Genomic DNA, 230,686 nt, shown 5'->3' on the forward strand with positions numbered 1-230,686 from the left:
AAGGACAATTTTAGTTTTTTTCAGCAGAAGTAAAAATCAAACCAAATAGACTGAAATGAAAAAACCGCCTCAAATTATGTTTTGAGACGGCTTCTTTTTGTTAATAACTTCCCTTTTCATTCGCCTCAAAAAAAACTAAATTTGAAATTCAATTTTTGTGATTTTTATAAATTGCAAACACTTCAAAAACAGCTATGTATTTAATATTCGATACCGAAACTACCGGATTACCGAAACGTTGGGACGCTCCTATAACTGATACGGCCAACTGGCCACGATGTATTCAGATTGCCTGGCAGTTGCATGACGACATGGGACAATTAGTCGAACATCAGGATTATTTGGTGAAACCGGAAGGTTTTAATATTCCCTATGATGCCGAGCGAATTCACGGAATTTCAACCGAATTAGCAGAAGCTGAAGGAATCACTTTGGCTGAGGTTTTGGAGAAATTCAATATTGCTTTGGGCAAGGCCAAATTTATTGTGGGGCAAAACCTGGGGTTTGATGTCAACATTATGGGCTGTGAATTTCACCGAATGGGTGTGGATTCACCGATGGCTTCCATGCCTGTTTTGGATACCTGTACCGAGGTGACGGCTAATTTATTGAAATTACCCGGAGGTCGTGGTGGGAAATTCAAATTGCCTACATTGACCGAGTTGCACGAATATTTATTCAACGTTCCTTTTGCGGAAGCGCACAACGCCACTGCCGACGTGGAAGCAACTACCCGTTGTTTTTTAGAATTAATCAAAAGGGAGGTTTTTACCAAGGAAGAATTAGATGTTCCGGTTTCTTATTTTCAGGAATTCCAGGCCAGAAATCCGCAGGAAATTCAGCTTATAGGATTAAAACATATTAACCTGAAAGCGGCTTCGGATAAAATCAGAGAGCAACTTCAAAAGTCGGAAGTAAAAGCACCTGAAAGTACTATTTCTGAAGAAAGCAGAAAGGATTTTAAAGAAGCAAAATTTGCCCATTTACACAACCATACCCAGTTTTCGGTTTTGCAATCAACTATTGGAATTGGTCCTTTAGTTGCGGCTACTGTAAAAAATAAATTTCCGGCCGTGGCTATGACTGATACCGGAAATATGATGGGGGCTTTCCATTTTGTGAGTGCCGTGATGAATCACAATAAAGGAGCTTCTGCTAAAAATAAAGCTTTGGTTGAAAGTGGAGAAGAACCTACAGAAACAGAGGTAAAACCTATCGTAGGTTGTGAATTTAATATTTGTGAAAATCACAAAGATAAAACCAAAAAAGACAACGGATATCAGGTGGTGTTGATGGCTAAAAATAAAAATGGTTATCATAATCTGGCTAAAATGGCTTCGATTGCTTATGTTGACGGATTTTATTATGTGCCGCGTATCGACCGTTCGGTTGTCGAAAGATACAAAGAAGATATCATGGTTTTGTCCGGAAATCTCTATGGGGAAATTCCGAGTAAAATTTTAAATATTGGTGAAAACCAGGCAGAAGAAGCTTTGCTTTGGTGGAAATCACAGTTTAATGATGATTTTTATCTCGAAATCATGCGTCACAATCAGGAAGATGAAAACAGGGTCAATAAAACCCTGATAGAGTTTTCTAAAAAACATAATGTAAAGTTAATTGCGACCAATAATACCTATTATGTAAACAAGGAAGATGCGAATGCGCACGATATTTTGTTGTGTGTGAAAGATGGTGAAAAGCAAGCAACTCCAATTGGTCGTGGTCGTGGCTACCGTTATGGATTACCTAATCAGGAATATTATTATAAGTCGGAGGAAGAGATGAAAAAACTCTTTGCTGATTTGCCTGAAGCTATTATCAATATTCAGGAAATTATTGATAAGGTCGAAATTTACTCTTTGTACCGAGATGTATTGCTTCCAAAATTTGAAATTCCAGACGAATTTAAAGTTGCAGAAGATTTGGCTGATGGCGGAGTGAGAGGAGAAAATGCCTATTTGCGTCATTTGACTTATACAGGAGCAGAACGTCGTTACGAAGCAATTACGGATGAAGTTCGGGAACGTTTAGATTTCGAGTTGATGACTATTTCGAATTCAGGATATCCGGGTTACTTTTTGATTGTACAGGATTTCATTGCCGAAGCTCGTAAAATGGGGGTTTCGGTAGGGCCTGGTCGTGGATCGGCTGCGGGTTCAGCGGTGGCTTATTGTTTAGGGATTACCAATATCGACCCAATTAAGTACGATTTGCTTTTTGAGCGTTTCCTGAATCCGGATCGTGTATCTATGCCCGATATTGATATCGACTTTGATGATGAGGGACGTTCCCGTGTTATGGATTATGTAATTAATAAATACGGAGCCAATCAGGTGGCGCAGATTATTACTTATGGTAAAATGGCAACCAAGTCGGCTATTCGTGATACTGCCCGTGTATTGGATTTACCGCTTTTTGAAGCAGACCGAATTGCAAAGCTGATTCCGGCAATGATGCCCGGGAAATGGAATTTGGCTCGTTTTATTTCGGAAAGTGAGGATGATGTTAAAAAGGCGTTGAAGTCTTCCGAAGAATTTGATCGAGTTAAAGAATTAATTGCCATTGCTAATGAAGGAGATCTAGCTGGAGAAACCATTCAGCAGGCTAAAATTCTGGAGGGTTCGATGCGTAATACCGGAATTCACGCCTGTGGGGTGATTATTACGCCGGATGATATTACCAATTTCGTTCCGGTTACTACCGCCAAAGATTCTGATTTATATGTGACTCAGTTTGATAACTCGGTTGCAGAAAGTGCTGGATTGCTGAAGATGGATTTCTTGGGTCTGAAGACTCTGACTTTGATTAAAGACACGGTAAAATTGGTGAAATACCGAACCGGAATTGAACTCAATCCGGATAATTTCCCAATTGATGATGTCAAAACCTATGAGTTGTTCCAAAGAGGAGAAACAGTAGGGGTTTTCCAATACGAGTCGCCCGGAATGCAGAAATACATGAAGGATTTAAAACCAACGGTTTTTGCCGATTTGATTGCGATGAATGCCTTGTATCGTCCGGGACCTTTGGAGTATATTCCTTCCTTCGTTCGTCGAAAAAATGGAGAAGAAGAAATTACCTATGACTTAGATGCCTGTGAAGAATATTTAGGAGAAACCTACGGAATTACAGTATATCAGGAGCAGGTAATGCTTTTGTCCCAAAAATTAGCCGGATTCTCTAAAGGTGATGCCGACGTACTTCGTAAGGCAATGGGTAAAAAGCAGAAGGACGTACTGGATAAAATGAAAGGGAAGTTTATTGATCAGGCAGTGGCTAATGGTCATGACGAGAAAAAATTAGATAAAATTTGGACGGACTGGGAAGCTTTTGCGAGTTATGCCTTCAATAAATCACACTCTACTTGTTATGCTTGGGTAGCATATCAAACGGCTTATTTAAAAGCGCATTATCCGGCAGAGTATATGGCTGCGGTACTTTCGAATAATATGAATGATATCAAGCAGGTTTCCTTTTTTATGGAAGAATGTAAGCGAATGGGCTTGCAGGTTTTAGGACCTTCGGTAAATGAATCCTTTTATAAATTTACAGTAAATGATGATTATGCAGTTCGTTTTGGGATGGGAGCGATTAAAGGTGTAGGAGCCGGAGCGGTTGAAACTATTGTAGAAAACAGAAAAAACGGATTATACAAATCGATATTTGATTTGGCTAAACGTATTGATTTGCGTGCGGCTAATAAAAAAGCCTTTGAAAATTTGGCTTTAGCGGGTGGATTTGACTGTTTTACTGATACGCACAGAGCTCAGTATTTTCATGATGAAGGAGATGGAATAACCTTTTACGAAAAAGCCATGCGTTATGGTTCGAAATTTCAGGAAAATGAAAATTCGTCTCAGGTAAGTTTGTTTGGAGAAAGCAGCGAAGTACAAATTGCCGAACCTGTTGTTCCGCCTTGTGAGGATTGGAGTACGATGGAAAAACTGGCTAAGGAAAAAGAAGTCGTGGGAATTTATATTTCCGGTCATCCGCTGGATGATTTTAGATTTGAAATGAAATATTTCTGTAATGCCAAATTAGAAGCTTTAAAAAATATGGAAGCTTATGTAGGTAAGACGCTTACTTTGGGCGGAATTATCAATAATGTGCAACATCGTGTGGCTAAGAACGGTAAAGGTTGGGCTTCTTTTGCTTTGGAGGGTTATGATGAGAGTTATGAGTTCCGAATTTTTGGAGAAGAGTATCTGAAGTTTCGTCATTTCTTTATTCAAAACAATTTTATGTTTATCAAGGTGACCATAAAAGAAGGTTGGATGAATCAGGAAACCGGAAAAAAAGGAGAGCCAAGATTGCAGTTTGTGGAAATGAAGCAGTTGCAGGATGTATTGGAATCTTTTGCAAAAAAACTGATTGTGTTGTTAAATATTAAAGATTTGTATCCGGAATTTATTCATAAACTAAATCATCTTTTTAATGAAAACAAAGGAGAGCATCAGGTGACTTTTGAAGTGATGGAATTAGAAAGAATTAAAAAACTGATAGAGGTTGCGCCTGCTGTGGGAGAAAACGATGAGGTGGTTTTTGAAGAAGATAATGAAGATGCAGAAACTGCCGATATGCCGGAAAATAAAGCGGTTCAGGTTACCGAAGTCGAAGAAGTTAAGGTGGTGACTAAGTTGAGCATGGTAAGCAGAAGGTTGAAAATTAAAATTTCGACCGAATTGTTGCAGGAATTAGAAAAAATGCAGGTGAATTTTAAATTGAATTAGAATTTGACAGCAAATTAATGGGATAGCTGTTGAAAGTTTGGGTCTTTTTTGAGTTCATAGTGACTTATAATAATTAACAATACATTAATAGCCAAAACTAATTTTAGAATAGTGTTTAGTAAGTTTTTAATTTCTAAATTTGCAAGGTGTTTAAGGAATTAAAGACTTTAGATTTATAAACTTTTAAATAAAGAAATATGGCATTAGCAATTACAGATGCTACTTTTGAGGAAGTAGTTTTGAAATCAGATAAACCTGTAATGGTAGATTTTTGGGCAGCTTGGTGTGGGCCTTGTAGAATGGTTGGGCCAATCATCGATGAACTAAGCAACGAATACGAAGGTAAAGTTGTGGTAGGTAAAGTTGATGTAGATGCAAACCAGGAATTTGCTGCAAAATACGGTGTGAGAAACATTCCAACAGTGTTGGTTTTTCATAACGGAGAAGTTGTAGGTAAGCAAGTAGGAGTTGCTCCTAAACAAACCTACGCAGATAGCTTAGACGCTTTGTTGTAATCGTAAGATTATGATTTATATGAAAAAAAGGTTTGGCACAAGTCAAACCTTTTTTTGTTTATAACAGTTTAGAGGGTCTATCCTCTTTTCTCTTGCTTCTTTTCTCTATTATCTATTATCTTTTTAATACATTTGAGATATGAAGATAGAAACCCAAATAGAAAAAATATCCAGTTTTCAGCATCTGGAATTGTTGGCTAATCAGGTTGTGGAAGGTTTTATTTCTGGAATGCATAAAAGCCCTTTTCATGGATTTTCGGCTGAATTTGCGGAGCATAAAGTCTATAATACAGGTGAAAGTACAAAACATATTGATTGGAAGCTTTTTGCAAAGACCGATAGACTGTATACGAAACAATTTGAGGAAGAAACTAATTTGCGTTGTCATATTATTATCGATAATTCTTCGTCGATGCATTATCCCAAATTAAGTGGGAAGCAGCATTTTTATCAGAACAAAATTGGTTTTTCAGTTTTGGCTTCGGCTGTTTTGATGAATTTATTAAAGAAACAAAGAGATGCGGTGGGTTTGAGTGTTTTTTCGGATTCTTACGGATATTATGCGCCGGAAAAAGGCAGTGACCGCCATCATCGGATGATTTTGAATACGCTGGAAAATCTTTTAAAAGAATCTGCGGTTAAAAAAAGTACAGATACGATTACTTTTTTGCATCAAATTGCCGAGAAAATGTATCGTCGTTCGATGATTATTTTGTTTACAGATATGTTTCAAACTGCAGATGAAGATAAGTTATTGAGTGCTTTGCAGCATTTAAAATACAATAAACACAAAGTGGTTTTGTTTCATGTGATTGATGACAAAACCGAGTTTTATTTTGATTTTGACAATGCACCACGGAAATTCATTGATGTTGAAACCGGGGAAGAAATTTCGGTTTTTGCCGAAAATGTAAAAGAAGTATATGAAAAACAGTTGGATTTGTACTTTAAAAAATTGGCTTTGAGTTGTGCGCAAAACAAAATCAAGTATGTTCCGGTGAGTGTAAGAGATGATTTTGAAAAAATAATGCTGACTTATTTGACTGAGAAACAAAGTTTTGGTTAATAGTCGGAAAAATATTTTTTTATTTTTTATAAAAACACTTGTGTAAATAGAAATCTGTTGTATCTTTGCCACCGCAATAAAGCAGAGGTTTGGTAGTTCAGTTGGTTAGAATACATGCCTGTCACGCATGGGGTCGCGGGTTCGAGTCCCGTCCAGACCGCTAATATTGGAGAAGCCTTTCGTAACAGAAAGGCTTTTTTTTCCACTATACGGTATCGAAAGCTAGTTGTGTTGTTTGGTTAGCCTTTGTAAGCTAGCCATGGTTTATGTAGTTAGACCAATGAAAAGCTTTTCACTTAATTGTGAATGGCTTTTTTGATTTTAAAACAGCTCTGAGATTTAAGAGAAAAAGATTTTAAAATATTTTCATTTTGCTCTTGTTTTTAAAGAAAATTAAATTGTATATTTGCACTCGCAATAAAGCAGAGGTTTGGTAGTTCAGTTGGTTAGAATACATGCCTGTCACGCATGGGGTCGCGGGTTCGAGTCCCGTCCAGACCGCAAAATTTGCAAAAGCTCTTCATGAAAATGAAGAGCTTTTTTTATTTTAGAAAAATCAAAAAATGATTGTATTTTTATAAAATATTAGTCGAATTCAAAAATAAGGCCTTGAAGCAGTATTACTTTTTTTTAATTTTAGGTTTTTTTACTTCTTGTCAATATTTTGAGAAGCAAGTGCCTTCTGAAAAAGAATTATTGCAAAAAGAACTTAAAGCTATTAATTGGAAAGAGGTAGATGAGTATCCTTCGTTTACAGGCTGTGACAAGCTGACTGAAAAAATACAACGCCAACAATGTTTTTTTGAATATTTGACTCAGTTAATTCAAGATAAATTAGAGGTAGATACGCTTTCGGTTTTGTATCCTGAATTGGATACCATTGAAGTAAAAGTGACTGTTTTTCCGGATTCCCGAATGCAGTTTGAACCTCAGTTTTCTAAAGATTCCACAGCTTACAATATCATAAAAATTGACAGTATTCTGCACGCAAGATTGGTTAATTTTCCAAAAGTGAATCCGGCAATCAAACAAGGAATTCCGGTAAAAACCCAATTTATTCTTCCGGTGATTATCAAAGTGGAGTAGTTTTTAAGTCTGAAATTTTCTTCCTTTCCATTCGTATTTTCCAACTAAAGCATACAAAGCCACGCTAATGCTGAAAAACGGATACAATATACTTGCTGTTAAATAGGATTGTGTTTTGCTTTTTAAAAATACATTCGTTTTGTAAATCAATAAAAAATCGACACTTAGTTTTGTCAGGAGTAAAAACGATAAAAGATACTGATTCCCGTTTCCAAAACAGAAATTCCAAAGCACAAACCATAAACTGATATTTCCGCCAAAAACAATTAATCCCAAAGCTTTTCCAAAATTACTTTGATACGAAGTGGTTTTAGAAGCCCAGCGCACTCTTTGATAAAATAAATCTTTCCAGTTGTCTAGTGGTTTTGTGGTTACAATATGGTTTTCGGATTTTAAATAATGTACTTTTTCAGTGCCAAAATTTGGGGAGTTTATTGCTTTTTGCAAAAGGAAAACATCGTCGCCACTGGCAATTTTATTGTTGCCTTCAAAACCGTTTAATTTTTCGAAAAGTGACTTGGTGTAGGTCAAATTAGCACCGTTGCACATAAAACCTTTGCTTAAACCGAAACTGCCTATCGTGGCTCCCTGTAAACTGGCTAAATCCAATTGTTGGAAATAATGTAAAAAAGAATGATCTCCGGAATATTTTACGGCTCCGGCAATCATTTCTGGTTTTTGATTTTGAATATAATTATCCAAACTTAAAAGCCAGTTTTCAGGTACGACGCAATCCGCGTCGGTGGTGGTGATCCAGTCGTTTTTGATGTGTTTAATGGCGGTGGTTATCGCGTCTTTTTTTGGGGAATTTGATTTTCTGATGTTGTTTATAACCGAAATTTGAAATCTAATCCCGATAGCTACCGGGACTGGAATTTGGAATTCATCTGTTGATTGATCGTCGACCAAAATTACTTCGAATAAATTCGTTGGATAATTTAATTGCGAAAGACTTTCTAATAGTATAGGCAAATTTTCGGCTTCATTTCGAAAAGGAACAATAATACTGAAAGCGTTTTTTGGTTTTAAGTCTAAGTTGTCAAAGGTTTTTATTTTTGAAAAACCATGAATTAAAAGCAGTATGGTTGCAAAATAAGTGAATAATATGACGGTAACCGCAAGCATCAGGCTATAACGGTTTTAGTTTTGAAATTCAACACATAATAACTTCCGATGACAACGGGAAGTACTACGTTAAGAAACCACATTAGCGTAGAAATAAACACGACAATCCATTCGTTCACGCCAAGAATTCCAAAGAAATAAATAGCCACGCCGCCTTTTACCGCAAAATCTAAAAACTGAAAAGTAGGTAAGGAAGAAGCTAAAAAATAAACGCTGGCAATAGTTGCAATTAATGTTAAATAAGGTAAATCGACATCAAAAGCTAAGAATAAAAAATAATATTGATGCGAAAAAACCAAATATCGGCAAATGCCTAAAAGGATATTTTTTTGATGAATCGATTTTGGGATTTCGTTAATCTTATGAATCAGTTTTTCTATCGAATAGCCTTTGATAGCGAATTTTTTGATGGAAAAAAGAAAAAGAATAACAGCGATTAAAATTCCAAAAAGTATTAAAACCGTTTTGGGAGTAATTACATTGAAAAGAGAATTGAAATACAGCAACCCAAAAATCCCGAAAATAACCGTTAAAACCATTTGGATTCCGTTGCAAATCAGGTTTAGGAAAACTACTTTTTTAGCTTCCGATTTTTTGAAAAACAATGCTTTTCCGGCATATTCGCCCACGCCGTTTGGGGTGAATAATCCGGCTGTTAAGGCTGCTAAAACCTGTTTGGTCGATTCGCTCACACTGATTTTATGAATGTGTTGGGCTAAATTTTGCCATTTCAAAATTTCAAAATAACGATTTAAAACACTTAATAATAAGACAAAAGTGATTCCTCCAACGGATTGATTTTTCTGGAATAAAGTGATGAATTTTTGCCAGTCGAGTTTATCGTTATTTGCCAGTTGGTTATAAATAAACCAGAATGCGCCGCCAACAATCAAAATTTTGATTAGAAGTACTAGGAATTGCTTAGTTTTGTGTGGTATTGAAATCATTGGTGCAAAGAAACGAAAACTTTGAGCTTTGCACTTTAAACTTTAAATAAATCTTTTGGCTAACGAACGCATCATATTAGGAATTGATCCCGGAACCACGATTATGGGCTTTGGATTGATTCGTGTTATCAATAAAAAAATGGAGTTTGTGCAACTGAACGAGCTGCAATTGTCTAAATATGATAATCATTATCAAAAGCTGAAAATCATTTTTGAACGCACCATCGAGTTGATTGAGACCCATTGTCCGGACGAAATTGCAATTGAAGCACCTTTCTTTGGGAAAAATGTGCAATCGATGTTGAAATTAGGTCGTGCTCAGGGAGTTGCTATGGCGGCTGGACTTTCGAGAGGAATTCCAATTACGGAATACGAACCTAAGAAAATCAAAATGGCGATTACCGGAAACGGAAATGCCAGTAAAGAACAGGTGGCTAAAATGCTGCAACAGCTTTTAGGTTTGGCAGCATTGCCTAAAAATCTTGATTCGACGGATGGATTGGCGGCTGCTGTTTGTCATTTTTTCAATTCAGGAAAAGTCGTGGCTGGTAAAAGTTATTCGGGTTGGGATGCTTTTGTGAAACAAAATGAAGAAAGAGTTAAGAAGTGATCAGTGTTCAGTCTCAGTGCTGTAAACGGTGACTGCGATTGTAAACTAAAATAAATGTCAGGGATTTACATACACATACCGTTTTGCAAGCAGGCTTGTCATTATTGCGATTTTCATTTTTCGACTTCGATGAAAAAGGCAGCCGAAATGGTTTTGGCTTTGGCCAAAGAAATTGTCATGCGTAAAAATGAGCTTCTCGACTGCGCTCGAAGTGACAAAGATGAGCTTGTTGAAACCATTTATTTTGGTGGAGGGACACCAAGTAGATTGTCTATTGCTGATTTGAAATTGCTGATTGATGCCGTTTTTGATAATTATTCCATTTCTGAAAATCCCGAAATTACTCTGGAAGCCAATCCGGATGATTTGTCGGAAGAATATTTAATTGCGTTAAAACAAATTGGGATTAATCGTTTGTCTATTGGGATTCAGTCTTTTTTTGAAGAGGATTTACAAATGATGAATCGGGCGCATAATTCGGCTGAAGCCAAAAAATGTTTGGAACTAGCCAGTCAATATTTCGATAATATTTCTCTGGATTTGATTTATGGTATTCCGGGAATGAGTAATGAAAAATGGAAGCAAAATATCGAAACGGCTTTGCGTTTTAATATTCCGCATATTTCCAGTTATGCTTTGACGGTAGAACCAAAAACGGCTTTGAATAAACTGATTCAAACTGGTAAAATTGCAGAACCGAAAGACGAAGTTGCTTCGGAACACTTTATGATTTTGGTTGAAATACTCGAAAAGAATGGCTTTGTGCATTATGAGTTGTCCAATTTTGGAAAACCGGATTTTTTTTCAAAAAATAATTCGGCTTATTGGTTGGGAAAAAAATACATCGGAATTGGGCCTTCGGCGCATAGTTATGATGGAATTTCAAGAAGTTGGAATGTGGCGAATAATGTACTTTATATTAAATCCATTGAGGAAAATAAGTTACCCAATGAAACCGAAAAATTGTCGGTTGAAGACCGTTACAACGAATATATTATGACGGGATTGCGAACGATTTGGGGTGTTTCATTAGACAGAATTCAGAATGAATTTGGACAAGATTATTTGGATTATTTACTAAAGCAATCCCAGAAATTCCTGAATGATGATTTGCTTTTTATTGAAAATAACATTTTGAAACCTACTTTAAAAGGAAAGTTCTTGACGGATGGGATTGCATCAGACTTATTTTATTTAAATTTGGAATGATTGTTTAACCGCAAAGAAAACAAAGAAGGCGCAATGAGCGCAAAGCTTTGTGAGCTTCGCGTAAACCTTTGTGCCCTTTGCGGTTAAAAATATATGATAATAAAAATCAACAACTTCGAAGTCGATTTATCAAAACCCATTGATATTTCCATTCCGTTAACGAATACGGATGCGAATCCGATTGCCTGGTATTTGAGTAAACCGGAAATCAAACCGGTGGTTTTTGGTAATTGGACGGGAAGTGTTCAGTCAGGTGCTTCGACTAATTTTAATACCATTGTTTTTAATCCGCATGCTCATGGAACGCACACCGAGTGTTTGGGGCATATTACCAAAGATTTTTATAGTATCAATCAATGTTTGAAGCAATTTTTCTTTTTGGCCGAATTAATTTCAGTTCAGCCGGAACAGCAGAGAGAAGATTTGGTGATTACTTTAGAAAATATAACGACTGCGCTCGATGTGACATTAGAATCAGGTTTGGTAAAAGAAGCTTTAATCATTCGCACTTTACCTAATTTGGAAATGAAAAAGCATCAGAATTATTCGAATACGAATCCTCCTTTTTTGTCTGAAGAAGCAGCGATTTTTATTCGCGAAAGCGGAATTCAGCATCTTTTAATTGATTTGCCTAGTGTAGATAAAGAACAGGATGAGGGTAATTTATTAGCACATAAGGCATTTTGGAATGTGAAAAATGTGAGTAATTTGAATACGGATGCCCGACGGAATGCTACGATTACCGAAATGATTTATGTGCCGGATGAAGTTCCGGACGGCAATTATTTATTGAATTTGCAAATAGTTTCTTTTGAAAATGATGCGAGTCCGAGTAAACCTGTTTTGTATAAAATATGATTAGTGTTTCAATTGATAAAAGTAAGTTGGATATTGCTTTTATCCATAATTTTACCAAAGATATTTACTGGGCTGCGCCCAGAACTATGGAGGAGGTTCAGCTTTGTGTAGATTCTTCTTTTTGTTTCGGGATTTATCTGAATGAGGAGCAAATTGGTTTTGCGCGAGTGATAACTGATTATGTGGTTTTTGCTTATGTGATGGATGTTTTTATTGATGAAAAGCACCGAGGGAAAGGTTATGCTTCGATTTTAATTGGTGCTATGATGAAGGAACCTGCTTTACAGCAAATTAAAATTTGGCGATTAGCCACGACAGATGCGCATTTTTTATATGAAAAATTTGGATTCAAATTGTTAGCTCATCCGGAAAAATTAATGGAAAAAGTGTTGTGATGAATTTAGAAGAATATTACGAATATTGTCTTTCCAAAAAGGGAGTGACGGAACATTTTCCTTTTGATCAGGATACTTTGGTTTTTAAAGTAGGCGGAAAGATGTTTGCGCTTTCGTCTTTAAAACAATGGGAGTTGGGGCAGCCGTCAGTAAATTTAAAATGCGATCCTGATCAGGCTAAAGAGTGGCGGTTACAGTTTGAAGCGGTGCAGCCGGGTTTTCACATGAATAAAAAACATTGGAATACGGTTGCGATTAACAAGGATGTTTCGGATGTTTTATTGAAAGAAATGATTGATTGTTCTTACGAATTAGTCTTTGCTAGTTTGTCTAAAAAACTCCAGTCAGAATTGAAAGATTGAGAGTGTGTTCAAAATTTATTTATCTTAATAAAAACAAAAGTGAGTAAAATTTGTTTTTCTAAAATTTTTTTTCCACATTTGTCATGTAAACGTTTACATTTATCAAATTGTCAAATCTAAAAGCAGTAGCGGAACATTCTAAGGTTTCTATAGCCACGGTATCTAGGGTTATCAATAATGATCCTAAGGTAAGTCGTGAAACTGTGCTTAAAGTTCAGGCTTCGATTGCTGCTTTAGAATACAAACCTAACCGTGTTGCACAGCGTTTGAGAAGTTCTAACAGTAAAACAAAATTGTTAGGACTAATTATTCCCGATATTCAAAATCCCTTTTTTGTTGATGTGGTAAGAGGTGTTGAAGATTATGCTTATCAGAACAATTTTGCCGTTATGATTGGGAATTTTGGTCAGGATGAGAAAAAGGAAAAATTGTACTTGGATATTTTCCAATCGGAGAATATTGATGGATTAATCGTGGCGCCAATTCATGGGAAAGATAAAGGAATTGAGAATTTGGTTAAAAAGAATATTCCGGTGGTTTGTATTGACAGAGGTTTGACAGAGATTGATGTAGATGTGGTAAAAGTAGATAATGAGTTAGGGGCTTTCAATGCTATTGACCATTTATTGAATATGGGTCATAAAAGAATTGCTTTTATTTCGGGGAATTTTAAGATTCCAACCTATATCGAACGTATGTCGGGTTATAAAAAAGCTTTGGAAAAACATGGGGTTCCATTTGATGAAAGTTTGGTTTTTGCCCGAAATACCGATTATAAAAGTGGATTTGAAATAGCTCAGAAAATTTTAGAATTGGAACAAAGACCAACCGCTATTTTTTCTGGGAATAACTTGTTGACTTTAGGTGCGCTGGAAGCGATACATGCTGAAAATATTAAAATTCCTGAAGAAATTTCTATCATTGGTTTTGATGATATGCCTTGGTCTATTTCGTTGAATCCGCCATTGACAGCAGTGCGTCAGCCCGGATTTGATATGGGGAGAAAAGCAGCAGAGATGCTTTATGAAAGGATTGCAAATCCAGGGAAAAAGAAAGAAAATGTTATTTTGAAAACGGAGTTAATGCTGAGGAAATCGACTACTCGAATTGAGTAGTTTTTTTTGGTTTAAAAATGTAAACGTTTACATTTTTGAATTTAAAAGGTTTTTTAGTGTTAAAAAGTTGTTGTATAGAGCTTTATGTTAAAAGAGAAAGAATGAAAGAAATTGTAATTTTAAATCCTAATCGTGTTGTTTTCGGGGAGGGAAGTATGCAGCGATTTGTGGATGATTTTGTAGAAAAAGGTTTTAAACGTTTGTTTTTGTTGAGTATTACTGAACTTAGTCATACGTTGGCTTCTTTTTTAAATACATTAACATCACAAGGAGTTGAAATTGTTATTGATGAATCAATTGTAGGAGAGCCAACATTTGATGATTTTAATAAAACATTAGAAAAAGCCATTGCCTTTAACGCCGACAGTGTTGTGGGAATTGGGGGTGGAAGTGTTTTGGATGTGGCTAAATTAGTGGCTGCTCAGTTAAAAAACACGCAAACTTTAGACGAAATAAAAGGAATCGGAAATCTTAAGGAAAGACAAATTTATGTGGCTTGTATCCCAACGACTTCCGGAACGGGAAGTGAGGTTTCGCCAAATGCTATTTTTGTGAATGAATTAGGAGAAAAAGTAGGGATTATTAGTCCGTTTTTAGTGCCCGATGCGGCTTATATTGATCCGGTTTTGACGGTTTCTTTACCAAAAAGTATCACTGCTGCTACCGGAATTGATGCCTTAACGCATTGTTTAGAAGCGTATACTAATAAATTTGCACATCCTTTTGTGGATTTGTATGCTTTAGAAGGGGTACGACTGATTGCTAAATATTTAAAAAGAGCCTGTGATAATGGTTCGGATTTAGAAGCCAGAGCGCAGGTTGCCTTAGGGAGTATGTATGGAGGAATGTGTTTAGGACCTGTAAACACGGCTGCTGTTCATGCTTTGTCTTATCCGTTGGGAGTAGAATATCATATTCCACACGGATTATCAAATGCTTTGTTGTTACCTTATGTGATGGAATATAACATTGAAGCCGATGTGAGTAAATACGAACGTATCGCTGAGGTTTTAGGCGCAGAAAAGAAAGCGACTTCTAAAGAAACGGCTTTGGAAGGTGTGAAAATCATGAAGCAATTAATTGCTGATTGTGGTTTACCACTTACGTTGAGTGAGGCAGGGGTAAAAGAAGAATCGATTCCTCAATTGGCTGAAGGAGCCATAAAAGTACAACGTTTGTTGAAAAATAATATTAGAGAAATTGCCGTAGAAGATGCTGTAGCGATTTATCAATCGGCTTTTTAGATACATAAAATGAAGAAAATTAAAAAATATAATGGAGTTGTGGTACCAATGGTTACGCCATTGCGTGCCGATTTGAGTATCGATTTGGATGCGGCTGGTGTTTTGGTTAATCATTTAATCGAAGGCGGATGCCATCCTTTTGTGTTAGGAACTACGGGCGAATCCAGCTCGATTTCTTTGGAAAGCAAAATTGCTTTGGTCAAAAAAACTGTTGAGGTTGCCAAAGGGAAAGCGGTGGTTTATGCCGGAATTTCAGGAAACTGTTTCCAGGAATCGGTGGATCAGGCTAAAATGTACACCGATTTAGGAGTGGATGTTTTAGTGGCTCATGTACCGTTTTATTATCCGTTGAGTCAAAATCATATTTTAAATTATTTTAATCAATTGGCTTCGGCAGTCGCATTGCCATTGATTATTTATAATATGCCAATGACTACTAACATGTCAATTGATTTAGAAACGGCTGATGCATTGAGTAAACACCCAAACATTGTTGGCTATAAAGAATCCGAAAGAGGCGAAGAACGTATGGCAAAAGCCATCGGACTGTGGAAAGACCGTGAGGATTTCGCTTATTTGTTAGGTTGGGCGGCAAAATCCTATGAAGGAATGTTGCTGGGTGCAGACGGATTAGTACCGAGTACCGGAAATTTAACACCGCAATTGTACAGTACAATTTATGAAAGCGTTTTAGCAGGAAATAATGCAGCGGCTCAAAAAGCTCAGGAAAAAAGCGATGCGATTTCTAAAATTTATCAGGAAAACCAAATATTATGCAACGCTATTCCTATTCTGAAATCTTTATTGGCAAATTATAAGCTTTGTACTAAAGCCGTTTTATTGCCAATGATTGCTGTGAATGAAGCGGATGAAAAAACAGCATTGGAAAAAATTAAAAATTACGGAAACGATTTAAAAAGCATAAACAGTATTGAATAATGGAGAATAGAAAGCCAATATTAGGGATAACTATGGGAGATCCCGCCAGTATAGGACCTGAAGTAGCTGTAAAAGCTTTGTTAGATCCAAAAGTGTATGAAGCCTGTAATCCTGTTTTGGTGGGAGAAGCAGATGTTTTTGAGCAGGCAATTGCTTTTTGTGGTTTGGATTTAAAAGTAAATCGTATTTCAAAAATTGCGGATGCCAAATTTGAAAAAGGAACCGCCGATGTTTTTGATTTGAATTATATGAATATTGCCGATTTAAAAATGGGCGAAATCACTGCCGAAGCTGGAGATGTGGCTTTTAGAACAGTGGTTAAAAATATCGAATTGGCCTTAGCCGGAGAAATTGACGGAACGGTAACAGGTCCAATCAACAAAGAGTCTATTCAAAAAGCGGGACATATTTTTGCCGGGCACACCGAAATTTATGCGCATTATACCAATACCAAAAAATACGGAATGTTATTGGTGGAGGAAAATTTAAGAGTAATTCACGTTTCTACGCACGTTTCCTTAAGACAGGCGTGTGATTTGGTTAAAAAAGACCGAATATTAGATACTATTTACCTTATCGATGATGCCTGTAAAAAACTGGGTGTTCAAAATCCTAAAATCGGCGTAGCCGGATTGAATCCGCATGCCAGTGACGGAGGACTTTTTGGTTGGGAAGAAGAGCAGGAAATTATTCCGGCAGTCAATGAAGCTTTAGCAAAAGGCTATAATGTGGAAGGTCCAATTCCTGCCGATACTTTGTTTCCAAAAGCTATTGGAGGTGTTTATGATGGTTGTGTGGCTATGTACCACGATCAGGGACATATTCCGTTTAAAGCGGTTGGGTTTAATTGGGATCAGTCCAAAGGACAAATGAAAAGCGTTAGAGGTGTAAATATTACTTTAGGGCTTCCTATTATTCGAACTTCGGTAGATCATGGTACGGCTATGGAAATTGCAGGAAGAGGTATTGCCAGTCCGGATGCTATGGTGCTTGCTGTTGAATACGCGGCAAGATTACACAAAAATAAACAAGACAAGCAGTAGGAAGATGATAGCGGTTATTTCAGATGATTTTACAGGGGCTGCCGAAGTAGGCGGAATTGCCTTGCGCAATGGTTACAGCGTTACCATAGATACTAGTGTAAACGCAAATTACGACTGTGATATTTTGGTAATTGCAACAAATACGAGGTCTTTGTGTACAGTTGAGGCTCAAAAACAAATCAGGGAAGTAACGGAAGAATTGCTTAAATTGAAGCCCGATTTTATTTATAAAAAAACCGATTCTTTGTTGAGAGGCAAAATCGGGGAGGAACTTGAGGTGCAGTTAACGGTTTCCGGAAAGAAAAAAGTGCTGTTAGTTCCGGCTAATCCGGCAATGAACCGCACGATTGTGGACGGAATTTATTATTTGAATAAAATTCCTCTGATGGAATCTGATTTTTCCGGAGATGAGTTTGAAAGAAGAGCCACTTCCAGTGTTTTGGATATGATTGGAGACGAATACAGAGACCAGGCTTTTTCTGTTTCTTTGGGACAAAAAATACCGAAAGAAGGATTCATTATTGGAAATACGCCAACAAATGAAGATTTGATGGGCTGGGCCAAAATTATTGATGATACGATGCTGCCTGCCGGTGGAGCGAGTTTTTTTAATGCTATTTTAAGAACTATTAAAAAAGAAGAATCTGCCTTGAAAAAGGAATTCTCTTTTGGTAAAAAAGCATTGTACGTTTGCGGAAGTAATCATTTGCCAAGCAGAGAAGTGGTTCGTGAAGTAAAAGAAACCGGAGGAAGTGTATTGTATATGCCGAAATCTATTTTGTGTGCGGATAATTTTGAAGAAAATATTACGCAGTGGATTGATGCTATCACAGCTGCAATTGAACAAAAAGACAAGGTAATTATTGCTGTTGATACTTTGGAATGCAAGAAAACGGAAGAACTTTCCTGCAGCATAAAGGAAATATTTGCCACAGTGGTGAAAAAAGTGCTTGAAAAAGTAAATTTGGATGAATTATTGATAGAAGGTGGTGCAACAGCTTATGCTATTATTGAACATTTGGAATACAAAAAGTTTTACCCGGAGCAGGAATTTGCTCAGGGGGTAATCAGAATGAAAATAGAAGAAAAAAAAGAAATGCATTTAACCCTAAAACCAGGAAGTTATCAGTGGAATGAATCTGTCTGGAAATTTTAATTTTATCTAAATTATGAGTGGAGCCTCGTTACATTTTATCGATTATTTAATTATTGTTTTGTCTTTGGTACTGACCTTTTGGGTGGGAGTCAAGTTCTCTAAAAAGAATACCAATACGGAGCAATACTTTGCAGCCGGAGGCAGTATTCCGGCCTGGGCAGTAGGAATGTCTATTTTTGCCACTTTAATCAGTAGTGTGACTTTTTTGGCTTATCCGGGTGAAGGTTATAAATCCAACTGGATTTTACTGGTTCAGGGATTTATGGTTCCTGTTGTCTTGCTTTTTTCCATCCGTTTTATTGTGCCCTTGTATCGCAATGTCATTGGTTTGAGTGCCTATGAATATTTCGAAAAACGATTTGGCTATCTGGCGCGGGTTTATGGTTCTTTAGGCTTTATTTTTGCTCATTTTTCTAAAATGGGTTCGGTGTTATTTCTTTTGGCTTTGGCTTTGTCATCTATGACCGGAGTTGATGCTTTAACCGTTATTTGGATTATTGGTATTGCCATTATTTTTATCACTCTTTTTGGTGGAATGGAAGCCGTAATCTGGCTGGATGTGATTCAGGGATTTTTACTAATTTTAGGAGGAATCGTAGCTATCGCAGTTATTCTCTTTAAAACCGATGGAGGTCTTGGAGCAATAGTAAATTATGCTGTTGATAACGACAAAATAGGTTTCGGACCTTATGATTTTGACTTTGTCAACCTTACTTTTTGGGTGATGGTAATCAATGGTATTTTTTATGCCATTCAAAAATATGGAGCCGATCAAACGATTGTACAACGTTATCTAACCGCTAAAACCGATAAAGATGCGATTAAAGCTTCGGTTTTAGGAATTGCCATTACGGTTCCGGTTTGGACCGTTTTTATGTTTATTGGTACGGCTTTGTTCTCTTTTTATGCGTTGAATCCACAATTGCATTTACCGGAAGGGATCGCTTCTGATGCCGTTTTCCCTTATTTCATTACCACTCAATTGCCTCCGGGACTGATTGGTTTAATTTTGTCGGCATTGATTGCAGCGGCAATTTCGAGTCTGGATGCCGATTTGAATTGTTTGGCCGCAGTAGGTGTTGATGATTATTACAAAAGATTAAAACCGGGAGCTTCCGGTTTACAACATCTTAGAATGGGTAAAATCTTAGTAGTTGCAGCCGGTTTAGCCGCAATTTTAGTCGCCAGCGTTTATGTGTATTATGGAGAAGATGAAGGAATTTTGTCAACCGTGTTTATGTTGTACGCTATTTTTTCAGGTGGAATTGCCGGAATGCTATTGTTAGGACTTTTTGTCAACAGAGCCAACAGAAAAGGGTTGAATGTGGGGATTGTTGCCTGTATTTTGTTTACCGGTTTTGCGTTGCTGACTTCTACTAAAATAGGAACCGGAGAGGCCAAACACCTTATTCTGGATATGGGAGATTTCAATTATACCCATCATAAATACATGTTAGGTGTTTACAGTCATATTGTATTGTTTTGTGTGGGTTGGATTGCTAGTTACTTTTTTCCGAAAGAAGAAGTGCCAAATCATCTGACGTATTATGGTTATTTGGAGAAAAAAAGAAAAGGACTTATTTAATTTATTTCATAATTCATTTTGTAAAAAGCCTTGGTTGTATCGCAGGAACAACTAAGGCTTTTTTGTGTACTTTTGTTCCAAAGCAAAAGTTATAAAAGTAGCAATAATTAACTTCTATTTAGGAAATTAGCGCTTACTTTTGTAACAGAAAAAAAGACTATTTAATCCGTGTCCAAATAAATGAGGAACTCATGAAAGATCAAATTAAAAAATTTTTAAACGAGGAACAAGATCCGAAAGCCATTGAAAAAATCACTTCCAAACTGGATGATTTATTGATGAAGAATGAAGAAATAGGTTATATAGGGGTGCAAAAAAAACCAGCAATTACTGTTTTTCCCGACAGTATTGTTTTGACTAATAAACGAATTATTATTTGTCAGCCTAAAAATTTAGGACTTTCGATGGATTTTACCGATTATACCTGGGATCAAATTGAAGGAACTTTTGTTAAAGAAAATATTTTGGGTTCGGAGTTTTCTTTTTCAACCAAAACTGATTTGACCGTTTCCATTGATTATATTCCAAAAATTCAGGCCAGAAAGATTTATACGTTTGCCAAAGAACAATTGGATATTTTAAAGAATAACAGTAGTTCCAATGTGGCTGCACCGGAAGTGCTTCCCGAAGAAATAGAAGATATGGAAGCGGAAGAAGTAAGCCATTTTGCCGAAATCATTCCAACTTCTATTCCTGAGATTATAACTGAAAAAGAATCGTTTGCCGAATCGGTTTCTAATGCAAAAGAAAGCAGTTTTGCCGGATTGTCTCAGGACGAATTATTTGAAAAATTACAGAATTACAAAAAGCTGTTAGATAACGGATTGATTCTTCAGGGTGAATATGATGCCTTGAAGAAAGAAATTTTGAGTTTGATGTAGTTTAAATGTTTTTTAGATATAAATTTTAAAACCCCAACAAGTTTTGAATTTGTTGGGGTTTAGTGTTATGGTAAATGAATAGGGAGAAATTAGAAATAGATTGTATCTAAAAAATAATTTCGATTTGTTTACTAATTAAGCACCTGTTTCCCCAATCCGGCTACTGTTTTTTTTAAAATAGGCGTATCGTTTTAGTAAGCACCAAGATAGAAACTCCCGGAAGCAGCCTTTAATTTAGCTCCTTTTTTGATTCCCTTAGTTTTTGTGTTTACAATATAAATGTTACCATCTTTTCCGGCAGGAGTTAATGGAACGTAGATATTGTCATCTACAAGACCTATGTTTTGGAATTGACCTAAAGTGGTTGATAATGCGGCATCAGTTTCAATGTCTGTTGCTAATTTAACAGCAGTTTTATCATTTAGATTAATCAAAGCAATATATCCACCTGCTGCGCTTGTAGTTGTGTATAGCACTACAGCTACACCATCTTTAACATATCTCCAGGCTTTAATACTTGCGCCGGTAATTCCTAAGGCTGTGTTAAGATTAAAGTGGTAGCTTTGATCATAATCATTAGTTGTTTTACTGATACGTAAGATATCCGGACCAGAAGTTGCTGTTGCTTGGTATATATGGCCATCAGTGCCTACATATTGTGTCATAGTACGGTAGCCAAGATTATCTGTCATGGTGTTTTCAGAAGTGATAATTTTAGGATTTCTTAAAGAAGGATAATCTACCACATAAGTTACTGTTCCTAAATTTCTTTCGTCAGTCCTTGCCCAGCCATTAATAGCACCGGATGTTGCATTTGTAGTAACTGTACCATTGATGTCATGTCTTCTGATTCCTAAACCAATGTAAAGTTTGTCTTTAGCTTGATTTAAAACCGGAACGTCAGCTCTCCACACATGGTATCCTTCTGATTCTAATTCTGTTCCTAAATCCACATTAATTGATCCTGTATTTGTGATAGCGGTGTTATTTAGGTCAATATTGGCAATTTTTATGATTCCTTTTGGATGACGGTAAACATAATTAGGCGCAGTTCCAGTATAAGGATCTAAGGCATCTCCAAAAGATACACCTACACCAATACCTTCAGCTGCTTTAACCCAGCGTGGGGAAGTACCTAAAATTACGGCAGTATTCAATTCATAACCTACTTCTTTAAATTTTCCGGCACCCGAAACACTATATTTATTGAACACGCCGCCTTCTGTTCCGGTGTATTGAATGTTGTATAAAAATTTACCATCAGCAGAGGCTTGTACACGCGCAGTACGACTTGATTTTAAGGCAAAACCTTCTACATATTCGGCTCCGTTCATTTTAAATAAATCAACTTCATAGTTTGGATTGGCGGCATTTTCCGGAGTAATGGCATAGGCACGAGTACCGCCATTACCAGCAGTACCGTTGGCATCAGGGAAAGAGCCTGTTAATGTAATCCAGCGTGTGCCGTCATTTCCGGAATTATCTCCGGAATCTTTATTGTCATCATTACTACAGCTTCCTAATGTAAATGCTGTAATGGTACTAAATAATACTATTCTAAATAGATTTTTTTTCATGTTACTTATGATTTGATTATAAAAAATTATTAAAAGTGTAATTCAATTTGAAGTAGATGCCTCTGCCGGGTTTTTGTATTCTGAAATTGTCGTAAACTTCTGCGTTTGTCAGGTTTTTTACATCTATACTTGCGACTAGTTTTTTGGAAGGGAAACGGTAACTAAATCCCAAATCATGGGTAAATTGGCTTGGAGTCTTTGACCATTCAGGTTGTCCCCAAACGGTATAATATTCTTTGACATATCCGGTATTGTAATAGGCGTTTAGGATAGATTTTTTTTGGAAAATGTTATTAAATCGGTACTGAAAATTAGCATTAAAGGTAAAATAAGGTTCGTTCACTACCTGTTGTCCGTAAAAGGTGTGAGGATTGCCATTATTGTCAAATTTTTGTTTGAAAACATTATTGAATTGGGAAAAATTTAAAGCTGCATTAAATCGGCTGTTGTAGATGTAAATAATTTCGGCTTCCATGCCTCGGGCTTGAGTTCTTCCTAAATTGACGTATCGGGTTGTTTGAATATCCGCATCCGATTCTTCCTCAATTTCAGTTACATCTACCGCTTGTTGCGTGATTTTTTTATAACCATTTCTCCAAAAAGCGTTGGCATAAAAAGAGACTCTGTGCTTGCCAAAGTCTAATGCACCGTAGCGGAAACCCAGATTGTAGTTAATGTTTTTCTCAGGTTCTAATCCAAGATTGGGCAGAATATTATTTTCAGGAGCTCCATACAATTGCATTTCTGTAGGCATAATATAAGAGTTCTCTGTGGAGGCAATAATGAATAGAGCTGGAATTATATTGTAAGAAGCAGTAGCACCATATCCAAAATTATGGTTAGAAGTTATCGTGTCTTTTTTTACAATCGAGTTGACACCATCCACGGTTACAATTTCTGATTTTGTTTGATTGTTACGATTGGTTGTGTACTTCCCTAAAATATTTGTTCGTAGTTTTCGGTTAAAACTTTCAGCCTCATAATTCATCGATAAGATATGTTTAGTGACTAAACTTTTAGTGGCTAAATCTTGCGATGCCGGATTGAGTAAATCTTCATCCTTTCTATTTGTTGCTTCGTATTTATGATTTAGCGATAAACGATGCCCAGGAGTAATAATATATCCCAAATTAGAACGGGAATTGGTAATTTTTCTATCTGTATTGGTCATGGTTTTTGGACCTTGTTGTCCTCCTCCTGTTCGTAGTGGAACTTTTTCTCCAAATTCAATGATTTCTCTGATAGTACCATCCCAGTTGTAGGCATAACTAACGGTGTCCTGTAAGTAGGTACTGCGTTCGCTTCGCACAGCATTAATATTTAATGCTAAATTTTTTATCAGGAAATTTTTCTTGCTATAATTTAATAATAATGCATGGGCTTCTGTTTCATTAAATCGGCCTACATATGGAACTGCCATAGTAATTCCATGAGGTATTTCAGTATAGTTACTTGATCCATTGTAACCAATGAAAAACTGATCTGCCCATTTGGTATCGGTAAAGCCAACTTCAACACGACCTCCCACAGATTTATAAGTGTTATTAAATCGTTTGGCCTTATACGGTTTGGTTATTTGTCCCAATTCATTAACATAAGTAGTTGAATTTCCCCAAGTTGTATAACTATTGTCGGTATAGGTATAAAAGCTTGATCCTCTGAAGGAAAGTCCTGTTTTTTTATCGCGGTAGCTTGCCCCTAAATCGGCTTGAAAAGTGTTGAAAGAACCGTAAGAGACAGCTGCCGTAGCAGTATTTTTGGATACATTTTTTTTCAATACTACATTAATTGCACCACCAACATAATCACCAGTTAAATGTGAAGGTAAAATTCCTTTATAAACTTCGATTCGCTCAATCATAGACGGAGGGATGTTGTTGAGGTTGAAAGACTGACCGAAAGTAGAAGCTTCAATTCCATCTATAAAAATTCCAATAGTGCTTCCAGACATACCGTTAAGATTGTACTCTACATTAGAACCGATTCCTCCATTTTGTCTTACACGTACACCAACAGATCTGTCCAGTAATTCATTGGTGGTTAAGTTTCTTAAAGATGCTTCTTTCGTTTCTATAATAGCCACTGCAAAACCCGAAGTTTCTGCTTTTTGTTTTTTTGATTTCCCTTTGATGCTTACGGTTTTTAAGTCTTCAATTTTCTTTTTTGGTTTCCCTTTATTTTCTGCAGGCTGAATTTTAGCGGGGTCGCTTACTTTTTCAGCTGTTTCATCCTGTTGTGAAAAGGCTGAAAGCGATAGTAAAAGAAACAACAGAGTATAAAGTGGGTGAGGAGTCATTTTAAAAATTTTGTGTTTTTTCTTAAATAATTATTCTTAATTAGATTTATTATAAATAAATTTGTCGCAAAAATACTATTGGAACACAAGAATAGAATAGGCTAAAACGGATTATTACTTTGTAAAAGCGGATTATATTTTGAAACTAACATCTACAATTTTAGGGCAGCAGCAAGCATTTATTTCTATAGAAACGGAGGATTATTATAATTCGAATAGTTCTCTTGCGGAAGAAAAAATTGTTGTAAATAGTGAGGAACATGATGAAATTAGGATCAGCAATCAGCGTGCGGATGGAATTTTAATTTTGGATAGTCAAATGTATTTTTCAAAGCCGAAAATTATTTTAACTCAAATTACCGGGGAATCCATAGTGATGAATTTTGTTTGTTCGAGTAATTTAGAAACTCATGTTGAACCATTGGAAAGGGAGCCTCTTTCTATAGAAAACACTCATAATATTCTGTATGCTGAAAATTTTAACGGCACATTTAAAATTCCTGCTTTGGAAGAAATTAATTGTTTTGCTGTTGTTTTGTCGCCACATTTTTATTTTAAATTAATTAATGAAGACAGGATGCTTCATAAAAAATTTTCTGAAAATATTACTCAAAAGAAAACAGGGTATTTAACACCTGAATATCTTCCTTTTAATTCGGGGATTCAGTGGGTTATTCACGAAATAAGAAATTGCAAATTTGAAGGTTCAATTAAAAAAATGTATTTGGAAACCAAAATTAAAGAGCTTCTTCTTTTTCAATTGGATTCATTACTGCAAAAGCCACAAAGAAATAAGGAAATAGATGAGGAAGATGTAAACAAACTTTTGAAAGCCAAATTAATTTTAGAAGAAAATTTTACTAATGCGCCTTCACTTCCGGAGCTTTCCAGACTGATATCTCTCAATGAGTTTAAATTAAAAAAAGGTTTCAAAGCTTGTTTTAAAACAACTGTAAAAAGTTATGTAACCCAACTCCGGATGGAATATGCCAAAGTTTTATTTAAAAATGAAAGGGCTAATGTTGGTGAAATAGCGTACAAATGTGGCTATAAGGATGTGTCGCATTTTTCGGCAGCTTTTAAATCGTTCTATGGTTTTACTCCAGCCAGTTTCAGAAAAATTAATCTTGGAACAAAAATTTACCTTTTGTGTTTTGATTTTTTTGATCTCCTTTATTTAGATCTTCTTTCATTAGACTGTTGCATGATTTAATTTTTACTTCAAAATCAATTTTTGGTTGGTGACGAAATGTTATTTTATTGTAAACAATAAAAATCTTACAGTTGAGAATCGTAACAATAGCTTAATTTTTTTCAGAATTTAAGTTAACGATTGATATATAGTTTTGCCTCATTAAAAAATTAAACGATGAGAAAAAATTATTTAGTTGTATTTCTTTTTTTGCTGACTTTAACAACGTTTGCACAAAAAGGGGTTGTTTCAGGAAAAATTTTAGATGCTGCGGATAAATTTCCTTTACCCGGAGCGATGGTTCAGATTGCAGGACAAAATAAATATACCATTTCGGACGGAAACGGACGGTACGAATTTTTAAACGTAGCTGCGGGTTCTTACGAAATTGAAATCCGATACATTGGGTATTCGCCGGCAAAAAATAATGTGACGGTGGTAGCCGGAAAAAACACTGTGGTGAATTTTAATCTACATACTTCGGGAACCGAATTAAACGAAGTAGTGGTTGGGGATGTTTTAAAAGGTCAGGCTAAAGCTTTAAGTCAGCAAAAATATAATAAAAATATCAGTAACGTAATTTCATCTGATCAGGTAGGACGTTTTCCGGATGCGAATATCGGAGATGCTTTAAAACGCGTTCCGGGTGTTACGATGCAAAATGACCAGGGTGAAGCTCGAAATATTATTATCCGAGGTTTGGCACCTTCTCTAAACTCAGTGACTCTAAACGGAGACCGAATTCCATCGGCTGAAGGGGATAATCGTAATGTACAAATGGACTTGATTCCGTCGGATATGATTTCGACAATTGAAGTTAATAAAACGCTAACTTCTGATATGGATGCCGATGCGATTGGAGGTTCAGTAAATTTAATTACCAGAGCTACTCCAAACGGAGAGAGAATCTCGGCTACAGTGGCGGGAGGGTATTTACCTATTCGTGAAAAAGCTTCTTATACTGCCGGATTTGTGTATGGAAATCGTTTTTTCAATGATAAATTCGGAGCTGTGGTAAGTGGTTCTTACAATAATGTAGATTATGGTTCGGACAACGTAGAAAATGAATGGACAAAAGATGAATTTGGAAACGAGTTTTTACAGGCTGCCGAAATCAGAAAGTATGATGTACAACGTATTCGTCGTAGTGCTTCAGTTGCTTTGGACTATAAATTTGATGCAAATAATACCATTTTTGCCAATGCGATTTACAACTGGAGAGATGATAGAGAAAATCGTTTCAGAACTACTTATGATGATATCGAAGCTATTTATGATGGGGAAGATATTATTGGCTTTGAAGGTCGTGTAAAACGTCAGACTAAAGGTGGAGTAGATAATAACCGAAACAAAGGAAGAAGATTAGAAGATCAAAGAGTTCAAAATTATTCCCTTCGTGGAGAACATTTAATTAATTCCAAATTAGATTTAGATTGGTCAGCTAATTATTCAAAAGCCAGAGAATACCGTCCGGGAGAGCGTTATATCGAGTACCGTCAAAAAGGATTAGATATTTTTCAGGATTTTTCAGAAAATAAATTTCCTTTGGTAACTTCAGATGGTGAGTCATTAGATAAATTAAAATTTGATTCGGTTACTGAAAATACCGATGATACTTCAGAAAGTGAATTTGGTGCTAAAGTAAATATTCGTATTCCTTTTACTATTATTCCAACGGAAAAAGGAAGGTTAAGAACAGGTCTTAGATTGCGTATGAAAGAGAAAATGAGAAACAATAATTTCTTTACTTACGAATCAATCAATGATGATATGGCTTTATTATCGGATGTTCCAACGAGTTTTTTTGATGGAAAAGGATTTAATCCGGGAGACAAATATGTGCCGGGAACTTTTGCTTCGGCTAACTTCTTAGGGAATTTGGATTTGAACAATCCAACCTTATTTGACAAAGAAGCTGATCCAGCCGAATATTTAGCGGTAAATTATAAAGCCAAAGAAAAAATTTATGCCGCTTATGTAAGATGGGATCAGGAATTTAATGATAAATTATCTATGGTTTTGGGTTTCCGTTCAGAAACTACACGCATCGATTACACCGGAAATCGCGTATTAGACGAAGAAGAATTAGAAGGAGAAATCAATACAAAAAATACCTATACGAATGTTTTGCCAAGTATCTCATTGCAGTACAATGCTACTGACAATTTGGTTTTAAGAGCGGCAGCAACAACCGCTTTGGCAAGACCTAATTATTATGCCTTAGCACCTTATGTAAACAATATTGCTTCGGATAAAGAAATTACTGCCGGAAATCCGGATTTGGATGTTACTTATTCGTATAATTATGATTTTATGGCTGAGAATTATTTCAAATCTGTTGGTTTGATTTCAGGAGGTGTTTTCTATAAAAGATTAAATGATTTTATTTATAATTATAGTGATAACCAATATACAACCGCTAAGTTTGCTGCTGATTTTCCAAATCAGGTTAACCCAATTCCAACAGGTGAAAACTGGTCATTTGTACAATCCAGAAACGGAAAAAGTGTAGATGTTTACGGATTTGAAGTAGCTTTACAACGTCGATTGGATTTTTTACCTGGTAAATTCTTAAAAGGTTTCGGAATCTATTTAAATTATACTTATACCAAATCGAAAGCGAAGGGAATAGCTGATGAAGATGGAAACGAAAGAGATAATGTAAGTCTTCCGGGAACAGCACCTCACATGTTTAACGGTTCCTTGTCTTGGGAAAATAAACGTTTTTCTGCCAGAGTTTCTACGAATTTTGCTGCTGATTACTTAGATGAATTAGGAGCAGACAGCTACCAGGATAGTTATTATGACAAGCAATTTTTCTTAGATGCAAATGCAGCTTACAAAATCACGCCAAACATTCGTCTTTTTGCGGAAGCAAATAACTTAACCAATCAGCCGTTGCGTTATTATCAGGGAGTTGCTTCAAATACGAAACAAGTAGAATACTATCAGGCTCGTTTTAACTTTGGTTTAAAATTTGACTTTTAATAATAAATAATAATTAATGATAAAGTTGGCAGGGTAATTTTATCCTGTCACTTTTTCGTTTAAAAGAAATAAAATGAAAACTATACATACTATTGTAGCTGTAACAGCAGCATTGACATTAAATTCCTGTGGAAGTTCTTTAGCACCTGTTAGAAAAGATGCTCTAAAACCCACAATTGTTACCCAAAAATTACCTCATGATACTGATGATCCTTCCATTTGGATTCATCCTGCAGATGTTTCCAAAAGCATTATTGTGGGTACCGATAAAGATTCTGATGGCGGATTGTATGCCTTTGATTTGCAGGGAAAAATTTTAAAAAAATCCATTCCTTTACAAAGACCCAACAATGTAGATATTGCTTACGGATTAGTAATAAACGGCAAAAAAGTGGATGTGGCCGTAACTACCGAAAGAGAAAACAACAAAATCAGAGTGTTTCGTCTGCCGGATTTAGAGTCGATTGATAATGGCGGAATTGCTGTTTTTGAAGGAGAAACAATGCGCGACCCAATGGGAATTGCTTTATATACGCGTCCGTCCGACCATAAAATTTTTGCTATAGTGGGAAGAAAAGAAGGTCCTTCCGGAAGTTACTTATGGCAGTACGAATTGAGCGATTCCGGAAACGGAACGGTAATAGGAAATGTAGTGCGTAAATTTGGAAATTACAGCGGTAAAAAAGAAATTGAAGCCATTGCCGTAGATAATGAATCAGGAACGGTTTATTATTGTGATGAGCAATTTGGAATCCGAAAATATAAGGCTAATCCGGATGAAAATGATAATAATGAGATGGCTCTTTTTGGTCAAAATGATTTTAAATCGGATCATGAAGGGATTGCCATTTATAAAAAATCAGCGACTGAAGGTTATATTTTGGTGTCCAATCAGCAAGCCAATACTTTTATGGTGTATCCAAGAGAAGGAGCTAATGGAAATCCGAATGAATATCCATTATTGGCCGAAATTCCAACTTCGACCATTGAATGTGATGGAGCTGATGTAACGAATGTAAATTTAGGCGGCAGTTTCCAAAACGGACTTTTTGTAGCGATGAGCAATGGCAGAACTTTTCATTATTACAGTTGGGATAGTATTCAGCAATTGATTGATGCAGCTAAAAAGTAAATTAGTTTTTTAACCGCAGATTACACAGATTAGCACAGATTGATTTCTGTGAGCTTAATTTTTTAATTCGTTAAATCTGTGGCTTCTATAAAAATCAATAGAAATGGCTTTTAAGCCATTTTAAAATTACAATTGACAAAAGGCTTTAGCCAAAATCTTAATAAGGATTTCGACTAGAGCCTTTTTGTTTTGTATAATTTAATCATCTGGCTAAAGCCAGACGCAATTGATACAAGAGTAAAGATTCTAAAATTAAAAAGCAAGCTTTGAATTTTGCAGGATCTGTTTATGTATGAAATTTTGTAATGATGCTTTTAAATTTGAAATACAATCAAAAAATATTATAATTAACTTAGGGTAGATATATTAGTTTATATCGTTTTAATATTTAATATCACTAATTGATTTTTAAACATTAGTAAATTGTATTGTTGTTTTTCAAGCATATTTTGAAAAATTTTTAAATTGCTTTTGGTATATGTTTTATTGTTCTTTAGGTCTTGAAAAACCTTGTCTGAGAGTTCTTTTTCAAAGGATTTTTTATATAAAGTTAGTAATTGCCCAAATGATACATTGGTATATATTTGATGGTTTTCACCATCATACAAGTCTATATAATCTTGGAGTATTTCTTGAACTTCTAGGTGTAATTTTTGTGTGGCTAGAAAAACACCTAATAAATTATTTTTTTCTTCAGTTAAGTCTGAATTAAACGTTTTATGGTATGTCAACCAAGCAATAACTAATCCTGCTATCCCTATAAATATATCCATACTTTTTTTTCAAATATAAGAAAATAAAAATGGTATCTGTTTTTACAAATGTCTTAATTTTTTATAAGTTAGTATTTCACCGGCTAGCGCAAGCGTTCCGCTTGTGCCCGTAAAGCAAAACGATTAAAAACAAGTATTCAGCCCAAAAACACAAAACCCGATAACTGAAAAGTTTCGGGTTTTGTGTTTTTATAATAAAATAGTTAGTCGGCTTATACTGTTGGTCCTCCGGCTAAAATTTCATCATTAGCGTAGGATTCAAATTTTATAAAATTAGATTTGAATTTTTGAGCCAGTTCGCGCGCTTTTATATCGTATAAGTTTTTGTCTTCCCAGGTGTTTCTCGGATTCAAAATTTCGCTTGGTACTTCCGGGCAGGTTTCCGGAATAGCCATTTTAAAAACCGTATGATTGTGATAGTTTACGTTGTCCAGTTCGCCGTTTAAAGCAGCCGTAATCATAGCGCGGGTGTATTTTAATTTCATTCGGCTGCCCGTCCCGTAAGCTCCTCCGGTCCAGCCGGTATTAATTAGCCAGACTTTTACATCGGTGTCTTTCATTTTTTGGCTCAGCATTTCGGCATATTTTGTGGGATGCAGCGGCATAAAAGGCGCTCCAAAACAAGCCGAAAAATTAGGTTGTGGTTCGTTAATTCCGGCTTCGGTTCCTGCAATTTTAGCCGTATAACCGGAAATAAAATGATAGGCAGCCTGACCCGGAGTTAGTCGGGCAATAGGAGGCAGGATTCCAAAAGAATCTGCCGTCAGGAAAAAGATATTTTTAGGATTACTGCCAATAGAACCCGGCTGAATGTTATGAATGTGTTCAATCGGATAACTTACCCGTGTATTGGGAGTAACCGAAATATCGGTATAATCGACTTCGTTAGTGCCTTTTTTGAAAACGATATTTTCTAACAATGCGCCTCTTTTTATCGCATTAAAAATATCAGGTTCATTTTCTTCGCTTAAGTTAACTACTTTAGCATAACAGCCGCCTTCAAAATTAAAAACGGTATTTTCACTAGTCCATCCGTGTTCGTCATCACCAATTAATTTTCGGTTGGGGTCAGCCGAAAGAGTCGTTTTTCCGGTCCCGGAAAGTCCAAAGAAAATAGCGGTTTCTCCATTTTTACCCACATTGGCACTGCAATGCATCGATAAGGTATTTTTAAAAACAGGCAGTATAAAATTCAAAGCCGAGAAAACGCCTTTTTTCATTTCGCCCGTATAGGCCGTTCCTCCGATGATGATGGTTTTTCGGCTAAAGTTTAAGATGGCGAAATTTCCCTGACGGGTTCCGTCTGTTTCCGGATCAGCCTGGAAACTGGGTGCGCAAATTAAAGTCCAGTCGGGTGAAAAATTAGCGAATTCTTCTGTCGTTGGTCTCAGAAACATATTGTAAGCAAAGAGATTTTCCCAGGGCGTTTCGGTAATTACACGAACATTTAACCGGTAATTCGGGTCGGCACACACATAAGCATCTCTGGCAAAGAGTTCTTTATTGGATAGATAGTCGGTTAGTTTGGTATATAGTGCATCAAATTTTGCAGCTTCAAAAGGAATATTGATATCACTCCACCACACTTCATTTTCAGTAATGCTGTCTTTGACAATAAAGCGATCCTGAGGCGAACGACCTGAAAATTTTCCCGTATTGATGGCTAAAGCTCCGGTGGAAGTTGCAATTCCTTCCCGGCGTTGCAGCGTCAAATCGTGCAGTTGTCCGGGAGTTAACTGGTAATGTATGTTGGCGTTTTTAATTCCGATATTTTCTAAAGAAAAAAGGCGTGTATCATTCATAAGAAAGCTTGTTAAGTGTTTGTTCCGGTTTCTATATAAAGATAAAACATAAATTTGAGTTCCTCTTTTGAAATGCTAATTTTTAGCGGACTTTTTTGTGATATTATAGAACAAAACCGCCCAGGCACTAATTAATAGCAGTCCGCCAATAGGTGTTACAAATCCAATGATCCTGAAGTCAAAAAACGGTGTAAGTTCATTGGTTGCCAATAAATAAATGGAGCCTGAAAACAACAGCACGCCCAAAAGCACCAGATTATAAATGATTGTTTTTGCTTTTGAAGTTAAGACTGGTACAAGTCCGATGAATAATAAAAAAAGAGCATGATACATCTGGTAGCGCACTCCCGTTTCAAAGGTTACTAATTGTTCTGCGTTCAATACTTTTTTTAGGGCATGAGCGCCAAAAGCGCCTAAGATGATAGCTATCATTCCGAGTATAGCGGCTGTAGAAATTGTTTTTTTATCCATTTTTGTTCTGTTTAGGTTCTCTACAAAAGTATTTGAAAACAAAGGAATCCGAAAGTTTTCCATAGGATAGTTTAGCTGGTATTATGCTAAAGTTTTGTGAATTTTTATTTGAGATGCTGTTCTGAGAATAAATTAAGACTCAGGTTGTTTTTAACTTCTATTTATTTAGTGATTATCACTTGTGACAGCACAAACATTTACCTATTTTTGAGTTCTATTTCCCCGCTATGAGACAGATTTTAATTATTGGTGCCGGTCGGTCGGCTTCTTCGTTGATACAATATCTTTTGGATAAATCGCAGGAAGAACAATTGCATTTGGTAATTGCCGATTTGTCTTTGGAATTGGCTCAGAAGAAAACCAATCATCATCCTAATGCGACTCCTATTGCTTTAGATATTTTTGACGAAAGTCAAAGAAAAGCCGCTATTCAAAAGTCGGATATTGTGATTTCGATGTTGCCGGCGCATTTGCATATCGAAATTGCCAAAGACTGCGTGCATTTTCGAAAAAATTTGGTAACGGCTTCTTATATCAGTGATGCGATGCAGGAATTGGATGCTGAGGTGAAAAAAAACGGACTCATTTTTATGAACGAAATGGGGCTTGATCCCGGAATTGACCACATGAGTGCCATGAAAGTCATTGATGAAATCAGGGAAAATGGCGGGAAAATGTTATTGTTTGAATCCTTTTGTGGCGGACTCGTAGCGCCAGAATCCGATACGAATCTTTGGAATTACAAATTTACCTGGGCGCCGCGTAATGTGGTTTTAGCAGGGCAGGGCGGTGTGGCCAAATTTATTCAGGAGGGAACCTATAAATACATTCCGTACACCAGTTTGTTTCGTCGAACGGAGTTTTTAGAAGTTGATGGTTATGGGAAATTTGAAGCTTATTCGAACCGCGATTCTTTAAAATATCGCAGCATTTACGGTTTGGACGATATTCTTACTTTGTATCGGGGTACGATTCGAAAGGTGGGTTTTTCCAAAGCTTGGAACATGTTTGTGCAGCTTGGAATGACGGATGATTCCTATGTGATGGAAGATTCCGAGAATATGAGTTACCGTCAGTTTATGAATTCTTTTTTACCTTATCATCCCACGGATTCGGTGGAAATAAAAACCCGTTTGTTGCTCAAGATTGATCAGGATGATATTATGTGGGATAAGTTGCTGGAATTGGATTTGTTCAATGATAATAAAATCGTCGGACTCAAAAATGCGACTCCGGCTCATATTCTCGAAAAAATTCTCAGTGACAGTTGGACGCTTCAACCCGAGGACAAAGACATGATTGTGATGTATCATAAATTTGGCTACGAAATTAACGGCAAAAAGGTACAAATGGATTCCCAAATGGTTTGCATTGGTCAGGATCAAACTTATACTGCTATGGCCAAAACGGTGGGATTGCCAGTAGCTATGGCAACCTTATTAATCCTAAACGGAAAAATAAAAACTCCGGGAGTTCAAATCCCCATTCGTAAAGAAGTCTATGTACCCGTATTGAAGGAATTGGAACAATACGGTATTCACTTCAAAGAAAAGCCAATGCCTTATTTGGGGTATAAGTATAGTTGATATTCGGGTAGTTTTTTTGTTGTACAGCATACATTGCTGTTGTAAAGGATGAAAAAATCCGCTTACTCTAAAATGAATGAACGGATTTTATTTTTTACTTAAGAGAACTTAGCGAAAATCTTAGCGTACTCTGCGGTTAAACTATTTCGATAATTCCACAAAATACTTATAAAACAACGGAATGGTTTCTATTCCTTTAAGGTAATTAAAAATTCCAAAATGTTCGTTGGGCGAATGAATGGCATCGCTATCGAGTCCAAATCCCATCAGGATAGTTTTGCTTTTGAGTTCTTTTTCGAATAAAGCAACAATAGGGATACTTCCACCTGAACGTACCGGAATGGCAGGAATGCCAAAGGTTTCGTTATAAGCCATATTGGCGGCTTTGTACCCTATGCTGTCAATAGGGGTTACATAGCCTTGTCCGCCGTGGTGGGGAGTCACTTTTACTTTTACTGCTTTTGGTGCAATGGCTGTAAAATGCTTGGTAAATAATTCAGTGATTTCCTCCCAATCTTGGTTGGGAACCAAACGCATCGATATTTTGGCGAAAGCCTTGGAAGGAATAACGGTTTTAGCTCCTTCGCCGGTGTAACCGCCCCAAATTCCGTTGACGTCTAAAGTCGGGCGAATGGCATTTCTTTCATTGGTTACATAACCTTCTTCGCCATATACATCATTTAAGTCTAATGCTTTTTTGTAGTCTTCGATATCAAAAGGAGCTTTGGCCATTTCGGTTCTTTCTTCGAGTGACAATTCTTCTACTTTGTCATAAAATCCCGGAATGGTAATACGATTGTTTTCATCGTGTAGGGAAGCGATCATTTTACTCAGGATATTAATCGGATTGGCTACAGCACCACCATATAAGCCGGAATGTAAATCTCGATTTGGTCCTGTGACTTCTACTTCTACATAACTTAAACCGCGCAAACCGGTGGTGATAGAAGGTTGTTGATTAGAAATCATTCCGGTATCGGAAATCAGGATGACGTCATTTTTAAGTTTTGCTGTGTTGTTTTCTACAAAAGTCTTAAGGTTCACGCTGCCAACTTCTTCCTCGCCTTCAATCATAAATTTTACATTACAAGGCAGACAATTATTAGAAATCATATATTCCACAGCTTTTACGTGCATATACATTTGGCCTTTATCGTCACAAGCACCACGGGCAAAAATAGCACCTTCGGGATGGATTTCGGTTTTTTTAATGAGCGGTTCAAATGGGGGAGAGGTCCAAAGTTCCATAGGATCAGGTGGTTGCACATCGTAATGGCCATAAACTAAGACTGTTGGTAAATTAGGGTCGATGATTTTTTCACCATAAACAATAGGGTAGCCGTCTGTTTCGCAAATTTCAACTTTATCACAACCCGCTTGTTCTAAACTTGACTTGACAGCTTCAGAAGTATCTATGACATCTTGCGAATAAGCAGAGTCAGCGCTTACCGAGGGGATTTTTAATAATTCAATTAATTCGTTTATAAATCGATTCTTGTTTTCTTGAATATAGGTTTTAATGTTTTCCATTTATTATGGGTTGTTTTTGATACTTTCAAAAATACAAAAAACAGAGTGAAAATTTTTTTAATTTTTTACTTTGAATATTGGAACTTATCCTTATATTTGCACCCACAATAGCGCGCGGATATGGCGAAATTGGTAGACGTGCCAGACTTAGGATCTGGTGCCGCAAGGCGTGTAGGTTCGAGTCCTATTATCCGCACAGAAAGCTTCTCAATTGAGAAGCTTTTTTTGTTTTATATGCTTTTTTAGAGGGATAAAAAAAGCACCATGAATTTAATCATGGCGCTTTCGATATTAGATAGATGTTTTTTATTTAGTTGTCGTATCCCGGATTTTGTGTGTATAACCCTGGAGCTGCTAAAAATTCTGAAAGTGGTAATGGATATAGTAATGAATTTTTATCAATTGTTCCAAGTTTGTCAGAGGTGTCTTCTGAGGTTTTCCAATTGTTCATAATAGTCACTGCATTCCCTGATCTGATTAAATCAAACCATCTGGTTCCTTCTCCAAAAAATTCCATTCTTCTTTCGTTAAATAATCGGTCTAAGTTTACATTTACTGCATCTCTGGCTAGTCCGCCTCTTTCTCTAATGTCGTTAACAATATCATCAACATCAGCTTGTGTTCCGCCACCGCCATGAAGCGTGCATTCGGCCATTAACAGTAAAACATCGGTGTATCTGATTACGATAAAGTCAACACCCCAATCGGTTCTTCCGTTACCATATCTTGAGGCATCGATATATTTTTTTACTAAAGGATTAGAGGTGTAAGTCCCTTTGTAAGTTCCTGATGCTACGGTATAGCTTTCAGCAAGTGTAACTGCTCTTCGGCTGTCATTTGTGTCAAACATTGCTAAGAATGATGTGGAGATAGGTTTGTATTCTAAAGAACCTTGATCGGATAAATTCAACGAAGCAAAGTATGGTTGGTATCCTAATTCTATTTGGAAATTGCCCCCAACTCCGTTTCCGGTATTTTGAGTATAAGGAATTACTAATACATTTTCTTTGTTTGCATTTCCTTCGGTTTTAAAGATGTTAGCGTAATTAGTATCAAAAACAAAAAGATTGCTTGTTTTGATGTCATTCAGTTGTTGATAAGCTTTGTCCCATTCGTTCAGTCCTAACATAGCGCCATCAATGCCATAATCAGGAGAAGATCGAGTCATATATACCTGAGCTAATAATCCTTTTGCTCCGTATTTTGTAACTCTTCCAAAATTAGCATTGTCATAAGAAGGAGGAAGGTTGTTCACTGCAAATAGTAAATCAGATAAGATTAAGTCGTAAATTTCAGTAATTGGAGTTCGTCCTATTTTAGCCACTTCTCCGGCAGTTAAAGTATTTTTAATTAAAGGAACTTTACCAAACCAACGAATTAAATCAAAGTAGCAAAATGCTCTTAAAAAACTAGCTTCGGCTTTCATGGTTGTGCGGTCTGTTTCAGAAGTGATTACGCTACCATTACTTTCCAGTTTTTCTAATAATTGATTGGCTTTGTAAATAGCGTTGTAATTACTTAAGTAAGCTTCTTTTATTAATGGATTAGTACTTAAAGCAGTGGTGAAGTTATTGATTCCTTCCCAGTTTCTGGATGCTTGGGTGGTGGCATAGAAGTTATCGGATCTAACTTCGCTTAAATTCAATATTCTGTTTGCATAACCGTACTCGTTTGCACCATGAAAAGCATATGAGTAAGTAGCGTTTCTGGCCTGAATAAAGTCGTTTGCAGTTGAATAAAAATTTTCTGTAGTCCCTTGCGACAATGGAATTTGATTGAGTTCACTTTCGCATGATGTCAAAGCAAAAATGGCAAGGAAATTTGCTATTATATAAATGTGTTTTTTCATTTTTGGTTTAGTTAAAATTAATATTAAGTCCTAAAACAAGTGATTTGGCCATTGGAGCTCCACCGTAATCTGCCGGAACAGGGAAGCTGCTGTTGCTGCTACCTGAGGTATTTGTGGCTTCAGGGTTGAATCCTCCTTTGTATTTGTCTTTGTAGAACCAGTTTTCGGCACTTAGATAAATTCGGGCATTGTCAATTCTGCTTAGAGATTTTAAAGCATTTGAAAGATTATATCCTAAAGTGATGTTTCTAATGCTGATGTAATCTGATTTGTATAGCCAATCGGTATTTGGAACAAAACCAAAAGTAGTTTTCCAGTTTCCTCTGGTTGCCGGATTAACATCAAGTGTATTCTCGACAGCTCCTTGGCCTGTACGGTTGATTCCGCGGCTTAATAAGCTGTAAATATAACCGCCATTTTGACCTTGTACTAAGATGTTTAAATCAAAATCTTTGTATTTAAAGGTATTGGTGATACCCCAAATGTATTTTGGATTTGGATTTCCAACATCAACCCTGTCTTCTGTGGTGATTTTTTTATCTCCGTTTTGATCTACATATTTTGGGTCTCCCAATACAAGAGGATTCCCTCCCCAGGTAGTGCCACCTGCGTCAATATCTGCTTGGGTAATTACTCCGTCTTGTTTAATAGCAAAGATGGTGTACATTGGTTTTCCAACTTCTAATTTGTAAAAAGGAACACCAGCACCGTACTCTGAATCGATTTCAATTTTGTCCTGATCTGGTCCTAATGCTAATACTTTGTTAGTGTTGTAGCTAATATTAGCTGATGTTCTCCATTGGAAATCTTTGGTGGTAATATTTGTTGTGTTTAGTTCGAATTCCCATCCATTGTTTCGTACTTTTCCAACATTGGTTAAGAAGCTGGTAAAACCTGATGCGGCTAAAATAGGTACGTTTAATAATAAATCACTATTTGTTTTAGTGTAATAATCAAAGGTTCCTGATATTTTGCCTTTTAATAAGCCGAAGTCAAAACCAAAATCATTGGATCTTGATTTTTCCCAGTGCAAATAAGGGTTTGGGATACTTGAAACTCCTTGTCCTAAGCCTGTTCCTCCGCCTAAGGCATAATTGTAAGAGCCTAATGTGGAAAATGCGGCATAGTTACCAATATTGTTATTTCCGTTTAATCCGGAACTGGCTCTTAATTTTAAGGAGCTAAGCCAGTCTATGTTTTTCATAAAATTCTCTTCTGTAACAATCCAACCTAAAGAGATGGAAGGAAAGGTTCCCCATCTTTGAGCAAAACCAAATTTTGATGAACCGTCTCTTCTGATACTGGCAGAAAGAATGTATTTCTCTTTGAAGTCATATTGTAGTCTTCCGAAATATGAGATTTGAACATTTTTTTCTGAATTAGTACTTCCAGTTGAGCCTGAAGGTAATGTTTCAATGGTGAAACTATTGTATAGATTTCCTGAAGAAAGATTAGATCTTGTGATTTGATATGAATTGTATGACTGTCCGGCAAGTAAAGTGAAATTATGATTGTCTTTAATTGTACCGCTATAAGTTAAGGTGTTTTCGTTTACAATATTTTGTCTTCTGTAGGTGTTATAACTTCCTCTGATACTTGCTAAAACATCATTTGGAGTGTATCCTTCAAAAGTATTGTCGGCATTGTCAAAGTTAATAGTACTTTTAGCATGTAAGTTGCTTATGATTTCATAGTCAATGTAACCTGATAACATGTTTCTGAACATCGAATTTCTTCCTGTTCTTTGTAAAAGGGGTAACATACTTGTGGTACTACTTCCCCAGGCATAACGTGTAGTGTATTTTTCACCTTCAGCATTTGGAGCGCTTTCAAAAACCGGAGTTGCGCCTAATGCTTTGTGTATTGTGCTGTCTTTTCCTTCAACTCCCGGATCGTTTTTTATAGAGTAGGAAGGAGCTATGTTTATTCCCATTTTTAAATGGTCTGAAAATTTTACATCTACATTTGCTCTTGCAGAATATAAGCTGTAGTCAGTTCCTATTATGTATCCTTTGTTTTTTTGGTAATTACCTGACACATAGTAATTAACCATTTCTGTTGCGCCAGAAGCAGAAAGTTGGTAATTGCTAAACATTCCGGTACGGAAAATAACATCCTGCCAATTGATGTAGTCTAATCCCGGATGTCCTGGTTCGTCCCATCTTGGATCGTACATGTAACTCGTATTGAATTCAGTAGGTCCAAGATCCGTAGCACTGGCTGCATTGCCGGCATTATAGGTTGCTCTTCTTTCGTCAACTGTTTGATCAGCTGATGCACCAGCGATTCCAGAGTTAACCCATTGGTAGTCAATCATCGTTTTAGCTCTGGCTATCCATTGTTCGGCATTTAGCATATCAACTCTTTTAGCTTCTTTGTTTACACCGGTATAAGTGTTAAAAGTAAATTTAGGTTTGCCTGCTTTTCCTTTTTTAGTGGTAATTAAAACAACTCCATTGGATGCTCTGGAACCATAAATAGCAGCCGCAGCTGCATCTTTCAATACTTCAATCGAAGCAATATCGTTAGGGTTCATGTTGTCTAATGGACTTCCGTTTGAAAAGCCTCCACTGCTGCTGGTGCCTTCAGTATGTATTGGGAAACCGTCAATAACATATAAGGGTTCGTTACCGGCAGAAATAGAACCTGTACCGCGGATGTTAATACTAAATGGTTGTCCTGGTAGTCCGGATGTTTGTTTAACTCTTACACCTGCAATTTGACCTACGAGTCCTTGGTCTACTCTTGAGATAGGTCTTTCTGTAAAGTTGTCTGTTTTAATTGAAGACATAGAGCCAGTGGCAAGTTTTTTCTTTTGCGTTCCGTATCCTACTACGACAACTTCTTCAAGTTCTGATTTGCTTGGTTGCAAAGAAATGTTGTAAGTACTGGCAGAGCCTACTTTTTGTTCGATTGAAGTGTAGCCTAAATAGGAAAAAATGATAATGTCTCCCGATTTGGCGGAAATCGAATAATTTCCTTCCATGTCGGTGGTGTTCCCTTTGGTGGTGCCTTTAATAAGTAAAGAAGCTCCGGGGATTGGTAGTCCTGATTCGTCACTTACTTTTCCTTTAATAACTTTTTCTTGAGCATAAGATAAGACGCTTATAGATAAGGTCAGAACTAAGCACAAAAAGTGGTTAACTTTTTTTTTCATAATTAGTTGTGATTAAGGTTAAAAAATTTACTCCAATTTAATGATTATGACAGGCTAACTGTCCTTTACTGTGCTGTAGTTAATTTTTTGTTTTTTATAAGTTGTTGTTTTTCAGATATTTGAGTTGTTTTTGTTTTGGGTTTGATTTGAGTAATTATAATGTTAAATAGACTGTTTGTGTATTTGATTTTAATGAATTATTGTTTTTTTGTTGTTTTTGTTAAAAAAAATGAATTATTTTTATTCTTATTAAAAAAAATAAATAAAAATATTATGAATAAATCAATTTATTTGCTTTTTGGGTTTCTTGTGGTGTTTTTTTCTTCTAAAGCCCAGTCAAATTTGAGTGTTGAAATTCCAAAAAAGACGATTCCTGTGATGAAAACCTCTAAAGAAAGTTCGCTTTTAGGACTTTGGGTTGATGACGAAACCGGACATAAGGTGGAAAAATTAGTCCAAAGAGAAGGAACTAATTCCAGTTTTTATTTTCATAATAATCCTTTTGTGAAATCGGCGGATGGCAAAAGCTGGCTGATGTTATTTTACGGAAGTACTAAAAATGGGATTCAGCTTTTTTCGATTGATTTAGCTTCAAAGAAAATCATTCAAATAACCGATAAATCTGGAAGTAAAGGAGGGGAAATTCTTGGGCGAAAAACCCGAAAAGTGTTTTACAGAATGAAGGATAGTATTTTTTCGACTCATATTGATACGCATAAAACCGAGTTTGTGTTTAAATTCCCTGAAGGAGTTCCAGGTTCGGTAGCGACATTAAATGCGGATGAAACACTTTTGGGAGGTGTTTTGTCTTCTAATGAGGAGCGGGAGATTTTTAGAAATAATCCGCAAAAAAGTGATTATTTCAATAAAATTTATGAAGCAAAGTTGAAACGAACATTAATCACAGTTGATGTTGCAACGGGAAAATTGACGCAATTATACTCTGAAAACGCCTGGTTGAATCACGAACAATTTTCGCCTGTTGATTCAAATTTATTTATGTATTGTCATGAAGGGCCCTGGCATAAAGTAGATCGCATTTGGAATATTGATATTCGAAATCCAAAACCAACTTTGATTCATAAAAGAACCGTAGAAAGAGAAATTGCTGGTCATGAATTTTTTAGTCCCGATGGAAAAACGATTTGGTTTGATTTGCAAATTCCTCGTAGTGAAACGTTTTATTTAGCGGGGAAAAATCTGGAAACGGGCATCGAAACCAGATATGCCTTAAAAAGAAACGAATGGTCGATACATTATAATATTGCACCAGATATGAAATCCTTTGCAGGTGATGGAGGTGATGCTGGTCAGGTAGCTCATGCCAAGGATGGGATGTGGTTGTATCATTTTGTGCCTAAAGGAGATAGTTTGGTTTCAGAAAAATTGGTAAATATGAAAAATCACGATTACCATTTAGAACCAAATGTTCATTTTTCGCCGGACGGGAAGTACATCATTTTTAGAGCCAATTTTGAAGGAACTACTCAAATTTATGCTGTTGAAATTCATAAAAATTAATGTAAGCAGCTAAATACTGAATTTGGTATTGTTGTTGTGGGCAGGACGGAGCAGGATGCAATAAAAATTAGAGTTCACTAATTTTAGGGGCTTTATTTAAAAAAGAAGAATTTCAACTTAGCTAATTTTAATCAACAATACATGAAAATAAAATACCATTGCTTTCCGGTTTTTCTTGGAATGCTATTCTCTTTAAATGTTTCAGGGCAAAGTTCCTGGCCAGAAATTAAAAATGTCAATAAGCCCTGGGCGCGCTGGTGGTGGATGGGAAATGCCGTTGACAAACCTAATTTAAAATCCAGTTTAATCGATTTTCAAAAAGTAGGAATTGGCGGGGTAGAAATTACTCCGATTTATGGGGTAAAAGGTGAGGAGAAAAACTTTATCGATTATTTGTCTCCAAAATACATGGAGATGTTGGCTTATACCGTAAAAACTGCCGACAGCTTAGGAATGCAGGTCGATATGGTACTGGGAACGGGCTGGCCTTACGGAGGATCGCAGGTCTCAGTAGAAAATGCGGCAACAAAGTTGATTGTTGAAAAATATGAAGTTCAAAAAAACGAACAATTCAACAAAGAGATCAAAACCGATGCGGCAAAAGAAAAAATTCCGGGGAAATTATTGGCCGTTGTGGCTTATGGCGCCGATGGTTCTTATCAGGATTTGACCAGCCAGTTAAAAGGCAATCGCTTAGATTGGAAAGCTAAGAAAACTAATTTTACGCTGTATGCCGTTTTTGAAGGGAAAACAGGGCAACAGGTAAAACGAGCAGCACCGGGAGGAAAAGGTTATACTTTGGATCATTATTCTCAGGAAGCGCTAAATGCCTATGTGGTTCCTTTTGATAAGGCTTTGACAGGTTTAGAAGGGAAATTAAGAGCAATTTTTAATGATAGTTACGAAGTTTACGGAACCGATTTTACGCCTAAATTTTTACAGGAATTTGAAAAACGTCGCGGTTATGATTTGAAAAAATACCTGCCGCAATTGTTGAGTAAGGAAGATACTGAAATTGGCAATCGTGTAAAAAGCGATTATCGCGAAACCATTTCGGATTTATTATTAAACAAATTTGATATTCCGTGGACGCAGTGGGCCAACGCTAAACAGTTTAAAACCAAGTTGCAGGCGCATGGTTCGCCGGGAAATCTGATTGATTTATATGCTTCGGCAGATATTCCGGAATGTGAAACCTTTGGTTCGATGCCTTATGATATTCCGGGTTTCCGACGTGAAAAAGAAGATATCCGCGAAGGAGATGCCGATCCGGTAATGTTGAAATTTTCTTCTTCGGCTGCACATATTGCCGGAAAACCGTTGACTTCATCAGAAACATTTACCTGGTTAAGAGATCATTTCAAAACGGCGTTGTCGCAATGCAAACCGGAAGTAGAAGATTTAATGCTTAACGGAATCAATCATGTGTTTTTACATGGTTCGACTTATTCGCCTAAAAGAGCCGAATGGCCGGGTTGGAAATTTTATGCTTCGGTAAATTTTAATGCTAATAATTCGATTTGGGAAGATGCACCGGGATTATTCGATTATATTGCTAATTGTCAATCGCTGTTGCAGGCAGGAAAACCGGACAATGAAACGCTGTTGTATTACCCAATTTACGACACTTGGGGAAAAACTTTAGAAGGAAATTTGTTTTTTCAGTTTAAAATTCACTCTTTGAAAGAATGGTTACACGGAACTCCTTTTTATGAAACGACTAAAAAACTGATGGAAAACGGTTACGGAGTCGATTTTGTGTCGGATCATTTTATTGCTCAGGCAAAGGTTGAAAACGGATTAGTGGTTTTGCCGGGCGGTAGTTATAAATCATTGGTGGTACCAAATTGTGATAAAATGCCATTGGCTACTTTAGAAAAATTGATTGAGCTGAAAAAAGAAGGAGCTGCTATAATTTTTGAAGGTTTGCCAAAATCTGTTCCGGGATTGAAAGATTATGAAAGTCAAAATCAAAAAATGGAAGCTTTGATTGCTTCCAATAAAACTTTGGTAAATCCGGTAAATGATTTATTTGTGGCTTTATCAGAGGCTAAGGAACAGCCGGAAAATTTAGTAAAAACAGGTCTGAAATTTATTCGTAGAGACATCAACGGAGATAAGATTTATTATTTGGTTAATCATACTTCTAAAGCAATTGAAGGTTATATTCCTTTGGCTGTTGCCAATAAAGAAGTACTGATTTTAGATCCGTTGAATCGAAATGTGGGTAATGCGATGGTTCAAAAAAATGGACAAACTACTTTGGTAAAACTTCGTATTGAATCCGGAAAATCAATATTGTTGAAAACTGAAAATACGGCTTCAGAAAAACCTTGGCAATATTATGATAGTTCGGCAGAACCAATCGCTTTAAAAGGAGACTGGCAAATTACTTTTGAAAAAGGCGGGCCAAAATTACCTGCACCGGCTAAAGTAAATTCTTTAGAATCCTGGACTAAAATTGGTCCGGATGCAGAAGCTTTTTCCGGAACGGCAGCTTATACCTTGCAATTTGATGCTCCAAAAATCGCTGCCGATAACTGGCAATTGAATTTGGGCGATGTGAGAGAAAGTGCTAAAGTTTGGTTGAATGGGAAATATATCGGGGCAACTTGGTCAGTTCCTTTTCAAATCAATTTGGGACAACTAAAGAAAGGGAAAAACGAATTGAAAATTGAAGTGACGAATCTTTCAGCTAACCGTGTTCGCGATTTAGAAATGAAAGGAAAAGAATGGAAAATTTTCTATGAAATTAATATGGTGGATAAGGATTATAATAAATTTGATGCGACTAAATGGGCACCAATGCCTTCTGGTTTGTTAGGACCGGTTACTATCACTCCTTTGAAAAACCAAATGAAATAATGGTCGTTTAATTTGATAAAAAAATCCCGGGAATTTTGAACTCCCGGGATTTTTTTATTGTTTTTGGGCAAACCATTTGGCGTTTTTGATGTTCTTTCCGGAACGAACAATAATCGAATCGGAGAGCGAACCTTTGATGTCTAATTGTACCGGATTTTTGGTTTGGAAATCAATTTGGTCAAACAATATATTTTTTGAATCCAATAAAAACAAGGTTGAATCTTTGGCAGTAATTGTACTATTTCTGAAAACAGCGTTGCGAAGATCATGTGCATTAAATAATTCGCCACAATTGACGGTTGCATTTTCAATAGTTAAATGATTAACCGGCGATTCCGGAATTCCGAAAACCTTGATGAAATTGCTGCAATTTTCGATGATAATATCTTTGATGGTAATTTTTTCAAATTTAGGAGTCAAAGGAGTGATGGCTCGGGCAGGTAAACGGTCGGCTAAATCGCCAACACTTCCCGAGGAACCGAGCATGTCCCATTTGATAGCTGTTTGGTCTAAATTCATTCGGATGCGTTCGTAAGTCAGGTTTTCGCCTCCACCACCACGATTTCTGCGGGTTTTAAAGCGGATTCCCACCCCCGAATCAATAAATACACAGTCGTGAACATAAAGGTTGCGAATCATTCCGGCGGTTTCACTTCCGCAGGTAATTCCGCCGTGACCTTTGAGTGCGAGACAATAGCGAACCACAATATTTTCGGTTGCTTTGTTAACTCTGATTCCATCTTCTGCACGACCCGCTTTCATCGTAAAACAATCGTCGCCGGTACTTAAGTTGCAATATTCAATCAATACATTTTTGCTGGAATCAATATCAATTCCATCGCCACGAGGCGTTCCAACCGAGTTTACTGTTACTCCACGAATAATCACATTGTCACAATAAATGGGAACGATGTTCCAAAAAGCAGTATTGGATAAAGAAACACCTTCGATGTAGACTTTTTTACAGTTGATAGGCGAAATAAACATCGGAGGAAAAATCCAGTCTTGTTTACTTCCGTCCACAATGCGTTCGGCTACGGGTGTTTTGGCATCAATCACATTCTCAATCACATCTTTGGTTAAAATGTTATTTCGGATAGAACCTTTTTGCGGACCTACAAGTTTTCCGTTTCCGGTTATGGCAATATTAGTTGCGTCATTGGCATAAATGCAAGCACCCAACGACATTACTTCGACGCCTTCAATTCGGGTGAAAACCACCGGAAGAAAATCTTTGATTTCACCGCTAAAAACTAATTGAGCATTATCTTCTAAATGCAGATTAATGTTGTCTTTAAGTTGAATTCTGCCGGTTTTCCAAATTCCGTTGGGTACAATGATTGTTCCGCCGCCTTTAGCGCTGAGTTCATCGATGGCTTTTTGAATACGATTTGTGTTTAATGCTGTTGTGGTTAAATCTAAAATGATTTTGGCATCTGGGAAAACCGGTTTTGCAAAACGGATGGTAGCAAAAGGTGCTTTTACCGGTGCAATTTCATCAGTTAAGTTTTTAACACCCACTTGTTCCTGAGTAGGGATTTGGCTTTTTTTAGTTGCGTTGCTGAGTTTTTTGTTGGAATTACAGGCTAATAAAAGGATGCTTATACTAGCCAGTAAGGTTGTTGTTTTTAATTTCATATAAAAGTATTGACTGAAAGAATGCTTTAAATTCTTCGTTAGGGAGTATTTTTCTAAACAAAATTAAATATTAATTTTAATTTAGCAGGATGCTACAGGATAGAAAGTATTGTAATTCATCCTAATTTTACCCGACTGCTTTTGAAATTCAAAACCAATTTAAAAGAAATAGTAATCCCAAAAGTTTATATAATGAAGAAACTGTGTTTGATTTTTATCTCATTTTTAGCTGTTCATTCGGTTTCGAGAGCTCAAAATCCTTTCAATAAAAAAGAAGTTTTGGCTCAAATGGAATTGGCTAATAAATATTTTATGGATAAATGGCCGGATACCGGAAAAACAATTGTGACCAACAGAGAACGTCCGAGTAATATTTGGACACGCGGCGTGTATTATGAAGGATTAATGGCTTTGCATGAAATATATCCAAAACAGGCGTATTATGATTATGCGTATTCCTGGTCAGAGTTTCACGGTTGGGGATTTAGAAACGGAAATGCCAACAGAAATGCCGATGATTATTGTGCAGCGCAAACGTATATTGATTTGTACAATATTGAGCCGGATGCTAAAAAGTTAAAAAATACCAGACAATGTATTAATATGTTGTTGAATACACCTCAATTAGATGATTGGTCGTGGATTGATGCGATTCAAATGGGAATGCCGGTATTTGCCAAATTGGGAGTTTTGGACAAGGATAATCGCTATTTCGAAAAAATGTATGAGATGTATATGTATTCCAGAAATCAGCATGGGGATCACGGATTGTTTAATCCTAAAGATGGTTTGTGGTGGCGTGATGCCGATTTTGATCCGCCGTATAAAGAACCAAACGGAGAAGATTGTTACTGGAGTCGCGGAAACGGTTGGGTAATTGCTGCTTTGGCAAAAGTATTAACTATTATCCCTGAAAATGCGCCTCACAGAGCACAATATGTAAGCGATTTGAAAGCGATGGCTAAGGCTTTGGTGCCTATCCAGCGTCCCGATGGTTTTTGGAATGTGAGTTTGCATGATCCAACGAATTTTGGAGGAAAAGAAGCTTCAGGAACGGCTTTGTTCGTTTATGGAATTACTTACGGAATTAACAGCGGAATTTTAGATAAGAAAACCTATTTACCAGTAGTGGAAAAAGCCTGGAAAGCGTTGACTACTGAAAGTTTGCAAAAAAATGGTTTCTTAGGATTTTTACAATCAACAGGAAAAGAACCTAAGGATGGACAACCTTTGTCAGTTGATAAAATCCCTGATTTTGAAGATTATGGATTGGGTTGTTTTTTGTTAGCCGGATCTGAAATTTACAAGATGAAATAAAAACTATTTTTTGAATTGAAAATAAAAAAAAGGGGAAGTTTGAGAAGCTTCCCTTTTTAGTGAATGAAAATTTCTAAGAGAAACCAAAAAAATAAAACATTTATGAGACACAGCATTTTAGTTGTTCTGATTTTTTTGAACAGTGTTTTTTCTTTTGCAAAAGAATTTTATGTGGCTCCTTCGGGAAAAGACAGTAATGATGGAAGTTTTGAAAAACCGGTAGAAACTATTAAACGAGCTCAGGAATTAGCTAATTCGGGTGATACCGTTTTTATTAGAGGTGGTAAATATGTGATGCGTGAAGACCAAATTTCCCAACAAAAACGCATTTGGGCTTATGTGACTTTGTTAGATAAAGATGGAATTTCGTATTTGGCGTATAAAAATGAGAAACCACTTTTTGATTATACTAATGTGAAACCCGAAGGGAAAAGAGTAATTGCTTTTTTGGTGAGTGGCAATCATATTCATGTCAAAGGATTGGAAATTATCGGAGTTCAGGTAACATTAAAAAACCACACCCAATCAGAATGTTTTGAAGTACGTGGTAGTAATAACACATTGGAACAAATTGACATGCATGATAATATGGCTATTGGAGTTTATATGTTAAGCGGCTCCAATAATTTGATTTTAAATTGTGATGCTCATGACAATTGGGATTCAGTTTCTGAAGGAGGAAAAGGAGGGAATACCGATGGTTTTGGCTGTCATTTGCAAAAAGGAAGTGTCAATAATGTTTTTAGAGGTTGTCGTGCCTGGTTGAATAGTGACGACGGTTTTGATTTGATTAGTAATGCCGAGCCGGTTTTGATAGAAAATTGCTGGGCGTTTTATAATGGTTATTCCAAAGGATTTGTAGGTCGAGCTGATGGTAATGGTTTTAAAGCCGGTGGTTATGGAAAAGGAAAAAGACCTTATCAGGATATTGTTGAAAATTATACTCCAATACCAAGAAATACAATCCGTTTTTGTTTGGCAGTAAGAAACAAGCAAAGTGGTTTTTATGCCAATCATCATTTAGAAGGGAATTTTTGGTATAACAATACAGCCTACAAAAATAGACGCAACTATAATATGGTGAATTGTCTGGCTTTGAACCCAACAGATTTTGGCACCGATGGGCCGGGTTGGAATCATGAATTGATAAATAATATTGGGTTCAATGCTCTTTCAGAGGAGTTGACTGATATTGATACTTCACGTTGCGTATTGAAAAATAATTCTTTTAATTTGAATTTTAAGGTTAATGCTTCCGACTTTGAGAGTATTGATGAAGATTTTTTAATTTCTCCGCGTCAGGCTGATGGTAGTTTGCCAGAAACCAAATTTTTAAAATTAAAACCAACAAGTAAACTAATCGATGCCGGAATTGATATAGGATTTCCGTTTCTGGGAAAAGCGCCTGATTTAGGATGTTTTGAAAGAAAATAAAAAGATAATAATGAATAAATTAAGATAAAAATGATTAGAAAGAACAAAAGACTATTTTTTGGAATTGCTTTTTTGATGACTTTGTCCTTTAATTGCTTTTCACAGGAAAATGCAGCATTTGCCTTATGGGATAAAATTCCCGGAGCGGTAAAAAATGAAACTTACAAAGAAGAACCCCGTTTGGATTCAAATGGAAATCGGACTGGAATTAGAAAAGTTACAGAACCTACTTTGATGCCTTTTTTAGTTCAAAATAATGGAGTCAATAATCCGGCTGTTATTGTTTGTCCTGGCGGAGGTTATTCGGTTTTGTCCATTGACAAAGAAGGAATCAAAGTAGCAGAATGGTTCAATTCTATTGGGGTTTCAGCTTTTGTATTGAAATACCGATTACCTTCGGATGAAATTATGAAGGATAAAACCGTAGGTCCGTTGCAGGATGCACAGGAAGCTATCAGAACCTTGCGTAGAAATGCCGATAAATGGCATATTGACCCTTCGAAAATTGGAATCATGGGGTTCTCTGCCGGGGGACATTTGGCATCAACTGCCTCTACTCATTATTTAGACAAAGTGTATGACCACAAAGGAGATATCAGCGCACGACCTGATTTTTCGATGTTGATTTATCCGGTAATTTCTATGGAAAAAGGAATTACACATAATGGTTCTAAAGAAAGTCTTTTGGGCAAAACAGCTTCTGATGAATTGATTGCCAAATATTCGAATGAAAAACAAATTAACGAAAATACACCGCCGGCATTTTTAGTGCATGCTACCGATGATAGAGCGGTTCCTGTAGAAAATAGTATCAATTATTATTTGGCTTTGGAAAAAAATAAAGTGGCTGCTGAGATGCATTTGTATCAGAATGGCGGACATGGTTTTGGATTAGGTACAAAAGGAACGCATACCGATTGGCCTACTGCATTAGAACATTGGTTGGTAGCCAATAAAATTATTACTGAAAAATCGGTTTATTTATTTTCTTATTTTAAAGGAAATGGTGAAGACGGTTTGCATTTGGCGTATAGCGAAGATGGTTATAAATGGCAGTCATTAAAAAACGACCATTCATTTTTAACTCCTGAAGTAGGTAAAGATAAATTGATGCGCGATCCTTGTATCATCAAAGGTGGTGATGGTTTGTATCACATGGTTTGGACGGTAAGTTGGACAGACAAAGGAATTGGTTATGCTTCTTCCAAAGATTTAATTCATTGGTCTAAACAGGAGTTTATTCCTGTGATGGCGCACGAAAATGAGACACGAAATACCTGGGCGCCTGAAATTACTTATGATGAGGTGAGCAAAGAATACATGATTTATTGGGCAAGCACCATTCCGGGAAAATTCCCTGAAACTCAAACTACTGAAGATAGTGGGTATAATCACCGAATCTATTACACGACAACCAAAGATTTTAAAAGCTTTTCGTCTACCAAATTATTGTATGAACCCGGTTTTAATGTGATTGATGCTACTATTTTGAAAGATGCCAAAGGCTATATTATGTTTTTGAAAGACGAAACGAAATTGCCGGTTCAAAAGAATTTAAAAGTAGCTTATAGCGAAAATTTAACCGGACCTTATACAAAAGCGAGTGCGCCAATAACCGGAAATTATTGGGCTGAAGGTCCAACGGCTATCAAAATTGATGGCAAATGGACGGTGTATTTTGATAAATACCGCGATCATAAATATGGAGCCATTCAACAAAGTGGAAATGGATGGGAAGATATTTCTAATAAGATGACTTTTCCTTCCGGAATTCGTCACGGAAGTGTTTTTGAAGTACCAAAATCGGTGCTTTTACAGCTTATGAAAGAATAGGTTGTAGCTATATTTGCTAAATTGATATAGCTTGTATCTTGCTCGGCCTCAGTAAAATCAATGGTTTTGCTGAGGTCGTTTTTTTATTTTGAAGTTTTGCAGGTTACTGCAGGATAGAGGAGTTGGTTTTTTGTTATTAATTGCGATAAGATTTACAAGTGTTGTTTGTACATTAAACATATTGACTTAAAATAGAATATGTTAAAAGCGATAAATGGCATAAGTAAAATCGAAATAATTAACCAAAAACCATAAACAATGAAGAACAACTTTACTTTTGTAAAAATGAGACTTGCTTTTTTTGCTGTCTCATTTTTTTTAGTTACCCATTTCTCGAATGCCCAAACTTACAATTGGGTGGGGGGAGTAAGTACCAATTTTTACGACGTGAATAACTGGGACAATCCTGCTATTGATTTTACTAATTTAGCTTATGCTAATTTAACTATTGGAGTAGGAAATCCATACAATCCGATAAATGTTGGACATTCGGGAAATGATGTTATAGCAAAACGTCCGGGAATTTTTACCACAAATGTTGGTGCGAATATTATTGTAACAGGTACACTTTACCCGAATAATGAAACGAATTTGAATGGAATAGTTACCTTAAATGGATCAGCAAATTTAAATAGTAGAAAATTCACTTATTTGGGTAAAGCAGCTACAGGAATTTTAAATATGAATTCCGGGATTTTTAATAGCAATTATAACTTTTATATAGGTAATGGTACTGGGGGTAATGGTACTGCAAATGTTTCGGGGGGAACTCTTTATGCAAATGCTAATTTGGAAGTAGGAAACGGAACAGGAAATCCAATTGGAAATTTGAATATTACCGGAGGAACAGTAGATGTTAAGACTGCCATAAATATTGGAACGAATGGTCATGTTTTTATCAGTGGAATTGGCCAACTGATCGTAACAGGTGACAAAAAAACAGTACTTGAAAATTATGTCCTTAATGGAAAGATTAGTTGTCCTAATGGGCAATCATTAGCAGTGGTTTATAACGGAACCCGAACGACTGTAAATATATCACAGGATCCAAATAGAATGATTCAGGAATTTACCAACTATATTATTTTGAAAAATGGCAAAATTGAGGCTAAAATTCAAAAAGGAACCAGTAATATTCAATCTTTAAAAATTAACGGAGTAGAAACGCTGTTGCAAACTAATACGGCTAATCCAACACGTGTAGGGACTTACTACGATTTAACCACTTCAGCCGGATTTGAAACGGTGGGTGGTGCTGCTTTTTCAATCAAAGAAGAAACGACGGATTATATTGATGTTGCTTTTAGTCGTCCATATGCTTCGGGAGTCAATGCTACTCCGGTGGATGTTGAGATTCATTATGTGCTAAAAAAAGACGATGTAGGTTTATATACCTATTCGATTTTAAGACATAAAGCTGAATATCCTAGTTTTGATTTGGGATCCTGGAGACAGGTGATGTGGATTAATAATGCGGTTACCGACAAAATTTGTGTGACGGACTTAAAAACCTGGAATATGCCTCAGCCGGGAGATAGCTGGGAAGCGACTGCTATTGCTGAGATTATTAAAATCACTTCAGGCGCTCGTGCCGGAAAGTATGATGGAAAATATGAGTTTTCGGAGAATTTAATTGATTTAAAAGCCTATGGGCATTCTTCTGATAAAAATAATTTAGGAATTTGGGCGGTGACGGCGAATCATGAATATTTTAACGGAGGGCCAATGCACCATGATTTGAATGCGGCTGCGGGAATTATCCATGTTTGTATGAATGGGGTACATTATAATGATAAAGGTTTTGTGATTCCTCAAGGTGAAGAATGGTCAAAAATTTACGGCCCTTATTTAATGTATGCCAATCAAAAATCCACAGCAGTGGCTAACTGGGATGAAGCTAAAGCCAGAGCTGATCAGGATGCAAACGAATGGCCTTTTGCCTGGTTAACTAATACGCCGGAATATCCATTGGCTGCGGGACGAGGTAATATTACCGGAAATTTTTCGATTTCTGATCCGTTAAAATCGGAAGTAAACGGAGGTAATGCATGGATTGGAGTTACCCAATTGAGTACGGATTCAGGAGGGAACTGGCAATTTGAAGAAAAAAATTATCAATATTGGGTAAAAACCGATGCTTCAGGAAATTTTAATATCAAGAATGTACGTCCGGGAACCTATACGTTATTTGCTTATAAAGATGGAACAACGGGAGAATACCGTCAGGAAACGGTGGTTGTAACTGCAACGACTACTACCAATTTAGGTAATGTAAACTGGGAAATTCCTCGTGTAAACGGCAAAATCGTTTTTGAAGTGGGTGTGCCAAACAGAACTGCTGCCGAATATAAGTTTGGTGATTTTGATTATTGCGAAGGTTTTGTACAGGATAAATTTGCCAGTACATTTACTAATCCAATCGAATATAATGTAGAAGACAGAAACTGGAGTACGGTACTTCCTTATGTTCAATCGGGGTATTTTAAAACCGATGGAACAACTGAAAGATGGGATTGGAACATTAATTTTACTTTAACAGGGACTATTCCAGCAACCGGAAATGCAAAATTAACTATTGCTTACGCAAGTTCAGATCATGCGCAAAACTGGATTTATGTTAATGGAAGCCGTATAACTCCAAGTCTTAATTATCCGCCCAATGGAGGTGGAAATGCTTTCTTGAGACAATCCAATCATGCCAAATATGGATTAGCCACTTTTGATGTTCCTTACAGTAAATTAAAAGCAGGGAAAAATACCATTACGTTAATTATGCCTTCTACTTCTTATTGGGGGAATCATGTGATGTATGATTATATTAGCTTAGAAGGGGATTTGTCTTCTACTTTTAATGTAATAGATACCGATAAAGATGGAGTGTCTGATGATTTGGATTTATGTCCGAATACGCCAACAGGAGAAACTGTTAATGCTTCTGGTTGTTCAGATAGTCAGATAGACGATGATAATGATGGTTATTCCAAAATCAATGATTGTAATGATAATGATGATGCTGTTCACGAGCCAATTTTGTATTATGTTGATGCTGATCATGATGGATTTGGGTCAACCGAAATAGTAATGTTGTGTTCATCAGTAGCACCGGAAGGATATGCGACAAATAATACGGATTGTGACGACAATAAATTATTATATGCAGATAATGATGGTGATGGTCTTGGTGCGGGTTCGGCTGTAGCCTGTGGTGTAGAAAACAATGATGATTGTGATGATACTAATGCTATTCAGTTGACAGCTTCAATTCCTGATGTGTATGCTGTTAACAATACACAGCAGAAAAACACCATTTATGTAGGTTATGGAGTTGGGTTTTTAAATATAAAAGTGGTACCGGCAGGCGGAACAGCACCTTATTCATATGTATGGAGTACTAATCAAAGGGATCAAACCATAACAGTATCCCATGCAGGAAGTTATACCGTAATAATAACTGATGCTAAGGGCTGTCAAACTTCAGCTTCTATTGATGTTAGTGCAATAAATGTACAATGCGGAAACTCAGGAGATAAAGTTATGGTTTGTCATAATGGTCAGGAAACTTGTATCAGTTCAAGTGCAGTTCAGGCTCATTTGAATCATGGTGACAAATTAGGAAGCTGCAATAATCCAGCTAATGGTATCACTGAAAATGTTGCGGTTTTCCCTAATCCGGTTGCTACGCTTCTAACTGTTAAAGTAGATAAGGTTTATGATGGAGCAGAACTTGCACTCTATGATGTTTTATCAAGAAAAGTGAAATCAGAACCTTTGATGGATACAATGCAATTGATATCGGTGAGTAATTTATACCGAGGGATCTATTTTTTACATGTTAAAAATGGACAATATTACACAATCAAAGCTATCATTAAAGAATAACGAATTCTTTTAAAATCAAAGTACATTACCCTCAAAAAGTTAAACACTATTGGGGGTGTTTTTATGGAAAGAAAAGTTAAGTACAATTATGAAATTAAAAGAAAATATTTTTTGAAATAATCCATTAATTATTTTAAAAACCAGATTGATGAGTTTGTATTAAATCAGTCTGGTTTTTGCATTTATAGTATATTTTCGGGTAAAAATTAACGGGTTTTGTTTTATTTTTTCTTTTTTGGTTTTTTATTATAAAAATATTTATACTTTTGGTAATCGATTACATTGTTTTTGTTAGAGAATATTGTTTACTTTTATAGAGTAGCAGAAGGGTTTAAAGGAAGAGTAGCAACTAAATTTACACTGAGATGGAAAAGTTTTTGACTAAAGAAATGGTTGATGAAGGGGTTTCATTTACAATGAGTTTGAGTGAAAATTCCAGGATTCCAAAATACAAACAAATAGTAGATTCTATAATTGAGAGTATCGCTACAGGCAAATTACAAATAGATCAAAAACTACCGTCGATTAACATGCTCAGCGAAGAGTTTTATCTTTCGAGAGATACTGTTGAAAAAGCCTATAACATTTTAAAGAAGCGAAAAATAATTACGCCTATCAGAGGAAAGGGTTATTATGTTACGCGAACCAAATTGATTTCTAAAGTCAATGTACTTTTTTTAGTCAATAAGTTGAGTTCTTATAAAATGAGGATTTATAATTCCTTTATCAATACTATTGGAGGAAATTCTCAAACAGATTTACATATTTATCATTGCGACCAAACACTTTTTTTAAATCTGATTGATAAGTATTTAGGGGCTTATGATTATTATGTAATTATGCCTCATTTTAAGACGGATAATTTAACTCATTTTAGTTCAGGCGAAGGCGTTTTACAGGCTATCAAGAAGATTCCAAAAGATAAATTGGTAATCTTGGATAATAATAAAGGGATTGAAGATTCTGAAATTGAAGTTTGTCAGGATTATGAAAATGATATTTACGGTGCTTTAAAGCAGGGAATTGAAAAAATTTCAAGATATAATAAACTGATATTAATTTATCCTGAAAGTTCCGTTTATCCTTATCCAAGAAGGATTTTGAACGGTTTCAAGCGTTTTTGCGTGGATTCAGGGATGGAGTACGAGGTGTTAAGAGAGGTTTATGACGATATCGTTTTGAAAAAAGGCGATTTGTTTATCACCATTGAAGAATCGGATTTGGTGAGTTTGGTGAAACAAATTCGTGATAAGGATTTTGAATTAGGAAGGGAAATTGGTGTGATTTCGTATAATGATACCCCGTTGAAAGAATTACTTGGAATTACCGTAATCTCTACCGATTTTAAAATGATGGGAGTAACTGCCGCCAATATGATTTTGAATAAAGAATCCGGAAAGATTAAAAATCCATTCAATTTTATTGATCGAAATTCAATTTAGATTTTTTTTCAGAAGAATAAAAAAAGAAAAACCTTGTAAATCAAATCACTTACAAGGTTTTTTGTTAAAATTTAAGTGTATAAAGAGGAGGCTTTCACACAAGCCTCCTCTTTTTTAGATATTAAAAATAACCAGGATTTTGCATTTCTTCTTTTTCTGAGGCAGTTAGAGGTCTTCCGTTTTTGGTAATACCATCTAAGAATGTTTGAGGAATCGGACGAAGATTGTGGTATTCTTGGATATTAGGTTTGGCTTCTGGGTTGAATTCTCTTGCTCTTGCTATTAAAGTTTTTGTTCTGCTTAGGTCTTCCCATCTGTGGAATTCTCCGCAGAGTTCACGAGTACGTTCGTTTAGTACTAAACAAAGCATACGATCATAATCGGTTGTGTAGCCTAATTTAGTAATAACAGCTTCATCAGTAGGAGGTAAGCTGCTGATACTGGAGATATTTAGATTGGTTGCATCGGTAGTAACTGTAATGTTATTGGATTCATAGTATGAGTTTTCAGGCATAAACGAAACTCCTCTACCTCCTTGTCGAGCTGTTGCCCATGCGGCACTACCATCAGTATAGGCTGCGCGATCTTCTCCGGATTTATACGTAGCGCGATTTCTAACAATATTGATATAGCTTAAGGCATCGCTGTAAGAACCTGTGCCTAATTTTGCCAGACGGATTTTAGCTTCTGCAGCCATTAAGTAAGTTTCGGCTGAACGGGCTAATATAATGTCTCTACTACCTTTTGTAGCATTAAAATCAAGTCTGGAGCCATCCATGTATTTGCTTAAAGAAGGGAATCGTACATCTTTCATTAAGCCAAAATTATCAGCGGCATAGGCTACAAATACGCTCGGAATTGTTTTTCCGGTTTTAGGATCAATAATAGTTCCGTTGTTTCTGGTTAAAGCAAATCGAGTGTCAGTAGGACTATTCATAATATACATAATTCCTAAATCGCCATTAACATAGCCACTTCCTGCTGCGGCATTATTAACCAGACTTTTAGTTTGAAAACTTTTCCAGAAACGGGAATCATTTACTTTATCATAAATATCATAAGTAAAATAAGTTGGTGCTAAACGGCTAAACGGTCTTCCCCCTGAAGTATTACGAATCATTTGTGGTAATTGATCATAAGTAGAAATGAAATACAAATGTTGTTGGTTACCACCAGTAGTTAATGCATTGGAGTTAAAATCTGCAGACAATATCAATTCGGCTAATTTTTCGTTTGGTCCATCAGCTGCTTTGAAATCCCATAAATTAACATAGTTAGGCGCTAAAGTATGACGCGTGATTACATCGTCACATAAGGTAACTACTTGTTGTAAGTCAGCTGCTTTTGTAGTTGAATTCCATGCATCATTGATTTCGCTCGCACGTGTTAAATAGGCTTTTGCTAAATAATGAGCAGCAGCATCTTTGGTTATTTTATTTGGTCCACCTGTGTTGACTAAAAGATTGTAAGCTTGTGTGAAATCTTCGATAACTTGGTTTAGAACTTCTTCTGGTGTAGCTCTGGTGAATTCTGATTCCACGGTGTTGCCTATGGATAATTTTAAAGGTACTCCTCCATATTGTCTAACTAATTTTAAATAATTATAAGCTCTCATAAAGTAGCCTTCTCCTAAAGCAATTTTTTTGATAGCGTCATTGGTTGAATTAATAGCTGTGGCAGCTTGAATTAATTGATTGGCATTCCCAATTCCAATGTATAAATTATCCCAGTTGGTATGTGCTGCAACTGTATTGGAGTTGGAAACTGTTACAAAGGAACCAAATCCGGAAGCATACGAATTCCACAGTCCATTTGAAGGGTCTCCTCCTACGTGAAATTCATCTGTTCCTGATTGGTTGGCTGTCAGAGGGACTTCACGATTCATATCTAAAGCAAAAACCTGATAATAAGTTCCTACTGAAAAAGCTAAAATTCCTTCTTCACTATTTAAATAATCTTTACTGTAAGCGGTAGTTAGTTTTTCATCTAAAAAATCCTGACTACATGAAGTACTTAATCCTAGAGTTGCAACTAGTATTAAATTGATGTATAATGTTTTGTAATTTTTCATAATTTATTTTTTTAAATCTTTAGAATTGAACATTTAATCCTAATGTAAATCCTCTGTTAGAAAAAGTAGTTCTAGTGTCTAAGTCAACCCATTTTACTTTTGAGAAAATCATACCTGGATTGGCTGCCTGCATATACACTCTTAATCTGGATAGTCCTAGTGTTTTTACAAAATCTTCTTCGAAGTTATAACCAAGAGAAATGTTTCTAATTTTTAAGAAAGAACCGTTTTTGTAACCAAAAATAGAATTGTATATGTCACCTGTACCGGCTGAAAAGAAAGGTTTTTGGTATTCTCCATCCGTATTGTCGTCTGTGTAATAATCTAATTTTCTCTGGCTGGTTTTTCCGCTTAAGTTTTCTCCTCCCACATTGTATAAATAGCCAAAACGTCCAATAATGAAAATTGATAACTCAATATTTTTGTAATTGAAGGTGTTAGTTAAACCAGCTATGTATTTAGGTTCAGTACTTCCTAAGACTTTACGGTCATCATTTGGTGATATTTTGTAATCACCATTTTGGTCTACTGGTCTGGCATTTCCAAAAGTGAAAATAGGATTTCCTGCCGGATCTTTAAATTTTGCCATTTCTTCAGCATCCTCTGGTCTCCAAACCCCATTATATTCAAATCCATAGATTACTCCTTGAGTTTGTCCTATGAATAAGGTGTTGTTGATGTCGTCAAATTTACCGTTTTGTAACTCAACTATTGTGCTTTTCTGGTAAGAGGCACTTAAGTTAGAACTCCATTCAAAGTCGGCTGTTTTTACATTTGTTGTGTTTAATGTTAATTCAATACCGTTTCCTTTTGTTTTACCCACATTTTGGAGTGTTGTGAGGTAACCTGTAACAGATGGGATGCTTCTTTCAAATAATAAATCATTTGTTTTTGAAGTATAATATTCTAAACTTCCTGATACTCTATTATTGAATAATCCAAAATCAACACCATAGTTGTATTGAGTTGTTTTTTCCCACCCTAAGCCAAAGTTTCCTAATTTTTGATTGTTTAAAACTCCAGATGATGTTGAATAAAGTACTTGTGTTAATGGAGGTTGAGTGTCGTATGGGTCAACCGCTGCATTACCAGTAACACCATAACCGGCTCTTAATTTTAAGGCATTGAGCCATGAAATATCCTGAAGGAAATTTTCTTTGTCAATACGCCATGCCAGAGAGGCACTTGGAAAATAATCGCCTCTGTTAATTTTTGCTAATTGTGAAGCGGCATCATAACGTAGAGATGCAGTTACTAAATATTTATCATCAAATCCATAGGTAAGCCTACCCATATAGGAGAATAATCCTTTTTCAGCGAAATCTGATGAATAATTATTTAGTGTAACATTTTGTGGAGTAAGTGCATTCCATTTATTTTCCGGATTTTTGATGTTTTCTGCTGACATAGTACTTACCTCATAAGTATATTGAGTTTGACTTTGTAATAAAGTGGCTCCAAAATCGTGTTTGCCAATTGTTTTGTTGTATAAAATCAAGTTATCCAATGTGTAAGAAATAACCTGGTTTTTTTCTAATGAAGCAAAACTGGTTCCTGATCGAGCAGAGGATTGACCATTTAGGAATACTCCGTTTCGGTAAGAAGTGATGTCAGGACCAAAATTTACTCTGTATTTTAATCCGTCTAATTTTTTTGAAAATCCTCCAAAATCGAGTTGAGCATAGAAACTACCAAATATTTTAAGTGTTAATCTTTGATCCTGAGAGTATTTATATTCTTGATAGACATTTCTAATAGTAGAATCTCCTCCCGGGTTTTGAATTCTGTTTCCGTCGGCATCAAGAGGTACTGCGTAAGGTAAATTTTGTCTGGCTGTGATGTAAATTCCATCAGAACTCGCTACTGCTGATCTTCCGACATTAGATAATCCATATTCATTTAAGCCATAACTAGTGTTAATATTAGCTCCCATTGAGAACCACTCGGTAGGAGTGATATCAACATTAGCAATACCGTTGTAACGTCGGTAGCTTTGACCTTTTAAGGTTCCGGTATTGTCCAGATATCCAAAAGAACCATAAGCTTTCATTTTTTCAGTACCACCGCTAACACTTAAAGTGTGTTGTTGTGTAACTCCGGTTTGAGTAACATATTTAGTCCAATCGGTAGTGCTTACTTTAGAACCATCCCAAGTTCCTCCTGCCCATCCTTTTTCTATGTTAGCCCAGGCTGAAGGATCAGCTGTTGCTAAAAAGATATCTTTGTCATTAGCTATAGTTGGTGCATTTCCAGGAGCAAATGCTGATGGGTTTGAGTAATATCTGGCCCAACGACGTAATTCTATATATTCACCGGCATTCATTAATGGGGCGAATTCATGAATTTTTTCAGTGCTTACAGCTGTGTCGTAGTTTAAGGTGAATTTTCCATTTTTCCCTTTTTTGGTAGAAACGATAATAACCCCATTAGCTCCGCGAGAACCATAAATAGCTGTAGCTGAGGCGTCTTTTAATACATCGATAGATTCGATATCATTTGGGTTTATGAAATCAATTCCTCCTGAGTTCAATGGTATTCCGTCTACTACGTATAGAGGTGAGTTAGAAGCAGTAATAGAACGTGATCCACGTATATTGATGTTTCCAACAGTTCCGGGACGTTCGTTAGAGCTAATGTCAACCCCGGCGGCTTTTCCCTGCATGGCCTGAACCGCATTTTGTACCGGTCTCGAGGCTATTTCTTCTGCTCCAACACTTACGACAGATCCTGTTAAGTCCTTTTTCTTTCTGGTTCCGTAACCTACTACTACAACTTCTTCCAGTTTTGCACCTTCTTCTTCTAATTTAATATTAATGGTTTTTTGGTTTCCTACTTTTATTTCGATTGATTTCATCCCGATAAATGAAGCTACGAGGATGTCTTCAGGTTTTGCTTTGATGGCAAATTTTCCATCAAAATCAGTTTGGACACCGTTAGTGCTGTTTTTGATTAATACATTGGCTCCGGGAATTGGCATGCCAGTATTGTCTTTGATGGTTCCTGTAATGGTATTGGTTTGTGCAAAAGTGTACATCCCGCTGAGTAGGATGCTGCATAAAACCAGATACTTTAAAAATAAATGTTTCATAAAAAATGGTTTTGGTTAATTAATTGGTTTAGTTGTGAAATGTGTTTGTGTTAATTTTTTTGGTTGTTTTTTTTGAAGTGCATAAAAATTGATTCTTTTTTTTGTTGATACTAAAATATAGTTAACTTTTTTTTAACGTATCCTGTATTCTGTAATTTTTCTTTTTTTTCTCGATATAAATTGTTTTTTCAATTATTTTTATTTAATTATTTGATTATTAGATTTTTGTGTTTTTGTTTGAAACTTTTTTACTTTTTATTTATATATGTTAGTAGGAAAAAACTAGTAGGTTTTCTGATGGATATTTAGGCTGGTTTGTTAAAAATATGTTATAGTTAATGTTGTGTGGTTCTTATTTTGAGACTTAATATAAGAACCAGTTTTATCTGGATTTTTGTTAAAAAAGCCTAATTAATGATGGTAGTGCATAACAGTACAGGATACTAAATTTCAATAAAAATCATAGTTTAGTCCGCATTTTTAATTTTAGAGCTCATTTATGACTACAAAAAACAAGTATCTGCTGTTTTTGAACTTTTTAATAGTTTTTTCTTTTACTGCGAGACTATCTGCTTCGGGGCATGAATCGGTGATTTATGAAGGAAATACAACTGATTCTAAAACAGTAATTTCCGAAAAAAAGAAAACTTTTTTCTTTGGTACTAAAACCAAAAAGAAGAAAAAAGGGATTCGCGTTACACAGGCTTTGGTATTTAATTCTAAAACAACTTATGGTTTCGATTTTGATACAGAAAGTAATGTGAAATTGGATTCGAATTCTTTTGTAGTTAATAAACCTACTTATTTTTCGGTGCAACTTCCTGAGGGAAATTATCAGGTTTCGGTAACTTTTGGAAGTAAAGAAAAAAATACAAATACCACTATTAAAGCCGAATCCCGAAGACTGTTTGTCAATCAGCTTTTGCTAAAAAAAGGGGAAACACTTACCAAAACCTTTACTGTTAATGTCCGCACTCCTAAGATAGACGCTGATTCGGAAATCAAATTAAAAGAGCGTGATTTAGGTCAGCTCAATTGGGATGATAAATTGACTTTGGAATTTTTAGGTTCTACAGCTATTCAGAGTATTGAAATCACTCCAATTGATTTTAAAACAATTTATTTGGCGGGAGATTCAACAGTTACCGATCAGGATTTAGAGCCTTGGGCTTCCTGGGGGCAGTTTATAACTAATTATTTGGATGAAAATGTAGCCGTAGCCAATTATGCGGTTTCGGGAGGGACATTGCGTTCGTTCAAAGCGGCTTTACGATTGAAAAAAGTCTTATCTGTAATTAAACCAGGAGATTATTTAATTGTAGAATATGCCCATAATGATGAGAAAGAAAAAGGAGAAGGAGTTGGTCCTTGGGAATCGTATTCGGCTTCATTGCACGAATTTGTGCAGGCTGCCAGAGAAAAAGGGGCATTCCCAATTTTAATCACACCGGTGCAAAGGCGGGCTTTTAATGAAGACGGAACGTTGAAACCTACCCATGGTGATTATCCTGATGCCATGCGAAAAGTAGCTCAGGAACTCAATGTCCCATTGGTAGACCTTACAAAACTAACCACTACTTTGTATGAAAGTTGGGGAGGTGAACCTTCGCGAAAAGCTTTTGTACAATATCCGGCGAATACTTTTCCGGGACAAAAAGAAAAATTAGAAGACAATACGCATTTTAATTCTTTTGGAGCAAATGAAATTGCACTTTGCGTACTCAAAGGACTTCATGATTTGAATAGTCCATTGGTACAATTTATTAAAAAAGATACGCCTCTGTATAATCCGAATCATCCAAATGCTTTTGCCAACTGGACCTTGCCAATGAGCAATCGTTTTGAAATTGTAAAACCGGACGGAAATTAATTCTTAAATAATCAAAAAAATATGTTTTTTAAAAAATCAATACCTGCGGCTTTTGCTTTGTGTTTCCCTTTTTTGTGCGGAATAAATGGAATGGCGCAAGAAACTAAAAAAGTTCTTCTCTCCGGAAAAGATTTTGAACATCCCGTTCAATGGGATTTTATGGTTACTGGAGGGAACAACAGTAAACAATGGTCCAAAATCAATGTGCCTTCTAACTGGGAATTACAAGGTTTTGGCGAATATACCTATGGACGCTGGTACAAAGAATTGAACCAAAAAGAGCCAAGCAAAGAAGAAGGTTTTTACAAACACGAATTTAAGATAGATGCTGCCGATAAAGGCAAAACGATTTATATTGTTTTTGGGGCTGCCATGACCGATACGGAAGTTAAAATCAACGGAAAATCGGCAGGGCCAATCCATCAGGGAGGTTTTTACGAATTCAAATATGATATTTCATCTTTGTTGAATTATGGTGGTACAAATGTTTTGGAGGCACATGTTTCGAAACATTCAGCTAATAATTCGGTAAATGCTGCCGAAAGAAAAGCCGATTGGTGGCTTTTTGGCGGAATTTATCGTCCGGTATGGTTGGAAATTTTACCATCAGAAAATATCGCTCATATCGCGGTTGATGCCAAAATGGATGGTACCTTGAATGCGGTTCTGGATTTACAGAATATTTCACAAAGAGGTACTATCGTTGCTTCGATTACTGCTGATGGAAGCGATAAAGTTCTTGGGAGACAGTCTTTTGATGTTAATGCCAAAGAACAGAAAAAGAATATAAGTACTCAGTTTTCAAATGTTAAACCTTGGAGTCCGGAGTCGCCTAATTTGTATCATTTAAAAGTAGAATTGGTACAAAATGGAAAAACTATTCATAGTGTAACAGAACGCATAGGTTTCAGAACTTTGGAGTTTATCAAAAAAGACGGAATTTATGTCAATGGTAAAAAGATTATCATGAAAGGAATCAACCGTCATGAAATCTGGCCGGAATCTGGAAGAAGTACCAGCAAGCGTTTGAGTATCATGGATGTGAATTTGCTAAAAGATATGAATATGAATGCGGTTCGTGGTCATTATCCGGCTGATAGTCATTTTCTGCAAGTTTGCGATTCCTTAGGGATTTTTGTGTTGGATGAATTAGCCGGTTGGCAAAATTCCTATGATACAGAGACAGGAACTAAATTGGTAAAAGAAATGGTGACACGCGATGTGAATCATCCGTCGGTTATTATTTGGGATAACGGTAACGAAGGTGGTTGGAATTATAAAGTGGATGGGGTTTTTAGAGACTTAGATCCGCAAAAACGTATTGTGATTCATCCATGGTCTGATTTTGACGGTTGGGATGCACATCACTACCCGGCTTATCAAACCGGAATTCACCGATTTGTAAAGGGAGAAAATGTTTTCTTTCCAACAGAATTCATGCATGCTACTTATGATAACGGAGGAGGTGCCGGATTGGAAGATTTTTGGAATCATTTTAAAGAAAGTCCTTTGTTTGCGGGAGGTTTTATCTGGGTTTTTTGTGATGAAGCCGTAAAAAGAGTCGATTGGACGGGAAAAGAACAATTTGATTCCAAAGGTTCTTTGGCTGCCGATGGCGTTCTAGGACCTCACCGTGAAAAAGAAGGAAGCTTTTTTGCCATAAAAGAAATTTGGGCGCCTATTCAATTTGCTCCTGTAAGTATTACTTCAAAATTTGACGGCACATTTTTTATTTCAAATGATTATATCTATACCAATTTAAATAGTTGTGCTCTGGATTACAAAGTGATTAAAGGAGACAAAAATGCTTTTTATGGAAATAATACAATTTCAGTTTTGGATAAAGGAAAAATTGAAATCCCAAGTATTGAACCGGGAGAAACTTCAAAAATTAAAATTCCTGTTGCAGCTAACTTTTTTGAAGGAGACTGGATTGAAATTACGGCTCATGACCAATATGGAAGAGAAATTTATACCTGGTCCTGGCCGATTCATAAAGGAGAATATTTTGCAGAGAAATTTTTGTTGAAAAAAGAATCAAAAGCAAAAGTTTCCATAAAAGACGAAGCAGCTTCAGTTTCTTTAATCAGTAAAGAAGTACAGCTTTCATTAGATAAAAAGACAGGAAAAATCATCTCTGTTAAAAACAAAAACGGAGTTGTGCCATTAACCAATGGGCCTACTCCAATTGGTATGAAAGCCGAGGTTAAGGATGTGCAATCAGCTATAGAAAATGGGGCTGCTGTTTGTACGGTGAATTATGTGGGTGGTATCAAAAAAATCAAGTGGACACTTACAGCCGATGGTCGTCTAAAAATGGAAATGTTGGCACTTAAGGACGCCGGAGCTAATAATGGTTTTGATGGAGCATTTGTACAGGATAAAGTAGATGCTTTTGGTATTACTTTTGATTTTCCTGAAGAAGGAGTGGAAAGTATCAAATGGCTGGGGAATGGCCCTTATCACGTTTGGAAAAACAGAATTAAAGGAACTACAACCGGAATTTGGGAAAAAGAATACAATCAGACGATTCCGGGAGAAAGTTTTGAGAATATGATTTTACCGGAATTTAAAGGCTATCACGCTAATTTGTATGCGGCTTCTTTAAAAGCCAAAGGGAATAACAGTTTCAAAATGTTTTCGGCTTCCGAAAAAGTGTTTTTAAGATTGTTTACACCTGATTTGCCTAAAAATGCATTTGAAGGATCTTATCCACAACCGGCTTTTCCGGAAGGAAATATTTCGTTTATGTATGAAATTCCGGCCATGCGTTCGTTTAAGCCTATCGAGCATCATGGGCCACACAGTCAGCCGGCAAGTATCCGAATTAAGAGTGGCGATGAGGGAATTCAAATGAATATTTGGTTTGATTTCAGAGCTGAAAAATAGTGGGGCAATCAAAAATAACAATAGCAACAATAAATATTAGAAAAATGAGAATGACCAAATTAATGCTTTTGGCTTTTTTAGCACTTTTTTTAGTGCAATTTCAGACAAATGCACAACAAAAAATTACAATTTATACCGTAGGTGATTCCACAGTTAAAAATGGGCGTGGTGATGGTACAGGAGGCCTTTGGGGCTGGGGCGATTATATTGGGCAGTTTTTAGATTCTACTAAGGTGAGAATTGAAAACCATGCTTTGGGAGGAACAAGTACCAGAACCTATCAAAATTTGGGATTATGGGATGCCGTATACAAAAAATTAAAAAAAGGAGATTATGTACTCATTCAATGGGGGCATAATGATGATGGACCTTTAAATGATACGATCAGAGCCAGAGGTACTATCAAAGGAATTTCAGGTAAGTCGGAGAAAATTGTAAATATGATTACCAAAAAAGAAGAGGTGGTGCATACTTATGGTTGGTACTTGCGAAAAGTGGTGAAAGAAGCCAAAGAAAAAGGCGCCATTCCAATCGTGATGTCTCCAATTCCAAGAAATAAATGGAAAGATGGAAAACTGCCAAGAAACAATACTTCTTATGGATTGTGGGCAAAACAAATTGCCGATCAGGAAAAAGTGACCTTCATTGATTTGAACGACAGAATGGCTTCTAAATTGGAGAAATTTGGAGAGGCTAATGTTACTGGAACTTATTTTTATAAAAAAGATCATACCCATCCGTCGGCCAAAGGAGCAGTTTTGGCAGCCTCTTCCATCATTGACGGATTAAAGGTTTCTAACAATTCTTTGAAAAATTATATCCTGGAAAATCCTGTAATTAAATTGCCTAGAAAAATTAATGTGTTCTTAATTGGTGATTCAACAATGGCTAATAATAACAATGAAAATGCAGTAGGTTGGGGAACTATGGTGCCTCGCTATTTTGATACAACCCGTGTGGAAATTATCAATAAAGCCAGAGGAGGAAGAAGCAGCCGTACTTTTGATTACGAAGGGCTTTGGGATAAAACTAAAAGCGAAATTGTTCCCGGAGATTTTGTAATTATTCAATTTGGGCATAACGATGCCGGTAAAATTGACAGCGAAAAATTCAGAGGTTCTATTAACGGAATTGGTGACGAAACCCGAGTTGTAAATCGTGCCGACAGTATTATGGAAACGGTGCATACTTTTGGATGGTATATGAAAAAATACATTCGTGAAGCCAGAGAAAAAGGAGCGACTCCAATTGTGATGAGCCTAACACCAAGAAACGAATGGCCAAATGGAAAAGTAGAACAAAGAAAAACAACTTACGTAAAATGGGCTCAGGAAGTGGCTGCCGAAGAAAAAGCAGATTATATCGATTTGAGTGATAAAGTGGCTCAAAAATATGAGGCCTTAGGGCAGGAAAAAGTAGCAGCATTTTTCCCGAAAGATCATACGCATACCGGAAGGGCTGGAGCAAATGCAGTTGCCGAAACTGCTGCCGAAGAGTTAAGAAATCTTAAAGGAAGTAAAATTCGGGATTTGGTTTTAGGTAAAAAGGAAATTGATAGTTTGCCTCCGCTTGAGTTGAAATAAACATCATTTTGTATAAAAAAAGTCGAGATGTTACAATGTAATGTTTCGACTTTTTTATATAATTAAGTCTTTATGTGTATTGTAATCGATTACTAAAAACCGGTTTTTTTCTGTATTTTTGAGGGTTATTAGTGTTTAATTTACAATTTTAAATCGGGTTATGAAGAAAATTTTAGTGGGATTGTGTTTGGTGTTTTTGAATTCAATTTGTGCTCAAAACCAATTAAAAATAACGGTCGCTCAGGATGGAAACGGAGATTTTAAAACCATTGGTGAGGCCATTGAAGCGGCAAATACGGATACTCAAGCTGTTTTAATTTTTATTGAAAACGGAATTTATAAAGAGAAATTAGTGATTCCGTCTTCAAAAAAAGGATTGCAATTGAAAGGAGAAAGTAAAGAAAAAACCATTATTACGAATGATGATTATTCCGGAAAACCCAATCCGAATTCTAAACGAAATTTTGGAACTTCCGATTCCTATACTCTTTTAGTTCGAGCCGATGATGTTAAAATTTCGAATATAACTATCCAAAATTCCTCCTGCGATCAAGGGCAGGCTGTTTCTTTATGTGCCAAAGGAAATCGTTTTATAATTAAAAATTCCAAAATTTTAGGTTGTCAGGATACTTTGTTGACCGATGGAGACGGTTATTATCAATATTATGAAAATTGTTATATCGAAGGAACGACTGATTTTATTTTTGGTTCGGCAGTAGCTGTTTTTGAAAACTGTGTGATTAATTCTACGAAAGATTCGTATATCACAGCGGCTTCTACTCCTGAAAATTTGGAGTTTGGTTATGTATTTATGAATTGCAAATTGACTGCGGATGCTGCTGTGACGAAAGTTTTCTTAGGTCGTCCGTGGCGACCTTATGCGAAAACGGTTTTTATGAATTGTAATTTAGGAAAGCATATTTTACCGGAAGGCTGGAATCCCTGGAAAGACGAGCGTTTTCCGGATAAAACGAAAACTGCTTTTTATGCCGAATATAACAATAAAGGAAAAGGGGCGAAAGTCAATAAAAGAGTCTCTTGGTCGCACCAGTTAACTAAAGCAGCAGCAGCAAAATATACTTTGAAAAATATTTTTTCGAAGGATGATTTTTGGAAAGAAATTCAGTAAACCAGAATGTTTTTAAAACCATTTTGTAAGTTGATTTTTCCGTAAATAACACTCTTGTTTTCAATACCGAAGGTTCCGTATTAAAAAGCTTGGTGAACTTGTAAAAATTTTATAAGTTTGCCGTCCAATTTTATTACGTAAATTAAAGAAGAAGATGGATATTAAAAGAGTAGCGATAGATGCTGTAAATGAAACAATTGTAATGACAGTTGTTCACATGGATTACAAAGGTCAGGTAGCCAAAAGACTTAACGAAAAAATGCCATTGGCGCAAGTAAAAGGTTTTAGAAAAGGACAAGTGCCAAAAGACCTTGTTGAAAAACAATACGGAAAAGGGATTAAGAAAGAAGAAGTTAAGAAAGTAGTTGACTTAGCTTTAGAGCGTTATATCCAATCAGAAAGACTGAACCTTTTAGGTACTCCACTTCTTAAAGAAAATGAAAATTTAGACTGGGACGCTGAAGAATTAGTATTCGAATATGAAATTGGTTTAGTGCCAAACTTCGAATTAGACTTAGATGCTAAAAATGATATCGTAAAATATGTAGTTACTGCTGATGATAAATTAATCGACGGACAAGTAGAACGTATCCAAAAACAATTTGGTAATGCAATTCCACAGGAAGCTGTTGTTGAAGGTGCTGATTTAAAAGGAATTTTTACTAATGAAGCAGAAGGAATTGGAAATACAACAACTATTTCATTATCAGTTTTCAAAGATAAAGCTACTGCTGATAAATTCATTGGTAAAAAAGTAGGTGATGTTGTGACCGTAAACACAAAAGATTTATTTGAAGATGATCACCAATTAATGGATTACTTAAAAGTAAGTCATGATGTGGTTCATACTTTAGCAGTTGATGTAGATTTTACTATCGAAGCAATCACAGTGTCTGAACCAGCTGAATTAAACCAAGAGTTATTTGATAAATTATTTGGAGAAGGAAAAGTAGCTTCTTTAGACGAATTGAAAGCTAAAATCAAAGAAGATGCTGAGTCTCAATTTGCGCAACAAGCGGATCAAAAACTATTAGGAGATGTGACTGAGTTCTTAATCGAAAACACAAAATTCGATTTGCCGGCTGAATTCTTGAAAAAATGGTTGCAAACTGTAGGTGAGAAAAAATTAACTGCTGAAGAAGCTGAGGTAGAATACGCTCGTTCTGAAAAAGGATTGCGTTTTCAATTAATCGAAGGAAAAGCTTTAGCTCAAAATGATATCAAAATCACTTTTGAAGATTTAAAAGCGTTCACAGCTAAAAATATCAGAATTCAAATGGCTCAATTTGGTCAAACAAATCCAACTGACGAAGAAGTAGATGGAATTGTTGCCAGAGTTTTATCTAACCAAGATGAAGTGAAAAGACTTTCTGATCAGGTAGTTGCTGAAAAATTATTGGAATTATTCAAAGAAAAAGCAAATCCAACTACTAAAGAAGTAACATACGAAGAATTTATTGCTGCTTCTTACGGAGAATAAATAATTTCTGGAATAGCTATAGGTATTAGCCAATAGTTAAAAAAATAGTTATATTTGAGCGTCAGAAGTTTCTTTTGACGCTCTTTGTTTTTTAATGTTTGGGTCTGAAATAAGACAGAATGGCATTGTTTACAAAGAGGTACAACCTTTGATAAAAATAATAAATCAGGTATAACTCATAACTTAAAGAAAATATGAACTACGGTAAGGAATTTAAAAAATTTGCTACTAAGCACCAGGGAGTAAACGCGATGTATTACGATAAAATCGTAAATGCTATGACGCCAACAAATATGACTCCTTATATCATTGAAGAACGTCAGTTAAATATTTCGCAATTGGATGTTTTTTCCAGATTGATGATGGACAGAATTATCTTCTTAGGAACAGGAATTGATGATCAGATTGCAAATATTGTTCAGGCGCAATTATTATTCTTAGAAAGTGCTGATGCTTCTAAGGATATTCAAATTTATTTGAATTCACCGGGAGGAAGTGTATATGCCGGATTAGGAATTTATGATACGATGCAATACATTAAACCGGATGTAGCTACTATCTGTACAGGTATGGCAGCTTCAATGGGAGCGGTTTTATTATGTGCAGGTGCGGCAGGAAAACGTTCGGCTTTACCACATTCAAGAGTAATGATTCATCAGCCTTCAGGAGGCGCTCAGGGGGTTGCTTCGGATATGGAAATCAACCTACGTGAAATGTTGAAACTGAAAGATGAGTTGTATAGAATTATTTCACATCATTCAGGACAAGAATTTGATAAAGTATATGCTGATAGTGAGCGTGATTACTGGATGATAGCTGAAGAAGCTAAACAGTACGGAATGATTGATGAAGTTTTAATAAGATAATTTAGCTGGAAGCTGGAAGATGGGAGTACTCCTAACTTCTGACTCCTAGCTTCCATCTTCTAACTATAAAAAATGGCAAAAGAAGTATTAGAGTGTTCGTTTTGTGGAAGGAAAAAGCCGGAAACCAATTTGTTGATTGCCGGAATTAATGCGCACATTTGCGACAGATGTATCGAACAGGCTCACGGAATTGTTCTGGAAGAATTGAAATCGAGCGGGAGTTCAAAATTAATTGGTGATTTGATTTTGCAAAAGCCAAAAGAAATCAGAGCTTTTTTGGATGAATATGTAATCGGGCAAGACCAGACTAAAAAAGTAATGTCGGTGGCGGTGTACAATCACTACAAACGTTTGATGCAACAGCAATTAGACGATGAAGTGGAGATTGAAAAAAGTAACATCATCATGGTGGGACAAACCGGAACCGGAAAAACATTGGTAGCTAAAACCATTGCTAAAATGTTAGATGTCCCTTTGGCTATCGTAGATGCTACCGTTTTAACTGAAGCAGGTTATGTTGGGGAAGATGTAGAGACTATTTTAACACGTTTGTTGCAGGCCGCTGATTATGATGTGGCTAAAGCGGAACGTGGAATTGTATTCATTGACGAAATAGATAAAATTGCACGTAAAAGCGATAATCCATCTATAACTCGTGATGTTTCCGGGGAAGGAGTGCAACAGGCTTTGTTGAAATTATTAGAAGGAACGGTTGTAAATGTGCCGCCTAAAGGAGGTCGTAAACACCCGGATCAAAAATTTGTAGAAGTAAATACACAAAACATTCTGTTCATAGCAGGAGGAGCTTTTGATGGAATCGAAAGAATTATATCCAAACGATTGAATCGTCAGGCAGTAGGTTATTCGACTTCTAAAAATGAAGATAATATCGATAAGGAAAATTTGTTGCAATATATTATCCCGAAAGACATCAAAGATTTTGGATTGATTCCGGAAATCATTGGTCGTTTGCCGGTGTTAACGCACATGGATCCTTTGGACAGAGAAACTTTAAAATCGATTTTGACAGAGCCTAAAAACGCTTTGATCAAACAATATGCGAAATTGTTTTTGATGGATGAAGTTGAATTTAGTATTTCAAATGATGCTTTGGACTTTATTGTTGATAAAGCATTGGAATATAAATTAGGAGCCCGTGGATTGCGTTCACTTTGTGAGGCTATTTTAACCGATGCGATGTATGAATTACCAAGTACGGATGAAACAACTTTGGAAATTGACTTAGATTATGCTAAGGAAGCTTTGAATAAAAACTTATTAAAAAGATTGGAGATTGCTTCTTAAATTTTAAGACAATTAAAATAATTAAGCCCGACAGTTTTTTTAAAACTGTCGGGCTTTTTAATAGGTGTCATTTTATTAACGTAAAAATCAATAAATCTGCTTTTTTTTAAACAATATATTGTCGATTTTTGTCGCTTCTAAAATCAATATAGATTAAAAATGGCAATTGAGGATAAAGAGATTATTTTATTAAAAGTTTCTGGTCAGGATAAACCAGGGGTAACAGCTGGTTTAACATCAGTTTTGGCGATGTATAATGCCGTTATTTTAGATATAGGTCAGGCAGATATTCATGATACACTTTCGTTGGGAATTTTGTTCGAAATTGAAGCTGGTTCTTCATCAGCTCCGGTTTTGAAAGATTTGTTGTTTAAAGCGTACGAATTAGGAATTAAGGTAAAATTTATTCCTATTACGATAGATGATTACGAAAAATGGGTAAAAGCGCAGTCTAAACAACGTTATATTATCAATATTTTAGGAGAGACATTGGCTGCGGGACAATTGGCTGCGGTGACTAAAATCATGTCGGATCAAAACCTGAATATTGATTCCATCAAAAGATTAACGGGAAGAACTTCGATTGTAGAAACAGAAATTTATCCACGTTCCTGTGTCCAATTGTCAGTTTCGGGAGATATTGTGGATAAAACGGCTATGACAGCCAGTTTTATGGAAATTTCCAGAACTTTAGATGTGGATATTTCATTCCAGGAAGATAATATTTACCGAAGAAACCGCCGTTTGGTGTGTTTCGATATGGATTCTACTTTGATTCAAACGGAAGTAATTGACGAATTGGCCGAATTAGCGGGAGTAGGAGAACAGGTAAGAGCTATTACCGAATCGGCAATGAATGGTGAGATTGATTTTAGCGAAAGCTTTAAAAAACGTATGGCTTTATTGGAAGGTTTGAGCGAAGAAGTTTTGCATAACGTAGCAATCAATTTGCCAATTACCAAAGGAGCTCATCGTTTGATGAAAGCCTTGAAATACTACGGTTACAAAACAGCTATTTTGTCTGGAGGATTTACGTATTTTGGACATTATTTGCAAAAAGAATTAGGGATCGATTATGTTCATGCCAATGAATTGGAAATCAAAGACGGCAAACTAACCGGTAATTATGTGGGGGAAATTGTAGATGGTAAAAAGAAAGCTGAATATTTGAAAGCTATTGCCGAAAAAGAAGGAATTCACATTAACCAAACGATTGCGGTGGGTGATGGTGCAAACGATTTGCCAATGATTAATTTAGCCGGATTAGGAATCGCTTTTCACGCTAAACCTACGGTAAAAGAAAGTGCTGCGACTTCTATTTCGAGTTTAGGATTAGACGGAGTGTTGTATTTATTAGGTTATCACGATCGTCATATTGACATGATGGACGAAATATAAAAAGCAAAAAAATAATTTTTAAAATGACCTTAGTTCTGATTTTGAACTAAGGTTTTTTTATGGAATAAAGAAAAAATTAATGCGGACTTAAAATTGGGTTTTAAATAAGTTGTACTTTTATAGGTGTGAACAAAAAAGATTATCAATTAAAAAGCATCAAATTATGGCAACAATTAATCCGTATTTAATTTTTAATGGCAATTGCGAAGCAGCATTTTTATTTTATCAGTCTGTTTTTGGCGGAGAGATTCCTTATATGGGGAAATTTAATGAAATGTCGGCGGGAGATGGTTCGGGAAATTTGTCAGAAGAAGATGCTAATCGAATTATGCACGTTTGTTTACCTATTGGCGATGTGATGTTAATGGGTAGTGACAGTAATTCGACTAGTGGTGATGTTGTTTTTGGGAACAATTTTTCGGTTTCTGTCAATGTCGAAAGTAAAGAGGAAGCCGATCGAATTTTTAACGGTCTATCGGCCGGAGGCAATGCTTATATGCCGATGAATGATACTTTTTGGGGTGCTTATTTTGGGATGTTTACCGATAAATTCGGAATCAACTGGATGGTGAATTTTGATAAAAACGCAAAGTAATAAGGATGAAAATAGTAAAGAAAATTATAGCTGTTTTTTTAGCTCTGATAGTGTTACTTCTGGTAGTGGCTTTGTTTATTCCAAAAGATTATACCGTTTCTGTTTCAACAACAATCAATGCTCCAAAAGGAAAAGTTTTTGATTATGTGAAATTGATTAAAAATCAGGAAAAATACAGTGTTTGGGTGATGCAGGATCCAAATGTTGGAATGAATTATGAGGGGACTGACGGAACGGTGGGCTTTAAAGCTTCCTGGAATAGCAAAGACGATAATGTAGGCGAAGGTTCACAGCAAATTGCAAAAATTACTGATGACAGGATTGATGTTGATTTGCATTTTGTCAGACCTATGGAGGGAGAAGCTAAAGCAGCTACTTTTGTCGAGGCTGTTTCAGGAAACCAAACGAAAGTGACCAATGAATTCTATGGGCATTCCGATTATCCAATGAATTTAATGTCGTTGATAGGGAAGAAATTTATCACCGATGCACAAACTCAAAATCTCGCTAATTTGAAGAAGATTTTGGAAAAATAATAAGTTTTTTAAGCCACGAATTCGCGAATAAAAGGTAAAAAAAACTATCCTTTTGCAATGTCACTAATATTTTAAAATTATTTTTCTTAGTGGAATTTTGATATATTAGTGAATTCGTGGCTAAAATAATTAAACTATTACTTTCTCCTGCATACTTTTCAATTGCTCCAGATAGTCTCTTTGATTAGACAATCTCGGGATTTTGTGTTGTCCACCTAATTTGTTATTGTCTTTCAACCAATCATAAAATAAATTTTCTCTGGCAACATTAATTACCAAAGGATTTAGTGTCATGTTGTTGTAGCGTTTGGCTTCATAATCAGAATTCAGCGTTTGTAAAGTCTCGTCCAGCGCTTTTTGAAAAACAGCTATATCAGCAGGTTTTTTCTTGAATTCAATCATCCATTCATGTGCTCCTTTTTCTTTTCCTTGCATAAATACAGGAGCAACGGTGTAATCTTTGATTTCAGATTGGGTTAAACTACAAGCTTTTGCTAAAGCCATATCCGTATTTTCGACCATTAATTCTTCTCCGAAAACATTGATATGATGTTTGGTTCTTCCGCTAACTCTTATTCTAAATGGTTTTAGTGATGTAAATCGAACCGTATCACCCACTAAATAACGGAACAAACCAGAATTTGTAGTAATCACTACGGCATAATTTTTATTCAATTCTACATCGGCTAAACGAATAACTTTTTGATTGGGTGTTCCAAAAGTATCCATTGAAATGAATTCATAAAAAATTCCGTAGTCGAGCATTAATAATAAATCGCTGGAATTATTTAAGTCCTGAATGGCAAAAAAACCTTCCGAAGCATTGTAAATTTCGTAATACTTGAATTCTTTTTTAGGAAGCAGGTTTTGGTATTGCTCTCGATACGGATTGAAACTTACACCACCATGAAAATAAACTTCCAGATTAGGCCAAATTTCGAATAAATTGCCTTTGCCGGTTTCTTCGAGCATTTTGTTCATTAGCACCAGCATCCAGGAAGGAACTCCTGCAAAGCTGGTTACATTTTCCCTTTTAGTTTCATTGATGATGGCAGCCATTTTAGATTCCCATTCACTCATTAACGAAATTTTATTGCTGGGCGTACTACTGAACTCCGCCCAAATAGGCATGTTTTCGATTAATATCGCCGATAAATCTCCAAAGAAACTATTGTTGTCTTCGTAAATTTGAGAACTACCACCTAATCGTAAACTTTTGCCTGTAAATAGCTCGGAGTTTTCATTGTTATTCAAATACATACACAACAAATCCTTGCTGCCTTTATAATGGCAATCTTCCAGCGCTTCATAGCTTACGGGGATAAATTTACTTTTAGCATTAGTAGTTCCACTTGATTTTGCAAACCATTTGATAGGGGATTCCCAAAAAATGTTTTGTTCTCCCTGACGGGTTCTTTCGATATAAGGTTGTAATTCTTCGTAAGTAGCAATCGGAATTCTTTCAGCAAATGTAGCATAGGATTTAATAGATGCATAATCGTATTTTTTGCCTAATTCTGTATTTTTTGCTGCAGCAATTAAATTCATAAGTAACTCTTCCTGAACCTCGTTTGGGTATTTTAGGAAAAGTTCAATTTGGTGGATTCGTTGTTTTAAAACCCAGGAAGCAAATGAATTGATGAGCTGTGTTGGCATTTTTAAAAAATAGGGTTATGAAATTTACCTAAGGAATAATAACTTTACCAAAAATAGCAAAATTTACGAAATAGCAAACCTTAAAAATTTAATCTTAATGCAATACGAAGGCGTACTTACTAAAATGGAAACCGAATATGGTCAACCTATTCAATACTACTTAGTTTTTGAAACTAGTTTTTTGAATGTTAATCAGCTTATTGGTAAAGATATTGCTATTGATTTTGTAGGTTTTCAATGTTTGAATTGTGGTAAAAAGAAAAAAATATACCGTCAGGGATTTTGTTACGAATGTTTTTATTCCAGTGCTACTGTGGGTGACTGGATTATGAAACCGGAGTTGAGTACGGCGCATTTGGGAATTGAAGACCGTGATTTGGCTTATGAACAAAAAGTACAATTACAACCTCATATTGTGTATTTGGCTTTGTCGAGCGAAATAAAAGTAGGCGTAACGCGCAAAACACAGGTGCCTACACGATGGATTGATCAGGGAGCGACTCAGGCGATTGCAATTGTGGAAGTTCCTAATCGTTATTTAGCGGGAATTACCGAGGTAGCTTTGAAAGATCATTATGCCGATAAAACCAATTGGCGTAAAATGTTAACCAATGATATTGAGGCCGTTGATTTGGTTGCAGAGCGAATAAAATTGGAAAATTTAATTCCCGCAGAAGTTCAGGAATATTTTTATTCGGAGAAAAATGATTTGTATCAGCTGGACTATCCGGTTTTGCAATATCCTGTGAAAGTAAAAAGCTTAAATTTAGATAAAACGCCAAAATTTCAGGGAAAATTAACCGGGATAAAAGGACAATATTTGTTGTTTGAAGACGGAACTGTTTTTAATGTTCGCGGCTCTGAGGGTTATGTGGTGAGTATATCGGTGTAACAGTATTATTATCTGGGCGTTGCCTTATTGAAAAACAAGAAAAATGTTTTTTCAATAAGGTCGGGCTGTAAGCTATATTTTTTAGGAATCTTTTCCACCTAAAAAGACGAAGGATTCTTCTACTCGATGCACTAAATTATTTTGTTGTGATTGCTTGGTTAATATATTTCAAATTCTGCATCATTTCATTGTAGTTGGAGAAATTTTCAATTCCAAATAAATCTTTAGCGTTTAACCAATTTGTCGGAATCTCCAAGTTTCTAGATTTGTAAAAGTTTAATAAGTAGGATCCGCCATCATACCACATATCTCCAAGTTTGTCAGAGAAATTTTTTTCATAATAGATATATTTTTCGTATTCTCTAAATTTTAACTCTTCCTTTAGAGCTAGATATGTTTTATTATATTCATTTCTGTTGGTTAAAGATTTTTGACTGTTTTTATAATTTAAACTTCGATGTTTTTTTATTTCGGGAGAATATTTTTCTTCAAAGGCAATATATTCGCGTACTGCTTCCTGCCATATTTTTTTTAGTTTTTCATAGTTAGGAGATTGATGCATAACCCATAAAAGATTTTTATCTTCTTGTGTAGCCAAAGAATATCTGCTTTTTCCTTTTTTCATGTTTTGAAGATAATATTCTAACTTTAAATAACTTAATTGTTTGTCAATACTATCTTTCTTTTTTTTCAATTCCGAAAGATTCGCTATTTCGTATTTCGTAGTAATTTTTTGGGCTAAAGAACGATTTGTAGTTAAACAAATAATTGAAGCCATAATTAAATATTTTAATTTCATAGTTTTAATTTTAGGTAACTTACATAAGGCAACGTTATTGAATACATTTTCTACACTAAACTTGCTTTTTGTAATTAAGCTAGTTTTATTTTGTTTCTCAAATATATAAAAATATCTTACAAAAAATCAGTTTTAAAATTTTCCTAAAATTGTGAGTTGGCAAATTCTGTTTAATTATAAAATAAAAAGAGGATGGGTTCTCAATTGAAAACTCATCCTTTTTTTAAATGATAAATTATTATTTCGTTTTTGTAGTATCAGCTACTTTTTTCTTTTTGTTAAAGAGATTATTAAGCAAATCAGTTGCTTTGGTTTTTACTTCTTCCTTGGCTTTTTGCTGTACTTCTTCTTTCGTTGTCGGAATAACCGTTTTAGTGGTGTCTCCGGCTTTTTTATTTTTGTTAATAATATCCGTCAGGGCAGCATTTCCTTTGCTGACTAATTTTTGTTTTTGCTGTTGAATCAACTGATTCGTTAAGTTGGTCGCTGCTGCTTTTAAATCAGTAGTGATTTTAGGTTTTGAAAAACTTCCTGTTAGCATTGCATTTACCGGAATGTTTTCGAGTTTTGCTGCATCGGCAGCCGATAATTTCGAAATCAAAGCATTGGCTTCGGTACCCAAATATTTCGCAGGAACATTCAATTTGATATTGTAATTCATGCTTTGGTCAAAACCATGTGTTCCGCCAATGGTAGCCTGAATATCCTGATATTTGATGTTAAAAGGTTTCACACTTACTTTTCCGTCTTTGAAAGTAATGGCAGCTTTTAAATCATTTAAATTGATTTTGCTCATGTCTAAAAACTTGATGTTCGAAGTTAGAGCCGTCAATAAAGTCGAATTACTGGAATTGATTGTGGTAGAAAGAAACTGTCCTAATAAATCTCCGGTAATGGTTTTTAAGTCAGGCGTAAATTCTACGGCATCCAGATTTCCATTTAATTTAATGCTCGAATTGATTTTTCCATTGACAATTCCGGCAATTGGAGCCAGTTTTTTCAGCATGTCCAGCTGAGTGAACGATTGTGCAATATCAACCTGATTTAAACCTAAATCCATGTCGAAAGTTGGTGTTTTTTCTTTGGTAGAAACCGCTCCAGAAAGTCCAATTGAACCACCAAAAATGGAAGTTTTTACGTTTTCCATAGTTAGTTTTTCATCTTTAACGATTAATTTTCCTGAAACATTTTTTAAAGTTAAATTGTCATACAAAACCGTATTGGCTTTGGCTGTTAGCGAACAATCTAAGAAAGCGGGGATTTTCATCGCTTCTGTTTTTTTCGTTTCTGTTTTAGGTGCTTCTTCTGTGGTCATGAAATCATCAACGGCCAATTGGTTGGAAGTTAAACTGAAATTTCCCTGTAAATTTTGATTTTTGAAAATATAACCATAGAAATTTTCTAAAACTCCGGTAACGCTTAAATCACTTTTTCCGGTAGAAGCATCAAATTGTTTCAGGGTGACACGTGACGGATTGAAAGCAATTACCGCATTTTTAATATTTAATGATTTTCCATTCTCATCCGTGTATTTAAAACCGGACAAACTCATAGTTCCGGAATTATTGATATTTTGATACTGACTTTTTTCTACCGATTCCATGTCAAATTTAGTTGTCACATCGGCTTTCAGGATTCCGCTTAAAGGTTTGTCTAATTTAACAGGATAGGCTTTAGAGAAATTTCCAAGATTGATTGTTCCTTTTAGCATCGCATCTACCAAAGCATTTTGAGTAATGTTTTTGATGTTGGCTTTGGCATTAAAAACATCCTGATCAATACGGAAAGATAATTTGTCCAAATTGACATAAGTATCGTTTAAAACTCCGGTTTGATTGATGATTTTAGTGTCAATCACAATATTTTGGACTGATTTTGGTAAATCAGGATATTGGAACGAAGCATTGTCAGAGGCGATTTCGATGTTGAATTTTGGAACGGTGGTGTCCGAATACAATCCTTTGGCAAACCCCGCAACGGTAAAATCTCCGGTGGTTTTTACATTGTCTAAATTAGCCGCATAAGCCGCAGGAATGACTCCAAGGAAGTTTTTGAAAGAAGAGCTAGGGGTTTTGAATTTTAAATCGTATTCCTGTCCGGCATCGACCAGTTGAATGAAACCGTCAAATTCTAACGGCAACTGATTGATTAAAGCTTTGTTTTCTTTGAAAGTATATTTGCTTTTTTCTAAATCGATTCCTAAAACAGCATCTAAGGTTAAGGCTACTTTATTCATGTAATTCACCTTGTCCATGTCCAGACTGATTTTAGCAGTTGAATGAGTGTCCAAATCCAGTTTGGATGCGGCAAAATCTCCAGTTCCTTCGTGATTCAGGCTGTCGATAACCATTTTTATTTTGGAAGCCTCATCAAAATAACGGAATTGGAAATTCTCAATTTTGTATTGCTGAATGTTTAAAGTCAGCGGTTTGCTTTTGGAATCATCCGTTTCTTTGTCGTCTTTTAGAGCAATATCATAATTTCCAACGCCGTCTTTGTTAAAAATAATATTGATTAAACCGTCTTTAGAGTTAATTCCGTCGATATTCATGGCTTCATTATCACCTTTGAATAATTCTTTGACTGACATTTTTAAATTCAATTCGCCCAAAGCCACAAGCGTATCGCCTTCAAAAGGAGCTTTGTTGATGATGGTTAATTTTTCAACAGAAACAGTAGCATTTGGAAAGTTTTTGAATAAGCTCAAATCGGCATCGGCAAAACTAACTTTAGCATCTACTTTTTGATTAATGGCATCCAGAATTTTAGCTTTTATTTGATCTTTGAAGAAATAAGGAATGGCAAATAAGGAACCGGCAAATAGTAAAAGGATAATTCCGATAATTTTTAATGCTTTTTTTAACATGACGAAGGAATTTAAATTTTATGTGAGATGTTCTATTACAAAAATAATGCAATAGTGCTTAAGAAGTTTATAATATTTTCATAATATCTTACAGCTTCTTCAGTAGTTTTTGGGGATAAAAAAATCCGTTTAAAAGTTGTTTTAAACGGATTTTTGATGTCTATTTGAATCAATTAATAAATGCTGATTTGAAAAGGCATTAAAGCCTGAACGCCTTTTCGGGACTGGAACTTTTTAATTTGTTGTAAAAGTTGGTAGTTTTCGTTTCCAATTTCTTCTTTGATAATGCTAGCTTTCGAATTAGCAAAAGGCATTTTAGAGAATACATCTTCAAGATCTTTTTCGTATTCCGGATAATTTTGAGTGCTGTAATTTTCAGTTTTTGACAAACGGGCAGCTTCGGCAATCGCAGCATTTAGTCCGCCAATTTTATCCACTAAACCAATTTTTAGCGCTTCAGTTCCTGACCAAACTCTTCCCTGAGCAATCGAATCAACCGCGGCAAAATTCATTTTTCTTCCCTGAGCAACATGGTTCACAAAAGTTTTGTATACCTGCTCAATGCTTTCTAAAGTTACCGCTTTGAAATTTTCGTCCATTGGAACAAACGGGCTGTATTGGGCTGCATTTTCATGTGTTTTTACCTGTTCGATATTGATTCCGATTTTTTTTGTCAGCTGGCTGAAGTTGGGTAAAATCCCAAAAACACCGATGGAACCCGTGATGGTATTTCTTTGTGCGAAAATCGCGTTGGCATTACAGGCAATATAATAACCGCCTGAAGCGGCATAATTTCCCATAGAAACTACAACCGGTTTTACTTTTTTGGTCAATTCGACTTCTCTCCAGATTAAATCGGAAGTCAGGGCGTTTCCTCCCGGACTGTCAATTCGAAGTACAATAGCTTTGATATTTTTGTCTTTTCTGGCTTCCTGAAGCGAACGACGCATAGAACCTTCGCCAATGGTGTTGACATCACCTTCACCACTTTGGATTTCGCCCTGGGCATAAATAACTGCAATTTTATCTTCGCTTTCCGTCATTATAGCGGTCGAAATCATTTTGTGGGTATAATCGTTAATGGAGATTTTGTTGTATTCCTTTTTAGAATTTACTTGTAATATTTTTTTAATAGCGTCATGGTATTGGTCTTCATAAGCAATATAGTCAACCAGTTTTTCTCTTTTAGCCATTTCAGGAGTTCGGGCCAATAAACCACTAGCAATTTGGTTTAATCGGGCAACCGGAATATTTCTGCTTTTAGAAATGTCGGTAGCAACGGCATTCCAAACGGATTGTAACAAAGCGGTGGTTTGTTCCCGGTTAGCCTCACTCATTTTGTTTTCTAAGAATGGTTCAACGGCACTTTTGTATTTTCCGTGACGGATAACTTCCATTTTTACACCGGTTTTTTCCTGTAAATCTTTGTAGAACATGATTTCGGAAGAAAGTCCTTTAAAGTCCATTTCGCCCACAGGATTCAGGTAAATACTGTTGGCTACAGAATTTAAATAGTATTCTTTTTGCGAAAAACTATTGGCGTAGGCCATGACAAATTTGCCCGATTTTTTGAAATTTTCTAATGCATTTCTCAAATCTTTGCTTTGTGCCATTCCTAATTCAGACTCATTATTTAAAATTGAAATTCCTTTGATGTTGTCGTCAATCGAAGCCACGTCGATAGCATTTATTACATCCGAAAGTCCAATGTTTTTTTCTTCTGAAAAAAAACTCATCCAGGGATCTTTGTATTTGCCGGCATAATCATATTTTACATCTTCGAGGTTTAATTCTAGAACCGAATTGTTCTTGACTGATGCTGTTTCGTCATCTCCGCTAAACATAGTAGCGATGAAAATGATTCCGAAAAAAAACAACATTAAAAACACAAACAAACCTACAACAGTAGCGATGACATTGCTTAAAAATTTCATAATATATTCTTTGATATTAAGTAGTAAGAGTCAAAATACTGTTTCATTTTTTAATAAGTACGCGGACTCTTACTGCAAAGATATTGCTATTTCTAAAATTCTTTAGTTAATTTGTGCTTAATATGAAAGCACAACATCAGGTTATTTTATCCATTGGGAGTAACCAGGGCAACCGACTCGAAGCAATAAAAAAATGCATTGTATTAATACATCAGGAAATTGGTACTGTTATTAAGGTTTCTAAAGTTTATGAAACCGCTGCCTGGGGATTTGATAGTGATGCTTTTTATAACTGTGCTTTGGTTTTACATACGCATTTTCCGGCTGCTGAAGTGCTTTTAAAGGCCTTGGCGGTGGAACAAAAATTGGGACGCATTCGCAAACAGGATTCCGGCTATCAGTCCCGGATTATTGATATTGATGTGATTGCTTTTGATGAGGCTGTTATCGATACCGAAATGCTTCAGGTGCCACATCCGTTGATGCAGGATCGAAAGTTTGTACTGTTCCCTTTTCAGGATTTAGAAACGAACTGGATTCATCCTGTTTTTCATAAAACAATTTCGGAGTTAATGGAAACTTGCACCGATGAAGGTGAATGTGCAGCTGTGGCAGAATTGGAAAGTCCGTTGCAGCAATTTTCTTTCGGGCATTTAAAATACATTGCTTTTGAGGGAAATATTGGCGCCGGAAAATCAACTTTAGCCTCTAAAATAGCACAGGATTTTAAGGCTGAAAGCCTATTTGAACGTTTTGCCGGGAATTCTTTTTTGGAGAAATTTTATAAAGATCAGGAACGTTACGCTTTTCCACTTGAACTGTCTTTTTTGGTGGATAGATACCAACAACTTTCGGAAGATTTAGCAGCATTGAATTTGCAAAATAAATTCCTGGTAGCCGATTATCATGTTTTTAAATCGTTGATTTTTGCCAAAGTTACTTTGGAGGAAGACGAATATAACTTGTATAAAAATCTTTTTAATATTATTTATAAAGAAATAGCAAAGCCTGATTTATACGTTTATTTGCTGCAAAATCCCGAGCGTTTATTGGCTAATATTAAAAAAAGAGGCAGGGAATATGAACAGGAAATTTCGGCTGAATATTTAGAAAAAATAAATAAAGCTTATTTGGATTATCTTAAACAACAAACCGATTTGAATATTTTAATCATTGATGTAACCCAAAGGGATTTTGTAAATAATCCCTCGGATTATCTTTTTGTTTTAGAGGAAATTCAGAAAAAAAATCAAAGCTGAAATTATCTTTTTAGTGAAAAATGACCACGGATTTCAGGGCTGTTTTCGTCAATTTTCATGACATACCAATAATCATCTGCCGGGAGCATCGTTTGATGATAAGTTCCGTCCCAACTCAGATTTTGCGCATGTAAAATACTGATTAGTTTACCATAACGGTCAAAAATATGTACCGATGCTTTTGGGTAATAAATTAATCCGTTGATTTCCCAACGGTCGTTGTAAGAGTCATTGTTTGGTGTGAAAAACTTAGGAGGAATTAAAACAATAAAGTTTTTGTTATCCTGACCGCATGCTGTTATGTCTCTGATATAAGCTGTGTGTAAACCACTTGGAATATCAAAAAAAGCATTGGAAGTTTGAAAATTACCTTCGTCAATAGCGTATTCAAAATAAGCTTGTGGTTGTTTTGGAAAAATAAGAACGGAGGCTTCTTTTACTTCAATGTAATCAATTTCAGGAAGCAAGTGTTCGGTTACGATAATGGTTTTAGTGCTGCTGCAATTATTTTCGTTAGTAACGGTAACAGTATACATTCCCGGAGTCGTAATAGTTATTTTTTGAGTGTTTTCTCCTGTAGACCATAAATAACGCATTCCTGAAAGTCCGGCATTTAATTCGCTGCTGCTTCCCTGGCAAAGTATTGTTTCTTCGTCGTTAACTGAAGGAGGAGTATATACAATGATATTTATGGCTGTTCGGTTATTGGAAGTACAGTCATTGTTGTTTGCTTCTGCATAGTAAGTAGTGTTTTGGGTGATTACGGGAGTGGTAAATTGGTTGCCTGATGCTATAATAGTTCCACCGCTTGGTTGATTATACCAGTTAACAATACCTAAGTCTGTAGTTGCGTTTAAAGTGACTGTTCCGGTTCCGCATAGAGGAATGGTCGTTTTAGGAATACTAAGTGTGGGAATGTCGTTAATTGTTGCTGTTACAGCAACTCTGGATGAAGAACAATCTGCTGCTTGTGCATAGTAAGTAGTTGTTGACGAGAGGATAGGTGTAGTGAAACTGTTTCCTGTATATAAAAGAGTTCCGGCTGTTGGAGAATCGTACCAATTAACTTCTCCTTTTAATGCAGTAGCTTGTAAGGTTAGCGAACCACTCTGGCATCTTGAGGCCGGAGTAGTGCTTGTGATTTTAGTCATAGTGATGGTAGTGCTGGCTGAAAGCTGTAATACAGGATCACCAGGCATTCCGCCATATTCTACAATGTAACCTTTTGGATGATAATTACCTGGTGGATCTCCGTCATTCGAAAGGTCATTCCATGCTCCTGGTTTGCCAATTCCAGGTGCAGTAATATGGGCATAATGTTCTCCAGTAGGTTTAAAGGGCTGTATATTATTATTAGGTTCGTTATTATTCCAATTCGCAAAATAATCAGGAGCAGTTGTGTTTCCATTTGCAGTTCCAATCCAAAAAGTAGTTCCTGTTTCTGGTCCGGTAACCCATTTCCAAGTTCCTTCCGTTTCTGCATCACTTCCTCCTATCCATCCGGTTCCCGGTGCCTGAGCTCCGGCTAATTGTGCCTCATCTTGGGCGGTTAAAGTCGCTAAATACCCTTGTAGCCCATAATAAGTTCTTAAAGCTGCAGCATCCCTGGCTTCAGTCCATTTAATTCCTAATGCTGGAACATATTCGTAATAATGTCCGTTTCTGGGTAGATAACTAAGATTTCCAATACCAATACTGATTGAAAAGCTTCTTGTTCCCGATGGATTTGGCGATGAATTGTAGAATTCTACAGATTTAATAGCTTCTTCGAAATCTTCATACGGTATTAAAGCGCCTGATGAGCTAAATAATTTTAATTTTCCTTCAGAAGGTGAAAAAGTGCTTGTTATTAACGGGTGAGTACTGTCAAAAGTGTTATTTAGTTGTAATATATCCTGTCCGTTAACATATCCAGAAGAAATTTGGATATAGACAGCATCAGTGCTTGTCTCTGAAGGGTCATGAGTAATAATAACGTTTTTGGCAATCTTTACATAAGTTTGTGGGCAATAGACGGCATCTCCTTCCGCTGTTATTGTTGGAGGATCAATGTAAATCGAAAAGTTATTTGAATAACTATAATTTAAGAAAAATAATAGTAGTATTACAATATGTAAAGTTCTGTTTATCATATTGTAAATGTATTGTTTTTTTGTAAATAGCTTTAATTAGACCATTTTATTTTCTGAAACAAATCCCAAACTACAATTCCGGCGCTAACTGAAATATTCAATGAATGTTTGGTTCCTAATTGCGGTATTTCTATACAGCCATCGCATGCTGCTACGGCCTCCTGAGCTACTCCGTGTACTTCATTTCCAAAAACCAAGGCGTATTTTTGATTTTCTTTGACTTCAAAATTTTGTAAAAAAACAGCATTTTCAACCTGTTCGATAGCTAGTGTGAGGACTCCTTCTTGCTTTAAAGAGGCTATCGTATCTAATACATTTTCATTGTGTTCCCAGGCAACAGTTTCGGTTGCTCCTAAAGCTGTTTTGTGGATTTCTTTGTTAGGAGGTGTTGCGGTAATTCCGCACAAGTAGATTTTTTCGATTAAAAAAGCATCAGCGGTTCTAAAAACTGAACCGATATTGTGCAAACTGCGTACATCATCCAAAACTAAAATAAGAGGTGTTTTTTCTGATTTTTTAAAGTCTTCAATGGATTTGCGTTCCAATTCGCTGTTTTCTAGTTTTCTCATTTTTTAAATAATGGAATTTATTCGAATAAAAAAAGCTTCCAATTGTAGCAAAGGAAGCTCTTTTAAGTATGATGTAATTTAAAAATTAGCTCTTTTTTTCATCATCAGGAAGCACAGTTCCTTTGATAGTTAAAGTTTTTGTAGGTTGTCCTTCCGCATTTGAAGTTACCGTAACCGTTTTTGTAAATTGCCCCACTCTGTCAGTAGCATATTTTACGCTAATTTTTCCTGTAGCACCCGGAGCAATAGGCTCTTTTGGTGTTGAAGGTACTGTACATCCGCATGAACCTACAGTATTTGTAATGATAAGTGGTTTGTTCCCGTTATTTGTAAAAACAAATTCACGTCTTCCGTCTGCATTATGAGCGATTGTTCCGTAATCAATAGTTTCTGTTTCAAAAACCATCCCAGCTCCGTTAACTTTCGCCATTTTAGTAGCTGTTGCTTTGATTTTTTTAGTAGTAGTTTGCGCTTTGGTAGTAGTGATTCCAAAAACAATTAATCCTGCAAGTAAAACTATTTTTTTCATTTTTTTCGAAATTTAGATTTTGTACAACAAATCTAAAGAAAAAATCATGCCATTGGCTTAAATTTTCCTTAAAAATGTTTTTAATTTTTCAAGTGGTCGTTATTCGTTATAAAATTTTTAAATTCGCTTTCACATTTTTTCTAATTAATTAAATTCAAAATAAGTTGGCATCTAAAGAGAAAGCGGTTAAGGAAACCCCATTAATGAAGCAGTATAACGAGATAAAAAGGAAATATCCGGATGCCTGTTTGTTGTTTAGGGTTGGTGATTTTTATGAAACATTTGGAGAAGACGCTATTCGTTCCGCCAAGATATTAGGAATAACATTAACTAAACGTGGTGCGGGTTCAGAAAACGAAACGGCTTTGGCCGGATTTCCACATCATTCGATTAATACCTATCTGCCAAAATTGGTAAAAGCCGGACTTCGTGTAGCGATTTGCGATCAGCTTGAAGATCCGAAAATGACTAAATCGATTGTAAAACGTGGTGTAACCGAGTTGGTAACTCCGGGAGTTTCCATGAATGATGAAGTTTTGCAGTCAAAGGTGAATAATTTTTTGGCTTCGGTTTATTTTGGAAACAAAACCATAGGGATTTCATTTTTAGATGTTTCAACGGGTGAATTTTTGACCGCTCAGGGAAATGCGGAATACATTGATAAGTTATTGCAGAATTTCAGTCCGTCTGAGGTTTTGATTCAAAAAAATAATAAAAACGATTTTAAGGGAAATTTTGGAGAAGATTTTCATTGTTTTTACCTTGAAGACTGGGTTTATAAAGAAGATTATGCTTTTGAAACCCTGACGAAACATTTTCAGACTATTTCTTTAAAGGGTTTTGGTGTTGAGGATTTGAAGGAGGGAATTATTGCTTCGGGAGCTATTTTGTATTATTTGTCCGAAACACAGCATAATAAAGTACAGCATATAACGGCTATTCAGCGTATTGCAGAAGATGCCTATGTTTGGATGGATCGATTTACAATCCGAAATCTGGAATTGTATCATAGTTACAATCCTAATGCGGTGACGCTTTTGGATGTGATTGATAAAACGCTATCGCCAATGGGAGGTCGTTTGTTGAAACGCTGGTTGGCTTTGCCTTTGAAAGATATAAATAAAGTCAGAAGTCGTCATGAGGTAGTTGCTTATTTGAAAGAGAATCAGGAAGTATTGCAAAAAATGCAATATCAAATCAAGCAAATTTCCGATTTAGAGCGTTTGATTTCTAAAATTGCCGCCGGAAAAGTTTCTCCACGTGAAGTGGTTTATTTAAAAGAATCTTTGGATGCTATTATTCCAATAAAAAGTTTGGCTTTGGAGAGTCAGCAGGAGGCGGTTAAGATTATTGGAGATAATTTGCATAGTTGTGATTTGCTTCGTGAAAAAATAAAAGCAACCTTGAATCAGGATGCGCCGGTTGCAATTGCTAAAGGAAATGCAATTGCCAAAGGAGTGAATGAGGAATTGGATGAATTGCGTGCTATTTCAACTTCCGGAAAAGAGTTTTTGGAAGGAATTGAGGCGAGAGAGTCGGAGCGTACCGGAATTTCTTCGTTGAAAATATCATTCAATAATGTTTTTGGATATTATATCGAAGTAAGAAATACACATAAAGATAAAGTGCCTGCCGAATGGATTAGAAAACAAACTTTGGTTAGTGCCGAGCGTTATATTACGGAAGAATTAAAGGAATACGAAGCGAAAATTCTGGGAGCTGAGGAAAAAATCCATAAAATTGAAACCGAATTATTTGAACAATTAGTCGCCTGGATTGCAACTTATATCAAACCGGTTCAGTTGAACGCTAATTTGGTTGCGCAATTGGATTGTTTGTGTTCTTTTACCCAATTGGCGATTGAAAATAAATATGTGTGTCCGGAACTGGATGAAACTTTTGAGTTGGATATTAAAAACGGAAGGCACCCTGTAATTGAAAAGCAGTTGCCTGTTGGTGTTCCGTATATTGCGAATGATGTTTTCTTAGACCGGGAAACACAGCAGATCATTATGATTACCGGACCTAATATGTCGGGTAAGTCGGCTATTTTGCGTCAAACGGCTTTAATTGTGCTGCTGGCGCAAATGGGAAGCTTTGTTCCGGCAGAGAGTGTTAAAATGGGTGTGGTGGATAAGATTTTTACCAGAGTAGGGGCAAGCGATAATATTTCGATGGGCGAATCTACTTTTATGGTGGAGATGAATGAAACGGCTTCGATTTTGAATAATATTTCGGAGAGGAGTTTGGTATTGTTAGATGAAATTGGTCGTGGTACCAGTACCTATGACGGAATTTCGATTGCCTGGGCTATCGCCGAATTTTTGCATGAACATCCTTCGAAACCCAAAACCTTATTTGCTACGCATTATCATGAATTGAACGAAATGAGCGAATCCTTGAATCGTATTCAGAATTACAATGTTTCGGTCAAAGAATTAAAAGATAATGTGCTTTTTATTCGAAAATTGGTTAAAGGAGGAAGCGCGCACAGTTTTGGTATTCATGTAGCTAAGATGGCCGGAATGCCGCAATTAGTGATTGCTAAAGCACAGAAAATTTTGAAAAAGCTTGAAAAAGATCATTCAGGAGCTGCTTTGAATGGAATTAAACCGGAAAAAGAAGAAATGCAAATGAGCTTCTTTAATTTAGATGATCCTTTATTAGAAGAGATAAAAGAAGAAATTTTGAATCTCGATATCAATTCGGTGACTCCGGTTGAGGCTTTAATGAAGCTGAATGAAATTAAAAGAATGCTGAGCAGAAAATAATTTGTTTTTAAAACGAAGTAAATCAAAATCTTAGTTGGTGGATTTGATTTTTTTTCTAAAAATTCTTGTGTAATCGGAAAAAGGTCTTAAATTTGCATCCGCAATACCGAATAAGTGTTGCGGTTCTTTTGAGAATTGTTAATGCGAAAATAGCTCAGTTGGTAGAGCGCGACCTTGCCAAGGTCGAGGTCGCGGGTTCGAGCCCCGTTTTTCGCTCAATATTGCATCATGCTCGGATGGTGAAATTGGTAGACACGCTGGACTTAAAATCCAGTGAACAGCAATGTTCGTGCGGGTTCAAGTCCCGCTCTGAGTACAAAGAAAGCTTCAAACGTTTGTTTGGAGCTTTTTTGTTTTATATTGGTTTTGTTTAAAAAATTAGAAAAGCATAAGTGTTTTTCTTTTTTTTCTGAGATAAGAATTATGGGGACTTTTGTTATTAGTAAAAGATTTAGTGGCGATTATAAGTTTGAGTTTGTTTCCAGAAAAGGGAAAACCATTTTTACGAGTAATGCTTATGAGTTGCGGATGGATTGTGAGGCGGATGCTGAATATTTGCTTTCTGAGCTGGAGACTTGTTCTTATGTGAAATTTAAAACATCTAAAGGGAGGTTTTTCTTTAGAGTGGTTGTGGATAATAAAGTGATTGCTGTAAGCCGAAAATACAGTACGGAATTGATGGTACAGAAAGGGATTGATGAGATTGTGAAATACGGTTCGAAGGCAGAGATATTGGATTTTGCTAATAATGGATTTGTGTTTCCGGAATAATTAAAGTAATTCTTTTTTTTGGGAATTTATAAGTATAAAAAAAGCCGTTACATGGTAACGGCTTGATTTTTTTTACTGTAGTTTAGTAATTACTCAGCAGCAGGAGCTTCAGCAGCTGGAGCAGCAGCAGTATCAACAGCAACAGCAGCAGTATCAGCAGCAACAGCAGCAGTGTCAACAGCTTCTACAGCAGTTGTGTCAGCAGCAGCTTCCTCAGCAGGAGCTTCAGCTTTTTTACAAGATACAACAGATAATACAGCAACTACAGCTAAACTTAAAAATACTTTTTTCATCTTACTTTATTATAAAAGGTTAATTATTAATTCGAGGCAAAGATATAAAATTTTTGATATGTAAAATATTTTTTCATTTTTTTTTTAAAATATTATTCGATTATATTTTGCGGATAATTGGTGTAATTTAATGATTACATATTGCAGTTTGAATCACTTTGTTTTTTAAATCAGTACTAAAAAAAGCTATTTTTTAATGTTTTGATTTTAAATGTTTTATGGTTGTGTTTTCTTTTGTGAAGCCATTTTTTGTGAATTTTTAAATCTAAGAATGTCTTTTTTGAGAAAACAGTTTTTAAAAACCTTGATTTTTGAGATTTAGTTAGAAGGTTATAAAAGCTTTTTTCAAAAGGAAAAATAGAAACAGTATAAGCTATTTCGGTTCGTTTAAAACTCGATTTTTGTATTTAGAGTTGCTATTTTTTCTAAAATCAGCGAAGTAGCGCCTTTGTTTTTATTTACAAAGTTTTTGCAAATACCACCTTTTTTCTTACGCTTAGTTTCGTCTGTAATTAAGCAGGTGAAAATTTCGGATAATTCCTGATTGTTGATGATGCTTGTGCAGCCTTCAAGATTTACTAAATCGACAGCTTCTGCAAAATGCGAATAGTTAGGGCCGATTATGATAGGAACACCAAAAGTGGCTGGTTCTAATATATTGTGAACGCCCGGGTTTCCAAAACCGCCGCCTACGTAGGCAATGTTGGCATAGCTGTAAATTTTGGTCAAAATCCCGATGGTGTCAATGATAAAAACCTCAAAATTGGCTAAATTTTTATTTTCTTTTTCGCTGAAAAGAACTGTTTTCTTGTTGATGCTGTTCTTTAATTTTTCAATTTGCTCACTTTTGATGTTGTGCGGAGCAATAATGAATTTGACTTTTTGTGTAGTCGTGTTGATGTAATCAATAAGTAATTCTTCGTCTTTAGGCCAGGAGCTTCCAACAACGATAGTCGTTGTATTGTTTTTAAAAGCGGAAATAAAATCTAAAGTATTGTCTTTTTCTAAAATAGTGACAACCCTGTCAAAACGAGTATCGCCTGAAACAATGACATTGGTTTTGTTAAGTTGATTTAGTAGTTTTTTGGATAATTCATTTTGGACAAAAAAGAAAGTAAATATGTTTAGCGCATTGCGGTAAAATTGTCCGTACCATTTAAAGAATACTTGGTTTTCTCTAAAAATTCCTGAAATTAAATAATTGGGAGTTTTTAATTTATGGAGTTCGTTGAGGTAATTTGGCCAATATTCATATTTAATAAAGAAAGCCATTTCCGGATGAACGAGTTTTAGGAATTTTTGAGCATTTTTTTTGGTGTCCATCGGTAAATAAACAGTAGCATCGGCAATGTTGTTGTTTTTACGAACTTCATATCCGGATGGCGAAAAGAAAGTCAAAACAATTTTGTGGGTAGGATATTTTTCTTTGATTTTTTCAATAACCGGCAAGCCTTGTTCGTATTCTCCTAAAGAGGCTGCGTGAAACCAGATGGTTTTATCGTTGCTGCTTATTTTTTGCGAAAGCGTCTTAAAAACTGTTTTTCTGCCGGCAACAAACTGTTTTATTTTTGGGTTGAATAGCGCAACGAATTTTAGCAAAAGTGCGGTAATTGTAATGAGGATATTGTATAGAAAAAGCATTGGGAATTTTTTTGCGGCTAAAATACATTTTCTTTGGCTTAAAAACATTGGTTTGAAGGCAATAATAGCTATTTTTGTTTCCCTTTTGTGAAAGTGTAGTTGTTGATTAATAAGTGTAAAAACAACAACTTTCTAATTATTTAATACAGTTGAAATGAAGAAAATTCAAATGGTTGACTTAAAAAGTCAATACGATAAAATTGCTGCTATGGTAAACACTTCTATTCAGGAAGTTTTGGATAATACAGCTTATATTAATGGTCCTCAGGTGCATCAGTTTCAAAAATCTTTGGAAGATTATTTAGGAGTAAAACATGTGATTCCTTGTGCTAATGGTACCGATGCCTTGCAAATTGCGATGATGGGATTGGGTTTAAAACCGGGTGATGAGGTGATTACTGCCGATTTTACTTTTGCGGCTACTGTGGAGGTGATTGCTTTGTTGCAACTAACACCGGTTTTAGTAGATGTGGATGTGGATAGTATGAATATTTCTTTAGAAAAAATTAAAGCAGCCATCACTCCAAAAACTAAGGCGATTGTTCCGGTACATTTATTTGGTCGTGCGGCTAATATGGATGCTATTATGGAATTGGCAGCGGCACATAATTTATATGTTATCGAAGATAATGCGCAGGCTATTGGTGCGGATTATGTTTCTTCTAAAGGAACAAAAACTAAGGTAGGAACTATTGGTCATGTAGGTGCGACTTCCTTTTTTCCGTCTAAAAATTTAGGTTGTTACGGAGATGGAGGAGCGATTTTTACGAATGATGATGCTTTGGCGCACATTATTCGCGGAATTGTAAATCACGGAATGTACGAGCGTTACCATCATGATGTAGTAGGGGTGAATTCAAGGTTAGACAGTGTTCAGGCTGCGGTTTTGAATGCTAAATTGCCTTTTTTGAACGATTATAATACAGCTCGTCGATTGGCTGCAAGCAAGTATAATGCTGCTTTATCAGCTCATGCTAATATTATAACTCCTTCATTTGATGCAAATGAAAATAATCATGTTTTTCATCAATATACCTTAAGAATTATTGGTAAAGACAGAAACGGATTGATGCAACATTTGTTAGACAAAGGAATTCCTTGTGCTATTTATTATCCAATTCCTTTGCATTCGCAAAAAGCTTATGCAGATGTTCGTTATAAAGAAGAAGATTTTCCGGTAACCAATCAATTAGTTCAGGAAGTGATTTCGTTGCCAATGCATACGGAATTAGACGATGAACAAATCCAATTTATAACTGATTCTGTTTTAGAATTTTTAAATCAATAAATATGAAAAAATCCTTGTTTGTTTTTGCGTTGTTTTTGATTTCTTTTTCAAATTGGGCACAAAATGCTAGTATTGCTAAAGAAGAAAAAGTGGTCGCTGACAGAGTAGAAGCTTTGCGCAAAGCTTTAATCGATCCAACTGCTGAAAGTTTGAAATCCCTAACTTCAAAAGATTTAAGTTACGGACATTCCAGTGGAGTGCTTCAGGATCAAAAAGTGTTTATCGAAAAACTGATGAACGGCGAATCGGATTTTGTGACGATTGAATTCCAAAATCAAAGCATTCAAATTAGCGGAGATGTTGCTGTTGTAAGGCATAATTTGGCGGCGCATACTAAAGACAGCGGTGTGGACAAGGATATTAAAATAGGAATTATGTTGGTTTGGCAAAAACAAAAAGGAAAATGGTTGTTGATAGGTCGTCAGGCGTTTAAATTGCCATCATAAGAAGTTAAAAAAGAATAAATAAAAATCCCAAATTATGAAGAAGATAGTTTGGGATTTTTTATTGGTTTAGAGTACTAATTCCTGATATAATTTTTCGAAAGTCTGATCCAAATTGCTACTAAAACCCGAATGTGGTCTGGAGGTTTGTATACTGGAACTTTTTACAGCTGTAAGCCATCTAAAACGCTCGTCTTTTTCCAATTGAGCAATTGGTCCTGCACTTTTTTTGCCTTCGCAAATAGCCACAAAAGAATCCAGATTCGTTTTGAGTTGGTCCAAATCAAATTCTTCGCAAAAAAGGCGAATTTTTTTTGCTGGAATTTGATACTGAATACGTAAAAATTTTTGACGTTTGCAGTAAAGCATCAATCCTACATTGATAAATTCTTCGCGTTCTACTTTAGGTACTATACGAATAACTGCATATTCATACAAGTGTTGTTCGTGCATCTTGAGCTTGTTTTAGGAATATTTCGGCGTTCTTTAAACGCATACTTAAAAATTGAAAATAAACGGCTTTGATTGCTTCGGCTGTTATCGTTTGATCATCCCATTGTAACCAGTCTTCCGGAATTTGATTTACAATTTCCTTGAGAAAAGTGTCGTTTAAGATAGCGGTAAATTCCTGATGTGCTTCATCCAGTCTTGAAGCCTTTGGTAATAGAACATGGTCTTTAATTAAAGCAAACGGAGTTACAGCAGTTTTTTCCCAGTTAGTCCAGGAATGATGAAAATAAAAAGAAGCGCCATGGTCTATTAACCAAAGTTCTTTTTTCCAAATTAAGAGATTAGTGTTTTTAAAAGTTCGGTCAACATTGGTAATAAAAGCATCTAGCCAAACAATTTTTGATGCTAATAATGCCTCACAATCATTGGCAGCTGCATCATAGGTAATTGCTCCTGATAAATAATGCAATCCTAAATTTAATCCCTGACTGAATTTCAATAAATCCTGAATTTCTTCATCAGCTTCAGTTCTTCCAAAAGCTTCATCCAATTCAGCAAAAACTAATTCAGGAACCGGAAGCCCAAGGAACTTAGCGATTTGACCACCTAAGAATTCAGCAATTAAAGCTTTTACACCGTGACCAGCACCTCTGAATTTTAATACATATTTAAAATCGTCATCTGCTTCTGCCAGAGCAGGTAACGAGCCCCCTTCCCGAAGTGGTGTGATGTAACGGATAACGTTTACAGTTCGTAAATTTGAAATCATAAAAAGAAAATCTTAAAAACAAAGATAGCTAAAATTCCAAAAGTTAATTTTGATAGGACAATTGTGTTGAAATAAAAAATCCCCACAAACATAAGTTCATGAGGATTCTTTATATAATTACTGAAATCTAATCCCGATAACTATCGGGGCTGATGACTGTGTACTATTTAAGCATTCGCTGTAGCCGCTTCTTTATTGATTTTTCCAATTAATCCTGTTAATACTTTTCCAGGACCAACTTCTGTAAACAATGTAGCTCCGTCAGCAATCATTTGTTGTACTGATTGTGTCCATTTTACAGGAGCAGTCAATTGGATGATTAAGTTTTTCTTGATTTCTGCTGCATCCGAAACGGCATTTGCAGTTACATTTTGATAGACAGGGCAGATAGGAGTAGAGAAAGTAGTTGCTTCGATAGCAGCTGCTAATTCTTCTCTTGCAGGCTCCATCATTGGTGAATGGAAAGCACCACCAACAGGTAATAATAAAGCACGTTTAGCACCCGCTTCTTTCATTTTTTCGCAAGCTAATTCTACTGCTTTGAATTCTCCTGAAATTACTAATTGACCCGGACAGTTATAGTTAGCAGCAACTACAACTCCGTCGATAGCAGCACAAACTTCTTCTACTACATTGTCAGCTAATCCTAAAACAGCAGCCATTGTTGAAGGTGTAATTTCGCAAGCTTTTTGCATTGCTAAAGCTCTTTGAGAAACTAATTTTAATCCGTCTTCAAAAGACAAAGCGCCATTGGCAACCAAAGCTGAAAATTCACCTAAAGAGTGTCCTGCAACCATTTCAGGATTGAAATCTTCTAAAGTTTTGGCTAAGATTACTGAGTGTAAAAATACAGCCGGTTGAGTAACTTTAGTTTCTTTTAATTCTTCTGCTGTTCCTTCAAACATGATGTCTGTGATGCGGAAACCTAATATTTCGTTTGCTCTTTCAAACAGTTCTTTTGCTAAAGGTGAATTCTCATATAAGTCTTTACCCATTCCTGTAAATTGAGCTCCCTGACCCGGAAATACGTATGCTTTCATATTTTTTAATTTAAAAATTTGCCCTTCGACTGCGCTCAGGGTGACATTATTTAAAGATTGAAAATTAGTCAATCGGGATGCAAAAGTACTATTTTTTTAGGATTTTTTAAGAATCATAAATTTTGAGAAAAAGAAAACCACTTGACTTACCCAAAAAGTTAAGTGGTTTTCTAATAAATAATAGGGTTTGAAATCAATTTATAGTTTTACCAATTGTAATTCGATGTTCAATTTAACGTCCTCTCCCACTAAAACGCCTCCGGTTTCTAAAGCCGAATTCCAGTTTAATCCCCAGTCTTTACGATTTATTTTTCCGGAAATGTTCAGTCCGGCTTTGGTGTTTCCCCAAGGGTCTTTCATTAGACCACTAAATTCAGCAGGAAGGGTAACGGATTTGGTTACTCCTCTCAAACTTAAATCGCCTGCAATTTCATAATCGTCACCGTTTTTAGTAAATGAAGTCGCTTTGAAAGTTAGTTTTGGATGGTTTTCAGCATCAAAAAAGTCACCACTTTTCAGATGGTTGTCTCTGTCGGTATTATTGGTGCTAATCGAATCGATGTTGGCTTCAAATTCAATATTGGCATTCTCGAAATTATCGTCTTCTGTCGAAATAGTAGCTTCGTAATCGTTGAATTTTCCGGAAACATTAGTAAACATCATGTGTTTTACTTTAAAACCAATTTCTGAGTGTGTAGCGTCAATTGCCCATTTTGTAGTTGCCATAATTATATGTTTTTATTGTTGTTTTAATTTGATAAGACAAATTTACAGCGACACAATTATTGGAACACTTAATCTAGGTTAAGAAATAAAGTAATCTTTTGAAAATTAGCTTTTTCTAAGCATTTTTAAGATTACTTTTTTCGAAAGTAATATTTACAACCGTTCCTTTTCCGGTTTCCGATTGTATTTGAAGTTCGCCATTATGCATGCGGATAATTTTCATTGCAAGAGGTAATCCTAATCCGTAACCGTTGTATTTTGAGGCAATTTTTCCTCTGAAAAAAGGTTCGTACAGAAAAGGAATATCTTCCGGAGGAATTCCAATTCCAATATCGGTAATGGCGATTTTAATTTTAGAATTGTCAACCGAAAGATTGACAAAAACTTCATCGTTATCCGAATATTTCACGGCATTGGAAATGATATTATTTAAAGCCAATTCCAACAGCGGTCTGTTGCAGGGAATCGTCAAAAGTGTGTCGTCTTCCGGAATGTTGTTTAGCTTGATATTCACGCGATTATCCGGAAAAAGAGTGTCGATAGAAGCTTTTACTTCTAAAAGAATTTCGTCAATCCGACCCATATCCAAAACCTGTTTTCTTCCGTCATAGCCGGTTTGAGTCAATTTTAAAAGACTTTCAGTAAGGTTTCCCAGTTTTGAAGCCTGCTTGTTGATGTTTTCCAAAGAATAGATGTATTCTTCAGTTTTTCTTTCTTTCAAAAGCATGATTTCCGTTTCGGCAATAATAGTCGTAATTGGTGTTTTGAGTTCATGCGAAGCATTGTTGATAAAATTAGCCTGAATTTCGAACGAAGTTTCCAGTCGGTCGAGCATGTCGTTGAAGGTTTTCGTTAAATCTGAAATTTCGTCGTTACCTTCGGCATCTGCTAATCTGTTGTGCAAATTAGAAGCACTAATGCGATGTACTTCATTAGTGATTCGGGCAATCGGATTGATTACTCTTCGGGCTAAAAATTTCCCAAAAAAGTAAGCGACTATGATAAAGCCAATTCCTCCAAAAATTAATATCTGCAAAATATAAATAGTGCTGGTACTTCCGCGACGGTCTATGGCAGTTACAATTACAATGTGTCTTTGGTTGCCTTCGCTAAAAATTTGTCCGTAATAATAACGATGATTTTCCTCAATCCAGCTGGAACCTTTTTTCATAATAGTATGATAAAATTCCGGTGGAAGATGTAAATCGGTGTTGTATTCAAAAGTGTTTTTGCTGCTTACTTTCAATACAAAATCTTTTTCTTCAACGAGTTCTTCTAAGCCCTTTTTTTTGAAATCTTTGAAATAATCCTGATGCACAAGATTTTTTTGATAATAGGCAGATGAAGCAATTTTGGCTCGATCCTGAAGTCTTTTGATGAAATAATATTGGTTGTTTTGCTTAAAAAGAGAAAAAATAACAATGCAAAGCAGCAAGGTACTGAAACCCGAAAGGGCAATATAAGTAATGGTTATTTTCTTTCTGATTTGCATAAATTAGGGTTTTAAAATGTAACCTAAACCTTTGATGGTGTGGATTAATTTGTTTTGAAAGGGTTTGTCAATCTTATTTCTTAAATAGTTGATATACACATCAACTACATTCGTGTTCATGTCAAAACTGATGCCCCAGACATTGTCGAGAATTTGTTCCCGGGACAAAATAATTTCAGGATTATTGGCTAAATATTGTAATAATTTGAATTCTTTGGCGGTTAACTGAATAACTTCGCCATTTCTTTTTACTGATTTAGCGCGGTTGTCAATTTCCAAATCGTCAATCTGAATCAGACTATTGGGTTGGTGTTTCTGGCTGGATCTTCTGGCCAAAGCAGCGATTCGAGCTTCTAATTCGGTGAATTTAAAAGGTTTTACCAAATAATCATCGGCTCCCGAATTGAGTCCGGTCACAATGTTTTCGGTAGTTCCTAAAGCGGTTAAAAGCAGGATGGGAACAAAGTTTTTTTCGGCACGGAGTTTTTTACAAATTTCAATTCCGTTAATGTCCGGTAACATGATATCCAGAATAACCACATCAAAATCTTCGTTCAAAATCATTTCTAAAGCAGTTGTCCCGTTTTGAGCAACGCTTACTTCATTGTCGTTTTCCGAAAGTCCTCTTCGTATGATGGATAAAAGATGTGGTTCGTCTTCAACGATAAGTAGTTTCATAAATGATTTTTTTCTGAATCAAAATTAAATATTGTCTTCTTAAAAATTTGCAAAAACAGTATTTATCTTTTCTTTATCGGTAAAAATAAATAAAGCGTCACCTTGAGTAACGCTTTTTAGGATTGAAAAAGATTTATTTTTTGTTCAAAAAATAGGTCAAAGCTCCTGAAGGGCATTTGTTTACGGTTTCAATTATTTTTTCGGAAGAAGAAGCCTCGGGTTTAATCCAGGGTTTTTCTCTGGGTTGGAAAACGTCAGGATTGTTGCGGGCGCAATTTGCGGAATGGATGCATTTAGCCGATTGCCATACAATGGTCACTTCGCCATTAGTGTACTCTTTAGTAATGTTTTTTGGATCCATGATTACAGTAGGGTATTAATAGTTATTTTTCCTTTTAATATTTTAGAAACAGGACATTTGTCTGCAATTATTGCCAGTCGTTCCTTTTGTTCGGGAGTAATTTCAGTTGAAAAAGAAATTTGTCTGGAAAAAATAGTTTCAAATTCACCATCAAATTCCTGAGCAGCGTTAAGACTAACATTGATTTCTGGAATATCCCAACCTTTACGGTCAATATACATACGTAAAGTGGCGAGTGTACAACTGGCAAGTGAAGCTAAAAGTGCCGAAAATGGATCAGGTCCTAAGTTTTTTCCGCCGTTGCTTTCGGGTTCATCCATGATAAGTTGTCCATTGCGCCAGGAAATGGTGCACAAATATTTTTGTGTGCCAATGGTGCCAACGATATCTTTTTCTAGTAAATTTTTCATATCAAATTTTAATAAATGAATTTTTATACTGTTTACAAAACATCACTATACTCTGGTGTTTTGTCAAAAACTTTTTTCGCAAATGGACACAAAGGAAGAATTTTTAGGTTTTTTTCTCTGGCAAATGAAACCGCTTTTTCGACCATTTTCTTTCCAAAATTTTTTCCGTTGTGTCCCGGATTTACTTCGGTGTGGTCGATAATGATTTTGTGAGGCCCTGCAAAAACAAACGTCATTTTTGCTTCAATACGATCATTTACTTTTACATAAAAATAGCCTTTTTTGTCATTGTATTCTACACCTAAAATTTCTTCCATTGTTCTTTTATTTAGTAATTCATTGGGATTTCCATTAATAGAAATTTAGCATCAGTTGTGGCTTTAATATCTAAAGTTTTGAAATCGCTAATTCCATAACCATCACGGGTTTCTAATTCCTGTCCGTCGATAGTGATGTTTCCAGAAATAACAAAAATATACAATCCGTTTCCTTCTTGGTTTAATTGGTAAGTTTTTGAAAAATCTTTGTCAAAATCTGCTAGATAAAACCAGGCATCCTGATGAATCCAGACGCCGGCATCTTCCGGATTTGGAGATAAAATTTGTGCAAAATCATTTTTTTCTAAAGATTTGTCTAAGGTAATTTGTTGGTAACGTGGTGTTACATTGCGCATTTTTGGGAACAGCCAAATTTGGAATAATTTGGTTTGCTGGTCGTGATTCGGATTGAATTCACTGTGTTGAATTCCGGTTCCGGCACTCATTACCTGCACATCTCCAGTTTTAATGGTTGCAGCATTTCCCATACTGTCTTTATGTGCTAAATCGCCTTCGAGAGGAATCGTAATGATTTCCATATTGTCATGCGGATGTGTTCCAAAACCCATTCCGGCAGCAATGGTATCGTCGTTCAAAACACGAAGTGCTCCAAAATGTACTCTGTCCGGATTGTACCAGCTGCCAAAACTAAAACTATGATAAGCGTTTAACCATCCGTGATTAGCGTGTCCTCTTGTGTCTGCTTTATGTAAAACTGTAGTTGCCATAATGTATGTGTTTTTGTTAGTTGTTAAATTATTACCTTACAAATTTACAACCATAGGAAGTCTTTTGTACTTAACCTAGGTTAAGAAAGCATTCAGATTTTGTTTTTGAGTATTCGGGATTTCATTTTACTGAAAAATTCCGGTGTGACACCTATATAGGAAGCAATTTGTTTCTGAGGAATTTTTTGCATTAAATCTGGATATCTTTTGCAAAATTTATCAAAGCGTTCTTCGGCTGATAAACTTAAATTATCCATCAGGCGTTCCTGATGCGCAACTAATGAATTTTCGATAAGAATTCTGAAAAAACGTTCCAGTTTTGGAATTTCGGTATACAGTTGTTCCTGATTCTCTTTGGAAAGTAAAACCAATTCAGCGTCTTCTAAAACTTCAATGAACAGATTGCCGGGTTTTTGCGAAATAAGGCTGTACATGTCACCAATCCACCAGCCTTTGCAGGCAAATTGCAATACATGTTCCACAATATTATCGTTGATGTTAAAACTTCTTAAAACACCCGAATTTACAAAATAGGAATATTGGCAAATTTCGCCCGGACTTAACAAAATAGTCTTGGCTTTGTGTTGTTGTATTTCGAGTTTGCTTGCAAAAAGCTCTTTTTCTTCGGGAGTGAGTGAAACATGTTTTTCAATACTGTCTATAATCAAAGGCATGTTACTTTTTTAAAAGTTTAATCTTGCTAAGATAGTCATTAAATAGAGAAAAATAGTTTTGAATTTGGTTAATGCAGTATTTGATAGTTACTTTTTTTTGTGAAAATTTGTTATTTGTTGTTTTTTTTGGAATTAAAAACTTTCTTTTAATTAGTGATGTGGTTGAAATTGTTATATTAGCAATGATAAAGCTTGAAAATAAGAATTCTAATTCAAAAGAAGCGAATATATAGCAAATCAGTAGTTTGATAATGGAAAAGGCGAGTTGCAAAATGTCAGAAACAAAGGAAATTAATAATAAGTTGTTGATTTTAGAACTCATTGAGGGGAATGAAAAAGCCTTCAGTGAGCTTTTTAATATATTTTGTAATGATGTTTATGCTTATAGTTTGAGCATGCTTAAAAATACCGCGCTTGCTGAAGAAATCGTTCAGGATGTGTTTTTAAATATCTGGCTGCACAGAGACCGCCTTAATCCGGACTTGTCTTTTAAATCTTATGTGTTTACCATAACACGAAATCTAACATTTAATCTTATCAGTAAAGTAGCGAACAGTGATAAGCTGAAAGAAGAAGTGTTTTATACCAGTCAAAAATCATATAGTCCTATTGAGGATACTATTGCCGAAGCAGATTATGAAGCGATAAGAACTCAGGCAATAGAACAATTGCCGCCTAAACGCAGAATGATTTTTGAAATGTCCCGTAATAGAGAAATGAGTTACGAGGAAATCAGTAAAGAATTAAATATCTCTGTGAGTACTGTAAAAGGCCAGATGAGTAAGGCTTTGGCAGAGATTAGAAATTTTTTGGAAACTCATGGCGATGTTACGCTTTTAATTACCCTTATTTCCTCTCGTTGGTTAGAATAATCGGCTCCTGATTATTGGTTTTATTTCCTTTTTTATGTTTTTTATTTTTTCGTATTACTTATGTTTTGTTATTATTTTTTTATTTTTCGAAAAAAATAATAATATTGAGTAGTACTTTTATATTTCTCATCTGTATTATATATAAGAACGTTTATTATGCAACACGATATTCATATTCAAAATTTGTTAAAAAAGTTCATTCTGAATCAATGCTCTCCAAAGGAGGTTGATGAAGTGGTGCGTTATTTTGAAGGTTTGACTGATTCTAATCAACTACCGACTGTGGAGGAGGTTTTGGCTATTTTAAATGAAAAACCATTAATGAGTGAGGCAGATGCTGTACGTATTAAGAATGAAATATTGGCGATTTCTAAAAAGGAACCTGAACTAGATTTTAAAAAGAAATCCCGTTTTGTAAAATATGCGGCAGCGGCAGCCCTTTTTGTCGGAATCTTAACTACGGCTTATTTTTTCAAGGATATCGTTTCTCAAAAACAAATGGAAGTTGCGCCGGCAATAGTTAAGCAAAATACTAATTTACTGAAACCGGGAACGGATAAAGCGATGCTTACTTTAAGCAATGGGAAACAAGTTGTTTTGACTAACGGAACTTCTTTACAAACACAAAATGCCAAATGCAATGGCGAAGCTTTGATTTATGCGTCTAATAAAAGCAGCACAGTTAAGGTGGTTTATAATTATCTGACTATTCCACGTGGCGGAAAATTCAGCATTACCTTATCGGATGGAACGCGGGTTTGGTTGAATTCGGAGACCCAATTGAAATTTCCGGTAGCCTTTGTTGAAGGAAAAACAAGAGCCGTAGAGTTGGTTTACGGAGAAGCTTATTTCGATGTGTCGCCAAGTACGATGCATAAAGGGGCTCATTTTAAAGTTGCAAGCCGCAAACAGGAAGTTGATGTTATTGGTACTCAATTTAATATTAAAGCGTATAAAGATGAAACGAATAGTTACACCACCTTAGTTGAAGGAAAAGTGGATGTGAATATGGAAAATGGAAAACAAAGATTGGTTCCAAACCAACAATTAAAACTCGATTTGAAAACCAATAATGCATTGGTGAAAAATATCGATGTGTATAATGAAATTTCCTGGAAAGAAGGTGTGTTTAGTTTTGAAAAAATTACCCTCAGAGACATGATGAAAGTATTATCCCGTTGGTATGATTTTGATTTTACTTTCAAAAATAAAGCAATCGAAAACGAAATTTTCGACGGAGTGTTAAGGAAAAACCAATCCTTAGACGAAATATTAAAGAGTATTAAAAATTTTAAAATTATTAAAAATTATGAAATAAAAGACAAACAAGTAATTCTAGAGTAAAAAACGAAAGAGAAGTACTAATGAACTCCCGTGCGTTAGCTTCTGCCCGTTTTTATTAGCCAATTTGTAAAACCAACCAAACCAAAAAATTATGAAAATTAAAGTACGTAAGGGCTTTACTCTTTTTGGAGAAAAGCTTAAAGGAACTGTTTTGAGAGCATTTATCTTTTTGTGGTGTACCAATGTTTTTTGCCTTAATATAGGTCGGACATTTGCACAGTCGAATGTAATTATAGAAAAAGACCAGTCGGTAACTATTTACGAGGTTTTTAAGATTATAAAACAGCAAACAGATTTGAATTTTGTTTATCCACGAAAATTCTTCAAAGACATTCCGGATGTTCGCTTAAAAAAAGGAACTATTGCCGTTTCTAAATTATTACAGCAGTGTCTTTCAACTTATAATTTAGATTTCGAATTGACGGATGATAAGACAATCTTTATTAAAGAAAAAACAGTTGCTGAAGTTAATGTTGTTCAGCAAAAAACAATTAGCGGAAAAGTTACCGATGCTTCCGGACAACCAATACCTGGAGTAAATGTGGTTGAAAAAGGAACTACAAACGGTGTTCAAACTGATTTTGATGGTAATTTTTCATTAAAAGTAAAAAGCGATAATGCTATTTTAGTGGTTTCTTATATTGGTTTCAAAACCAAAGAAATTGCAGTAGGCGGTCAAAGTAAAATTGCGATTAAATTAGACGAAGATTCTGCTAAACTGGAAGAAGTGGTTGTGGTGGGATACGGATCGGTTAAGAAAAAAGATTTAACAGGTTCAGTAGTTTCAATCGGAGCAGAAAAATTAGAAGGAAGATCGAATAGCAATGTACTTCAGTCTCTTGCCGGACAGGCAACCGGAGTTCAAATTACGCAATCGCAGGGAGCTCCTGGTATGGCGCCAACGATTAAAGTGCGTGGGGCATCTTCTATTAATGCCGGAACGACTCCGCTTTATGTAATTGACGGAATTCCATTGGAAGACAATACAACGAATTCGACAGATACCGGAATTAGTGCAGGAAGTAATTTGAGTTACAACCGAAACCCGTTGAATTCCATTAACCCAAATGATATTGAGTCTATCGATATTTTGAAAGATGCTTCTTCGGCAGCAATTTATGGTTCCAGAGGGGCTAACGGGGTTGTGATTATTACAACCAAACAGGGGAAAGCCGGGAAAACTAAAATTAATGCCACTTTTGAAACGGGTATTTCACGAGTGAATCGTAAAACGGATATGATGAATGCTTCTGAATTTATTGCATTCAATTCCGCTGCCAGAAATAATTCCTGGGCAACTATTGTAGCAGCCAATCCATCGGCTGTAAGAGGAAATAATGTAACGGTGCCGGTAGAATTTTCCGATCCGGTGTGGTTAGAGCGTATTGGTAACGGAACCGATTGGCAGGATGTGATGTTTAGAACCGCTCACAGCAGTAATATGCAATTGTCGGCTTCCGGAGGAAATGAAAAAACGCAATTTATGGTGTCTATGGGTTATATCAACTCAGAAGGTGTTGTTGACCGAAATACCTACGACCGAATTAATTTAAGATCCAATTTGAAACATAAATTTAGCGATAAAGTTCGCATGGGGTTAAATATTAGTCTTAGCCGTGTAAAAGAAGCGCCTTATGGAACCGGAGGAAAAAGTGACGTGGTAAGTTTAGGTTTGCAAAGTGATCCGTTTTTTCCGCTTTATGTAGAAACAGGAAGTCTTGGGTTTAAAGATCCTGCATCTATTTGGAACACATTTACAAAATATGGTTTCCAACTTTGGCATCCTTATTCCTTAACCAGAGAAGCGACTGCTAAAAAAACAACTAATATTTCTACGGTTGCTTCTTATATCGAATGGGATATTATTAAAGATTTGACTTTAAAAACATCTGCGAGTTCTAATATCGAAAATACCGTTCATAATTTCTATTGGAACGCCGGTCAAAACTGGGGATATTCCGGATGGGTTCCGGCTCAGGCTGATTTTAAAACCTTGCAATCTAACAACTGGATTTCAGAAACAACGCTTAATTACAACAAAACATTTAATGAAAATCATAATTTAAATGTCTTGGCAGGATTTTCGGCTCAGGAACAAACTTTGGATACCAGCAGTATGACCGCAGGGAATTTTCCAAATGATTTGGTGCATACTTTGAATGCCGGTGTGGTAAATTCCGGAAATACTTTCTCGGAAGATTGGTCATTGGTTTCTTATTTGGCTCGTGCCAATTATTCCTATAAAGGGAAATATTTGGCATCGGCAGCAATCAGAGCGGATGGTTCTTCTCGTTTTGGAGCGAATAACAGATGGGGTTATTTCCCATCGGGATCATTGGCATGGCGTATTTCGGAAGAAGATTTCCTGAAAGATGTTGCCTGGATCAGTAATTTGAAAGTAAGGTTGAGTTATGGTGCAACAGGAAACAATCAAATTCCAAATTACGGTTCCATCGGAGTTTTAGGATATAATTCTTATGTGAGTTCCGGAACAGTAAATCAGGGAATTTATACTTCCAATTTTGCTGATAAAAATTTGAAATGGGAAAAAACAGGTCAAACAAACTTTGGTGTTGATTTTAGTGCTTTAAACGGACGTATTAAGTTCTCAGGAGATATTTATTATTCGAAAACAAAAGATTTATTGCTTAATGTGCCAATCCCGATTCTTTCCGGTTTCTCGTCAACTTTGACTAATATCGGAGAATTAGAAAACAGAGGATTTGAAGTAAATCTTACTACGCAAAATATCGACAGTAAATTCAAGTGGAGTACCGACTTTAATATTTTTGCCAATAGAAATAAAGTAGTAAAATTAGGTGTAAATGATGCGCCAATTGATATTAACGTAAGTAGTATGACATCGCGTACAGCGGTTGGAAAACCTATCGGGATGTACTATGGTTATGTAATTGACGGGGTAATTATGTCGCAAGCCGAATTAGACAGTGGTGCTTATCCGGTATGGGCAGGTAGTGAAGCCGGAGATCCAAGAGTGAGAGACGTGAATAAAGATGGTAAAATTGATTCTAACGACCGTACGTATTTAGGAAATTACCAACCTAATTTCCAATGGGGATTGACTAATAATTTCTCTTTCGCAGGTTTTGATCTTTCTGTTTTATTGCGTGGTTCACAAGGTGGAGAAATTTTGAATCACAATGCCCGTTATTTAAAATCAGGTGTTGGTGGTGGTAACCGTAACATGTATTCGGTGGTAAATAATTATTGGAAATCCGATGCTAATCCGGGTGATGGAATGACGCCAAAACCTCGTATGTTGCCAACAACGGTTCGTGATTTTGGTTCAAGCTACTGGGTTGAAGATGGTTCATTTGTTCGTATTCAAAATATTCGTTTAGGATATAATTTACCAAAAAGCTTAGTTGAAAAATGGAAATTAAGCAATGTGAAATTCTATGTAAATATGGAAAACGTACATGTGTTCTCTGATTATTTAGGTTATGATCCGGAAGGAAGTACGTATCAATCGGGTGTGATGGTTGGTTTTGATTATGGAGCTTATCCAAATCCATTTACAGCTACAGCCGGAGTAAATATCAGTTTCTAAAAAATTTGATAAACGTTTAAAACTTAAGAACATGAAAAAAATACTATATACCCTGCTATTCTGTAACTTATTCCTGTTAGGATGTAGTTCGGATTTTTTGGATAAAGCGCCTATTTCCAATGCCAATGAAGAGAATTTTTATAAATCTAAGGAAGACATTGAAACAGGATTGTGGTCGGCTTATAATTCACTTTATACTTTGTATGGACCGGAAAGTTTGCCTTCTTTTTACGGCGAATTGATGTCGGATAACGCTTATAGTGATAATGCTGCCGGAAGAATTCAGGATTATGAAGGATTCGAATTGCACACCATGAACATCGATAATGAGTTGGTGTACAACTATTGGAACAATTATTATAAAGCTATTTATATCGTAAATAATTTAATTGTTAATGCCGAAAAACTGGATTTTGCAACCAGAGATGCTTTAATTGGTGAAGCAAAGTTTTTACGCGCTTTGTATTATTTTGATATGGTTCGCGCCTGGGGCGATGTGCCGTTGGTTACTACTCCTTTAAGTGTAGCTGATTCTTATGCCAAAGGACGCACACCAAAAGATCAGGTTTATGCTCAAATTATTGCCGATCTTCAATTTGCTGCGGCTAAATTACCAGTGAAAACAAGTCAGCGTTTTGTTGGGGCTGCCAGTCAGGAAGCGGCTAATACTTTATTAGGTAAAGTATATTTAACTATTGGTGATAAATCAAAAGCAGCTGAAGCTTTGTTGAAAGTCTATGGTAAATTTAGTTTGGTTCCTTATGCTGATTTATGGGATAAAACAAAGAAAAATGGCGCTTCGTCAATTTTTGAAATTCAGTATAAAGGAGGTATTTCTAATCCTTACAGCTTGTATTGGGCTATGTTTACTCCGGTAGATAACCGTGTGGTTACAGCCTGGGGAGGCGGATTTAATCAGGTTACTGATGATTTATGGAATGCTTATGAAACAGGCGATCCAAGACGTGATATTTCTATCCAACATGGTTATACTACACCTAATAATTCCTTTGTAGATGTAAAATTCACCATTAAATGGAAAGATGCCACTGCTCCGGTTGCGGGTTTAAGAGAAGCTTCGGATAATAATTTTATGGTGTTGCGTTATGCGGATGTGCTTTTAATGCTGACTGAAGCAACGGATGATGCAAAATACCTGAACGAAGTTCGTGCCCGAGTTAATTTGCCGGCTTATGGAGCGATAGGCTATCCGGCGCAGTACAATACCATAGCTTTGGCTTTAGAGCATGAAGCACAGGTGGAGTTTGCCTGTGAATTTCATCGTTGGTTTGATTTAATTAGAACCGGAAGAGCTATTACAGTGATTAAAAACAGCAGTAAAAACATCACTATTGAGACAGAAGATGATTTGTTATTGCCAATTCCGTTTTTAGTAATTAATCAAAATCCGGATGTGATTACGCAAAATGAAGCCTATAAATAGAAATTTTGGTTATTAGTTAGTGTTAGTTTGGTTAGTAATGAAAAACCACTTCCTGTTTTCGGGAAGCGGTTTTTTTTTTATTTTGAATAATTCTTAAACAGGTACAGCCACAAAAGTCTTGAAAATCGTATGTTGAAAGTGGATAGCATCACTATGACAATCATAATAATGGGAATAATTCTCAGGTCGAATGTTTCTTTGAAGAAAAATTGCGCGATACAGTATGTGGTAATTGCCTGTGCTACTGTTAGTCCGTAATTCATATACATAGCTCCAAAGAAATAACCCGGTTCTTTTTGGAATTTGTTATGGCAATGTGTACAATATTCATTCATTTTAGGAAAACTGAATTTAAAGAAAATGCTTTTTTCTTTGAAAACTTTTCCCTGATGACAATGTGGACAATCGTTGTTTAGAATATGTGTTAAGGTATTTGACATAGCTTGAATATTTTTACAAAGGTATTAAGCAATTAAATGCCGGCTATTTTCTATATTCGCTTATTCTAGCACAAAAAAGACATTTTTGTAAAATGAAAAAATATCCTGTTTATAGTATTGAGCAGTTTAATTGCAATTCGGTAACAACGGAGTTGTATATCAATACGTTTAAAAATCATTTGGTCAACCATAGTTTTATTGAAAAACCGCACCGTCATGATTTTTATTTGCTTGTCTTTTTTACTCATGGAAGCGGCGTTCATGAAATTGATTTTAACCGATTTGAAATCAAAGCCGGAAGTGTTTTTGTGTTGCAACCGGGACAGATGCATCATTGGGTTTTATCCGAAGATATTGAAGGATTTATTATTTTTTATACCGCCGAAATGTATAATCTGTATTTTGGGAAAAAGAAAATTGATGATTATCCTTTTTATTTTTCGGTTCAAAATAATCCCGAAATTCTATTGGAAAAACCCGAAATGGAAACGGTTTTGTCTTATTTTGAAAATTTGGTGGTCGAGATGCAATCGGAGCAATTGTGGAAACAGGATAAGATTATGAATATTTTGGATAGTATTCACATTGAGCTGGCTCGAAAATACAATGAAATTTATGTTCATGAAACCCATTCGTACAATGTGAAAATTAAAAATCTCGAACAGCTTTTAGAGAAGAAATACAAACAGCAAAAATCGGCGGCATTTTATGCTTCTGAATTGAATATTAGTTTAAAACACCTGAACCGCATTTGCAACGAAATCCTGAAAAAAACAACCACCGAAGTGATTGTGGATCGCATTATTCTGGAAGCCAAACGCATGCTGCTGGATAAAAACTGGACCGTTAACGAAATTGCTTTTGCCTTAGGTTACGAGGATTATTCGTATTTCAGTCGTCTGTTTAAAAAACACAGCGGTATGTCGCCTTCGGAGTTTCGATTGTTGAAGAATTGAAACTTTGTTGCTCTGACTTTTACCACAAACTTGTCATCCTTACGAAGGAAGGATCTCATCAAGTTGCTCCTCTTTGTGGGCACGGAAAACATTTTCGCGCTATCGGGTATGCAGCTGGATAAAAACGGGACCGTTAACGAAATCGCTTTTGCCTTAGGCTATGAGGATTACTCCTATTTCAGCCGTTTGTTTAAAAAAAATAGCGGTATGTCGCCTTCGGAGTTTCGATTGTTGAAGAATTGATTTTTTTGAGTTATTATGTTGCTTTATAAAATCTTAATTTATAGTTTGTTGAATAAGTTTAAAAATCTCATACGGTTTCTGAATCCCTATCAATTTTCCTTTTTCAGCTTTGCCATTACTATCAAAATGACCAGTACAAAAACTAATTGTTCCTGTATTATTAGCATTGTCTAATATGCCAACATTTACGTTTAAATCAGAAATACTTTTCAATGAATATGATTTGTAATCTGTTCCAATTACCCCACTTCTAATCAATATTCGTTGGTCTGTAAGTGCATAAAATGTTTTTTTATGATTCAATGGTTGATAAAACAATGAAATTAGTGCTATCCAAACTGGTATGAGGTGAAAACCAAAAAAAGCAATTGCAAAAGTATCAACACTCGAAGAATGCTCTTTGCCTAAGAGCATTGGTTTTATAAAAAAGAAGAAATCAAAACTTCCCCATATTATTGCGAATATAAATACTGGAATTAAACTTGCCATAAATGGCAAAAAGTTAGGTTTGTCAGTCCATACAAATTTTTCATTTTCTGTTTTAATTTGCTCAAAATTTTCTACTCTCATATCATTTGTTAATTTATAATGTGCTTTTGTGGTTGCCACCAACTTTTTAGGGCTTTGCGTTCGGGTTGCTCAACTTTGTGGGCACGGATTGCAAATCTGCTCTATCGGGTTTTTTGGCTCATATTAGGTGTTTTTAGTTTTGTAGCAATTCTATGTGCCTACAACTCAATAACATTAATATATCTCTTTTTTTGGTAAAAAGGCTATCATTTAGTATTGTATTTATTTTTCAAATATATAAAAATATCCTACAAAATAGCTAAAAGCTTTTTTGTTTTAGGGTTATTATTTTTATTAATTATTGAGGAAGTTTACCTGTTTTTGATTTGTCTGTGTTTCGGGTTAGGGATAGAAATGAAAATCCTTTTATTTTTTTCTTTAAAAATAAAAGATTGAAATGGATAGCCCGCCCGTAGGGAACCCTCATAAATAAAAAATAGTTTAAAATTTGAAGTAGCAATACTTCAAATTTTAAACTATTTATACGGAAAAGAATTATTTTATAATTTAATTTCATTCATTCTGTCATCGATAAAACTAAATCCCCAACCTGGTAAATTGTGCGGTTTGGCATAACCATCCTGAACGACCATTGGGTTATCAATCAACGGATCGACCCAATCAAAGGATTCTACACCCACGCCGTTAGAAATGGTACAAACCAAAGGAACATCGTAATCTTTGTAGTAGTGTGGTAGTACCGGCAGGTGGAAACTTTTGGCCAGTGCGGCGCTTTCTCTCCAGGCTTCGACACCACCAATACGTAAAATATCCGGCTGCCAGATGTCTAAGGCATTTCGAGTGGCTAATTCGCGTAGCGGTAAGGTATCAAATTCTCTTTCGCCCATAGCCAGAGAAATTCCGGTTTGGTTTTTCAGGATTTCATAACCCTGAAAATTTTGGTGATGAATCGGTTCTTCAAACCAGTTGATGTTTAAATCGCGGGCTTCACGAGCCAGTTTCATCGCTGATGGCAAATCCATTCCCTGATTGGCATCCATCATAATATCTACTTTGTCGCCCACAGCTTCGCGTACTAAACGCAAACGCTCGACATCAGTACTCACTTTTGGCGAACCTACTTTAATTTTTACGGCTTTAAATCCGCGGTCGGCATAATTGGTTACTTCTTCGATCAATTCGTCAATAGAATAGGAAATCCAGCCGCCGCTTCCGTAAATAGAAACTTTTTCTTTGTGTGTTCCCAGAATTTTATGAATAGGTTGTCCCAGAAATTTTCCCCAGGCATCCCACATCGCAATGTTGATAGCCGCCTGAGCCCAACGCAATAGTCCTTGGTTTCCAAAATATTCGGCTAAATCATCCAATTTTTGATACACAGCCGAAGTTTCATTGGCTTTGTATCCTTTGATAACCGGAATAATATCTTTCAGTGCACCTACAATGGCATTAGGTGAATATTGAAAAGATAATAAATAGGATTCGCCAATGATGCCGTTTTCCAACTGAATTCGCATCACAATAAAGGAGATTTCAGTTAGTGTATGGGTAGCGTCGGCAATTGGTTTTTTTAGTGTGTTGGAGGCTTTGTATAATTTTACGTCTCTGATGGCGATAGATGACTTCATGCAATTGTTGTTTTAGTATTTGCAATAGTACAACTTTTAAATAAACACTATTTGCACCATAAAAGCAATTTTAAACACTATATTGATTCAAAATAGTGTTATTTTTGTAGTTTTACATTCATTTAGAGTCTATGAAAGCAGAATACCGAAGTATTAGTCCCTCGCCTGGGAGTTCGTTTCGGACGAGTATTTTTGAAGGAAAAGAGTTTATAGCTTCCTGGCATTTTCATCCCCAGTATGAACTGACTTATATTTTGGGTAGCAGTGGAATTCGTTATGTGGGGGATAATATGGCTAATTTTGAATACGGCGATTTGGTTTTAGTGGGTTCTAATTTGCCGCATTGTTGGAAAACGGTTGGCGAGCAAAAGGAAGAAGTGCGCTGTATTATTATTCAATGGGATGAAGATTTGCTTACTCCTTGGTTAGAAAAAGAAGAGTTTCAGCATATCAGGCAAATGATGCAATTGGCCTCACGTGGAATTCATTTTCCTAAAGAAGAGGCACTTTTGGTCGAAAAAAAGATGTTGGAATTAATCGATTTGCCACCTTTTGAGCGACTGTTGTCTTTTTTGCAAATCTTACAGGAATTGACCAAAGCTCATCATGGTTGTCTGGCAGGAGAAGGTTTTACGACCAATTTGACGGTGAAGGAAAGTGAGCGTGTCAATTTGATTTATAATTATGTCAAAGAATATTACAATCGGCAGATTACTCTGGAAGATGTTGCTAAAAAAATAGCGATGAATAAGGATTCTTTTTGTCGTTTTTTCAAGAAAACCTTTCGCAAATCTTTTTTTGAATTTATTAATGAATATAAAATAAGTATGGCGACCAAAATGTTGATTAATACTGATTTAACGGCGTCGGAAATAGGGTATAAAGTTGGCTATAATAATTTGAGTTTCTTCAATAGACAGTTTAATAAGTTTGTGCAAATGTCACCCTCTAAGTACCGAAAAATGTATAGGGATATTTGAAACTTATTTTTTTAAAGTTTGCTTTAAAGTGAAAAAACCTAATATTCCTGCTGTTAGAGAAGAAATTAAAATGACTAATTTGGCATTGTTGATGATGGTTTCATTTTCGAATGCCAATAAAGTGATAAAAATAGACATGGTAAAACCTATTCCTGCCAAAAGACCAACTCCAAAAATAGATTTCCAAGAAATACCGGGAGGAAGTTTACAAAATCCCAGTTTGACTGTGGCATAAGATAAAATAAAAATTCCCAATGGTTTGCCGGCAATAAGACCAAGTAGAATTCCGATGCTGTAGTTTTCGGATAAAGTTTCCTGAATATTACCACTAAGGAGGATGGCTGTATTGGCTAAAGCAAAGACCGGCAAAATGATAAAGGCTACCGGTTTGTGTAAAAAATGCTGTAAAATATAGGAAGTAGAATTTTTATCTCCATTACCAAAAGGAATTGCAAAAGCCAGTAAAACGCCTGTAATCGTTGCATGAATTCCCGAATTCAACATGAAATACCACATGATTACGCCGCCAATTAAGTAGGGAATAAGATTGCGTACTTTTAATCGGTTGAAGGCTAAAAGCAGTATGAAAATTCCTAAGGCAATTCCTAAATTGAGTATGGATAACGATTTTGTGTAGAAAATAGCAATGATAATGATAGCTCCCAAATCATCAATAACGGCCAGAGCGGTTAGGAATATTTTTAGCGTTACCGGCACACGGTTCCCCAAAAGGGACAGAATACCGAGGGCAAAAGCAATATCGGTAGCCATAGGAATTCCGGCTCCGGATTGGGTAGGAGTTCCGTAGTTGAAAAACAGGTATAGTCCTGCCGGAACAACAATTCCGCCCAGTGCCGCAAAAATAGGCAACATGGCATTTTTGATGTTCGAAAGTTCTCCTTTGTAGATTTCTCTTTCTAATTCTAAACCAATAAGTAAAAAGAAAATAGCCATCAATCCATCGTTAATCCAATGTCCAATGCTGTGAGAGCCAATTTTAATGTGAAATAAATCTTGGTAACTGTCTCCAAAATTTGAATTTGCCAGAAATAAAGAAGTCAGTGTGCAGGCTATTAAAGCAATTCCACTTGATTTTTCGCTTTCAAAAAATTCTTTGAATAAAGTAGTTACTTTCATTTTTGGATCGTTTGATTACTGGGAATTAGAGTGACGCTTCTTTTTATTTTTAAGGATAAAAACAGCATTTATCCAAATATACTATTTTATTTAGTTTTTTCAGAATTTAGAGTCAAAAGAGAATTTGATTGTCAATTAGTGCCAAAAAAAGCCTCAAGTTTCCTTGAGGCTTCTTATAATCTGAATATTTCTAGTTAGGTTTGTCTTCCAGCTTCTAACTTCCAACTTTGTATTATCCTGCCAAAGCATCTTTAATTCTTCTTAAAGCTTCTACCAATAATTCGTCGCTGGTTGCATAAGAGAAACGGATACAGTCAGGGTTACCAAAAGCATCACCGGTTACTGTAGCTACGTTAGCCTCTGCCAAAAGATACATCGATACATCATTAGCATCTTTGATTTCTTTTCCTCTTAATGTTTTTCCGAAGAAAGAAGATACGTCCGGGAATACGTAGAAAGCTCCTTCCGGAACGTTGATTTTGATTCCTGGAATTTCTTTTAATAAACCAACAACTAAATCTCTACGTTTGTGGAATGCCTGAACCATGTGGTTTAATACTGATGGATCAGCATCAACAGCAGTGATGGTAGCACGTTGCGCAATAGAGTTAGCTCCTGAAGTTACTTGCCCTTGGATTTTAGTACAGGCTTTAGCGATAAATTCCGGTGCTCCAATGTATCCAATTCGGTATCCTGTCATTGCAAAAGCTTTTGCTACTCCGTTCACCGTGATTGTTTTTTCAAACATTCCAGGAATAGAAGCAATGCTGCAGAAAGTTCCTGAGAAATTAATGTGTTCATAGATTTCGTCAGCAACAACATAGATGTTTGGATATTTTTCTAAAACTTTAGCTAAAGCAGTTAATTCTTCTCTGTTGTAAACAGAACCTGAAGGGTTACATGGAGAAGAGAACCACATCATTTTAGTTTTTGGTGTGATAGCAGCTTCTAATTGTTCTGGTGTGATTTTGAAATCTGTTTCTACAGAAGTTGGAACTTCTACAGGAACTCCACCTGATAATTTTACGATTTCGAAATAAGAAACCCAGTAAGGAGCTGGTAAAATTACTTCGTCACCGTCGTTTAACATTACCTGAGCAATGTTGTATAAAGATTGTTTAGCACCTGTAGAAACTACGATGTTAGCTGGTTTGTAATCTAAATCGTTGTCTCTTTTGAATTTTCTGCAGATAGCTTCTTTCAAATCAGCATATCCATCAACTGGTGAATAGGTGCTGTAGTTGTCGTCAATTGCTTTTTTAGCAGCTTCTTTAATGAAGTCTGGCGTGTTAAAGTCAGGTTCTCCTAAACTTAAACTGATGATGTCTTTACCTTGGGCTTTTAATTCTCTCGCCAAAGCTGCCATTGCTAATGTTTGTGATGTAGCAAGATTGTTAATTCTGTCTGAAAGTGGATTACTCATTAATAAAGTGTTGAATGCCTCGAATTTTTAATTCCAAATTCAAGGAGGTTAATTATTTATTTTAATTAATTGTTTTTCAAGCATAAAATGCTTGTTTATTTTTAAGCCATTTCTGGATTCATTCCTAATTCCTTTAAATGTTTGAAATGTGCAATTACGGCACTTCTCATGGTTTTGTATTCGTAATAAGGCAAGTTACATTCTTGTGCGGTTTCGCGAACAATTTTTGCAATTTTACCATAGTGAATATGACTGATATTTGGAAAAATATGATGTTCAATCTGATGATTTAGCCCTCCGGTGTACCAGTTTACCAGCCAGTTTTTTGGGGCAAAATTTGTCGTGGTAAATAATTGGTGAATCGCCCAGGTGTTTTCCATTTCGCCTAATTCATTTGGAGAAGGGTTTTCGGCTTCTTCCACCACATGAGCCAATTGGAAAACAATACTTAAAATTAATCCTGCGGTATAATGCATTACAAAAAAACCAATTAATACTTTCCACCAAACGATTCCGATGATGATTGGTAAAACAATCCAAATGATAGCATAAATGATTTTGGTTATAATCAAAGTGGTCCAAAGGATTTTAGGACTTTTAGGCTCACCGTAAGATAATTTTCTTTTGATATAATTGCGCATTTGCTTAAAATCAGTAGTAAGCGCCCAATTGAAAGTCAGCAATCCGTATAAAAATACCGAATAATAATGTTGAAAACGGTGAAAACGATGCCATTTAGCACTTTTAGTAAAACGGATGATTCTTCCGGCTTCTAAATCTTCGTCATGTCCCGGAATATTGGTGTATGTATGGTGCAAAACATTATGCTGAACCTGCCAGTTATAAACATTTCCTGCCAATACATATATAGTTCCGCCCATGATTTTGTTGACCCATTTTTTATTGGAATACGAACCATGATTACCATCGTGCATCACATTCATTCCTAATCCGGCCATGCCTATTCCCATGACAATAGTCAATAGCAAGTGCACCCAAAAAGGCATGTTTAAGGTTAAAATTAAAAAATAAGGAACTAAAAAGACCGTAAAGAGAATAACCGCTTTAACATGCAGTTTCCAATTACCTGCTTTTGAAATATTATTTTCTTTGAAGTAATTGTTAACCCGAGAGTTAAGCGTTCTAAAGAACTTTAATTTGTCTTGCTTAGCAAATGTTGGTGGGTTGGTATTCATACAATTCAAAAATAGCGTCCAAAGATAATTATTTATAAATTTTAACTCTGCAAAATTGAGTTAAATATTTCAAACTTAAAAATAGTACTTTTGTTAAAAATTTAAAACAATGGATGAGATTCTGAAGTATTTCCCCGACTTAACCGATATTCAAAAAGAACAATTTCAAAAATTAGATGCTTTGTATCACGATTGGAATGAAAAAATAAATGTCATTTCCCGAAAAGATATTGATTCATTATATACCAAACATGTTTTGCATTCATTAGGAATTGCTAAAATTATGAAGTTTGAACCAGGGACTTATGTGCTGGATGTAGGAACTGGTGGTGGATTTCCGGGAATCCCATTGGCGATTTTATTTCCTGAAACCCGTTTTTATCTGATTGATGTCATTGCTAAAAAAATTAGAGTAGTGCAGGGAGTTGTGGATGCTTTAGGGTTGAAAAATGTAAAAGCAGAGCAAATTCGCGCTGAGAATGTAAAAGGCGATTTTGATTTTATTGTAAGTCGTGCGGTGACCAATATGCCTGATTTTGTTTCCTGGGTAAAAACCAAAATCAAGAAGCAGCAAAAACACGAATTGAAAAATGGAATTCTGTATTTAAAAGGAGGCGATTTAACTGAAGAGCTCAAAGATTTTCCAAAAGCTACCCAATATGATTTAGCCAATTTCTTCGAAGATGAATTCTTTGAAACGAAGAAAGTAGTGCATTTGCCTTTGAAGTTTGTAGTTTAAGTCATTGCGAGGAACGAAGCAATCACACTTGTTGCTCTCGTTATGAGATAGCTTCGTTCCTCGCAATGACACTATTCTCCTAAAAACGGATATCTGTAATTTTCAGGACTAACAAAAACTTCTTTAATTGTTCTTGGGGAAACCCAACGCAATAAGTTTTGCATAGAACCGGCTTTGTCATTGGTTCCAGAAGCTCTGGCACCACCAAAAGGTTGTTGTCCAACCACGGCTCCGGTACATTTGTCATTAATATAAAGGTTTCCGGCTGCATTTTGCAATTTCACGGTAGCTTCTTCAATAGCATAACGGTCTCTGCTGAAAATAGCTCCGGTAAGCGCGTAATTGGATGTTTGATCGATTAATTCCAAAGTTTCTGACCATTTGGCGTCTTCGTATATGTAAATAGTAAGAACAGGGCCAAATAATTCGGTTTTCATAGTTACATATTTTGGATTGGTAGTCAGGATAACTGTAGGTTCCACAAAATAGCCAACTGATTTATCGTAATTTCCTCCGATAATAATTTCGGCATCTGTATCTTTTTTGGCTTGTTCAATATAACTTGCTAATTTGTCAAAAGAACCCTCGTGAATAACAGCTGTAATAAAATTGTTGAAGTCTTCCGGTGAACCCATTTTCATAGATTGAATATCTGTGGTTATTTGCTCTTTTATATTGGGCCATAAACTCTGCGGAATATAAGCTCTGGAGGCAGCTGAACATTTTTGTCCCTGAAATTCGAAGGCGCCACGAACAATTCCAGTTACGGCTTGTTTTACATTGGCACTTGGGTGAACCATAACAAAATCTTTTCCTCCGGTTTCGCCCACAATTCTTGGATATGTTTTGTAATTGTGAATGTTTGCGCCAATTTTAGCCCAAAGGTCTTTGAATACATGAGTTGAACCGGTAAAATGCAAGCCGGCAAAATCGCGACTGGCAAGAACCGTTTCGGTAACCATTAAGGCATCACCAAAAACTACATTGATAACGCCTTCCGGAAGTCCCGCTTCTTTGAAAATATCCATGATAATTTTGGCAGAGAAAACCTGACTGTCGCTAGGTTTCCAAACCACTACGTTACCCATCATTGCTGCACTGGCAGGAAGGTTAGCTGCAATCGCAGTAAAGTTAAACGGAGTAATGGCGTAAACGAAACCTTCTAACGGACGATATTCTAAACGATTCCAAACACTTGAATCTGAATAAGGTTGGTCAGCATATATTTGTGTCATGAATTCTACGTTGAAACGCAAAAAGTCAATCAACTCACAGGAAGCGTCAATTTCTGCCTGATGTATATTTTTTGATTGGCCAATCATTGTAGCTGCATTAATGCGGGCACGATATGGGCCGGCAATCAATTCGGCAGTTTTTAAGAAAATAGCAGCGCGTTGTTCCCAAGCCATATTTGCCCAGACTGTCTTTGATGCTAGAGCATTCGAAATTGCTTTTTCAATATGTGATTTCTCGGCAAGATGATAAGTTCCCACAATGTGTTTGTGGTCGTGTGGCGGAGTGATGTTTTTGGTGTTTCCGGTTCTGATTTCTTCATTACCGATGTACAAAGGGACATCTATTTTCTCATTCCACATCTTTTTATAAGCAGCTAATACTGCTGCTTTTTCAGGAGAATTAGGGGCGTAGTTTTTTACTGGTTCATTAACAGCTTTCGGTACATTGAAAAATCCTTTTAGCATTGTTTTTTGTTTTTTTTTATCTAATAGTTTTAGATAAGGTTAGAAAATTTTTATTCAAAAACTAAGAATAAAGGTATGCTAACAAAAATACAAAAGGATTACTTAAAACTTTTATAAAGAGTTATAAATAAGTTTTAAAATGTTTAACGGAGTAATTAATTTAAAGCAAAAGGAGCACACAACCTAAAAGTAGGGATAATTACTTTAAAGGTTTTAGTATTGGTAAAGTTAATCATGTTGAAATGTCCTTTCATAGCTCCGTAAGGAGAAGAAAGTAAGCATCCGGAACTGTAAGTGTGATTTTCACCTGGTTTTAAAACCGGTTTTTTACCAATAATACCTTCTCCGTCAACAATTTCAATATTGTTTAAAGAATCAAAAATTTCCCAGTGTCGGGAAGTAAGTTGTACGGAATCTTTGCTGTGGTTTTCGATGGTGATTTGATAACTAAAGGCAAAATGAATCTTGTAGTTTTTGAAGTAAGTGCCTTCAAAACTAGTCAAAACGGTGATTTTTATGCCTCTTGTTATCTGAGAAACCATGATTAATATATTAAAACAGTGTTTAATAAGGGCAAAATTACAAAATTTTCATTTGCATTTGTTAATTTTTAATTTTTTTTTAGTTGATGATATTTAGGGAGCTGGCGGTGCCTTTTCCAATGATTCTGTCATAGCGTCCGGTGTTTTCTTTGTAATAAACTAAAACAGTATATTCATTTTCAGTTTGGTAGAAATTTCCGTCGATGGCATTTTCGTTATCAATGTTTCCGTTTTTATCGGCGATGACATATTTGTAATTGGTAAATCCCTGTTTGATTAAGATGGCTTTTTCATAAATTCCTTTTTTTTCATCATAATCCATTTTGTATTCCGGCGATAAGTTATAGTTGTTAAACATTCCGGAAATATAAATGTCTTTGTTGAGTCGGAAGGAGGGAGCCGAAAGGCTAAAATAAACCCAGGCATAATCGGCTTCGGTTTCATTATTCGTAGCGTTAGAATTTTTGACCAAAAAATTTCCGTTTATATCTTCAAAATAAGTGTAAGGGAAGTTGGTTCGGGCGTTATTGGTGTATAAGTAGCTGTTGTAAATGTCCGTGCTGGCATCCACTCGCGCCACATTGTTAGCGGCTACGCGGATGTCTTTGTTTTCAAAGTAAAGAAATTCATTGCCAGCCCAAAATTGGGTTTCGCTGTCATATTTGTAAATCAAATCATTTCCCACGGTATATTGTGGTTTAATATTATTTATTGCAGTACTGAAATTGCCGTTTTGAAGTAATGTTACTTTGATGTTTTTTAAAGGATTTTGAAAAGTAATACTGTTGGATTTTATGGAGAAATCCAAGTTGTGTTTGTATTCTATTAAATTAACGTTTCGGGCTCTTTTTATTTGTAAAGGAACTGATGCATTGTCTTCGTAAAGCATAAATTTTCGTGAAAAAACTACTTCGCGGTCATCGTTTAAGATTTTGAGCAAATAGTTGCCACTTAGTCGCAACTGTTGTGTAAACTGGTTTGGAAAATTTAATTTATAGTGCGAATAGATTTGTAAAGTGTTGACGGAATTCGTGTAGTTTTGAATTCTTTGATTGTCAAAACCTTGTAAATATTCGTTTTTTTGAATAGTTGACGGATTCCAATTGTAATCACAATGGATGATTTCGTAATAATAATTAGCTTCATTTCCATAGAGATCATCAAACTGGAATTCAAAAGAGCTGCCTAGTTCAAATATAGGAATTACATTTTGACCGTTTTGGACAAAAGAGATGGTTTTGATATGATAAGGCGGAGCTGTTTCATTTTGTATTTGAGCGGTTGCTGTTTTGAAAATGAAAAGCCATAAGATTCCAAAAAGAAAAGGTTTAGGCATAATTATGTGATTGCTTGGTGTAAATATAACAAAATAAGCAATAGAATATTATGCCGTTCTTGGTTCTCTTTTGTGAATTATTTGAAGCAAACAGGAATGATTTCTCCTTTAGCCAGGCAGTATTTTTCTACTAATTCCGGACTGATTTCGTTAGTGTAATCCTCTTCGGTTACTTTGAAACCAATGTTTCTTAGTTTGTCAAAATAGTCGCGACCGTAAATACGAACGTGGTCGTATTGTCCGAATATTTTAGCACGCTCTTTTGGATCAGTGATGCTGTCATCGGCAAAAGTAGTTGCTCTTTTTAAATCTTGTGGAATTTGTAAAATAGCCATTCCGCCCGGTTTTAACACGCGATACAATTCCTGCATGGCTTTGGTGTCATCCGGAATATGTTCCAAAACGTGGTTGCAAAGGATAACATCGTATTGATTGTCTTTGAATGGTAGATTACAAATGTCGGCTTTTACATCTGCCAATGGCGAAAACAAATCGGTTGTTGTATAATCCAGATTTTTTTGTTTACGGAACAATTTGTAAAAAGCCTGCTCCGGTGCAAAGTGTAATACTTTTTTTGGTGCTGTGAAAAAATCGGTTTTTTCATTTAGGTATAACCAAAGTAGGCGATGTCTTTCCAGTGAAAGTGTACTAGGTGAAAGTACATTGTTTCTTTGGTTTTCATAACCATAAGGTAACATCGATTTGAAACTTTTTCCGTCGATAGGATCGGTATATTTAGTTCCTTTTAATGAAAATGCGATAATAGGACGCGCCACATAACTTAAGCGAATAAGTAAGGGGCGAGGGATGGTATTGAGGATAAGTTTAAATAATGATTTCACAGACTATATGTAAAAAAAAAAACTAAACACAAATTTCACAGATTATCACAGATTGTGTTTTGAAAAAGATATGTTTAATGATAGTAAATTAATTATAGTATTATTCGTTTGTATTTTAAACTGTCTTCTCCGAAATTGGCTAATAAACCAACTTTGTTTTTTGAAGCAGCCAGATAATTTAGAGTTTGTTTTACTTCACTACTAGTAAGTTCTTTGATTGCTTTTAATTCCAAAATAATTTCTTCAAAAACAACAAAGTCAGCATAATAGTATGTGGGTAAAATGATTTCTTTGTATTCGATATTGTATTTTACTTCACGCGAATAAGGAATTTGGTTTTTTTGGAACTCATATTCCAAAGCATCACCATAAACTTTTTCACTATGTCCTTTTCCTAATATTTTGTGGACTTCCATGCAGATTCCAATTATTCGATAAGTTTCTTCTTTTAAATAAAATTTTTCCATATTTTTTAGAATAACTTTTAATTTGTGGAAATCTGCGAAATCTTTGTTTAGATTACTAAAGGCGCTTTTCTAAACTCATCTTCTTCATTGCTTTCAATACCTAAAGCTTTGTAGATATAAGCATAAGTTGAAAGTAATTCCGGTTTTCCATCTACTAAAGCTACATCGTGTTCAAAGTGAGCGGATGGTTTTCCGTCGGCAGTAAGGATTGTCCAACCGTCTTTTAATTGTTTGATGTTGCGTGTTCCCTGATTAATCATCGGCTCTAAAGCAATAACCATTCCTTCAACAAAAAGTTTTCCGCGACCTTTTTTGCCATAATTAGGCATTTCGGGGTCTTCGTGCATTTTTTTTCCTAAACCGTGACCTACTAATTCACGAACGACTCCGTAACCATGTGCTTCGGTATATTTTTGGATTGCATTTCCAACGTCTTCTACGCGGTTTCCGGCTTTGAATTCGCGCATTCCAACGTATAAGGATTCTTTGGTAACCTGTAATAATTTTTTAGTTTCAGGAGCTACTTCGCCAACTTCAAAAGTGTAGGCATGGTCGCCGTGAAAACCATTTTTGTAAGCCCCACAATCGATAGAGATAATATCACCGTTTACAAGAGGAGTGTTATTTGGAATTCCGTGAACAACCTGAGCATTTGGACTCATACAAAGTGAATTTGGAAAACCGTATAACCCAAGAAAACTTGGTTCGGCACCATGATCGCGGATGAATTCCTCGGCCAATTTGTCAAGATGTAAAGTAGTTACGCCTTCTTTGACTTCAGAAGCCAGCATACCTAATGTTTTGGATACGATTAAAGCACTTTCGCGCATTAATTCTATTTCTTCACGGGATTTTACTATGATCATATTTTTAATTTTCGATTTGCAAAAGTACAATTTTATAGTAACTTTTAAAATCAAATGCAGGGAATAAAAAAAGCTGCCCGGATTTGGACAGCTTTCAGTTGTTTTATCTTTTCAAATTATTTTACTAATAAGGAATGACTGGACATAGCAGCCGGTTGTGCTACTCCCATCAAGTCTAAAATTGTTGGAGCAATATCTCCTAAAACACCGTCCTGAATAGCTATTTGGTCGTTGTCAACCAAAATAAAAGGAACCGGGTTTGTGGTGTGCGCTGTATTTGGACTTCCGTCAGGGTTAATCATCGTTTCGCAGTTACCGTGATCGGCAATTACGATGGTAGAATATCCATTTGCCAAAGCGGTAGTGATTACTTTTTCGACACATTTGTCAACTGCTTCACAGGCTTTGATAGCGGCTTCCATAACACCGGTGTGTCCTACCATGTCACCGTTAGCGAAGTTAAGGCAAACAAAATCAGTTGCTCCTTTTTCTAATTCCGGGCATAGGGCATCAGCTAATTCGTAAGCACTCATTTCCGGTTGTAAGTCGTATGTGGCGACCTTTGGAGAATTTCTCAAAATACGGGATTCACCTTCAAATGGCGTTTCTCTACCTCCGGAGAAGAAGAAAGTTACGTGTGGGTATTTTTCAGTTTCGGCAATACGAATTTGTTTCTTGCCTGCTTTTTCTAAAACCTCTCCTAATGTTTCAGTAATGTTGTCTTTGTTGTAAACTACTTTTACATTTTGGTAAGTTTCATCATAATTAGTTAAGGTAACATAGTACAAATTCAATTTGTGCATGTTTTGTTCGTGGAAATCCTGTTGCGAAAGAGCTTCAGTCAATTCACGGCCTCTGTCGGTTCTAAAGTTGAAGAAAATAACCACATCTTCGTCTTCGATAGTTGCTAATGGTTTTTCATCGGCACCAACAGCTACAAGAGGTTCAATAAACTCATCGGTGATGTCGTTTCCGTAGCTGGTAGCAATTGAAGTAACGATATTGTGAGTAGGAGTTCCTTTTCCGTGAACCACTAAATCGTAAGCCAATTTTACTCTTTCCCAACGTTTGTCACGATCCATTGCATAGTAACGTCCGATAACAGAAGCGATTTTTACGGGAGTATTAGCGATATAGTTTTCTAAATCCTGAATGTATTTTTTTCCTGATTTAGGATCAACGTCTCTTCCGTCAGTGAAAGCGTGTACAAAAACCTGATTTAATCCGTAATCCTGAGAAGCGTCGATTAAACCACGTAAATGAGAAGTATGTGAGTGAACTCCTCCGTCAGAAACTAATCCTAAGAAATGGACTTTTTTGTTGTTTTCTTTTGCATATTGAAAAGCGTCTTTAAGTACTTGTTCCTGAGCTAAAGTTTTATTGGCAACAGCTAAATTGATTTTAGCTAAATCCTGATAAACAATTCTGCCGGCACCTAAATTCATGTGTCCAACTTCTGAATTTCCCATTTGTCCTTCCGGTAAACCTACGTGTAAACCGTCAGTTCGTAATTGCGCGCTTGGGTATTTTTGGTAAAGGCTGTTTATAAACGGAACATTTGCATTATCAATTGCAGAAACTTTTGGGTCAGGTGATTTTCCCCAACCGTCCAAAATCATTAAAATTACTTTTTTGTTCATTGTTATTTAGTTTTCGACAAAGATAGATTATTTCTAAAATCTTCTTTAGGAATCAAATAACTATTATGTATTCGGAAATTTAGCGATACTAAAAATGATAATTTTTTTACCGAAGGTAGTTTTTATTAAAATAAATGCACTTTAGAATTTATTTTTCAGGGAGTTGTAATCAATGAAATAGCGCAAACTAATAGAGAAGATATTAGTCATATTAGAATTGAAGATGGAATTGAGATTTTTGTTAAGGCTTTTCTCTACCATATTGGTTTCTTCCTGAGCGTAATTTCGGTATAATAACGAGAGTTGACTTCCGGGAGCAAACCACCAAGTATAGGAAAAATCTAAATTCCAGGAGTTTAAATTTCTGTTTTTATTATTGTTGTAGCTGTTATTTGGGGTTAAGTAACCATTGTCTTTCAGTGTGAAATAGTCATGGTTTTCGGAATAGGACCAATAGTATCTTGCTTTAAGATTAAATGTCATTTTGTTATTAATTGCATATTTTCCAGTTAAATCTGCTTGGATAATTTCTCTGTTTCGTTTTGCAAAAATTATATTTGTTTCATTGGTTTCTACCCAGCCTATTGCGTTAGCTTCATTAGTGTAATCGGCTGTAAATGCTAATGAAAATCGATCGTTGAATCGGTATTTAGGTCCTGCGTAAATTCTGTATGTAAATCTGTTATCTTCGTCGTATTTAAAAAAAGAGGGAGTGATATTAAAAGTCAGGTTTTTATTTTTGTTGGATTCCATACCTAAATATGCAGAAATCATACTTGGGTTGTAAATGTATTTGCCTTCTTTTTGAGGCAGATAAAAATCAAATGTTTCAAATGGAACGATGTTAAATCCCATTTCAAAATTATATAAATTATGTGTTGTGGCAGCTATAGTAGTTTGAAACCAGCTGGTATTTTGAATCTTGTTAGTTGTATTGTCCAGGTCAAAGTTTGCTTCTTGCTCGATTAGAAGACTATTAAAAAGTTTGGTTGGATTTAGAATTCGATAACTTCCATTTACATAACCACTATAATAATTGTAATAGTATAATATACCAAGGTCATTGGAGTCAAATTGCTTAGATGTATATTTTCCGGTAAGTAAGTATCTGTACTTTCCACTGGTTTTAGCAAAATTTAAAGAGGTTTTAAATCCATCATAGTCTTCGGTGTCATTGATGGTGCTGTATCTAAAGTCTCCGGAGAGATTGTAAGAGTTTGCTTTGGTGTTTAAGTCGAAAACTAAAGCTGTAACGTTTGCGTCTCTGTAACTTCCGTTTCTGGTAGTGTTGGTGTTGATAATAGAAACAGAAGAATTTTGTCTAAAGCGTTGATCAAATACCAATATGTTGTAATTAGCAAGTGGTTCAATTACTTCTTTTCTTGTTTCGTTTGTTTCGGAATTTGTTATAGTTGCAAATGTTTTTTCGGTAATTCCATTCAGAAAACCTATTCCAAGACCATTTTTGGTTCTTCCGGATATTTTGATGGCGTTGATTAGGTTAACACTGTTTGGGTATTTTGTGACGCTTTCATTAGTCGGAAGACTTGATTCTATTTCTGATTGACTCACAGTTGGGTTTCCGCCGATTCTTCGGGAGTAAAATATATTTCCAATATTGAATAAATTTGTTCCTTCGGTAAAAAAAGGTCTGTTTTCGTTTAGTTTTTGTTCAAAAGGCTCTAAATTTAGAATAGCATTGTCAAATTTTGTTTGCCCAAAATCAGGAACCAATATGGCGTCTAGCGTGAAAGCATCATTAATTCGGTATTTGATATCTAAACCTGCTTTTATGGTTTTGTCAGAGTTGAAATCATCTTTTTGGTAATAGGCTGAGGTGTAAGGAATAAAGAAAAGTCGGGTAGACGGACTTATGTTTTCTATGCCTTTTAATTGTCCACATTGGGTTAAAACATTTTTGATTTCTGCGTTAATGGGGTTCCAGGAGAATTTTTGCGTAGTCCTTTTGATTTCGCGAACGAAGTTAATCCCCCAAACTTGTTTTTCATTTTTTGGAAAACGAATAGCGGCATAAGGAATCTTTATTTCTACTTCCCATCCTTTATTTGTGATTCTTGCGTTACTTTGCCAAATAGCATCCCAGCTAAAATCCTCGTTACCTTCAGTGGCTAAACAATCCATCTGAGTTCCTGCGGCACTTACATAAAAACGATAATCTTGTTGGCCGTCATTAAAACCGTTGATAAAAACAGCAAAATTATCTGCTATACCAAAAACGTCTCTTTCGGTAAGTTCGCGCTGAATTTTTTCGGGTTCGTTGTCGTTTAAAGTCGCAGAAATATAGATGGCGTCATTGTCATAAAGCACCCGTACCTGAGTTTCTTTTTCTTTGTCAATGTTTTTACCGTTGTCCGGAGTATACATGATGAAATTAGAAGCGATTTCATTGTTTTTTTGCCATTCGGTTTCGTCTATTCTGCCATCAATATTGATGTTTCCGTCCTTTGGTTTAGCTAATAGTGTTTTTTTTTGTGCAAAAACACTTAGGTTTAGTAAGGCGAAAAAACAATAAATGGGTAAACGAAATGACGCCATATAATGAGATAATAGTCAAGCAAAAATACTAAAATTAGTGAGATTAACAATTTTTTAACATCGTTTTTTGTAATTAAAAAGCTACTGTAAAGTTAAAACATTCTTATAGTGGGGTTTAAGATTTTTTTTTGTGGTCTTTTTTTATATTTTTGGCATCAATGAAATTAATCTAAATAAATAGTAATCAATGGTTTGTAAGAGGGTTTTGTTCTTTTTGGGATTGTCTTTTTTGTTAATGTCTGCTACTGCTTTTTTACCAAAGGCAGCTGAAAAAAAGATTGTTTTAAAAAGAAATGTGTTGAAGGAAGGTGGAGAGTCAGGTATTGAAGAAATTTATAGTAAGTTGCATACGTCAGGTTTTAGTTTGCCTAAATTAGAAAGTTTTAAAGAAGCTTTGGAAGGTTTTTACAAACTTAAAGCTCAGGGATTAGTGACTAAAAATATTATTACCTTAATTGATTTTAGTTTGTCGTCAAATACTAAAAGACTTTGGGTGATTGACTTGGATTCAGATAGTATTTTAATTCATTCACTTGTGGCGCACGGCAAAAATACGGGTGAGGAGTTTGCAAGTAGTTTTTCCAATAAAGCAGAATCGTATAAAAGTAGTTTGGGATTTTATGTAACCGGAGAAATTTATAATGGTAAGCATGGAAAATCATTACGATTAGATGGTTTGGAAAAAGGAATTAATGATAATGCGCGCAATCGGGCGGTTGTAGTCCATGGAGCCAATTATGTTTCGGATACTTTTATAAAAAATAATCAGCGTTTAGGCAGAAGTTTGGGTTGTCCGGCGGTTCCGATTGCAGTTACAGACGAATTAATCCGTACGATAAAAGATAAAAGCTGTTTGTTTATTTATTATCCTTCAGATTCTTATAAACACTCTTCAAGTATAATTTAATTGAATTTTGCTTAAAAAGTATTTCCTGATTTAGATTTGTTTAAAAAAATAAAAATCTAACGATTTAATTTTAAAAAGGTTATAGGTTAATTGTGGATTTAAATAAAAAATCTGCTAAAAAAATTTGTTTTAAACTTAACTTATTCTTTATATTTGCACCCGCAATGCGGAAGTAGCTCAGTTGGTAGAGCTCCAGCCTTCCAAGCTGGTTGTCGCGAGTTCGAGCCTCGTCTTCCGCTCTAGTTAAAACCAAGAGTTTTTGGTTTATTGAAATAAAATTTGTTGGTTAGTAAATAATAATTATATTTGCAGCCGAAATGCGGAAGTAGCTCAGTTGGTAGAGCTCCAGCCTTCCAAGCTGGTTGTCGCGAGTTCGAGCCTCGTCTTCCGCTCTGTAAAGCCTTAAACTTTTTGTTTGAGGCTTTTTTTATTGGATGAAACTCAATTCAGTTTCTGGTGTTATCTCAATTGGAGTTTGATTTTTTCGGAATAATTTGGCTGATAAAGCTCCTTTTAAAAAGATTTTACCTTCTTTTATTTTTAACCAACTTCCTTCTTTTAGACCTAAAACCGGAAAATTATTAAATTGATGAAACTCGTTAATTCGGGTTTCGCGTGATTCTCCCATGTGTGTAGATTGTTCCTCTTTGTCTAAATAATGTACATTTAAGTTGAAAGGAATTAATCCTAAAGTTTGAAAACTTGGTGGATATACAATAGGCATGTCGTTAGTGGTTTGCATGCTTAGGCCTGCAATATTGCTTCCGGCGCTGGTTCCTAAATAAGGAGTTCCTGTTTCCAGAGTTTCTTTTAGGGTGGTCATAATTTTGTTATGGTATAATTCTTTTACCAATAAAAAAGTGTTTCCGCCACCGATAAAAATGCCTTCGGCTTCCTGTATAGCTAATGCCGGGTTTTCAAATTCATGAATTCCTTTGACTTCAATGTTAATTTGGGCGAAAGTCAAAACGACTTTTTGGGTATATTCTTCATGCGAAATCCCACTTGGCCTGGCATAAGGAATGAATAAAATTGATTTGCAGTTGGCAAAGTGTGTTTTTAATTCCGGTAATAAATATTCCAGATAGCCACTGCCGTATAAGGTTGAGGTGCTTGCTAAAAGTATGTTTTTCATTCTGAATATTTTTTGAGTAAAGGTATTAATAGCTGTTTTATTGAGGAGGTTTAATTAACAAATTTTTATCAGCCTCTTAGTAATTTATTAGGAGTTGCCTATTCTAATTTTATCTTCTGAAATACAGTGAGATGAAAAAAATATTCCTTGCTTTTTTAGTGTTATTTGCTGCGGTCTCTTTTGGGCAAAGTGCTGATACTCTTGTTGTAAAAGGAAAGGTGAATGCTTATGTGGTTAATTTAGAAGGGGTCACGGTTATTGATGCGAGAACCGAACATCTGGCTTTAACCGATGAAAACGGAGATTTTGTTATTCAGGCTAAGGTTGGCGATACTTTGGTGTTTTCGGGATTACAATTTAAACGAAAAGAAATTGTTTTGGGACAAGAAGATTTTGAAGACAAAACACTAAATGTGCATTTGGTTGCGGTTGCACATCAACTGAATGAAGTTGTGATTAGAAATTATAATAGTATCAATGCTGAATCATTAGGAATTATTCCTTTGAATCAAAAAAAATACACGCCTGCCGAACGAAAATATGCAACGGCGGCATCGTATAAAATGAATCCGAAGGGACTGGATCCGATATTGAATCTTATTTCCGGACGAACAGCGATGCTGAAAAAGGAAATCGAAGTAGAGAAGAAAGAAACTTATATGGCCATGTTGGAAAAAATGTTTGATCAGGAACATTTTGTAAAAACTTTACAATTACCTTTGGAATATGTAAAAGGCTTCGAATTTTATGCGGTGGATAATAAACAATTTACCAAAATATTAGATACAAAAAACAAGACTACCATTGCATTTTTGTTAGGAGAATTAGCCGAAAAATACAAAGGGATAATTGCTTGTGAAAATGAATAACAACTATTTTTTACTGCTTTTTTTATTTTGTCAGATGGTATTTTGTCAAAATAAAGACAGAAAAGAAATTCACGGAATCATCCGTGTCGATTCGGCTTTTGTTGAAGGGGTGAATGTGGTGAACGAAAACACTCAAAAAGCAACTTCAAGTGACCTAAGCGGGAACTTCGTTCTTTTGCTAAAAGAAGGCGATGTTTTGGTTTTTTCTGCGGTAAATCTTGTAACTTTACGTAAAAAGATAGTTTTGGCCGATTTAGAATCATCGGTTTTAAAAATTCAATTGCAAACCGAAAGTATTCCGTTGAAAGAAGTTGTGGTTAAGGAAGAAACTCGAATTACAGCCGAAAATTTGGGGATTATTTCCAAGCCTGCAAAAAAATATACGGTTGCCGAGAGAAGATTGTACACTGCCAGGTCTGGTTTACTGGATCGTCCTTTGAATTGGATATCGGGAAGAACTGCCCGATTGAAAAAAGAATTGGCGGTTTCCGAAAAAGAGCAGTTGATGGCTAAGATGGAGTATCTTTTTGAAGAACATTTTTATACCGAAACTTTAAAAATTCAGAAAGATTATGTAAGAGATTTTCAGTTGTTTTGTATTGAAGATAATGATTTTGTGACTTCGCTTAAGGAGAAAAATAAAACATTGTCTAAATTTTATATTCTTTCTTTGGCTAAAGATTACAATAAAATAACCGCTTATGAAAACTAAAGTAACCGTTTTGTTTTTTCTTTTTTTAATGCAATTTTCTTTTGGTCAAATTGGCGCCCGGAAAACCATTGAAGGACAGGTTAGGAATGATTTGGTGCCTGTGGAAAATGTGATTGTTTTTAATGTTAATTCTAATGTTGGAACCGTGGTTGATCCTTATGGTTCGTTTAGTGTTTTGGCTAAAGTCAACGATACATTGGTTTTTTCCAGTCTGGCATTTAAGTCTAAAAAAATTGTGCTTAGTGAAGGTGATTTTATTGGGACAAAATTAATTGTCAAATTGGATGTTTTTACAAATGAGCTGGCAGAAGTTCTTATTCGGGCTAAAAAAGAGCTGAATCCTATTCAGGGAAATACTCAGAAATATGTGGATTTGAAATATTTTGATGACGAAAAATCTTCGCCTAAAAACCGATTGATGCCGCCAAACGGGACTATAGAAAACGGAATGGATTTTGTACGAATTTATAAAGATGTTTTGGGGGTTTTGAGGGCAAAAAATCCTCAGAAAACCGATTTTTATAAAGAAACCAGTTTTTCGGAAGTGGTGATGAATAAGGTGAATTATTCGTTTTTTTCAAACACTTTGCATTTAAAGGATGATGAAATTAAACTGTTTTTGATTTATTGTGAAAATGATTCGAAATCAAGAGTATTCATGCAGCCAAGTGAGGAATTCAGACTGATGGATTTTTTAATTACAAAGAACGAAGAGTATAAAAAAATTACACAATACAGATAAAAATTAGTTCGTAAAATAGTCCTTAAGTTAATTAGTTAAGAGGCTTATTTTATGAAAAAATTAAAAATAGAACTTTTTAAATTTGGTATATTTGCAAAAAAAATAACAGCATATGTTTGGTATTGGAGGAGGAGAATTAGTCTTTATAATGTTTGTGGTATTGTTGCTTTTTGGTTCAGATAAAATACCGGAAGTAGCCCGTACTATGGGTAAAGCCATGGCGCAATTAAAAAATGCGACTAATGATATAAAGAATGAAATTCAAAAAGGAGCCGAAGAAAACGGTTTGGATGCTAAATCCTTATCCGAAATGACCGGCGGAATTAATTCTCAAATTAATAAAGTTTCTGAAGATCTTTTAGGAGATACCGTAGTTCAGGCTAATAAAATTAAAGAGGATATTGAAGATGTCACCGGTCCGGTAAAACGCAGTTTGTAATGTTAGATAAACTCCTTTCTTTAGATACACAGTTATTGGTTTATTTGAACGGCTTAGGTTCAGATTCCTATGATGGTTTGTGGCTTTTTATTACGAAGCAAATCAATTGGATTCCGTTTTTTTTGTTGCTTTTTTATATTATTTATAAAAAAATAGGAAAGAGACAAACTTTATATGTCTTGTTGTTTATTGCGCTTTTAATTCTAATTACCGATCAATGTACTAATTTGTTTAAGTACACGGTGCAAAGGTTGCGACCTTGCAATAATCCGGATATAAAGGATGTCATAAGAATTGTACAATCCCGTTCTTCTTTTAGTTTTTTCTCCGGTCATGCGGCTAACAGTATGGCTGCGGCTATGTTTATTTATTTGTTGCTTAAGCCTTATTTTAAATATACTTTTCTGTTGTTTTTATGGCCGTTAATTTTTGCTTACAGTCGCATTTATTTGGGATTGCATTATCCAATCGATATTTTATGTGGTTATCTTTTTGGGATGCTTAGCGGTTTATTTGTTTTCAGGATTTATCAGTTTACGCAAATAAAATATTTTCCGCTTTAATTTTTGTGGAAAGACAATAAAATAAAAACGCACATTCAAAATTTTTAGAATGTGCGTTTTTTGCTTATTTAAAGTACTCTGCTTACTGTTAATCCGTCGCGAATAGGAAGTAAAACCGTTTCTACTCTTAGATCTTCTTTTAATAACTGATTGTATTCGAGTAAAACTTTAGTACTGATATCTTTTGGGTTTAAAGGTTCTAAAACTTTTCCGCTCCAAAGCACATTGTCAGAAAGAATAATACCTCCTTTATTCATTTTTGGAACAATTAATTCAAAATAATTCAGGTAATTTTCCTTGTCGGCATCTATAAAAACCAAATCAAACTTTAAATCAAGCGTTGGAATAATGTCAACAGCTTCGCCTAAATGTTGTGTAATTTGTTTTCCCCAAGGCGATTTGTCGAAATGTTTTCTTTGAAAATCAATCAATTCTTCTTTGATGTCAATGGTGTGCAAAACGCCGTTTTCGCGCATTCCTTCACATAAACATAAGGCTGAATAACCGGTGTAAGTTCCAATTTCCAAAATGTTTTCCGGACGAATTAATTTGGATAACATACTTAAAACACGTCCCTGAAAATGTCCGCTAAGCATTCTCGGCAAAAGAATTTTTTGATAGGTTTCTTTGTTTAAAGCAGCCAATAATTCGGGCTCTTTTTCAGAATGTTGTTCTATGTAGTCTTCTAATTCTTGGGAGATAAAATGCATTATTTGAAATATTTTCAGTTTCGTGCAAAGTTATCAAATTATCAAAATAACATTTCAGCATTTATGCTAATTGATGTAATAAATCGACAAATAGTCATTAAATTTGCAGCATGCAAATTGAGAAAAAAGACATACGAGCCTTATCCAAAGAAGATTTACGTCAATTTTTTGTTGTAAATAAAGATAAAGCCTTTCGCGGAAATCAGGTTTACGAATGGTTGTGGAGCAAGGGCGCGCACAGTTTTGAGGATATGACCAATATCTCAAAAGCAACCCGTAACATGCTTGAGGAACATTTTGTAATCAATCATATCAAAGTAGATACGATGCAGCGTTCGGATGACGGAACGGTAAAAAATGCAGTTCGTTTGCATGATGGTTTGGTGGTTGAGTCGGTTTTGATTCCAACAGAAACCCGAACTACTGCCTGTGTTTCGAGTCAGGTGGGTTGCAGTTTGGATTGTAATTTTTGCGCCACAGCCCGATTAAAACGAATGCGTAATCTGGAACCGGCCGAAATTTACGATCAGGTGTTGGCTATTGACCGTGAAAGTCGTTTGTATTTCAACCATCCTTTGTCCAATATTGTTTTTATGGGAATGGGCGAACCTCTGATGAATTACAATAATGTGATGAAAGCGATTGATATGATTACTTCGGAAGAAGGATTAGGAATGTCGCCTAAACGCATTGTGGTCTCGACTTCGGGAATTCCAAAAATGATTAAAAAAATGGCTGATGATGAGGTGAAGTTCAAGCTGGCGGTTTCCCTGCATTCGGCTATTGACGAAATCAGAGCCCGAATAATGCCTTTTTCTAAAAATTTTCCGTTGGCTGATTTGCGTGAAGCCTTAGAATATTGGTATAAAAAAACAAAAAGTAAGGTTTCCTACGAATATGTGGTTTGGAAAGGAATAAACGATAACAAAGCTTCGGTAGATGCTTTGGTTCGTTTTTGCAAATATGTTCCCTGTAAAGTCAATTTAATTGAATACAATCCAATTGATGACGGAGAATTTCAGCAGGCTTCGGAAGAAGCAATTAATGCTTATATTAAAGGACTGGAATCTATTGGAGTTGTGGTAAAAGTACGCAGAAGCCGGGGGAAAGATATTGATGCCGCCTGTGGGCAATTGGCAAACAAAGAAGTTTAATTTTTTGTAATAAAATAAAAAGAGCATTCGATTATTGAAGTAAATTATCAATAACCGAATGCTTTTTCGTTATTAGGATTTTATTTTTTTAAGGTAATTTCGGTAGTCACAGCATCAAGAGTAAGCGAGGCCAGATTATCACATTCTCCGGTTCCAAAATCTAAAGTAGCTGTGGTATCATTTTTCGTGATTATTTTGGTTCCGGCAACCGGAAATGGCGAATTGCAACTCATTTCGTAGCGTAGCGGATTAGTGATTTCGCAAGTAATTACCGTTCCGTTTTTTTTAGTGATACTGCTGTCTCCTGAAATCATAAAAATATTGTCGTTCCATTCTAAAGGAGTGTTGTAACCTTCAACCATCTCGCGAATTCGGTTTCCTGCTATTTCATACGTTTTCCCGTCGTCAAAAGTGATTGAAAGATCGATAGAATGGCTTAACACCGGATGGATTTCTTCCTGTAAAGCGGTAGATTCTTTGGTGTAAGTGATACTTTTATTTCCTTCGATAAGTTTGCCGTTATGATAAAATCCTTCAAAAGTAGTATTGATTGCAAAGGTATTGGTGCTGAAATCATTGGTAAAACTGATACTGATTTTTCCTTTGATGGTATTCCCGTTTGCCAGCGTACAACCTTCTGCTCCAAAATCGATAGTTCTTGTCCAAACATTACCGTTTAAAACAGTGGTAATGGTAGCACAACTTGGTAAAATGCTTTTTCGGTAACCGTCAATTCGGGTTGTGAGGCTTTGTTGAGCGCCAAACTGATCTTCGGTAATGGCGTCAATGTCTTCTAACGAGCTGTCAATTTTTGCCGTTAAGGCTACATCATTGGAAGAAACGGCGGTGCTGTCGGCAGTACTGTCATTAGAACTACAACTGAAAAAAGTGAGAGCGGCAAAAAATCCAATTATTAAAAATTTTGTTTTCATAATGCTTCGGTTTTTTTGGTTTTAGGTAAGACATTAAAATCTTTTATTGGTTTAATGAACCAATTTTTTTACATTAAACGCAGTTTTTAGTTTTATAGTATAAATTTATTGATAATAATACTAAGAGTTTTAAAAAATGAATGTCTTTTTTATATAAAATAGTATCTTTGAAAGCCAAATGAATGTTACTTCTCAAATAAAACAGCCCATATTCAAGGAAATGGAACTTTTTGAAAAAAAGTTCTATGAATCGATGTCTTCGCAAGTGGCGTTGTTAAACCGAATTACTTATTATATTGTCAATCGTAAAGGAAAACAAATGCGACCGATGTTTGTGTTTCTTACGGCTAAGATGATTTCCGGTGGAACGGTTAATGAGCGAACTTATCGTGGTGCTTCGGTTATTGAATTAATTCATACGGCTACTTTGGTGCATGACGATGTGGTGGATGATAGTAATCGTCGTCGCGGATTTTTTTCTATTAATGCTCTTTGGAAAAATAAAATTGCAGTTTTAGTTGGTGATTATTTGTTGTCCAAAGGTTTGTTACTTTCTATTGATAACGGTGATTTTGATTTACTTCAAATTATTTCTGTCGCTGTGCGCGAAATGAGCGAAGGCGAATTATTGCAGATAGAAAAAGCCAGAAGGTTGGACATCACAGAATCCGTTTATTACGAAATTATCCGAAAAAAAACCGCGACACTTATTGCTGCCTGTTGCGCTTTGGGAGCCAAATCGGTTTCGGAAGATGTAGCGCAGGTGGAGAATATGCGAAAGTTTGGAGAGTTGATTGGAATGGCTTTTCAAATAAAAGACGATTTGTTTGATTATACCGATGATGCGATTGGGAAACCAACCGGAATCGACATCAAAGAACAAAAAATGACGCTGCCGCTGATTTATGTTCTTAATCATTGCTTACCAAAAGAAAAATCCTGGTTAATCAATTCGATTAAAAATCACAATAAAGACAAAAAACGCGTTAAAGAAGTGATTGCTTTTGTCAAAAATAATAATGGTTTGGCTTATGCCGAACAAAAAATGATCGAATTCCAACAAGAAGCTCTCCAATTACTAGAGAATTACCCCGATTCTGATTTTAAAACGGCCTTGACCATCATGGTGAACTACGTGATTGAAAGAAAGAAATAGATTTTTTTGATTCGGATTGTGTAATTTTACAATCTTTAAATTCTTAAATCTTTCAATTTTTTAAATTTCCAAATAAATTGATTTCAAAAGCTACGATAGATACTGTTTTCGAAACTGCCCGAGTAGAGGAGGTTATTGGTGATTTTGTGCAATTAAAACGTGCAGGAAGTAATTTTAAAGGACTGAGTCCGTTTTCTGATGAGCGCTCGCCATCGTTTATGGTTTCACCTGCTAAAGGAATTTGGAAGGATTTTAGCTCGGGAAAAGGAGGAAACGCGGTAGCTTTTTTGATGGAGCATTCTCACTTTACCTATCCGGAAGCGATTCGGTATCTGGCGAAAAAATACAATATCGAAATTGAAGAAACCGAGCAAACGGATGCCGAAAAAGCCACTATGGATGCCCGGGAAAGTATGTATTTGGTTTCCGAATTTGCCAAAGATTATTTTCATAAAACACTTCTTAATACCGAAGAAGGTAAAGCAATTGGTTTTTCCTATTTTAAAGAAAGAGGTTTTACCAATGAAACGATTAAAAAATTCAGTTTAGGATACTCGCCTGAAACCTGGGATGCTTTAACAAAAGAAGCACTAGGCAAAGGGTATAAACTCGAATTTTTGGAAAGTACCGGATTGACAATTCCGAGAGAAGACAGACCTTTTGATAGATTCAAAGGGCGTGTGATGTTCCCGATTCAAAGTATGTCCGGAAGGATTTTAGGTTTTGGTGGCCGAATTTTAACGAATGATAAAAAAGCGGCAAAATATCTGAATTCGCCGGAGAGTGAAATTTATCATAAGAGTAAGGTTTTATACGGAATTTTTCAGGCAAAGCAGTCTATTGCTAAGCTCAATAACTGTTTTTTAGTAGAAGGTTATACCGATGTAATTCAGTTTAATCAGGCTGGAATAGAGAATGTTGTGGCCTCTTCAGGAACGGCATTGACACCGGATCAGATTCGATTGATAAACCGATTGACTCGAAATATCACGGTGCTTTTTGATGGTGATGCAGCCGGACTTCGTGCTTCTATCCGAGGAATCGATTTGATTTTGGAAGAAGGAATGAATGTTAAAGTTTGTGCTTTTCCCGATGGAGAAGATCCGGACAGTTTTGCCAAAAAAACACCTTATGATGACTTAGTTGCCTATCTAGAAACGAATGCGAAGGATTTTATTCAGTTCAAAGCTTCTCTTTTGATGGATGAAGCCAAGAACGATCCTATCAAAAAAGCTGATTTAATTCGCGATATGGTAGGAAGTATTTCTAAAATTCCGGATCGTATTCAACGCGAAGTTTATATTCAGGAATGTTCCCGTATTATGGATATTTCTGAGCAGGTGCTTATTAGTACTTTGGCGCAGCTCATTCAAAAAGATATTGCCGAAGTTGCTAAAAAACAAAAGCAGGAGCAGAAACCATTTCAAGTTCATAGAAATCAAAATCCAGCAAATACAGGTTATTCCGGAGGAGATCCGGAGGATCCCAGAACCGGGCCGCCGGAGGATTATCCGGGAGAACCGGGATATTCCAGTGAGCCTTCGGAAAAAGTAGATGTTTTGTATCGCTTAGAGCGAAAAATAATCGAGATTTTACTTTTGTACGGAGATAAAACGGAAGAGTTTGAAGATGTTTTAATGAAGACCAATGAGGATGGCGAAATTGTAAATGTGAGCCAAATGAAGTCCTATAAAGTTTTCCAACGTATCTATCTGAGTTTGCAGGAGGATGAAGTAGAATTAGCTAATCCGATGTTTCGTGGGATTTTTAACGACTTGATTAATTATTATCTTCAAAATGAAAAATTCAGTTTGGAGCACTATTTAATGCAATTACCTTCTGAATATGCACAGGAAGTAACCGATATTTTGATGGAAGATGAACGTTTGGTCATGCACAATTGGGAAGGTCAAAATATTTTTCCTAAAACAAAACAGGAAACCGTAGCTCAAAATGTTTCCGAAACTATTTTAACGATGCGATGGTATCTGGTTGGGCGAATTATTGAGGAATTAAAAAACTCCATATCACCTGATCAGGATAATATGGAGTCTTTGATGATGATTAGAGACTATAACGAACTGACGCGTGCTTTTTCAAAAAAACTCGGTCGTGTTATGTCTCGTTTTTAGATTAAACAATCTCTAAACTTTTAGCCTTATTTACTAAGTCAACTAAGTTAGTTACGTTTAATTTAGTTAATAAACGTAGTTTGTAAGTACTAATTGTTTTTTCGTTAAGACCTAAGATTTCAGCAATCTCGTGGTTTTTCTTTCCTCCGCTTAAATAACGTAAGACCTCTACCTCACGGTTAGAAAGTTTACGGTATAAACGTTCGCTTTTGCTTTGTTTCGCTATTAAAGCCAGGTTTTTCTTAACCGTTTCGTTCATGATAATTTTACCTTGATGAACTTTGACTATAGATTGTCCTAAAGTTTCCAATTTTTCTTTTTTGTGTACATATCCGGCAACACCCGCTTTGATAGCGTTTGGTGCATAAATTTGTTCAGATAGACCACTGAAAATAATAATTTTGGTTTTTGGAAAATCCTTTAAAAGCGATTTTACTTCAAAAATACTGGAGAGTCCTTCCAATTCTAAGTCTAAAATTAAGACGTCAATTTCTTTTGTTGAAAGAATATCCCGAATCATCGAAAAACTACCAACATTGGCAGAAATTGAGATTTCAGAATGGTCTTTGAAATAAGATTTTACTCCGAAATGCACTACCGGAAAATTATCGGCCAGACAAACTTTAATCATGATTTTTATTTTTTAGGGTTGTTTTTTTATATGAATTGTATGTATAAAATTAGGAAAAAAAATGGAATAATTTTATTTTTAATGGATAAAATCGTATTAATTCCGATTAATTACACAGACAGGTATTGGATTCATCTTATGTTGGTTGATGGTGTTGAGTTTTTTGTAGATTTTAAACACCTCTTTTTCTCTTTCGGTATAATTGTCTGAAGGACTGTTGTTTTGGTCTTCCATCATGGCCCATTCTAATTCGTCGTAACTTGCACCTAATTGTTGTTCGTCTGTTTTTTCATCTCCAAACAAACCGTCGGATGGCTGAGCAGTCAAAATAGATTCAGGGACTTTTAAATAAGCTGCCAGAGCAAATACGTCTGATTTCATTAAATCGGCAATTGGACTTAAATCAACACCACCGTCACCGTATTTAGTATAGAAACCAACTCCGAAATCTTCTACTTTATTTCCGGTTCCGGCAACCAAAAGACCGTGAACTCCGGCATAGTAATATAAGGTAGTCATTCTTAAACGGGCGCGGGTGTTGGCAAGTGTAAGGTTTAATTTATTTTCTTCAAAGTTTGTAGGAACTTCTTTTTTGAAAGCTTCAAATACAGCCGTTAAATCACTTTGAATACTGCTAACGTTTAGGAAACGTTTTTTTAATTGTTCAATATGTTCTTTAGCACGGTTCACGTGGCTTTGGTGTTGGTGAATAGGCATTTCAACACATAAAACCTGAAGTCCGGTTTGAGCACATAAAGTTGAGGTTACAGCCGAATCTACGCCTCCGGAAATTCCCACTACAAAACCATTTACTTTTGTGGTTTCTGCGTATGATTTGAGCCAGTTAACAATGTGAGTGTTTACTTCTTCAACTTTAATGCTGCTTTTTTTAGTCATAATTGTTCCAATTTTAGTTGTCAGGAATGTATCTTTGTGCATAATTTTTCGGTTAATCTGCTGGTTATCCTGACGCAATGCTGCAAATTTAATTAAAATAAAATGAAAACGTATGTAAATTTCTTAGTTCTCTTGTTCTTTTTTTTCTCTTGTAATACTAAAAATAAGACAGAAAAGGCAGTTGAAGCTATTCCTGTAGATTTGCAAGTGATCCGATTTGATAAAATTTTTTTTGAAACGGAACCTAAGGATTTGCCTAAAATTAAAAAGGAATTTCCTTTTTTCTTCCCTGCCGGAAATGATGATACGGTTTGGTTGGAGAAAATGCAGCATCCGCTTTGGAGAGAATTATACGGCGAAGTTCAAAAGAAGTTTTCAGACTTTGATTCTTATAAATTGGAGATTGAAGAGGTGATTAAACGCATCAAGTATCATTTTCCAAAAGTCCAAACACCAAAGAAAATTTTTACAGTTATTTCAGAGATGGATTATAATAATAAGGTAATCTATGCCGACAGTTTATTGATTGTTTCTCTCGAAATGTATTTAGGAAAAGAACATGAGTTTTATCAGTTTCCAAATTACATCAAGCAAAATTTTGAGCCTAAACAAATGATACCGGATGTGGTGGAAAGTTTTGCTAAAAGGAAAATAATGCCCGAAAGGGATAAAAGTTTTTTGGCAGCGATGGTTCAGGCTGGAAAAGAGTTGTATTTAAAAGATATGTTGTTGCCGGAAGATGAATATAAAGATGAAGATAAAATAGGCTATACTCCGGAACAGCTGTTGTGGTGTAAGGAAAATGAAAGTTATATTTGGCGTTATTTTATTGATGGGCAATTGTTGTATGATGATGATCCGAAATTAGTTTCCCGATTTATCAGTCCGGCGCCATTTTCTAAATTTTATCTGGAAATTGATAATGAATCGCCTGGAAAAGTCGGTGCCTGGATAGGATGGCAAATTGTTCGTTCGTATATGAAAAATAATGAAGTATCTTTGCCGGAGTTAATGCGGGTTTCTGCTAAAGAAATTTTTGAAAAGTCAAATTATAAACCTAAGAAATAATGTCAAACACACATAAATCGGAAATTAATTTTCTGGTAGAATTAGATGAAAACCGAATTCCTGAAAAATTATACTGGACGGCAAAAGACGGCGGAGTAGAAATGGAGGAATCCAAAGCAATTATGTTATCGGTTTGGGATAGCAAAGCTAAAGAAAGCATGCGCATTGATTTGTGGACCAAAGATATGCCGGTAGATGAAATGAAAATTTTCTTTCATCAGACTTTAGTGGCGATGTCAGATACTTTTCAGCGTGCTACCGGAGACGAAAAAATGTCGGCAACGATGAAAGATTTCTGCGAATATTTTGCTGAAAAATTAGAGTTGACGAAATAGTTTTTCGAATATAGCTAAAGTAAAAATCCCAAATTCCAAGTTTGATAATTGGAATTTGGGATTTTTTTATGAGATTTGGAATTTAAAATCCGTTGTTATTGAAAATTTCCTGATTGACTTCGTCAATATAATTTAGAAGTTGTTCTTTTCCGGTGCCTTCGCTTGATGAGGTTACAAAGTAAGGCGGCATTTCGGCCCAGTTATTGGCGAACATTTGTTTGCGGTAAGCAGCAATATGCGAATCAATTTTAGTTTTACTGATTTTATCGGCTTTGGTAAAAATGATGCAAAATGGGATTTCGCTTTCACCCATAAAGCTCATGAATTCAATATCAATTTTCTGAGCTTCATGACGGATGTCGATTAGTACAAAAGCACAGGCCAGCTGTTCTCTTCTTTCAAAATAATCGGTAATGAATTGTTGAAAAACCGATTTAGTTTTCTTAGAAACTTTGGCGTAACCATAACCAGGTAAATCGACTAAAAACCAGTTTTTGTTGATTAGAAAATGATTAATTAGCTGTGTTTTTCCTGGTTTTCCGGAGGTTTTAGCTAAATTTTTGTTGTTGGTCAGCATGTTAATTAATGATGATTTCCCAACGTTTGACCTGCCTATAAAAGCATATTCGGGCAAAAAATCCTTAGGACATTTGCTTACATCTGAGTTGCTAATTATAAATTCGGCGGTATTGATTTTCATTTTATATTTTGTTTAAAAAAGGCTTACAGATTGGTTTTTTTAAGCCATTCTTCTAATAAATTGTTGAATTCGTCCGGATGTTCCATCATGGCAGCGTGTCCGCATTTGTCAATCCAGTACAAACTTGAATTTGGTAATAATTTGTTGAATTCTGTGGCTACTTCAGGAGGAGTAACCTTGTCATTTTTTCCCCAAATAATACAGGTTTGCACGTGCATTTTTGGTAAATCTTTAGCCATGTTGTGACGAATAGCACTCTTAGCGATGGTTAAAGTTTTGATTAACTTAATGCGATCGTTTACGGTTGCATACACTTCGTCAATTAATTCCGGAGTAGCAATTTTAGGGTCATAAAAGACATCTTCTGCTTTTTTCTTGATGTATTCATAATCGCCACGTTTTGGGTAACTGTCGCCCATGGCACTTTCATAAAGTCCTGAACTACCTGTGATTACCAGTCCGGCAACTTTTTCAGGATACATTTTGGTATGGTACAGTGCAATGTGGCCGCCTAATGAATTACCTAAAAGTATTACGCGGTCAAAACCCTTAAAAGTGATAAAGTCTTTTACGTATTTGGCAAAGGCTTTTACATTCGTTTTTAGAAGGCTTTGGGTGTATATGGGTAAATCCGGAATTACAATTTTGTATCCTTTGTCAGAGAAGTAACGTGCTACACCATCAAAGTTGCTTAGGCCGCCCATCAATCCGTGTAAGATAACAATCGGGGTGCCTTCTCCTGCTTCATAATAGCTGTATTTGCCTTCTTTTTTATAGTTTTTCTCCATGCTTTTGAATGCGAATTTCAATTTTGACAAATATAGGATTTAATCAGTTAAAAAAGTTTTTGAAAACACTTTTTGGGGATAATATTTTGAATTTTTAGGGCTTTTTGCTTGGTGTTGTTTGTTATGTTGTTGAGACTCTTGTGTTTTTTTGTGAAAATATTGTGTTTTTTCTAATGTTAAATTGGTGGTTTTTGGGGTGATTTTTTTGGGTAAAATTCTGTTGCTTGTCAGAAAAGAGAATTGAGCTAATATTCTGATAGTCTAAAAATTAAGGGTTTTGTGTTGAAAGTGGGTAAACTTATCAACAAAGTGGTAGAAAGTGGTAAAAGGTGGTAATTTTTTTTATATTTTTGCTCTATATCATTTAAGAACTATTTTTTGAATACAATTGTTGGGACATACGAGTGTAAAGTTGATGCTAAAGGGAGGGTGTTGTTACCTGCTCCTTTGAAAAAGCAATTGGCTGCATCGCTTCAGGACGGATTTGTCTTGAAGCGCTCGGTATTTCAGTCCTGTTTGGAGTTGTATCCAATGGAAGAATGGAATTTGATGATGCAAAAAATCAACAAACTCAATCGGTTTGTGAAGAAAAACAATGATTTTATCCGAAAGTTTACTGCCGGAGTAAAAGTGGTAGAGATTGATGCTTTAGGACGTTTATTGGTTCCGAAGGATTTAGTGAATTTTGCCAATATTACTAAAGATGTTGTGTTTTCATCGGCGGTAAATATTGTGGAAATCTGGGATAAGGATTTGTATGAGCAGTCTATAGATGATGGAGTTGATTTTGCAGATTTGGCTGAAGAAGTAATGGGTAATATAAATGACGACGAAAATGGAATATCATAATCCGGTTTTGCTTAAAGAGACGGTTGACGGTTTGAATATCAAGCCGGATGGTGTGTATGTGGATGTGACTTTTGGAGGAGGTGGTCATTCGAAAGAGATTTTAAGACGATTAGGTCCAAATGGAAAATTATTCGCTTTTGATCAGGATGAAGATGCTCTGGCTAATGCACTTGCAGACGAACGATTTGTTTTGATTAATGAGAATTTTAGATATATCAAACGGTTTTTACGTTTCCACGGAGCGCGAAGTGTGGATGGAATCCTGGGTGATTTAGGTGTTTCTTCACATCAGTTTGATGTGCCGGAAAGGGGTTTTTCTACCCGATTTGACGCGGAATTAGACATGAGAATGAGTCAAAAAAATGACTTAGATGCTTATAAAGTGGTAAATGAATATGATGATGCCAATTTAAGACGTGTTTTTTATGATTACGGCGAGTTGAAAAATGCACCGGCTTTATCAAGAACGATAATAGAAGCCCGCTTACACCGACCAATAAAAACTACTGATGAACTGAAAGATGCTTTAGCGAAATATTTGCCGGAGAAAGTTAGAAATAAAGTGTTGGCACAAATTTATCAGGCGATTCGGATTGAAGTAAACCAGGAAATGGATGTTTTGAAAGAGTTTTTAGAGCAATCCTTAGAAATATTAAATCCGGGAGGAAGGTTAAGCGTGATTTCCTATCATTCTCTCGAAGATCGTTTGGTAAAGCGTTTTATGAAAAACGGAATGTTTGAAGGCGAGCCGGAACGGGACTTTTTTGGGAATTTTTCCGTGCCGTTTAAATTAATAGGAAAACTGATTGTTCCCAATGAGGAAGAAATTAAGATAAACAACAGAGCCCGAAGTGCTAAATTAAGAATTGCAGAAAAGATTTAGAGGATGAAGATGAGTATTTACAATCTGTTAAAAGCAAGGTTTTTAATCGATGAAGATGCGATCAAAAATTGGCGTTTTATTGTTTTTTTGATTGTTCTGGCAATTATTATGATTGCAAATACACAGCGTTACGAACAAAAGGTTTTTAAAATTGCCGAATTAGCATCAGAAGTAAAAGAGTTACGTTCGGAATTTGTAGACAGACGTTCGGAATTAATGAAACTGAGAATGGAATCGACCGTTTCTGAGAAAATGGAAGAAAGACAAATTTTTCCATCGACAGTTCCGCCGGTGAAGATAAAAGTAAATAAAGAAGAAGATAAAAGTTTCCTTAAGAAATTATGGCAGTAGAAGATAAATACATATCGTACCGAATTTATCTGGTTGCTTGTGCTATTTTTTTGATGGCATTAGCGGTTGCTGTAAAGTTGACAAATATTCAGTGGGTTGAAGGAGATTATTATCGCGAATTGGCTAAGGAAAGAACGGTGAAGAATTTTGTAATTCCGGCTAATAAAGGAAATATTTATTCTTCTGACGGAAGTTTGTTAGCTACTTCGATACCTAAATATATTATTCGTTTTGATGCTTTAGCGCCTAAAAAAGAAGATTTTGAAAATAATGTCAGAGCATTATCGGATTCCTTAGCAACAATTTTAGATAAGTCGTCTTATTATTATCAAAATGAATTAAGAAAGGCCAGAGCCAATAACAATCGTTATTTTTTAATTGCACGTGATTTAAGTTATACCGATTATATGAAGATTAAAAGTTTTCCTTTGTTCGAATTAGGTTCGTATAAAGGAGGAATTATAGTCGATCAGAAAACGGTTCGCGAACATCCGATTGGTAAAATTGCTGAAAGAACCATTGGTTACGAAAGAACATACGATGCAGGACATTCAGACGGAAAAGGGATTGAATGGGCTTACAAAGATTATTTGAATGGTAAAGACGGACGAATTTTAAAACAAAAAATTGCCAAAGGACAGTGGAAACCTATTCGCGACCAGAACGAAGTAGATCCGTTAGACGGCTATGATGTAATTTCAACCATCGATGTTTATATTCAGGATATTGCACATCATGCTTTGTTAAAGCAGTTAGAAGATTATGAGGCCGATCATGGTTGTGTGGTGGTGATGGAAACGCATACCGGTAAAGTAAAAGCGATTTCTAATTTAGGAAGAGCTAATGACGGAACGTATTATGAAACCACTAATTATGCAGTAGCCGAATCCCACGAACCGGGCTCTACCTTTAAATTGGTGGATTTGATGACAATTCTTGAAGACAAAGTAGCTGATACCAGTACGGTTTATGATACACAAGGCGGAGAAATTCGCTATTCCGGAAAAGCAGTAAGAGATTCTCATAAAGGAGGTTATGGGAAGATCTCTCTGGCCAGAGGTTTTGAATTGTCTTCTAATACAGTTTTGGTTCAGGCGGTTTATGATAATTATAAAAACAATCCATCCAAGTTTGTAAATCATGTGAATTCTTATGGTTTGAACAAACGCTTACACATGGATTTTAAAGGTGAAGGACGTCCTTTTATTCCGCAGCCAACAGATAAAAACTGGTCGAATATTTCTCTGCCTTGGATGGCTTTTGGATACGGTGTTTCGGTTACTCCAATGCAAACTTTGGCTTATTATAATGCAGTTGCCAATGATGGTATAATGGTCAAACCTTATTTTGTTTCAGAAATCAAAGAATGGAACAAAACCATCAAAAAGATGGAGACTCAGGTGATTAATCCTAAAATTTGTTCGGATGAAACACTTTCAAAATTAAAGGCGGTTTTGAAAAATGTGGTTAAAAAAGGAACGGCTTCTAAATTATATTCTAAAGATTTTCCGATGGCCGGAAAAACAGGAACAGCTCAGGTAAATTATGGAAAACGTGATGGTTCCGGTTTGTATTATGCGTCTTCATTTGTGGGTTATTTTCCGGCTGATGCGCCAAAATATTCCTGTATCGTGGTAGTTCATAAACCGAATACGGCTAATAATAACTATTACGGCGCCGATGTGGCGGGACCTGTTTTCAAGCGTATCGCACAAAAAATTTTTACTGAGGTACCTTCAACAAATGAAATTAAAAAATTAGACAGTAAAGTACCTAAACAGGAAAAAAGTTATAATGAATATTTTGCGAAGCTTCAGAAAAACCAGCAATTAATGCCTAATGTAAAAGGAATGCCGGGAATGGATGCCATTGCTTTATTGGAAAATTTAGGATTACAAGTAAGAGCAAAAGGTATTGGAAAAGTAAAAAGTCAATCCTTGCAGGCGGGACAAAATATTAGAAAAAACACAACTATAACCTTAGAATTATTGTGATTAAACTAAAAGACATATTATACCGAGTAGCAATCGACGCCGTTCACGGTTCGACAGATATTGCTATCCACAAATTGGATTTTGATTCCCGAAAAATTGAAGCTAATGATGTGTTTGTGGCTATTCGCGGTACCATTTCAGACGGACATGATTATATTCAAAAAGCAATTGACTTAGGTGTTAAAGCCGTTATCTGTGATACTTTTCCGGAGCAGTTTGCCACTGAAGTAACTTATGTAAAAGTAGATGATACCAATAAAGCCATGGCTTTTATGGCGGCTAATTATTTTGGAAATCCATCTGAAAAATTAAAATTAGTTGGGATTACAGGTACTAACGGCAAAACTACGATTGCTTCGTTGTTGTACCAATTATTCAATAAAGCGGGTTTTAAAGTTGGTTTGCTTTCTACCGTAAAAATTTTGGTAGATGATGTTGAGTATAAAGCAACACATACCACTCCGGACTCGATTACTATTAATCATTATTTGAATGAAATGGTTAATGCCGGTGTTGAATATTGTTTTATGGAAGTGAGTTCACACGGAATTCATCAAAAACGTACGGAAGCATTGCATTTTACGGGAGGTGTTTTTACCAATTTGTCGCACGATCATTTGGATTATCATCCCACTTTTGCGGAATACCGCGATGTTAAAAAATCTTTTTTCGATCATTTGCCAAAAACAGCTTTTGCTATTTCGAATATAGATGATAAAAACGGTGCTGTGATGTTGCAAAATACGGTAGCTAAAAAACGTACTTATGCACTAAAATCCTATGCTGATTATAAAGCGCAAATTTTAGAAAATCTGTTGTCAGGTTTGTTGTTGAAAATTGAAGGAAATGAAGTTTGGGTTAAACTAATTGGAGTTTTCAATGCTTATAATTTGTTGGCAATTTATGCAACGGCTATCGAATTAGGATTGGATAATTTGGAAACTCTTCGTTTGTTGTCCGAATTAGAAAGTGTTTCTGGTCGCTTCCAATATATTGTTTCGGATTCAAATATTACTGCGATTGTTGATTATGCACATACTCCGGATGCCTTAGAAAATGTGTTGAAAACCATTAATGAAGTGCGTACCAAAAACGAGCAACTGATTACGATTGTAGGTTGCGGAGGAAACCGAGATAAGGCCAAACGTCCTATTATGGCCGAAATTGCATCTGAATTGAGTAATAAAACCATTTTAACTTCAGATAATCCACGTGACGAAGATCCGGAAGTGATTATTGCTGAAATGGAAAAAGGTGTTCCGCCTCAAAATCATAAAAAAGTTTTTGCTGTAACCGACAGAAAACAAGCGATTAAAATTGCCTGTCAATTGGCACAGCCAAATGATATTATTTTAATTGCAGGAAAAGGACATGAAACCTATCAGGAAATCAAGGGTGTGCGCACTGATTTTGACGATATGAAAATTGTAAAAGAAATTTTAGAAGAACTGGGCAAATAATAGTTTAATCATCAAACTGATTAAAAAAAATAAAAACACAACGCTACACAATTAAATATTAAACAAATAGAACAAAAGATATGCTGTATTATTTATTTGATTATTTCAACAAAGTATTAAATCTTTCGGGGACGGGAGTTTTTCAATACATTACCTTCAGATCTTCATTGGCATTTATTCTTTCGCTTTTGTTGTCAACTATTTATGGTAAGAGAGTTATTAAGTTTTTGCAAAAACAACAGGTAGGAGAAACCATTCGTGAGTTGGGTTTAGAAGGACAAAATGAAAAAGCAGGAACGCCTACAATGGGAGGTTTGATTATCATTTTTGCCACATTAATTCCGGTATTGTTGTTTGCTAAACTGCATAATATTTACATCGTTTTACTTATTGTTACGACTTTGTGGATGGGAACCATTGGTTTTATTGACGATTATATTAAGATTTTCAAAAAAGACAAACAAGGTTTAAAAGGGATTTTTAAAGTTGTGGGTCAGGTAGGATTAGGGTTAATTGTGGGGAGTGTGTTGTATTTTAATCCGCATGTAACGGTTAGAACGGATACCGGAAAAACAGACGTTTTTAAGGTTCCTACGGAAACTGTGGTAATGCCGGCTCCTGTAGAAGAAAAATCTACAGCAACGACCATTCCTTTTTTCAAAAATAATGAGTTTGATTATGCTGAATTATTAGCCTGGACGGGTGAAGGTTATCAAAAATGGGCCTGGATTATTTTTATTCCGGTGGTGATTTTTATTATAACTGCGGTTTCAAACGGAGCGAATTTAACCGATGGAATCGACGGACTCGCAGCGGGAACATCAGCGATTTCGGTCTTGGCACTGGCTATTTTTACCTTCGTTTCCGGTAATATTATTTTTTCTAATTACCTCAATATTATGTATATCCCAAACTCGGGAGAAATGACGGTTTTTATTGCCTCATTTGCCGGAGCTTTGATTGGGTTTTTATGGTATAATTCGTATCCGGCTTCAGTTTTTATGGGAGATACCGGAAGTTTAACAATTGGAGGTGTAATTGCTGTTTTGGCGATAGCTGTCCGAAAAGAGTTGTTGATTCCTTTATTGTGTGGGATTTTTTTGGTAGAAAATTTATCGGTGGTTTTACAGGTGAGTTATTTTAAATATACCAAGAAACGTTTTGGCGAAGGCCGAAGAATTTTCCTGATGTCGCCTTTGCATCATCATTATCAGAAGAAAGGTTATCACGAAAGTAAAATTGTAACCCGATTTTGGATTGTAGCCATCATGCTGGCTATCCTTTCCATTGTTACCTTAAAACTAAGATAAGATGAGATTAGTTGTATTAGGCGGAGGCGAAAGCGGTGTGGGAACAGCCATTTTAGGGAAACAAAAAGGATACGATGTTTTTGTATCTGATTTTGGAAAAATAAAAGAAAGTTACAAAGAAGTTCTTATACAAAATGCGATTGCCTGGGAGGATGAAAAACATACAGAATCCTTAATTCTGAATGCCGATGTGGTGATGAAAAGTCCCGGTATTCCTGAAAAAGCTCCGATTGTTAAAAAGTTGATTGAAAAAGGAATTCCGGTGATTTCTGAAATAGAATTTGCGGCTCCTTTTACAAAAGCTGTTACGATTGGGATTACGGGAAGTAATGGAAAAACAACCACTACAATGCTAACGTATCATTTGCTGAAATCGGCAGGATTGAATGTAGGACTGGCGGGAAATATCGGAAAAAGTTTTGCCGAACAGGTTGCCGAAGATAAATACGATAGTTATGTATTGGAGTTGAGTAGTTTTCAATTGGACGGAATTATAAATTACAAACCGCATATTGCGATTATAACCAATATCAGTCCGGATCATTTAGACCGATACGATTATAAGTATGAGAATTATATTGATTCGAAATTTAGAATAACGATGAATCAAACCGAAGAGGATTATCTCATTTATGATGCAGATGACGAAGCTATTTCGGATTGGCTAAAGAAGAACAAAACAAGAGCGAAATTAATTCCTTTTTCATTGACAAAAACTTTTGACGAAGGAGCCTTTATAAAAAATAATACAATGGAAGCAATCATTAATCAGGAAGAATTTAAAATGGAAACAGAATCAATTGCCTTAGAAGGAAAACATAATTTAAAAAATGCCATGGCAGCGACTTCTGTAGCCAAATTGATGCAAATTAGAAAAGCAACAATTCGTGAGAGTTTATCTAATTTCCAGGGTGTAGAACACCGTCTTGAAAAAGTATTGAAAATTCAAAATGTACAATACATTAATGATTCTAAAGCGACGAATGTAAACGCAACTTTCTTTGCGTTGGACAGTATGACGACACCAACGGTTTGGATTGTTGGAGGAGTGGACAAAGGAAATGATTATAATGAATTGATGGCTTTAGTACGTGAAAAAGTAAAAGCTATTATTTGTTTAGGAGTTGATAACAGAAAGATTATCGATGCTTTTGGAAATGTGGTTGATATCATGGTGGAAGTAAATAATATGAACGATGCTGTAAAAATGGCACAACGTATTACAGAAAAAGGAGATACGGTTTTATTGTCGCCAGCCTGCGCGAGTTTTGATTTATTTGAAAACTACGAAGACAGAGGTCGTCAGTTTAAAGCGGCAGTGCATAATTTATAAATTTCAGATATTAGAATTTAGATATTAGAATTTAGATTTTAGATATTAGAATTTTAATTGAGATAATTATTCGAAGAATCGTTTATGACTAATGAAGAACTTAAGTTAAGAACTAAGAATTTTTCTTTGATGATAATTGATTTAGTTGAAAAATTACCAAATTCAATTTCTGCAAAGGTTGTTGCAAATCAAATAGTAAGAAGTGGAACTTCTGTAGGAGCTAATTACAGAGCGGTTTGTAGAGCTAGAAGTGATAGGGAGTTTGTTTCTAAAATGAACATAGTTTTAGAAGAGGCAGATGAAACGTTATTTTGGATAGAAATTATTATTGAGAAAAAATGGTTTGGTAAGTCAGAATTGGATTTTATTTGGAAAGAAGGCAATGAGCTGACAGCTATTTTTGTAAGTACATTAAAGACGGTTAATAATCGAATAAATCAAAAGTAAATCTAAAATCTAAAATCAGAAATCTAAAATATATTAAGAATGAAAAAACTAATAAACAGATTAAACGGAGATAAAGGGATTTGGTCTTTTGTGGCCTTATTGGCCTTGTTTTCCTTTATGCCTGTTTTTAGTGCCAGTAGTAATCTGGCTTATTTGGGGCATGGTACCGGAAATACTTTGGGTTATTTGGTAAAACATTTAGCGCATGTTGCCTGCGGTTTTGCTATTATTTATTATGTACACAAAGTTCCGTATCATTATTTTAGATCCATTTCTAAAATTGCTTTGCCGGTGGTTTGGGTTATTTTAGCCATAACCATGATTAAAGGAACTGTTATTGGTGGAGCCAATGCCAGTCGTTGGATTCAGATACCTTTTGTAGGGATTTCGTTTCAGCCTTCGGCTTTAGCGGCTTTGATTTTGTATGTTTTTGTGGCGCGGTATTTATCTAAAACCCGTTCCGAACCTATCGAATTTGTACAGTCTTTAAGAGAACTTTGGTTGCCGGTTTTTATTACTTTGATTTTTATTCTTCCGGCTAACTTTTCGACTACAGCATTGATTTTTTCAATGGTGTTAATGCTTGTTTTTGTGGGTAAATATCCTTTGAAATATATCGGAATTATTGTGGGTTCGGGAATTGTTTTCTTATCATTTTTCTGGGTGTTGTCTAAAGCTTTTCCGGATGCCAAATTGTTTTCGAGGGTGAGAACCTGGGAAAGCCGAATTGAAAATTTCAGTACTAATAAACCCGACGAAGACGATTACCAAATTGAGAAAGCCAAAATAGCGATTGCCTCCGGAAAAATTTACGGTTTAGGACCTGGAAAAAGTGTACAGAAAAACTTTTTGCCGCAATCTTCTTCCGATTTTATTTATGCCATTATTGTGGAAGAATATGGTTTGATTGGCGGTTTAGGAGTGTTGGCTTTGTATTTATTGTTGCTGTTTCGTTTTGTGGTTGCCTCGCATAAAGCCAATACTCTTTTTGGGAAATTGGTTGTTATCGGACTGGGTTTTCCTATGATTTTTCAGGCGATGATTAATATGGCTGTGGCAGTGGAATTATTGCCGGTTACTGGACAAACTTTGCCGCTTATCAGTAGCGGAGGAACTTCTATATGGATGACTTGTATTTCTTTGGGAATTATTATTGGGGTGACCAAAAAAGAAGAGGAAATCGAGCAGGAACAAAAAGAAGCTGCCCGAAGAGAAGAAGCTTTACAGCGATTGATTGATGCCCAACTGGAAGCTGAAGATGAACAAAATCAAAATCAATCTTTTTCGATAGAAGACAAAACAAATAATCCGATGAATGCCGTTTTGAATAGATAATATTCGAAACCAATAGAAATAGATTTTTATAGCAATGGGACAGTATAAATTTATATTAAGTGGCGGAGGAACCGGAGGACATATTTATCCTGCGGTGGCAATTGCTAATGAATTAAAATCAAGATTTCCTGACGCGGAGTTTCTTTTTGTAGGAGCCCAGGATAAAATGGAAATGCAAAAAGTGCCTCAGGCCGGATATGCTATTGAAGGTTTGTGGATTGCAGGATTGCAGCGAAAATTGACTTTGCAAAATGCCATGTTTCCTTTGAAACTCATCAGCAGTTTGTGGAAATCCCGAAAAATTATCAAAGCATTTAAACCGGATGTGGTAATCGGGACTGGTGGTTTTGCCAGCGGACCGTTGTTACAAATGGCTAATATGCTTGGAATTCCAACATTAATTCAGGAACAAAATTCCTTTCCGGGAATTACTAATAAATTATTGAGTAAAAAAGCGAATGCAATTTGCGTCGCTTATGAAAATTTGGAACGATTTTTTCCAAAAGAAAAAATGATTTTAACGGGGAATCCGGTGCGTCAGGATTTGATTGCTATTGCTGATAAAAGAGCTGAGGCGATTGCTCATTTTAAATTGGATGCCAATAAAAAAACACTTTTAGTGCTTGGCGGAAGTTTAGGTGCAAGACGAATGAATCAGCTAATTGAAAAAGAGCTGAAAAATATTTTGGCTCAAAATGTTCAGATTATCTGGCAATGCGGAAAATTGTATTTTGAAGAATATCAAAAATACAACTCCGAAAAAAATGTTCAGGTGGTTTCTTTTATTGAAAGAATGGATTTAGTTTACGCTGCTGCTGATATTATTATTTCCAGAGCAGGGGCTTCTTCGGTGTCGGAATTATGTATTGTAGGGAAACCGGTCATTTTTATTCCGTCGCCAAATGTTGCTGAAGATCATCAGGCTAAAAATGCGAAAGCGATTGTAGATAAAAAAGGAGCTATTTTGCTTAAGGAGTCTCAATTGGATGCTGAATTTAGTTTGGTTTTCGAAGCTTTATTAAAAGATCCGGAAAAACAAAAACAGCTGAGTGAAAACATAAAAGAATTGGCATTGGCTGAGGCAACAAAACAAATTGCCGACGAAGTAGTGAAATTAATTAGAAAGAAATAATCAGAACTAAATATAATCATTATGAACTTAAATCAAATACAAAACGTCTATTTTATCGGTATCGGTGGTATTGGTATGAGTGCTTTGGCGCGTTATTTTAAGTACATTGGAAAAGAAGTTTCTGGTTATGATAAAACGCCTACAATTTTAACCAATGAGTTGATTGATAGCGGAATTGATATTCATTTTGAAGATGATATTAATTTGATTCCTAAAAATTATTTTGTTGAAAATACTTTGGTAATTATTACTCCTGCTGTGCCTAAAAATCATTCGCAATGGAATTATTTCTTAGAGCGCAATTATCAGGTTAAAAAACGTGCCGAAGTTTTAGGGATTATTACTAAAGATACGTTTTGTTTTGCGGTGGCGGGAACTCACGGAAAAACAACTACCTCAAGTATTTTGGGGCATATTTTGCATGAAAGTGGCGCGGATGTGACGGCTTTTATCGGCGGGATTGTGGAGAATTATAATTCCAATTTAATAGGCAGCGGAAAAACGGTAACTGTAGTTGAAGCTGATGAATTTGATCGTTCCTTTTTGCATTTGCATCCCAATATTGCCTGCGTAACTTCTATGGATGCTGATCACTTAGATATTTATGGAACCGATGAAGCTATTAAAGAATCGTTTACAGAATTTGCTGATAAAGTTCAGGATAAAAATAAATTGTTTGTAACCACTCAATTACCACTTTCTGGTGTAACTGTAGGAGTTAATGAAAAAGCGGTTTACAACGCTTTTAATATTAGAATTGAAGATGGTAGTTATGTTTTTGATGTAGAAACTCCAAATGGGATTTTGAAAGATTTTCGTTTTGGACTGCCGGGAAGACACAATTTGATGAATGCTTTAATGGCTCTTGCAATGGCAGTAAATTTCGGCACCCCAACCGATGCCATTGCAAGAGCCTTAGCTTCGTTCAAAGGAATCAGAAGACGTTTTTCGTATCAAATTAAATCGGAAAATTTGGTTTATATCGATGATTATGCGCATCATCCTACTGAAATTAATGCAGTGCATCAGGCGGTGAGAGAGTTGTATCCGGGTAAAAAAGTGTTGGCTGTTTTTCAACCACATCTTTTTAGTCGAACCAGGGATTTTGTGGATGATTTTGCTAAAAGTCTTTCACAGTTTGACGAAGTGTTTTTAATGGATATTTATCCGGCAAGAGAATTGCCGATGGAAGGAGTAACATCGGAGTGGTTGTTATCTAAAATTGATAATCCAAACAAGAAAATTGTTTCTAAAGAAGCATTAATTCCGATGATGGTAGAAAATAATGCATCTGTTTATGTGACTATTGGTGCAGGTGATATTGGAGAAATGGTAGGGGAAATTAAAAACGCATTGAATGAGAAAAATATTTAACTGGGCTAATGTCAGATTAATTTTAATGTTTGCCTTGGTGTTGTTTCTTTTTTCGTTCACATCAAAGCGAAATGAGAAGCGAAAACTGGCTAAAATCAATGTAGTTTTTGTAGGAGAAAACAATCTTTTTATCAAAGAAGAAGCGGTTAATAAATTGTTAATAGAAAATATGAACAACCGTTTAGCTATTGAAAAAGATAAATTAGATTTGAATAAGCTAGAGAAAATACTAGATTCAAATGCAATGATTGATGAATCGGATGTGTTTGTAAGTATCGATGGTGTTTTGAAAGCGGTTGTAAAGCAAAAGACTCCTGTAGCCAGAGTGGTCAGTGAATTTGAATCTTTTTATGTTGATTATAAAGGCGGTAAGATGCCGCTTTCGGATAATTTTACAGCCAGAGTCCCACTGGTGTCCGGAGATATAAACAGTAAGAATGAAGAGAAATTGGCGCGTTTGTTTCGTGTGATTTATGAGGATGATTTTTTGAAAAAAAACATCATTGCAATTCAAATTATGCCGAATGCGAGCTTAAAAATGTTCAACAGGAATTATAATTACCAGATTGATTTTGGTAGTATGAGGAATTTTGAAACAAAATTTAAGAACTATAAAGCCTTTTTTCAAAAGGCGGTTTTAGATAGTACATTGTATAAATACAAAAAAATTGACCTGAGGTTTACAAAACAAGTAGTTTGCACTAAATAATAGAAAATGGAAAAAGAGAATATTGCAGTAGGTCTAGATATAGGGACAACCAAAATCGTTGCCATGATTGGAAAGAAAAATGAGTATGGGAAGTTAGAAATTTTGGGGGTCGGAAAATCCAAGAGCTTAGGTGTGGCCAGAGGGGTGGTAAATAACATTACACAAACCATCCAGTCTATTCAGCAGGCAATAAATGATGCGGAAGTAAATTCAGGTTATAAAATTAAAGATGTTGTAGTAGGAATTGCGGGTCAGCATATTCGCAGTATTCAACATACAGATTACATTAGTCGTAGCAATCCTGAGGAGGTTATTGGTGGTGCTGATATTCAGTTGTTGATTGATCAGGTGAATAAATTAGCAATGTTACCGGGAGAGGAAATTATTCACGTATTGCCTCAGGAATTTAAAATTGACGGACAATCTGAAATAAAAGAACCTATCGGGATGTACGGAGGGCGCTTAGAATCCAGCTTTCATGTGGTGGTAGGTCAGGCTTCTTCAATTCGTAATGTGGGTCGTTGTATTCAGAGTTCCGGAATTGAGTTGTCCGGATTAACATTGGAGCCTTTAGCTTCGTCTGATGCTGTTTTGAGTCAGGAAGAAAAAGAAGCCGGAGTGGCTTTGATTGATATTGGTGGTGGAACAACTGACTTGGCAATTTTTAAAGACGGAATTATTCGTCATACCGCTGTGATTCCTTTTGGAGGGAATGTAATCACAGATGATATCAAAGAAGGTTGTTCTATTATAGAAAAACAGGCTGAATTATTAAAAGTAAAATTTGGATCTGCCTGGCCGGGAGAAAATAAAGACAATGAAATTGTTTCGATTCCGGGATTAAGAGGCAGAGAGCCTAAGGAAATTTCGCTTAAAAATTTATCCAAAATTATTCATGCCCGTGTAGTTGAAATCATCGAGCAGGTTTTTAACGAAGTGAAAGCTTACGGACATGAAGATCCAAGAAAAAAACTAATTGCCGGAATTGTGCTTACCGGTGGTGGTGCTCAGTTGAAACACATTAAACAATTAGTGGAGTATATCACAGGAATGGATACCAGAATTGGATATCCAAATGAGCATTTGGCTGGTAATTCGGATGAGGAGTTTTCAAGTCCGTTATATGCTACAGCAGTTGGATTAGTGATGAACAGTATTGCAAATAATACGCAAAGTGCTGTTAGAAAAGAAGAAGTAGTTCAGCAAAGAAATGTTTTTTACCGTGAACCGGTAGCCGAACCTGTAGAAAGAGTTCAGCAGCAGGTAGAAGAAGTGGAAACAGAAGTTTATTCTAAAAAAGAAGAATCTACAGGAGATAAGATTAAGCGTTCTTTCTTTGATCGTTATGTAGATAAAATCAAAGATTTTTTAGATAACGCTGAGTAACAGGAAGAAAGAGAAGAATAAAGACAAAATATATTAATATCAAATACCAAATAATATGACGAGCAACTCAGAATTTGGAAGTATTTCATTTGATTTGCCTAAAAATCAATCAAATGTAATCAAAGTAATTGGTGTAGGAGGAGGCGGTAGTAACGCGATCAACCACATGTTTAGACAGGGAATTAAAGGTGTTGATTTTATTGTTTGTAATACCGATTCGCAAGCTTTACAAAACAGTGCTGTGCCTAACAAAATTCAGTTAGGAGTAAACTTAACAGAAGGTCTTGGAGCCGGAGCAAACCCGGATGTAGGACAACAGTCGGCTATTGAAAGTATTGCGGATATCGAAAAGATGTTAGACCGCAATACGAAGATGGTTTTTATTACTGCCGGAATGGGTGGAGGTACCGGAACCGGTGCTGCGCCAGTAATTGCTCAACTGGCTAAGGAAAGAGAAATTCTGACTGTAGGTATCGTGACTTTGCCGTTTACTTTTGAAGGAAAGGTGCGTCAGGAGCAAGCGCTTATCGGAATTGAAAAATTGCGTAAACAGGTAGATTCTTTAATTGTTATTAATAATAACAAATTAAGAGAAGTTTATGGAAATCTTGGTTTTAAAGCCGGATTCTCTAAAGCGGATGAAGTTTTGGCAACTGCCTCAAGAGGAATTGCTGAAGTAATTACGCATCACTATACCCAAAATATCGATTTGCGTGATGCTAAAACAGTTTTAGCAAATAGTGGAACTGCTATTATGGGATCAGCTGTATCTGCGGGTGAAAACAGAGCGAAAGAAGCTATTATTGCTGCTTTGGATTCTCCATTATTGAATGATAACAAAATTACAGGTGCCAAAAACGTATTGTTGCTCATCGTTTCTGGATCTAATGAAATTACTTTAGATGAAATTGGAGAAATCAATGACCATATTCAAAGCGAAGCTGGTTATAATGCCAATATCATCATGGGGGTTGGTGAAGATGAAACATTAGGAGATGCTGTAGCGGTAACGATTATTGCTACCGGATTTGATATTGAACAACAAAGTGGAATTGTAAATACAGAACCTAAAAAAATCATTCATACTTTAGAAGATGAGCAAAAAATTGTTCATAATCTAAGTAGTGCTCCGGTTGCTAATTTTGATTTGAATATTGATAAACCCGTATCTGCTCCGGAAAATAAAGTGGTTTTTGAATTGATTGATGATGAAGAAGAAGTAGTTGCGGCTGCTCCTCAGGTTCAGGAAACGGTAGTTCCGGTTCCGGGAAACGAGGACTTGATGGCAATGTCGGAATTTATTAAAAATATCGATGTTACTTTTGAGATTGTTTCTCCAATCAAAGAGGAAGAATTTACTTTTTCGGCTCCAAAAGTAGAAGAAGTAAAACAGCCCGTTGTTGAAGAACCGAAAGCAGTAGAAAAACAAGAGCAAACTTCGTTTTCTTTTGATTTGCCTCTTTTTAAATCAGAACCTGCGCAGCCAGAACCTGTTCAGGAACAACCAAAAGAAGAAAGAGTTTTATTTGAATTGACAAATGAAACTAAAGAGATCAAGGTGAAAGAAGCAGTTCAGTTTGTGCCTGTAACGGAGGTTTCTGAAAAAGGAGTTATCAAGTATTCTTTAGAGGAATACATGGATGCTGAAAACGAGTTAACAGCTGCCAAGCCTGCTGCGAAAGTAGTAGAGGAAGTGATTCCGGAGGAATTGAACATTACGATGAAAAAAGTAGAATTGGCTCAGGATGATTTTTCTAAAGCTGAGGATATTTCGCCAATCGAAATGACAATTGAAGAAACATTGCGTTTAAGAGCTGATGAGAGAAGAAAAAAATTAAAAGAATTCAATTACAAGTTTCATAATAATGTTTCCCGTATTGATGAGTATGAAAAAGAACCTGCTTATAAAAGATTAGGTATCGATATTTCAAACAATCAAACAAATAATGCAAATTCAAGAATATCAGTTGGAACCGATAGTAATAACGATTTACAATTGCGTTCTAACAACTCATATTTGCATGATAATGTAGATTAGTTAGCTTAATTTCATAGATAATAACCCGAAGATTGCATTTAATTTTCGGGTTATTTTTTTTACCTTCGCGCAGCATTAAAGTTTAGCAAATGTTTCTTTGGAGGTGTTTTGTTACAACTTTTTTTAAAAACTAATGTCAAATAAAGCAGTACTGCTTGTTAATAAAATACAACAATGAGTTTATCAGTAAAAATCATGGATGAGATGAAAACAGCCATGAAAGCAAAAGATACCGTAGCATTAGAAGCTTTAAGAGCTATAAAATCAGAATTGTTATTAGCGCAAACTTCTTCAGGTTCTAAAGAGGAGATTTCTGAAGATGAAGAAATAAAATTGTTACAACGTTTAGTAAAAACCCGTAAAGAAAGTGCCCGAATTTATACGGAACAAAACCGTCCTGATTTGGTTGAACCGGAATTAGCTCAGGTAGCGGTTATCGAGAAGTTTTTACCGGCACAGTTAAGTGAAGCTGAAATCGAAGCTGTAATTGCGAAAATTATTGCCGAAACTGGTGCTTCCGGAATTGCATCTATGGGTAAAGTAATGGGATTGGCAACTTCTCAATTGGGCGGGGCTGCAGAAGGAAAAGTGGTTTCTGGTATTGTTAAAAAATTATTAGTTTAAAAGTTTAAATTCCCAAAAGAAATTTCAAATTTCAATTTTTTTAGTTTTGGAATTTGAGTTTTTTTTAAAATTGGTATTTATATAAAAATGGCTGCGTAGTTCAACTGGATAGAATATCAGATTTCGGCTCTGAGGGTTGGGGGTTCGAACCCCTCCGCAGTCACCTTAAAAAGCAATAGAATTATTTCTATTGCTTTTTTGCTTTTTAAAGAATATATTTAGCAATCCAAATCTCTTAAACTTAATTTATGGCTACTGTTTTTCAGGTACTCACTACGTTGTTAATGGTAGTTCTGTTAGTTGTTTTTGTTTTTAAAATTATAATAGAACCTGTTTATGTTCTTTTTTATAATAAGCCGGTTTATATTCACTACTATTTTCCGGTTCGCAAATTAGATGTAGTTCAAAGTGATTTTTTGGAACGCCATTTTTCTTTTTATAAAAAATTATCTCCGCAAAAAAAGAAGTATTTTAATCATCGTGTGGCTGCTTTTGTTGCTAAATACCAATTTATTGGTCAGGCAGGTTTTGAGGTAACCGAGGAGGTGAAATTGCTCCTTGCGGCTACTTATGTGATGTTGACCTTTGGAATGCGTCATTATCGGATTAATAATTTTAATAAAATTATCATTTATGCCGAAAGCTATTATTCGGTTATAACCAAACAATACCACAAAGGCGAATTTAATCCGGCTTTAAAAGCTTTGGTGTTTTCCTGGAAAGATTTTGAAGAAGGTTTACGATGCGAAAATGATAATTTAAATTTAGGATTGCATGAGTTTTCGCATGCTTTGTACTTCCATGGATTAAAAGGGCGGGATCAGAGTAGTGTTGTTTTTGCGGATTCCTATGATAAGATTATTGCTTATCTCAAGCGCCCTGATGTTTTAAACGGGCTTATTGCGTCAAATTATTTTCGAATTTACGCTTATACCAATCAGGCTGAATTTGTAGCTGTGGTTTTGGAACATTTCTTTGAAACCCCTTTGAAATTCAAACAGGAGCATCCTGAGCTTTTTACGATTGTTGCCGAAATGATCAATATAAAAGAAGAGTATTTTGCTTAAAAAAAAACACTCCAAAAGAAAATTACTTTTGGAGTGAATTATATTTTTAAAGTTTTACTTTATAGAGTAGTGATTTTTTTCAAATCAGCCACAGTAGCAATTGGGTCAGCAGAACCAAAAACATAGCTTCCGGCTACCAAAACATCGGCTCCGGCTTCAGCTAATTGTTTAGCATTTTTGTTAGTTACACCACCATCAATTTCAATAATGGTTGAAGCGCCTTTTCTGTTGATTAAGGCTTTTAATTTTCTAACTTTGTCATAAGTGTTTTCAATGAACGATTGTCCTCCGAAACCTGGATTTACGCTCATGATTAAAACCATATCTATGTCGTTGATTACATCTTCTAATAAATCAACGCTGGTGTGTGGATTTAAAGAAACTCCTGCTTTCATGCCTTCGGCTTTGATTGCCTGAATAGTTCGGTGTAAATGCGGACAGGCTTCTAAATGTACCGTAAGAATATCAGCTCCCAATTTTTTAAAAGTAGAAATATATCTGTCAGGATCAACAATCATCAAATGTACGTCGATGGTTTTTGTAGCATGTCTTTTAATAGCTTCTAAAACCGGCATTCCAAAAGAAATATTAGGAACAAAAACGCCATCCATGATGTCAATATGAAACCAATCGGCCTCGCTGGTATTAATCATTTCTATATCACGCTGCAGATTGGCAAAATCAGCGGCTAATACAGAAGGAGCAATAAGTGTGTTTTTCATTGTGGTTGTGTTGAAATTTTTGCAAAGGTACAAAATCAAATGTTTTTTATACAAGTCGCTTTATGCTTTGTTTTTGAGAAGATTGTATAATAAAAAACTCCGGTGTTTCTGCCGGAGTTTTCTACTAGAAATAATTAATTATGGGAAAATTATCCTAAGTATGTTTTTAAAATTTTACTTCTTGAAGTGTGTTTCAATCTTCGGATGGCTTTTTCTTTAATTTGACGAACACGCTCACGAGTCAAGTCAAAAGTTTCTCCGATTTCTTCTAAAGTCATTGGGTGCTGATCACCTAATCCAAAGTACAAACGAACTACATCGGCCTCACGAGGAGTTAAAGTTTCTAAAGAACGCTCGATTTCGGTACGTAATGATTCGTGGATTAATTCTCTGTCAGGATTTGGAGATTCACCGGAACGCAATACATCGTAAAGGTTAGAATCTTCTCCTTCAACAAGTGGCGCATCCATGGATAAGTGACGTCCGGAGTTTTTCATAGACTCTTTTACATCATTTACCGTCATATCCAGTTCTTTTGCAATTTCTTCTGCAGATGGCGGACGCTCATTAGATTGCTCTAATAAGGCATACATTTTGTTGATTTTATTGATAGAACCAATTTTGTTTAATGGCAAACGAACGATACGGGATTGCTCGGCTAAAGCTTGTAAAATAGACTGACGAATCCACCAAACAGCATACGAAATGAATTTGAAACCACGGGTTTCATCAAAACGTTGTGCGGCTTTAATCAATCCTAAATTTCCTTCGTTAATCAAATCGGGAAGGGTTAATCCCTGATTTTGATATTGTTTAGCTACCGAAACAACGAAACGCAAGTTGGCTTTTGTTAGTTTTTCAAGTGCTCTTTGGTCACCCGCTTTAATGCGTTGTGCTAATTCTACCTCTTCGTCAGCGGTAATAAGGTCAACTTTACCAATTTCTTGTAAATATTTGTCTAAGGAAGCAGTTTCACGATTGGTAACCTGCTTGGTAATTTTAAGTTGTCTCATGATTTTGTTGTCCCAATTTTAAGTGTACAAGTGGTTATACGTTTAGAAGTTGAAAAAAGTTACAAAAAATTGAAAATAATTTATATTATTTCAATATGAGTATTTTGTAAGGTTTTATTTGTTTGATTTGTAATGGGTTAGTTGTTTTTTTATTGTAGTTAATTATTTGTAAATACTAATATTTGTATTTTAAAGTTTACTAAATTTAAGTGTTAATCTTAAAACTGAAATGTTATGAAAAAAGTGTTTTTATTTTGTTTGATGTTGGTTTTTTCAACTCAATTTTATGCTCAGGAAGCGACTGCCAGTAGTGTTATGAAAGAAAAAATGGCTGCAGAAAAGAAGAAAGCCGATAAAGAGGCTAAGGACAAGGCAGCTATGGCTGCGGATAAGAAAAAGAAAATGGCTGACGAGGCTATGATGAAAACCGATGAAGCTAAGGCAAAAAAAGAAGCTGCGATGGCTAAAAAAGATGAAATGACGGCTAAGGCTAAAAAGGAAATGAAGGCTAAGAAAGAAGCAGGGACTAATATGTCGGCCAATAAAGCTCAGGTGGCTAAGGATAATGCCATGGAGAAAGAAGCCCGTGTGAAAGAAAAAGCGTCGGTAGCAAAAGATAAAGTAACAGGATCTTATAACGGACATAAAGTATATACCGGTCCTAAAGGAGGTAAGTATTATATCAATAAAAATGGGAATAAAATTTATTTGGATAAAAAATAGTTGTCAGTTTTTTGTAATTCAATCTTTCAGTATCTAAACAAAAATCCCGCTCACATCAGTAAGCGGGATTTTTTATAATAAACCTTTAGTAAACTAAGATCTGATTACTCTTGTTTGGCCTCACGTGGAGGGCGGGCGATAAGTGCTTTTTTAGACACTTTCTCTTTTTTGGTTTTAGGGTCAATTCCTAAGTATTTTACTTGGAAAACATCTCCCATTTTTACTACATCAGCAACGTTTTCTGTACGTTCCCAGGCTAATTCAGATACGTGTAATAAAACTTCGTTTCCTGGAGCAGCAGTATATTCTACTACAGCACCAAAATCTAGCATTTTAATTACTTTTACTTCGTAAGCTTCTCCAACTTGTGGTTTGAAAGTAATCGCATCAATTTTAGCTAATACGGCTTTGATTCCGTCAGGATCAGTTCCTAAAATTTCAACAACCCCTTGTTCGTCCACCTCATTGATAACGATAGTAGTTCCGGTAGCTTTTTGTAAATCCTGAATTACTTTTCCGCCAGGACCGATTAAAGCACCAATGAAGTTTCCAGGAATAGTTCTGGTGATGATTTTAGGAGCGTGAGCTTTAACGTCTTCTCTAGGAGTAGCAATTGTTTCAGTTAATTTTCCTAAAATATGCATACGTCCGTCACGAGCTTGAGATAAGGCTTGTTCCATGATGTCATAACGTAATCCTTCGATTTTGATATCCATTTGACAAGCTGTAATACCATCGGCAGTACCTGTTACTTTAAAGTCCATGTCTCCTAAGTGGTCTTCGTCACCTAAAATATCTGAAAGTACAGCAAATTTTTCTCCGTCAGTGATTAATCCCATGGCAATTCCGGAAACGGGTTTTGTCATTTTAACTCCTGCGTCCATTAATGCCATAGTTCCTGCACAAACAGTAGCCATAGAAGAAGAACCGTTTGATTCTAATACTTCAGAAACTACACGGATTGTATAAGGGCAATCAGCAGGAATCATGTTTTTCAAAGCACGTTGTGCTAAGTTTCCGTGACCTACTTCTCTTCTTGAAGTTCCTCTTAAAGGTTTAGCTTCTCCGGTAGAGAAAGGAGGGAAGTTATAGTGTAAGTAGAATTTTTCTTCACCTTGTTCTGATGGAGAGTCGATTTGGTTTGCTTCTCTTGAAGTTCCAAGAGTTACAGTAGCCAAAGCCTGAGTTTCTCCACGTGTAAATAAAGAAGAACCGTGAACTGAAGGTAAATAATCAGTTTCACACCAGATTGGTCTGATTTCGGTTGTTTTTCTTCCGTCCAAACGAATTCCTTGTTCTAAAATTACATTACGAACGGCTTCTTTATTGGTTTTGTAGAAATATTTTCCAACTAAACCTGCTAAGTCAGCATTTTCAGCATATTCTTCTTCTGTAAATAAAGCTTTCGCTTCTTCTTTTACAGCAGCAAATTTTTCACCTCTTTCGCTTTTTCCTGAAGCTTCTTGCGCAATTGCATAACATTTGTCGTAAGCAGCAGCTTTTACTTTTGCATAAACCACTTCGTCCTCAACTTCACCTTCGTAAGTTCTGTATTCAGGATTTCCTAAAGCAGCTCTTAAGCGTTGTTGTGCAAGGATTTGAACTTTAATAGCTTCGTGAGCAAATTTGATCGCTTCAATCATTTCGGCTTCTGAAATTTCTTTCATCTCTCCTTCAACCATCGCAACAGAATCCATAGAAGCTCCAATCATCATGTCGATGTCTGATTTTTCTAATTCTTCACGGCTTGGGTTGATTACTAATTTTCCGTCGATACGTGCTACACGAACTTCAGAAATTAGATTGTAAAATGGAATGTCAGAAACTGCTAATGCTGCAGATGCTGCTAAACCTGCTAATGCATCTGGCATAACGCTGTCATCATGAGACATTAATTGAATCATTACCTGAGTTTCAGCGTGGTAATCATCCGGGAAAAGCGGACGCAATACACGGTCAACCAAACGCATAGTTAATACCTCGCTGTCACTTGGACGGGCTTCTCTCTTGAAGAAACCTCCAGGGAAACGACCTGCAGCAGCAAATTTTTCACGGTAATCTACCGTTAATGGTAAAAAATCAACGCCTGGATTCGAAGTTCTTGCAGATACTGCTGTTGCTAAAAGCATACAGTTTCCTAAACGAACTACTACCGAACCGTCGGCTTGTTTGGCTAATTTACCAGTTTCGATTGAGATGCTTCTTCCATCTCCTAAATCGATAATTTCTTTTTTTACTTGTGGAATCATAAATTTCCTTTTGTTTTGGTTATACTACGGACTTTGTTGTGTTGTTGTAGTTGTTGTGTGTCCAATGAAAAACCAAACTTTTTTTTGTTGTATGAAAACCTTGAAAATAAGGTTTTTTTAGTTTTTTTACCATTAAGGGATTTAGTGATATTAAGGTTTTAAAAACTTAACTTTTCTTAATTTCTTAATGGTGAAATATTGAGCTATTTTAAAATGAAAAAAGAGGTACTTGCGCACCTCTTTTTTGTATTGATTATTTTCTGATACCCAATACTTTGATGATTTCACGATATCTGTTGATATCTTTCTTTTTCAAATAGTCAAGTAAAGATCTTCTTTTACCTACTAATTTCACTAGTGAACGCTCAGTGTTGTAATCGTGACGATTTCTTTTTAAGTGCTCAGTCAAGTGGTTGATTCTGAAAGAGAACAAAGCGATTTGTCCTTCTGCAGAACCAGTGTTTTCTGCTTTTCCTCCGTGTTGAGCGAAAATTTCCGCTTTTCCTTCTTTAGTTAAATACATGCTAATATTTTTTTAAATGATTTTTATGTATGCCCAACAGTTATTGTAAGACGGCAGCAAAAGTAATACTTTATTTTGAATTGGCAATAATAAATTTTTAAGTCAGTTTGTTACCAACGGGAATTGGTGTTTTTAATTATATCTTCTCCAGGTGTAGAATTCTGATTTTCATAATTAACGGTTGCTCCTTTAAATGAAATAGGTAATGAAAATTGCATTTTGAGAGGAATGCCTCTTTTTATTCCAGGAATCCATTTTTCCATTGATTGTAAAAGTCGTATTACTTCTTCTCCTGTTCCGTAGCCAATATCTTTTAATATTTTGATATCAGTGATGCTGCCATCTTTATCTATCCAGAAAGTTGCACGTACTTCGCCATTTAAATTTTGAATATTTGGGGACTTTAAATTTTTGGCGATATACTTATAAAAGTCATGTATTCCGTTTTTAGGTACTGGTTTTAAATTTAATATTTTATATGGGTATTTTTGATTGTTATTGTCTGTACTAATTCCGGAAATAAATTTATTATCCTGGTATATTTCTGTAAAACTAAAATTTTCCTTGAGATCTTTTCCTTCCCAAATCCCTTCTTTATATCCATTTTTTAATTTACCCTTGCTATAGAAATCTTTTGAGTTTTCTTCGTAATCGCCATTACCATCAATTACGGTTTGGCTATTATCAGTATTCCAGTAATTTAAAATTTTAATTTTATTCTGAGATTCTTTCTCTTCAGGGGTGTATTCAATTTCACTTTTTTTATTCCCATTTTCATACCATTCTTCTTCTTTGCCAACTAATCTCTTATTTGAATAATGATTTATTTCTTTTTTGTTTCCGTTTTCATAATAGGTGATGATTTCTCCTTCTTTGGCAAATTGGTTTTTGTCTTTAGAATATCCTTCAGTTCTAATAGCTCCTGATTTATACAATTCTTTAATTTTATAAAGGTCTTGCTTTGAATTGTAATTCTTTATAATTCTTATATAGCTGTGGTTTTCAGAGGTAGTCTCTTTCCATTTAGAATCCAGAAAAATGATTTTGTCATTTTTTGATGTTTGAGCAATGGTTATTTGACTAATGAAAAATAGTGTTATAACGAAAATTAGGTTTGGTTTCATAGTTTTAGTAATGGAATTAAAAAAAATAAGTTTTTATTATGTACCTTTTATTGTGATAGGGATAGAGTACAAAACTTTAACGTATTGTCCTCTTTGTTTTGCAGGAATCCATTTTTCATAACTGGTAATAACCCTTATTGCTTCATTGTCTAACGTCTCGTTCAAGGATTTTATAGTTTTGGGTTCTGTTATTTTACCTTCTTTATCAACTATAAACCGTATGAATATTTTTCCGTTTAGTGATTTGTATTCATTTGGAATTTTAAAATTTCTGCCAATGTGTTGATAAAAGTCTTGCATTCCTTTTATAGGTTCTGGTTTGCTTTCCAGTACATCATAATGGTATTCATTGTTGTCTTTGTCTGTGCTTGTTCCTGAAATTAGTTTTCCTTTTTTGTACTCTTCGATGTATTTGCAGTTTTTGTTATATTTTCCTTTCCATATGCCATCTTTAAGGCCGTTTTTTATATTACCTGTGTCAGAATGTTTTTCGGATGTTTCTTCATAAAACCCATTTCCGTCAATTACAGTGTGTTGTCCATCTTTGTTCCAAAACTGTGATATTTTAATTGTGGAAGTTTTGTTTTCAGAATCCCAAGTTATTTCTTTTTCTGATTTTTTTTCGCCGTTTTCATACCATTGTGCTTGTTTCCCATTTAAGCGGTTATCAATATAGTTGGATTCTTGTTTTTTGTTTCCGTTTTCGTAAAAATCTATGCGGAGTCCTTCTAATTTTAGGATGTCTTTGTCTTTAGTAAAAGCTTTCATGTTTAGTTTTCCTAATTTAGTATATTCGGAAACAGTGTATGAATCCTTATCGGTTTTATAATCTTCGACTATTCTGATGTAGGCGTAATTTTTGTCAGTAGTAGTAATGTGCAGTGAATCAAGAAAAATTGTCTTGTCATTTTTTGATGTTTGGGCAGATATAATTATTGATAAGAATAATAAATATATTAGTATATGATTTGTTTTCATGTTGATAATTTTAATGGTTAATTAGCAGGGCTTTGAATGCTGATGGGTAATCTAAAAGAAACTTTAGAAATTATCCCTCTGTGTGTTCCCGGAATCCAATTTGGAGATTTTTTCAATACTCTTATCGCTTCCTCTCCTGTGCCTAATCCAAGATCTTTTACGATTTTGATATCTGTTAGTTTTCCATCAATATCAACATTAAATACAGCATATAGTTTTGGTTTTTCTCCCGGTTTGGTTTGTAGACCGTATGGGACTCTGTAATTTTTTCCTATAAATTGGTAAAAAGCCATCATGCCTTCTTTGTATTCCGGTTTTTCAAAAAGTACCTTGTATGGGTGTTCAACATTATTAGCGTCAATACTTACTCCGGAAATTAATGCTCCGTTTTCATAGTTTTCTGTGAAAGAGTTTTTTGTTTTGTTGTTTTTTCCGGTCCAAATTCCTTGTTTTCGACTATTTTTTATTTCTCCTTTTTCGTAGATTTCTCCTGTAGTTTCTTCGTAAAATCCATTGCCGTCAATTACTTTTTGTTCGTTATTTTCGTTCCAATATTGTATAATTTGAGTTTGAGATTCTAAAGTTTTAGGGTCGGTGTGGATTATTTTTTCAATTTTTTTATTTTGATTTTCATACCACTCCGTTTGTTTCCCGTTGATTAGATTTTTACTGTATTGTGTTTCACGTTGTTTGTTCCCGTTTTCGTAATAATCAATTCTTGGGCCCTCAAATCGGGGTTCGTCCATTTTGGTTGAAATGGCTTTCATTTTTATTTTTCCTGATTTGTAGTATTCTGTGAAAATAAAAATATTGGGCTGGTTGTTGTAATTCTCTACGACACGGATGTATTTATACTCTTTTTTATCGGTTGGGTACCCTAAAGAATCCAAATTATATCGGGTTGGTTCTATGATTTGCGCCGATATAGTAATTGAAGTTAAAAGTAATACGTTGGTTAATAGGCTGATTTTCATATTTGGTTATTTTTTTTCAAATATAGCGAAATAGATGACAGTTTTGTATTACATTAGTGAATTTTGTTGAATTTTTCTCAAAACTTTTGATTTGGCTGATTTAGGGAAAAAATTAAAGATGTTTCTCAAGTGAAATAAAAAAGGCTGCCAAAATTATTTGGCAGCCTTTTTATTATACTAAATTGTAATTAAAAAAAACTAACTAGTTTTTTACTTTAAATGTAACTCTGCGTACAATTTGACGAGCAGTAGCTGAATTTTTATTTACAGAAGCATCTTCTCCATTACCAACAACTGATAGTCTTGAAGCATTAATTCCAGAGTTAGTTATAATAGTTTTAACTGTTTCAGCACGTTTTGTTGATAATTTTTGGTTGTAATCTGAATTTCCAATTTCGTCAGCATAACCAATAACCTGAGCAGAAGCAGAAGGGTTGTTTTTTAAATATTTCACTAAGAAATCAACACCAGCTAATGAAGAGTTTGTTGGTTTAGATGAATTGAAATCAAAATAAACATTTACATATCCATCATTGATTAATTGTTCAACAGTAGTACCTGAAGTTGTAGTGTTATTTTGTCCGAATTTGTCAGATAGGTAGCTTTCTAATTCGTCTGGAACACCATTTTTATTATTGTCGATAGATTGTCCTTTAGTGTTTACAGCTACACCTGAAACAGTGTTAGGCTCTAAATCATACATGTCAGCAACACCGTCTTTGTCTGAATCAATTAAACCTGTTTCTAATTGAGTTAAACGGTTGTCTAAGTTGTTGTATTTGTCAGCTTCAGCAACCCAGTCAGCATGTTTTTCGTTTTTACCTAAGTAGAAAGTAAGTCCAACAGAACCGTTTAAAATTCCACCGTCAAAAAATCCTGTGTTTGCAGCAGACATTCCATCAAAATTATGGTTTTGTTTACCATTAGTGATTCCTGAGATATCTCCGGTTAAAACAATTGAATTGCTTAATTTAACTTGTCCTGTCAATCCAATAATTCCATTTGCCATGTAATCAGTTCCGTTAAAACCGTCAGATGTCATCATAGAAACACCCACACCTCCATGAGCTAATAAACCGATAGTGTTTGTCCAAGTTTCAAAATTTAAAACACGTCCAAGGTTTACTACTCCTTGTAAATCGGTTCTCCAGTAGTTTGTGTCAAATTTAGAAGAATCATCATCTTCTTGAAATTTGTTGTATCCAAAATCTAATTTTAAACCGAATTTAGGATTGAACATGTAACGTACTCCTAAATCTGCGTTCCAAAAGCTTGGTGTGCTTGTGAAGTAACCAGGAGTTAATGTTCTAAAAGGTTTGTTTACACCTGCTCCTAATTCAATAGACCATTTGTCATATGAATTTACGTCAGTTGATGAATTTACAGCAGCATCTTGTGCGTTTGCTGCAAAAGATAACATGATGATTGACAATGTCGCGATTGTTTTTTTCATGATTTTAATATTTAGTTAATTTTTGTAAGATTTGAGTCTAATTTAAAAACAAAGTTAAAAGGTAAAAGTTTAAAAAAGTTTCATTTGATTTTATATAATTCCCATGTGTTAACATAGAAAATATAATTTTAAGATTACAAATTTCGGTAGTTTATTTAAGAAAATTGCCATAGTAGTTTTTTTTAAGAAAATATTAACATTTGTTTTTCTTTCTTTTGCTTTGTATCTATTTATAAATTAGTTTATAATGTTTTTTATAAACATTCTTTTGTTTTCTTAAAAATAAAATGTTAACATAAAATTAACAGGTATTGTCTTTGGTTATCGGTTTGTTTTTTGTGATTGTTATAAGTGGTTTTAATCTCGTATCATTTTTAAATATTATAGATTAATTTGTTTTTTATGGTTTTAGATAATTTGAATATGAGGTTTTAAATGGAATTTATTAACTGGTGTTTTTGCTTGTTTTTACGGTATTATGTTTAGCTGTGGAGTTGTGAATTTTGTATTTAATAAGTTAGTTTTATTTCGTTTTTTTTGAATGAATCAGAATTGATAATAATTTATATAAATTTGATAAAAATCAAAGTTTGAAGAAATACTTAATTCTATATCGCCCTTTTTTAGTTTTTCTGGCTAAGTTTTTCCTGACTTATGCGGTTTTGACATTAATTTATCAGGGGTACTTGTCGCGTTTTGATGGAAGTTCAGTGGATAGTATAACTCATTTTGTTGCTGAAAATACCAAGCAATTGCTTCATCTATTTGGAGTTGATTTTAGGTTAAAAGAGGTTTTTCAAACTGGTTTTATCACATTGTTTTACAATCAGCAAGCTGTTGCACGTATGATTGAAGGTTGTAATGCGGTTAGTGTTATTATTTTGTTTGCGGCTTTTATTGTAGCATTTTCAGGGAAAAAGAGAACGACTTTAATTTTTATTTTGGCAGGCAGTTTTTTTATTTATGTTTTAAATGTAGTTCGAATAGCTTTGTTATGTTCGGCTTTGTACTGGTTTCCCGATCACGAAGGTTTGCTACATGAAATTGTTTTTCCTTTGTTTATTTACGGAGTTGTGTTTGTTTTATGGGTAATTTGGGTTAATAAATTTTCATTGTATGTCAGATAAAAACTACTCACGGCCGCTAAAAATACTACTTTTTTTATTGTTGCTATTTGGTTTTGTGCTGATTCGTTATAATGAAGATGTCTTGTTTTATGACCCTTTTTTGAGTTATTTTAAAGACAATTTTAACCACATGCCTTTGCCGGAATTTGATAATTTCCGACTAATTTTAAATTTGTGTTTTCGTTATGGCTTGAATATGTTGCTTTCGTTAGCGATGATTTATGTGATTTTTCGGGATTGGACGATGATTAAATTTGCTTTTTTTCTTTATTTGACAGCATTTGTGGTCTTACTGATTTCCTTTTTTATGGTCATTCATTTTTGTGGTGCTCATAATAATTTTTTACTTTTTTATATTCGAAGATTTCTCATTCAGCCACTATTTGTTTTACTGTTTATTCCTGCATTTTATTTTCAAAAACGAAATTCCTAAGATTTTTTATGTAACTTTAAAAGACTGTTTTAGTTGATAATATCTAATTAAAGTACTATGAAAATTGTAAAACATTCCGGTGCAGTCGTTAATTTTAATCCTGAAAAACTTACTGAGTCCTTACTGAATTCGGGAGCTGATGCTTATACCGCAGAATCCATCTTAAAAGAGATTTCTCATGAAATATACGAGGGAATTTCAACTAAAAACATCTACAAAAAGGCTTTTGCACTATTAAAAAAACATACGCATTCTCATGCTGCGAGATACAATTTACGTGCGGCTATTGAAATGTTAGGCCCGGAAGGATTTTATTTTGAAAAATATATCGCCCGTCTTTTTGAAGCTGAAAAATATGAAACTAAGACTAATGTTGTTTTGCAGGGAAACTGTGTCATGCACGAAGTAGATATTTTACTGAAAAAAAACAATGTGATTTCGATGGTGGAGTGTAAGTTTCATGGTGGGCGGGAAGCAGCTTCGGATGTAAAAGTGCCTTTGTATGTCTATTCCCGATTCAATGATTTAAGGGAGAATAATTACACTCTTTTTTCGAATAAAGAGCAAATTAACAATTGCTGGATTGTAACCAATACGCGTTTTACGGCTGATGCGATTGCTTTTGCCGAATGTTCCGGGATTCATTTGCTGAGTTGGGATTATCCTGAAAAAAGAAGTCTGAAATCCAGAAATAATCATGATTGTTTGTATCCGGTAACCTGTTTGACAACTTTGACGAAGGCGGAAAAAGAAAAATTACTACTGCTGGATGTGATTTTGGTAAAAGAACTAAAAGACAACAGAGTTGATTTGAAGGAAATAGGAATTAGTACGCATCGGATTAAAAATGTTTTAAAAGAAGTTAACGAATTGTGTAAGTGTTACTAATAATACGGTATTATGAAAATTAAATTTATCGGAGCGGCAGGAACAGTAACGGGGTCTAAAACATTGATAGAGAGTAATGATGTTCGTTTTTTAGTAGATTGCGGATTATTTCAGGGTGTAAAATCCTTGCGGGAGTTAAATTGGGAACCTTTGCCGGTTTTAGCCTCCACCATCGATTTTGTCTTATTGACGCACGGACATTTGGATCATTGTGGCTGGTTGCCCAGATTGGTAAGTCAGGGGTTTACGGGTAAAATTTATTGTACCGGTCCTACGAAGGAAATTACTAAGCTGATTTTGGTAGATAGTGCTAAGATTCAGGAAGAAGATGCCTTGAAGGCCAATCAGGAAAATAGCTCGAAACACCAAATTGCAGAACCTTTATATACGGTTAAAGAAGCAGAAAATGTTTTTCCGCTGCTCACTGTTGTTCAACCGGAGACTCCAATTGTGTTAGGAGAGGATATCGAAGCTACTTTTTTTCTGGCGGGACATATTATCGGGGCCTGTAGTATTGCTGTGAGTTTGGAAGGTAAAACGCTGGTTTTTTCAGGAGATGTCGGTAGAGATAATGATGTGTTGTTGTATCCGCCGATAAAACCTAAAAATGCCGATTTAGTATTTCTCGAAAGTACTTATGGTGATCGTTTGCATCCTGATACTGATCCAAAATTAGAATTAGAGGAATATATTAATGAAGCTTTTAAAAAAGGCGGCACAGTTATTATTCCGAGTTTTGCTGTAGAGCGGGCTCAGAGTATTATGTTTTTATTGTGGGAATTAAAAAAAGAAGGTCGCATTCCAAATATTCCTTATATCGTTGATTCTCCAATGGGAGTAGGTGCTTTTGAAGTCTTTTTTAATAATACCAAATGGCACAAGTTAAATTTTGCCGATTGTCAGACGATGAGCAAAATGTTTGTGATTAATTCCGATTACGAAGAAACGCTGGCGGCCATCAATCATAAAGGGCCAAAAGTGGTGATTGCGGCGAGTGGTATGATTACCGGAGGAAGGGTTTTAGGTTATTTAGAAAATTACATCGGACTTCCTGAAACAACAATCTTAATTGTCGGTTATCAGGCTGAAGGAACCCGAGGGCGTAAATTGATTGAAGGAGCTAAGGCGATAAAGATATTTGGAACTTATTATACCGTAAGAGCTAAAATTGTCGAAATAAACGGACTTTCGGCTCATGGTGATCAGGCTGATTTATTGGATTGGTTATCTGATTTAGAACAAAAGCCGCAGCGAGTATTTTTAGTTCATGGTGAACCTGCGGCGGCCGACGAATTGCGTATCAAAATAAGAGAACATTACGGATTTAATTGCTCAGTTCCGCTGATGGGACAGGAATTTAAATTTTAATTTGATGAAAAAGTTCTTTACTTGTTTGAAAGGCTGTTTTTTATCGTTAATTAAACTTTAAATGGAATGAATAAATTGTGGTTGATATAATTTATTCTTACTTTCACGCTCGAAAATATTTTGAATAAAATCCGGGAGAATGAATAGCTTTGATTGGAAGAATTTAATAGACCCACTTTTTTACATTCATTTTGATATAAATGGAATAAAATTAGGAATCTATATCGTATTGTTTATTGTTTTTGCGGAGACAGGTTTGTTTGCCGGTTTCTTTTTGCCGGGTGATAGTTTGCTTTTTCTTGCCGGAATCTACAATCGGGAGTTAATTGAGAATATTCTGTTTATTGACAGCGATTTTGTTAATGTGACTTTACTTTCAACGTTGGTAGCTTTAGCAGGTATTTTGGGTAATATGATTGGTTATTGGTTTGGGGCTAAGAGCGGCTATTATTTGTATAATCGTGAGGATAGTTTTTGGTTTAAGAAAAATTATCTTATTCAGTCTAAAGATTTTTTTGAAAGACATGGAGGGAGAGCAATTATTTTTGCCAGATTCCTGCCTATTTTTAGAACTTTTGCGCCGATAGTAGCCGGAATTGTTACCATGGATAAGAAGAAATTCATGTTTTTTAATGTGGTGAGTTCTTTTTTATGGTCTTTCACCTTAATTTTTTCCGGTCATTATCTGTATGGTTTTTTACTTGAAAAATTCGGAATAGATTTAAAAGAGCATATTGAAGTTATTGTTATTGGATTGGTTGTTGTAACACTTTCTCCGGTTATTCTTAAATTGACTAAAAAATTACCGACTTCAAAAGACGAATAATTTTAAAAAATAAGCATAAAAAAATCCGTTCTGATAGCTTCAGAACGGATTTTTTATTTGTCTAATGTCGAGATTACATCATTCCCGGCATTCCGCCACCCATTGGCATTCCACCTCCGGCATTTTCTTCTTTAATGTCGATTAAAGCACATTCGGTAGTTAAAATCATTCCTGAAACCGAAGCAGCATTTTCTAATGCTACACGAGTTACTTTTTTAGGATCGATGATACCTGCTTTAAGCATATCCACATATTCGTTAGTTTTAGCGTTGTAACCAAAATCACCTTGTCCTTCAGCTACTTTTGCAACAACTACTGAACCTTCAAGACCAGCATTTTCAACAATAGTTCTCAATGGAGCTTCGATAGCACGGGAAACGATTTGGATTCCGGTAGCTTCGTCAGCGTTGTCAGCAACAAGACTTCCTAAAACTGATTTAGCTCTTAATAAAGCGACACCACCCCCGGCAACGATTCCTTCTTCAACAGCAGCACGAGTTGCGTGAAGTGCATCATCCACACGGTCTTTTTTCTCTTTCATTTCTACTTCTGAAGCTGCTCCTACATAAAGAACTGCCACACCTCCGGCTAATTTAGCCAAACGCTCTTGCAATTTTTCTTTGTCATAATCAGAAGTAGTCACTTCCATTTGACCTTTGATTTGGTTCACGCGGTTTTTGATCATTTCAGCATCACCAGAACCACTTACAATAGTTGTGTTGTCTTTGTCGATAGCTACTCTTTTAGCATTTCCTAACATTTCGATAGTAGTGTTTTCAAGAGTGTATCCTCTTTCTTCAGAGATAACAGTACCACCTGTTAAGATTGCGATATCCTCAAGCATAGCTTTTCTTCTATCACCAAAACCAGGCGCTTTTACAGCAGCAATTTTTAATGCTCCACGTAATTTGTTTACTACCAATGTTGATAATGCTTCACCATCAACATCTTCAGCAATAATTAATAATGGTTTTCCTGATTGAGCAACTGGCTCAAGAACCGGTAATAATTCTTTTAATGAAGAAACTTTTTTGTCGTATAATAAAATGTAAGGGCTGTCTAATTCCACTTCCATTTTTTCAGAGTTGGTAACAAAATATGGAGAAAGATATCCTCTGTCAAATTGCATTCCTTCTACAACATCAACAAATGTATCAGTACCTTTAGCTTCTTCTACAGTGATTACGCCTTCTTTTCCTACTTTTGCGAAAGCAGTAGCAATTAATTCACCGATAACTTCGTCGTTGTTAGCAGAGATAGAAGCGATTTGTTTGATTTTGTCAGAGTCACTTCCTACAACCTGAGATTGTTTTGCAAGGTCAGTAACGATAGCGTCAACAGCTTTGTCGATACCACGTTTTAAGTCCATTGGATTGGCTCCGGCAGCCACGTTTTTCAAACCTTCTTTTACGATAGCCTGCGCTAAAACGGTTGCAGTAGTTGTCCCGTCTCCGGCTAAATCATTAGTTTTAGAAGCAACTTCTTTAACCATTTGAGCTCCCATGTTTTCTAATGGGTCTTTCAATTCTACTTCTTTGGCAACAGAAACACCATCTTTGGTTACTGTTGGTCCTCCAAAGGTTTTTCCAATGATTACATTACGACCTTTTGGTCCTAAAGTTACTTTTACTGCATTAGCTAATGCGTCAACTCCACGTTTTAATCCGTCACGTGCTTCAATATCGAATTTAATATCTTTTGCCATTTTTATTTTCTACTTTTTAATGTTGTGTTTTAAAAATTTGAATACTTTGTACTTAATTCTTAATACTCTTTTTTAGATTATTGCCAGAATATCGTCTTCTCTCATAATCAAATAATCGGTTCCTTCTAATTTTAATTCGGTTCCTGCATATTTTCCGTAAAGCACAGTGTCTCCCACTTTTACGGTCATTTCATGATCTTTTGTGCCATTTCCTACGGCTACAACAGTTCCTTTTTGTGGTTTTTCTTTGGCAGTATCTGGAATAAAAATCCCTGACGCTGTCTTAGTTTCGGCTGCAACTGGTTCAATCAGAACACGGTCTGAAAGTGGTTTAATGTTTAATGTCATGATTTTTTATGTTTTATTATTAAATTAAAATTTGCTTTTTGCTATTCAGAAATTATGCCAGTCAAATTTTACTGCCATTTTTTCTTATGAAAAATGCCAGCTTTGACAGGCTGGCATTTTTTTATGTGCATTCAAATAAATGAATTATTTTGCAGGAGCAGGAGTTGCTGGTGCAGCTGGCTGACTAGCAGCAGGAGTTGCAGGAACCGCAGCTTCCGTATTGTCAATAATTTTAGAATTGGTGTCGCTAACAGCTCCGGTGAAGCTTAAGCTTGATAAGATAATCAAGGCGATTAAAACGATAGCTAAAGTCCAGGTACTCTTATCTAAAAAGTCAGTCGTTTTTTGTACACCACCCAGCATTTGAGAACCACCGATTGAAGATGATAAACCACCACCTTTAGGGTTTTGAACCATGATTACTACAATTAGTAGAAAACAAACTATAGTGATTAAAACTAAAAAAATTGAAAATGTGCTCATTATTACTTAATTATTGTTTTGTTGTAAAATCTTAATATCCGCTATGCGGTCTGCAAAGAAACTACTTTTTTCTGGATATTTCAAAATTAATATTTCATAAGCTTGAATTGCTTTTTGATATTTTTTTTGTTCCAAATAGACCTTGGCTAAAGTTTCGGTCATTAGCGAAGTAGTGTCGTCTTTATTAATGTCTATACTAAAGTTTGACGCAGTTCCCGGTTTGATTGACGGAATCTTTGGGTTGTTCTGAATAAATTTATCAATAATTGCTTCTTTTTTCTTTTTCGAATCCTCTTCAGGACTTGAAGAAATAGCGTTTTCTTTTATTTCTGATTCCCGAACAATTGGTTGGATTCTGGAAAGTTGCAGCCATTCCTGGAAAGAATGGGTTTCATTTTTAGAAAATTCCAAAGGTTTTCCCAATTCCAGTTTTTCCTCTGTGGTTTGGGAAATAGTTTCTTCTTCAACAGTGCTGTTTAGTAATTCAAAATTTGAAATTGTTTCTTCAATTTCTTTTTTAGCAATTACTTCTATGCTGTCGATGACTTTTATGGAAAGTAATTCACTTTTTTTCTTTTCAAATAATTCTTTTTGAATCGCATTGAAATCCTCTGAACTGATAAAATCAAATAAAACAGCTCTGTCAGTAGTATGTGCCGCTGTAACTTTTAAAGCCGAATTGTACTTAAAACTATTTTCATTGTAGAGCCCTTTAAGGCGCAAAGCTCTGGCACTTTGAAAATATGGAAACTCCTCCAATACATTTTCTAAAGCAAGGGTTTGCTTGTCGGTAATTGTATTCGGATGATTAATTAAATAAGTAAAATCGCCTACGTTCATTGTTTTTTTGTTTAATCGTGGAACCGTTTATTTGTTAATCGATTAAACAGATAAACGGTTAATCAAATAAACTTCAATTTACCATTTTGCCAAAGATTCATTGAAAATATCCTGAGTGATTCGGTCAAAAATTTCTTTTAATGCGGTGTCTAAAACAGCGCCTTGTAATTGTGTGGTTGCCGGATAATCGTAATAAAACTCGAATGGTTTTTCAAAATCGTCTGTTTCTTTGTTTTTATTAAAAAATCGGACATTGATTCTTATTTTTAATCGGTTTTGTGCTGCCTGCTGATCGGCAGTAGCAGTCATCGGGCTGATTCGATAATCTACAATTTCTCCTTCGTAAGTTAAGTCGGCACCATTTTTAACCAAATTCAAATTGGTTTGATTTTGAAGAATATCCTGTAAGGCAAGGGTGAATTTTCTGTCGAGTCCTGGTTCAACTAAATCGGCATTATTTGCAAAAAAATTCACTTGAAAGGTTTTGGCATCAATTTTTCCGGTTCCGGTAAAATTGTAAATCCCACAACTGCTCAACATAAAGAGACTAATTAAAGCAAAAAAAGAAAGTGTTTTTTTCATATTGTTTATTGGCAAAATTCCAAACCTGAAATTTCGGTATTAAATTCCAATTGAGTCCAAATATAATAATTGGAATTTAAGTTTTTATTTTTTTACAAGTCGAATTGTTTGATTTTTCTATAAAGCGTTCTTTCTGAAATTCCTAATTCGTCAGCTGCCGCTTTTCTTTTTCCTTTGTTTTTTTCTAATGATTTTTTAATCATTTCGATTTCCTTTTGCTCCAAACGTAAAACTTCTTCCTCTTCGATCGTTTCGGCAAAAAGATAATTGTCATCAGGATTGCTGTAATTTTCGGTGTGCGTTGGCGTCACAACCGCAGTTACAGGCTGCTCTTCAAATTCAATTTCACTGTCTTCTTTAGAGCCATATATTTTCTGAATCAAATTCGGATTGATGTCCTGAGCTTTGGCAGCGCCACTTTTCATGAGTTCCAAAGTGAGTTTTTTTAAATCATTCAAATCACTTTTCATGTCAAAAAGTACTTTGTATAAAATGTCCCTTTCCGTACTAAAATCGCTTTCGCTTTTACTACTGTTAATTACTGAAGGTAAATTACTGCCTTCAGTAGGAGGTAAATAGGATTGTAGCGTAGCGCCGGAAATATCACGATTGGTTTCTAAGACAGAAATTTGTTCGGCTACATTTCGCAACTGACGGATATTTCCGCTCCAACGGTATTTTTGCAATAATTGAACAGCGCCTTCATCTAGTTTTAGCGGAGGCATTTTGTATTTATGCGCAAAATCAGCAGCAAATTTTCGAAACAATAAATGAATGTCATCTTTGCGGTCTCTCAATGGAGGTAAGGCAATTTCTACCGTGCTTAAACGATAATATAGATCCTCACGAAATTTCCCTTTTTCGATAGCGTTGAACAAATTAACATTTGTTGCAGCTACAATTCTCACATCCGTTTTTTGAACCTGAGAAGAACCTACTTTAAGAAACTCACCGTTTTCTAAAATACGAAGTAAACGAACCTGAGTTGTCAGAGGTAATTCACCTACTTCATCCAGAAAAATAGTTCCGCCATTGGCAACTTCAAAATAACCTTCACGAGTGCTGGTGGCTCCGGTAAAAGCACCTTTTTCGTGTCCAAAAAGTTCACTGTCTATAGTTCCTTCCGGAATGGCTCCACAGTTTACGGCAATGTATTTACCGTGTTTTCGGTGTGAAAGCGAATGGATGATTTTAGGAATATTTTCTTTACCTACACCACTTTCTCCGGTTACCAATACCGAAATATCAGTAGGAGCAACCTGAATAGCTTTTTCTATGGCGCGATTGAGCTTTGGGTCATTCCCAATAATCTCAAAGCGTTGTTTTATGTTTTGAACTGTTTCCATGTTTTCTTTGCGAGGCACGAAGCAATCTCATTATTGTTAAACGTATATCCGCAGTTTATTCTTTATCGTTTGTCAAAGTGTCTTTGATAGTATGGTTGTTTTCAACTCTGTGTTTTGGAAAATACGTTCTGATTACAAAGAATGTTACTCCAAAACCAAGTATGAATGTTGCTATTGCTATGATTAATTGTCTTCTGGTCATTTTTGTATTCATTAACCACAAATTACACAAATTTTCACAAATTATATTAAATAACTAAACGTTTGTGGGTTAGTGACTTGTTTTGAAAATTCACGATAATTCCAATTTGTGAATCTGCAAGTTTAATATAGTTAAGTGTTTGTGCTATATGTTCGTTGTTGATTTCTTTAACGGTTTTTATTTCTAAAATTATTTCATCATATACAATAAAGTCTGCATAAAATTTATGAGGAAGTATATTTCCTTTGTAATTAATTGTGAATTCTTTTTCTCTTTCAAAAGGGATATTGTTTTTTCTGAATTCTATTTCTAATGCATCTTTATATACTATTTCTAACAAACCCGGGCCTAAAATCCGATGAACTTCCATGCAAATACCAATAATTTGATAATTTTCTTTTTGCTTGTAAAGTTCCATTGTCTTTTAGTTTTAGTTTGTCCAGAAAGGTAGAAAGTTTAATTTGTGATAATTTGTGTAATTTGTGGCTAAACAAACCTAATTCATGTCACTTAAACCAACCGCTTCACCAATTAAAGTTCCACTGGTACAAGAAGTAATTTTTACATTCACAAAATCACCGATTTGATAGTTTTCTTTCGGGAAAACAACTGTCATATTTTGTGAATTTCTTCCTGAAAATTCATTTGCTGATTTTTTTGAAATTTTGTCAACTAAAACTTCAACTGTCTTTCCAATAAATTCCTGACATGTTATTAAAGAGTGTTTTTGCTGTAAGTCTACAATTTCCTGAAGACGTCTTAGTTTTGTTTCTTCAGGAACATCATCTTCCATTTTTCTCTCGGCTAAAGTTCCAGGTCTTTCGGAATAAGCAAACATATATCCGAAGTTGTATTTTACATATTCCATTAAGCTTAAGGTATCCTGATGATCTTCTTCCGTTTCTGTTGGAAAACCGGTAATCATATCTTGTGTAATGGCACAACCAGGAATGATATTGTATATTTTGTCAACTAATTGCATGTATTCCTCACGGGTATGCAAACGGTTCATTTCTTTCAAAATACGGTCGCTTCCGGACTGAACTGGTAAGTGAATGTGTTTGCAAATATTAGGATATTTAGCAATTACGTGTAAAACGCTTTCGTGCATATCCTGTGGATTGGAAGTCGAAAAACGAATTCTCATTTTCGGGAAAGCCTGCGCAGTCATTTCTAATAATTGGTCAAAATTTACGGCAGTCGCTTTTTGCATTTCAGAGGCTTTGTCAAAGTCTTTTTTCAGTCCACCGCCATACCATAAATAACTATCTACGTTTTGCCCCAGAAGAGTAACTTCTTTAAAGCCTTTTTCGTATAAATCCTGAATTTCAGCCATGATGCTTTGAGGTTCACGACTTCTTTCGCGACCTCTTGTGAAAGGAACTACACAAAAAGTACACATATTATCGCAACCACGGGTGATCGAAACCAAAGCGGTAATTCCGTTGCTCATTAATCGAACAGGTGAAATATCACCATAAGTTTCTTCTTTAGATAAGATAACGTTAATGGCATCGCGACCTTCTTCTACTTCAGTTAAAAGATTTGGTAAATCTTTATATGCATCCGGCCCTACAACCAAGTCAACGATTTTTTCCTGTTCTAAAAACTGACTTTTCAAACGTTCGGCCATACAGCCTAAAACACCCACTTTCATTTTGGTGTTTTTACGTTTTACAGCATTGTATTTTTCCAAACGTTTACGGATGGTTTGTTCTGCTTTATCTCTGATGGAGCAGGTGTTTACCAAAACCAAGTCGGCTTCTTCCAAAACTTGTGTGGTGTTATATCCGTTAGTGGATAAAATGGAGGCAACAATTTCGCTATCCGAAAAATTCATTGCGCAACCATAACTTTCTATATAAAGTTTTTTATTGTTTTCAGGTTTGTTTTCCAAGACAAGACTTTCGCCTTGTTTGCTCTCTTCTATAATCTTTTCCATTCTAAGTTGTTTCAGAGTACAAAGATAAGTGAAATCAAATAGATATGACAAGATGTCAGATGAAGAATTAACAGTATTTTTTGATTTTGTTTTTGGATTGTTTTTAGGGGATGGAATTTGGATAAAGTTGGTTGGAAATGTTTGTGTACTATTATAATTAAGGAGAAGAATTTGTAATAAATGAAAGGAAAAAGGAAACTTATTCTCTGATGAGCATTGCGTCAAATCTTTTCAAAAAAAAATGCGAAAGTCTTTGTATTTAAAAAAAATAGATACTTTTGTCTGAGAAAAATTAAGCAATGGCAAAGAATTTAGTAATAGTTGAGTCACCTGCAAAGGCGAAAACGATAGAGAAATTTTTAGGAAGTGATTTCCAGGTGGAGTCAAGTTACGGGCATATTGCCGACTTGCCTTCTAAGGAAATAGGAGTAGATGTGGAACAGGGATTTAAACCCAAATATGAAGTTTCTCCTGATAAAAAAGCCTTGGTTAGTAAACTGAAAACCTTGTCTAAAAATGCCGAAACGGTTTGGTTAGCAAGTGATGAGGACCGCGAGGGAGAGGCCATTTCTTGGCACTTAGCGGAAGAATTAAAATTAGATAAAAAGAAAACCAAAAGAATTGTTTTTCATGAGATTACCAAAAATGCTATTTTAAAAGCAATTGATAATCCGCGTGAGATTGATTATAATTTAGTAAATGCGCAGCAGGCACGTCGAGTATTGGATCGCTTGGTGGGTTACGAATTGTCGCCGGTTTTATGGCGTAAAATCAAAGGCGGATTGTCGGCTGGTCGTGTACAGTCGGTTTCTGTTCGTTTGATTGTAGAACGTGAACGCGAAATTCAGGATTTTAAAGCCGTTGCTACTTATTCGGTTGTCGCCGAATTTACTAATGAAGCCGGAAAAGCTTTTAAAGCCAAATTGCCTAAAAACTTTACTACTAAAAAAGAAGCCGAAGATTTTTTGAATAAAAATATCGGTTCTGCTTATAAGGTTTCCGATTTAGAAACGAAACCAACCAAAAAATCCCCAACAGCACCTTTTACCACTTCTACTTTACAGCAGGAAGCGGCTCGTAAATTGTATTTGCCGGTTGGGATTACGATGCAGTTAGCACAACGTTTGTATGAGGCGGGGTTGATTACTTATATGAGAACGGATAGTGTGAACCTGTCTAAAGAAGCGATGGATGCAGCTCAGGCTGAAATCATAAAATCTTATGGTAAGGAGTTTTCGAATCCAAGAACTTTTGCCAATAAAAATAAAGGAGCTCAGGAAGCTCACGAGGCGATTCGTCCTACTGATATGTCCCGCCATTCGGTTGATATTGACAGAGATCAGGCGCGTTTGTATGATTTAATTTGGAAACGAACTTTAGCTTCGCAAATGAGTGATGCGAAGTTAGAGCGTACCAATGTTAAAATTGCTGCGAATAATCACAATGAATTATTCACTGCTTCGGGAGAAGTATTGCTTTTTGAAGGTTTCTTAAAAGTGTATTTGGAAGGACATGATGACGATGAGGAAGAACAGGAAGGAATGTTGCCAGCCTTGAAAGTGAATGAAAATTTGCAAAATAATTATATAACTGCAACTGAGCGTTATTCACGCCCCGCTGCAAGATATACCGAAGCTTCTTTGGTTAAAAAGTTAGAAGAATTAGGAATTGGTCGTCCTTCGACTTATGCACCAACAATTTCTACAATTATTAACAGAAATTATGTAGAAAAAGGAAATTTGGATGGTCAGGAGCGTAATTATACCCAATTGACTTTGCAATCCGGAAAAGTTGGGGAGAAATTGTTGAAGGAAAATACCGGTTCTGATAAAGGAAAATTAGTGCCAACAGATATTGGAACTATTGTAACCGACTTTTTGGTGAAAAATTTTGGAAACATCCTTGATTATAATTTCACGGCAAAAGTAGAACAGGATTTTGACGAAATTGCCGAAGGAAATATCGAGTGGGCGAAGATGATGCAGGAGTTTTACGATCAATTTCATCCTACGGTAAAAGATGTGGAAGCAAATGCCGACAGAGAAAGCGGAGAGCGAATTTTAGGTGTTGATCCGGCAACAGGAAAACAGGTTTCGGTTCGTTTAGGGAAATTTGGACCAATGGCTCAAATTGGTGATGCGGAAGATGAGGATAAGAAATTTGCCAGTTTGATGAAAGAGCAAAATATTGGAAACATCACACTGGAAGAAGCTTTGAATTTATTCTTGTTGCCAAAAGCTTTAGGAACTTATAAAAATGAAGAAGTAGAGGTGAATAACGGGCGTTTTGGTCCTTATGTGCGTCATGGAAGTGTTTTTATTTCTTTGCCAAAAGGCGAAGATCCATTGGCGGTTACTAAAGAAAGAGCACAGGAATTAATTGATGAAAAAATAAAAGCCGACGCTCCAATTGCTACTTATAAAGGTGAACCGGTTCAAAAAGGAACGGGGCGTTTCGGACCATTTATCAAATGGGATGGCATTTTTATCAATGTGAGTAAGAAATATGATTTTGATAATTTGTCACAGGATGATATTGAAACCCTGATTGAGGAAAAAATCCAGAAGAATATTGATAAGGTCATTCATAATTGGGAAGAAGAAGGAATTGTTGTTGAAAAGGCCAGATGGGGACGTTCGGTGATTTTAAAAGGGAAAATTAAAATTGAACTGAGTAAAGATGTTGATGCTTCAAAATTAACATTGGCGGAAGTTCAGGAAATGATAGCTCAAAAGGCACCAGCCAAGAAAGCGCCAGCTAAAAAAACAGCTGCCAAAAAAACGACAACTAAAAAGAAATAAAACGTTTTTCCTTTTATTCTTGGGAAATAAATAAAGAGAATAAATAATTATGATGGGATTAGAATTTCTGGAGCCAATAAATGATGAAGTCTTAAAGATGTTAAAATCGTTAAGCTCTCAACAGTTCGGGAGTAAGGTGGTTTTTCATACCAAAGAAGAGTTTCCGGATTTGGATAAGGTAAAAATTGCCTTAATTGGAGTTTTGGAAAATCGCGGTAGTGATATCATAATAGATGAAGCTGAGGATTTATCGCTAATCCGAAAGGAGTTGTATCGTTTGTTTCCGGGAAACTGGGATGCTACAATTGCTGATTTGGGTGATATTTTGCCTGGAAATTCGAAAGAAGATACTTATTTTGCTTTGCGTAAAGTTGTCTCTGATTTGATTAAAAAAGGGATAATTCCGGTTGTTATTGGTGGTTCGCAGGATTTAACATATAGTCTTTATCGTGCTTATGACGAATTAGAGCAAATGGTGAATTTAGTTGCCATTGACAGTAAATTTGATTTTGGTAAAGAAGAAGAACTGATGTCTGCTAATTCCTATTTGAGTCAAATTATTGTTGATGAACCGAACAATCTGTTTAATTTTTGCAATATTGGTTACCAAACTTATTATAATTCTCAGGAAGAAATTGATTTGATCGAAAAACTGTTTTTTGATGGCTATCGTTTGGGTGAAGTTTCTAATAATATTGCTATTGCCGAACCGGTTTTTAGGGATGCCGATATTGTGAGTATGGATTTAACAGCTGTGAAATCATCCGATTCGGGTAATTTCTTTTCATTTGAGCCTAATGGTTTTAACGGAAAAGAGATTTGTGCCTTAGCCCGTTATGCAGGAATTAGCGATAAGGTTTCTGTTTTTGGTATTTTTAATCATTATAATTCTAGTAAGGAATCGGTTTTAATTGCTCAGATTTTATGGTATTTTATAGAAGGGTTTCATTATCGCTCTAAGGAATATCCTTTTGGAAGTCGTGAAAATTACATCAAATACAGCGTTCCTATTGAAGAAGAGACTTTGGTGTTTTATAAAAGTGATAAAACGGATCGCTGGTGGATAGAAATACCTTTTGTTGCTAATGGGAACAATAAATTAAAGCGAAATACGTTGTTACCATGTTCCTATGAAGAATATTTGGGGGCCTGTAATCAGGAATTACCGGAAAGATGGTGGAAAGCGCAAAGAAAAAATGTGTTATAACTGCGTTTTTTTATAAATAAAAAGAGTTAATTTGTTAATTTCTTTCTCTATATTTTTGTAATCTAAAGCTTATTTTTATTAAAAAAACATGTTTTTAATCGTGTTTTTGTGCTTTTTATCGATAAAATATTTTTTTTATAATTTATTTAACTCTACATTTGGGTGTGTGTTTAATAAGAAGAAAAAAATATTGTTTTATTGCTAAATAATAAATAGGTTTACAAACGAAAAAAGTAAAGAATATATAACCCGAATTTGTATGAAGAAGTTCATTACGTTTATGACAATTTTGTCACTTTTAGCAAGCTGTGGAAAATCAAGTGATAAAGGCGAGTTGGTCGGTGTTAAAGGAGCTAAATGGCATCCGGAAAAACCGTATGGAATGGCTTTAGTTCCCGGAGGTGCTTTTATTATGGGAAAAGCAGATGAAGATGTTGCCGGAGTTCAGGATGCTCAAACTAAAACTGTAACGGTGCGTTCTTTCTATATGGATGAAACTGAGATTACAAATAGTGAGTACCGCCAGTTTGTAGAATGGGTTAAGGATTCTACTATTCGTATGAAATTAGCTATTTTGGCTGATGAAACCGGAACAAAACCAGGAGGTGATGGTAAAGGGAAAGGAAAAAATGCAGGAAGTATTGGTGATTTTGCCTTTAATGATGCTGATCCTGAGAAAATGACGGCTTATGATAAATATATGTACGACAACTATTATAGTATTGGTACAGCCGAAGATCCTTATGCAGGAAGAAAATTAAACAGAAAAGTAAAATTAATCAAGGATCCAAAATTATATCCTGATGAATATTATACAGAGGTTATGGATTCGATGTATATTCCAATCGAGGAAGCGTACAACGGATTGCGTACGATTGATGTTGAAAAATTGAAATTCCGTTATTCCTGGATGGATATCCAAGCTGCTGCTAAAGCAAAAGTTGGAAAAAGAAAAGATTTTATCAGAAATGAAGAAGTGAAAGTGTATCCGGATACTACAGTTTGGATTAAAGACTTCTCTTATTCTTACAACGAACCAATGCACAACGATTATTTTTGGCATAAAGCCTATGGAGATTATCCGGTTGTGGGGGTAAAATGGACTCAGGCAAAAGCTTTTTGTGCGTGGAGAACGTTAAACAAAAATACTTATATCAAATCTAAAAAATCTGGTCGTGATTTAATTAACTCATTCCGATTGCCAACTGAGGCAGAATGGGAATATGCAGCCAGAGGCGGACTGGAATCAGCGACTTATCCTTGGGGAGGACCTTACACGAAAAGTGACAGAGGTTGTTTCTTAGCAAATTTCAAACCTAACCGTGGAGATTATGCTGCTGATCAGGCTTTATACACTGTTGAAGCCAAATCATACGAGCCAAATGGTTATAACCTTTACAATATGGCCGGAAATGTTTCGGAGTGGACAGACTCTTCTTATGATCCAAATGCTTATGAATATGTATCTACAATGAACCCAAATGTTTTAGATGCATCAAATAAACGAAAAGTGGTAAGAGGTGGTTCCTGGAAAGATGTTGCTTATTTTCTTCAGGTAAGTACCAGAGATTATGAATATGCCGATTCTGCCAGAAGTTATATTGGTTTCAGAACTGTTCAGGATTACATGGGAGTACAAACAACTGCCAACGGAACAGGAAGAGCTAATAGAGGAAGATAAAAAAGACCCTTAAATAAATTAACAAATAAAAAAACCTACACTAACTATTAAAAAAACTTAAAGATTATGGCATTATTAGGTAAAAAAGCAATGAATTTTGCGTACGGAATGGGAGCGGCAGTTGTAATTGTTGGAGCTCTTTTTAAAATTACCCACTTTGAAATCGGACCTTTAACAGGTACTTTGATGTTGTCTATTGGATTATTGACAGAGGCTTTCATCTTTGCACTTTCAGCATTCGAACCGGTAGAAAATGAATTAGACTGGACGTTGGTTTATCCGGAATTAGCTAATGGAACTCCAAACGCTAACAGAAAACCAAAAGCGGAATCAGCTTCAGAAGCTCAGGGATTATTATCTCAAAAATTAGATACGATGTTGAAAGAAGCTAAAATTGATGGTGAATTAATGGCAAGCTTAGGAAATAGCATCAAAAACTTCGAATCGGCTGCTAAAGGGATTGCTCCTGCTGCTGACGGAATTGCTGCTACTAAAAAATATAGTGATGAATTGTCTATGGCTGCAGCCCAAATGGAAGCTTTAAACAGTTTATATAAAGTTCAATTAGAAAGTGCTTCAAGAAATGCAGAAGCTAACAAAGAAATTGCTGAAAATGCAGCTAAATTGAAAGAGCAAATGCAATCGATGACAGCTAACATTTCTTCATTGAACAATGTTTACGGAGGTATGCTTTCTGCAATGAGTAATAAAGGATAATAATTAAGTTCGAAGAGATTATAAAAAAAACTACCCCAACTAATTATTAGAAAATATGGCAGGAGGAAAACTAACCCCTAGACAGAAGATGATTAACCTGATGTATTTGGTTTTCATCGCTATGTTGGCAATGAATGTTTCGAAAGAAGTAATATCAGGTTTTGGATTGATGAACGAAAAATTTGAAAGTTCGAATGCAAGTTCAAAACAAACCAATGATCAAATGTTAACTGCTTTGGATACTAAAGCAGCTGAGGCTAAAGGAGAGTTTGCTGTGGCAGCTCAAACCGCTCATAAAGTTAAAACTATTACGGATAATTTTTATAACTATATCAATACCTTAAAGGAGCAGGCAACTAAAGGTTATGAAGTAAATCCGGAAACAGGAAAACTACCATACGAAGATATGGATAAAGGTGATAATGTTGATGACTGGTTTACCGGAGAAGGGTATTCTAAAAAAGGTAAAGAAATTGTTGCTACTATTGAGCAATATAAAGCAGATATTAAATCGACTTTAGGAACAGAGAAAAAATATTCGACAATCATCAATGAAGTTGAAGAAAAATTCAATCTTGCTGATGTAAAAAACAAAGAAGGTTTAAAGGATAAATATTTATCATATCATTTTAAAGGATTTCCGGCTATCGCTACAGTGGCAAAATTGTCGGCCTGGCAAAATGATATTAACAAAGTAGAATCGGATGTGTATAGCATCGCTTTAGGAAAAGCTGCGGTTGCAGCGGCATCTTACAGTAATTACCAAGCGATTGTGGTTTTGGATAAAAATGCTTATTTCCAAGGAGAACAAGTTACCGGTAAAGTAGTTTTAGGTCGATATGACGAAAATACAAAACCAACAGGTTTTCAAGGACCGGGTAAAATCGTAAACGGACAAGCTGTTATCTCTTTAACAGCTGGTGGTATTGGAGAGCAAACAATCGGAGGTCAATTTACATTTACGGAAGACGGAAAAACAATTCCTTTGAAATTCTCAGGAAAATATGTAGTAGTTCCTAAACCAAATTCAGCTACTATTTCTGCTGATAAAATGAATGTAGTGTACAGAGGAGTTTCTAATCCAATTTCTGTTTCATTTGCAGGAATTTCAGATAAAGATGTTTCAGTTTCTGCTCCGGGATTATCTAAAGTAGGAAACGGAAAATATGTGATGAGTCCGCAAGGAGGAAATGAAGTGACTATTAATGTTTCAGGTAAATTACCAAACGGACAAACGGTTTCAGATAGAAAAGTGTTCCGTATTAAAGGAATTCCTGGACCAACAGGTACTATCAGAGGAGAAATGGGTGTGGTAAAAGGGCCTAAATCGAACCTTGAAATTGCAACTATTGGAGCAAAATTAGTAGATTTCGACTTTGATGTTAATCTGGATGTTGTAGGATTTAATTTAAAAGTTACCGGACAACCAACTGTGGTGGTACAAGGAGACAGATTGAATGCACAATGTAAATCAGTTCTTTCTAAAGCAGGAAGAGGAGATCAGGTAACGATTTCTGAAATCAAAACAAAATTAGTTGGAGCAGGTAATTATTTATTGCCTAGAACAGCACCGGTTATTTTTGAAATTCAATAATAAAAACATTTTACCCAGAAGTTTACATCGATTCTTATTAATGATACTATGAAGAATATGAGAAATTTTTTGATACTGGCAATCGCTTTAATTGGAGGAGTAGCTTCTTATGCTCAGTCTAATTTGTTGAATGCTAAAATTCCGGAGGAAATAGGACTTAAAACTCCTGCTCAACTTATTTCAGACAATGACAAACCATTAGCTTATGGTTATGTTCATGACAGAGATGTATTGATGGGTAGAATGGTATGGGAAATTATTGACTTGAGTGAGAAAATTAATTTTCCACTTTATTTTCCTATTGATACTGCGAATATCGGTTCTGACAGACGTTCATTGTATGATGTTTTGACCAGAGCGATAAAAAGCGGCGAAATCACAGAAGTGTATTCGGATAGTTATTTTAATACGAAGAAAACGTATAAAGACATTCAGGCTTCTTTAAGCCGTATTGATACTACTGATGCAGGTAGAGAGCAAATTAATGCCGGTCAAAGAGTTTCTGATGAATATATTTTGCGTTCTGATTTAACAGCTCAGGATGTTACGCAATACAAAATCAAAGGTTTCTGGTATTTTGATAAACGTCAAAGCGAATTAAAATATCGTTTGCTGGCTATTTGTCCTGTGACACCTGATGTGTACACGATGAATAGTGATGAGAAAGATTATATCGAATTATTCTGGATATTCTTCCCGGATGCCCGTGAAGTGTTGCACGAAGCGAAAGCTTTTAATGAAAAAAATTCTGCAATGCCTATTTCCTTCGATCAGATTCTTAATTCCAGACGTTTTAATAGTGTCATATACAGAGAAGAAAATGTATATGGCGACAGGGAAATTCAGGAATATATGAAAGACAATGCCCAAAGCCAGTTATTGGAAGCAGAGCGTGTTAAGGAAAAAATTCGTGATTTCGAATCCGATATGTGGAATTACTAGTAGTGACACAAATAAAATTTATAAAAACTCTTACCGGCATGGTAGGAGTTTTTTGTTTACAAGATATTTTGATATTATCTTTTGCTTAGCTTTATCGTATTGGGATTATAATTATTGATACAGTTTGATTTAATCCTAAAGATATAATTTGCGAATTTGCGGTAAATTTCCCCAAAGTCTGGCTGGCTTTTTTCTATTTTTGTACTTTATTCAAATTGTATGATTGATTATCTGATTGTAGGTTGTGGATTGGCCGGAATTTCGTTTTCTGAAATTGCTTTGGCTAATCAAAAAAGTATTTTGGTGGTAAATGATGAATCTCAGAATTCTTCTAAAATAGCCGGAGGCTTATACAATCCGGTTATTTTAAAGCGTTTTAGTGAAGTTTGGCAGGCAAAAGCGCAATTGGAGCTAATGAACGTCTTTTATACTAATTTGGAACAAAAAATAGCCGTTAAAGTCGATTTTAAAAAACCTATTCTTCGCAAATTTTTTTCCATTGAAGAACAAAATAATTGGTTTGCTGCTTCGGATAAACCTGCTTTAGCACCATTTTTATCAACAACTATTATCACCAAAAAATACGCCGGTATCGATTCTCCTTTTAATTATGGCGAAGTATTGCATACCGGTTATGTGGATACAGCGTCTTTATTGGAGCAGTATAAAAATTATCTTCTGGCTGAAAAGCTGTTGCAGCAGGAAACTTTCGATTATGATGCCCTGGAAGTTTTAGGAAACAGTATTCGATACAAAAATGTCGAAGCCAGGCATATCATCTTCGCGGAAGGTTTTGGTATGCACGCGAATCCTTTTTTCAAACATTTGCCCTTAGACGGAACCAAAGGAGAGCTTTTCATTATCAAAGCCCCCGATTTAGATTTGGATGTCATTGTAAATACCTCCGTTTTTATTCTTCCTTTGGGGAGCGATTTGTATAAAGTAGGTGCAACTTACAATTGGAAAGACAAAACCGATTTGCCTACCGAAGAAGGAAAACAGGAATTAGTTGATCGAATCAAAGAAATTATTAATTGTGAATTCGAAATTGTCTCTCATTTTGCCGGAGTGCGCCCCACTGTTCGTGATCGACGACCAATTGTTGGTACGCACCCTGATAGCGGCTCGATTCATGTTTTAAATGGTTTAGGAACCAGAGGCGTGATGTTAGGACCGGCAATGGCTAAAGCCTTATATGAAAATATCGAAAAAGGAATTCCTTTGGATAAAGAAATTGATATACTTCGTTTTCAAAAGCGAAAAAAATAATTTATGCTTTGAAATTGGTGTCGTAATGCACGAACATGTTGATGTAGATATTTCTGGACCACCTCAGTACCATTGGGCCTAAAATAATAAGTGTGGCAACAATAGCTATGAAAGATGTTTTCATAGAAGCTCCGCAAAATACATAAGAAATGATAAAAGCGGCTATTCCAATAGCCACATTTACGCCATAGCTTACATACATGGCGCCGTAAAAAAACGAAGGTTCAATTTGATAGGTTAGACCACAATGCGAACATTTTTCATGCATTTTTAAAACATTAGACAGATGGTAGGGATTTTTGTCCAAATACATGCTTTCGTTTTGACATTTCGGGCAAGTTCCTGTTAAAATACTATTTAGTTTGGATCCTTTTTTTAACATTTGCAAAAATTTTTATCAAAGGTACATTTTTTAGGAAATTACCATTGTAACATTAGTCACAAAATATGCTTAATATACACAATTTATCGGTTTCATTTGGAGGTACTTATTTATTTGAAGAAGTTACATTTCGTTTAGGCGCCGGAGACAGAGTCGGTTTGGTTGGGAAAAATGGTGCAGGAAAGTCCACCATGCTTAAAATGTTAGCCGGAGATTTTGCTCCGGACTCGGGAGTGATTTCTCAGGAGAAAGATATCAAAATGGGATTCTTGCGTCAGGATATAGATTTTGAAAGAGGAAGAACTGTTCTCGAAGAAGCTTATGAAGCTTTTACCGAAATCAAAATTGTAGAGAAAAAGCTGGAAGAAATCAATCATCAATTGGTTACCAGAACCGATTATGAAAGTGAAGAATATTCCAAAATCATTGAAGATCTTTCTGATTATACCCATCGTTTTGATTTATTAGGAGGTTATAATTATGTAGGAGATACTGAGAAAATTCTTTTAGGATTAGGTTTCAAAAGAGAGGTTTTCAATAATCAAACGGAGACTTTTTCGGGCGGATGGCGTATGCGTATCGAGTTGGCTAAATTATTATTGCAAAATAATGATGTCCTATTACTGGATGAGCCTACCAACCACTTGGATATCGAAAGTATTATTTGGCTGGAGAACTTCCTGCGCAATTATCCTGGAGTTGTGGTGATTGTTTCGCACGATAAAATGTTTTTGGATAATGTGACGAACAGAACTATCGAAATTTCACTAGGAAAGGCTTACGATTTCAACAAACCGTATTCGCAATATTTGGTATTGCGTCAGGAACTTCGTGAAAAGCAATTGGCAACACAAAAAAACCAAGCCAAAAAAATTGAAGAAACTCAAAAACTGATTGACAGATTCCGTTATAGTGCTACCAAATCTTCGATGGCACAATCACTTATTAAAAAACTGGATAAAGTAGAGCGAATTGAAGTCGATGAAGACGATAATTCGGTGATGAATATTTCGTTTCCGGTTTCAAAAGAACCTGGAAAAGTGGTTATTGAAGCCGAAAATGTAACCAAAGCGTATGGTGATAAAACCATATTAAAAGATATTTCGCTGTTAGTGGAACGTGGAAGTAAGATTGCTTTTGTAGGACAAAATGGTCAGGGAAAATCGACTTTTATTAAAGCTTTGGTAAACGAATTTGATTATGACGGAACCATTAAATTAGGGCATAATGTACAGTTGGGTTATTTTGCCCAAAATCAGGCGGAATATTTGGACGGAGAAATTACCTTGTTACAAACCATGGAAGATGCCGCTACCGACACCAATCGTTCCAAAGTGCGTGATATGTTAGGTTCGTTCTTATTCCGTGGCGATGATGTAGAGAAAAAGGTAAAAGTGCTTTCAGGTGGTGAAAGAAACCGTTTGGCTTTATGTAAATTGTTGTTGCAGCCGATCAATGTTTTGCTAATGGATGAGCCTACCAACCACTTGGATATTAAGTCTAAAAATGTGTTGAAAGCCGCTTTGCAGAAATTTGGTGGAACTTTATTGCTGGTTTCACACGACAGGGATTTTCTTCAGGGAATGTCTAACATTGTTTACGAATTTAAAGACCAAAAAATAAAAGAATATTTAGGAGATATCAACTTTTTTCTGGAACAGCGCAATATGGAAAATATGCGTGAGGTAGAGAAAAAAGAAGTGGTGAAAACCGCAGCTCCTAAAGAGAATAAGAAAGTATCTTACGAAGACCAAAAAAAAGGCAAAACGTTACAAAACCGTTTGAGTAAAATTGAAAGCCAGATCAGTCAGTTGGAAAAAGACATCCAAAACGACGATAAAATGTTGGCTTCAAATTATGACAAGCACATTGAAGATGCTGCTTTCTTTAAGGCTTACAACAAAAAGAAAGAAGATTTAGATCAATTATTAATCGATTGGGAATTGGTTCAGGAAGAGATTGATAATTTGTAAATTTCTAAAAATATAATAAAATAAAAGCGTTTAGTATTGGACAAATACTAAACGCTTTTTTAATTGTATATATTTTAAATTATTTACATCAAGAAAAATAAAAATAGTTTTACAAATTGTTTTTGTTTAAATTGCTGTTGATTTTGGATAAACTTTAAAAAGATTAGTGATGAAAAAAATTATGATTATATTTTTAATTGGTATCTCAGCTTGTAAGTCAATGCAGAAGTTGAGAACCTCATCAGAAAATAGCGTTGTTTCAATTGCAAAAAATCCAAATTATAAAGAATTCAGATACTTTAAGGGAGATACTTTAAAGTATTTGTTAATAAATTTCAATACAAAAAACCAGAATTATTATATAGGTAAGCCTTTAAATGTACTCTTAAATGATTTAGAATTACCTATCAATTATTATCTTTTTACTTCTTTACCTAGAAATGTGAATTTAATTCCTGCCTTAGGGTTTAGCCCATACAATAGAAATCAGGTAAACAAAAAAAATATTAAAAAAAGAAAATCCTTTATTATTTTATGTTACATGGGAAACACCATTGCCATCAGGTAGAAGTAATGAACTATTAAGAAAAAATAATGGTAATTGGACAGCTGAAGAAAAAAAATATTATAATGAATTTATAATTAAAGAAATTACAGTGTCTAATTATTAGGGATTTGAGTTAAAGTTTCGTGGATTAAAATTTAGTAGAACTTAATGATTTTACGGTTTATTCAATCAACCCAATTTTCTTAGAATGCGCTATGGCTTCTTTACTTTTCTTAAAATAACAAACTTCAACTGAAAGACTTTCTAAGTTTTGAAGTGTTTTAATCACTTTGTTTTTTTTCTCTTTGGCAGTTTGTCGGATATAAATAGCCTGAATCGTCAACGGGAAAATTTTAGCAATAGCCTCGTATAAAAATGGATCTTCCTGTGAATCATCTCCTATAAGAACATATTTTAGATTAGGATAAAATTCCAAAATATGTTTGATTTTTTCAAATTTATGATTGTGTCCGCCGCGGCCAGTCCAGAAAAACTGCGACAAACTGGTTTTAATATCTTTTAGTAATAAAACCGCTTTGGGCAATTGGTGAATTTCGGTAAATTTTACAATAAAACGGTAGAGGTTCCATTCACTGCTGGAAACATAAAAAAAGGTATTCAGCTCCTTGTGGTCTTCACGACCGGACTGGCTCAAAGCCTGATAATGCACTGTTACATCATCGAAAATTTTACGTCGGTTAACGTTTCTAAACAAAAGATGATACAACTTTCTTAAGGGATTTAAAGTATAAGAAACCAAAAAAGTGTCATCAATATCCGAAATGATGCCTAAATGATCCACTTTGGGGCGAATGTAGCATTCCTGAGCTGCTATTGTTTTTCCTTGGTAATTCAAACTTACCTCATATTCCACCCAGCCGTAATCGTCCTGATTTAACGGAATACAGAATTTAAAATAGCCGTCATTTAAGGTTCGGGTGTGAATGGTATTTTGGTGGTGTTTTAAATAAATATCAGCATTTGCCCAGGTTTTCATGCGGTACATCCCGATAATGGAACTCGCATTTTTAAAGTTTTTATCCTGAAAATCGTATTCTACTTTTTTGGTTGGCAAAAAAACATGTCCCATTACAATCAATTCCTGCTCATTGGCATAACCCCGATACAATTTTATAATAGGTTTCATAGGTAGATTTTCTTTTGTAGCGTATTCTAAATTTAACTAATTTTAAAATAAATATGAAGTAAAATGCTCAAAAATAATGTGATACTGGTGGTGAATCCTGTTTCCGGCGGGATTGATAAAGCGGCTTTAATAGAGCAGGTGTCGCATTATGCCCGTTTTTTAAAGCTTACGTTGTATTGTTATGAAACTTCCGGAATCAATGATTTGCAGGCAATTCGGGAATTTTATGCTTTGCATCGTCCGGAAAGAGTTCTAATTGCCGGTGGTGATGGAACCATTAAATTGGTTGCCGAAGCACTGGAAGACAAAGAAGTGGTTTTTGGAATTTTGCCGGTGGGCTCTTCTAACGGTTTGGCTACCGATTTGGGGTTGATGTTGTCTGAAGAAGAATATATTGCTATTGCTTTTCAAAATCATCACGTAAGTATCGATTATATTACCATTAACGACCGAATGTGTTTGCATTTGAGTGATTTGGGTTTGAATGCCGAATTGATTAAAAATTACGATAAGAGCGCGATAAGAGGTAAATTAGGTTATGCTTTACAGGTTTTTAATACTTTATGGCATGCCGAAAAATCGTTTTTAGTGCGCATTAAAACCAATCAGGAGTTGATAGAAACCAGAGCGCGAATGCTAGTAATTGCGAATTCTCAAAAATACGGTACCGGAGTAACAATTAATCCTATCGGAATTATGAGTGATGGGAAATTAGAATTGGTTATTTTGAAGCGAATCACGTTTTATATTTTTTGCAAAATTGTGATGGGAAAAATTCAAACTATTATGCAGGACGTTGTCATTATTTCAACGGATAAAGCACAAATTTCAATTGACCGTCCGGTAAGTTTTCAAATTGACGGCGAATTTTGTGGAAAAGAAAGCAATCTTGATGTTCGCATTTCTTCCAAAAAATTAAAAATTGCGGTCGCTCGGGTTTAATTTTCTTTAAAAGGATTTCTTTCCTGCCATTCCAGTTTGGGTTCAAAATAATGAAAAGTTTTGGCAACAAATAAATTTAAAAACGGATTGTTGTGCCGGATGAGTCCATACATATCCACTGCTTTTGCACCTACCGAACTTTTGATTTCTAAGGCTGTTCGGGCAAAAATAATTCGCTTGTATTTTTTGTTTACCGAATAGCCAATCATGTCGTACAACATGTTTAAATACAACAGGGTTTCTTTTTGGTACTTTTCGTCATAACCCAAAAAATAAGTGTCAATATCCACTCCGTTTTTAATCAGGGTATTGAAGCCAATTAATTCGTTGTTGTGAAAATAGCCGTAAAAAAGAAAGTGATCTTTTAGGTTCTTTTTGAAAATTTCAAAATGATTCTCGCCCAGATAAAAGGTGTTGAAGGGTGCTTTTTGAGCTACATTCATATAGAGTTCGTGAATGCGTTCCTGATGTTTTTGAATCTCTTCCAGACTCATCTTTTGTTTGTGTAATCCGGAAGCTTTTTTTCGGGCTCTTTTGTAGTGATCTCTGTATTTTTTGTTCAAATTCGCCAAATAATCGTCAAAACTATGCCAGGAATCCCGAATGTCAAAAATCATATTGGGTTGAGTTGAAAAACGATAAAAGGAACTGAATTCCGGAAGCTCAAAATGTTGAATTTGGCTTCCCGAAAAATCTTTGAAAATAGTCAAATGAGGTTGTTTTCCTTGTTTTTGATAGTAATGTTCTAAAGCATTTGTTGCTTTTTTTAATACGCTTAAGGCTGTTTTTTTGGAAATATGTTTATTGAATGCAATTCCATTTTGTCCTGTAAGCATATTGTTGCCAATGATTAAAACTCTGGAGCCAAATCTTTTGAAAACAAAATTTCTGATTTTAGTTCGCAAACAATGGTCTCTTTCGCCAAAAGAAGGAATCTGACTTAAATCTAAAAATTGTGAAACGGCAATGCCAATGAGTTCTTTTTGATGGAATAAAGCAATAAACCGACAGCTCATATTTTCAGGAGCAGCCGTTTCTAAGATTTTCAGGTAACTACGCGAAAGAAAAATATTTTTCCGGGCAAGATGATCCCATTCTTCAGGAAGATACTGAATCTTGTCGTATATTTTAAAAGAAAAGCCTGATTCCAAATTGGTAAGGGATTAATCGATAGCGAAGGTACTATTTTAACCGGAATAGCATGTTAAAAGAATCAAAATAACTAATTTTATATAAAAAGAAAAATTATGGAAACGTATAATGAACAAACAGCTGAATCTCTTTTGCAGGAATTGAAAAACTGGGTTTTTCTAAAAGACGGCATTGAGAAAAATTTTGAGTTTAAAAACTTTAATCAGGCACTGGCTTTTATGGTTCAGGTAGGTTTATTGGCTGAGAAACACAATCATCATCCTGAACTTTTTAATGTGTACAATAAAGTCACGCTCCGCTTGTCAACCCATGATGCTAATGGAGTAACGTTTAAAGATTTTGATTTGGCTAAGGCTATTGATAAATTGTCGTAAAAATGCCTCTCTTAAAATGATTAAGAGAGGCATTTTTTTATTGCCAGGCACAGATAATTCCACCCATAATCATAAAACAAACAGTCCAATAACCGCTGTTGATAAAAGTATATTTCCAACTTTTTCTTTCAAATAGAGCATTGGTAGCAATCATGGGGAACGCAAAGAAAAGCCCTGTTATAAAACCGTGTAAGGCACCGTGTTTGAAGGTTCGAAAAGCGGTTCCGTAATCGGCCATAAAGGCAGTGTAAGAAGGTTTGATATCCACTGCTCCGCCACCGCCAATCATGCTGTAAGCACCGGTTTGGTGAATGGTTAAAGACTGTAAAATCAGCGCAATTAAAAAAGCAAAGAAAACTGCCATGATAAAAATGGCCGCCATATTGGCTCCTTTCATTTTTTCTTCGGTTAATCCGGATTCTTTCATCCAGGCGGTACCGAAAACTTTTGGGTTGTACCAGATAAATCCAATTACTAATGTGGACAGGGCAGCTACAATAAGAGCTAAAAAGTTGATTTCCATGTTGTTTGGTTTTTGGTTAGAAATTCAAATATAACTAAAAAATAATTACAGCTTCGATTTCTTTTTTTTTTTTTTTGTAAGAATATTTGTTTGTAAAACAATTAAAAAATGCATTTCGTCGATTATTTTTGTATTTTAATCGAATTTTTTGTTATTTTTAATCCTGTAAATCAAATGTGGGAGTTATGAAAAATATTTTTACTTCATTCTTAATACTATTGACATCATTTTCTATGATGGCTAATGTGGCACTTTCGGACAAAGAAATTCTGGTAAAATTATATGAGGCTACTCATGGAGCTCAGTGGAAATTGAAATGGGATTTATCTCAGCCAATGACTTCCTGGGCAGGAGTGAAAGTGGTAAATAATCAGGTGGTTGCTTTGGATTTGCAGGATAATAATCTGGAAGGGCAAATTCCAAATGAATTAGGAGATTTGAAAAATTTGCAGGAGTTAAATCTGCATAAAAATCATCTTTCCGGAAGCATTCCGGCAAGTTTGGGGAATTTGACTGCATTGAGAGTTTTAGACTTATCATTCAATAGTTTATCAGAAACTATTCCGGCTTCCATTTGTGATCTGACGAATCTGAAAACGTTAGAATTGTACATGAACCGACTTACGGGTGAATTGCCTTCTGCGATTGGAAATTTGCAAAATCTGGAAACTTTAGCGGTTTTTAATAATGAAATTCAAGGCGAAATTCCGGCTTCATTTTATCAAATGAAAGCATTGAAAACGGTTTTGTTGAACAGTAATAAACTGAGCGGAACGGTAAGTATGGATATAGCTAATTTGACTGAATTGACAAATTTCAGTTTGTTTGAAAATAATTTTACCGGCCAGGTTCCATTGTCTATTGAAAACTTGAATAATTTAAAGGAAATGAATATTTCTTATAATAAATTCAGCGGATTGGTGAGTCGTAAACTGGCTATGCTGGACACGCTTAATATGACAATGATTAACGATAAAGGTGTGGCTTATTTAATGAATGTAGCTATTGACGTTGATAAAAGACCGATTGTGTCTGAGGAATAGAATAATTTTTTTTGGTTAGAAAATTGTTTTTTTATTGAGTTAGTTTTATAATAAGTTTAGTGTTTGAAAACCTGTGAAGGCACGTTCACAGGTTTTTTTGTTTTAAAAAAAGCTGTGAGAATTCATAAGAACTCGCACAGCTTTTTAAAAAAAAACTAAATAGGGGTATTAATTTAGAATTTCCACCTTACAAAGGCTTCCATAGCAGCGTAATTGGACAGACCAAGCTGGTCATACAATTCGGCTGTTTCTTTATTTCTGTCTTCGGCTCTTTGCCAAAACTCTCTGGCATCGGTTCCCTGAAAAACCACACCGTCTTTTTGAGATTGATGTTTGAAAATTCCGTGTCTTTTGGCTAAAACCTGATCCGGACTCATTGGTACGGCCATTTCAATTTCGTCCATTCCCCATTCCTGCCAGGCGCCTCTGTACAACCAAATCCAGCAGTCTTTCATGAAATCTTTATCTTTCAGGTTTTTAACAGCTTCAAAAATAGCGTCTAAGCAAACTTTGTGTGTTCCATGAGGATCAGCCAAATCTCCGGCGGCATAAATTTGGTGAGGTTTGATTTTTTCAATCAAGTCCATGGTTAATTGGATGTCAATCTTGCCTATTGGTTTCTTTTCGATCGTTCCGGTTTCGTAAAAAGGAAGGTTCATAAAATGGATTTGCTCGTCATTTAAACCTACAAAATGAGCCGTAGCACGTGCCTCTCCTTTTCGAATCAACCCTTTTAAGTAGCGGACTTCAGGAATGTCAATCTGGCTGTTTTTTTTGTTGTTTAAAAAGTCATGTGCTTTTTGGTAAATCGAATTTGCTTCCGGACTATTGATGTCAAATTTTTCATTGTAATCGCATACAAAGCGTGCAAAACGCTCGGCTTCGCTATCGGCAACTGCAATATTTCCGGAAGTTTGATAGGCTACATGAACTTCATGACCCTGTTCGTGCAGACGCATAAAAGTGCCTCCCATACTAATGATGTCGTCATCCGGATGTGGACTAAAAATAAGAACTCTTTTTTGAGCCGGCAGTGCGCGTTCCGGACGATTAGAATCTTCGGCATTGGGTTTTCCACCCGGCCATCCGGTAATGGTATGCTGTAATTTGTTGAAAATGGCAATATTGATGTTGTAGGCAGGACCTAAATCGGCCAGTAAATCGCTCATTCCGTTTTCGATATAATCAGCATCGGTAAGACGCAGAATAGGCTTTTTCAATTCTAAAGCCATTCCTAAAACCGCTTTTCGAGTTAACTTATCAGTCCAGACAATTTTTTCAACTAACCAGGGTTTGTTGATGCGGGTTAGTTTTGAAGCAGCTTCTTTGTCTAAAACAAAAACAGCATCGTTATGTTCCTGTAAAAATGAGGCAGGAACCTGATTGGTAACAGTTCCTTCGGCAGAGGCTTTTACAATATTGGATTTTCCTTCTCCCCAGGCTAAGAGAATGACTCTCTTGGCTTCCATGATTTTTTTTACGCCAAGGGTAATAGCAGTTCTCGGTGTATTGTTTAATCCTGAAAAATCTTTGCTGGCAGCGACTCTGGTGATGTGGTCTAAGGCAACTAGTCTGGTTTTGGAGTTTTGCAACGAACCTGATTCGTTAAATCCGATATGACCATTTCCTCCAATTCCGAGAATTTGTAAATCGATGCCGCCCAAGGCTTCAATTTTTTCTTCATATTGAGCGCAATATTCCTGAATGGCTTCTTTGGACAAAGTGCCGTCCGGAATATGATAATTTTCAGGTGAAATATCTACCTGATCGAGTAATAACTCTTTCATGAATCGGACATAACTATTGATGGAATCCGGTTCCATTGGGTAATATTCGTCCAGATTGAAAGTAATTACATTTTTAAAACTTAGTCCTTCTTCTTTGTGCATTCGCACCAGTTCCGCATACAATCCTTTTGGTGAAGAACCGGTAGCAAGCCCCAGTACACAGCTTTCGTTCAGCTCCTGTTTGGCTCTGATTAATGCTGCAATTTCATGCGCTACAGCTATAGAAGCTGTTTTTGAATTTTCAAAGACCACGGTATTGATGTTTTCGAATCTTTTTTCAAAACCGGTGGCTTTATCGATACTGCTTTTTATCATTGTGAGTTTTATTTTAAGAGAGCATAATGTAAATTAATACCGTTAAGATTACCAAAACACTTCCGGCGAGATTCATGGCAGGCCAGGATTTCTCTTGGTTTTTGGCTAATTCTTCTTCATATACCAAATTTGATTTTGAACTAACATAATATTTTGAAACCATAAACATAATGATGAAATTCAGTACAAATTCGATTCCCCATAAATGTACAAAATGAATGTTGAGGTGTAATACAAACGAGGTTAAAATGTAGAATACAAAGCCAAAAAATAATCCGGCTTTTGCACCCGTGGCATTGATTTGTTTAAAAAATAATCCTGCGACTAATATGGATGAAATCGGGATAAAGAAGATTCCGTTTAATTCCTGTAAAAGAAAATAGAGTCCGGAAGGTGCATAAGCAACTAAAGGTGCTACCGAAATGGATAAGACCGCTAAAACCAGCGATGAAATTTTGCCGTAATACACCAGTTTTTTATCGGAAACATTTGGATTGAATGTTTTTTTATAAATATCCATGCAAAAAATTGTACTGGCCGAATTTAATACGCTGTTAAAAGTACTTAAAACTGCGCCTAAAATTACCGCTGCAAAAAAACCGTAGAGGTAAGTTGGTAAAACTTTTTTAACCAAAAGCGGATAGATTAAATCGGGTTTGTCATAATGTTGTTCCTGAAAATAATAGAAACCAATCAATCCCGGAAGCACAATTATCAAAGGCATTAATAATTTAAAAACGCCTGTATAAATTAATCCTTTTTGAGCTTCTACCAGATTTTTGGCGCCAAAAGCTCTTTGGATAATCGTTTGGTTCATTCCCCAAAAATAAATTTGGTTAATCATTAATCCGGTAAAAAGGGTAGAAAACGGCAATACAGAATCTTCGCTCCCTATAATGTCAAATTTTTTAGGAGCAAAATGATAAACAGTGTTTACACCGTCTAAAATATTTCCTTTTCCAATTTGGTACAGCGCAATTGCCGGAACCAAAAGTCCGCCCAGCATTAATCCGATTCCGTTGAGTGTGTCGGAGAAAGCTACTGCTTTCAATCCGCCAAAAATAGCATACAGAGAGCCAATAACTCCGATAACCAAAACAGTATAAACCAAAGATTCTTCTTTAGAAATGGAAAACATTGTGGAAAAGTCGAAAATACTTTCGATGTTGATGGCTCCGGAATACAATACAATAGGGAGTAAAGTGACCACAAAGGAACTCATTAATAAAAAAGCAACTATGGAACGAATTTGCGAGTCAAATCTTTTTTCCAGAAATTCCGGAATGGTGGTGAGTTTCATTTTTAAAAACCGCGGAATGATAAAAATTGCCGCGATAACCAGCGCTATTGCCGAGGTGACTTCCCAGGCAATAACGATGATTCCGTTTTTATACGAGCTGCCGTTCATCCCGATTAAATGTTCGGTCGAAATATTCGTAAGAATCATCGATCCGGCAATGATAGGAGCGGTTAAACTTTTTCCAGCCAAAAAATAGCCATTTGAAGTGTCAAGCTTATCTTTTCGGAGTTTAAAGCTGGTGTAAAAAATGACTAGGAGCGTGAATCCAAAAAAGCCTAAATAGGTATATAACATTTCAAAAGGATATTAAATTAGGAATCGTTTTAGAATTTTAATTTTGCCGGTAAATATTTGGCAACTAATTCTTCATAATAAGGTCTTAAAGCTTTTGAATCTGGTTTTACAGGTGCTTTGGTGTATAAATCATAAGGATTGAATTTTTTTACCCATTCAAACATTTCAATATCGTGTTGGGTCATTAAATGCGTGTAAGCATTCTCTCTGTGTTGTGAGTAAAAAGAATGGTAACGAATCATGTATAAAGCTGGTTCCGGAAGATAATCCTTCATGATTTGATACAAATATTCATCGTGACCCCAACTCATTTTCACTTTGTCTAGGCCGCAGTTTGGTGCATACACACCGTATTTGGTATTGTACTTTTCGTTAGTGCTGTCCGGATTAGCGGCAAAAAACTCCGGATATACAATTTTATCTGAAAATTGGCATCCAACAGGGAAAGTATCGCCAACAACAGCCCATTGTGGCTCGCCAAATAAACATAATACTTTTCCAATGTCATGTAAAAATCCTGTTAGCACAAACCAATCCGGATGACCGTCGGCGCGAATGGCTTCTGAAGTTTGTAATAAATGCTGAAACTGATCCAAATCGATATCCGGATCACTGTCGTCAACTAAAGTATTAAGGAAATCAACTGCTTCCCAAAGCGACATTTCTTTACGGTCAAATTTTAAAAACTCCTTTTCTTTCTCACATACAAAATCATAGGTTTGATACGTATGGTTGATTCTGTAAAATTCTCTAACGGTTTCTACTCTTTCAGAATCGACATAGTTACGGAATTCCTCTTTTTCTTTTGTCTCAACTGCCGGATCAGGATAGCGTTCGATTAGATTTTCTTCCCAATCGTCAATTTGATGCATTGGATTGTTGAATTTGTCGGAGGCATAGGTATTTTTCATATGGTTTATTTTTTTAGTGATAAATATTTTTTAGTGTGTTAATAGCTAGATTGTTAGCGATATTCAAAATTAAGCAGATGTACTTTTTTTAAAATGGATATATGCTTCAAAAACATGGATGAATTTTTCATATTGATAATTTTTTAGCTAATAAATTGTATTGTCTATATCAAAAAGTTGTTTTTTGATTTTTTGATGTTTGTCAGAGTAGTTTTTGAAGTGAAGATTTGAAACAGCTGAGTTTAGGTTGGTACTTATTATTATATAATAGGTATAAAGTTGCTTTAATGAGGCTTAGTTTTGTTTTTGCTGTTAAAAAAACTGCTAAAAAATTAACTTAAATAGTGTTAGAAGCTTTTTGCGTTGATGAATATGTAAAAATGTGCTTAAATAAGGTTTTTATTGGCGATAACTCAATAAAATAAGCTTTTAAAAGTGTAAAATGTATTTTTGGTGCACTTTTTTTAAGGTAAATTGATTGAATTTTATATGTTTTTGACTGATTTGTCCATTTCGAACAGGAATCGAACTGTTAATTTTACCATAAAATTATTAACTAATTCTAATTAAAATGAAAAAAACCAAATTCAAATTATTGGCGTTATTTTTTCTGATAGCGTTTTCAATTAATTCGTGGGCGCAAAAAACGCAAGTTTCTGGTAAGGTGGTAGATGACCAAAATATGCCATTGCCGGGTGCTAATGTTGTAGAAAGCGGAACGAAAAATGGAGTTATGACAGATTTTGATGGGAAATTCAGAATTGATGTTTCTAAGCCAAATGCTGTTATAGTAGTTTCCTTTGTAGGTTATGCCGATCAGAGTATAAAATTAAGTGGTTCTAAGTCTAACATGACAATTAAATTAGTTTCAGGTGCTAATAATTTGGAACAGGTTGTTGTTGTTGGATATGGAAAAAGTTCCCGTAAAAACTTAACCAGTGCTGTAACATCTGTAAAAGCAGAAGCTTTAAACCGTGGAGCTATTAGTGATGTTGGTCAGTTATTACAAGGAAAGGCATCAGGTTTAAACATCTCTGCTAGTGGTGATCCTAACCGTAAAGCTTCTGTAGTATTACGTGGAGCTTCTACATTAAATAGTTCACAAGGACCATTTTATGTAGTAGACGGAGTTCCCGGAGTTGATATTTCTTTGGTTTCACCAGATGATATTGCCACAATTGATGTACTTAAAGATGCTGCTGCTACAGCTATTTATGGTAACCGTGCTGCTAATGGAGTTATTATGGTAACTACTAAAAAAGGTAGTAAAGAGAAAGCACAAATTAGTTATAGTTCTTATGTTGGATTTGAGAAAGTTTCTAATCAATTGGATATGATGAATGCTTCGCAATTAAGAGCATTTGTTGATAAAAACAATCTTTCTTTTACTCCTGAGAATGATAAAGGAGCTAATACAAACTGGCAAAAAGCAATTTTGCGTTCAGGAGCTCTTTCTACAAGTCACAACTTATCTTTAAGTGGAGGTGGAGAACATGGAAATTATATGGCAAGTTTAACAACTCTTAATAGAGAAGGAGTTATCTTATCGAGTAATTTTAAGCGTGTAATTGCACATCTTGCAATTGAGCAATATGCTTTTGATGATAATGTGAAGTTTGGATTAAATATTTCTAATTCGAATACAAATTCAAATAATGTAGCACAGCGTAATACAGTTCTTTTGCAGGCTGTTAATCACTTACCGGTTTCGCCTGTTAAAAACCCTGATGGAACTTATTTTGAGAATTTTAATAGTACCGGATATTTTAACCCTGTTGCTTTAATCAATCATGGGGATGATGATACTAAAACAAGTAATTTGGTTGGAAGTTTTACTACTGAAATTAAATTGCCTTTTGGGTTAAAATACAATTTGAATTTAGCTTATCAAAAATCAACTACATTGCATGGAGAATTTTATGATAGTTATTACCAACAATATAATAGTGCCAACTTTTATAACAATCCTGATCCACCAGCAACGCATACTTTAATTAATTTTGGAGTTAATGGATCAGCATTAAGAAATACCTATACTGATACAAATAATATTGTTGAAAGTTTCCTTACCTGGGATAAAACATTTGGTAATCATAAAATTAATGCGGTGTTAGGTTATTCTTGGCAGGAAAACACTTTGGGAGACGGATTTCAGGCTACAACAACTAACTTTCCGGTAGATAATGTTAGTTATAACAATCTGGCTTTGAGTAATTATACATCAGTATCCGGATATAAAGTTGATTTTGGAAGTAGTACAATATATCAAAAAACACGTTTAATTTCTGATTTCTTCCGTTTGAATTACAACTACAATGATAAATATTTAATTCAGGGATCAATCAGAAGAGATGGTGGTTCAGTGTTTGGTGCTAATAACAGATGGGGATATTTCCCTTCAATTGGAGGTGCATGGAGAGTTGACAAAGAAGGTTTTATGGCTAACCAAAAAGTTTTTGATGATTTGAAATTACGAGCTAGTTACGGGGTAACAGGTAACTCTTCAGGGTTTAATGCTTATACTGCACAATTTATCTCTGGAAGTTTAGGAACTTATTACTATAATGGACAACAAGTAGGAGCGTATGGCCCTAACCAGGCTGCTAACCCTGATCTACAATGGGAAAAAACGTCAACTGCTAACTTAGGTCTTGATTTTACAGTATTAAAAGGAAAATTGTCTGGTTCTGTTGATGTATATGACAAGAAAACAACTGGAATGATTACCAGTTATAGTGTGAATCCGGTTCTTGTACCAATTGGATCTATTGTTGCAAACGGAGGAAGTATGTCTAACAAAGGAATTGAGGTAAGTTTAAATGCTACTCCTGTACAAACTAAAAACTTTACCTGGTCTACAGGAATGAATGCATCTCACAATAAAAATGAGATTACAAAATTAACTAATCCGTTTTTCATTGGAGGTGATTCTATTCGTCGTGTTCAACCAGACGGAGGAGGTCAAACTGGAAGTACTTTACAGATTTTCAAAGAAGGAAAACCACTTGGACAATTTTTTACTTTACAATATGCAGGAAAAGATGCTAATGGAATATCTCAGTATGTTGCAAAAGACGGAAGTTTAACAACTACACCTGCCATTGGGACAGATTATCATTATGCCGGAAGTGCACAACCTAAATTATTATTAGGATGGTCTAATGATTTTAAATACAAAAATTTTGATTTGAATATTTTCATTCGTGGAGTATTTGGTAACAAAATTTTCAATGCTACCCGTGCCGATTTATTCAGACCAGCGACTGCTATGACAACCAATATTTTAGTAGATGCTGCGAATGAATCTCCAAATGATTTGAATTCTTTTAAATACTCAACAAGATTTATTGAAGACGGAAGTTACATACGTTTAGACAATGCTACTTTAGGATATAATTTCCCGCAAATTCATAAATATATTAAGAGCTTACGTATTTATAGCACTGTAAATAACTTATTCGTAATTACTAAATATACAGGAATTGATCCAGAGGTAGAGCAAGGTGGTACTGCTCCAGGTGTAGATTCAAATAACTTTTATCCAAAAACAAGAACAGTTTTATTTGGTTTAAAAGCAAGTTTCTAAGAATTAATTGTAATTAAAAAATACTATGAAAAAGATATTTAAATATTTTAGTTTACCAATATTAAGTATTGGTTTATTATGGTCCTGTGATAATCTGGATGTACCAATTACCACTCAATTAACACCGGATGTATTCCCTCAAAATTCTACTCAATACGTTCAAACTGCTGGGCCAGTTTATGCAGCCTTTAGAGGTGAATATTCATTTGCCTGGTGGTGGACACAATCTTTATCAACAGATGAAGCTATTATGCCTGCCAGAGGAGGAAACTGGTTTGATGGTAGAAATTATATTGCCATGCATTTTCATGATTGGACTGCTGATAATGGTATTGTAGGGAGTCTTTGGGATTGGACATCTAAAGTGATAGGAATAAGCAATCAGACTATCTCAATTTTAGATGCAGCTATGCCGGAAGGTACTGAGAAAAATACCATGATGGCTGAGATAAAAACCATGCGTGCTATTGCTTATTTTATGATGATGGACAGTTATGGAGATGTGCCAATCTATACAGATTATGGTGACTTTACTTCTCGTCCAAAATCGACCAGAAAGGAAGTCTTTGAATTTATTGAAAAAGAATTGAAAGATGCTATTCCTAATCTAAGTGCTGCTTCAGGTGTTACAACTTATGGTAGACCAAATAAGCAAACAGCCAATGCATTATTAGCTAAAATGTATTTGAATGCTGAAGTATACACAGGAACACAACGTTATAATGACTGTATTGCAGCCTGTGATGAGGTTATAAAATCAGGACTCTATGCAATCGAAGGAAGAAGCACTTATCTTCAAATGTTTTACCCAAATAATGGACCGCAAATGAAAGAATTCATTTTTGCAGTTCCTTATGATCCTACGGCTTCTACAGTTGGTTTCAATGGTAATATGTATCATGCCCGTTATGATGTGCCTCGTTCTTTACGTGCTAAATTTGGACTTTCATTTACACCTTCAGCACCCAGAAGTACTTTGCCTGAATTCTATGCTAATTTTGAAAATGATGCTAATGATATCCGTAACAAGCAATGGTTAACAGGTAAACAATATTTAGCAGATGGTGTTACTCCTGTAATGGTCACTACAACTAAAAAAGGGTACGATGAATACTATACAGGTTCAGATGGAGGTGCTACTTATACTTATCAGGTAGAATTGTCAAAAGCAATTACGTATAGAGGGATACCTGCAAATCTTATAGGGTCTTTTGATGTTGGTAATGACGAAATTGCCTGGAACATGGGATACCGAAACATTAAGTTCTATCCGGATGCGGGATCAACTAATAGAAATCAAAACAATGATGTGCCATTTTTAAGATATTCAGATATTCTTTTAATGAAAGCTGAAGCAATACTAAGAGGTGGTTCGGCTACTCTAGGAGATACTCCACTTTTATTAGTGAATACAGTTAGAAGTAACCGTACTACATCAACTCCTTGGGGAAGTGTTACTTTACAAACTCTTTATGAAGAAAGATGTCGTGAATTTGCTCACGAAGCATGGCACAGAAATGACATGATCCGTTTTGGAAAATTTGAAGGGTCTTGGGGATTCAAAACAGATGCTGATATAAAACACAGACTTTTCCCAATTCCTACAGGAGCTTTAACGTTAAATCCTGCTCTTGTTCAAAATCCGAATTATCCTAATGGAAAATAGGATTAGTTTATAGATTGTTTATTGTTAAGTTGGTTGGTGATTTATTTGCCTTTGAAAGGAGAAGAAGCTACAGTCTTCTTCTCTTTTCTTCTTAAAAAAAATCTTTCTTTTTTGATTTAATTCCTATTACACACTTTCTGATTTAGATTACTTTTTTAGACTTATTCCGGGGCTGTTTCAATAGTTGCATTTTTTGTGTTTGTAATAAAAAATCCAACTGTTTAAAAAAGCGTAAAAAGAAACTTCTATCCGTTTAATCTATTCCGGTTGGGTACAGGATTTTTTATTTCATTCGAAATTTTTTTATACAAATCAAAACCACAAAATAGAATCTTAAAGTCGCAATTCATTTTGACAAATAGAGACTTGGTGTTTTAAAATCACTATTTGGCATCATACAAAATATAAAAATATGGATTTATTCCGTTTATTCATTTACAGATTACTAATCGTTTCGTTTGTAGTATTTAATTTTTCCTGTTCCATAAAACCTAAAAAAAGCGATTATGCCGTTTTGGTTAATCCTTTAATTGGGACGGCGCCATCAACAACGGTGAGCGCTTTACAACATGGCGAAGATGAAAAAGAGAATAATGCTCAGGTGGTGCCTTATGTAACCGTCCCTTTTGGGATGACCAATTGGACGCCGCAAACTAAGGCAACCGAAACCAAATGTATTGCACCTTATTATTATACCGATACCAAAATTTCCGGTTTTAGAGGGAGTCATTGGCTCAGTGGTTCCTGTGTTCAGGATTACGGAAGTATGACCATTATGCCAATTTCGGGAAAACTAAAATGTCAGGCAGACGATCGGGCTTCTCATTTTTCTCACGATACCGAAAAAGCAAGTCCGTATAATTACCATGTTACTTTAGCCGATTATGCGATTGATGTGAATATGACGGCAACCAAACGTTGCGGTTTGTTTCAGTTTACTTTTGAAAATTCTGGTGAGGCACATATTATTGTGAATCCAAATAGTGATGAAGGAGAAGGTTTTGTTCAAATTAATGCTGATAAAAACGAAATTACCGGTTACAATCCGGTGCATAAAATTTATCAGGGTTGGGGGGAGAAAGCCGGTTTTAGCGGCTATTTTGTGGTGCAATTAAGCAAAAAATCCAGCAAATATGGTGTTTATCAAAATGAAAAAATACTTGCAGGAAATACTCAAATTTCTAATCAGGAAAATATTGGGGCTTACATTTCTTTTATGGTCGAAAAAGGAGAAACTATCGAAGCAAAAATTGGAACTTCTTTCACCAGTATCGAACAAGCCCGTAAAAATCTGCAAGCGGAAACTAAAGGCGTAGACTTTGCTCAGGCAAAAGATAATTTGAAGGAAACTTGGGAAAATTTGCTTTCCAAAGTAAAAGTAGAGGGAACTAATGAGGATGAAAAAGTAAAGTTTTACACGGCCATGTATCACAGTTATTTACAGCCCAGAACTTTTAACGATGTCGATGGAACTTATGTGAGTTTCAACGGTGGAACACAATTGATGAACAGTGGCAATCAGGATTATTTTACCGATTTTTCGATGTGGGATATTTACCGTTCTTCACTTCCGTTGTTCAATTTGCTGACTCCGGAAACCAATGGACAAATGATGAAAAGTTTGTTTGCAATGGCGGAACAGGGCGGATGGATGCCTATTTTTCCCTGCTGGAACAGTTATACTTCGGCGATGATTGGAGACCATGCTATTGCGGCTATTGCCGATGCGTATTTGAAAAATAACATTGAAATTTCAGATAAAGAATACCAATATTTATTGCAAAATGCTTTTCATTCTCCGGAGAATCATACCGATTATGTGAATGGAAAAGGGCGTCGTGCCATAGAATCTTATTTAAAATATGGCTATGTTCCTTTGGAAGATGAAGTTTTAGAATCTTTTCATAAGGGAGAACAGGTTTCAAGAACATTAGAATATGCTTTTGATGATTTTGCGCTTTCGCAAATTGCCGCCAAACGAGGCGATACTTTGCATGCAAATTTGTTGAAAAAAAGAGCATTGAATTATAAAAATGTTTTCAGTGGAACAGATTCCTGCGTGAGAGGTCGTTTTGCGAATGGGACTTTTACGAAAGATTTTGACAAGTTTGTCCGAAAACCGTACATCACCGAAGGGACTCCGTACCAATATACCTGGTATGTTCCTCAGGATATCAAAGGATTAATGAATTTAATGGGAGGGGAGAATGGGTTTAATGCCAACCTGGATCGTTTCCATGCCGCGGGACAATATTGGCATGGAAATGAACCGGGACACCAAATTCCGTTTTTGTATAATTATTCAGGTCAGCCTTGGAAAACACAGGAATTGGTCACGAAAATTATGGAAACGGAATACAGCAATGCGGTAGGCGGATTAAGCGGTAATGATGATGCCGGACAAATGTCGGCTTGGTATGTTTTTGCAGCTTTAGGTTTTTATCCGGTGGCGCCTTCCGTACCACAATATGTGATTTCGGGACCACATTTTGACAAAATTACCCTGAGTTTAGGAAATGGTAAAAAACTAATTATTAATGCTAAAGGAGCTTCTTCAGGGAAAAATTATATTCAAAAAATCACTTTTAACGGGGTGGAATATAACAAAACCTTTTTGGATCATTTTGCTCTTATGGAAGGTGGCGTTTTAGATTTTGAAATGAGCAATAAGCCCAATAAATCATGGGGGATAACTCCGGAAAGCAAACCGTTTTCATTGTCAAATCAGTAAAAGAAATAAGTATGAATACCTTTAGTCGTAGCGAATTTTTGAAACTAGGAAGTCTGTCATTGCTTGGTGCTTTGGTTAGCGACTCCGTTTTTGCAAATGATGGATTTTTTAGTGCTGCGGCAGTAAAGATTGATACCGATTTGATGAAAAAACTGCTTTTGAACAATGATACCAAAGTAAAAGTATTACTTCAAAAAGGACTATTGGATAGCGGTGTACGTTTAAGTAATTTTCGCTCTTTGGCTGGAGCTATTGCGACGATGTCGGCCGCTGTTTCTCATCCGGAATCGCAGTTTTATAAATCAGCAGAAGTAGCTGACTATTTGAACCAGTCGGCTGCTATTTTGTTAAAAGGTCAATATCCGGACGGCACCGTTGATGCCGGAGGAAATAGACAGTCGCCACCCGATACGGCTTTTGTGTTGGAATCTGTTTGTGCAGCGGCCACTGTTTTAAAAGAAAACAAACAAAAGAATTTAATTGATATAAAAAGCAAACTGAAAACGTTTATTCAAAATGCCGGAGAAGCCATGATTACCGGTGGCGTACATACTCCTAATCATCGTTGGGTAGTTAGTGCAGCTTTAGCAAATATCAATGCGTTGTATCCGGATGTTCGATATATTAACCGAATCAATCAATGGCTGGCGGAAGGGATTTATCTTAATCAGGACGGACATTATTCGGAACGAAGCGGGGTGTATTCGGCAGTAATTGATAAGGCTTTTATCACTATGGCAAGATTACTGAATAAACCGGAATTGTTGGATATCGTGCAAAAGAATTTAATGACTTATTACTATTACACCGAGCCTAATGGCGATTTGGTTACGGTAGATTCCAAAAGACAGGATCAGTTTATGAATATTACGGTGTCTAAATTTTACTTGCAATACCGTTATATGGCTATTCATACTCAAAATCCAAAATTTGCTTATATGGTCAATCTTATTGAAAATATTCCTGATTTTGAGCAGGATGCTTTGGTAGAATTTATGACCAATCCGGAATTGCAACAGGCTATTTTGCTTAAGCCTAAGATTAAAAATGATTTTGAAGAATTTTTTGCGGTTTCTAATTTAGCCCGAATCCGATGTGGAAATACATCGATAACGCTTTTTGGCGGAAACGACAAACCTGTTCTGATTGTATCAGGAAGATCATCAAACCCAAATTTCCTGATGTACCGAAAAGGAGATGCCATTTTGAAATACATGCGAATGTCATCTTCCTTTTTCAGAATGGGTTATTTCAGCAGTGATGGCATTGAAAAAGTGGGAAATAAATACATTTTGAGAGAAACCAAACAGGGCGATTATTATCAACCTTTGGCACCGGAATTTCAAAAAGCAGATGGTGATTATCAATTATCAGAATCGAAAGACGGACGATTTTGGAACAAAATGGATTTTGAACATAGAGTTGCAAGTAATGTAAAAACACAAAGTACAGTAATTGAGGTAGAAGAAAATAACGGCAGTTTGAATTTGGATTTTAAAGTAGATGGTCCGCCAAATGTAGAAATTACAATCGAAATGTGTTTTAAAGAAGGAATTCAAATAGAAGGCGCAACATTGGGAGAAAAAGGAAATTATTTCCTGAAATCAGGTTTTGCCAAAGCAAATACGGGAACCGAAACAATTGGCATAGGTCCCGGTTTAGTCGAACATCAAAACGTGAATAATTTAGATAGCGAAGAATATACCTATCATCAGGGAACTTTACGTACCGACGGCGTTCATGTGTATATTACCGGATTTACACCATTTCATCATAAAATGACCATAGGTTAATTATAAAATAAAACTTCGGGCATTGCAGAAAGTTTACTTAATTTTACGAAAATTAAGTTTAATCTATAAATAATTGAAATTATGAAATTATCATTTATGGCTGCTTTGCTGTTTGGAGGCATTTGTATCGGACAGAATAATACAGACAATAGTTTGTATATGAAAGCTGATAAAATAAGTTACCTGACAGATATTGGTTCTGAATCAGGGGATTTATACAGTACAATTGGTCATCATGGGCCAGCTGTAGAGAATGAATGGATGGCATTGCGAATTTATTTTAGTGATAAAGTAGCTATTGATGTTTATAATAAGGCCAAAAAAGGTTTGGAGTTGAAAGCCGCACATTGGTATCCAACTCCGGAACAACAAAAAGAAGGTTGGGGAGCCGATTATTATAAAGTAGGATCCACCGTAGGTTTAGGAGGAGTACGTCTTTGGGATGGTGAAAAAGTAGTTCCGTTGAATCCGGTAACGAATCGTTTGGCTCATGTAGGGAAAACGGAAAGCAGTTCTTATATGGAAATGATTTCCAGAGGAGTGCCTTACAAAGGGAAAAAAGTTGATATCAAAGTACGTGTTACGGTATTTTCCGGAAAAAGAGAAGCTAAAGTGGAAGCTTTTAGTTTGAATGGCGAAAAAGTACAGTTTGTAACCGGAGTGAATTATTTCAAAGGTTGCGGAACCAAGAAAGGAGCCAATTATATTGCCGTTTGGGGAAAACATCCGGAAGACGTAGCTGCTGAGATTGTAGAAGTGGGTGGTGCTATTAAATACAATCCGAAAGATTATGTAAAAAGTACCGATGACGGAACCCAATACTTATTGATTTCTAAACCAACGAAACATTTGGAAACGGAAGTGGTTTCGGCTTGCGCCAGAGAAAAGGAGATTAATAATTTGGATAAGTTAGAAGCTTACATGAAATAAGATCTACATAGTAGTGCTTATTTTTTGTGAGATTTTGAAATTTTGAATTACAAAAAATAGTGCACAGTTGATACATGAAAATCAATCGGTGTCAACTGTGCGCTTTTTTTTTGTCTTTTTTTAAAATGAAAATATTTTATAAATAATTGATTTTTAGTATTTTAAGTGAAAATAAAATGATAAAAGTAAAGTCGAAACTGTTTTATGTTAACATATTAGTAAGCTTTTTTCTGTTTGCTTGGAATAGTCCTGCACAAAATAAAGCCAAAGCTCTAAAAGAGTTTTTAATTACTAATTATGGAGCCAAAGCAGATGGGAAAACACTCAATACAGTCGCTATTCAAAAAGCAATTGATGCCGCTTTTAAAAGCAAAGGAGGAGTTGTGGTTTTTCCGAAAGGACAATTTTTATCCGGTAGTATTCAAATGAAAACAAATGTGAGTTTATATTTAGATGAAGGAGCCGTTTTGTTAGGAAGTACGAATCCGAAGGATTATTTCAAAATGGATTTTCCCGGCCGTCCTGATTCTCCCAAAAAAGATGATAATTCGCAAATGGCTTTGATTTTAGCGCATAAAGCAACCAATATAAAACTGTACGGAAAAGGAAAAATCGATGGTCAGGGATTACAATTGGCACTTAATATTGATAGTTTGCATCATGCCGGAATTGCGGTTGATCCTAATTACAGCACTCGCAGAAACCGTCCCAATGAAACCATGCGACCGAAGTTGTTTCGTTTTTCCCAATGTGAGAATGTAACAGTGGAAGGTTTAGAAGTAGGCGCTGCATCCTGTTGGGGTTTGTCTTTTGAGTTGTGTTCGAATTTAATCATAGATAATTTAAAGGTGGTCAATCGTTCGTATTGGAATAATGACGGAATTGACATTACCGATTGTAAAAAAGTAAAAGTTACCAATTGTGATTTGAACACTGCCGATGATGGTATTTGCTTAAAATCTTATTATCCCGGATATGCTAATGATGGCATTTATATTGCCAATTGCACGATAAAATCTAGTGCCAGTGCTATAAAATTCGGAACTGCTTCTTATGGCGGATTTAAAAATGTGGTGATTAAAGATATTCAGGTTTATGATACGTTTCGCTCGGTAATCGCTATCGAATCGGTGGATGGAGCGGTGATAGAAAATATTGATGTTTCTAATATTAATGCGGTCAATACCGGAAATGCGATTTTTATTCGATTAGGGCATCGCGATGGTCAAAAAACGGGAATCATTAAAAATGTGAGTATCAAAAATGTGAAGGTTCAAGTACCATTTGGACGTCCAGATTTGAATTATGATATAAGAGGTCCTGAAGTTGATTTTTTTCATAATCCTTTTCCATCGTCGATTGTTGGGATTCCGGGTTATCTAATAGAGAATGTCAATTTGGAAAATATTACTATTTCCTATCCAGGCAGAGCGACAAAAGGAATGGCTTATGTACCGTTAAATCGATTAGATTCCGTTCCGGAAAAAATACAGGATTATCCTGAATTCTCAATGTTTGGGGAGCTGCCAGCCTGGGCATTTTATGTGCGTCACGCTAACGGAATTAGTTTTAAGAATGTTAAAGTTACTTTGGAGGACGCTGATTTCCGACCTGCATTTGTTTTTGATGATGTTCAGCATTTGAGTATGGGGAAAATGGATTTGCCGGAAGCTAAAAACGAACAAGTTGTTTTGAAAAATGTAGCTGAATCCAAAATAGATTTAAAAGAGACGAATATAAAAACGATACCTTAAAAATTGCCTCAAGAATCATCAAAATTGCACCCTTTAGGGAAGGGGAATTAATTTTGATGATTCTGAGAATTAAAATAGAAATTATGAATAAACTCCGAAATTCCACTTTTATTTGTTTAGTACTGCTGTTACAGTGTTGGTGTGTAAATGCACAAAATCATCGTTTTGTTGATCCTATGATTGGCTCGGAAGGTCTTGGGAATGTTTTTGTAGGGCCGTCATGTCCTTATGGAATGATTAAACCGGGGCCCGATAATGATTTAAACGCCAATAGTGGTTTTACTACCGATATGACGAAACCAATTTATGGTTTTAGTCAGGTGCATGTGAGTGGAACTGGTGGTGGAGCTAAATATGGAAATGTGTCAATAATGCCTATATCAGGTGATTTTGAAACCATCAAACAGGAATCACTTCGTGAAAACGAAAAAGTAGCTTTAGGTTATTACAGTGCTTTATTGAAAAAATGGAAAATTCAAACGGAAATTACCACTTCTGACAGAGCTGCTTTTTACAAATTTGTTTTCGATTCGAATGCAAAAAATGCTGTCAAAATTGATTTAGGTAGGTATCTGGATGAGTCCATTATTCCGGATGGGAGAGAAGCACAGCAATTCGTGGGGTCGCAGGTAGAAGTAATTTCAGATACTGAGGTTAGAGGTTATACTAAAGTTCGCGGTGGCTGGAATAACGGAAGTACCTATACGGTTTATTTTTCGGCAGTATTTAATCAGCCGTTTACCAATTTTTCGACTTGGAAAGGAGAAACTTTTTTCCCGAATCAAAAAAATCAGGTGGATAACGGAAAGAAAACGGGAGCGATGTTGCTTTTCGAAAGCTTAGCCAATAAAACGCTGAACATGAAAATTGGAATTTCTTTCATCAGTGCCTTGAAAGCCAGAGAAAATATCGATAACGAAATTCCGCATTGGGATTTCAAAAAAGAATTAGCCGAAACCCAACAAAAATGGGAGAATTTATTGCAAAGAGTAGAAGTTGAAAAAGAAGCTTCGACAGAAAAGAAAACCATGTTTTATACCGGATTGTATCATACTATGTTGATGCCGGTGGACCGTACAGGAGAAAATCCGCTTTGGGAAAATGATTCTCCTTACTATGATGATTTTTATGCTATATGGGATACTTATCGTTCTTCAAGTCCGCTTATTACGCTTTTAGATCCTAAACGTGAAATTGATATTGTGAATGCGATGTTGCAAATCTACAAACGTGATGGTTATTTACCGGAAGCCAGAAGCGGTAATTCGAACGGAAGAACTCAGGGTGGTTCGAATGCTGAGGTGGTTATTGCCGATGCTTTTGTAAAAGGATTGGAAGGTATCAATTACAAGTTAGGATTGGATGCCATGCTTAAGGATGCGCTATTTCCTCCTGGTGGCAATGAAGAAAAAGAAGGTCGTGGCGGATTAGTTGATTACAACCGTTTAGGCTATGTTTCTACCGATTATGTACGTTCCGGAAACAGAACTTTAGAATATTCGTATAATGATTATTGTCTGGCAATTGTTGCCAAAGGAACTAAACGCAAAGGCGAATACTGGCGTTTTATCAAACAATCAGACAATTGGCAAAACCTTTGGCGAGATATTGAAGACAACGGTTCCAGAGGATTTATCATGCCGAAGGATTCTAATAAAAAATGGGTAGACAGTATTCAGTGTGCGGCTACTAATGGTAAAATTTCTTATGTGCCTTACACGCCTTTAGCGCAGGATTGGCCTAATTGTGTTTGCTGGTGGTGTGGTGTTTTCTACGAAGCCAGTTCTTGGGAATATTCGCTTTCCGTTCCTCATGATGTAGCGATGCTGATTAAAAAAACAGGCGGAAATGAAGCTTTCAAAAAGAGATTGAACACACTTTTTGATAAAGAATTTTATAATGTTGCGAATGAGCCTTCGTTTTTGAGTCCGAATTTATATCATTGGATTGGTCGCCCTGATTTGAGCAACGATCGCATTCACCAAATTATTGATAAAAATTACAACAGTTCCAGAAACGGAATTCCCGGAAATGACGATTCAGGAGCGATGTCTTCGTGGTTGGCTTTCCACATGATGGGCTTGTATCCTAATGCGGGGCAATCGTATTATTTGATTAATTCGCCTTATTTCAAGCAAACGGTGATTCATCAGGAAAACGGAAAAGATTTCACTATCAAAGCCAAGAATCTTTCTGAGAAAAATAAATACATTAAATCAGTAACATTAAATGGAAAGCCATTCGAAAATGCTTTTATTGAGCATAGTGATATTGTAAAAGGTGGTGTGTTGGAATTTGAAATGGCGGCAACGCCTTCTAAAATCTGGGGAACAAAACAGGTTCCGCCTTCTAAATCAGACGAAGTAATTGAAGAATAATTTTATAGAAGATTAATATAATAGAGATGAAGAATTTGAAACTGGGTATTTTTATTTTGTTGACGAGTACGTTTTTGATTTCGTGTAAACTTCCTGTCAAAAAGGAAAATTTACAAGCAAAATCAAAAATTACAAACCCAATATTACCGGGATATTTTGCAGATCCTTGTATTGTAAAAGAAGGAGATACTTTTTTTATTTATGCCACAATTGATCCTTGGGGAGGAGATGAACTGGCGGTATTTTCAACTAAGGATTTTATACAATTTGAACGTCATCATTTAAACTGGCCAACGAAAAAAGCCTGTACGAGTCCTAATTCTAAAGATTCCATGGTGTGGGCACCATCGGTAAGAAAAGCTGCTAATGGGAAATATTATATGTATGTTTCTGTGGGCAGCGAGGTTTGGGTTGGGGTCAGCAATACTCCGTTAGGGCCATGGAAAAATGCCAAAGAAGACCAATCGCCACTGATTTCATCAAAAGATTATCCTTTGGTACACAATATAGATGCCGATTGCTTTATTGATGATGATGGTCAGGCTTATTTATACTGGGGTTCCGGATTTAATTGGGTAAATGGTACTTGTATGGCAGCCAAACTGAATTCGGATATGATTTTATTTGATGAAAAACCTAAAGCAGTTACTCCTAAGGATTATTTTGAAGCGCCTTATATGATTAAGCATTTTGGGAAATACTATTTGATGTTTTCGTCAGGAAAAGCTATTGATGCTACTTACAAAGTAGGATATGCTGTTGGAAATTCTCCTTTAGGACCATTTGAAACAGCCAAAAACAGTCCTATTCTGGAAACTACTGCTGATAGTATTACTTATGGTCCGGGACATCATTCGGTTTTTAAGGAAAAAGGTCAGGATTATATTTTATACCACCGAATTCTTCCCCAAAAAGAAAAATATGTATTGCGTCAAATTTGTATTGACAGTTTGAATTTTGATGCTAATCACAACATCCTAAAAATAAAACCAACTGGCGTTTCCAGTTTCTGATTTTGTATAATATAAGCTTAATAAAAAGATGAAAACCAACCTTAAATTAGTCATATTGTTTATTGTTTTTATTTTTGAAACTGGTGTTAGTCAATCGACAAAACCGGAGACAGAAATAGCTAATGCTTCCAGTCAACTTATTGCTCGTATTTTACCCAATCATGCGTCGCAATTTAGTATAGAAATCGATTCTTCAGCCAAAGAGGATTGGTTTGAAATCGTTTCTAAAGGAGATAAAATTGTGTTGAGAGGAAACAACGGTGTTTCGGTTGCATCTGCATTATATTATTATCTCAATAATGTTACACATTGCCAAATAACATGGAATGGAACCAATTTGAATTTGCCTAAGAAATTGCCGGCAGTTCCTAAATTGATTCATAAAAAAACACCTTACGAATACCGCTATTATTTGAACTATTGCACCTTTAATTACAGTATGAGTTGGTGGGATTGGAAACGTTGGGAAAAAGAAATCGACTGGATGGCTTTGCACGGAATCAATATGCCATTGGCGATTACCGGAGAAGAATACATTTGGGACGAAGTGTATAAATCCTATGGTTTTACAGATGAAGATTTGAATACTTTTTTTAGCGGACCGGCTTATTTCTCCTGGTTTTGGATGGGAAATTTAGATGGTTGGGGAGGACCTTTGTCTAAAAACTGGAAAGAAACGCATCGTGATTTGCAAATTAAAATTCTAAAAAGAGAACGCGAATTAGGAATGAGAACAGTTTTGCCGGCTTTTACAGGACACGTTCCGGCATCGTTTAAAAAGTTTTTTCCTAATGCTAAATTAAAGCAAACTAACTGGGGGAATGATTTTGAGGATACTTATATTTTAGATTCGAATGATCCTTTGTTTGCTGAAATCGGAAAGAAATTCTTAGAAATGCAATCAAAGATTTATGGAACCGATCATCTGTATTCTGCAGATACTTTTAACGAAAATACTCCGCCATCAAATGATCCGACTTATTTATTTGATTTGAGTAAAAAGATATTTGAAGGGATGAAATCTGCCGATGAAAAAGCAATTTGGGTCATGCAGGGCTGGCTTTTTTACAGTCATAGGGAGTTTTGGGAAGCACCGCAAATCAAAGGTTTGCTGGATGCTGTTCCTGATGATAGGATGATTATTTTAGATTTAGCTGCCGAGATTGAACCGGTTTGGAAACGCACCGAAGCTTTTTATGGCAAACAATGGATTTGGAATATGTTACACAATTTTGGTGGAAATATTTCGATGTTTGGTCGAATAGAAACCGTAGCCAATGAGCCTGCTAAAGCTTTAAAAGATCCAAAATCAGGAAAACTAAAAGGAATCGGACTAACAATGGAAGCTATCGAGCAAAATCCGGTTTTGTATGAGTTAATGACTGATAATACCTGGAGAGATACGCCAATTGAATTGAATTCCTGGTTGGCTAATTATACTTTAAATCGTTATGGAAAATCAAACACTGATATTGCAAAAGCCTGGGATATTTTGGTAAAAACAGTTTATAACGGACAGGTAATTCGTGATGGAGCGGAATCGATTATCGTTTCAAGACCTACATTCGAAGGTTTCCGTCGCTGGGCAAGAACCAAACAAAATTATGCTTCAAAAGATTTATTGCCGGCTTGGGATCTTTTTGTAAAAGCGGCTCCGGCTTATCAAAAATCAGATGGTTTTCAATATGATTTAGTAGATGTGACGCGTCAGGTTTTAGCTAATTATGCTTTGCCTTTGCAACAGCAAATTGCCAAAGATTATCAAAACAATGACAAAGCAGCATTTGAAAAAAACGCAAAAGAGTTTATTGAATTGATTGATGATATGGATCAATTGTTGGCTACGCGTTATGATTTTCTTTTAGGTCCATGGATTGCCGATGCTAGACGTTGGGGAATTGATGAGAAAGAAAAAGCGTTGTATGAGCAAAATGCCCGTGATTTAATTACACTTTGGGGTGGGGCCGATAACAGATTGCATGAATACAGTAACCGTCAATGGAGCGGACTGTTTACTGATTTTTACAAACCAAGATGGCAACAGTTTTTTACAGATGTAAAAGCCAATTGGGGAACTTTCAATCAGGAAAAATTTGATGAAAAAATTAAAGAATGGGAATGGAAATGGGTAAATGAGAGAAAAGATTTTCCGGTAAAAGCGAAGGGAAATCCAGCTGTGATTGCTAAAGCTTTGCACAAAAAATACCGCTCTCGCATTATACCTGTAACCGAAAAAATGGCGCCAATTAAATACGATTATTAACTATGGGAGCAATTTCTAACCAAAATTCCAATCGTTTCCTCTCGCTAGATGTGTTTAGAGGATTAACGATTTGTTTAATGATTGTGGTCAATACACCGGGAACAGGAGCCCATCTCTATCCTTATTTGGTTCATGCCGAATGGTTTGGATTTACTCTGGCCGATTTGGTATTTCCATCCTTTCTTTTTGCAATGGGGAATGCAATGAGTTTTTCGATGGGAAAAATGAAAGAAATGGCCGCTGATGTATTTTGGAAAAAAGTGATTAAGCGTACGCTTATTATGTTTCTTCTAGGATACTTAATGTACTGGTTTCCCTTTGTTCGTCAAGGGATTGATGGTATTTGGGAATTAAAGCCTTTTGCCGAAACTCGTGTCATGGGCGTTTTGCAACGTATTGCATTGTGCTATTTGTTTGCAGCAGTTATCTTTTATTATTTGACTGAAAAAGCAGCAATCGTTTTGTCTGTAATTTTTTTGTTGGGCTATTGGGCTATATTATATCTCTTTGGGCAACCGGGGGGAGAATTGGATATGGCCACTAATGCGGTAACCCGTTTGGATTTATCTATTTTAGGAAACGGACATATTTACAAAAGGGATGCTATACCTTTTGACCCGGAAGGAATTTTGAGCACCGTGCCATCAATTGTAAATGTAATTGCTGGTTTTATTGCCGGAGCATTTATTCAAAGAATTGGAAAAACATTTGAAGGAATAGCTAAATTATTACTGGTAGGTTTTCTTTTAATGGCTTTGGCACGTTGGTGGGATTTGGTTTTTCCAATTTGTAAAAAGCTTTGGACTGGTTCTTTCGTGTTGTATACTGTTGGAATCGATTTATCAATTATGGCAGTTTTAATTTATTTGATTGAATTAAAACAAAAGCAGTTTGGAGTTGAATTTTGTACCATTTTTGGCAAAAATCCTATGTTCATTTATTTGTTCTCAGAACTTTTCTTTACGTTATTGAGAATAATACCTGTAAATTCTGAACAAGATGTTTTCGAATGGTTTAGCGAAAGTATAATTCAAACTGTCTTTCCGGGAAGTTTAGGGTCTTTTGTTACGGCTATTTTGTTTATGCTGCTTTGTTGGAGTATTGGTTGGTGGTTGAACAAAAGGAGAATTTATATTCGTATTTGATTCAAAATATGGCATCAAAAAATAAAATAGGGGTTTTGTTTTTCGTGACTTTCTTTTCATTGGTTTCTTTTAATGAAAAGAAACAGGATGGGGTGAAAATGAATCAAATTCAGGTGATTGGCAGTCATAATTCATATAAAATTGCTATTGAAAAACCGCTCTGGGATTATTTGTATCAAAAAGATTCTGCCGGAGCAAAGTCACTACAATACTCGCATATTCCTCTGGAAGCGCAGTTGGATTTAGGCCTTCGAAATTTGGAGATGGATGTGTTGTACGATCCTAAAGGTGGTTATTATTCCAATCCTAAAGGTTTGACAATCGTAAAAACTCTGGGTAAAAAACCATTAGAATTTGATCCTGAAAAAAAGTTAGCGCAACCCGGATTAAAGATGTTTCATATTCCGGATATCGATTTTAGAAGTCATTATCTACTTTTCAAAGAAGGATTGCAAGCCCTGAAAAAATGGTCAGATGAACATCAAAATCATTTTCCTATTTTTATATTAATCAATGCCAAAGACGGAAATAGTCAAAATTTGAAAGCGCCTTTACCATTCACAAAAGAAGCTTTAGAAAGTATCGATAGTGAAATTCGTTCCGTTTTTGACGCTTCGCAATTAATTACTCCCGATTTGGTAAGAGGTGATTTTGCAACTTTGGAGGAAGCCATACTAAAAAAGGGTTGGCCAGATTTAGAAAGTGTTCGAGGAAAGATTTTATTTGTGTTGGATGAAAATGAAATCAAGAATAATCGTTATATGGACGGTCATCCAAGTTTGAAAAACTGCGTTTTATTTATAAATGCTAAAGAAGGAACTCCGGAAGCGGCTTTTAGAATTGTAAACAATCCGGTGAAAGATTTTAATTATATCAAAGAGTTGGTCGCCAAAGGCTACATGGTTCGCACCCGTGCCGATGACGGAACAACCGAAGCCAGAGCGAATGATTATACTAAGTTTGAAAAAGCAAAAGCATCGGGAGCACAAGTAATTTCAACGGATTATTATATTCCGTCCACGCTTTTTAAATCGTCTTACAAGGTGAGTTTTGATAATAATCGTTTCGAAAGAATTAAAAAATAAAATCATGTTCAAAAATAAGTTTAATATCATTTTTCTAGTTTTTATTGCTCTTTTTGCCAATGTTGTAAATGGGCAAAACAATGATTTTGCTATTGTTTCAGCCAATCAAAAAGCCGCTATTTTAGTAGAAGAAAAAGAGCCAAAAGTAGTTCACATTGCAGCTAAAATTTTGGCTGATGATGTTTTTTCAATTACAAATAAGAGGTTGATAGTTTCGAAAAATAATTCTGAAATAACAATTATGGCCGGAACTATTGGGCAAAGCAAATGGATTGATAATTTGGTTTCGAAACAAAAAATTACTGTTGCTGATGTAAAAGGGAAATGGGAAACTTATAAAATTCAAGTTGTTGAAAATCCAACAGCAGCCATCAAAAAAGCATTGGTAATTGTAGGTTCTGACAGAAGAGCGACGGCTTACGGATTGCTGGAAATTTCCAGAATGATGGGGGTTTCTCCATGGGAATGGTGGGCTGATGTTACACCGGATAAAAAAGACAATCTGGTTTTAAATATTCAAACTAAAGTTTATGGATCGCCATCGGTGAAATACAGAGGAATTTTTCTAAACGATGAAGACTGGGGATTACAACCTTGGGCAGCCAAAACATTCGAACCGGAAACGGGGGATATCGGACCTAAAACTTATGCCAAAGTTTTTGAATTGTTGTTGCGTTTGAGAGCCAATACTATTTGGCCAGCGATGCACAAAAGCACCAAAGCCTTTTATTCTTTTCCAAAAAATAAAGAAGTTGCTGATGATTATGCCATTGTGGTAGGAACTTCGCATGCTGAGCCGATGTTGAGCAACATTAATGCGGAGTGGAACCACAATACGATGGGGGAATACCGTTATGATACGAATTCAGGGGTGATTAAAAATTTCTTTAAAAAGAGAACTAAAGAAACAGCAGCTTTTGAAAATATTTACACCATCGGAATGCGTGGCGAACACGATTCGCCAATGATTGTGGGTGAAGACGATTCGGATGCACAGGTAAAATTATTGGAACAGGTGATTACCGACCAAAGGACTATTTTGAAAAAAGAAATTGGTAAAGAACCGAACAAAATTCCGCAAGCATTTATTCCGTATAAAGAAGTGTTGGATTATTACCAAAAAGGCTTGAAACTACCAGATGATGCCCAACTGGTATGGACGGATGATAATTATGGGTACATTCGTCAGTTGAGTAATCTGAAAGAACAAACGCGTGCCGGAGGAGCGGGAATTTATTATCATACTTCATATTGGGGACGTCCGCATGATTATTTGTGGTTGAATTCAACTAATCCGGTTTTGATGTGGGAAGAAATGGCAAAAGCATACGAATTCCAATCACGTGATTTATGGATTTTGAACTGTGGCGATATCAAACCGCATGAATACAATATCGAATTATTTCTGGATATGGCTTGGGATATGAACCCTTTTGCTAAAAGTCAAAGTGTAAAAACACATATGCAAAACTGGGCTTCGAGAGAATTTGGAACGCAAAATGCTAATTCGATAACCGACTTGTTTTTT

Annotated in this window: 185 protein-coding genes, 8 tRNA genes and 1 pseudogene (1 of these 194 cut by a window edge); 116 read left to right on the forward strand and 78 right to left on the reverse strand. The window is 35.6% G+C overall.

Going from position 1 to position 230,686, the window contains the following annotated elements; genetic code table 11:
- Positions 1 to 194 precede the first annotated feature (194 nt).
- The 6 genes from dnaE to B6A10_RS01975 all read left to right on the forward strand — a co-directional run bounded on the left by dnaE (position 195) and on the right by B6A10_RS01975 (position 7,400).
- A complete protein-coding gene (gene dnaE / locus B6A10_RS01950; RefSeq protein WP_188219512.1) occupies positions 195 to 4,733 on the forward strand; it encodes a DNA polymerase III subunit alpha in 4,539 nt (1,512 codons plus the stop codon).
- Between the two features lie 197 nt (positions 4,734 to 4,930).
- Complete coding sequence (gene trxA, locus B6A10_RS01955; RefSeq protein ID WP_024980008.1) at positions 4,931 to 5,248, forward strand: thioredoxin; 318 nt, start codon at positions 4,931 to 4,933, stop codon at positions 5,246 to 5,248.
- 139 nt (positions 5,249 to 5,387) lie between these two features.
- Positions 5,388 to 6,314 carry a DUF58 domain-containing protein gene (locus B6A10_RS01960; RefSeq protein ID WP_188219513.1) on the forward strand — a complete coding sequence of 309 codons (927 nt, stop codon included), beginning with the start codon at positions 5,388 to 5,390 and terminating at the stop codon, positions 6,312 to 6,314.
- An 86-nt stretch (positions 6,315 to 6,400) separates the two neighbouring features.
- Positions 6,401 to 6,474 (forward strand) — tRNA-Asp (locus B6A10_RS01965).
- A gap of 267 nt (positions 6,475 to 6,741) precedes the next feature.
- Positions 6,742 to 6,815: transfer RNA gene (locus B6A10_RS01970), tRNA-Asp, on the forward strand.
- Positions 6,816 to 6,923: 108 nt separating this feature from the next.
- Positions 6,924 to 7,400 (forward strand): hypothetical protein, encoded by a 477-nt coding sequence (locus B6A10_RS01975; RefSeq protein ID WP_188219514.1) that lies wholly within the window; start codon positions 6,924 to 6,926, stop codon positions 7,398 to 7,400.
- A 3-nt stretch (positions 7,401 to 7,403) separates the two neighbouring features.
- Here the strand turns inward: B6A10_RS01975 and B6A10_RS01980 are convergent, their stop codons facing one another.
- Both B6A10_RS01980 and B6A10_RS01985 read right to left on the reverse strand, forming a co-directional pair.
- Positions 7,404 to 8,525, reverse strand: a complete 1,122-nt coding sequence (locus tag B6A10_RS01980; protein ID WP_188219515.1) for a glycosyltransferase family 2 protein — start codon at positions 8,523 to 8,525, stop codon at positions 7,404 to 7,406.
- Positions 8,525 to 9,472 (reverse strand): lysylphosphatidylglycerol synthase transmembrane domain-containing protein, encoded by a 948-nt coding sequence (locus B6A10_RS01985; RefSeq protein ID WP_188219516.1) that lies wholly within the window; start codon positions 9,470 to 9,472, stop codon positions 8,525 to 8,527. Before B6A10_RS01985 ends, B6A10_RS01980 begins: the two co-directional genes overlap by 1 nt.
- A 55-nt stretch (positions 9,473 to 9,527) precedes the next feature.
- On the opposite strand from B6A10_RS01985, the gene ruvC reads away from it, so the two are divergent.
- From ruvC to B6A10_RS02045, 12 genes are all read left to right on the forward strand, one after another.
- A complete protein-coding gene (gene ruvC / locus B6A10_RS01990) occupies positions 9,528 to 10,082 on the forward strand; it encodes a crossover junction endodeoxyribonuclease RuvC (RefSeq protein WP_055092003.1) in 555 nt (184 codons plus the stop codon).
- Positions 10,083 to 10,136: 54 nt separating this feature from the next.
- On the forward strand, positions 10,137 to 11,291 hold the full coding sequence (gene hemW / locus B6A10_RS01995) for a radical SAM family heme chaperone HemW (RefSeq protein ID WP_188219517.1): 1,155 nt from the start codon (positions 10,137 to 10,139) through the stop codon (positions 11,289 to 11,291).
- A gap of 93 nt (positions 11,292 to 11,384) precedes the next feature.
- A complete protein-coding gene (locus B6A10_RS02000; RefSeq protein WP_188219518.1) occupies positions 11,385 to 12,149 on the forward strand; it encodes a cyclase family protein in 765 nt (254 codons plus the stop codon).
- On the forward strand, positions 12,146 to 12,544 hold the full coding sequence (locus B6A10_RS02005; RefSeq protein WP_188219519.1) for a GNAT family N-acetyltransferase: 399 nt from the start codon (positions 12,146 to 12,148) through the stop codon (positions 12,542 to 12,544). Before B6A10_RS02000 ends, B6A10_RS02005 begins: the two co-directional genes overlap by 4 nt.
- Positions 12,544 to 12,906, forward strand: a complete 363-nt coding sequence (locus tag B6A10_RS02010; protein ID WP_188219520.1) for an MmcQ/YjbR family DNA-binding protein — start codon at positions 12,544 to 12,546, stop codon at positions 12,904 to 12,906. The genes B6A10_RS02005 and B6A10_RS02010 overlap by 1 nt, the downstream gene beginning before the upstream one ends.
- Positions 12,907 to 13,013: 107 nt before the next feature.
- Positions 13,014 to 14,021, forward strand: a complete 1,008-nt coding sequence (locus B6A10_RS02015; RefSeq protein ID WP_188219521.1) for a LacI family DNA-binding transcriptional regulator — start codon at positions 13,014 to 13,016, stop codon at positions 14,019 to 14,021.
- A gap of 101 nt (positions 14,022 to 14,122) precedes the next feature.
- Positions 14,123 to 15,265: an iron-containing alcohol dehydrogenase gene (locus B6A10_RS02020; protein WP_188219522.1), complete on the forward strand. Its 1,143-nt coding sequence runs from the start codon at positions 14,123 to 14,125 to the stop codon at positions 15,263 to 15,265.
- 9 nt (positions 15,266 to 15,274) lie between these two features.
- Positions 15,275 to 16,204: a dihydrodipicolinate synthase family protein gene (locus B6A10_RS02025; RefSeq protein WP_188219523.1), complete on the forward strand. Its 930-nt coding sequence runs from the start codon at positions 15,275 to 15,277 to the stop codon at positions 16,202 to 16,204.
- Positions 16,204 to 17,247 carry a 4-hydroxythreonine-4-phosphate dehydrogenase PdxA gene (pdxA, locus tag B6A10_RS02030; protein WP_055092017.1) on the forward strand — a complete coding sequence of 348 codons (1,044 nt, stop codon included), beginning with the start codon at positions 16,204 to 16,206 and terminating at the stop codon, positions 17,245 to 17,247. Before B6A10_RS02025 ends, pdxA begins: the two co-directional genes overlap by 1 nt.
- A gap of 4 nt (positions 17,248 to 17,251) precedes the next feature.
- Positions 17,252 to 18,403 carry a four-carbon acid sugar kinase family protein gene (locus B6A10_RS02035; protein WP_188219524.1) on the forward strand — a complete coding sequence of 384 codons (1,152 nt, stop codon included), beginning with the start codon at positions 17,252 to 17,254 and terminating at the stop codon, positions 18,401 to 18,403.
- A 13-nt stretch (positions 18,404 to 18,416) separates the two neighbouring features.
- Positions 18,417 to 19,988, forward strand: coding sequence for a sodium:solute symporter (locus B6A10_RS02040; RefSeq protein ID WP_188219525.1), 1,572 nt, complete (start codon positions 18,417 to 18,419; stop codon positions 19,986 to 19,988).
- Positions 19,989 to 20,179: 191 nt separating this feature from the next.
- Positions 20,180 to 20,869 (forward strand): PH domain-containing protein, encoded by a 690-nt coding sequence (locus tag B6A10_RS02045; protein WP_188219526.1) that lies wholly within the window; start codon positions 20,180 to 20,182, stop codon positions 20,867 to 20,869.
- A gap of 191 nt (positions 20,870 to 21,060) precedes the next feature.
- On the opposite strand, the gene B6A10_RS02050 is transcribed toward B6A10_RS02045, so the two are convergent.
- A complete protein-coding gene (locus B6A10_RS02050) occupies positions 21,061 to 22,446 on the reverse strand; it encodes a hypothetical protein (RefSeq protein ID WP_188219527.1) in 1,386 nt (461 codons plus the stop codon).
- A 16-nt stretch (positions 22,447 to 22,462) separates the two neighbouring features.
- Positions 22,463 to 24,742: a TonB-dependent receptor plug domain-containing protein gene (locus tag B6A10_RS02055; RefSeq protein ID WP_188219528.1), complete on the reverse strand. Its 2,280-nt coding sequence runs from the start codon at positions 24,740 to 24,742 to the stop codon at positions 22,463 to 22,465.
- A 139-nt stretch (positions 24,743 to 24,881) separates the two neighbouring features.
- Between B6A10_RS02055 and B6A10_RS02060 the strand changes: the two genes are divergently transcribed.
- The 3 genes from B6A10_RS02060 to B6A10_RS02070 all read left to right on the forward strand — a co-directional run bounded on the left by B6A10_RS02060 (position 24,882) and on the right by B6A10_RS02070 (position 30,054).
- A complete protein-coding gene (locus tag B6A10_RS02060) occupies positions 24,882 to 25,955 on the forward strand; it encodes a helix-turn-helix domain-containing protein (RefSeq protein WP_188219529.1) in 1,074 nt (357 codons plus the stop codon).
- Between the two features lie 156 nt (positions 25,956 to 26,111).
- A complete protein-coding gene (locus B6A10_RS02065) occupies positions 26,112 to 28,922 on the forward strand; it encodes a TonB-dependent receptor (protein WP_188219530.1) in 2,811 nt (936 codons plus the stop codon).
- A gap of 73 nt (positions 28,923 to 28,995) precedes the next feature.
- Positions 28,996 to 30,054 carry a phytase gene (locus B6A10_RS02070; RefSeq protein ID WP_188219531.1) on the forward strand — a complete coding sequence of 353 codons (1,059 nt, stop codon included), beginning with the start codon at positions 28,996 to 28,998 and terminating at the stop codon, positions 30,052 to 30,054.
- 371 nt (positions 30,055 to 30,425) lie between these two features.
- Here B6A10_RS02070 and B6A10_RS02075 read toward each other — a convergent pair whose 3' ends face one another.
- The 3 genes from B6A10_RS02075 to B6A10_RS02085 all read right to left on the reverse strand — a co-directional run bounded on the left by B6A10_RS02075 (position 30,426) and on the right by B6A10_RS02085 (position 33,100).
- Positions 30,426 to 30,827, reverse strand: coding sequence for a hypothetical protein (locus B6A10_RS02075; protein ID WP_188219532.1), 402 nt, complete (start codon positions 30,825 to 30,827; stop codon positions 30,426 to 30,428).
- 212 nt (positions 30,828 to 31,039) lie between these two features.
- Entirely contained in the window at positions 31,040 to 32,629 is a 1,590-nt protein-coding gene (gene pckA, locus B6A10_RS02080; RefSeq protein WP_188219533.1) for a phosphoenolpyruvate carboxykinase (ATP), read from the reverse strand.
- Positions 32,630 to 32,704: 75 nt separating this feature from the next.
- A complete protein-coding gene (locus B6A10_RS02085) occupies positions 32,705 to 33,100 on the reverse strand; it encodes a DUF423 domain-containing protein (protein ID WP_188219534.1) in 396 nt (131 codons plus the stop codon).
- A gap of 227 nt (positions 33,101 to 33,327) precedes the next feature.
- Here B6A10_RS02085 and B6A10_RS02090 point away from each other — a divergent pair, with 227 nt between their 5' ends.
- Positions 33,328 to 34,686 (forward strand): saccharopine dehydrogenase family protein, encoded by a 1,359-nt coding sequence (locus tag B6A10_RS02090; protein ID WP_188219535.1) that lies wholly within the window; start codon positions 33,328 to 33,330, stop codon positions 34,684 to 34,686.
- A 141-nt stretch (positions 34,687 to 34,827) separates the two neighbouring features.
- Here the strand turns inward: B6A10_RS02090 and B6A10_RS02095 are convergent, their stop codons facing one another.
- A complete protein-coding gene (locus B6A10_RS02095; protein WP_188219536.1) occupies positions 34,828 to 36,216 on the reverse strand; it encodes a dipeptidase in 1,389 nt (462 codons plus the stop codon).
- A gap of 114 nt (positions 36,217 to 36,330) precedes the next feature.
- Here B6A10_RS02095 and B6A10_RS02100 point away from each other — a divergent pair.
- Positions 36,331 to 36,412, forward strand: a tRNA-Leu gene (locus B6A10_RS02100).
- Positions 36,413 to 36,526: 114 nt separating this feature from the next.
- Here B6A10_RS02100 and B6A10_RS02105 read toward each other — a convergent pair.
- Together B6A10_RS02105 and B6A10_RS02110 are read right to left on the reverse strand one after the other, a co-directional pair.
- The gene (locus B6A10_RS02105; RefSeq protein WP_188219537.1) at positions 36,527 to 38,065 is read right to left on the reverse strand and encodes a RagB/SusD family nutrient uptake outer membrane protein; all 1,539 of its coding nucleotides are present in this window, start codon (positions 38,063 to 38,065) and stop codon (positions 36,527 to 36,529) included.
- Between the two features lie 7 nt (positions 38,066 to 38,072).
- On the reverse strand, positions 38,073 to 41,222 hold the full coding sequence (locus tag B6A10_RS02110; RefSeq protein ID WP_188219538.1) for a SusC/RagA family TonB-linked outer membrane protein: 3,150 nt from the start codon (positions 41,220 to 41,222) through the stop codon (positions 38,073 to 38,075).
- Between the two features lie 273 nt (positions 41,223 to 41,495).
- Here B6A10_RS02110 and B6A10_RS02115 point away from each other — a divergent pair, with 273 nt between their 5' ends.
- Positions 41,496 to 42,743, forward strand: coding sequence for an oligogalacturonate lyase family protein (locus B6A10_RS02115; RefSeq protein ID WP_188219539.1), 1,248 nt, complete (start codon positions 41,496 to 41,498; stop codon positions 42,741 to 42,743).
- A gap of 141 nt (positions 42,744 to 42,884) precedes the next feature.
- Positions 42,885 to 45,608: a glycosyl hydrolase gene (locus B6A10_RS02120; RefSeq protein ID WP_188219540.1), complete on the forward strand. Its 2,724-nt coding sequence runs from the start codon at positions 42,885 to 42,887 to the stop codon at positions 45,606 to 45,608.
- 54 nt (positions 45,609 to 45,662) lie between these two features.
- Here the strand turns inward: B6A10_RS02120 and B6A10_RS02125 are convergent, their stop codons facing one another.
- Positions 45,663 to 47,246: a glycoside hydrolase family 28 protein gene (locus B6A10_RS02125; protein WP_188219541.1), complete on the reverse strand. Its 1,584-nt coding sequence runs from the start codon at positions 47,244 to 47,246 to the stop codon at positions 45,663 to 45,665.
- Between the two features lie 192 nt (positions 47,247 to 47,438).
- Between B6A10_RS02125 and B6A10_RS02130 the strand changes: the two genes are divergently transcribed.
- The 5 genes from B6A10_RS02130 (at position 47,439) to B6A10_RS02150 (ending at position 57,151) form a co-directional block, all read left to right on the forward strand.
- The gene (locus tag B6A10_RS02130; RefSeq protein ID WP_188219542.1) at positions 47,439 to 48,563 is read left to right on the forward strand and encodes a glycoside hydrolase family 88/105 protein; all 1,125 of its coding nucleotides are present in this window, start codon (positions 47,439 to 47,441) and stop codon (positions 48,561 to 48,563) included.
- A gap of 102 nt (positions 48,564 to 48,665) precedes the next feature.
- Positions 48,666 to 49,997: a right-handed parallel beta-helix repeat-containing protein gene (locus B6A10_RS02135; RefSeq protein ID WP_188219543.1), complete on the forward strand. Its 1,332-nt coding sequence runs from the start codon at positions 48,666 to 48,668 to the stop codon at positions 49,995 to 49,997.
- A 30-nt stretch (positions 49,998 to 50,027) separates the two neighbouring features.
- The gene (locus B6A10_RS02140; protein ID WP_238929351.1) at positions 50,028 to 51,830 is read left to right on the forward strand and encodes a prolyl oligopeptidase family serine peptidase; all 1,803 of its coding nucleotides are present in this window, start codon (positions 50,028 to 50,030) and stop codon (positions 51,828 to 51,830) included.
- A gap of 258 nt (positions 51,831 to 52,088) precedes the next feature.
- The gene (locus B6A10_RS02145) at positions 52,089 to 55,709 is read left to right on the forward strand and encodes a polysaccharide lyase family protein (protein WP_188219544.1); all 3,621 of its coding nucleotides are present in this window, start codon (positions 52,089 to 52,091) and stop codon (positions 55,707 to 55,709) included.
- 416 nt (positions 55,710 to 56,125) lie between these two features.
- A complete protein-coding gene (locus B6A10_RS02150; RefSeq protein WP_188219668.1) occupies positions 56,126 to 57,151 on the forward strand; it encodes a GntR family transcriptional regulator in 1,026 nt (341 codons plus the stop codon).
- Positions 57,152 to 57,272: 121 nt separating this feature from the next.
- On the opposite strand, the gene B6A10_RS02155 is transcribed toward B6A10_RS02150, so the two are convergent.
- Together B6A10_RS02155 and B6A10_RS02160 are read right to left on the reverse strand one after the other, a co-directional pair.
- On the reverse strand, positions 57,273 to 59,222 hold the full coding sequence (locus B6A10_RS02155) for a RagB/SusD family nutrient uptake outer membrane protein (RefSeq protein WP_188219545.1): 1,950 nt from the start codon (positions 59,220 to 59,222) through the stop codon (positions 57,273 to 57,275).
- Between the two features lie 19 nt (positions 59,223 to 59,241).
- Complete coding sequence (locus B6A10_RS02160; protein ID WP_188219546.1) at positions 59,242 to 62,310, reverse strand: SusC/RagA family TonB-linked outer membrane protein; 3,069 nt, start codon at positions 62,308 to 62,310, stop codon at positions 59,242 to 59,244.
- A 499-nt stretch (positions 62,311 to 62,809) separates the two neighbouring features.
- Here B6A10_RS02160 and B6A10_RS02165 point away from each other — a divergent pair, with 499 nt between their 5' ends.
- From B6A10_RS02165 to B6A10_RS02210, 10 genes are all read left to right on the forward strand, one after another.
- A complete protein-coding gene (locus B6A10_RS02165; protein ID WP_188219547.1) occupies positions 62,810 to 64,180 on the forward strand; it encodes a rhamnogalacturonan acetylesterase in 1,371 nt (456 codons plus the stop codon).
- 21 nt (positions 64,181 to 64,201) lie between these two features.
- Positions 64,202 to 67,069, forward strand: coding sequence for a glycoside hydrolase family 2 protein (locus B6A10_RS02170; RefSeq protein WP_188219548.1), 2,868 nt, complete (start codon positions 64,202 to 64,204; stop codon positions 67,067 to 67,069).
- A 44-nt stretch (positions 67,070 to 67,113) separates the two neighbouring features.
- The gene (locus B6A10_RS02175; protein ID WP_188219549.1) at positions 67,114 to 68,652 is read left to right on the forward strand and encodes a rhamnogalacturonan acetylesterase; all 1,539 of its coding nucleotides are present in this window, start codon (positions 67,114 to 67,116) and stop codon (positions 68,650 to 68,652) included.
- 160 nt (positions 68,653 to 68,812) lie between these two features.
- Positions 68,813 to 69,781, forward strand: coding sequence for a pectinesterase family protein (locus tag B6A10_RS02180; RefSeq protein ID WP_188219550.1), 969 nt, complete (start codon positions 68,813 to 68,815; stop codon positions 69,779 to 69,781).
- Between the two features lie 154 nt (positions 69,782 to 69,935).
- Positions 69,936 to 71,261 carry a trigger factor gene (locus B6A10_RS02185; protein ID WP_188219551.1) on the forward strand — a complete coding sequence of 442 codons (1,326 nt, stop codon included), beginning with the start codon at positions 69,936 to 69,938 and terminating at the stop codon, positions 71,259 to 71,261.
- Between the two features lie 194 nt (positions 71,262 to 71,455).
- Entirely contained in the window at positions 71,456 to 72,127 is a 672-nt protein-coding gene (gene clpP, locus B6A10_RS02190; RefSeq protein ID WP_026712409.1) for an ATP-dependent Clp endopeptidase proteolytic subunit ClpP, read from the forward strand.
- A gap of 72 nt (positions 72,128 to 72,199) precedes the next feature.
- Complete coding sequence (clpX, locus tag B6A10_RS02195; RefSeq protein WP_188219552.1) at positions 72,200 to 73,432, forward strand: ATP-dependent Clp protease ATP-binding subunit ClpX; 1,233 nt, start codon at positions 72,200 to 72,202, stop codon at positions 73,430 to 73,432.
- Between the two features lie 159 nt (positions 73,433 to 73,591).
- Positions 73,592 to 74,830, forward strand: a complete 1,239-nt coding sequence (gene serB / locus B6A10_RS02200; protein WP_188219553.1) for a phosphoserine phosphatase SerB — start codon at positions 73,592 to 73,594, stop codon at positions 74,828 to 74,830.
- A gap of 163 nt (positions 74,831 to 74,993) precedes the next feature.
- Positions 74,994 to 75,425, forward strand: coding sequence for a VOC family protein (locus B6A10_RS02205; RefSeq protein ID WP_188219554.1), 432 nt, complete (start codon positions 74,994 to 74,996; stop codon positions 75,423 to 75,425).
- Between the two features lie 5 nt (positions 75,426 to 75,430).
- The gene (locus B6A10_RS02210) at positions 75,431 to 75,961 is read left to right on the forward strand and encodes an SRPBCC family protein (protein WP_188219555.1); all 531 of its coding nucleotides are present in this window, start codon (positions 75,431 to 75,433) and stop codon (positions 75,959 to 75,961) included.
- 129 nt (positions 75,962 to 76,090) lie between these two features.
- Here the strand turns inward: B6A10_RS02210 and B6A10_RS02215 are convergent, their stop codons facing one another.
- Positions 76,091 to 77,617, reverse strand: coding sequence for a GH3 auxin-responsive promoter family protein (locus B6A10_RS02215; protein ID WP_188219556.1), 1,527 nt, complete (start codon positions 77,615 to 77,617; stop codon positions 76,091 to 76,093).
- A gap of 97 nt (positions 77,618 to 77,714) precedes the next feature.
- Here B6A10_RS02215 and B6A10_RS02220 point away from each other — a divergent pair, with 97 nt between their 5' ends.
- Positions 77,715 to 78,509 (forward strand): DUF2797 domain-containing protein, encoded by a 795-nt coding sequence (locus B6A10_RS02220; protein ID WP_188219557.1) that lies wholly within the window; start codon positions 77,715 to 77,717, stop codon positions 78,507 to 78,509.
- 136 nt (positions 78,510 to 78,645) lie between these two features.
- Here B6A10_RS02220 and B6A10_RS02225 read toward each other — a convergent pair whose 3' ends face one another.
- The 3 genes from B6A10_RS02225 to sppA all read right to left on the reverse strand — a co-directional run bounded on the left by B6A10_RS02225 (position 78,646) and on the right by sppA (position 84,108).
- On the reverse strand, positions 78,646 to 79,308 hold the full coding sequence (locus B6A10_RS02225) for a hypothetical protein (RefSeq protein ID WP_238929352.1): 663 nt from the start codon (positions 79,306 to 79,308) through the stop codon (positions 78,646 to 78,648).
- 238 nt (positions 79,309 to 79,546) lie between these two features.
- Positions 79,547 to 82,174, reverse strand: a complete 2,628-nt coding sequence (locus B6A10_RS02230) for an AsmA family protein (RefSeq protein WP_188219559.1) — start codon at positions 82,172 to 82,174, stop codon at positions 79,547 to 79,549.
- A 173-nt stretch (positions 82,175 to 82,347) separates the two neighbouring features.
- Positions 82,348 to 84,108, reverse strand: a complete 1,761-nt coding sequence (gene sppA / locus B6A10_RS02235; protein WP_188219560.1) for a signal peptide peptidase SppA — start codon at positions 84,106 to 84,108, stop codon at positions 82,348 to 82,350.
- Between the two features lie 122 nt (positions 84,109 to 84,230).
- Here sppA and folK point away from each other — a divergent pair, with 122 nt between their 5' ends.
- On the forward strand, positions 84,231 to 85,367 hold the full coding sequence (gene folK, locus B6A10_RS02240) for a 2-amino-4-hydroxy-6-hydroxymethyldihydropteridine diphosphokinase (RefSeq protein WP_188219561.1): 1,137 nt from the start codon (positions 84,231 to 84,233) through the stop codon (positions 85,365 to 85,367).
- A gap of 2 nt (positions 85,368 to 85,369) precedes the next feature.
- On the opposite strand, the gene B6A10_RS02245 is transcribed toward folK, so the two are convergent.
- The 3 genes from B6A10_RS02245 to B6A10_RS02255 all read right to left on the reverse strand — a co-directional run bounded on the left by B6A10_RS02245 (position 85,370) and on the right by B6A10_RS02255 (position 88,597).
- Positions 85,370 to 87,499, reverse strand: coding sequence for an Ig-like domain-containing protein (locus B6A10_RS02245; protein WP_188219562.1), 2,130 nt, complete (start codon positions 87,497 to 87,499; stop codon positions 85,370 to 85,372).
- Between the two features lie 32 nt (positions 87,500 to 87,531).
- Positions 87,532 to 88,068 carry an RNA methyltransferase gene (locus B6A10_RS02250; RefSeq protein ID WP_188219563.1) on the reverse strand — a complete coding sequence of 179 codons (537 nt, stop codon included), beginning with the start codon at positions 88,066 to 88,068 and terminating at the stop codon, positions 87,532 to 87,534.
- 85 nt (positions 88,069 to 88,153) lie between these two features.
- The gene (locus tag B6A10_RS02255; protein WP_026712395.1) at positions 88,154 to 88,597 is read right to left on the reverse strand and encodes a DUF1573 domain-containing protein; all 444 of its coding nucleotides are present in this window, start codon (positions 88,595 to 88,597) and stop codon (positions 88,154 to 88,156) included.
- A gap of 164 nt (positions 88,598 to 88,761) precedes the next feature.
- Between B6A10_RS02255 and mutS the strand changes: the two genes are divergently transcribed.
- The 4 genes from mutS to B6A10_RS02275 all read left to right on the forward strand — a co-directional run bounded on the left by mutS (position 88,762) and on the right by B6A10_RS02275 (position 92,139).
- Positions 88,762 to 91,368: a DNA mismatch repair protein MutS gene (gene mutS, locus B6A10_RS02260; protein ID WP_055093642.1), complete on the forward strand. Its 2,607-nt coding sequence runs from the start codon at positions 88,762 to 88,764 to the stop codon at positions 91,366 to 91,368.
- 143 nt (positions 91,369 to 91,511) lie between these two features.
- Positions 91,512 to 91,584, forward strand: a tRNA-Gly gene (locus tag B6A10_RS02265).
- A 14-nt stretch (positions 91,585 to 91,598) separates the two neighbouring features.
- Positions 91,599 to 91,684, forward strand: a tRNA-Leu gene (locus B6A10_RS02270).
- 107 nt (positions 91,685 to 91,791) lie between these two features.
- Complete coding sequence (locus B6A10_RS02275) at positions 91,792 to 92,139, forward strand: DUF1508 domain-containing protein (RefSeq protein ID WP_055093644.1); 348 nt, start codon at positions 91,792 to 91,794, stop codon at positions 92,137 to 92,139.
- 89 nt (positions 92,140 to 92,228) lie between these two features.
- Here the strand turns inward: B6A10_RS02275 and B6A10_RS02280 are convergent, their stop codons facing one another.
- Complete coding sequence (locus tag B6A10_RS02280; RefSeq protein ID WP_026712392.1) at positions 92,229 to 92,432, reverse strand: PG1828 family lipoprotein; 204 nt, start codon at positions 92,430 to 92,432, stop codon at positions 92,229 to 92,231.
- Positions 92,433 to 92,819: 387 nt separating this feature from the next.
- Complete coding sequence (locus B6A10_RS02285) at positions 92,820 to 94,073, reverse strand: 3-deoxy-D-manno-octulosonic acid transferase (protein WP_188219564.1); 1,254 nt, start codon at positions 94,071 to 94,073, stop codon at positions 92,820 to 92,822.
- A gap of 154 nt (positions 94,074 to 94,227) precedes the next feature.
- On the opposite strand from B6A10_RS02285, the gene B6A10_RS02290 reads away from it, so the two are divergent.
- Both B6A10_RS02290 and B6A10_RS02295 read left to right on the forward strand, forming a co-directional pair.
- Positions 94,228 to 95,361, forward strand: coding sequence for a DegT/DnrJ/EryC1/StrS family aminotransferase (locus B6A10_RS02290; protein WP_188219565.1), 1,134 nt, complete (start codon positions 94,228 to 94,230; stop codon positions 95,359 to 95,361).
- Between the two features lie 2 nt (positions 95,362 to 95,363).
- Complete coding sequence (locus B6A10_RS02295; RefSeq protein ID WP_188219566.1) at positions 95,364 to 95,807, forward strand: nuclear transport factor 2 family protein; 444 nt, start codon at positions 95,364 to 95,366, stop codon at positions 95,805 to 95,807.
- Positions 95,808 to 95,873: 66 nt separating this feature from the next.
- On the opposite strand, the gene B6A10_RS02300 is transcribed toward B6A10_RS02295, so the two are convergent.
- The 11 genes from B6A10_RS02300 to B6A10_RS02350 form a co-directional block, all read right to left on the reverse strand.
- Entirely contained in the window at positions 95,874 to 96,257 is a 384-nt protein-coding gene (locus B6A10_RS02300; RefSeq protein WP_188219567.1) for a DUF3037 domain-containing protein, read from the reverse strand.
- Positions 96,235 to 97,023: a HipA family kinase gene (locus B6A10_RS02305; RefSeq protein WP_188219568.1), complete on the reverse strand. Its 789-nt coding sequence runs from the start codon at positions 97,021 to 97,023 to the stop codon at positions 96,235 to 96,237. The genes B6A10_RS02300 and B6A10_RS02305 overlap by 23 nt, the downstream gene beginning before the upstream one ends.
- Positions 97,024 to 97,190: 167 nt before the next feature.
- Complete coding sequence (gene fabD, locus B6A10_RS02310; RefSeq protein ID WP_188219569.1) at positions 97,191 to 98,063, reverse strand: ACP S-malonyltransferase; 873 nt, start codon at positions 98,061 to 98,063, stop codon at positions 97,191 to 97,193.
- Between the two features lie 198 nt (positions 98,064 to 98,261).
- Positions 98,262 to 98,789: a YceI family protein gene (locus B6A10_RS02315; protein WP_055093655.1), complete on the reverse strand. Its 528-nt coding sequence runs from the start codon at positions 98,787 to 98,789 to the stop codon at positions 98,262 to 98,264.
- A 115-nt stretch (positions 98,790 to 98,904) separates the two neighbouring features.
- Positions 98,905 to 100,281 carry a sensor histidine kinase gene (locus B6A10_RS02320; RefSeq protein ID WP_188219570.1) on the reverse strand — a complete coding sequence of 459 codons (1,377 nt, stop codon included), beginning with the start codon at positions 100,279 to 100,281 and terminating at the stop codon, positions 98,905 to 98,907.
- A gap of 3 nt (positions 100,282 to 100,284) precedes the next feature.
- On the reverse strand, positions 100,285 to 100,959 hold the full coding sequence (locus B6A10_RS02325; RefSeq protein ID WP_188219571.1) for a response regulator transcription factor: 675 nt from the start codon (positions 100,957 to 100,959) through the stop codon (positions 100,285 to 100,287).
- A 133-nt stretch (positions 100,960 to 101,092) separates the two neighbouring features.
- The gene (locus B6A10_RS02330; protein ID WP_188219572.1) at positions 101,093 to 101,320 is read right to left on the reverse strand and encodes a (4Fe-4S)-binding protein; all 228 of its coding nucleotides are present in this window, start codon (positions 101,318 to 101,320) and stop codon (positions 101,093 to 101,095) included.
- A 2-nt stretch (positions 101,321 to 101,322) separates the two neighbouring features.
- Positions 101,323 to 101,730: an OsmC family protein gene (locus B6A10_RS02335; RefSeq protein ID WP_188219573.1), complete on the reverse strand. Its 408-nt coding sequence runs from the start codon at positions 101,728 to 101,730 to the stop codon at positions 101,323 to 101,325.
- Positions 101,731 to 101,762: 32 nt separating this feature from the next.
- Positions 101,763 to 102,047, reverse strand: a complete 285-nt coding sequence (locus tag B6A10_RS02340; RefSeq protein ID WP_188219574.1) for a GNAT family N-acetyltransferase — start codon at positions 102,045 to 102,047, stop codon at positions 101,763 to 101,765.
- A gap of 11 nt (positions 102,048 to 102,058) precedes the next feature.
- The gene (locus B6A10_RS02345; protein WP_188219575.1) at positions 102,059 to 102,775 is read right to left on the reverse strand and encodes a pirin family protein; all 717 of its coding nucleotides are present in this window, start codon (positions 102,773 to 102,775) and stop codon (positions 102,059 to 102,061) included.
- Positions 102,776 to 102,867: 92 nt separating this feature from the next.
- Positions 102,868 to 103,449: a Crp/Fnr family transcriptional regulator gene (locus B6A10_RS02350; protein WP_188219576.1), complete on the reverse strand. Its 582-nt coding sequence runs from the start codon at positions 103,447 to 103,449 to the stop codon at positions 102,868 to 102,870.
- A gap of 272 nt (positions 103,450 to 103,721) precedes the next feature.
- On the opposite strand from B6A10_RS02350, the gene B6A10_RS02355 reads away from it, so the two are divergent.
- The 4 genes from B6A10_RS02355 (at position 103,722) to B6A10_RS02370 (ending at position 110,680) form a co-directional block, all read left to right on the forward strand.
- On the forward strand, positions 103,722 to 104,321 hold the full coding sequence (locus B6A10_RS02355) for an RNA polymerase sigma factor (RefSeq protein WP_055093671.1): 600 nt from the start codon (positions 103,722 to 103,724) through the stop codon (positions 104,319 to 104,321).
- 156 nt (positions 104,322 to 104,477) lie between these two features.
- Entirely contained in the window at positions 104,478 to 105,665 is a 1,188-nt protein-coding gene (locus B6A10_RS02360; protein WP_188219577.1) for a FecR family protein, read from the forward strand.
- Positions 105,666 to 105,756: 91 nt separating this feature from the next.
- A complete protein-coding gene (locus B6A10_RS02365) occupies positions 105,757 to 109,236 on the forward strand; it encodes a SusC/RagA family TonB-linked outer membrane protein (RefSeq protein WP_188219578.1) in 3,480 nt (1,159 codons plus the stop codon).
- Between the two features lie 31 nt (positions 109,237 to 109,267).
- Entirely contained in the window at positions 109,268 to 110,680 is a 1,413-nt protein-coding gene (locus tag B6A10_RS02370; RefSeq protein WP_188219579.1) for a RagB/SusD family nutrient uptake outer membrane protein, read from the forward strand.
- Between the two features lie 77 nt (positions 110,681 to 110,757).
- On the opposite strand, the gene B6A10_RS02375 is transcribed toward B6A10_RS02370, so the two are convergent.
- Positions 110,758 to 111,120, reverse strand: coding sequence for a DUF983 domain-containing protein (locus B6A10_RS02375; RefSeq protein ID WP_188219580.1), 363 nt, complete (start codon positions 111,118 to 111,120; stop codon positions 110,758 to 110,760).
- Positions 111,121 to 111,212: 92 nt separating this feature from the next.
- Here B6A10_RS02375 and B6A10_RS02380 point away from each other — a divergent pair, with 92 nt between their 5' ends.
- Positions 111,213 to 112,076: a helix-turn-helix domain-containing protein gene (locus B6A10_RS02380; RefSeq protein ID WP_188219581.1), complete on the forward strand. Its 864-nt coding sequence runs from the start codon at positions 111,213 to 111,215 to the stop codon at positions 112,074 to 112,076.
- 129 nt (positions 112,077 to 112,205) lie between these two features.
- Positions 112,206 to 112,319 (forward strand): annotated as a pseudogene (locus B6A10_RS02385) (helix-turn-helix domain-containing protein); the annotation flags it as partial.
- A gap of 33 nt (positions 112,320 to 112,352) precedes the next feature.
- Here the strand turns inward: B6A10_RS02385 and B6A10_RS02390 are convergent.
- Both B6A10_RS02390 and B6A10_RS02395 read right to left on the reverse strand, forming a co-directional pair.
- On the reverse strand, positions 112,353 to 112,928 hold the full coding sequence (locus B6A10_RS02390) for a PH domain-containing protein (RefSeq protein ID WP_188219583.1): 576 nt from the start codon (positions 112,926 to 112,928) through the stop codon (positions 112,353 to 112,355).
- A gap of 461 nt (positions 112,929 to 113,389) precedes the next feature.
- Positions 113,390 to 114,478: a mandelate racemase/muconate lactonizing enzyme family protein gene (locus tag B6A10_RS02395; protein WP_188219584.1), complete on the reverse strand. Its 1,089-nt coding sequence runs from the start codon at positions 114,476 to 114,478 to the stop codon at positions 113,390 to 113,392.
- A 131-nt stretch (positions 114,479 to 114,609) separates the two neighbouring features.
- Between B6A10_RS02395 and B6A10_RS02400 the strand changes: the two genes are divergently transcribed.
- Complete coding sequence (locus B6A10_RS02400; protein WP_188219585.1) at positions 114,610 to 115,458, forward strand: AraC family transcriptional regulator; 849 nt, start codon at positions 114,610 to 114,612, stop codon at positions 115,456 to 115,458.
- A gap of 3 nt (positions 115,459 to 115,461) precedes the next feature.
- On the opposite strand, the gene nhaA is transcribed toward B6A10_RS02400, so the two are convergent.
- The 3 genes from nhaA to B6A10_RS02415 form a co-directional block, all read right to left on the reverse strand.
- Entirely contained in the window at positions 115,462 to 116,595 is a 1,134-nt protein-coding gene (gene nhaA, locus B6A10_RS02405) for a Na+/H+ antiporter NhaA (protein ID WP_188219586.1), read from the reverse strand.
- 232 nt (positions 116,596 to 116,827) lie between these two features.
- Entirely contained in the window at positions 116,828 to 118,018 is a 1,191-nt protein-coding gene (locus B6A10_RS02410) for a pyridoxal phosphate-dependent aminotransferase (protein WP_055093692.1), read from the reverse strand.
- A 101-nt stretch (positions 118,019 to 118,119) separates the two neighbouring features.
- Complete coding sequence (locus B6A10_RS02415; protein WP_188219587.1) at positions 118,120 to 119,214, reverse strand: fatty acid desaturase family protein; 1,095 nt, start codon at positions 119,212 to 119,214, stop codon at positions 118,120 to 118,122.
- A gap of 109 nt (positions 119,215 to 119,323) precedes the next feature.
- On the opposite strand from B6A10_RS02415, the gene rsmG reads away from it, so the two are divergent.
- The gene (gene rsmG / locus B6A10_RS02420) at positions 119,324 to 119,953 is read left to right on the forward strand and encodes a 16S rRNA (guanine(527)-N(7))-methyltransferase RsmG (protein ID WP_055093695.1); all 630 of its coding nucleotides are present in this window, start codon (positions 119,324 to 119,326) and stop codon (positions 119,951 to 119,953) included.
- Positions 119,954 to 120,024: 71 nt separating this feature from the next.
- Here the strand turns inward: rsmG and pruA are convergent, their stop codons facing one another.
- The 8 genes from pruA to B6A10_RS02460 form a co-directional block, all read right to left on the reverse strand.
- Entirely contained in the window at positions 120,025 to 121,653 is a 1,629-nt protein-coding gene (gene pruA, locus B6A10_RS02425) for an L-glutamate gamma-semialdehyde dehydrogenase (RefSeq protein WP_188219588.1), read from the reverse strand.
- Positions 121,654 to 121,808: 155 nt separating this feature from the next.
- Positions 121,809 to 122,195 carry a Co2+/Mg2+ efflux protein ApaG gene (apaG, locus tag B6A10_RS02430; RefSeq protein ID WP_026712362.1) on the reverse strand — a complete coding sequence of 129 codons (387 nt, stop codon included), beginning with the start codon at positions 122,193 to 122,195 and terminating at the stop codon, positions 121,809 to 121,811.
- 79 nt (positions 122,196 to 122,274) lie between these two features.
- On the reverse strand, positions 122,275 to 123,531 hold the full coding sequence (locus B6A10_RS02435; RefSeq protein ID WP_188219589.1) for a type IX secretion system plug protein: 1,257 nt from the start codon (positions 123,529 to 123,531) through the stop codon (positions 122,275 to 122,277).
- A 77-nt stretch (positions 123,532 to 123,608) separates the two neighbouring features.
- A complete protein-coding gene (locus B6A10_RS02440) occupies positions 123,609 to 124,373 on the reverse strand; it encodes a class I SAM-dependent methyltransferase (protein ID WP_188219590.1) in 765 nt (254 codons plus the stop codon).
- Positions 124,374 to 124,465: 92 nt separating this feature from the next.
- Positions 124,466 to 124,840: a GxxExxY protein gene (locus B6A10_RS02445; protein WP_188219591.1), complete on the reverse strand. Its 375-nt coding sequence runs from the start codon at positions 124,838 to 124,840 to the stop codon at positions 124,466 to 124,468.
- A gap of 47 nt (positions 124,841 to 124,887) precedes the next feature.
- Positions 124,888 to 125,706: a type I methionyl aminopeptidase gene (gene map / locus B6A10_RS02450; protein WP_188219592.1), complete on the reverse strand. Its 819-nt coding sequence runs from the start codon at positions 125,704 to 125,706 to the stop codon at positions 124,888 to 124,890.
- 116 nt (positions 125,707 to 125,822) lie between these two features.
- A complete protein-coding gene (gene gpmI / locus B6A10_RS02455) occupies positions 125,823 to 127,346 on the reverse strand; it encodes a 2,3-bisphosphoglycerate-independent phosphoglycerate mutase (RefSeq protein ID WP_055093710.1) in 1,524 nt (507 codons plus the stop codon).
- Between the two features lie 141 nt (positions 127,347 to 127,487).
- Positions 127,488 to 129,902 (reverse strand): DUF5916 domain-containing protein, encoded by a 2,415-nt coding sequence (locus B6A10_RS02460; RefSeq protein WP_188219593.1) that lies wholly within the window; start codon positions 129,900 to 129,902, stop codon positions 127,488 to 127,490.
- A gap of 187 nt (positions 129,903 to 130,089) precedes the next feature.
- Between B6A10_RS02460 and B6A10_RS02465 the strand changes: the two genes are divergently transcribed.
- The 3 genes from B6A10_RS02465 (at position 130,090) to B6A10_RS02475 (ending at position 131,201) form a co-directional block, all read left to right on the forward strand.
- Positions 130,090 to 130,809: a murein L,D-transpeptidase catalytic domain family protein gene (locus tag B6A10_RS02465; protein WP_188219594.1), complete on the forward strand. Its 720-nt coding sequence runs from the start codon at positions 130,090 to 130,092 to the stop codon at positions 130,807 to 130,809.
- 166 nt (positions 130,810 to 130,975) lie between these two features.
- Positions 130,976 to 131,048: transfer RNA gene (locus B6A10_RS02470), tRNA-Gly, on the forward strand.
- A gap of 80 nt (positions 131,049 to 131,128) precedes the next feature.
- Positions 131,129 to 131,201 (forward strand) — tRNA-Gly (locus tag B6A10_RS02475).
- A gap of 35 nt (positions 131,202 to 131,236) precedes the next feature.
- Here B6A10_RS02475 and pepE read toward each other — a convergent pair.
- A complete protein-coding gene (gene pepE / locus B6A10_RS02480; RefSeq protein ID WP_188219595.1) occupies positions 131,237 to 131,944 on the reverse strand; it encodes a dipeptidase PepE in 708 nt (235 codons plus the stop codon).
- A gap of 131 nt (positions 131,945 to 132,075) precedes the next feature.
- On the opposite strand from pepE, the gene B6A10_RS02485 reads away from it, so the two are divergent.
- From B6A10_RS02485 to B6A10_RS02505, 5 genes are all read left to right on the forward strand, one after another.
- Positions 132,076 to 132,813: a peptidase associated/transthyretin-like domain-containing protein gene (locus B6A10_RS02485; protein WP_188219596.1), complete on the forward strand. Its 738-nt coding sequence runs from the start codon at positions 132,076 to 132,078 to the stop codon at positions 132,811 to 132,813.
- Entirely contained in the window at positions 132,806 to 133,525 is a 720-nt protein-coding gene (locus tag B6A10_RS02490) for a carboxypeptidase-like regulatory domain-containing protein (protein WP_188219597.1), read from the forward strand. Before B6A10_RS02485 ends, B6A10_RS02490 begins: the two co-directional genes overlap by 8 nt.
- Positions 133,515 to 134,267: a peptidase associated/transthyretin-like domain-containing protein gene (locus tag B6A10_RS02495; protein WP_188219598.1), complete on the forward strand. Its 753-nt coding sequence runs from the start codon at positions 133,515 to 133,517 to the stop codon at positions 134,265 to 134,267. The genes B6A10_RS02490 and B6A10_RS02495 overlap by 11 nt, the downstream gene beginning before the upstream one ends.
- Before the next feature lie 112 nt (positions 134,268 to 134,379).
- Positions 134,380 to 134,706, forward strand: a complete 327-nt coding sequence (locus B6A10_RS02500; protein WP_055093725.1) for a Sec-independent protein translocase subunit TatA/TatB — start codon at positions 134,380 to 134,382, stop codon at positions 134,704 to 134,706.
- Positions 134,706 to 135,269 carry a phosphatase PAP2 family protein gene (locus B6A10_RS02505; RefSeq protein WP_188219599.1) on the forward strand — a complete coding sequence of 188 codons (564 nt, stop codon included), beginning with the start codon at positions 134,706 to 134,708 and terminating at the stop codon, positions 135,267 to 135,269. The genes B6A10_RS02500 and B6A10_RS02505 overlap by 1 nt, the downstream gene beginning before the upstream one ends.
- A gap of 68 nt (positions 135,270 to 135,337) precedes the next feature.
- Here the strand turns inward: B6A10_RS02505 and B6A10_RS02510 are convergent, their stop codons facing one another.
- Positions 135,338 to 135,979, reverse strand: coding sequence for an O-methyltransferase (locus B6A10_RS02510; protein ID WP_188219600.1), 642 nt, complete (start codon positions 135,977 to 135,979; stop codon positions 135,338 to 135,340).
- 110 nt (positions 135,980 to 136,089) lie between these two features.
- Here B6A10_RS02510 and rlmN point away from each other — a divergent pair, with 110 nt between their 5' ends.
- A complete protein-coding gene (gene rlmN, locus B6A10_RS02515) occupies positions 136,090 to 137,133 on the forward strand; it encodes a 23S rRNA (adenine(2503)-C(2))-methyltransferase RlmN (RefSeq protein WP_188219601.1) in 1,044 nt (347 codons plus the stop codon).
- Positions 137,134 to 137,213: 80 nt separating this feature from the next.
- On the opposite strand, the gene B6A10_RS02520 is transcribed toward rlmN, so the two are convergent.
- A complete protein-coding gene (locus tag B6A10_RS02520) occupies positions 137,214 to 138,065 on the reverse strand; it encodes a hypothetical protein (protein WP_188219602.1) in 852 nt (283 codons plus the stop codon).
- Between the two features lie 178 nt (positions 138,066 to 138,243).
- On the opposite strand from B6A10_RS02520, the gene B6A10_RS02525 reads away from it, so the two are divergent.
- The gene (locus B6A10_RS02525; protein WP_055093735.1) at positions 138,244 to 139,221 is read left to right on the forward strand and encodes a polyprenyl synthetase family protein; all 978 of its coding nucleotides are present in this window, start codon (positions 138,244 to 138,246) and stop codon (positions 139,219 to 139,221) included.
- 77 nt (positions 139,222 to 139,298) lie between these two features.
- Positions 139,299 to 141,353 (forward strand): DNA primase, encoded by a 2,055-nt coding sequence (gene dnaG / locus B6A10_RS02530; protein ID WP_055093738.1) that lies wholly within the window; start codon positions 139,299 to 139,301, stop codon positions 141,351 to 141,353.
- 1 nt (position 141,354) lies between these two features.
- Here the strand turns inward: dnaG and B6A10_RS02535 are convergent, their stop codons facing one another.
- Complete coding sequence (locus tag B6A10_RS02535; protein WP_026712337.1) at positions 141,355 to 141,984, reverse strand: response regulator transcription factor; 630 nt, start codon at positions 141,982 to 141,984, stop codon at positions 141,355 to 141,357.
- 96 nt (positions 141,985 to 142,080) lie between these two features.
- A complete protein-coding gene (gene nadE / locus B6A10_RS02540; protein WP_055093938.1) occupies positions 142,081 to 142,881 on the reverse strand; it encodes an NAD(+) synthase in 801 nt (266 codons plus the stop codon).
- A 102-nt stretch (positions 142,882 to 142,983) separates the two neighbouring features.
- Here nadE and gldB point away from each other — a divergent pair, with 102 nt between their 5' ends.
- Both gldB and gldC read left to right on the forward strand, forming a co-directional pair.
- Complete coding sequence (gene gldB, locus B6A10_RS02545) at positions 142,984 to 143,949, forward strand: gliding motility lipoprotein GldB (protein ID WP_055093740.1); 966 nt, start codon at positions 142,984 to 142,986, stop codon at positions 143,947 to 143,949.
- Entirely contained in the window at positions 143,949 to 144,284 is a 336-nt protein-coding gene (gldC, locus tag B6A10_RS02550) for a gliding motility protein GldC (RefSeq protein WP_055093742.1), read from the forward strand. The genes gldB and gldC overlap by 1 nt, the downstream gene beginning before the upstream one ends.
- A gap of 82 nt (positions 144,285 to 144,366) precedes the next feature.
- On the opposite strand, the gene yihA is transcribed toward gldC, so the two are convergent.
- Both yihA and B6A10_RS02560 read right to left on the reverse strand, forming a co-directional pair.
- On the reverse strand, positions 144,367 to 144,984 hold the full coding sequence (gene yihA, locus B6A10_RS02555; RefSeq protein ID WP_026712333.1) for a ribosome biogenesis GTP-binding protein YihA/YsxC: 618 nt from the start codon (positions 144,982 to 144,984) through the stop codon (positions 144,367 to 144,369).
- Between the two features lie 23 nt (positions 144,985 to 145,007).
- A complete protein-coding gene (locus tag B6A10_RS02560) occupies positions 145,008 to 145,772 on the reverse strand; it encodes an alpha/beta fold hydrolase (protein WP_026712332.1) in 765 nt (254 codons plus the stop codon).
- A 378-nt stretch (positions 145,773 to 146,150) separates the two neighbouring features.
- On the opposite strand from B6A10_RS02560, the gene mraZ reads away from it, so the two are divergent.
- The 17 genes from mraZ to B6A10_RS02645 all read left to right on the forward strand — a co-directional run bounded on the left by mraZ (position 146,151) and on the right by B6A10_RS02645 (position 164,064).
- Positions 146,151 to 146,621, forward strand: coding sequence for a division/cell wall cluster transcriptional repressor MraZ (gene mraZ / locus B6A10_RS02565; protein ID WP_026712331.1), 471 nt, complete (start codon positions 146,151 to 146,153; stop codon positions 146,619 to 146,621).
- Complete coding sequence (rsmH, locus tag B6A10_RS02570; protein WP_188219603.1) at positions 146,596 to 147,504, forward strand: 16S rRNA (cytosine(1402)-N(4))-methyltransferase RsmH; 909 nt, start codon at positions 146,596 to 146,598, stop codon at positions 147,502 to 147,504. Before mraZ ends, rsmH begins: the two co-directional genes overlap by 26 nt.
- 3 nt (positions 147,505 to 147,507) lie before the next feature.
- Entirely contained in the window at positions 147,508 to 147,855 is a 348-nt protein-coding gene (locus tag B6A10_RS02575) for an FtsL-like putative cell division protein (RefSeq protein ID WP_026712329.1), read from the forward strand.
- Complete coding sequence (locus B6A10_RS02580; RefSeq protein WP_188219604.1) at positions 147,846 to 149,849, forward strand: penicillin-binding protein; 2,004 nt, start codon at positions 147,846 to 147,848, stop codon at positions 149,847 to 149,849. Before B6A10_RS02575 ends, B6A10_RS02580 begins: the two co-directional genes overlap by 10 nt.
- The gene (locus B6A10_RS02585) at positions 149,849 to 151,309 is read left to right on the forward strand and encodes a UDP-N-acetylmuramoyl-L-alanyl-D-glutamate--2,6-diaminopimelate ligase (RefSeq protein ID WP_394354328.1); all 1,461 of its coding nucleotides are present in this window, start codon (positions 149,849 to 149,851) and stop codon (positions 151,307 to 151,309) included. The genes B6A10_RS02580 and B6A10_RS02585 overlap by 1 nt, the downstream gene beginning before the upstream one ends.
- An 80-nt stretch (positions 151,310 to 151,389) precedes the next feature.
- Complete coding sequence (gene mraY / locus B6A10_RS02590; protein ID WP_055093748.1) at positions 151,390 to 152,619, forward strand: phospho-N-acetylmuramoyl-pentapeptide-transferase; 1,230 nt, start codon at positions 151,390 to 151,392, stop codon at positions 152,617 to 152,619.
- A 1-nt stretch (position 152,620) separates the two neighbouring features.
- Positions 152,621 to 153,952 (forward strand): UDP-N-acetylmuramoyl-L-alanine--D-glutamate ligase, encoded by a 1,332-nt coding sequence (gene murD, locus B6A10_RS02595; protein WP_188219606.1) that lies wholly within the window; start codon positions 152,621 to 152,623, stop codon positions 153,950 to 153,952.
- A gap of 84 nt (positions 153,953 to 154,036) precedes the next feature.
- Positions 154,037 to 154,399, forward strand: coding sequence for a four helix bundle protein (locus B6A10_RS02600; RefSeq protein ID WP_188219607.1), 363 nt, complete (start codon positions 154,037 to 154,039; stop codon positions 154,397 to 154,399).
- Between the two features lie 39 nt (positions 154,400 to 154,438).
- Entirely contained in the window at positions 154,439 to 155,734 is a 1,296-nt protein-coding gene (locus B6A10_RS02605; protein ID WP_188219608.1) for an FtsW/RodA/SpoVE family cell cycle protein, read from the forward strand.
- Between the two features lie 34 nt (positions 155,735 to 155,768).
- A complete protein-coding gene (gene murG / locus B6A10_RS02610; protein WP_188219609.1) occupies positions 155,769 to 156,866 on the forward strand; it encodes an undecaprenyldiphospho-muramoylpentapeptide beta-N-acetylglucosaminyltransferase in 1,098 nt (365 codons plus the stop codon).
- Between the two features lie 21 nt (positions 156,867 to 156,887).
- Positions 156,888 to 158,240 carry a UDP-N-acetylmuramate--L-alanine ligase gene (gene murC / locus B6A10_RS02615; RefSeq protein WP_188219610.1) on the forward strand — a complete coding sequence of 451 codons (1,353 nt, stop codon included), beginning with the start codon at positions 156,888 to 156,890 and terminating at the stop codon, positions 158,238 to 158,240.
- On the forward strand, positions 158,224 to 158,949 hold the full coding sequence (locus B6A10_RS02620; RefSeq protein WP_188219611.1) for a cell division protein FtsQ/DivIB: 726 nt from the start codon (positions 158,224 to 158,226) through the stop codon (positions 158,947 to 158,949). Before murC ends, B6A10_RS02620 begins: the two co-directional genes overlap by 17 nt.
- Before the next feature lie 6 nt (positions 158,950 to 158,955).
- Positions 158,956 to 160,335, forward strand: coding sequence for a cell division protein FtsA (gene ftsA, locus B6A10_RS02625; protein WP_026712320.1), 1,380 nt, complete (start codon positions 158,956 to 158,958; stop codon positions 160,333 to 160,335).
- A 55-nt stretch (positions 160,336 to 160,390) separates the two neighbouring features.
- Positions 160,391 to 162,373 carry a cell division protein FtsZ gene (gene ftsZ / locus B6A10_RS02630; RefSeq protein ID WP_188219612.1) on the forward strand — a complete coding sequence of 661 codons (1,983 nt, stop codon included), beginning with the start codon at positions 160,391 to 160,393 and terminating at the stop codon, positions 162,371 to 162,373.
- Positions 162,374 to 162,547: 174 nt separating this feature from the next.
- Positions 162,548 to 162,997: a GatB/YqeY domain-containing protein gene (locus tag B6A10_RS02635; RefSeq protein ID WP_188219613.1), complete on the forward strand. Its 450-nt coding sequence runs from the start codon at positions 162,548 to 162,550 to the stop codon at positions 162,995 to 162,997.
- Positions 162,998 to 163,086: 89 nt separating this feature from the next.
- Positions 163,087 to 163,160, forward strand: a tRNA-Arg gene (locus B6A10_RS02640).
- An 85-nt stretch (positions 163,161 to 163,245) separates the two neighbouring features.
- Complete coding sequence (locus tag B6A10_RS02645; protein ID WP_055093764.1) at positions 163,246 to 164,064, forward strand: zinc-dependent peptidase; 819 nt, start codon at positions 163,246 to 163,248, stop codon at positions 164,062 to 164,064.
- Positions 164,065 to 164,123: 59 nt separating this feature from the next.
- Here B6A10_RS02645 and rpe read toward each other — a convergent pair whose 3' ends face one another.
- Together rpe and B6A10_RS02655 are read right to left on the reverse strand one after the other, a co-directional pair.
- Positions 164,124 to 164,786 carry a ribulose-phosphate 3-epimerase gene (gene rpe, locus B6A10_RS02650; RefSeq protein WP_188219614.1) on the reverse strand — a complete coding sequence of 221 codons (663 nt, stop codon included), beginning with the start codon at positions 164,784 to 164,786 and terminating at the stop codon, positions 164,124 to 164,126.
- Positions 164,787 to 164,935: 149 nt separating this feature from the next.
- Positions 164,936 to 165,799: a sigma-70 family RNA polymerase sigma factor gene (locus B6A10_RS02655; RefSeq protein WP_007804760.1), complete on the reverse strand. Its 864-nt coding sequence runs from the start codon at positions 165,797 to 165,799 to the stop codon at positions 164,936 to 164,938.
- A gap of 234 nt (positions 165,800 to 166,033) precedes the next feature.
- Between B6A10_RS02655 and B6A10_RS02660 the strand changes: the two genes are divergently transcribed.
- Positions 166,034 to 166,522 (forward strand): hypothetical protein, encoded by a 489-nt coding sequence (locus B6A10_RS02660; protein WP_188219615.1) that lies wholly within the window; start codon positions 166,034 to 166,036, stop codon positions 166,520 to 166,522.
- A 104-nt stretch (positions 166,523 to 166,626) separates the two neighbouring features.
- On the opposite strand, the gene B6A10_RS02665 is transcribed toward B6A10_RS02660, so the two are convergent.
- The 6 genes from B6A10_RS02665 to B6A10_RS02690 form a co-directional block, all read right to left on the reverse strand.
- Positions 166,627 to 168,771, reverse strand: a complete 2,145-nt coding sequence (locus B6A10_RS02665; RefSeq protein ID WP_188219616.1) for a polyribonucleotide nucleotidyltransferase — start codon at positions 168,769 to 168,771, stop codon at positions 166,627 to 166,629.
- Between the two features lie 253 nt (positions 168,772 to 169,024).
- Positions 169,025 to 169,294 (reverse strand): 30S ribosomal protein S15, encoded by a 270-nt coding sequence (gene rpsO, locus B6A10_RS02670; RefSeq protein WP_026712305.1) that lies wholly within the window; start codon positions 169,292 to 169,294, stop codon positions 169,025 to 169,027.
- A 110-nt stretch (positions 169,295 to 169,404) separates the two neighbouring features.
- Complete coding sequence (locus B6A10_RS02675) at positions 169,405 to 170,418, reverse strand: energy transducer TonB (protein WP_188219617.1); 1,014 nt, start codon at positions 170,416 to 170,418, stop codon at positions 169,405 to 169,407.
- Positions 170,419 to 170,454: 36 nt separating this feature from the next.
- On the reverse strand, positions 170,455 to 171,396 hold the full coding sequence (locus B6A10_RS02680) for an energy transducer TonB (RefSeq protein ID WP_055093772.1): 942 nt from the start codon (positions 171,394 to 171,396) through the stop codon (positions 170,455 to 170,457).
- 17 nt (positions 171,397 to 171,413) lie between these two features.
- Entirely contained in the window at positions 171,414 to 172,370 is a 957-nt protein-coding gene (locus tag B6A10_RS02685; RefSeq protein ID WP_055093774.1) for a toxin-antitoxin system YwqK family antitoxin, read from the reverse strand.
- Positions 172,371 to 172,572: 202 nt separating this feature from the next.
- Complete coding sequence (locus B6A10_RS02690; RefSeq protein ID WP_055093776.1) at positions 172,573 to 173,823, reverse strand: OmpA family protein; 1,251 nt, start codon at positions 173,821 to 173,823, stop codon at positions 172,573 to 172,575.
- A 590-nt stretch (positions 173,824 to 174,413) separates the two neighbouring features.
- Between B6A10_RS02690 and xrtF the strand changes: the two genes are divergently transcribed.
- The 5 genes from xrtF (at position 174,414) to B6A10_RS02715 (ending at position 178,465) form a co-directional block, all read left to right on the forward strand.
- A complete protein-coding gene (xrtF, locus tag B6A10_RS02695) occupies positions 174,414 to 174,950 on the forward strand; it encodes an exosortase family protein XrtF (protein WP_188219618.1) in 537 nt (178 codons plus the stop codon).
- A complete protein-coding gene (locus B6A10_RS02700; protein ID WP_188219619.1) occupies positions 174,940 to 175,383 on the forward strand; it encodes an exosortase F system-associated membrane protein in 444 nt (147 codons plus the stop codon). The genes xrtF and B6A10_RS02700 overlap by 11 nt, the downstream gene beginning before the upstream one ends.
- Before the next feature lie 57 nt (positions 175,384 to 175,440).
- A complete protein-coding gene (locus B6A10_RS02705) occupies positions 175,441 to 176,271 on the forward strand; it encodes a restriction endonuclease (RefSeq protein WP_188219620.1) in 831 nt (276 codons plus the stop codon).
- A 12-nt stretch (positions 176,272 to 176,283) separates the two neighbouring features.
- The gene (locus B6A10_RS02710; protein ID WP_188219621.1) at positions 176,284 to 177,639 is read left to right on the forward strand and encodes an MBL fold metallo-hydrolase RNA specificity domain-containing protein; all 1,356 of its coding nucleotides are present in this window, start codon (positions 176,284 to 176,286) and stop codon (positions 177,637 to 177,639) included.
- Between the two features lie 139 nt (positions 177,640 to 177,778).
- Entirely contained in the window at positions 177,779 to 178,465 is a 687-nt protein-coding gene (locus tag B6A10_RS02715) for a DedA family protein (RefSeq protein WP_055093784.1), read from the forward strand.
- A gap of 73 nt (positions 178,466 to 178,538) precedes the next feature.
- Here the strand turns inward: B6A10_RS02715 and groL are convergent, their stop codons facing one another.
- From groL to miaB, 9 genes are all read right to left on the reverse strand, one after another.
- A complete protein-coding gene (gene groL, locus B6A10_RS02720; protein WP_188219622.1) occupies positions 178,539 to 180,170 on the reverse strand; it encodes a chaperonin GroEL in 1,632 nt (543 codons plus the stop codon).
- Positions 180,171 to 180,242: 72 nt separating this feature from the next.
- Positions 180,243 to 180,518 carry a co-chaperone GroES gene (locus tag B6A10_RS02725; RefSeq protein WP_026712295.1) on the reverse strand — a complete coding sequence of 92 codons (276 nt, stop codon included), beginning with the start codon at positions 180,516 to 180,518 and terminating at the stop codon, positions 180,243 to 180,245.
- 144 nt (positions 180,519 to 180,662) lie between these two features.
- Positions 180,663 to 181,001, reverse strand: a complete 339-nt coding sequence (gene secG / locus B6A10_RS02730; RefSeq protein WP_026712294.1) for a preprotein translocase subunit SecG — start codon at positions 180,999 to 181,001, stop codon at positions 180,663 to 180,665.
- Between the two features lie 6 nt (positions 181,002 to 181,007).
- On the reverse strand, positions 181,008 to 181,841 hold the full coding sequence (locus tag B6A10_RS02735) for a tetratricopeptide repeat protein (protein WP_188219623.1): 834 nt from the start codon (positions 181,839 to 181,841) through the stop codon (positions 181,008 to 181,010).
- 78 nt (positions 181,842 to 181,919) lie between these two features.
- Positions 181,920 to 182,423 carry an LptE family protein gene (locus B6A10_RS02740; protein ID WP_026712292.1) on the reverse strand — a complete coding sequence of 168 codons (504 nt, stop codon included), beginning with the start codon at positions 182,421 to 182,423 and terminating at the stop codon, positions 181,920 to 181,922.
- 92 nt (positions 182,424 to 182,515) lie between these two features.
- Entirely contained in the window at positions 182,516 to 183,769 is a 1,254-nt protein-coding gene (locus B6A10_RS02745; RefSeq protein ID WP_188219624.1) for a sigma-54 interaction domain-containing protein, read from the reverse strand.
- Positions 183,770 to 183,824: 55 nt separating this feature from the next.
- A complete protein-coding gene (locus tag B6A10_RS02750; protein WP_238929353.1) occupies positions 183,825 to 183,971 on the reverse strand; it encodes a hypothetical protein in 147 nt (48 codons plus the stop codon).
- 46 nt (positions 183,972 to 184,017) lie between these two features.
- The gene (locus tag B6A10_RS02755) at positions 184,018 to 184,389 is read right to left on the reverse strand and encodes a GxxExxY protein (RefSeq protein WP_188219626.1); all 372 of its coding nucleotides are present in this window, start codon (positions 184,387 to 184,389) and stop codon (positions 184,018 to 184,020) included.
- 78 nt (positions 184,390 to 184,467) lie between these two features.
- Positions 184,468 to 185,913 (reverse strand): tRNA (N6-isopentenyl adenosine(37)-C2)-methylthiotransferase MiaB, encoded by a 1,446-nt coding sequence (gene miaB / locus B6A10_RS02760; protein ID WP_188219627.1) that lies wholly within the window; start codon positions 185,911 to 185,913, stop codon positions 184,468 to 184,470.
- Positions 185,914 to 186,212: 299 nt separating this feature from the next.
- On the opposite strand from miaB, the gene topA reads away from it, so the two are divergent.
- The 7 genes from topA to B6A10_RS02795 all read left to right on the forward strand — a co-directional run bounded on the left by topA (position 186,213) and on the right by B6A10_RS02795 (position 196,124).
- A complete protein-coding gene (gene topA / locus B6A10_RS02765; protein WP_188219628.1) occupies positions 186,213 to 188,714 on the forward strand; it encodes a type I DNA topoisomerase in 2,502 nt (833 codons plus the stop codon).
- 52 nt (positions 188,715 to 188,766) lie between these two features.
- The gene (locus tag B6A10_RS02770; RefSeq protein WP_188219669.1) at positions 188,767 to 189,921 is read left to right on the forward strand and encodes a formimidoylglutamase; all 1,155 of its coding nucleotides are present in this window, start codon (positions 188,767 to 188,769) and stop codon (positions 189,919 to 189,921) included.
- Between the two features lie 259 nt (positions 189,922 to 190,180).
- Positions 190,181 to 191,602, forward strand: a complete 1,422-nt coding sequence (gene porK, locus B6A10_RS02775) for a T9SS ring complex lipoprotein PorK/GldK (protein ID WP_188219629.1) — start codon at positions 190,181 to 190,183, stop codon at positions 191,600 to 191,602.
- A gap of 66 nt (positions 191,603 to 191,668) precedes the next feature.
- Entirely contained in the window at positions 191,669 to 192,319 is a 651-nt protein-coding gene (gene porL, locus B6A10_RS02780; RefSeq protein ID WP_026712285.1) for a type IX secretion system motor protein PorL/GldL, read from the forward strand.
- Between the two features lie 55 nt (positions 192,320 to 192,374).
- The gene (gene porM / locus B6A10_RS02785) at positions 192,375 to 193,913 is read left to right on the forward strand and encodes a type IX secretion system motor protein PorM/GldM (protein WP_055093802.1); all 1,539 of its coding nucleotides are present in this window, start codon (positions 192,375 to 192,377) and stop codon (positions 193,911 to 193,913) included.
- A gap of 48 nt (positions 193,914 to 193,961) precedes the next feature.
- Positions 193,962 to 194,855 (forward strand): type IX secretion system ring subunit PorN/GldN, encoded by an 894-nt coding sequence (gene porN, locus B6A10_RS02790; RefSeq protein WP_055093803.1) that lies wholly within the window; start codon positions 193,962 to 193,964, stop codon positions 194,853 to 194,855.
- 219 nt (positions 194,856 to 195,074) lie between these two features.
- Positions 195,075 to 196,124: an NAD(P)/FAD-dependent oxidoreductase gene (locus tag B6A10_RS02795; protein WP_188219630.1), complete on the forward strand. Its 1,050-nt coding sequence runs from the start codon at positions 195,075 to 195,077 to the stop codon at positions 196,122 to 196,124.
- A gap of 1 nt (position 196,125) precedes the next feature.
- Here B6A10_RS02795 and B6A10_RS02800 read toward each other — a convergent pair whose 3' ends face one another.
- Positions 196,126 to 196,506 (reverse strand): DUF983 domain-containing protein, encoded by a 381-nt coding sequence (locus B6A10_RS02800; RefSeq protein ID WP_188219631.1) that lies wholly within the window; start codon positions 196,504 to 196,506, stop codon positions 196,126 to 196,128.
- Between the two features lie 65 nt (positions 196,507 to 196,571).
- Here B6A10_RS02800 and B6A10_RS02805 point away from each other — a divergent pair, with 65 nt between their 5' ends.
- Together B6A10_RS02805 and B6A10_RS02810 are read left to right on the forward strand one after the other, a co-directional pair.
- Positions 196,572 to 198,479: an ABC-F family ATP-binding cassette domain-containing protein gene (locus B6A10_RS02805; protein ID WP_188219632.1), complete on the forward strand. Its 1,908-nt coding sequence runs from the start codon at positions 196,572 to 196,574 to the stop codon at positions 198,477 to 198,479.
- 169 nt (positions 198,480 to 198,648) lie between these two features.
- Positions 198,649 to 199,047, forward strand: coding sequence for a hypothetical protein (locus tag B6A10_RS02810; protein ID WP_188219633.1), 399 nt, complete (start codon positions 198,649 to 198,651; stop codon positions 199,045 to 199,047).
- A 160-nt stretch (positions 199,048 to 199,207) separates the two neighbouring features.
- Here B6A10_RS02810 and B6A10_RS02815 read toward each other — a convergent pair whose 3' ends face one another.
- Positions 199,208 to 200,173, reverse strand: coding sequence for an App1 family protein (locus B6A10_RS02815; RefSeq protein ID WP_055093810.1), 966 nt, complete (start codon positions 200,171 to 200,173; stop codon positions 199,208 to 199,210).
- Positions 200,174 to 200,236: 63 nt separating this feature from the next.
- Here B6A10_RS02815 and B6A10_RS02820 point away from each other — a divergent pair, with 63 nt between their 5' ends.
- Complete coding sequence (locus tag B6A10_RS02820) at positions 200,237 to 201,115, forward strand: diacylglycerol/lipid kinase family protein (protein ID WP_188219634.1); 879 nt, start codon at positions 200,237 to 200,239, stop codon at positions 201,113 to 201,115.
- Here B6A10_RS02820 and B6A10_RS02825 read toward each other — a convergent pair.
- Positions 201,112 to 202,266, reverse strand: coding sequence for a peptidogalycan biosysnthesis protein (locus B6A10_RS02825; RefSeq protein WP_055093814.1), 1,155 nt, complete (start codon positions 202,264 to 202,266; stop codon positions 201,112 to 201,114). The genes B6A10_RS02820 and B6A10_RS02825 overlap by 4 nt on opposite strands.
- Positions 202,267 to 202,362: 96 nt before the next feature.
- On the opposite strand from B6A10_RS02825, the gene B6A10_RS02830 reads away from it, so the two are divergent.
- Positions 202,363 to 202,641 carry a 4a-hydroxytetrahydrobiopterin dehydratase gene (locus B6A10_RS02830; protein ID WP_026712276.1) on the forward strand — a complete coding sequence of 93 codons (279 nt, stop codon included), beginning with the start codon at positions 202,363 to 202,365 and terminating at the stop codon, positions 202,639 to 202,641.
- Between the two features lie 37 nt (positions 202,642 to 202,678).
- Here the strand turns inward: B6A10_RS02830 and B6A10_RS02835 are convergent, their stop codons facing one another.
- Positions 202,679 to 203,164, reverse strand: coding sequence for a DUF1761 domain-containing protein (locus tag B6A10_RS02835; RefSeq protein ID WP_055093817.1), 486 nt, complete (start codon positions 203,162 to 203,164; stop codon positions 202,679 to 202,681).
- A gap of 185 nt (positions 203,165 to 203,349) precedes the next feature.
- Here B6A10_RS02835 and B6A10_RS02840 point away from each other — a divergent pair, with 185 nt between their 5' ends.
- A complete protein-coding gene (locus tag B6A10_RS02840; RefSeq protein ID WP_055093818.1) occupies positions 203,350 to 204,207 on the forward strand; it encodes a leucine-rich repeat domain-containing protein in 858 nt (285 codons plus the stop codon).
- A gap of 173 nt (positions 204,208 to 204,380) precedes the next feature.
- Here the strand turns inward: B6A10_RS02840 and nagB are convergent, their stop codons facing one another.
- The 3 genes from nagB to B6A10_RS02855 are packed head-to-tail and all read right to left on the reverse strand — an operon-like array spanning position 204,381 to position 208,814.
- Entirely contained in the window at positions 204,381 to 206,309 is a 1,929-nt protein-coding gene (gene nagB / locus B6A10_RS02845; protein WP_055093820.1) for a glucosamine-6-phosphate deaminase, read from the reverse strand.
- Positions 206,310 to 206,322: 13 nt separating this feature from the next.
- Positions 206,323 to 207,903, reverse strand: coding sequence for a solute:sodium symporter family transporter (locus B6A10_RS02850; RefSeq protein WP_055093822.1), 1,581 nt, complete (start codon positions 207,901 to 207,903; stop codon positions 206,323 to 206,325).
- Positions 207,904 to 207,932: 29 nt separating this feature from the next.
- A complete protein-coding gene (locus B6A10_RS02855) occupies positions 207,933 to 208,814 on the reverse strand; it encodes an inositol oxygenase family protein (protein ID WP_055093823.1) in 882 nt (293 codons plus the stop codon).
- A 571-nt stretch (positions 208,815 to 209,385) separates the two neighbouring features.
- Here B6A10_RS02855 and B6A10_RS02860 point away from each other — a divergent pair.
- The 12 genes from B6A10_RS02860 to B6A10_RS02915 form a co-directional block, all read left to right on the forward strand.
- Positions 209,386 to 212,400: a SusC/RagA family TonB-linked outer membrane protein gene (locus B6A10_RS02860; protein ID WP_055093825.1), complete on the forward strand. Its 3,015-nt coding sequence runs from the start codon at positions 209,386 to 209,388 to the stop codon at positions 212,398 to 212,400.
- 25 nt (positions 212,401 to 212,425) lie between these two features.
- Positions 212,426 to 214,066 (forward strand): RagB/SusD family nutrient uptake outer membrane protein, encoded by a 1,641-nt coding sequence (locus B6A10_RS02865; protein ID WP_188219635.1) that lies wholly within the window; start codon positions 212,426 to 212,428, stop codon positions 214,064 to 214,066.
- A gap of 412 nt (positions 214,067 to 214,478) precedes the next feature.
- Positions 214,479 to 216,797: a GH92 family glycosyl hydrolase gene (locus B6A10_RS02870; RefSeq protein WP_188219636.1), complete on the forward strand. Its 2,319-nt coding sequence runs from the start codon at positions 214,479 to 214,481 to the stop codon at positions 216,795 to 216,797.
- Between the two features lie 11 nt (positions 216,798 to 216,808).
- A complete protein-coding gene (locus tag B6A10_RS02875) occupies positions 216,809 to 218,590 on the forward strand; it encodes a hypothetical protein (RefSeq protein ID WP_188219637.1) in 1,782 nt (593 codons plus the stop codon).
- An 81-nt stretch (positions 218,591 to 218,671) separates the two neighbouring features.
- Positions 218,672 to 219,520, forward strand: coding sequence for a DUF4861 family protein (locus B6A10_RS02880; protein ID WP_188219638.1), 849 nt, complete (start codon positions 218,672 to 218,674; stop codon positions 219,518 to 219,520).
- Between the two features lie 176 nt (positions 219,521 to 219,696).
- On the forward strand, positions 219,697 to 221,274 hold the full coding sequence (locus tag B6A10_RS02885; protein WP_188219639.1) for a glycoside hydrolase family 28 protein: 1,578 nt from the start codon (positions 219,697 to 219,699) through the stop codon (positions 221,272 to 221,274).
- Positions 221,275 to 221,357: 83 nt separating this feature from the next.
- Positions 221,358 to 223,652: a GH92 family glycosyl hydrolase gene (locus B6A10_RS02890; RefSeq protein WP_188219640.1), complete on the forward strand. Its 2,295-nt coding sequence runs from the start codon at positions 221,358 to 221,360 to the stop codon at positions 223,650 to 223,652.
- Between the two features lie 26 nt (positions 223,653 to 223,678).
- Positions 223,679 to 224,665, forward strand: coding sequence for a family 43 glycosylhydrolase (locus B6A10_RS02895; protein WP_188219641.1), 987 nt, complete (start codon positions 223,679 to 223,681; stop codon positions 224,663 to 224,665).
- A gap of 28 nt (positions 224,666 to 224,693) precedes the next feature.
- Positions 224,694 to 226,928, forward strand: a complete 2,235-nt coding sequence (locus tag B6A10_RS02900; protein ID WP_188219642.1) for an alpha-N-acetylglucosaminidase — start codon at positions 224,694 to 224,696, stop codon at positions 226,926 to 226,928.
- Positions 226,929 to 226,930: 2 nt separating this feature from the next.
- A complete protein-coding gene (locus tag B6A10_RS02905) occupies positions 226,931 to 228,073 on the forward strand; it encodes an acyltransferase family protein (RefSeq protein ID WP_188219643.1) in 1,143 nt (380 codons plus the stop codon).
- Positions 228,074 to 228,081: 8 nt separating this feature from the next.
- On the forward strand, positions 228,082 to 229,158 hold the full coding sequence (locus tag B6A10_RS02910; RefSeq protein WP_202986191.1) for a phosphatidylinositol-specific phospholipase C1-like protein: 1,077 nt from the start codon (positions 228,082 to 228,084) through the stop codon (positions 229,156 to 229,158).
- 4 nt (positions 229,159 to 229,162) lie between these two features.
- A protein-coding gene (locus B6A10_RS02915) for a glycosyl hydrolase 115 family protein (RefSeq protein WP_188219644.1) crosses the window boundary here: on the forward strand, positions 229,163 to 230,686 show its 5' portion. The gene runs 1,440 nt beyond the window's last position; the window shows 1,524 of its 2,964 coding nt (coding positions 1-1,524); the start codon lies at positions 229,163 to 229,165; its stop codon lies off the right edge, out of view.

The sequence above is a fragment of the Flavobacterium pokkalii genome, assembly GCF_014596575.1.
Classification (GTDB): domain Bacteria; phylum Bacteroidota; class Bacteroidia; order Flavobacteriales; family Flavobacteriaceae; genus Flavobacterium; species Flavobacterium pokkalii.

What these genes read in the sequence shown, in the direction of transcription:
- B6A10_RS02415 (WP_188219587.1), bottom strand. Translation starts at nt 119,214, where the DNA reads ATGAATACCAACCCACCAACATTTGCTAAGCAAGACAAATTAAAGTTC.
- topA (WP_188219628.1), top strand. Translation starts at nt 186,213, where the DNA reads ATGGCAAAGAATTTAGTAATAGTTGAGTCACCTGCAAAGGCGAAAACG.
- B6A10_RS02490 (WP_188219597.1), top strand. Translation starts at nt 132,806, where the DNA reads ATGAATAACAACTATTTTTTACTGCTTTTTTTATTTTGTCAGATGGTA.
- B6A10_RS02795 (WP_188219630.1), top strand. Translation starts at nt 195,075, where the DNA reads ATGATTGATTATCTGATTGTAGGTTGTGGATTGGCCGGAATTTCGTTT.
- B6A10_RS02025 (WP_188219523.1), top strand. Translation starts at nt 15,275, where the DNA reads ATGAAGAAAATTAAAAAATATAATGGAGTTGTGGTACCAATGGTTACG.
- B6A10_RS02885 (WP_188219639.1), top strand. Translation starts at nt 219,697, where the DNA reads ATGATAAAAGTAAAGTCGAAACTGTTTTATGTTAACATATTAGTAAGC.
- B6A10_RS02170 (WP_188219548.1), top strand. Translation starts at nt 64,202, where the DNA reads ATGTTTTTTAAAAAATCAATACCTGCGGCTTTTGCTTTGTGTTTCCCT.
- B6A10_RS02230 (WP_188219559.1), bottom strand. Translation starts at nt 82,174, where the DNA reads ATGTTAAAAAAAGCATTAAAAATTATCGGAATTATCCTTTTACTATTT.
- groL (WP_188219622.1), bottom strand. Translation starts at nt 180,170, where the DNA reads ATGGCAAAAGATATTAAATTCGATATTGAAGCACGTGACGGATTAAAA.
- dnaE (WP_188219512.1), top strand. Translation starts at nt 195, where the DNA reads ATGTATTTAATATTCGATACCGAAACTACCGGATTACCGAAACGTTGG.
- B6A10_RS02115 (WP_188219539.1), top strand. Translation starts at nt 41,496, where the DNA reads ATGAATAAATCAATTTATTTGCTTTTTGGGTTTCTTGTGGTGTTTTTT.
- B6A10_RS02600 (WP_188219607.1), top strand. Translation starts at nt 154,037, where the DNA reads ATGACTAATGAAGAACTTAAGTTAAGAACTAAGAATTTTTCTTTGATG.
- B6A10_RS02520 (WP_188219602.1), bottom strand. Translation starts at nt 138,065, where the DNA reads ATGAAAACAAAATTTTTAATAATTGGATTTTTTGCCGCTCTCACTTTT.
- B6A10_RS02085 (WP_188219534.1), bottom strand. Translation starts at nt 33,100, where the DNA reads ATGGATAAAAAAACAATTTCTACAGCCGCTATACTCGGAATGATAGCT.
- B6A10_RS02715 (WP_055093784.1), top strand. Translation starts at nt 177,779, where the DNA reads ATGAATAGCTTTGATTGGAAGAATTTAATAGACCCACTTTTTTACATT.
- B6A10_RS02065 (WP_188219530.1), top strand. Translation starts at nt 26,112, where the DNA reads ATGAGAAAAAATTATTTAGTTGTATTTCTTTTTTTGCTGACTTTAACA.
- B6A10_RS02890 (WP_188219640.1), top strand. Translation starts at nt 221,358, where the DNA reads ATGAATAAACTCCGAAATTCCACTTTTATTTGTTTAGTACTGCTGTTA.
- B6A10_RS02050 (WP_188219527.1), bottom strand. Translation starts at nt 22,446, where the DNA reads ATGAAAAAAAATCTATTTAGAATAGTATTATTTAGTACCATTACAGCA.
- B6A10_RS02160 (WP_188219546.1), bottom strand. Translation starts at nt 62,310, where the DNA reads ATGAAACATTTATTTTTAAAGTATCTGGTTTTATGCAGCATCCTACTC.
- B6A10_RS02020 (WP_188219522.1), top strand. Translation starts at nt 14,123, where the DNA reads ATGAAAGAAATTGTAATTTTAAATCCTAATCGTGTTGTTTTCGGGGAG.
- secG (WP_026712294.1), bottom strand. Translation starts at nt 181,001, where the DNA reads ATGAGCACATTTTCAATTTTTTTAGTTTTAATCACTATAGTTTGTTTT.
- B6A10_RS02205 (WP_188219554.1), top strand. Translation starts at nt 74,994, where the DNA reads ATGGCAACAATTAATCCGTATTTAATTTTTAATGGCAATTGCGAAGCA.
- B6A10_RS02875 (WP_188219637.1), top strand. Translation starts at nt 216,809, where the DNA reads ATGAATACCTTTAGTCGTAGCGAATTTTTGAAACTAGGAAGTCTGTCA.
- gldB (WP_055093740.1), top strand. Translation starts at nt 142,984, where the DNA reads ATGAAAACGTATGTAAATTTCTTAGTTCTCTTGTTCTTTTTTTTCTCT.
- rpe (WP_188219614.1), bottom strand. Translation starts at nt 164,786, where the DNA reads ATGAAAAACACACTTATTGCTCCTTCTGTATTAGCCGCTGATTTTGCC.
- B6A10_RS02505 (WP_188219599.1), top strand. Translation starts at nt 134,706, where the DNA reads ATGTTAGATAAACTCCTTTCTTTAGATACACAGTTATTGGTTTATTTG.
- B6A10_RS02435 (WP_188219589.1), bottom strand. Translation starts at nt 123,531, where the DNA reads ATGCCTAAACCTTTTCTTTTTGGAATCTTATGGCTTTTCATTTTCAAA.
- B6A10_RS02910 (WP_202986191.1), top strand. Translation starts at nt 228,082, where the DNA reads ATGGCATCAAAAAATAAAATAGGGGTTTTGTTTTTCGTGACTTTCTTT.
- B6A10_RS02865 (WP_188219635.1), top strand. Translation starts at nt 212,426, where the DNA reads ATGAAAAAGATATTTAAATATTTTAGTTTACCAATATTAAGTATTGGT.
- mraY (WP_055093748.1), top strand. Translation starts at nt 151,390, where the DNA reads ATGCTGTATTATTTATTTGATTATTTCAACAAAGTATTAAATCTTTCG.
- B6A10_RS02870 (WP_188219636.1), top strand. Translation starts at nt 214,479, where the DNA reads ATGGATTTATTCCGTTTATTCATTTACAGATTACTAATCGTTTCGTTT.
- B6A10_RS02275 (WP_055093644.1), top strand. Translation starts at nt 91,792, where the DNA reads ATGGGGACTTTTGTTATTAGTAAAAGATTTAGTGGCGATTATAAGTTT.
- B6A10_RS02305 (WP_188219568.1), bottom strand. Translation starts at nt 97,023, where the DNA reads ATGATTTCAAATTTACGAACTGTAAACGTTATCCGTTACATCACACCA.
- B6A10_RS02045 (WP_188219526.1), top strand. Translation starts at nt 20,180, where the DNA reads ATGAAAGATCAAATTAAAAAATTTTTAAACGAGGAACAAGATCCGAAA.
- B6A10_RS02335 (WP_188219573.1), bottom strand. Translation starts at nt 101,730, where the DNA reads ATGAAAAATTTACTAGAAAAAGATATCGTTGGCACCATTGGCACACAA.
- B6A10_RS02010 (WP_188219520.1), top strand. Translation starts at nt 12,544, where the DNA reads ATGAATTTAGAAGAATATTACGAATATTGTCTTTCCAAAAAGGGAGTG.
- B6A10_RS02410 (WP_055093692.1), bottom strand. Translation starts at nt 118,018, where the DNA reads ATGAGTAATCCACTTTCAGACAGAATTAACAATCTTGCTACATCACAA.
- B6A10_RS02810 (WP_188219633.1), top strand. Translation starts at nt 198,649, where the DNA reads ATGAAAAAAATTATGATTATATTTTTAATTGGTATCTCAGCTTGTAAG.
- B6A10_RS01985 (WP_188219516.1), bottom strand. Translation starts at nt 9,472, where the DNA reads ATGATTTCAATACCACACAAAACTAAGCAATTCCTAGTACTTCTAATC.
- B6A10_RS02290 (WP_188219565.1), top strand. Translation starts at nt 94,228, where the DNA reads ATGAAGAAAATTCAAATGGTTGACTTAAAAAGTCAATACGATAAAATT.
- B6A10_RS02295 (WP_188219566.1), top strand. Translation starts at nt 95,364, where the DNA reads ATGAAAAAATCCTTGTTTGTTTTTGCGTTGTTTTTGATTTCTTTTTCA.
- B6A10_RS02120 (WP_188219540.1), top strand. Translation starts at nt 42,885, where the DNA reads ATGAAAATAAAATACCATTGCTTTCCGGTTTTTCTTGGAATGCTATTC.
- B6A10_RS02835 (WP_055093817.1), bottom strand. Translation starts at nt 203,164, where the DNA reads ATGGAAATCAACTTTTTAGCTCTTATTGTAGCTGCCCTGTCCACATTA.
- B6A10_RS02880 (WP_188219638.1), top strand. Translation starts at nt 218,672, where the DNA reads ATGAAATTATCATTTATGGCTGCTTTGCTGTTTGGAGGCATTTGTATC.
- B6A10_RS02325 (WP_188219571.1), bottom strand. Translation starts at nt 100,959, where the DNA reads ATGAAACTACTTATCGTTGAAGACGAACCACATCTTTTATCCATCATA.
- trxA (WP_024980008.1), top strand. Translation starts at nt 4,931, where the DNA reads ATGGCATTAGCAATTACAGATGCTACTTTTGAGGAAGTAGTTTTGAAA.
- B6A10_RS02635 (WP_188219613.1), top strand. Translation starts at nt 162,548, where the DNA reads ATGAGTTTATCAGTAAAAATCATGGATGAGATGAAAACAGCCATGAAA.
- B6A10_RS02895 (WP_188219641.1), top strand. Translation starts at nt 223,679, where the DNA reads ATGAAGAATTTGAAACTGGGTATTTTTATTTTGTTGACGAGTACGTTT.
- B6A10_RS02900 (WP_188219642.1), top strand. Translation starts at nt 224,694, where the DNA reads ATGAAAACCAACCTTAAATTAGTCATATTGTTTATTGTTTTTATTTTT.
- B6A10_RS02710 (WP_188219621.1), top strand. Translation starts at nt 176,284, where the DNA reads ATGAAAATTAAATTTATCGGAGCGGCAGGAACAGTAACGGGGTCTAAA.
- fabD (WP_188219569.1), bottom strand. Translation starts at nt 98,063, where the DNA reads ATGAAAGCATACGTATTTCCGGGTCAGGGAGCTCAATTTACAGGAATG.
- B6A10_RS02685 (WP_055093774.1), bottom strand. Translation starts at nt 172,370, where the DNA reads ATGAAAATCAGCCTATTAACCAACGTATTACTTTTAACTTCAATTACT.
- B6A10_RS02560 (WP_026712332.1), bottom strand. Translation starts at nt 145,772, where the DNA reads ATGGAGAAAAACTATAAAAAAGAAGGCAAATACAGCTATTATGAAGCA.
- B6A10_RS02755 (WP_188219626.1), bottom strand. Translation starts at nt 184,389, where the DNA reads ATGGAACTTTACAAGCAAAAAGAAAATTATCAAATTATTGGTATTTGC.
- B6A10_RS02655 (WP_007804760.1), bottom strand. Translation starts at nt 165,799, where the DNA reads ATGAGACAACTTAAAATTACCAAGCAGGTTACCAATCGTGAAACTGCT.
- clpX (WP_188219552.1), top strand. Translation starts at nt 72,200, where the DNA reads ATGGCAAAAGAAGTATTAGAGTGTTCGTTTTGTGGAAGGAAAAAGCCG.
- B6A10_RS02155 (WP_188219545.1), bottom strand. Translation starts at nt 59,222, where the DNA reads ATGAAAAATTACAAAACATTATACATCAATTTAATACTAGTTGCAACT.
- B6A10_RS02510 (WP_188219600.1), bottom strand. Translation starts at nt 135,979, where the DNA reads ATGCATTTTATCTCCCAAGAATTAGAAGACTACATAGAACAACATTCT.
- miaB (WP_188219627.1), bottom strand. Translation starts at nt 185,913, where the DNA reads ATGGAAAAGATTATAGAAGAGAGCAAACAAGGCGAAAGTCTTGTCTTG.
- nadE (WP_055093938.1), bottom strand. Translation starts at nt 142,881, where the DNA reads ATGACTAAAAAAAGCAGCATTAAAGTTGAAGAAGTAAACACTCACATT.
- pdxA (WP_055092017.1), top strand. Translation starts at nt 16,204, where the DNA reads ATGGAGAATAGAAAGCCAATATTAGGGATAACTATGGGAGATCCCGCC.
- murD (WP_188219606.1), top strand. Translation starts at nt 152,621, where the DNA reads ATGAGATTAGTTGTATTAGGCGGAGGCGAAAGCGGTGTGGGAACAGCC.
- porN (WP_055093803.1), top strand. Translation starts at nt 193,962, where the DNA reads ATGAAGAATATGAGAAATTTTTTGATACTGGCAATCGCTTTAATTGGA.
- B6A10_RS02525 (WP_055093735.1), top strand. Translation starts at nt 138,244, where the DNA reads ATGAATGTTACTTCTCAAATAAAACAGCCCATATTCAAGGAAATGGAA.
- B6A10_RS02660 (WP_188219615.1), top strand. Translation starts at nt 166,034, where the DNA reads ATGAAAAAAGTGTTTTTATTTTGTTTGATGTTGGTTTTTTCAACTCAA.
- B6A10_RS02815 (WP_055093810.1), bottom strand. Translation starts at nt 200,173, where the DNA reads ATGAAACCTATTATAAAATTGTATCGGGGTTATGCCAATGAGCAGGAA.
- B6A10_RS02245 (WP_188219562.1), bottom strand. Translation starts at nt 87,499, where the DNA reads ATGATAAACAGAACTTTACATATTGTAATACTACTATTATTTTTCTTA.
- B6A10_RS02180 (WP_188219550.1), top strand. Translation starts at nt 68,813, where the DNA reads ATGAAGAAAATTTTAGTGGGATTGTGTTTGGTGTTTTTGAATTCAATT.
- B6A10_RS02250 (WP_188219563.1), bottom strand. Translation starts at nt 88,068, where the DNA reads ATGAGAAAACTAGAAAACAGCGAATTGGAACGCAAATCCATTGAAGAC.
- B6A10_RS02070 (WP_188219531.1), top strand. Translation starts at nt 28,996, where the DNA reads ATGAAAACTATACATACTATTGTAGCTGTAACAGCAGCATTGACATTA.
- B6A10_RS02285 (WP_188219564.1), bottom strand. Translation starts at nt 94,073, where the DNA reads ATGCTTTTTCTATACAATATCCTCATTACAATTACCGCACTTTTGCTA.
- B6A10_RS02095 (WP_188219536.1), bottom strand. Translation starts at nt 36,216, where the DNA reads ATGGAAAACATTAAAACCTATATTCAAGAAAACAAGAATCGATTTATA.
- B6A10_RS02105 (WP_188219537.1), bottom strand. Translation starts at nt 38,065, where the DNA reads ATGAAAAAACACATTTATATAATAGCAAATTTCCTTGCCATTTTTGCT.
- nagB (WP_055093820.1), bottom strand. Translation starts at nt 206,309, where the DNA reads ATGATAAAAAGCAGTATCGATAAAGCCACCGGTTTTGAAAAAAGATTC.
- B6A10_RS02465 (WP_188219594.1), top strand. Translation starts at nt 130,090, where the DNA reads ATGGTTTGTAAGAGGGTTTTGTTCTTTTTGGGATTGTCTTTTTTGTTA.
- B6A10_RS02125 (WP_188219541.1), bottom strand. Translation starts at nt 47,246, where the DNA reads ATGAAATTAAAAACAACAACCTTACTGGCTAGTATAAGCATCCTTTTA.
- B6A10_RS02830 (WP_026712276.1), top strand. Translation starts at nt 202,363, where the DNA reads ATGGAAACGTATAATGAACAAACAGCTGAATCTCTTTTGCAGGAATTG.
- B6A10_RS02690 (WP_055093776.1), bottom strand. Translation starts at nt 173,823, where the DNA reads ATGAAAAAAACAATCGCGACATTGTCAATCATCATGTTATCTTTTGCA.
- B6A10_RS02280 (WP_026712392.1), bottom strand. Translation starts at nt 92,432, where the DNA reads ATGAAAAAAGTATTTTTAAGTTTAGCTGTAGTTGCTGTATTATCTGTT.
- B6A10_RS02150 (WP_188219668.1), top strand. Translation starts at nt 56,126, where the DNA reads ATGAGTTTGAGTGAAAATTCCAGGATTCCAAAATACAAACAAATAGTA.
- B6A10_RS02315 (WP_055093655.1), bottom strand. Translation starts at nt 98,789, where the DNA reads ATGGCAACTACAAAATGGGCAATTGACGCTACACACTCAGAAATTGGT.
- B6A10_RS02850 (WP_055093822.1), bottom strand. Translation starts at nt 207,903, where the DNA reads ATGTTATATACCTATTTAGGCTTTTTTGGATTCACGCTCCTAGTCATT.
- B6A10_RS02500 (WP_055093725.1), top strand. Translation starts at nt 134,380, where the DNA reads ATGTTTGGTATTGGAGGAGGAGAATTAGTCTTTATAATGTTTGTGGTA.
- B6A10_RS02370 (WP_188219579.1), top strand. Translation starts at nt 109,268, where the DNA reads ATGAAAAAAATACTATATACCCTGCTATTCTGTAACTTATTCCTGTTA.
- nhaA (WP_188219586.1), bottom strand. Translation starts at nt 116,595, where the DNA reads ATGAAAGTAACTACTTTATTCAAAGAATTTTTTGAAAGCGAAAAATCA.
- B6A10_RS02400 (WP_188219585.1), top strand. Translation starts at nt 114,610, where the DNA reads ATGAAAGCAGAATACCGAAGTATTAGTCCCTCGCCTGGGAGTTCGTTT.
- B6A10_RS02360 (WP_188219577.1), top strand. Translation starts at nt 104,478, where the DNA reads ATGCAACACGATATTCATATTCAAAATTTGTTAAAAAAGTTCATTCTG.
- B6A10_RS02665 (WP_188219616.1), bottom strand. Translation starts at nt 168,771, where the DNA reads ATGATTCCACAAGTAAAAAAAGAAATTATCGATTTAGGAGATGGAAGA.
- B6A10_RS02645 (WP_055093764.1), top strand. Translation starts at nt 163,246, where the DNA reads ATGGCTACTGTTTTTCAGGTACTCACTACGTTGTTAATGGTAGTTCTG.
- B6A10_RS02145 (WP_188219544.1), top strand. Translation starts at nt 52,089, where the DNA reads ATGAAGAACAACTTTACTTTTGTAAAAATGAGACTTGCTTTTTTTGCT.
- folK (WP_188219561.1), top strand. Translation starts at nt 84,231, where the DNA reads ATGAAAGCACAACATCAGGTTATTTTATCCATTGGGAGTAACCAGGGC.
- B6A10_RS02345 (WP_188219575.1), bottom strand. Translation starts at nt 102,775, where the DNA reads ATGGCAACTACAGTTTTACATAAAGCAGACACAAGAGGACACGCTAAT.
- B6A10_RS01980 (WP_188219515.1), bottom strand. Translation starts at nt 8,525, where the DNA reads ATGCTTGCGGTTACCGTCATATTATTCACTTATTTTGCAACCATACTG.
- apaG (WP_026712362.1), bottom strand. Translation starts at nt 122,195, where the DNA reads ATGGTTTCTCAGATAACAAGAGGCATAAAAATCACCGTTTTGACTAGT.
- B6A10_RS02130 (WP_188219542.1), top strand. Translation starts at nt 47,439, where the DNA reads ATGAAGAAACTGTGTTTGATTTTTATCTCATTTTTAGCTGTTCATTCG.
- ftsZ (WP_188219612.1), top strand. Translation starts at nt 160,391, where the DNA reads ATGACGAGCAACTCAGAATTTGGAAGTATTTCATTTGATTTGCCTAAA.
- B6A10_RS02040 (WP_188219525.1), top strand. Translation starts at nt 18,417, where the DNA reads ATGAGTGGAGCCTCGTTACATTTTATCGATTATTTAATTATTGTTTTG.
- pepE (WP_188219595.1), bottom strand. Translation starts at nt 131,944, where the DNA reads ATGAAAAACATACTTTTAGCAAGCACCTCAACCTTATACGGCAGTGGC.
- B6A10_RS02175 (WP_188219549.1), top strand. Translation starts at nt 67,114, where the DNA reads ATGAGAATGACCAAATTAATGCTTTTGGCTTTTTTAGCACTTTTTTTA.
- B6A10_RS02215 (WP_188219556.1), bottom strand. Translation starts at nt 77,617, where the DNA reads ATGCCAACACAGCTCATCAATTCATTTGCTTCCTGGGTTTTAAAACAA.
- rpsO (WP_026712305.1), bottom strand. Translation starts at nt 169,294, where the DNA reads ATGTATTTAACTAAAGAAGGAAAAGCGGAAATTTTCGCTCAACACGGA.
- pckA (WP_188219533.1), bottom strand. Translation starts at nt 32,629, where the DNA reads ATGAATGATACACGCCTTTTTTCTTTAGAAAATATCGGAATTAAAAAC.
- murG (WP_188219609.1), top strand. Translation starts at nt 155,769, where the DNA reads ATGGGACAGTATAAATTTATATTAAGTGGCGGAGGAACCGGAGGACAT.
- B6A10_RS02005 (WP_188219519.1), top strand. Translation starts at nt 12,146, where the DNA reads ATGATTAGTGTTTCAATTGATAAAAGTAAGTTGGATATTGCTTTTATC.
- B6A10_RS01960 (WP_188219513.1), top strand. Translation starts at nt 5,388, where the DNA reads ATGAAGATAGAAACCCAAATAGAAAAAATATCCAGTTTTCAGCATCTG.
- hemW (WP_188219517.1), top strand. Translation starts at nt 10,137, where the DNA reads ATGTCAGGGATTTACATACACATACCGTTTTGCAAGCAGGCTTGTCAT.
- B6A10_RS02355 (WP_055093671.1), top strand. Translation starts at nt 103,722, where the DNA reads ATGTCAGAAACAAAGGAAATTAATAATAAGTTGTTGATTTTAGAACTC.
- B6A10_RS02770 (WP_188219669.1), top strand. Translation starts at nt 188,767, where the DNA reads ATGGGATTAGAATTTCTGGAGCCAATAAATGATGAAGTCTTAAAGATG.
- B6A10_RS02075 (WP_188219532.1), bottom strand. Translation starts at nt 30,827, where the DNA reads ATGGATATATTTATAGGGATAGCAGGATTAGTTATTGCTTGGTTGACA.
- B6A10_RS02840 (WP_055093818.1), top strand. Translation starts at nt 203,350, where the DNA reads ATGAAAAATATTTTTACTTCATTCTTAATACTATTGACATCATTTTCT.
- B6A10_RS02185 (WP_188219551.1), top strand. Translation starts at nt 69,936, where the DNA reads ATGGATATTAAAAGAGTAGCGATAGATGCTGTAAATGAAACAATTGTA.
- B6A10_RS02860 (WP_055093825.1), top strand. Translation starts at nt 209,386, where the DNA reads ATGAAAAAAACCAAATTCAAATTATTGGCGTTATTTTTTCTGATAGCG.
- B6A10_RS02735 (WP_188219623.1), bottom strand. Translation starts at nt 181,841, where the DNA reads ATGAACGTAGGCGATTTTACTTATTTAATTAATCATCCGAATACAATT.
- gldC (WP_055093742.1), top strand. Translation starts at nt 143,949, where the DNA reads ATGTCAAACACACATAAATCGGAAATTAATTTTCTGGTAGAATTAGAT.
- B6A10_RS02035 (WP_188219524.1), top strand. Translation starts at nt 17,252, where the DNA reads ATGATAGCGGTTATTTCAGATGATTTTACAGGGGCTGCCGAAGTAGGC.
- B6A10_RS02580 (WP_188219604.1), top strand. Translation starts at nt 147,846, where the DNA reads ATGGCAGTAGAAGATAAATACATATCGTACCGAATTTATCTGGTTGCT.
- clpP (WP_026712409.1), top strand. Translation starts at nt 71,456, where the DNA reads ATGAACTACGGTAAGGAATTTAAAAAATTTGCTACTAAGCACCAGGGA.
- rsmG (WP_055093695.1), top strand. Translation starts at nt 119,324, where the DNA reads ATGGATGAGATTCTGAAGTATTTCCCCGACTTAACCGATATTCAAAAA.
- B6A10_RS02140 (WP_238929351.1), top strand. Translation starts at nt 50,028, where the DNA reads ATGATTAGAAAGAACAAAAGACTATTTTTTGGAATTGCTTTTTTGATG.
- porL (WP_026712285.1), top strand. Translation starts at nt 191,669, where the DNA reads ATGGCATTATTAGGTAAAAAAGCAATGAATTTTGCGTACGGAATGGGA.
- B6A10_RS02620 (WP_188219611.1), top strand. Translation starts at nt 158,224, where the DNA reads ATGAGAAAAATATTTAACTGGGCTAATGTCAGATTAATTTTAATGTTT.
- B6A10_RS02000 (WP_188219518.1), top strand. Translation starts at nt 11,385, where the DNA reads ATGATAATAAAAATCAACAACTTCGAAGTCGATTTATCAAAACCCATT.
- B6A10_RS02905 (WP_188219643.1), top strand. Translation starts at nt 226,931, where the DNA reads ATGGGAGCAATTTCTAACCAAAATTCCAATCGTTTCCTCTCGCTAGAT.
- gpmI (WP_055093710.1), bottom strand. Translation starts at nt 127,346, where the DNA reads ATGAACAAAAAAGTAATTTTAATGATTTTGGACGGTTGGGGAAAATCA.
- B6A10_RS02800 (WP_188219631.1), bottom strand. Translation starts at nt 196,506, where the DNA reads ATGTTAAAAAAAGGATCCAAACTAAATAGTATTTTAACAGGAACTTGC.
- B6A10_RS02110 (WP_188219538.1), bottom strand. Translation starts at nt 41,222, where the DNA reads ATGAAAAAAAAAGTTAACCACTTTTTGTGCTTAGTTCTGACCTTATCT.
- B6A10_RS02680 (WP_055093772.1), bottom strand. Translation starts at nt 171,396, where the DNA reads ATGAAAACAAATCATATACTAATATATTTATTATTCTTATCAATAATT.
- B6A10_RS02605 (WP_188219608.1), top strand. Translation starts at nt 154,439, where the DNA reads ATGAAAAAACTAATAAACAGATTAAACGGAGATAAAGGGATTTGGTCT.
- murC (WP_188219610.1), top strand. Translation starts at nt 156,888, where the DNA reads ATGAACTTAAATCAAATACAAAACGTCTATTTTATCGGTATCGGTGGT.
- B6A10_RS02745 (WP_188219624.1), bottom strand. Translation starts at nt 183,769, where the DNA reads ATGGAAACAGTTCAAAACATAAAACAACGCTTTGAGATTATTGGGAAT.
- B6A10_RS02820 (WP_188219634.1), top strand. Translation starts at nt 200,237, where the DNA reads ATGCTCAAAAATAATGTGATACTGGTGGTGAATCCTGTTTCCGGCGGG.
- B6A10_RS02535 (WP_026712337.1), bottom strand. Translation starts at nt 141,984, where the DNA reads ATGATTAAAGTTTGTCTGGCCGATAATTTTCCGGTAGTGCATTTCGGA.
- B6A10_RS02210 (WP_188219555.1), top strand. Translation starts at nt 75,431, where the DNA reads ATGAAAATAGTAAAGAAAATTATAGCTGTTTTTTTAGCTCTGATAGTG.
- B6A10_RS02340 (WP_188219574.1), bottom strand. Translation starts at nt 102,047, where the DNA reads ATGGAAGAAATTTTAGGTGTAGAATACAATGACAAAAAAGGCTATTTT.
- ftsA (WP_026712320.1), top strand. Translation starts at nt 158,956, where the DNA reads ATGGAAAAAGAGAATATTGCAGTAGGTCTAGATATAGGGACAACCAAA.
- B6A10_RS02365 (WP_188219578.1), top strand. Translation starts at nt 105,757, where the DNA reads ATGAAAATTAAAGTACGTAAGGGCTTTACTCTTTTTGGAGAAAAGCTT.
- B6A10_RS02330 (WP_188219572.1), bottom strand. Translation starts at nt 101,320, where the DNA reads ATGGATCCAAAAAACATTACTAAAGAGTACACTAATGGCGAAGTGACC.
- B6A10_RS02740 (WP_026712292.1), bottom strand. Translation starts at nt 182,423, where the DNA reads ATGAAAAAAACACTTTCTTTTTTTGCTTTAATTAGTCTCTTTATGTTG.
- porM (WP_055093802.1), top strand. Translation starts at nt 192,375, where the DNA reads ATGGCAGGAGGAAAACTAACCCCTAGACAGAAGATGATTAACCTGATG.
- B6A10_RS02575 (WP_026712329.1), top strand. Translation starts at nt 147,508, where the DNA reads ATGAAGATGAGTATTTACAATCTGTTAAAAGCAAGGTTTTTAATCGAT.
- sppA (WP_188219560.1), bottom strand. Translation starts at nt 84,108, where the DNA reads ATGAAATTTTTAAGCAATGTCATCGCTACTGTTGTAGGTTTGTTTGTG.
- B6A10_RS02395 (WP_188219584.1), bottom strand. Translation starts at nt 114,478, where the DNA reads ATGAAGTCATCTATCGCCATCAGAGACGTAAAATTATACAAAGCCTCC.
- B6A10_RS02320 (WP_188219570.1), bottom strand. Translation starts at nt 100,281, where the DNA reads ATGCAAATCAGAAAGAAAATAACCATTACTTATATTGCCCTTTCGGGT.
- B6A10_RS02255 (WP_026712395.1), bottom strand. Translation starts at nt 88,597, where the DNA reads ATGAAAAAAATAGTTTTACTTGCAGGATTAATTGTTTTTGGAATCACT.
- rsmH (WP_188219603.1), top strand. Translation starts at nt 146,596, where the DNA reads ATGACGACGAAAATGGAATATCATAATCCGGTTTTGCTTAAAGAGACG.
- B6A10_RS02445 (WP_188219591.1), bottom strand. Translation starts at nt 124,840, where the DNA reads ATGGAAAAATTTTATTTAAAAGAAGAAACTTATCGAATAATTGGAATC.
- B6A10_RS02090 (WP_188219535.1), top strand. Translation starts at nt 33,328, where the DNA reads ATGAGACAGATTTTAATTATTGGTGCCGGTCGGTCGGCTTCTTCGTTG.
- B6A10_RS02700 (WP_188219619.1), top strand. Translation starts at nt 174,940, where the DNA reads ATGTCAGATAAAAACTACTCACGGCCGCTAAAAATACTACTTTTTTTA.
- B6A10_RS02725 (WP_026712295.1), bottom strand. Translation starts at nt 180,518, where the DNA reads ATGACATTAAACATTAAACCACTTTCAGACCGTGTTCTGATTGAACCA.
- serB (WP_188219553.1), top strand. Translation starts at nt 73,592, where the DNA reads ATGGCAATTGAGGATAAAGAGATTATTTTATTAAAAGTTTCTGGTCAG.
- B6A10_RS02350 (WP_188219576.1), bottom strand. Translation starts at nt 103,449, where the DNA reads ATGCCTTTGATTATAGACAGTATTGAAAAACATGTTTCACTCACTCCC.
- B6A10_RS02460 (WP_188219593.1), bottom strand. Translation starts at nt 129,902, where the DNA reads ATGGCGTCATTTCGTTTACCCATTTATTGTTTTTTCGCCTTACTAAAC.
- B6A10_RS02855 (WP_055093823.1), bottom strand. Translation starts at nt 208,814, where the DNA reads ATGAAAAATACCTATGCCTCCGACAAATTCAACAATCCAATGCATCAA.
- B6A10_RS02485 (WP_188219596.1), top strand. Translation starts at nt 132,076, where the DNA reads ATGAAAAAAATATTCCTTGCTTTTTTAGTGTTATTTGCTGCGGTCTCT.
- porK (WP_188219629.1), top strand. Translation starts at nt 190,181, where the DNA reads ATGAAGAAGTTCATTACGTTTATGACAATTTTGTCACTTTTAGCAAGC.
- rlmN (WP_188219601.1), top strand. Translation starts at nt 136,090, where the DNA reads ATGCAAATTGAGAAAAAAGACATACGAGCCTTATCCAAAGAAGATTTA.
- pruA (WP_188219588.1), bottom strand. Translation starts at nt 121,653, where the DNA reads ATGCTAAAAGGATTTTTCAATGTACCGAAAGCTGTTAATGAACCAGTA.
- B6A10_RS02705 (WP_188219620.1), top strand. Translation starts at nt 175,441, where the DNA reads ATGAAAATTGTAAAACATTCCGGTGCAGTCGTTAATTTTAATCCTGAA.
- B6A10_RS02495 (WP_188219598.1), top strand. Translation starts at nt 133,515, where the DNA reads ATGAAAACTAAAGTAACCGTTTTGTTTTTTCTTTTTTTAATGCAATTT.
- B6A10_RS02300 (WP_188219567.1), bottom strand. Translation starts at nt 96,257, where the DNA reads ATGCACGAACAACACTTGTATGAATATGCAGTTATTCGTATAGTACCT.
- B6A10_RS02805 (WP_188219632.1), top strand. Translation starts at nt 196,572, where the DNA reads ATGCTTAATATACACAATTTATCGGTTTCATTTGGAGGTACTTATTTA.
- B6A10_RS02375 (WP_188219580.1), bottom strand. Translation starts at nt 111,120, where the DNA reads ATGTCAAATACCTTAACACATATTCTAAACAACGATTGTCCACATTGT.
- B6A10_RS02055 (WP_188219528.1), bottom strand. Translation starts at nt 24,742, where the DNA reads ATGACTCCTCACCCACTTTATACTCTGTTGTTTCTTTTACTATCGCTT.
- B6A10_RS02165 (WP_188219547.1), top strand. Translation starts at nt 62,810, where the DNA reads ATGACTACAAAAAACAAGTATCTGCTGTTTTTGAACTTTTTAATAGTT.
- B6A10_RS02135 (WP_188219543.1), top strand. Translation starts at nt 48,666, where the DNA reads ATGAGACACAGCATTTTAGTTGTTCTGATTTTTTTGAACAGTGTTTTT.
- B6A10_RS02225 (WP_238929352.1), bottom strand. Translation starts at nt 79,308, where the DNA reads ATGAAATTAAAATATTTAATTATGGCTTCAATTATTTGTTTAACTACA.
- B6A10_RS02220 (WP_188219557.1), top strand. Translation starts at nt 77,715, where the DNA reads ATGCAATACGAAGGCGTACTTACTAAAATGGAAACCGAATATGGTCAA.
- B6A10_RS02675 (WP_188219617.1), bottom strand. Translation starts at nt 170,418, where the DNA reads ATGAAACCAAACCTAATTTTCGTTATAACACTATTTTTCATTAGTCAA.
- yihA (WP_026712333.1), bottom strand. Translation starts at nt 144,984, where the DNA reads ATGAAAATCAATACCGCCGAATTTATAATTAGCAACTCAGATGTAAGC.
- B6A10_RS02750 (WP_238929353.1), bottom strand. Translation starts at nt 183,971, where the DNA reads ATGACCAGAAGACAATTAATCATAGCAATAGCAACATTCATACTTGGT.
- B6A10_RS02380 (WP_188219581.1), top strand. Translation starts at nt 111,213, where the DNA reads ATGAAAAAATATCCTGTTTATAGTATTGAGCAGTTTAATTGCAATTCG.
- map (WP_188219592.1), bottom strand. Translation starts at nt 125,706, where the DNA reads ATGATCATAGTAAAATCCCGTGAAGAAATAGAATTAATGCGCGAAAGT.